Origin of the sequence: Salinimicrobium aquimaris (assembly GCF_035607535.1) — a bacterium.
GTDB lineage: Bacteria > Bacteroidota > Bacteroidia > Flavobacteriales > Flavobacteriaceae > Salinimicrobium.
In genome coordinates, this window is sequence record NZ_JAYDZX010000001.1 from 634,384 (window position 1) to 837,993 (window position 203,610).

Consider the following 203,610-nt stretch of genomic DNA (forward strand, 5'->3'; position numbering starts at 1 on the left):
AAAGAAGACTACTTCAGGTATTTCCTCGACAAGATCCTTCTTATCAATCCTTCTGCCGAAGTGGTGGTGGGAGATAGCTACCTCACGTCACCCGAATTTGAGTCTCACATCCTCGAATTCCTGAACCAGTAAACTTCCTCACAAGCAATCCCGCTTAGCATTCCGGTGAAACTATTTACAGCCTTTTCAGAATTAACTGCCGGGCAAACCTGGAATATTGAATAAAAAAAGCCTTTCTTCCGAAGAAAAAAGGCCTCTAAAATGTCATTTTTGAAACCTTAGTTCCCCTTCTTATGATCGGCAAGGAATTTCTCCAACCCAATATCTGTCAATGGATGATTAAGTAGACCTGTAATAGCCGAAAGCGGTCCTGTCATTACATCTGCACCAATTTTCGCACAGTCGATCACGTGCATGGTGTGTCGCACCGAAGCAGCCAAAATCTGAGTATCGAAGCCGTAGTTATCATAGATCTGACGAATCTCCATGATGAGGTTCAAACCGTCTGTAGAGATATCATCCAGTCTTCCAATGAATGGAGACACGTATGTTGCACCCGCTTTGGCAGCCAAAAGTGCCTGTCCTGCTGAAAATACAAGCGTACAATTCGTTTTAATCCCCTTGTCACTAAAATATTTTATCGCCTTAATTCCGTCTTTGATCATAGGCACCTTTACAATGATCTGATCATGAAGGGCGGCAAGTTCTTCGCCTTCCTTTACAATATTGTCAAAGTCGGTCGCGATAACCTCGGCACTCACGTCACCGGTAGTGATCTCGCAAATTTCCTTGTAATGGGCAATGATGTTTTCCTTTCCGGTAATGCCTTCTTTTGCCATTAGAGAAGGATTGGTGGTCACTCCGTCAAGAACCCCAAGGTCCTGTGCTTCCCTTATCTGGTCAAGATTAGCAGTGTCAATAAAAAATTTCATAGTGTGTTGTTATAAATGAATAAATACTGCTGAAAAATGCCATTTTTCAGACTCTTGCAAAACTACAATTTATAATGCTTTAAGAGTAAGCTCTCATAAATTTTATCGGGTAGAATGCGTTTTAGAGCAATAGAAAACTTTTGAAGTGGCTCCCCGACTTTGTAGTGGATACGTGGTTCCTTTTCCTGAATTATATTAAAGATCGCTTTGGCCATAATTTGAGGATCTTCCCCGCTGTCCACGTGCTCGTTCATGATCTTGAGCGTATTGCCGTAAGCTTTCTCATAAGGCGAGCCTTTGACAACCGGCGCATGGTATCTTCCCGCTGCAATATTTGTGGCGAAATCTCCGGGCGCAATGTTCGTCATTTTAATATTGAAATCTTTCAACTCCATCCTAAAAGCTTCGGTTGTGATCTCCAAGGCTCCTTTTGAAGCCGAATAAATTCCGCGGTAAGGAAGTCCCATATATCCGGCAATGGATGTTACATTAATGATGAGTCCGCCCTTATTCTTGCGCATGTGGGGAAGTACGGCTTTGATGACATTAATGGGACCAAAAAAATTGGTATCGAAGGCCTTTTTTATCTCCTCATCGGGCGTTTCTTCTATGGGCCCGGTGATGCCTACTCCGGCGTTATTGACAAGGATATCGATCTTCCCTGCTGAAGAAATAACTTCGGCTATAGCAGATCTTATGGTTTCAGGTTTGGTAACATCAAGAGCGACCAAGGGAAATGAGGATGTCTGCTTTGCCGGATTGCGACTGGTTCCAAAAACGGTAAAATTCTTTGACTGAAGAAATTCGGCTATGGCTTTGCCAATTCCTGAGGATGCTCCTGTTATTAGCACCACTTTTGAAGCTGTTTCTGTCATGTTGCAAAGATGCAATAAATCTCACTTATAGAAACAAAAAATGGCAAGCTACCCACATCACACCGCTACGACCGCTTACCCTTGCTGCGTTCCCGCCCTGGGGGATTCAGCAGGAGCTGGTTGTGTGGGACTTGCCGGGGCAAATATACAACCTTTCATACTTTTTGCAAGCATTTTCTAAGTCGAATTCTTTAATTTAGCTTGCAGCAAATGATCGATTAAAAATGAAAGCATATAACTTCCTCATCTTGATATTGTTGAACTTTTTCCTGTTTTCCTGCGGAAGCGATTCCGAGGATGCATCCACAGAATATAATTTGGAAATAGCCGAAAACAAGAAAGAATTTCAGCTGGGAGATCAGCTCCAGGCACAGGTAACCGGAGAAAAAGATTCAGTCGTCTATTTTTTAGGAGACCAACGACTGAAGAAGACCATCGGGAATGAAACTTTGAACCACACTTTCCAAAATGAAAAGCTTGGGAAATGGAACTTGACCGCCCGGATCTATCAAAACAGGGATTTCGTAGAAAAGCAGCAGGAAGTCACTTTGTATAATAACACCGCCCCGGTCTCTTATACCTATGAGATCATTAATAAATATCCACACCAGGAAGATGCCTACACCCAGGGGCTGGAATTTTACAATGATCAGCTTTTTGAGAGCACCGGCCATTACGGGACATCATCTTTGAGGCTAGTTGACCTGGAAACGGGTGAGGTTCAGCGAAAAATAGACATTCCCTCGACCTTTTTTGCTGAAGGAATAACCATTTTAAATGACAAGATCTATCAGCTTACCTGGAGAGAAGGTGTTGGGTTTATCTATGATGTCGATTCTTTTGAAAAGACCGGAGAATTCAATTACGGGCAAAGTGAAGAAGGATGGGGCTTGGCTAATGACGGTAATACGATCTACAAAAGTGATGGTACAGAAAAGATCTGGTTCCTTGATCCCGTAACACTTTCGGAAGAAGGGTTCATTCAAACAGTCACTAATAAGACCGTTGCCACGCAGCTAAATGAGCTGGAATGGGTAGAAGGAAAGATCTATGCCAACACTTATCAAAAGGATGGAGTTGCGATCATTAATCCTGTAAACGGAGCCATTGAAGGAGTGATAAATTTTTCAGGATTAAGAGATCAACTTGGGAACACCCAGGATCTCGATCCTGTTAATGATGTTTTAAACGGAATTGCCTACGATAAGGAAAACCAGAAACTCTATGTGACGGGAAAAGACTGGGACACTCTTTTTGAGGTAAGAATAATGGAGAAATAGATGGTAGTACCCGCAGAAACCTATACGCATCAAAGAACCGTAAGCAAGGAAGACCTTGACGACCTCCATCACGTAAACAATGTGCGGTATGTGCAATGGATACAGGATATCGCCAAAGAACATTGGGAAGTCAGGGCTACAGACCGGTTAAAGAAGGACTTTATCTGGGTGGTAATAAGACATGAGATCGACTACAAGAAACAGGCATTTTTGGGAGATGAGATCCTGATAGAAACTTTTGTGGGTGAGACAACCTTTGTTACTTCAGAAAGGTTCGTGAACATTAAAAAGGCCAAGACGGGAGAGATCCTGGTAGCTGCAAAATCCATGTGGTGTTTACTGGATGCCGATTCAAAGAGGCCTACAAAGATCACTGAGGACCTGCGCACTGTGTTTCACAAAAAATGAAGAACATAACTGCACTCATTCTTCTATTGTTGCTGGTGTTTTGGAGCTCCTGCCGCAGTGATTTTGAGAGCTCTGAAACCAACGGGCAGCTTGAATTTTCAAAAGACACTGTTTTTCTGGACACGGTGTTCAGCAGCCTTAGCACTCAAACCTATTCTTTAAAAGTATATAATCGTTCTGGAGAGGATATTTTTATTCCGCAGGTCAGCTTAAAAAATGGTGAAAATTCTCTTTACCGGCTCAATGTTGATGGTGTGGCAGGAAACACTTTCGAGGATGTTGAGATCCTGGCAAAAGACAGTATCTATATCTTTATAGAAACTACAGTCCCCAAGGACGCAGGGGAAGGAAATGAATTCCTCTATACAGACAAACTTCAATTTCGGTCCCAATCCCATCTTCAGGAAGTTCCTCTGGTAACATTGGTAAAGGATGCAACCTTTCTCTATCCAAAGAAGGATTCCCGCGGCGTCCCGGAGAAAATTTCCATAGGAACAAATGAGAATGGTGAGCCTGTTATGGTTACCGGTTTTCAGTTAAACGGGGATCAACTGAATTTTACCGGGGATAAACCTTATGTCATCTACGGTTATGCTGCAGTTCCCGAAGGAGCTATCCTCCATATCGAAGCCGGTGCCCGTATTCACTTTCATGCCGATAGCGGTATTCTTGTACTAAAAGATGCTTCTCTTCAAGTGAAAGGAATGGCCAGCACCGACCCTGAAAAAATGGAAAATGAAGTGATCTTTCAAGGAGACAGGTTGCAAGGTCTCTACAGGAACATCCCGGGGCAATGGGGAGCGATCTGGCTGCAAAAATACAGCAAAGATCATCTTTTTGAGCATGTAACCATCAGGAATGCCGGAGTTGGTTTACTTGCAGAAGGTACCGCCCTCTCCCCTACTTCAGTAAACCTGAAAAATGTCCAGATCTACAACTCAGCTCATTCAGGAATTAGAGCAGAAAATGCTGAGATCACTGCCGAAAACCTCGTGATCAATAACAGCGGACAAGCTTCTCTCCACATCAATGGCGGAAATTACCTTTTTAGACACCTTAGTCTTGGTAACTACTGGCAACAAAGCTACCGGCAAGCACCTGCCTTATTTGTCAGGAATTTTTCGGAAGAAGAACCTTCACCCCTTAAAGCAGTTTTTCAGAATAGCATTATCTACGGAAATGAGAACAGAGAATTAGGGTTTGATCTCGATGAAAGTGTTCCGGTGGAGCTGCAATTTTCTTACAGCCTGCTGAAGTTCAGCGGGGAACAGGAACCTGAAGGTTTCTATGACTTCAGCAACAATGAGATCTATTACAATATTTGGCTTAATGAGGATCCACTCTTTGTAGCGCCAAAAGAAAACGATCTAAGGCTTAGGGAAAACTCCCCGGCCATAGATAAAGGAGATGCAGGAGTTGCACAAAAAGTACTGCGGGATATTTTGGGAAGGGATCGAATTCCAAATCCCGATCTTGGCGCTTACGAATTTGTTGGGATCGAAGAGTAAAAAAAGAGCTGTCAAAAATGCCATTTTTGACAGCTCTTTATATGAGTCGAGACCAAATCTCTGCAAGAGACAAGAGCCGGAACTTTTACCAATCTACATTTGAAACAGAGGTCTGCCCTGCATTAGATCCAGCACCTCTTCCCGTACCGCATCAAGTTTATCATCATCCTGATGATTTGTAATGACACGATCAATTAATTCTACTATTGTGTCCATATCATCCTCTTTAAGTCCGCGGGTGGTGACAGCCGGAGTACCAATTCGAATTCCGGAAGTGACGAAGGGAGACTTATCATCAAACGGTACCATATTCTTATTTACAGTTATATCGGCTTTTCCAAGAGCTTCTTCGGCTTCCTTTCCTGAAATATTCTTGTTACGCAGGTCGATCAACATCATGTGATTGTCTGTTCCGCCAGAGATCACCTGGTAATCCTTCTTCATGAATGCTTCTGCCATACGTTTGGCATTCTTCTTCACCTGCACAGTGTAATGAAGGAATTCATCTGTAAGTGCTTCCCCAAAAGCCACTGCTTTGGCAGCAATGATGTGTTCCAATGGGCCGCCCTGATTTCCGGGGAAAACCCCGCTGTTAAGCAACATGGACATCTTCTTTGGATTTCCGTTTTTTAAGGTCTCTCCAAAAGGATTGTCAAAATCCTTACCCATCATAATTATCCCGCCGCGAGGACCGCGAAGGGTTTTGTGGGTAGTCGAAGATACGATGTGACAGTGAGGAATGGGATCGCTCAAAAGTCCCTTGGCAATTAGACCGGCAGGATGCGCGATATCGGCAAAAAGAATGGCTCCAACACTATCGGCTATCTCACGAAATTTTTTGTAATCGATCTCACGGGAGTATGCAGATGCACCGGCAATGATCATTTTAGGCTGCTCTTTTTCAGCTATTTTCTGAACTTCATCGTAATCTATTAATCCTGTTTCTTTATCTACTCCGTAAAATACAGGCTGGTAAAGTTTTCCGGAGAAATTTACGGGAGAACCATGAGTTAAATGTCCGCCGTGTGAAAGATCAAAGCCTAAGAACTTATCACCCGGATTCATGCAGGCGTGAAAAACAGCAGTATTTGCCTGTGATCCCGAATGTGGCTGCACGTTTGCGTATTCTGCATTAAAAAGCTGTTTTAACCTCTCGATCGCCAGATTCTCAACTTCATCCACAACCTCGCACCCACCATAATATCTTTTTCCGGGATAGCCTTCAGCATATTTATTTGTTAGCACAGAACCTGCTGCTTCAAGCACCTGTTCACTTACAAAATTTTCACTTGCAATAAGCTCTAAACCATTTAGTTGTCTTTCCTTTTCTGCGTCAATTAAATCAAATAATTCGTTATCCCTTTGCATATGCATTTTTTACGTTAAATAATACTCAAAAATAGCAAATACATTCGGTTCTTAGTTAGAAAATAATATATTTGGTTCGAATTGATTTTAACAAAATACCAACATTTATTATGTCCATTACAGCTAACGACCCTTCACGAAAAACATGGCTGGAAGTTCCCGAAAATTCTGATTTTCCTATACAAAATATTCCCTTCGGAGTTTTTCTTACCAGGGATGATATTATTACTATAGGTACTCGCATTGGCGATACCGCAATTGACCTCGGAGCCCTGCACCAGCTGGGCTATTTTGAAGGAATCCCATTAACCGACGATATTTTTCTTCAAGATACTCTCAACGACTTTATTTCTGATGGTAAAAAGACCTGGAGACTTGTAAGAAACCGCATTGCTGAAATTTTTGACGCAAACAATGATAAACTCCGCGACAATGAAGAACACCGGCAGGTAGTTCTTTTTGGTCTGGATGAGATCGAGATGCAAATGCCTGTTCAGGTAGGAGATTACACCGATTTTTATTCGAGTAAAGAACATGCTACGAATGTTGGAACCATGTTCCGCGATCCCGACAATGCTTTGTTGCCAAACTGGCTTCACATCCCTGTGGGTTACCACGGAAGAAGTTCTTCTATAATCCCCAGCGGAATTCCAATCCACAGACCGCAAGGACAAACCAAACCTAAAGATGCCGATGAGCCGGAGTTCGGACCTTCAAAAAGAGTGGATTTTGAATTGGAAATGGCTTTCATTACCACAGATGCGAACCACCTGGGAGAACCTATTCCAATAGAGGAGGCCGAAGATTATATTTTTGGACTGGTATTATTCAATGACTGGAGTGCCCGAGATATTCAAACCTGGGAATATGTTCCCCTCGGACCATTCCTGGCGAAGAACTTCGCTTCTTCGGTTTCTCCATGGATCGTTACTCTGGATGCTCTTGAACCTTTTAGAGTGGAAAGTCCTAAACCTGAAAAGAAGTTATTGCCTTACCTGCAATCAAATGGTAAAAAAAGCTTTGATATAGAACTGGAAGTCTTCCTACAGCCGGAAAATGGAGAAGAAACAAGAGTTTCGAAATCCAACTTTAAATATATGTACTGGAATATGAGTCAGCAACTCGCTCACCACACCGTTAACGGATGTCCAGTGTTGTCGGGAGATATGATGGGATCGGGAACTATTTCGGGCCCAACTCCGGATTCTTACGGCTCTATGCTTGAGCTTTCGTGGAAAGGGGAAAAACCGGTAAAACTTAACGATGGCAGCACCCGTACCTTTATTGAAGATAATGATACGGTGATCATGCGCGGTCACTGCAAAAAGGAAAACTACAGAATAGGTTTTGGAGAAGTGAGCACTAAGCTACTTCCCGTTTTTGAACCTAAGAAAAAATAAAACCTTTTCCTGAACATAACAAAAGAGCCGCAAATTTGCGGCTCTTTCTATTCTAGTTAGAAAAGATTATCTGCGTTCTTCTCTGCTACCGGAACCTCCGGTTCTTTCCTCTCTGTTTCGATCCCGATCCATATCTCTTTCTCTGTCGGCATCTTCACTGCGTTGCTTATCGCGGTCACCTGCGGCCTGTTGAGCCGGCTTTCTTGATTGCTCTTCCTCCTGGTGCCGTCTTTGCTCTTCATTGCGATCCCGGTTGCGATCTTCTCTTCTCTCTTCCATAATAAAGTTTTTTTGAGTTAATAATAAATACTATTTAAATATAACCACATCCAACCTCTATAAAAAGCTGATTATAAAACCTTTAACTGGAATTTAGTGCTTTAACATAATTCGGAATCGAATAGACTAAATGAACTCTTTGATTCTTTCAACGTCAATTGCCTGATGAGAGGAATGATGAACCACCTCCCCGTCTTTGAGGATGATCATTTGCGGACTCTCATGCCTTACCCGAAAACGGCTGGCAACCTCATTTGAAATACCCCGATTGGCGATAAGGTTCAAAAAATAGAGTTTCACCTCCTTATCTTTAGGAAGATCATAATTCCTTTCGAAATTGTTCAATACCATACGGCTAATACGGCAGCGGGTAGAATGTTTGAAGATCACCACAGGTTGCTTTTCAGATTCTTGCTTGATCTTTTCAAGCTGCTGCTCTTCAGTCAAGGCATGCCATGGCACCTCCTCGATCTCCTTCTTCACTATATCTCTTTCGCTCTTAAAAACTTTATCGAATAATCCCATTTTTGAAACTTTAGTTACAACTTTTTTGAACTCCGTAAAATAGTAAAATCCTCTGAGATTTCGGTGATTAAGCCTGAAGTTTAGTATCTTTATAAGAGACAAAAAGTCATTCGTTTTTGCTCATTTTCAGCCATTTTGTCTGCTAAAGGCCGCTGGTACATGCTTTGCTAAACCTGGAATAAAAAGAACAAACAACACATTACTATGAATCTGAACAATTTTACGATAAAAAGCCAGGAGGCCATTCAACAGGCTCAGCAACTGGCTCAGGAACTGGGACATCAGCAAATAGAGAACGAACATATATTCAAAGCAATTACTTTAGTAGATGAGAATGTGACTCCTTTTCTTCTGAAGAAGCTTAATATCAATGTTGCTCTTTTTCAGCAGATCCTGGATAAGACTTTACAGAGTTTTCCAAAGGTGAGCGGCGGAGATATCATGCTTTCCCGCGAAGCATCGAGAACCCTTAACAATGCATCTTCCGTAGCTAAAAAAATGGGAGATGAATATGTTTCGATAGAACACCTCATTTTGGCCATTTTTGGATCCTCTAGTAAGGTAGCCCAGATCCTGAAAGACCAGGGAGCTACCGAAAAAGGTTTAAAAACTGCTATTCAGGAACTCAGGAAAGGGGAAAATGTTACCTCTCAAAGCGCAGAAGAAACATACAATTCCCTGAACAAATACGCGAACCACCTTAACAAACTTGCCGAGGAAGGTAAGCTTGATCCGGTAATTGGCAGGGATGAGGAAATTCGTCGCGTGCTTCAAATACTATCCCGAAGAACCAAGAATAACCCAATGCTGGTTGGAGAACCTGGAGTTGGTAAAACTGCCATTGCCGAAGGTCTGGCTCACCGTATCATTGCGGGAGATGTGCCGGAGAACCTAAAAGACAAACAGATCTACTCCTTAGATATGGGAGCCTTGATCGCAGGAGCAAAGTACAAGGGGGAATTTGAAGAAAGGTTAAAAGCCGTCATTAAAGAGGTTACCTCGAGTGAAGGCAATATTGTGCTCTTTATTGATGAGATCCACACCCTGGTTGGAGCCGGTGGTGGTCAGGGTGCAATGGATGCAGCTAACATTTTAAAGCCCGCACTTGCAAGAGGAGAACTTAGAGCTATTGGTGCAACCACACTTGATGAGTATCAAAAATATTTTGAAAAGGATAAGGCACTGGAACGGCGCTTTCAAAAGGTTACAGTAGATGAGCCCGACACCGAGAGTGCGATCTCCATCCTCCGCGGGATAAAGGAGAAGTATGAAACCCACCACAAAGTGAGGATCAAAGATGAAGCTATTATTTCGGCAGTTGAACTGTCCCAGCGTTACATCACCAACCGCTTCCTTCCCGACAAAGCTATCGACCTTATGGATGAAGCGGCTTCGAGATTGCGCATGGAGATCAATTCGAAACCCGAGGAACTCGATGTGCTCGATCGAAAGATCATGCAGTTGGAGATTGAAATGGAGGCTATCAAGAGGGAAAATGATGAGAACAAATTAAAAGCTCTTCGCGCAGATCTTGCCAATTACAAGGATGAACGCAATGAACTGCACGCCCAGTGGAAGAATGAAAAAGAAGTAGTTGATAACATTCAGACCTCAAAATCTAAAATTGAAGAATATAAACTTGAAGCTGAACGCGCCGAAAGAGAAGGAAACTATGGTAAGGTAGCCGAATTACGCTACGGAAAGATCAAGGAAGAACAGGAAAGACTGGCTGAGCTTCAAAAGCAACTTGAAGAAAATCAGCAAGGAAAATCCATGATTAAGGAAGAAGTCACGAATGAGGATATTGCCGAAGTAGTTGCAAAATGGACGGGAATTCCTGTAACCAAGATGCTTCAAACTGAACGTGAAAAACTGCTCAAACTTGAGGATGAACTGCACCGCAGGGTTGTTGGACAGGACGAAGCTATACAGGCCGTAAGTGATGCTGTACGAAGAAGCCGTGCAGGATTACAGGATCAGAAAAAGCCGATCGGCTCCTTCCTTTTCCTGGGAACAACAGGAGTCGGAAAAACCGAACTTGCAAAAGCTTTGGCTGATTATCTCTTCAATGATGAGAGCGCCATGACCAGGATCGACATGAGTGAATACCAGGAGCGGCACGCCGTCAGCCGGTTAGTAGGTGCTCCTCCGGGATACGTGGGTTACGATGAAGGTGGTCAACTTACCGAGGCTGTAAGGAGAAAGCCGTATTCTGTGATCCTGCTCGATGAGATCGAAAAAGCTCACCCCGATACCTTCAACATTTTGCTACAAGTGCTGGATGAGGGTAGATTAACAGACAATAAAGGTCGGGTGGCCGACTTTAAGAACACTATCATCATCATGACCTCAAACATGGGATCTCACATTATCCAGGAAAAATTTGATGCTGTGAAGGATCTTGATACGGCAATGGAAAGTGCCAAGGTGGAAGTACTGGCTCTGTTAAAACAAAGTGTAAGGCCAGAGTTTCTCAACAGGATTGATGATATCGTCATGTTCTCCCCACTTACCCGTAAAGACATCAATAAAATTGTGGAACTACAATTGAAAGGGGTAACAAAAATGCTTGCAAAGCAGGGAATTACACTTGATGCGACCGAAGAAGCAATTGCGCATCTTGCTGAAAAAGGTTTTGATCCTCAATATGGAGCAAGGCCGGTGAAGAGAACGATTCAAAAGGAGGTTCTCAACAAGCTCTCGAAAGAGATCTTAAGTGGAAAGATCCATACAGACAGTATCATTCTGCTGGATGCTTTTGATGAGGAACTGGTATTCAGGAACCAGGAAGAAATTGCCCAATAAATGAGAGGCCCCGAAAATTCGGGGCCTTTTTTTTACCATCTATCGATTTCCCGTTTCAGATCCTCTTTACTGCGGCCCGTTTTTTCCTGCAAACGCCCCAGCATTTCATCAAATTTGCCTTCACGGTAGGTAACATCATCATCGGTGAGATCTCCATATTTCTGTTTGAACTCACCTTTTATCTGTTTCCATTTTCCTTCAATTTGATCATTATTCATAATTAGGTGTTTTAGATTCTATTCCAAGTTACCGAGAAATGCTCTTCCTCTCCTTTAAAAATTTGCCATTTTGCTCCTAAGATTTTGTTATTTTTACCGCTATGAGAAAAATAATTCTTCTTGTTTTTCTGGCCTCAGCGTTGGTAAGCTGCAAGAGCTCCAGATTAGGAAACACATCAAATGTCCAGGTCAGATTTCTGGATGATTACAGTATTGAAAGCGGTTTAACCGTTGAAGGAACCGAAGTGGGTGGACTTTCAGGAATTGACTATCATGAAGGTAATTACTACATGGTGAGCGATCAACCTTCCAATCCCAGAATCTACCTGGCCAGGATAGAAATTTCAGAAGAGAAAATAGATTCTGTTTCCATAGTTGATGTAATCCTTTTGGATAAAGACCAGGAAGAATTAAAAGATCAGCATCTTGATCTTGAGAGCATTCTATTTGATCCTGCGGAAGAGAATTTCCTCCTGAGCAGTGAGGGAAATATTAAAAGCGGCAAAGATCCTATGGTTTTTAAGGTCTCCAAAAATGGGAATTTTGTGAGCTCTTTTTCTGTACCCGAAAATCTTCTGGCCGAAAGTATAAAAAAACCCCGCAATAACGGAACTCTTGAAGGCCTTGCTGTTTCCCATGACGGGAAAGGAGTTTGGGCGGCGATGGAACTTCCTTTGGAAACAGATGGACCTAAACCAAAGCTTTATCCCACTAAATCGCCGGTACGAATCACCTATTTCGATAAAAAAACCGGAAATGCAACAAAACAATTTCCCTACCGGCTTGACCGCATAGCAAAGATCCCGTGGTTGTATTTTGCCGTTAACGGAGTCACAGATCTTCTGGAATATGCCCCTAATAAATTTCTTATCCTGGAAAGAGGATTTTCTGCCGGGCATGGCCAAAAAGGCAATACGGTAAGGATCTATGATGTAGACGCCACACTGGGAACCAATACCCTTGACATCAATAACCTGAGAGTTGCTTTCAACAATCCGGCTAAGAAGACTTTGCTATACGATTTTAAATGGGCAAAGAATTTCCTTGATCAGGAGATCATTGATAACATTGAAGGGATCACCTTCGGGCCCGAATTGTCTAACGGAAATAAAAGCCTCATTTTAATTTCAGATAATAATTTCAATTCCATGGGACAGCAATTGAACCAGGTGATCCTCATGGAATTCATTCCTAAAAACTAATTCATGAACAGCTTTTTCATCCTTTTACTTTCATTGCTATCTTTAGGTGACAATTCTGAACCGGAAATTGAGTTGCCTGTGCAGGAAAGCCTAACACAATATTATTTTATTCGCCACGCCGAAAAGGACGAGAGTAACAAAGATGACAGGAATCCCAACCTCACTCCCGAAGGTGTTGCAAGAGCAGCAAAGTGGGCCGAGGTTTTTAAAGAAGTAGAATTCGACCTTATCTTCTCCAGCAATTATAACCGGACCATGCAGACGGCAAAAACAATTGCTGATTCCCAGAAAAAAGAGGTCGACATATATGATCCGCGGCAGTTAAATGATCCTGTTTTTAAGGAGAAGACAAAAGGCAAAACTGTGCTGGTAGTAGGTCATAGCAATACTAATCCCGCATTTGTGAATCTGGTTTTGGAAGAGAAAAAATTTCAGGATGTGGATGAGAAGGAATACGGAAGCCTTTTCATTGTCACTGTAGCTCCAAATGGAGAGAAAACTTCCCAGGTGCTGTATATCAATTAGTGGCTCAAAAAAGGAATCTTAGGTTAACTTTTCAGGATGAAATATCTTAAAAGTCTGCTAGCGACAATTATAGCATTCTTGTGCTGCTACTATTGGGGAGAATTTTCAGGCTTTACCAGCTTTTCCTTTGCTTACATCCTGCATTTCGTCCTAATGCCGTGGTATGTTTATTTGGATTCCCTTTTCAAATGGAAATATAATTTTTCCTATTTCCAAACTAAAAAATTTGAAAAAGAAGGTGCGATCTACAAACTTATAGGGGTGAATCTTTATAGGAAACTATTGGTTTGGTGCGGATGGGAAAGAATTAGCAGGAAAGAAATCAAAATTTCCGGTAGAAAAAGTGCTATTGAACTTGCAGAATACAAATCCCGAAGCTCTGAAGCAGGCCACACCCTGCTCTTTCTTATGGTTACCTTCATTACCTTTCTTATAGCAGATAATTTAAGAGAAGCTCTATGGCTTGTTGTTCTAAATGTGGTGATCAACCTCTATCCCATTTTGGTCCAGCGATATAACAGGCCCCGTTATAAAAGAGCCCTCGAGATTATTGAGACGAGAAGTTTTAAAGGAAATTAATTCTGGATTTCCACTTTCAAGATTTCATTTTCTATCTGAGAAACCTTTGTCAATTGCCCTTTTCGGAAAAGGTCGTCAAGATCTTCTAACGGAGTAGAGAGATTATCAGTTTTGTAGTTCTCATAATCTACGAATCGAATTCCCTTGACAGTTCTGGGATTTACAGCCTTTCTGAATCTAATTCCGCCGTCATTCACAAAAAAACGATAAGCAAGATAATCAACAGTGAGTTCATCCTTTTCGATCCAGTACATGTAAACATCTTCGTGATCTGCACCGCCACCTTCCTGTTTGAAGGTCACTTTTATTTCGTGATAGACCTTATTGTCAATGGTATCTTGTCCAATAAGCTCAGTAATGACAGCATCATTTTGTAGCCCAAAGGGTAATTGTACAAAATAGTGAACGGCATTGACACTTTCTGCTATTGCAGTCGAAACAGAATCGGGCATTACCACTTCCCGGTCCTCTCTAATTGATTTTATCCCTTCATTGGTCAAGATATCCTCTATCTCCCCTAGCGAGTCTTTTCTCAGCCTTGTAAGTTCATACAAACCCTCCTTTCTGTTACTGGTATAAAAGTTTTCCCGGAACTGAAATTCAATTATTGCATTCTCATATTTTTCACCTCCGGCTTTCTCTATAGCCTGCGCAATAATTTTATCTGCTTCAGAAAGTTCCTCCTCTTGTTGACAGGATATGAGCAGAGCAGCAAGGAGAAACCAAAAAATATTTTTCATAAGTAGGATTTTCATTGCAAAAATACCTATTTGAGGCCTAAATCTGAAATAGATCGATCTCTCTTTAAGAAAACCCTAAAAAGAAGGGATTTTCGGGAAAGCTTGTTACTTTTGTTTTATGAAGAACGATATAAACATCAAAAATCGAAAGGCGAAATTTGAATACGAGATCCTGGACAAATATGTGGCAGGGATCAAACTTGCAGGTACCGAGATCAAAGCGATAAGGGAGGGCAAGGCATCAATAGCCGAAAGTTTTTGTGAGTTCTCCAACAATGAGCTCTTTGTCATTAATATGACGGTACAGGAATACTCTCACGCCACCTATTTCAACCACGATCCAAAGCACGCCCGTAAACTTCTACTAAACAGGCGGGAACTAAGGAAACTTGAGAAAGAGGTGAAAAACTCCGGATTAACAATTATTCCGCTTCGGCTCTTCATCAATGACCGCGGATTGGCAAAAATGCAAATTGCTCTTGCCAAGGGTAAAAAATTATATGATAAGCGGGAAACCATTAGGGATAGAGAAAATAAAAGAAAGCTGGACAGGATCCAGAAGGAATACAAGTAAAGACCGCTGCACTAAAAAAGCCAGGAATCAAGATCCTGGACTTTTCTTCTTTAATGTCAGTAGAACAGTTGAAAAGGTGAAATTTCACTGCCAGCTGAATACTGAAACCTCTCATCCTCACCCCCGCCTCTCCTAAGGAGAGGAGCTGATAAATTAAACATGAAATCCCTGGAGGCACTGAAAGAAATATTCCCCACTGCCAACTGAACACTGAACACTCAAGCCTCTAATCCTCACCCCCGCCTCTCCCAGGGAGAGGAGCTGATTGGTTTAACATGAAATACTAAGAGGCACTGAAAGAAATATTCCACTGCCAACTGACCACTGAATACTGACCACTGAAAACTCAAGCCTCTCATCCTCACCCCCGCCTCTCCTAAGGAGAGGAGCTAATCGGTTTAACATGAAATACCTGGGCGCACAGAAGGAAATTCTTACTACCTACTGAATACTGCCTACTGAATACTGAATACTGATTACTGAATACTCAATCCTCTCATCCTCACCCCGTCTCTCCCAGGAAGAGGAGCTGATTGGTTTAGCATGAAATACTGGGAGGCACTGAAAAAAATTTCTTACTGCCAACTGAACACTGAACACTGAATACTGAAGCCTCTCATCCTCACCCCCGCCTCTCCCAAGGAGAGGAGCTGATTTGATTAGCATTAAATCCCTGGGCGCACTGAAAGAAATATTCCCACTGCCAACTGAACACTGAATACTGATCACTGAACACTGACCACTGAAGCCTCTCATCCTCACCCCCGCCTCTCCCAGGGAGAGGAGCTGATAAGTTTAACATGAAATCCCTGGGCGCACAGAAGGAAATTCTTACTACCTACTGAATACTGCCTACTGAATACTGAATACTGATTACTGAATACTGACCACTGATCACTGACCACTAATTCCTGTCTTCCAGCAAAGGCACAAACCTGAAGTTTCCGAATTCTGTTTTCTCAAATTCTGTTTCAGACTTTCTTTCGAAAAGTGTCATTACCTGGGTGTCTTTTCCCACCGGGATGACCATTCTTCCTCCAACCTTCAACTGACTTAGTAACGGCTTCGGAACAAACGGGGCGCCGGCAGTAACAATGATCCTGTCGAAAGGAGCATAATCGGGTAAACCCTTATAACCATCGCCGAAGGCAAGATAACGCGGCCGGTATCCTATTTTTGAAAGGAAAAGCTTTGTTCTCTTGAATAATTCCTGTTGCCTTTCGATACTGTACACCTTTGCACTCAGCTCACAAAGCACGGCGGTTTGGTAGCCACTTCCGGTGCCAATTTCAAGGACTGTATCTCCTTTTTTGACCTGCAGCACTTCAGTTTGAAAAGCTACAGTGTAGGGCTGGGAAATGGTCTGATCTGCAGCAATAGGAAAGGCTTTGTCCTGGTATGCATGATCTTCAAAACTGCTATCCATGAAAAGGTGTCGCGGAATTTTCTTGATGGCATCAAGTACTTTTTCATCCTTGATTCCTTTACCTTCTACAACTTTCGCCAGCTGCAGTCTCTTTCCCTGATGTTTAAGTGTATCCTTTCGCACCCTATTTCTTTTGAGCGGCAAAATTACACAAAGATTACCTCAGGTTAAAGAAAAAATGGGAATGGCTGGTCTTATTCGGCCATAATTGGCATTGGCTTTAGTTCAAGAAATGTTATTTTTGTTGAAAACCTTTTATTATGCTTAAAGCCGGCGTCCTGGGTGCAGGACACTTAGGAAAAATTCATCTGCGTTTACTCCAGGAATCCGAAAAGTATGAGTTGGTAGGATTCTACGATATAGATGAAGACAGTGGCCGCAAAGTTGAAGAAGAATTCGGTTACAAATATTTCAACAACCTGAATGACCTAATCGCAGCTGTTGATGTTGTCGATGTGGTAACTCCTACCCTTTCTCATTTCGAAGTTGGCCAAAAGACCATAAAGGCAGGAAAGCATCTTTTTGTTGAAAAGCCGATTACCAACACTATAGAAGAAGCTGAGGAATTAGTGCGACTGGGGAAGGAGTTTAAGGTAAAAGGACAGGTTGGACACGTGGAAAGATTTAATCCGGCCTTTAAAGCAGTCGCCGAAAAATTTGAGAACCCTATGTTCATTGAGGCGCATCGCCTGGCGGAATTTAATCCCCGGGGTACAGATGTTCCGGTAGTGCTTGATCTTATGATTCACGATATTGATGCAATTCTAAGCGTGGTCAATTCTGAAGTGAAGGAGATTAAAGCAAACGGGGTTTCCGTGATCAGTGAAACACCCGATATTGCCAACGCCCGGATTGAATTCGAGAACGGTTGTGTAGCAAACCTTACTGCCAGCCGAATCTCTCTGAAGAACATGCGAAAGGCGCGATTCTTTCAGCGGGACGCTTACATCTCGGTAGATTTCCTGGAGAAAAAATGTGAGGTGGTAAAAATGAAGGATGCCCCCGACGTGCCGGGTGATTTTGACATGATCCTTCAGAATGCCGAAGGTTTAAAAAAGCAGATTTATTTTGATAATCCACAAGTCAACCCTAACAATGCCATTTTAGATGAACTTAATTCCTTTGCCGATGCTATTGAGAACGACTCTACACCAATTGTGAGTCTTGAGCAGGGAATGCAGGCATTGCGGGTGGCCAAACAAATTATAAATTCATTCAACTAACACTTACTATGAAAAATATTGCAGTTATTGGTGCAGGAACTATGGGAAACGGGATCGCCCATACTTTTGCTCAATTCGGGTACAAAACAAATCTCATTGATATTTCAGAAAAAAGCCTGGAGAGAGGTATGAAGACCATCTCCGGAAATCTGGACCGCATGGTCGCCAAAGAGAAAATTTCTGAAGATGATAAAACCAACACGCTAAACAACATCACCACCTTTACAAAGGTTTCTGAAGGCGTAAAGAATGTGGACCTCGTAGTTGAAGCGGCCACTGAAAACGTAGAGCTGAAACTTTCCATTTTTAAGCAACTGGATGAGCAGTGTTCTGCCGAAACGGTTCTCGCTTCCAATACTTCCTCGATTTCCATCACAAAAATAGCTTCTGTGGTCTCCAATCCGGAAAGGGTAATAGGGATGCATTTTATGAATCCGGTGCCTGTGATGAAGCTTGTGGAGATCATTCGTGGCTATAACACGAGCGGCGAGGTTACTGCAAACATTATGGACCTTTCAAAAAAGCTAAAAAAGGAACCTGTTGAAGTCAATGATTACCCAGGGTTTGTTGCCAATCGTATTTTAATGCCAATGATCAACGAGTCCATCGAAACGCTTTACAATGGAGTAGCAGGTGTAGAGGAGATCGATACGGTGATGAAACTTGGAATGGCTCATCCTATGGGACCACTTCAACTAGCCGATTTTATTGGGCTGGATGTATGTCTTTCCATTCTTGAAGTGATGTACAGCGGTTTTAAAAATCCTAAATATGCGCCTTGTCCCCTACTCGTAAACATGGTGCAGGCAGGGAAACTGGGAGTGAAATCGGGAGAAGGTTTCTATGATTATTCAGAAAGCCGAAAAGCAGAAAAAGTTTCCGGTCAGTTCACCTCTTAAAAAAGGCATTTTTAGAACCTAATTAATCAGCAGCATTTGGCAAAAATAATTCCTTTCAAGGCAGTACGCCCTTCGCGGGACAAGGTGGGGCTTGTGGCTTCGCGTCCCTATCAGGAATATTCGGTAGATGAGGTAACGTTTCAGCTGGAGCACAATCCTTTTTCTTTTCTGCATATTATTAATCCCGGGTATAAATTTCAGAAGGAAATCTCGGGAAGTGAGCGCTTTCAGCTTGTAAAGAACCGGTATCTCGAATTTAAGGAAGAAGAGGTCTTTATTCAGGATGAAAAGCCGGCTTATTATATCTACAAGACCATCTCGCGTCACCAGGCTTACTGCGGAATTATCGCTGCTACAAGTGCCGAAGATTACGAGAACAACGTGATCAAAAAACATGAGGACACTATTTCTCACAGGGAACAGCTTTTTAAAGATTACCTTAAAACGGTAGGCTTTAACACCGAGCCTGTGCTCCTCACTTATCCCGATAGCCAGGTGATCAACAAGATCACTGCAGAGGTAATGCAGGAGCGTGCGGAATACGAATTTTCCTCTTTAAACCGGGATGTACACTACATGTGGCTGGTTGATGATCCCGAAAAGACGGAACTTATAAGAAGGGAGTTTGAAGGAATGGAGGCTGTTTACATTGCCGATGGTCACCACCGTAGTGCTTCCTCCTGGTTACTTGCCAAAGAATCCCGGGAAAAGAACCCAAACCACACAGGTGAAGAGCCGTATAATTTTTTCCTGAGCTACATGATCGCCGAGAGCAACCTGAAGCTCTATGAGTTTAACAGGCTGGTGCGGGATCTCAACGGACTTGGGAAAAAGGAATTTTTGATCCGCCTTGATGAGTGGTTCAGAATTGAGAACAGAGGGACTCAGTTTTACAAGCCATCCAAAAAACATCATTTTTCCATGTACCTGGATGGAGAATATTACTCCCTCTATCTGCGAAGGACGAATTACGAATTCACCGATTCCTTGAGTTCTCTCGATCCTTACATCCTCTTCATCAAGATCCTGAAACCTATATTAGGGATCGAAGATCTTAAAAATGACCGCAGAATATCTTATCTTCCGGGTAGAAATGACACTTTTGACGTAAAAAAAGCTGTAGATGAAGGTGAATTTGCTGTTGGCTTCGGAATGTTACCCCTAACGATTGAAGAGATCAAACAAATTGCAGATGCAGGTTTGACCATGCCTCCAAAGAGCACCTGCATTGAACCGAAATTGCGCAGCGGACTCACCGTTTATGAATTCTGAAGACTTTATGAGCATTGCAGAAAATATCACTAAATTTAAAGATGAAATTCCTGAAGAGGTCACTCTTGTAGCCATTTCTAAAACTAAACCCGTAGATGACATTTTAGAAGCTTATAATGCAGGGCAAAGGATCTTTGGTGAGAACAAGATCCAGGAGATGACCGAAAAATGGGAGAAATTGCCTAAGGATATAAAATGGCACATGGTGGGCCACGTACAGCGCAACAAGGTGAAGTACATGGCAGAATACGTAGATCTTATTCATGCTGTCGACTCGCTTAAGCTTCTAAGGGAGATTGAGAAACAGGCCAAAAAATATGACCGCACAATTTCCTGCCTCCTGCAGATCAAGATAGCCGAAGAGGACACGAAATATGGAATAGATGTTGATGAAGCCAAAAGTATTCTACAGTCTAATGCTTACCGCAAAATGACTCACGTTAAGGTAGTTGGATTGATGGGAATGGCAACATTTACCGAAAAAGAAGAAAAAGTAAGAAAGGAGTTTAGCTTTTTAAAGACTACCTTTGAAGATTTAAAATCTGAATATAATTCCTTCAGCATTTTATCTATGGGAATGAGTGGCGATTATAAGATCGCTATAGACTGTGGCAGCACAATGGTTAGGATAGGAAGTTCGATATTTGGAGAAAGAAATTATAATTAACTGGGAGATTTAGCATTTGTACGCGATTTTAGACATAGAGACTACCGGCGGGAAGTACAATGAAGAGGGGATTACAGAAATTGCTGTCTATAAATTTGATGGTCATAAAGTCGTAGATCAATTCATTAGCCTTATAAATCCCGAAATTCCGATTCAGCCTTTTGTTGTTGGCCTTACCGGTATCAATAACGAAATGCTTCGGCATGCTCCAAAATTTTATGAGGTAGCAAAACGGATCGTGGAGATCACCGAAGGAGCTATTCTGGTTGCTCACAATGCAAAATTCGACTATCGTATCCTTAGAACAGAGTTCCGCAGATTGGGTTTTGAATATGAGAGGCAAAGCCTTTGTACGGTAGAGTTGTCAAAAAAGCTAATTCCCGGTCTGCCTTCCTATAGCCTTGGAAAACTTGTAAGATCCCTTGGAATTCCTCTTAGCGACAGGCATAGAGCGAGCGGGGATGCCCAGGCTACAGTAAAGCTCTTCAAAATGCTCCTCGCGAAGGATTCTGAAAAAGAGATCCTCAAAAGTTCAGTGAGGAACACTCCGAAACTGCAGATGGATGACAAGCTTCTAAGGTTGCTTGAAGATCTGCCTTCCATCACTGGGGTTTATTACCTGCACAATTCAGAAGGAGATATCATCTATATTGGGAAAAGCAAGAATATAAAGAAGCGTGTAAATCAACATTTCACCAGCGAGAACCGCAAATCTTTAGAGATTCAAAAGGAAGTTGTGTCTGTTAGCTACGAAGCTACAGGAAATGAACTCAATGCGCTGCTCAAAGAAAATGAGGAGATCAAACGGAATAAACCGAAATTCAATAAATCCCTTTCCCGAACTATCTTTTCCTACGCTCTTTATCAATCTAAGGACGAGAATGGCTTTATTCATCTTAGAATTGGCAAAGCCGACCGCCGTAAGAAAGCGGTGACTACTTTTACAAACCAGCAACAGGCCAGACAAATGCTGTCGAATCTGGTGGAAGAGTACAACCTGTGCCAGAGATATACCGGCACCCATGATGGCAATGGAAGTTGCTTTCATTACAGCATTAAAAAATGCAATGGGGCCTGCCTTGGAGAAGAATCTACCCTGGAATACAATAAGAGAGTGCAGGAAATACTCGACAAATACAGCTATGAAAAGCAAAATATGCTGGTCATTGACCGTGGTCGGGATCTTGATGAAAAGAGTGCCTTACTAGTTGAGGAAGGACAATTCAAGGGAATTGGATATTTCAATCTCAACTACCAGCTTAACAACATGGACATCATCAAGTCGATCATTACTCCCATGAAAAATGACCGCGATGCCCAACATATTATTCAGAATTACCTTCGAAAAAATAATCGGCTTAAGGTAATCATGCTCGATCCTGCAGAATAGAATTATCTTCTGAAGAGTTTACATTCCCCCGAAAAATCCTATTTTTAGGCAGTAATTCTACATTTGTGGCCAAATCAAATACTTCAGAATGGAAAAAAAGACTTCATGAAATCATTTATGAAGCCGATACTCCTATTGGAAAGACCTTTGACATTGGGCTGCTCTTTGTAATTGTCTTGAGTATTGTCCTCGTAATGCTGGAGAGTATTCCCGGATTAAGCGAAAGATATTACTGGGAATTTTACACAGCAGAGTGGATCATTACTGCCATTTTCACCATTGAATACATACTAAGGATCGTTGTGATCAACAGACCTGCCAAATATATTTTCAGCTTTTATGGTATAGTCGATCTGCTCTCTACGCTTCCTACTTACCTTGCCATTTTAGGTGGGGGTCATAACCTGCTGTTCGCAGTCCGTGCACTAAGGCTTTTAAGGATCTTCAGGATTTTAAAGATCACCCGGTACATTGGAGAATCCAACAGGTTACTCCTCGCCCTGCGGAACAGTCGGGCGAAAATTCTGGTATTTCTTTATGCAGTTGTCATTCTCTGTGTGATCATGGGAACCATAATGTACCTGGTAGAAGGGCCCGAAAATGGCTACACCAGCATTCCCACAGGGATCTATTGGTGCATAGTGACGCTAACCACCGTAGGTTTTGGTGACATTCACCCTATTACCCCTTTGGGCCAGTTCATAGCTTCCATAATTATGATCACGGGTTACGGTATTATTGCCGTACCAACCGGAATTGTTACTTCGGAATTTTCAAGGGCATCAAACCGGGTTCAGGTGAACACACAGGTATGCCCTCATTGCAATGAATCACAACACCTGGATAAGGCCGAATACTGTCATAACTGCGGAAAACTTCTGAATGAATAAAAAATACCTGATCGTAGTAGTTGGCCCTACAGCTATTGGGAAGACTTCTTTGGGCATTGAACTCGCCCGAAGCCTTAACACAGAGATCATTTCGGCCGATTCGCGGCAATTCTTCAAAGAAATGAAGATTGGCACTGCAGTTCCTTCTAAAGAAGAATTAGAGGCTGCAAATCATCACTTTATACAGCATATTTCTGTGGAGGAGGAATATTCTGTAGGAGACTTTGAACGGGACGCCCTGCAAAAGCTCCAGGAGTTGTATACAGAAAAAGATGTGGTGGTAATGGTTGGCGGCAGTGGACTTTATGTCAACGCCGTTACAAAAGGTTTAGATGATTTTCCGGAAGTGGATCCGCAAATCAGGATAAATTTAAAGACCGAACTGGAAAAATCTGGATTGGAAAAGCTTCAGGAGGAATTAAAGAACAAAGATCCTGATTATTATTCCGAAGTTGATCTCCAAAATCCGCACCGCGTCATCAGAGCACTGGAAATTTGCAGAGGCACAGGAAAGTCTTATTCTTCCTTCAGGAAAAGTGGCTCCAAAAACCGCTTTTTTGAGACCATATATCTTGGCCTCACTGCCGAAAGAGAGATTGTATATGATCGAATAAACAGGCGCGTGGATATCATGATGGAGGAAGGTTTGTTGCAGGAAGCCGAAGACCTTTTTTCAAAGAGAGAACTCAATTCCCTCAACACCGTAGGATATAAGGAACTGTTTAAATACCTGCAGGGAGAATGGGATCTCGGAACCGCAGTAGCTGAAATAAAGAAGAACACCAGAAGGTTCGCCAAGCGCCAGTTCACGTGGTTCAGGAAAAACGAGGAAATCAAATGGTTTGAAGTAGGCACTCCTACTAAAGAAGTTGTTTCTTACGTCCAAAAAAGACTTACTTGATAATTGCCCTTTTTAGATACTCTCTCCCATTGGTGTAGATCATCATAGGATATACCCCTGCCTGGTACGCCCGCAGATCCAAGGTGTATTCCACTGGTGGTACAGTGTTGTCGTATTGATGCTCCAAAATAAACCTACCTCTCACATCAAAGACTTCGATCCTGTCGATTTGCAGCCCGGGAGAAAGTTCAAACCTAATAAATCCATCTCCGGGATTGGGATAAAGGATCAAAGTATCGCCCTCAATCGGCCCCGCATTCTCACATAATCCAAAAGGATCATCTATCCCCACTCTCACCTGACATGAACCCTCTTCAAATTCTGTTGAATAGTTGAGAGTGACCACCTTCTCTCCCAGGTCTTCACAAGTAAATAGTGACTGACTAACTGTGTAGGTACCGGTACTCGTGCCTCCTGAAAAAAGATCTTCCGGCTCTATTTCTGCCCTTCCGGTTGCGTCAAGGCTAAGGGTAACAAGATCTGCACATTGAACCCGGGATGGATTTTCTTCATTTGCCACTATAGTTACAGTACCCTCGCAAGTACTGAAATTGCCTGATGTATCTTTAACTGTCAAAAGCACCTGTTGTTGACCTATATCAGCCGTTGTAAAAGTAGTTCTGTCCAGACTCATAGAAGCAATTTCACAATTATCTGTAGATCCATTTCCAAATTCTTCTGCAGATAAGGCTGCAGTACCATTAGCATTTAGGTTAATTGTAAGATCTGGCAGACAAACCGTAACAGGAGCTGTTTTGTCCATTACCTCAACCTCTACTTCACAACTTTGTGAAGGATCATCTTTTTTGGAAAGGATGACCGTATGTATTCCCAAATCTTCGCAGGTATAAGAGATCTCTCCAAAGAACTCAAGTCCGGTGGGATCACCTGCATATAGGTCCTGCGCGGTTAAGGTTACTTCTCCATTATAATTGAGCTCCAGTACTACCTTTTCTTTGCAGTTCAATTCTCCCGTAGTAGCCATGTAAGGATTGACATTCACGGTTACCTCGCAAAAATTGGAATTACCCGATGAATCTGTGACAATTAGCCTTACTTGTTGAGTTCCCAGGTCTTCTGTGGTAAATCTACTTTTACTCAATCGTACATTCTCAATTCCGCAGTTGTCAGAGGAGCCAAGATCAACATCACTAGATGAAAGCTCAGCTTCGCCGTTTTGGTCCAGGATGAGGTTAACTTCAGAAACACAATTTACAACGGGAGGTAAGTCATCCACCACGACGATCTCTATCTCACAACTTCCGGTATGCTCCCCGTAGTAGGTCGCAGTGATCATTTGAGAACCTATATCATCACAGGTAAAATCTTTTTTACTAAGTTCAAGTGCGATATTCTCTTTGTTTCCGGTATAGTTAAGAATAAGTTCTCTTTTACCTTCTTCGTCTAGAGACAGGGTAATGGATTCTGTACAGGAGACGCCCCCGCTTTGTTCAAAAGGGATTACAATTACTGTGGTGATACAACTTGAAACCAATCCATTGACATCGGTTACGGTGACCACCACCTCATTTTCCCCAATATCGGTGGTTTCAAACCTGGTTTTACTTAGGACGGTACTTTGTATTCCGCAGTTATCTTGTGCACTTTCCAAAAGAATATCTGCAGACAAAATCCCATATCCCTCTTCATTTAAATACAGCGTAAAGGTCTCCCGGCAGGTAATGCTGGGTGGAGTTTCCTCCACTACTTCCAGGTTAAATGTACAAGAAGCAGTCTCACTACCATCTGCAGCAGTTAAAGTGATTTGGGTGGATCCGGAAACAGAAGTACCTGCGGGTGGATCCTGGGTGACTTGTGCAGTAGGCCAGGTAACACTTGCCATTTCTGTATAATCGGGTAGTACAAAAGCACAATTATCTTCAAACGACTCCTCTTGATCCCCCGGGCAGGTGATCTCCAGGGGAGCATTATCGGCAAGAAAAAGGGTGAAACTGCAGCTTACCGTTAATCCGGCTTCATTGGTTACAGAAAATAAAATCTCGGTCTCATTTCCGGAGATCTCCACTCCGGGAGCAGGACTTTGCTCTATACTATAAGAACAATTTTCTGTAATTTCTAAAAGTTCTTTGTAGTCAGGAAGCACAAAGTTTTCACCTGCCGGAGCCTGTACCGTAATATTATTGGGACATTGCACTACAGGAGGAGTAGTGTCCTCTCCATCAATTATAAAAGAACAGGTATCATTCACACCATTTGGTCCCGTCACTGTAATGCTTACCTCTGTTGGTTCAGAAATCCGAGTACCGGGAGATGGAAGCTGAATGATATTGACATAGGGTTCAGATGTTTCAACCTGCAAGGTAAAATCTGGAAGTACCACACTGCAATTTTCGGAAGCTTCTAATGTTTGAGAAGCAGGACAGGAAGTAATTCTAAAATCTTCAGTGGAGTTAAGCCTTAGAGTAAAGTTACAGGTAGTTATATTTCCGCCGGAATCTTCTACTATCAATTCTATCTGCCGGCTCTCAAAAATGACCGTGCCTGGTTCCGGAACTTGAGTAACAGAAAAACCACAGTTATCTTCAACACTAAACTCGGCGCTATAATCTGGAAGAATATAACCTTCCCGGGGATCAAATACCTGATTAACCTCCTGATTGGGGCAATTCATTTCAGGATTGATCTCGTCCACCACCTCAACCTGAGCATTACACTGTGCAGTTGAACCATCTGTGTAGGTTACCGTTAACTCCACCGGCTGAAGTCCCAGGTCTTCACAGTCAAAAACGTTTGGTGAAACCTCCAAATTTTGGATCTGCGGGTCACTTGGATCTCCATCAAAAACGGATTCGGGATCAAGAGTTGCCGTACCTAGATTTCCCAGGGAAATAGTAGCAGTTCGACAACTTATAGAAGTTTGAATTTGATCAAAGTTAATCGAAAATGAACATTCCTCAGAGGAATTGCCAGCCTCGTCCACCACTCTTAAGGTCACAGTTGTGTTTTGGGTAATAGTACTTCCTATTTCGGGAAGCTGAACAACCTGAAGGGGCCCGCAATTATCTGTGTAGCTAATCTTGCCGGAATAATCTGGTACAATAAAACTCTCTCCCGGCGAAAGATTCAGGCTAACAGTTGATTGATCGCACGCCTGAAGAACAGGATCTAAATTGTCTACAAGAGAGAACTGGAAATCGCATTGGCCGATGAAATCACCGGTACTATCGATCCCATCATAGACCTTTAATTTAACATTTAAAACATCCCCTTCTCTTTGCTCTAATTGTTCAATAAAGGGTTCATCGGAAAAGTTCTCCCTGTTTGTGATGAGGTAACTGAAATCGCGTTCAGGGTAATTACAATTTTCATCAAGATCCAGGGTGGCAGGTGGAATTCCACATTCGAAACCGGGCTGTTCCTCTTCAACCAAAACCAGTTCTATGGAACAGGCTTCTGATTCATTTCCGTATTCATCAGATGCGGTAATTGACACAGAAGTATCCGAAGTTAATTCTGTACCTACAGGCAAAGACTGTGAATAATTCAGAATAGAACTACAATTATCTGTAGCGGTCACGAGCTCCAGTAGATCAGGAACAAGATAAACACCATTTTCAGCTGAAATGTATTGGGTTAAATTAGAAGGGCAGGTTGTGAAAACGGGGATCTCCTCGTCTTTGACCGTAATAACGAAAGTACATGTGGCCGTATTATCGGCTGCATCTCGGGCCTCGAAAACTACTTCATGTTCGCCCACGGCTAAGAATTCCCCTGAATCAGGTCCACTTAGCTTTGTTATTTGGGGTGAACCTCCATTGTCACTGGCCTGAGGTTGCGGGTAGGTCACTACCGCACCACATTGTCCGGGATCATTTAAAATTTCAATATCCCCAGGACAGGATATCACGGGATTCTCCTCATCATCACTCTGGTTGATTGTGACGGTAAAGCTGCAAGAAAAAGTGTTTTCGGCAACATCTGTAACTACATATGTGTTGGTAGTTACCCCAACGGGAAATTCGCTACCAGATGGAAGGCCTCCTGTCTGTTCAAAATTCGCAACAGAACAATTATCACCAGGAACAGGTTCAGTAAAGTTTACCACTACACCTGTTTCTCCAAAATCTGCAGTTTCCACAACATTTGGAGGACAAGTAATTTTCGGGGCTTCATCATCGGTCACTGTAATTGTAAAGCTGCAACTCGCAGAGTTTCCTGCATCATCTGTCGCTGTGTAAGTAACAGTTGTAGTTCCAACGGCAAAGAATTCTCCGGGTGCGGGACCGTCAGTTCTCACAATATCGACAGCTCCGGAATCATCTGTTGCAGTAGGTTCGGAATAATTGACAATAGCACCGCATTGGCCAACATCATTTACTACTATTATTTCTTCAGAAGGACAATTTGTAAAAACAGGATCTGTGGTATCTGTAGGATCATTAATTATTATTTGAAAAGAACAACTTCCCGATTCATTTCCGGAGTCATCTTTTGCAGTTAATGTAATGGTCGTGGTTTCTGTTATATATGTATTTACTGGCGGAGTTTGAATAATGTCGAGATCATCATCACAGTCATCTGTGAATTGTGCAAGGTTAGAATAATCTCCTATTGCAAAGCTCCCATTGACGAGCTCTTCCTCCAGGTCATTGGAACAGGAAACCAGGCTTGGAGCGTCAGTATCATAACCGGAAGATCTATTATATACCTCAAGATCAAAATCCAGGTCGAAATCTGGAACATCAGTACAACCGAAGAATGGAATGCAATAGGAATCCAGTTCTCCGTCAAAGACAGCATTATTTGCATATAGGGTGCCACAAGGTGAAATGGCGAAGTCTATGGGAAAATCTATTTGGGAAGATATTGTAGATCTAAAGGAATCATTGGGATTGTAGATATTGATCTTAAAAATATTATTTTTTATCCCGTTTTTAATTATCTCAAAAACGGCATAAAATTCATCTATGTCATCGGTGGCTGCCAATAATCTTGGCAAGTCAATTTCATTCCCGAAGTCAGCTACAAAAACGTAATCAAATTTGTCAATAATTATACTTCCGGGAGCACCAAGATTTGCAGATGGTCCGTTTGAAAGACTTATGGGATTAAAGTTGTCATCAAAGTCAATTATCTTAACTTCTGCTTCATTATTCTGCCCAAGTTCAGACATATAAAGTTGGCCTGAACTATTCACAGCTATTCTATAAGGGAAGTTCAGGAGGGTTCCATTAACATTGTCGAATTCTCTAATTAAATTATTTTTATAGTTCCCGGCAGCATCCTTACGATAAATTTTTATTGCACTGGGACTAGGAGGATCTGCATCTCCCAGATAATGATCGGCAACATAAAGGTTATCATTACTATCAAAGGTAAGGCCAGAGGGACCCTTAAACTTATCTGCTCCGGTACCATAGTCACCATTCCCCAAGGTTTCCCCGGGTAGATAAACACCTTTAGGGGAATATACCCGAATAAATCTTCGGTTGCTTTCATTAGTTGCAACGAAGAATTTCCCATCACTATTGATAGCAAAATCGAGGGAGTTACTCAACCTGTTACTGGTGTTTGGAATAAAATCAATAAGTCCGCCATTGGCTCCTATTCGTTTTATTCCATTACCAAATGTTAGCACGTAGACTTCACCATCGGGACCTACATCTACAGCAATGATGAGCCTGTTTATTTTGGCCTGGGGATTTATTGCGTCTGTAAGGGTAATACTGAAAGCATCGAGATTCTTTGACTCCAGAGGACTGTGTACATACGTGGGTTCCTGTGCCAGGAGAGCTCCACCTGTGGAATAGAACAGAACAAGGAAAAATATCAGTGTAAGAGTTTTTTTCCTTCTAAGACCAGTACCATGCGCACCAAAAAAATGCCGCAGGAATACGGCAGTAGAATCACTTTTTTGGATGGCGCGGAGTCTCCTCATTTAGTGCAGGTTACACGGCAAATATAAGTAAGTAAAACGAAGACCCCGAAAAAGTTATTGTTAACATACAAATATCCAGCACTGCTGCAGGTACTCTGCAGCAATGCCCGATATTAGAAACTGAAAATTGTATGTCTAACTCTGTGCCTCTTCTTTGTTCCTTATCACCAGCCTGAATCCTTCGCCGTGTATGTTCAGGATCTCTACGTTTTCATCCTTCTTAAGGTACTTACGCAGCTTGGCAATGTAAACATCCATAGAGCGGGATGTAAAGTAATTATCGTCCCTCCAAATCTTTGTTAGCGCAAGCTCTCTTGGCATAAGGTCATTTTCGTGAAGCGCCAAAAGTCGCAACAATTCATTCTCTTTTGGAGAAAGTTTGGAAGGCTCCTCATCTCTAAAGGTAAGGAAGCGAAGTTTGGAATTGAGGTGGAAGTCCCCGATCTGGAATTCGAACTGCTTACTATCGGCCACACTGTCTGTAGCTTTACGCTGCATGATAGCTTTGATCTTCATAAGCAACACTTCGCTGTCAAAAGGCTTGTTAAGATAGTCATCTGCCCCAACTTTATAACCTTTAAGCACATCCTCCTTCATAGCCTTAGCCGTTAGGAAAATGATTGGAATTTCTTCATTCTTTTCCCTTATTTCTTTTGCCAGTGTAAAACCGTCCTTGTAAGGCATCATCACATCGAGAATACAAAGATCGAAATCATCTTTTTTGAATTTTTCAAATCCTTCCATTCCATTCTTGGCGTGAGTGACCTCATAATCGTTCATGGCCAGGTAATCTTTTAATACCGTTCCAAAGTTCGGGTCATCTTCAACTAGTAAAATCTTCTTATTTTCAGTTTCCATAAATTAAGATATTAGTGGTAGTTTAATTATAAATGTACTTCCTTTTCCTTTCTCGCTCTCCACGCTAATTTGGCCGTGGTGATCATCAAGGATTCGCTTTGCGTAGGCAAGGCCAAGGCCGTGGCCTTTGACATTGTGAATATCGCCTGTATGCTCACGATAAAATTTTTCAAATATTTTCTTTTGGACCGGTTTACTCATTCCGCTACCCTGGTCCCTTATTTTCATTACAATATAGTTCTTTACATTTTCAGTAAAAATATCTATACGTGGTGGATCTGGTGAATACTTCACTGCATTGTCCAACATATTCACTATTACATTAGTAAAGTGAGTTGGATTAGCCAGAATAGATGACTTCAATGCTCCAAAGTGGGTTTGAATATATCCTTCCTTATCTTCTACGATTAGTTCGACATGAGTGATCGCTTCTTCTATTAGTTCGTGAAGATCAAGTCTTTCTTTCTTTAGATCCAGTTCATTCTTCTCAAGCCTTGAAATTCGCAGTACATTCTCCACCTGTGCATGCATCCTTTTGTTCTCATCTCTTATCATGCGATGATAATGCGCAATTTTTTCAGGATCGTTCATCACCTTCGGATTCTTTATAGCATCCAGCGCTAAATTAATAGTAGCAATAGGGGTTTTGAACTCGTGGGTCATGTTGTTTATAAAATCAGTCTTGATCTCTGAGATCTGCCGTTGCCTTATTAACTGAGATAATGCACTTGAGTAGGCTATCACAATGATAAGGGTAAAAATGATCGATAAAGCCGCCATGAGAGTAATGGATGACAACACAACCTGTTTCTTTTCCGTAAAATTCACGAATAGCTGATAGTTGTTGCTGTTATTCCCCGCTGTAAACAGCGGTACCCTGTAAGTGGTCCTGGCATCCAGTTCAAAATTCTCCGATCGCACTTTTGTAGCCAATCCATTGCCGTAAACTCCATATTCAAAAGAGGTATTCATCCCTCTGTTCCGAAGTTCATTCTGGATCAACTCTTCCAAATAAGATTTCGAAACCCTCTCATGAATGGGCTTCCTGCTCGTATATTCGCTCACGGTAGAACGGATAAATTCTTTCTCGACATCCTTCATTCTAAAGATGCGGTTGATCCTACTGGAAGTAGCCCTGGCACTTTCATTCAGGCTATCGTTCTTCACCAGTTTTGACACCTTGCGATTGATCAGCTTTTTAAACTGAATTGTATCTATAGATGCATCCAAAAAAGCCGTGGACAGCTTATAATCCTCCTCTAGCCTTCCCTCTGCCTGAAAAAAAGCATCATTGGAGATCTCATCGCGTGGCATCTCAAATATCTGCCTTATCATCGCGCTATCTGCCTTGGCTCCCAGGCTGTCAACCAACTCCTGCATCGCGAAATAGTAGTTCTCCAGTTCATTGTTCTCAACTTCATTGGCTACTCTTCGCAGTATCTGTTTAGCATTAAAAGAAAACTGCTCTTCTTTGCTCTCAACTGTGTTCTTTATCCAAAACCCCTGAACAAATATAATTCCTATTAGAGAGAGGCTCATGAGAACCACTAAAAGAAAAAATATCTTTTTGTTCATATCTTCAAAAGTATGATTTTAACATTTAGCCAAAGAGGGCTTTAACCAAAAGTTAACAAAAGGAAACCAGTATTTACGCGCTCTTGAGGAGGATTTCGTGCAGTTGCCGTACTTCTCGCTGGGTCTGATCAAGCTCTTTATTTTCTATTATAAAATCTGCCAGTTCTGCCTTCTTGTCGTCACTCCACTGGTTGCTCATTCGGGCTTCAATTTCCTCCAGGGTAGAATTGTCCCTTTTCTGAAGTCTTTCAATTCTCCTGTCAAATGGAGCTGTGACAAGAACATTATAATCACATTTTTTATAGCCTCCTTTTTCAAAAAGAATTGCGGCTTCATAGACCACATATGGAGCATGTTGTTCTCTCTTCCAAATCTCAAAATGATCTGCCACTGCTGGATGGATTACAGCATTTAATTGCTCAAGTTTTTCCTTGTCTTCAAAAACTCTGGACGCAATATATTTCCTGTTGGGAATGTTGTCATCATAGGCTTTCTCTCCAAAAAGCTCAATTATTGCCGATCTTATACTTTCATCGGTTTCCATGAGCTTCTTAGCCTCAATATCTGCAATATATACAGGAACGTCAAGTTCCCGGAAAAATTTGGCAACTGTGGTTTTTCCACTCCCAATTCCACCTGTAAGGCCAACTACTTTCATTTCTTGATGATAAACTGGATCTTCTTTTCGTTTAGCCGAATATTAGAAGTAAAATCGGGTTTTTTGATCACCTCCGGAATAAGAAAGTCCTGCTCTCCCCTCACATTATTAAAATCGGCTACTACCCGAAAATCTGAAGCCGTTACTTTACTGAAGTCTTTTAAATTCACCTGAAAGAACAGCACCGTCTCCTTGGGAAAAATGATCACGTTGAGATTTTGAGGCACGTTGATGAGCTCAATGGGCACCTGTACTTTTCCTTCTGTAAATTTTTCTACATCGACCGAGTATTTGACTCTGTTGCGATAAAAGGTAACATTGGGAAGGGAAGTGGTATCCAATAAAACAAATCCGCTTTGATCTGACTTTACTTTTGAAAGTTTCAACGGAAATGTTTGCAAACCCGATAGTGTATCAAGGATATTATCGGGACCACTCACTCTTATGGAGTCGGGTTCAATAGAAAGTTCTTCAACGGCCGAGTATCCAACGGCATATTCTATTTCAACCTGTGACTTTACAGGAAGCTTTTTTTCCTGTTTCTGTTCATAATCAAGAACCAGTGCATCCCTCACAAATTGATTATCGTCAAAATCGATCTCCAGTTGTGATTGTATCTCAGTCCTATTTTCATCTATAACATATACGAGTGAACCATTTTCCACATAAGCCTTGGAAAGATCAATGGTGAGCGTAGGCGGAAAAAGTGAAAACCAGGCAATCCTGAAACCATTCTCCTGCATTCTAAGCTGAATGTCTTGAGGTGTATCGTCCAACAGCAACTTATCTGGCGGAACATTGGCATATTTCACCGGAATATCAAGCACTTCATTGTACTGTTTTGAAAACTGCACAAAGATCCAGATCACTACAGCAAAAAAAAGAAAGAACAGGAATGAATTGAAATCGGTTTTTCTAAACCGGGTTTTGGTGACAGATTTGAATCTTTTAAGCATGTTTGAAGAATAGCTTGGGGAACCTTTCCTCGGGATCCTTGTTCAACAGTCTAAGATAGCAGGTTGACTTGCAGAAACCAAACCCGTATCCTAAAAACTGAATGAGTGCAGCCCCAATAGACAGCACTGCGATCTTGAAATTTTTGTGGAGATAAAGTGAGTGCAGAAACAATATAAAGAAATAGGCTCCATACAACCAAAGCAACCAATACCCTCCAAAAATGGCAAAAACAACAGCGAGTATTAGTCCAATACTAAAAAGCGTGGGAAACCAGTAAGTGATCTTAGCCGAATAAGGATGCCACTTATTAAGGATAGGCCTAACCAATCCAAATTTCCTGACCTGTTGATAGAATTTCCTCCAGTCGATCCTTCGTTTGTGGAAGACAAAGGCTTCAGGAAATAAGCGTGTCGTAAATTGCATTTTTTGAAGCCTTAGTGCAAGATCGGGATCTTCCCCGGGATGAATTCTTCCAAAGCCACCGCTGACTTCAAAGGCCTTTTTTGAAAGCCCCATGTTGAAGCTGCGCGGCTGAAATTTCCCCAGCCTTTTCTTTCCCCCTCTAATTCCGCCGGTGGTGAGGAAAGAGGTCATGGCGTAGTTGATCGCCTTTTGCAGATCGCTGAAATCCTCATGGGCAGCATCGGGACCACCGAAGCAATGAACGTAAGCCTTGTTGAGCTCCTCCTCTACTTCAGCTAAATACTGAGGTGGTAAAAGCACATCTGAATCCAGGATCAAAAAATAATTTCCGGAAGCTTTCCTCATTCCGAAGTTGCGGGAATCTCCGGGACCGGAATTCGGCTTTTTAAAATAACAAATCTTCAGGCGCCCTTCAAAATCCTTTACAACTTCTTCCGAAGAAATTGTAGAACCATCTTCGACAATTACCACTTCAAAAGCCTTGTCATAAGTAAGATGCAGCATGGTTTCAAGCAGCTCCCTGATTTCGGCAGGACGGTTGTAAACAGGAATGATAAATGAGAAAGAGAGCTCCATGACACAAATGTATTAAAGAATGAGGGACAAGCACCAAAAATAAGAGGCCTCAAAAATGTCATTTTTGAGACCTCTTGTCTATAGATATTTGAATTAGCTACTCTCCTTTGCTCTTAACAAAAGCTTCCATCACCTGCTGACTCACTCCCATGTTGGAGAAGCCACCGTCGTTGTAAAGATTTTGCAGAGTCACTCTTTTTGTAAGATCCGAGAATAAAGTGACAATGTAGTTGGCACAGTCCATTCCGGTTGCATTTCCAAGAGGTGACATTTCCTCGGCATAAGCGATGAAACCGTCAAAACCTTTCACACCTGTACCCGCAGTAGTAGGCGTTGGCGATTGGGAAATGGTATTTACTCTTACTTTTTTCTCTTTTCCGAAAAAATACCCGAAACTGCGGGCAATTGATTCCAAATACGCCTTATTATCGGCCATATCATTATAATCCGGGAAAACTTTTTGTGCAGCGATGTATGAAAGCGCCATAATGCTACCCCACTCGTTCATAGCGTCTTTCTTGTAAAGGCTCTGCATAGTCTTGTGAAAAGAAACCGCCGAAACGTCCCAACCTTTGGTCGTGAAGTCGTAATTCTGGTTAGTGTAGTGATTGCCTTTTCGCACGTTAACAGACATTCCGATTGAATGTAGCACGAAATCTAGTTTTCCACCAAGGATCTCCATGGCCTTATCTACGAGGTTGTCCAGGTCCTCCACGCTTGTAGCATCTGCAGGAATGATCTCTGCATTTGTTTTTTCAGCAAGTTCCTTAATATTCCCCATTCTCATGGCGATGGGTGCATTGGTAAGAACAAATTGCCCTCCCTCTTCATGCACTCTCAATGCTGTTTTCCAGGCGATAGAATTCTCATCAAGGGCTCCAAAAATGATCCCTTTTTTTCCTTTTAGTAGATTATATGACATGGTTTGGTTTTATAGTGTTGTTAAGCGGGTAAATATAATAAACATCTTTTAATTCAGAAGCGCTTTGGCATGTGCCACGGCAGATTCACTAATGTTTTTACCGCCCAACATCATTGCCAGCTCCTCAATGCGATCTTCGCCATTCAATTCCTTGATATTGGTTATCGTGCTGTGGGCGGCATCTTCTTTGAAAATCTTGAAATGCCTGTCCCCTTTTCCGGCGATCTGCGGAAGGTGAGTAATGGCAATAACCTGCATGTTTTTTCCCATTTTCTGAAGGATACCGGCCATTTTCTGCGCGATGTCCCCTGAAACTCCGGTGTCGATCTCATCAAAAATAATAGTGGGCAGTTGACTGTAGGTGGCTAAAATGCTTTTTACAGCCAACATTATTCTGGACAATTCCCCGCCCGATGCTGCTTTCTTTATGTCGTTGTAAGCGCCGCCTTTATTGGCAGCCAGTAACCAGGTGAGCTTATCCTGCCCGTTGGCATAAAATTCCTTCTGCTGCTCCAGCTGGATCTTCAAAGTTGCGTTTGGCATTCCCAGGTCGTCCAGGATCGTCTCCACTTCCTGAATGAACTTCGGAATAATGCTTTTTCGGGAGGTATGAATTTCTGAAGCTATTTTGTGCAGCTCTTCTTTCTTCTCAAAAATGACTTTTTCTAAACGCGTTATTTCTTCATCGGCATTTTCTGAAACCGCCACTTTCTTCGCCAACTCCTCCTGGATTTCCCTCAATTCCTCCACAGTAGCAACTGCGTGCTTCTTCTGAAGGTTATACAATACCTGAAGTTTGGCATTCACCTGCTCCAGTTCCGCCGGATTCGCCTCCACCTTATCCAAAGCCGATTCGAGTTCTGTAGCGATATCGTCAAGTTCGATATTGACGCTTTGCAGCCGCCCAAATAGTTGATGATATTGATTTGAAATTCCGGAGATCTTTTGAAGATTGTTCTTCGCCTCCCTCAGGGAAGCGGCTGCGCCAATCTCCTCCTGCTGAATATTATTAATAGCGCCTCCCAGCTGCTCGGTGAGCTGCTCTACATTGCTCAGCTCCTCATATCGTTCCTCCAGTTCTTCCTGCATTCCCGGCTCCAGTTTTGCCTGTTGCAGTTCGGTGAGCAAAAAGAGGTTGTAATCGTATTCCTTTGTGGCCTGCGCCTGCTCTTCTCTTAATTGCTGAAGATCCTTTTGAAGCTTTTTAAGCTGCTGAAGTTCTTTCTGATATTCCTTCAACTTTAATTCATTGCCGGCCAAAGAGTCGATCACCAGAAACTGATAATTGTTATCACCCAAACTCAAGGTCTCATGCTGACTGTGAATATCCAGCAGTCTCTCCCCAAGTACCTGAAGCGAGGAAAGATTCGCCGGAGTATCATTTATGAAGGCCCGGCTTTTTCCCGAAGGCAGTATTTCCCTCCTAATAATGGTTTGAGGTTCATAATCCAGATCTTCGGCAGCAAAAAGGGATTTAAGATCATAAGACGAAATGCTGAAGGTGCCTTCAATAACACATTTCTTTTCTGCATTGCGTATGGCGCTAAGGTCGGCTCGTTTGCCCAACAGCAAAGAAAGCGCACCCAGCATAATGGATTTTCCCGCGCCGGTTTCCCCTGTAATTATGGTAAAGCCACTTCGAAGATCCATCTGTATATCTTCAATAAGGGCGTAATTTTTTATAGAAAGGTTTGTAAGCAAGAGGTTACAAATTTGGGTTAAAGATAAGAGAAATTACCGTTGACCTAAAGCAATTAATAGAGAGCAAATTTAAAAGAATGGGAATTGAAGCACCAAATTAGAAGCAGCAAATTCCATAGGGGATTCAGAATTCAGAATTAAAATTTCTATGAAGGAACTATAAGCACAAAATTGTTTCCCGCAGATCTCGGAGATTTACGCAGATTCTATTGAACTAAAATAGTCTTGACTCTGGCTCTTGATTCTTTCCTCTTCTCTTCCTGCCCCTCTGACCACTGATCTCTGACCACTGACCACTAATACCTAATATTCCCCCACTTTTCATTGTAGTTGGGTGCCATCGTGTTAAGAGCATCGACCACCTCCCGGATATTCACTGAAGGACCGCCACTAAAGACCTGTTCTACCTCATCGGCTTTGGCGTCAAAAAAGGTTCTTAGCAACAGGGAATTGGGTCGGCGGCTGTTCATTCGCTGTAAGTCGATAATAGAAGCTGCAATTGCTTCTTTTCCTTCTTCCGGCGACATGTGCATTACGTCCAACCCCTGGCGATGATAGGTATAAAGAGCATTGCGATATCCGGAATAGGTATTGGAAAGCAGATCGGCATTAAGTTGATATCGGGAGCGATTTCCGTCTGTTCCTTTCCAACCGCTGTAAGAACTCTGCTGTGCTGTACCCACTATTTGGTTGGCAGTTTGGTAATATGAAGTTCCTCCCTGTTCACTAAAAGTATCGGCATCCAGACCTAAAATAGTATAAACATAGAAGCTTATCACAGAAACCAGATTGGAGTTGAACTGGTTTGGACTAAATTCCAAAGGCTGATATTCGGTATATTCAAAGGCAAATTGCTCATCATTAAAATTCAACACCGGAGTAACCATGGTAGAACCAAAAACAGGCCTGGAAGACTGAATTTGAATAGTTCCGCCAAAGCTGTTGCCGTCAAAACTGTTGATATTAATGAAGATGCTGCAATTGATACGCTCCTGCGGAAGGAATTCCCTGTTGGTCCAGCGTGTTTGATTGACAAATTCGGTAAGTGAATTTTGAAGTGTTTTAAAGACAGAGTTATTCGCCTGCCCTGTTTGTTCGGAATTTACAACAACCTGACAGTTAAGCTCCTGTGCAGCCAGGCTTAGGTTGAAGCCAAGCATCAATATTAACAACAAGGTTTTACGCATTGCTTAAAATGATTATTTCATTCAGGATATCTGCAGCAACCTCTTTCTTTGTCTTCAGGTCAAAATTCTTTCCTGCACCATTTCGGAACAGGATCTTGATCTTGTTGGTATTGGATTTGAATCCGGCACCTTTGTCATTCAGAGAATTGAGCACTATAAAATCAAGGTTCTTTCTTTTTAGCTTTCCGGCTGCATTCTCTTCTTCATTTTCCGTTTCCAGTGCAAAACCTACCAGAAGCTGATCTTTCTTTGCCTCTCCAAGAGCAGCCAGTATATCGGGATTTTTCACCAACTCCAGTTGCATGGTCTCCCCGGTTTTCTTGATCTTTTGATCTGCAGAGATCTTTGGCCGGTAATCACTAACTGCAGCCGATGCAATAGCAATATCCACTTCCGGAAATGCTTTTGTCGCTGCTTCAAACATTTCCCTTGCACTCTGAACTCTGACCAGCTTTATTCTTTCCCGCGGCTTTTCTAAATGCGTGGGACCTGATATCAGGATAACATCGGCTCCCGCATCATGTGCAGCAGCCGCCAACTCAAAGCCCATTTTTCCGCTCGAGTGGTTACCTATAAAACGCACGGGGTCAATCGCTTCGTATGTAGGACCTGCGGTTATGAGAACTTTTTTATTGTAAAGCGGAAGATCCTTTATCAGATGATCCTCAATAAAAGCGACAATATCTTCAGGTTCTGCCATGCGGCCCTCTCCTGTTAATCCGCTGGCAAGTTCCCCTGATGTAGCAGGGATCATTACATTTCCAAAAGAGATAAGCTTCGCAAAATTCTCTTTTGTTGAAGGATGTTTATACATGTCCAGATCCATTGCCGGAGCAAAGAAAACAGGACATTTAGCAGATAGATATGTAGCCATGAGAAAATTATCGCTGTGACCGCCTGCCATTTTGGAAAGGGTATTGGCGGTGGCAGGAGCAATGATCATATAGTCTGCCCATAGCCCCAGTTCCACATGGTTGTTCCATTGGTTGCCATGGTCTTCTTCCTTCGTAAAAGAAGAAACCACCTCATTCTTAGAAAGGGTGGATAAGGTAAGTGGTGTAACAAATTCTTTGGCCGCAGGGGTCATAATTACTTTTACCTGCGCACCGGCTTTAATAAAGAGCCGGACCAAAAATGCTGTTTTATAAGCGGCAATACCCGCGGTAACGCCGAGAAGTATCTTTTTGCCGCTTAATACAGACATATATTTTTATTCTTCGCTTTTAGTATTGCGATGGTAGATTTTGTCATCCAGCCATTCCTGAACTGCTAAAGCATGCGGCTTTGGCAATTTTTCATAGAACTTGGAAACTTCTATCTGCTCCTTGTTTTCAAAGATCTCATCAAGGCTGTCGTTGTAAGTAGCAAATTCGTCAAGCTTTTCAAGAAGTTCTTTCTTGATCTCAGAGTTTATTTGCGTAGCTCTTTTTGAGATAATTGAGATCGCCTCATAAATGTTATTGGTAGAAGCATCGATCTTGTTCTTATCAAGAGTCGTTGTGTTTACCGGAGCATCTGTCTTCTTTAGATCTATCATATTCTCGTCTCAGATTTATAATTGTTGTTCTTTTGTTTCAATATCTTTTAAAGCAGCATCTGCCAGGGCAATGAATTCGCCCTGTGGATAATATCGCTTGTAATCTTCATAATATTCTCTTGCTGTTGCCAGTCTTTCCGGCATCGCGTAGGCATAACTGTTGATGGCATATAAATAAGCCGATTCAAACCTGTAGTACAGCGCCTTTTCTCTAAAAGGGGAACCGGGATATTCTGTAATGAAGTTATCGAAAGCAGTAATGGCCGCTATGTAACTTTCGGTGTGATGATACTGTTTAGCGATCTCGTATGCCTTCTTTTCCAGCTTTACCCTAAGCTCGGTAACCAGTTCGTTAGCCTCATCCATTCTGTCACTTTCAGGAAAACGGTTGATGAATGCCTGTAATTTACTGATTCCTTTTTCGGTTTCTGTTTGATCAAGATAATAAGGTGGTGACAGGAAATAATAACTTTTTGCTCCTTTAAAAGCGGCTTCCTCGATCTTTTCACTTTCGGGATAGGTTTCTACAAACCTTTCAAACTGATATCCGGCAAGGAAATAATCATTCAATTCATAGTAAGTGTCTGCAAAAAGGAACATGAGTTTTTGTCCCTGAGGTTTACCCCTGAATTCGGGCACCAGCTGTTCAAAGATCCTCAAAGCTTTCCTGAATTTCCTTCGGCTGTTTCCTTCGCCTGCTTTGGCTTCGTTATAAAGAGTCTCTGCAGTTGTGTATTTTAGACTGGTATCCTTACTCTTTAGAACTTTCTGATATTCACCACAGGAGGTCAAAAGTAAAGCTACACTTAAAAAAAAGATGATTTTCTTCATTCTGAATTTTAACATCTGGCAAAAATACTCTTTTCTGCCTTATTATAAAAACTTTAGTTTCAGCCGGATTTCAGCTGAAAATCGAGGTGTGCTATAGGCTCCCTGCTAAAAATTATCTACAAAAGCATCTATCTTCTGAGTCAGATTTTCAGTTGAAGGAACCAGCGGTAAACGCAGGTTGTTCTTTACAATACCTTTCTTTTTAAGCAGAGCTTTTATTCCGACAGGATTCCCTTCAGCAAAAATAAGATCTATGGAAGGTGCCACCTTGTAATGTAGTCTATAAGCCTCATCCACCTTCCTTTCAAGGCCGAGTCTTACCATTTTGGAGAACTCGGCTGGAAGACCTTGAGCAATAACCGAAATCACTCCATGCCCGCCGGCAAGAACCATAGGCAAAGTGATCATATCATCTCCCGAGATCACAAGGAAGTCATTTGGTACTGCATCGATTACCTTCATCGCCTGCACAATGTCCCCTGCAGCTTCTTTGATCCCGATGATATTCTCTACCTGAGATAGTCTTTTGACTGTTTCCGGAAGCATGTTTGACCCGGTCCTCCCCGGAACATTGTACATGATGATAGGTTTAGGTGATGCAGCAGCAACCGCTTTGTAATGCTGAAAAATCCCTTCCTGGGACGGCTTGTTATAATAGGGAGATACAGAAAGTACTGCGTCAAAAGCCGAAAGGTCTGTATGCTTCACCTCCTCGCAGACTTTTGCAGTATTATTACCACCTATTCCAAGAACTAATGGAAGTCGGCCATTATTTTCAGAAACTATGGTGTCTATTACCAGCTGTTTTTCCTGGCTGGTAAGTGTTGCACTCTCACCGGTAGTCCCCAGCACCACCATGTAATCGATCCCGTTCTCTATCTGGTAGTTCACCAGCTTCTTTAAAGCTTCAACATCTACAGAAAGATCATCTTTAAAAGGGGTGATAAGGGCTACTCCGGTTCCAACAAATTTGTTCATTTAATTGCTGTATTTTAATATTGGTATATATTTTTTTAATTCTCTTGTGAAAACTTCCGGCTCTGAAAGCTCTGCGGAAATATTCAGGTCAAAAATGGCATTTTTGTCTGCTTTTTTTCTACCTGCCTTAAGATCTGCCCGGCCTACCTCAACGAGAAAGTCGGCCAGTTTATTTCCTTCAGCAGTGAAAGAAATAAGCACCTCATAGGACGAACTTAAAAATGCTAAAGCCTCTTCAGAAATATTTCCTTTCCAACTCAGGTCTTTTATCGAAATAGATGGGTATTCAAAAAGGTCATTTTTAACACCTGCTTTTCTACAAATTATAATCTGAATATCCTCTTCGGAAAGTTTCAGGTCTTCCATCAGCTCTAAAAAAGGATGTAAAAGATCATCGTTTCCTGCTTCAAGAATAATTCCCATTTTTTTAAGTCTGCCTTCAGTAACAGCTGGGGCAGAACCCTGAAATTTCTTTCGGGCAAAAGCAATCTTTATATCCTCAATTTTCACGGAACAAAATTAGGAATTAATGTATTAGTACAAGCAGGAAAGATGGCTAATCTCACTAGACAAGATGGAGTAGCCTCAATTTTTTTTCGGGGGTAATAAAGAACAGGAAAACCAGCTTCAATGCTGCAAATTTTATAAGGGTTCCCACGATCTCGACACTAACATCTCTAAAATAGAATACTTCCATATCCCTTAAAACATCCGAAAAAATAAAGGAGAGCGTAAGACAGATAAAGAAAACCGATTTTTTGGAGAACGAATTGAGATAAAAAACAAGCGCTGCAATGGCAATGAAAAGAATGTTCAAATAATAGAGAATGTATAATGAAAAGACCAGATTGCTTCCAACATTTCGCTCGATCTCAATCACATGGACCCACAAGAGGTAAACATAAACTGCAATTACACCAACAAAATAAAGGTTCGTAAACCGGTTGCCTTTTTCATATGCTGTATGTTTAATGGCTTCCCGGGCAAGAAAAATATAGCCTACAAGCCAAAGCCCCAGTTTAGCCTCCTCAAAGTACCATGTTTTCTCGAAATACGAAATGATGGTGGCAGCCAAAGCCATTCCCAGAAACATCAAAAAATTGAAATTTTTAAAGGGAATCTTCCTTAAGTAGTAAAGGATTAAAGGCAGAAAGAAAAGAATTTCTCCGGTTTTTCTCAGTAGAAAGTCTTCCTGAACAATTCCTAAGACATTCACTAGCATTGCTGTGATAGCCAGGGAAGAAAGAACAACCTTCTGTTTCATGGAGTTAGAAATTACCGGCAATATAAAAATTTTATGATAATAAAGCCGATATGCCAAAAGATTTAAGAAAATGGGCAGCGGCGTATTTAGAAGCCGGGCAAATTTCGGCTTCTCCTTCGGTGAAGCGCATGCTCCACCATAGCATAGAATGCGATGACGTGGAAAAAGGGGTAGAAGATGGTTACGCTGATATCTGAAATCACATATAACCTGAAAAACAGGGAAAATTCAGACACCAATAAAGAAGCAGAAGCTAACATGAGCCATAATGATGCATAATGTGATTTGAGAAGGTATTGCGTAAAGGTTATGGCGAGCAAAAGGGTAAGGACAAGGAGGTAAATGTATGTAAGGACCTTATAGGAAGGTATTACCTGTGGCACTAGTTCGGCGATTGTGTAGAACAGGAAACCTAAAAAGCCATACATAATAATTAGAGAAAAGATCTCAACCGGATGCGCCGTGGCTTTTTGAAAGCTTGTAAGGGCATAGATATATAGAATAAGAAGACCACCGCCAAAAAATAACAGAATTGGTCCGGCGTTGTTGCTAAAACCATTGATCATAAACAGGTCCCTTATGTAAAAAAACAAGAGAGCAATGACCATGGGTAGAAACCATTTTTTGGCTTTATACCTATAGTACAGGATGAGTACAGGAATGAGAAAAACTGTCGAGACGAGCTCCAGCAGGTCAATATCAAAAATGGAACCTACCATGAAAAGTATTCCCAGGAGAATGAAAAGCACCAGAACTTTTTGACTTGTCTTCAATTTTTGATGGCTAGTAAACTGAGTTTTTTCTAATTTTCTGCAGGGAAAATAAAACATTTTTATGTTAAGATTACCAACTGATAAGAAAAAGTAGGAAAAGCCGTCAATTATTTAAGAAAACCAATCAACTACCACATCATAAAATAAAACTTTAGCTTTGTCTTCAACCTCTTTAAAAAATGAAATATTACGTTGTTATTTTATCTATTCTTTTTAGCTCCTGTAAGTTCAGCAGCGGCTACACTCCTACCCGCATTGAAGGTAAACAGCTTGAAATAGCACCAACCATAACAGCAGATGATTCTCTGGAAGCATTTATTGAGCCTTATAAGGATCATATAGATCGGGAAATGGAACAAGTGCTCGCATATGTTCCGTATGATCTTACCAAAAACGATGGAGAGCTCAATACCCCAATTGGAAATCTAATGGCCGATGCTTTGATGGAACTTTCCAATCCTATCTTTAATCAAAGGACCGGAAAAGATATTGATATCGTACTACTCAATTTCGGTGGGATAAGATCATCAATAAGCAAAGGCAATATTACCACCAGGACGGCTTTTGAAGTCATGCCTTTTGAAAACGAAGTAGTAGTGGCAAAGTTTAGTGCAGAAGATGTAAGGCAGATGATAAGATATTTGATCGATTCGGGCAGCCCTCATCCTGTGGCAGGGATCGAATTACAACTGGACAAAGACAATAGCATATCTAAAGTTCTAATCCAGGGAGAACCCTTGCAGGATGACAAATCTTATTTTGTAGCGACAAATGATTACCTCCTGCAGGGTGGGGATAATATGGTCTTTTTTGCAAACGCGGAAGAAGTTACTTATCTGGATTACAAAATAAGGAACCTCTTAATTGATTATTTCGAGAGCAGGGATACTATTGCTCCATTGAGAGATGAACGTTTTATTCGATTAAAATAATGAAAAGAAGATCCTTTATTAAAAAAACTGCAGCCGCAGGTGCACTAGCTGGCGCAGGTAGCCTGGGACTCATGTCCTTTACCTCCGCAAAGGAACTGAAGCATATTACTATTTTGCACACCAACGACGTTCATAGCCACATAGAGCCATTTGAACCAGATCATGCCTTATTCCCGGGAATGGGAGGTGTAGCGAGAAGATACACCCTCATACAACAAATTAAACAGGAAAATCCTCATACCTTACTACTTGATGCCGGAGATATTTTCCAGGGAACTCCTTACTTCAATTTTTACGGAGGGGAACTGGAATTCAAATTGATGAGCAAGATGGGCTACGATGCGGCAACAATTGGGAATCACGATTTTGACAATGGAATAGAAGGTCTCCTTGCTCAATTGCCACATGCTGAGTTTCCTTTTGTGAGTGCAAATTACAACTTTGAAAATACGGTTCTTGAGGGACGGGTAAAGCCTTATCAGGTTTTTGTAAAAAACGGAATTCGCATTGGAGTATTTGGATTGGGAATTGAACTTGAAGGGTTGGTAACTAAAAGGCTTTATAAAGAAACAGTGTATCTTGACCCAATTGAAATTGCATCAGATACTGTACGCAAGCTCAAAGAAACTGAAAAGTGCGACCTGGTGATCTGTCTTTCTCACCTGGGCTATGAATACAAGAATGAAATAATAAGTGATGTAAAGCTGGCTAAAGCAACTAAAGATATTGATCTCATTATTGGCGGCCACACGCATACCTTTCTTCCAGAACCAACTGTGGTACTGAACAAAGAGGGCAAAAAAGTTTTAATAAATCAGGTAGGATGGGCCGGTGTTAATCTCGGCAGAATTGATTTTTACCTCGACGCCTCAGGCCGAACAAATGCAGGGGGCGCAACCATTATCGTGTAACAGACATTTAGGAAAAATTAACCACTATCAAACTTTTCTCCTGCTCCTTCTACTGTGAAATCTAAAAGTTTTAGTGTAATTTAGATAAATAACCTGCGTAAGCAATTTTACTCCCCCCGGTTACTGCTAATAACACTTGCAGACTTTTCTTATGGGGAAACTACTACTATATTATCTTATTTCATTTCTTTTTTTTGCCATTCCATCTGAAACGATCTATTCTCAGAAAAAGGAAACAGTAAAAATTGGCGTCTATAATAATTCTCCTAAGATCTATGTGAACGGGGAAGGCAAGCCTGACGGAATCTTTATTGAAATTCTTGAGCGAATTGCCGAAGAAGAAAACCTGGAGCTCAAATATGTTATAGGAGAATGGCATGAACTAATGTCTATGCTTCAGGAAGCTGAAATCGACATGCTCCCCGATCTCGCCTATTCACGGGAACGGGATTCATTATTCAGTTTAAACTCAGTTCCTGTCCTGACCTCCTGGCTCGAAGTCTTCAGCCTAAAAAATAATCCCATTCATACTGTCAAAGAAATGAACGGAAAGACCATTGGGGTACTTGCAGGTTCGGTACAGGAGGCACTTCTAAAAGGGGATTTTGACGACGATTTCTCCTTGAACTATACCTTAAGATCTTACGAGGACTATCCTCTCTCTATAGAGGCTTTGAAAAATAGTGAGATCGATCTTCTGGTTGCTTCCAGGTTCTTTTCATTTTCCGAACATATTGATGACGAAATAATCTCTACAGGTATCATTCTACGACCTTCAGAATTACATCTGGCCTTTGCGAAAAATACAGACCCTCTTCTCATAAGACGCTTTGATCGCCAGCTCGCCAGGATGAAGAATGATCCCCGGTCAGAATATTATATGATCCTGCAAACGCATCTCGACTCTGTAATGCAACCTCCTCAACCCCGTCGTTTCTTGTGGTTACTGGCTGTACTTTTTATGGTCCTCCTAATCGTCCTGGTGTTTGCTTTTCTCCTCAAATATCAGGTAGACCTTAAGACGCGGGCTTTATGGAGACGCAATAGGCAACTTACCAGGGCAAAGGAGAAAGCGGAAGAGAATGAACGCCTAAAGACCATATTTCTTCAAAACATGTCTCATGAGATTAGAACCCCCATGAATGGGATCATTGGATTTTTAAGCTTATTAAAAGAACCGGATCTCGATCCCACTTCAAGAGAGAAATACATTGATATTGTAAATAAAAGCGGAAAGCGGCTACTCACCACCATCAACAACATTATCGAGATCTCAAAGATCGATACAAGACAGATAGAAGTGCGTCAAACGAGTGTGGATCTCAATGAAGTAATGAACTTTTATTTTAATTTCTTTTCCCGGCAGGCAAAAGAAAAGGGTTTGGAGCTGCATCTCCATTGTGATTTGCCTCCCGGAAAAGAGCATGTCTTGACAGATAAGTTCATCCTGGACAATATTCTCACTAACTTGATCAATAATGCCCTGAAGTTCACAAACAAGGGAGTTGTGGAACTAGGCGTGGAACTCAAGGAAAATTTCATAGAATTCTATATTAAAGATTCGGGAATAGGTATTCCCGTGGAGCGTCAAAAAGCCATTTTTGAGAGGTTTGTTCAGGCGAATTTGAACATGACCCGCGCCCATGAAGGCTCTGGTCTTGGCCTGGCCATAGTCAAAGCCTATGTAGAAATACTTGATGGAAAGATCTGGCTGAAATCTGAAGAAGGTAAAGGCAGCACTTTCTTTTTCAAAATCCCTTATATCCCGGCGGAAGTAAAGCCAGCTGAAGAAGTTGAGCCGCTTCCGGAACAACTCAAAGGAGAGCACCTAAAGATCCTTGTTGCTGAAGACGACAATATTAGCTTTCTCTTCATTCAGCAGTTGTTAAACCTACCGGAAATAGAAGTTCTTCGTGCTACAGATGGCCGGCAGGTGATTGAGATGGCCCGCGAAAATCCTGATATTTCACTTATACTAATGGATATAAAAATGCCTGAGATAAATGGCATCGAAGCCACCCGGGAGATAAGAAAGTTCAATACTGCTGTACCTATAATTGCCCAAAGCGCCTATACTTTCTCTGGTGAACAGGAAAAGGCGATGGAAGCAGGGTGCAATGGCTACATTACAAAACCGATCAATAAAAGTCACTTCCTCAAGCTTATAAAGGACTACACCAATCACTCCAATTAGGGATTTTTCACTCATACCTCCACTTCAGGAGCCATTTTTAAAAATTTCTTAAAAATTGTATGATTAAAATCATGATTCAACAACCTCTCCCTGCGTACATTTGCGCAGTTTTTATTGGTTCAATATCTGATAATGAAGAAAATGGTACGACTGCAAAGAGATTTTCTCAGAAAACAAAATGTTTATGAAAAGTCAAACTGGGGTTAAACTGGAAAAGGGCAGCAGCAGCTAAAGATCATATCCCTACTTTTGAGCTGACTTTTATGACTTAAAAAATGTATTAGTTAAAAAACTTGATCATGATCAAAAAAATAGTGCAGGAAAATCTTAACCGAATGTGTTTTCAACAAAGATCTCTTTTTACAATTTTCCTCCTTTTGACAATATTTCTTTCAGCTATACTTATGGTAGACCTGTAGTTCACCTTAGCAAGGCATAATTAACAGGAAATGATCAAATGGTGGAAAAGGTGCTTTAAAAATCCACTTTTTCAGAGATATTCTCACAAGAAACTTCCTGAATAATCATTTCTAGTTTTTCCCGCATTAGCGGCTTTGAGATAAAACCTTTGACCCCGGGATATTTCTTCTTCTCCTTAGTAAAGTCTTCAATTGACGAAGTGAGAATGTAAACTGTTATGAGACTTTGAATTGCAGGGCAGATCTCTTCGAATACATCGAGAAAATCCCAGCCTGTCATGGTGGGCATATTCACATCTAAAAATAAAATACAAGCTGTTTCTTCCGGAACACAAATATTTTCAACATCTGCCAGCGCTTCTTCGGGAATATTGTAAGAGAGAATTTTTGCTTCGGGGTCAACTTTCCTGATTAAAAGTTCACTTATCAAGTTGCTGGTAAGATCATCATCAACTAACAGATACTGCCGCTTCTTCATCGTCTTCTTTTTTATCATATTGATTCTCTTCGTTAAATTCCATTAAAAACCTCGTGCCTTTTCCTACTTCACTAAATACTTCAATTTTACCACCCATTATCTCTACCTGGGTCTTGACCATAAATAAGCCCATTCCCTTGCCTGGTACATGACTGTGAAATCTTTTATACAGGCCAAAGACTTGATTCCCTCTCTTCCCCAGATCAATTCCGAGTCCGTTATCACTGAACTCTAACTGTATTCTTTTCCCTTTTCTTTGAGACTTAATTTCAATTACAGGGTCGACATCCGGTCGTCTATACTTAATACTGTTCATCAGGAGATTATAAAAAATACTGTGCAGGTATGATCTTGTCACCCTTAACTCAGGCACCTCAGAAAAATTTGTGCGAATCTTTACCTGTTCGCCCTCTATAATCTGCCTTATACCTGATCTGATAGTCCTGATAAGTTTCTCCAGATCCACCATTTCTTTCCTCTCGCGTAAGTCGATCTTCACCTGTAGGATGTCATTAAGATCAGTAACAATAGTATCCAATCTTCTAATATTAGAAAATGTCTCCTGCAGCAGCCTTTCTTTTATCTGTTCCGGATATTCTTCGGTATTGATTAGCTTTTCCAATCCTAGAATATTTGCAACAGGAGCCCTGAGATTATGAGAAACGATGTAAGAAAACTGCTCCAGTCCTTTATTTGCAGCTACAAGTTCTGATGTGTATTTTCTAAGATTTCTATTCAATGTTTGTAGCTTATTTTCTGCAATTTTTCTTTCAGTTATATCTGAAGAAATACCTATATATCCTTTCAGCTCTCCGGAATTATTATAAAATGGCACTGTGGTAACTGAAGCAGGAAATTGCATCCCATTTTTTTTCTTAACCTCATATTCACCGGTCCAGGTTTTCCCTTTTTTAAGGCTCTTCATTATTTCTTTTCCCAATTCGAGAGTAACCTTCGACGGTGTTACCTCTAAAATGTCTTTTCCCAGCACCTCTTCTTTCTGCCATCCATAGATTTCTTTAGCAGCCTTGTTCCAATAGGTGATCTTTCCTTTGGGATCGGTTGCTATGACAGCCTGCCCAATTTTATCCAGAAGGTTAGCTTGAAAGCTATTTTCTCTTTCTACCTTTACCCTATCCGAAATATCAATTCCCATACATTGAATTTCCCCCCCAGGTCCCGATTCTCTTAAGAAAACCACATCCCATAAAGTAGTTTTTACAGTGTTATTCCTGCCCGGTTTATCCAGCTCTACCTGGAAGCCTTCTCCGGGTTGAGCAATGCATTTTTCACATACTTTTGCCAGTCTTTCATGATGATAATCCATAATAGAAGAAAGAGAATCCTGACCAATTACATTTTGCCCTTCATAAAGCCACCCAAAATCCTTCAAAAACTTATCATTGCAGTAGGAGTATTTCCCTTCCATATCTACCCGGATTAGGTAACTGGTTTGAGATTTAAGTATCCCTCGTACCCTGGCTTCACTGGTCACCAGCTTTTCAAGACTTTTTTTACTTTCTGTAATATCCTGTACAGTTCCTTTAAATACTTTTTGTCCCGATAGGCTGGTAGAAAGAGATCCCCTCTCGTGCACCCATTTTACACTTCCATTTGGCAAAATAATTCTGTGTTGAACATCAAGATTTTTACTCCCTGCCAGAGCAGCAGTATATTCAGAAAGAAAATTTTCGAGATCTTCAGGATGTATGGTCTTTATAAATTCATCTATAGACGGCGAAAATTCGCTTCTTTTTTTACACCAAATCCTGTACACCTCCTCTGTCCAGTAAAGATCTTCGCTCCTAAGATCCTTTTCCCAATACCCCAGTTTGGCAATGCGTTGTGCTGTAAGAAGTTTTATGCTTTTGTCCCTTAATTCCTGAAGAACGGCTTCTTTTTCTTCTTCTGCCTTTTTCTTTTCAGATAGGTCGCGAACGATCATGGAAGTTCTTTTTTCACCATGGGCAGTGAGAAAAACCGATGAAGTTAACTCCACTGGAAATTTACTACCATCCTTACGTATAAAAGTAACCTCTGCCTTTACATGACCCTTTGCCCGCCTTTCTTTTATAGCTTTCCCTACTCTTTCATCGCCGGAGTCCACAATTGCAAATCTCCCTGCTCTGCATATTTCGTCCTCGGTCATTCCCAGCATCCTGCAGATTGCAGGATTTGCAGCAAGGATCTGCCCGTCTGTCACTGTTAGGAGAATACCATCCAGGCTGTGTTCAAAAAAGGAACGGTATTTTTCCTCGCTTTCCCGTATGGCCAATTCTGCTTTCTTATATTGAGATATATCTCGGAAGTTAACGACTAATCCACCAACAGCAGGATCTTTGATTAAATTGGTGAAAGTTGTTTCCAGCCAGCAATAACTTCCGCTTTGAGTTTTTATTCTAACTGGAAGACCAAAGAGCGGTAAACCCGGCATCTCAAAACAGGCCTGAACACCTTCTTCAACTAATTGTTGATCCAGAGGATGCACCAGGGAATAAAAATTGATTTTGCCAGCCTCCTTCTCGGTATAATGGAGGATCTTCTCTACAGAAGGTGAAATATAGGAATTGCTACCATCCGGTCTCAGGATAATAATTCCATCTGAACTATTCTCTATGAGGCTCCTGAATTTTCTTTCATTTTGAACTAGTCTGTTTTTTAACTGCTCTCCCTCTCTTTTAAACCGATATTTCTTAGTGATCTTACGAATACAAATTGGAAGGCGGGCCGGCCTGTCAAGAAAAATGTAATCATCCACTCCCTGCTTGAACAAATTCAAAGCTTCTTCTTCCAAAGAGGGATCAATAAGCAGGATAACAGGGAGATCAAATCTTTGATCTCCCAGGACTTCCAGAGCTGCAGAGCTGTAATTGAATTGTGGAGTATGATCTATTAGAACAACATCTGGTAATTCTTCTTGTACTAACTCCTGAAAAGCTATGATTGTATCGACAACAAGCCTCTCAAAAGCTATTTCTCCTCCCTTTAGAAAGAGCGGTAAAGTTTCATCTATGCCAGTTAAACGGGAAGTAAAATGCAATATCTTCTGTTTGTTCTCTACATATTCCTTCGACATACAGTATAATTTTATCGATAAAGAGTAAACTTGGTAGAGCTAAGATAATTTTATTTCTGACATTTTAACTTTTAATTAAGAAAATTTATTAGCAGAAAAAGGTCTTATGCAGAAAAAGAAGTACAATATCCGGAATACAAGAAGAATAATCAGCTTGTCTGTAATGAAAGAAAATACCTACAAAAATTTAAAATTCTATAGATCTTCAAACTATTACGTGCACAAGGAGGCCAGGTTTAAAGGGCCAAAATTACTATTGTACCCTCCTTTCAGTCATTGCAGATAGTAGTACAAACACAGGAATAATAGGAGTAAAACAGGGCCTTGATCTAGAGTTTTGGGCAGGTATATCTAAAGCATTTTTAAAAAATCCTCTTCGCCGATGATCGGAATTCCTAAGCTTTCAGCCTTAGCCAATTTGCTTGGTCCCATGTTTTCTCCGGCTACGACGTAGCTTGTTTTGGATGAAATGGAGCCCGAAACTTTCCCGCCGTTGTCTTCAATGAGCTTCTTGAGGTCGTTGCGCGACATTTCGAAAACTCCCGAAACCACGAAGGTCTGTCCCTCCAGTTTGTTTGTTTGATTTGCAAGTTTCTCCGCAGAAATCTCTAACTGTAAGCCGTAATCTTTCAATCGCTCCACATTTCTTACATTCTCCCCGTCCCGGAAAAAGTCCACAACACTTTCGGCTATCCTCTCTCCTATTTCATCCACATTCTCAAGCTCTTCCTTTTTTGCCTCTTTTAAAGCATCTACATTTTTGAAATGCTTTGCCAGTTTTTTGGCTACAGTTTCACCCACATATCTTATGCCGAGGGCAAAAAGTACCCGCTCAAATGGGATCTGCTTTGAATTTTCGATCCCGGTGATCAGGTTTTCAGCAGATTTTTTGGCCATTCGTTCCAAGGGAAGGATCTGTTCCTTCTTTAGCTCGTAGAGGTCGGCGTAGTTACCTATTAATCCTTCATTCACCAGTAAAGCTACCGTTTCGCCTCCCAGACCTTCGATATCCATGGCTTTTCTGGAAATAAAGTGCTGAATTCTTCCAATGATCTGTGGAGGACAACCATTGAAATTGGGACAGTAATGTTGTGCCTCGCCTTCATTCCTTACCAGTTCGGTATCACATTCCGGGCAATTTGTAATGTATTGAGTAGCTTCAGATTCCGGGTCACGTTTGGTAAAATCTACTCCCACTATCTTAGGGATGATCTCCCCTCCTTTTTCCACATAAACTTCATCCCCTTCCCGAACATCCAGCTTTTCGATTTGATCTGCATTGTGAAGAGAAGCCCTTTTCACTGTTGTTCCTCCCAGCTGTACCGGCTCAAGGTTGGCTACAGGAGTAATTGCCCCCGTACGCCCAACCTGGTAAGTAATTTTATTCAGCTTTGTAGAAACCTGTTCTGCCTTAAATTTATAAGCCATTGCCCAGCGCGGAGCCTTTGCCGTATAACCAAGTTCCTCCTGTTGATGCAAACTGTTCACCTTCACCACCACTCCGTCAGTCTCGTAAGGCAAATCATGCCTGTGCACATCCCAGAAGTTGACAAAATCCATAACTTCCTCCAGGTTTTTCGCGAGTTTAGCCTCTTCCGGAACTTTGAACCCCCACTCTCTTGCCTTCTGAAGACTTTCATACTGGGTCTTAATTCCCAGGTTATTTCCCGCGAAATTGTACAACAGGCAGTCCAATGGTCTTTTTGCAACTTCGGCACTGTCCTGCAACTTCAGACTTCCTGAAGCTGTGTTCCGAGGATTCGCGTATGGCTCTTCCCCTGCTTCTACACGGGCTGCATTGAGGTGCGCGAAACCTTCATACGGTAGAACGATCTCTCCTCTTATCTCAAATTTTTCGGGATAATCTCCCTTCAGCTTTAAGGGAACAGACCGAATGGTTCGTACGTTGTTGGTCACATCATCTCCCTGGATACCATCCCCCCGGGTCACTGCCTGCTTAAATTCCCCTTTTTCATAGGTAAGACTAATGGAGGCTCCGTCATATTTAAGTTCACAGGTAAAATTTACCTCCCCGTCAACCTGCTTAACGATCCTTTTCTCCCAATTCTCCAGGTCTTCTTTTGAATAGGAATTATCCAGGGAATACATTCTGTGCTCATGGACCACGGTGGCAAAATTCTTTGTCACGGCACCTCCAACCCGAAGCGTCGGGGAATTCTCGTCATAAAATTCCGGATGCTTTTCCTCAAGCTCCTGAAGTTCTTTCAGCTTTTGATCGAATTCATAATCGGAGATCTCCGGCTTGTCGAGTACATAATAAAGATGGTTATGATGATGCAGCTCCTTTCTCAGAGCACTAATCTTTTCTCCCGGTTTCATAGAAGTTCAAGTCTTTCGTTTCTGAATACTACCCCGAAAAAGGCTTTTTCAACAGATATTTTTAGTTCAAATGGCGAGGCAAATGCCTTATCGCCGGTTGGGATCCAATCTTTTTGATCTTTATTGATAATAATAAAAAGGCCCTCATCATCTCCCACTGCACAAAAGCGTTCGTAATCTCCGGAATATTTTTCTAGTCCGAAATTCTCATTTAGAAAAGAAAATTTTTCTTCCACATTAGTGGTTGCAAGTCCGACTTCACTTATCCCAAGTATCTCTCCTGAAGAAAATTCATCTTTTTGAGCGGGATAAAAATCTCTTCGGGAAATAAACTCCAGGATATTCTTATCGGCATCGTAGAAGTAAAGGGATTTTGCTTTCCAGGCAGGAAAATCGACTATTTTATCACCATCATTTTTTAAAACGGACAGCTTTTTTTCAAGCCATGCCAGGGCAGAATTTTCCCGCTGTTGCGGAATATGAAAGGCAAGATGATAAGGAGTAGCATCTTTATGCTCCTCAATTTCCAATGCTGAAAAACCTATTTGCACCCGAAAACTGCTTTCCCCACTTTCCTTTACGGGCAACTCCAGCACATCCCGGTAAAACGTCTTTTGTTCTTCGATCTTTTGACTGAAGATCTTGAGATATTCTATTTTCATGCTTTTACACCTTTGAGCATACGTTCTGCCCCGAAAATATCCTTTTTTAAGGTGGTTTGGAAATTTTTTTTCTGTAAAAGGGTCTCGGTTTCCTTTCCCAGGTATTGGTTGATCTCGAAAAAAAGCTTCCCTCCAGGAGGTAAATTTTCAGCAGCTAGAGTCGTGATCTTATTATAAAATAAAAGCGGATCTTCATCTTTTACGTAAAGGGCTGTCTTCGGCTCGTGTTCCAGAACATTCCGCTGCATGTGCTCCTTCTCCAACTCCCTTACATAAGGTGGATTTGAAACAATAACATCAAAATCTTGTGAAAATCTTTGGGTAGCGAGAATATCCAGCTGCAAAAAATTCACGCCGGCTTCATGCTTTCGGGCATTAGACTTGGCCACTGCAAGAGCTTCGGGAGAAATGTCTACGGCAGTCACTTTTGCTTCCGGAAGATTTTTTGCCAGGGCAATGGCAATACAGCCACTCCCGGTTCCAATGTCGAGGATCTCTACCTTTTTCCCCGTGAGGTCCAGGATCATCCATTCCACCAACTCTTCAGTCTCCGGCCGGGGAATCAGAACATCCCGATTCACCTGTAAGTCAAGCCCGAAAAATTCTGTGTGTCCGGTGATGTACTGTATCGGTTCGTGTAGTTTTAGCCGCTGCAAAGCAGTGGTCAATACTTCAATTTCCTTTTCCGATAATTCCCTGTCGGGTCTTAAAGCAATATCCAACCTTGTCAAACTCAAATAATCTTCCGCAAGAATATTAAAGAAGGAGCCTATTTCCTCTGTCGAATATTCTCCGGCCAGGGTGTCAAAAAAGTGATTTTTAAAGGCTGTTATTTTCATGGATTTAAGGTTACGATATGGGAGCAATTTTAAAAATACGCTCTGTGAATTTTCACACAAAGATCACGAAGAGCAAAAAGTAGAACAGGAAGGTACTACTCTTTCCCTGTTTCCCGCAGATAACGCTGATTTCCGCAGAATAACCCTAAATCCCCCCTGAAGGGGGACTTTAGAAATTATCTACCAGATTAGTGCAAATAAAATATTTTCAAATTAGCAAATCTTCAAATCTTCAAATCAGGTTTTGGAATTTGGTGCTTAGTTTTTGGGATTTGAGATTACAAATCTCTAATCATCCAAACACTACAATTATAGTGACCTGTATCCCCCAGCGGCCCATCCAGACGCTCAAATCCGGAGCGTTTGTAAAGTTTTTGAGCCTGTTCCATGTAAGGCATGGTCTCAATGTAGCACTTCTCGTAACCCTGTGCCTTGGCAAATTCGAGGCATTTTTTCATCATTTCGGCACCAACTCCCTTTCCGCGGACTTCAGGTAAGAAATACATTTTTTGAAGTTCACAAATTGAGCCGTCAAAGTTTGCCAGCGGCGCAATTCCGGCTCCTCCTATGATCTTTCCGTGGTCATCAACAACAAAATATTTTTTACGATCTTCATCATACTCGGCATGCATATCGCTAAGGGAAGCATCTTCGTATGCCGTTCCCACTTTAGGAACTCCCATTTCTACCAGTACGCTTTGTACGACCGACTTAACCTGCTCATTATCTTCAGGTTTTATTTCCCGAATTGTGTAAGTGCTCATTATCTTTATTAAATGCTATTTTTGTGCGGGTGAAGATACACGAAAAATACATAAACCGCTGTATTCAGTTGGCTCAAAACGGGCTTGGACGCACTTATCCAAACCCTGTCGTGGGCAGCGTGATCGTTCATAATGACAGGGTAATTGGCGAAGGCTGGCATCAAAAAGCCGGAGAACCTCATGCCGAAGTTCATGCGGTAAATTCAGTGAGAGACAAAAGTCTGCTTCCCAAATCCACAATTTACGTGAGCCTTGAACCCTGCAGCCACTACGGAAAAACACCGCCTTGCAGCAATCTCATAATCGATAGCGGAATTAAAAAGGTGGTAATTGGAACGGTGGATCCTTTTTCAGAGGTTGCCGGGAAGGGAATAAAAAAGCTCATGGATGCGGGCTGCGAGGTTCGGGTGGGAGTGCTCGAGCAGGAATGTCGCGAACTCAACAAGAGATTTTTCACCTATCACACAAAACAACGTCCTTATATTATATTGAAGTGGGCCCAAACCGGGGACGGATTTTTAGCTCCCACTCCTCCAAAAAATGCAAAACGGGAACCGGTATGGATCACCGGAAAATATTCGCAACAACTTGTACATAAGTGGCGGGCAATCGAACAAGCAATTTTGGTGGGCACCAATACTGCGGTGATGGACAACCCGAAACTCAACACCCGGCTATGGCAGGGAAATGATCCTGTTCGTGTGGTTCTCGATCGAAATCAGAGAATCCCACAGGATTCTCACCTTTTTGACGGATCTGTCAAAACCATAGTTCTTACTGAAAAACTTCCGGAAAGTCTGGGTACCGGAAATGTCATTTTTGAGACCCTTGATTTTAATGGAGATCTTCCGAAGCAGGTTTGCGAAATTTTATATAGACATGAAATTCAATCGGTCATCATTGAGGGCGGAAGAAAAACCCTTCAGACTTTTATTGCAGCTGAAATGTGGGATGAAGCCAGAATTTTCACCGGAAGACCCTATTTTAAAGAGGGAACAAAAGCCCCCGATTTGCAGGGCAGGCCAATTTCTGAAACAAAAACGGGTGATGACGATTTAAAGATATTCTTGAATGATTAAGACCATCATATTTGACTTTGGGGATGTTTTCCTGAACCTGGATAAGCCGGCTACGGCCCGGGAATTAAAGAAGCATGAAATTACCCATTTTTCAGAGGAAATGCTGAAGCAGAATCAGCTCTATGAGAAAGGCCTGATAAGTTCGGAAGAATTTGTTTCCGGGTATTGTAACTCTTTTCCGAAGCTGACATCGGAAGCATTTACCAATTCCTGGAATGCAATTCTTGTGGATTTTCCCGAGCACCGACTTGAATTTCTTCAGAAACTAAAAAAAGAAGGAAAATATGAACTTATACTTTTAAGTAATACCAATCACATTCATATTGATTGGGTAAAGCAGAATATTTCCTTTTTTGAGGAGTTTAAGAACTGTTTTGATGCCTTTTACCTTTCCCAGGAGATAAATTTGCGCAAACCCGATGCCGATATCTTTCATTTTGTCCTGGAAAAGCACAACCTAAAACCCGGGGAAACTCTCTTTATCGATGACACAGAAGAGAATACTACGGCAGCCGCAGCGATTGGGATCCATACCTGGAATATCGATCCTTCAAAAGAAGATGTGACCGATCTTTTCACCATCAAAAGTGAATTATTTTGATCTATCTTCTGTTAAGCGTACTCTCCTCGAGTGTTATCTTTGTGATCTTCAAGCTTTTTGAACGCTTTGGGATCAATACGTTGCAAGCGATTATCTTTAATTACTTTTTTGCATTTTCGGCAGGAATGCTGGTAGATCAACAGAAGCTTGATCCTGTAAAAATAGTTTCTGAAGGCTGGTTTTTGGGCACCATTATCCTGGGCTTCATGTTTATCGCAGTTTTTTATCTCGCCGCCATTACCACCCAAAAAAGTGGTTTATCGGTGGTATCTGTGGCTACAAAAATGTCGGTCGCTATTCCTGTTTTCTTCGGAATAATCTTATACAACGAGAGCACGGGCTGGATCAAGATCACCGGAATTATCCTGGCCCTTATTGCGGTTTATCTCACTTCGATCAAGAAAAAAGAAGGTATAAAGATCAGGAAACGCAACTTGATATTTCCGCTCCTTGTCTTCTTTGGTAGTGGTATCATTGACACTACGCTAAAATTTTTAGAGACTTCTTATGTGGCTGAAGCTGATGTTGCGCTCTTCTCCTCCACTATTTTTGCCATTGCAGGAGTTATTGGGGTTTGTATCCTGATCATTCAAAAGATAAAAGGCAACCTGAGCCTAAACTTAAAAAACGTGATTGGCGGAGTAGCTTTAGGGATCCCGAATTTCGGGTCCATCTATTTCCTGGTAATGGCATTAAGAACAGAGGGTTTGGAAAGCTCTACAATTTTTCCCTTGAACAACGTAGCTATAGTGATGATTTCGACTTTCCTTGGGATATTGCTATTCAGGGAAAAAATGCTGGCCAAAAACTGGATAGGTATTCTACTGGCAATTGCCAGCATCATACTAATTGCAACTTCTGAAGAATGGATGTAAAGGACACTTACAGAACGATCACTAAACCTTCAGAAGAAGTTCTTTATAAAGACAAGAACAGTAAGTTCTTTGGTTATGCATTTCCCGTGACTTCCGAAGAAGAAATAAAGGAGCACCTTGAGGATCTAAAAAAGAAACATCATGCGGCGCGCCACTGGTGCTATGCCTGGCAGCTGGGAAAATCGGAAGTTCACTACAGGGCAAATGACGACGGCGAGCCCTCAAATTCTGCCGGAATGCCTATCTACGGACAATTACAATCCTTTGATGTCACCAATACCTTAATAGTAGTGGTGCGATATTTTGGCGGGGTCAAATTGGGAGTCGGCGGATTGATCAATGCCTATAAGACCGCTGCACAAATGGCTCTGGAGGCTTCAAAAATTGTCACCCGAACCATTGATGTAAAATTCGAGATCTCTTTTGATTATCCCGAAATGAATAAGGTGATGCGGGTGATCAAAGAAAACAACCTGAATGTTGTAGAGCAGATCCTGGAACTCGATTGCCAGATCATTATTGCGGTTCGCAAAAAAGAAGCAGAAAGGATCTATGAAAAATTTGATGCTACCTATAAAGTAAAGATCACTGAACTGGAGGATCAATAACCTAGTTTTTCAAGAAGCTCTGCCGGACATTTCATTGGCTTCATCTTTTCCATGTCCATAAAGATCAAGCTCGTCTCTGCCTCTGTTAATAATTCGTCGTGCTGATTAAAGATCTCATATGTAAACTCTATTCTTACGCCCGGTTTTCTTTTTAGCTGAGTGACTATTGTGAGCCTGTCATCAAACTTTGCTGACTTTTTAAATTTTATTTTTAGCTCATATACCGGAAGCATCACTCCCTCCTCTTCCATTTTTCTATAGGAGATCCCCAGGGCATCAAGCCAGTCAATACGGGCTATTTCAAGATATTGCGCATAATTGCCGTGGTAGACAACGCCCATTTGATCTGTTTCTGCATATCGAACTTTAACACAGGTGGAGTGGCTTTTCATGAATTTTTTAATGGATTATTTAAATCGGTTTTGTACTTTCACGTATGAACGAAGTATGCTAAAAATTTTGTTAAATTTCAAGTGCCAAAACGTTTTTTTTTCAGATAATTTGTTCACATATTTGTTGCTCTAATAAACCCGGGAGAAAGAAATTTTTCTCTTTTTCTTATGGAAGTCACTACTAACAAACGTATTATTAATTTAGAATCCGGAATGTCAGAAACTGCGCAATCAGTTTGGAATAGCTGCCTAGCCTTCATTAAAGACAACATTACCCCCCAGGCGTATAAAACCTGGTTTGAACCTATTCAGGCGGTGAAACTTACAGATAAAGCTCTAAGCATTCAGGTACCTTCAAAATTCTTCTACGAGTGGCTGGAAGAGCATTATGTTAAACTTCTTAAAGTTTCGTTAAACCGGGTCCTCGGAGACCAGGCGAAACTGGTATATGTAATAAGGATGGAAAACACCTATGGGAACAAGCAACCTTTTACAGAAAAAATACCGAGTACAAACCGCTCTAACGTAGCTTCCCAGGAAGTTGATGTTCCCATCAAGAACAAGAACCCGGAGCTTAAAAATCCTTTTATCATTCCCGGGATCAGGAATGTGAAAATTGAATCTCAGCTTAACCCGAGCTATAATTTCGACAATTTTCTGGAAGGAGATTCGAACAGGCTGGCAAGATCTGCAGGACTTGCAGTGGCCAATAAACCCGGAGAGACCTCTTTCAACCCACTGCTCATTTTTGGCGGGGTTGGCTTGGGAAAAACTCATCTCGCCCATTCGATCGGGATCGAGATCAAAGACAAATATCCAGAAAAGACCGTACTTTATATATCTGCGGAAAAATTCACGCAGCAATATATTGAATCAGTTAAAAAGAATAACCGAAATGATTTCATTCATTTCTACCAGATCATAGATGTTTTGATCGTGGATGACATCCAGTTACTTTCCGGTAAAGCCGGAACACAGGATGTTTTCTTCCATATTTTTAATCACCTGCACCAAAACCGCAAACAGGTGATCCTTACCAGTGATAAAGCACCGGTAGATATGCAGGACATTGAGCAGAGACTGCTATCCCGCTTCAAATGGGGACTCTCGGCAGAACTGCAACATCCCGACACCGAGACAAGGATCTCCATTATCAAGAATAAACTTTATCGCGACGGGGTTGATATGCCCGAAGATATCGTGGAATTCCTGGCGAACAATATTAAAACAAATATCCGCGAGCTGGAAGGAGCCATAATTTCTCTAATTGCGCATTCTTCATTCAACAAGAAAGACATTACTCTTGACCTTGCTAAAAAGATTGTCGACAACTATGTCAAGAATACGAAGCGGGAAGTTTCTATTGATTATATACAGAAAATAGTTAGCGAATATTTCCAAATGGATGTTGAGACTCTACAGTCCAAAACCAGGAAAAGACATATCGTACAGGCGCGGCAACTCGCTATGTTCTTTGCAAAGAAGTTCACAAAGGCATCTTTGGCGAGTATAGGTTCCCAGATAGGAAAAAGAGATCATGCCACTGTTCTTCATGCATGTAAGACTGTTGATAACCTGGCATCAACAGACAAGCAATTCAATAAATTTGTTGAGGACATCAACAAAAAACTTACTCTTTAAGAATGAAAACCCGGATCCTGATGGTGTGTCTTGGCAATATTTGCAGGTCACCCCTGGCCGAAGGCATTCTAAAATCTAAAATTGATCCTGAAAAAATTTATGTCGATTCGGCAGGGACGAGCAATTATCATATTGATGAATGCCCAGATACCCGATCTATTGACATAGCCAGGCAAAACAACCTCGATATTAGCTCACAACGCGGCCGCCAGTTTTCAGCTAAAGATTTTGATGAGTTTGACAAAATCTACGTCATGGATATGTCTAATTATTACGATGTGCTTTCCCTCGCCAGAAATGAAGAAGATAAAAAGAAAGTCTCTTTGATCCTTAATGAGATCTTTCCAGGTGAAAATGTCGAGGTGCCAGATCCTTATCATGGAGGTGCAGATGGCTTCAAGAAGGTCTATCAAATGCTGGATGAAGCCTGTGAAGTGATTGCACAAAAGTATCAATAGATTGAACACCACATTTTCTCATAGCGGAAAACTCTTTTTACTTCCAACCACCCTGGGAGACAATGAACCCCTGGAGGTTTTACCCGCAACTGTACAACAACAAGTAAGAAGGCTGAATATTTTTATTGCTGAAAATGAAAAGACAGCCCGAAGAGCCATTAAAAAACTGGTTCCGGAAAAATCTCAGCCATCATTAAGCTTTTTCCTTCTCAATAAGCATACAGATCCTGCTGATATTCCGTCATATTTGGAATCCTGTAAATCGGGCAAAGATGTTGGGCTTTTAAGTGAGGCGGGTTGTCCCGGAGTAGCCGATCCCGGAGCCGAAGTAGTGAAGATCGCACATCGTGAAGGTATTCAGGTTGTGCCGATGGTTGGCCCCTCCTCTATTCTTCTTGCAATGATGGCATCGGGCATGAATGGACAGAATTTTGCCTTCAATGGCTATTTGCCAATTGATAAAGCCGCAAGAAAAGCTGAGATAAAGGACCTGGAAAGGATCTCACTGGATAAAAATCAGGCGCAGGCATTCATTGAAACTCCTTACCGGAACAATAAAATGCTGGAAGATCTTACCGCCACCCTTCATCCCGGCACCCGAATTTGTGTTGCTTGTGATCTAACTTTAAGTTCAGAATTTGTGGTGACAAAAACCGTTACAGAATGGCGTAAAACAAAAGTGGACCTTCACAAAAGGCCCACCATCTTTATATTACAGAAGGATTATTAACCTTCGCTTTTCTATCTGGCACTACGAAGGAAGTGTCGTAGCCTTCAAATTTTTTAAAGTAATGCTTTATTGATGTTCCGAAGCCATCGCTAAAGCTATTCGTTCCGTTACTTCTAAGGAACTTCTTCACATTCCCGGGACCAGCAAGGTGAGCGGCCGCCAGGATCCCGGACTCCGTTATCTTGATCCCGTTGATCACCTTATCCTGAAACTGCTTTATATCTTTTCTAAGGATCCACTTGTTCCTGGACGCATTGGCGTAAAAAGCAGCTTCCTGAAGATCGGGAGAATTTAAGAAAAGATTAGTATCTCTTACTCCAATCAGTTTCAAGGTTCCCCTTCCAAACTGATATTTCCCCATGTAGCCAAACTCGTTGATGACCTTATAATCACCACCTGATTCTTTAAAGCCCAGTGCTTCTTTAAAAGCTACATAAGATTTACCCAATTCCGGATATGAACGAAGCTGTGGATCAAAGGATACAGCATCTGGTGCATGCGGAACTTCAAAGCTTAGCTCTTCATTAACTGTCTTGAATTCTTCAAGAACCGCATCGGTCAAATCTTGCGCTTCCCTGGTGGAAAAGCTGTAAAAGAATATCGATGCTCCTACAACCGGTAATACTGAAAATTTTGCAACTTTCTTCTTCATCCTATTTGTTTTTGCTTCCAAAAAACCTTACAGATCTTTTCAAAACGGCCGACAAATGTAAGAATTTTTTTAATAATCTTACTATCAACCTGTTAAACCAATCTTAAAAGAATTTCTGGTGCTCAGACTAATGCATAGAACGTGCCAAAAAGAGAAATAGTACTTCTAAATAACTTATTGAAAATAAATTGATTACCTGTTGATCTTTTGTTCATTGATCCATTTGACATAAGCTCTCTTATTGGCATTGTGCTGAGAGAGGGTCCTGGCAAATTTGTGGTAACCAAAGTTCTCTACATCGGCCACAAAATAGAAGTAATTGTGATCCTCGTAATTCAAAACTGCATCAATGGACGAAATATCGGGCATGGCAATAGGCCCCGGAGGTAATTCTTTATACTTGTACGTGTTATAAGGGGAATCGATCGTTAGGTCGGCATAAAGTACGCGCTTAATGATCGTATCAAAATTTTGAAGCCGGTCTTTTAGAGCGTAGATCACAGTAGGATCTGCGTCGAGCTTCCATCCGTTATTAATTCTGTTCATATAGACCCCTGCAACTTTCGGTCTTTCATCCACTTTGGAAGTTTCCTTTTGAACTATAGAGGCAAGCACCATCACTTCATGTGGAGAGAGCCCAATCTCTTCTGCTTTTGCCAGTCTCTTTTCGTTCCAGAAGTTGTTGTACTCCTTTCTCATACGCTCCCTGAATTCCAGAGCCGATGTGTTCCAGAAGAACTGGTATTTGTTAGGAACATACATAGCCAGAGCATTTCTCTCATTAAAGCCATACTCCCTTAAAAAAGCCGTGTCCTTCATACTTTTCAGGAGTGCAATACTGTCTGCTTCAATCTGTGAGGCAATCCTCCCGGCGAGATCTTCCAGGCGTTCCTGATTATTAAAGGTTACCCAAACCGGTTCATTGGTACTTCGCAGAGTATTAATAATCTCATTATTGTTCATCCCCTTTTTAAGAATAAATCTTCCGGCCTTTACATTATTGATATAGCCCTTCTTTTGTGCAACTATATTGAATTCATTCAGGTCTTCCACATAAGGCTCCAGGAGCTCCTGTACCTGTGAATAATTTGCATCTGTTGGAACAAAGACCTCTACAGTCTCTTCAGAAAAGGAGGTGTTTGAAGAAAATATCACATCATATATATACCACGAAAAACCCGCCAACACTACGATCCCTAAAAGGGCAATTACTACTAATATTTTCTTGATATACATTTTAATTGATCAATTGATAGGTGATTTCATCTTTATATTCGCCATCCACCAGGTTCCAGTCTTTTTTCCTTGCTGCCACAGTAAATCCGGCTTTTTCGAACAATAGCTTACTTGAAATATTATCTTCACCAACATTGGCATAGACCTGGTGTAAGCCCAGATGTGTGAAGCAATACTTCGAGACCAGTTGCAGTGCCTCTGTTCCAAATCCTTTCTTTCGGTTATTCTTATTAATGATAAGGATCCCCAACGCAGCACGCCGATTCCCCGGATCCAGATCGAACAGGTCAATGAAACCTACTGCTTCCCCCGAATTTTCACAAATCACCAGCCTAAGCTGCTTAACTTCATAGATATCTCTATGTGAATTCTCCAGATACTGCTTTAGGATATATCGGGAAAATGGAACACTGGTTGAGCTTACTTCCCAAAACTCCTCATTATTCTCTACTTCGAAAAGCAGATCAAGATCCTCAGGCTCCAGCGCTCTAAGATAAACCAGTTCTCCTTTTAAAGATTGCATTCCACCACTCCTTTAAAGACCTGTTTTGCAGGACCGGTTAACCAGATTTCTTCAAATCCTTCGGAAGTCGGTTTAAAACTTACCGTGAGATCACCTCCAGGAGTAAGCAACTTCACTGTAGTTGAAGAAGTTCTCCCACTATGGTATGCAGCAATTGCGCTAGCTGTTACTCCCGTACCACAGGAAAGGGTTTCCGCCTCGACTCCCCTTTCGTATGTTCTTACGTTAAAGGATGCAGTGTCTAGAGACGACACAAAATTCACGTTTGTACCGCCTTTAGCAAGGTACTCAGGAGAATTCCTTATTGCAGATCCCTCTGTTTGAACATCAATATTCTTCACTTCATCTGAAAAAATGACATGATGTGGAGAACCCGTATCCAGGAAATAGTCATTACCGACTTCAGAGACATTCTTTACTTCTGTCATTTTAAGACCCACGAGGTCATCTTCAATAACAGCCTTATGGAATCCATCTATCGCTCCAAATGCTGCTTCTTTTGAAATGATCCCCAGATGCTTTGCAAAAGCCACAAGACACCGGCCTCCATTTCCACACATGCTGCTTTCATTACCATCGGCGTTGAAATAAACCATTTTAAAATCTTCCCCTTCTTTGGGAGAATTTTCCAGCAGGATAAGGCCGTCGGCACCAATGCCAAATCTTCGGTCACAAAGGAACCTAATTAAATTGGTATCATTTTTGGATAAAACCGAAGTACGGTTATCTACCATGATAAAATCATTTCCCGTACCCTGATATTTAAAAAAATTCAGCTTCATGTGGTGGATTTGAGGGGGCAAAGATACAACAAAACATAAAAAACGGGAGACCTTAACAGGTAGTTGAGTGGTGGTAAAAACCTACTAAAACTGTAAATTTTTGTTTCACAATTAATAAAACCTTTAAGATATATGAAAAAGTATGTTGGTTTTCTCATGATCTCTCTTTTAAGCGGAGTTCTTACTTTAGGAGGATACATTCTTTTTGTTGATGAAGATGCTGTCTTTGTTCAGGAAAACAGGACTATTCCCGCCTATACTCCGGTAAATATGAATTCCCTGCCTGCAGATGCCAATGCAGATTTTACCGAAGCAGCAAATAAGTCGGTAAATGCGGTAGTGCACGTAAAGAACGTTGCGGCAGTTAGAACTTCTCCATTTTCTTCGGCTACCTCTCAGGTCCTTCGCGGCGCCGGAAGTGGAGTGATTATTTCCCCCGACGGATATATAGTAACAAACAATCACGTGATCCAGAATGCAAATCGCCTTCAGGTCACCTTAAACAATAATCAGAATTATATGGCCGAGGTCATTGGTACCGACCCTAAGAGCGACATCGCCCTATTAAAAATTGATGCTGAGGACCTGGATTATCTTCCTTTCGGAGATTCCGACAACGCCAGGATTGGGGAGTGGGTACTCGCTGTTGGAAACCCTTTTAATCTTACTTCTACAGTAACAGCCGGAATTATTTCGGCAAAATCACGAGACCTTGGGATGGACGAGAACATCTCCTCCTTTATCCAGACAGATGCAGCAGTAAACCCCGGCAACAGTGGCGGAGCTCTTGTGAACATCTACGGAGAATTAATAGGTATCAATACCGCCATTACCTCACAGACAGGAACCTATGTGGGTTACGCTTTTGCAGTTCCTTCCAATAATGCCCGTAAAATTGTAGAGGATATTCTTGAATATGGCGATGTACAGCAAGGGATACTTGGTATTCGCGGCGTGCAGGCGGCTAGTGTACCCAGTGATTATGACATCACAGTTTCTGAAGGAGTTTATATCGATGAAGTTGAGCAGGGAAGCGGGGCAGAAAAAGCAGGCCTGCGCTCTGGAGACGTTATTCAAAAGATAGATAATGTAAAGATCAGGAAATTTGCTGATCTCACCGGCTACATTGGCTCCAAAAGACCTAATGATATAGTAACCGTAGAGGTTATTCGAGATGGAAATCCAAGAGAGTTTGACGTTAAACTCACAAAGTATGAAGTATATCAAATCAAAGCTATAGGCCTGGAAGTAACCAATGCAACGCCCGAGGAACTAAGAGAACGAAATGTGGAGAATGGAGTTAAGATAACCAGAGGCCTAACTCCCCAAATGCAAAATGAACAACTTTATGGCACTATAATCACTGCAATAGATAATATACCCGTTAGCAGTGTGGGAGATGTAGAAAAGATCATGAAGAAAAGATCTGCCGGAGAGCCTATCTCAGTAACTTTTGTGACTCCCGATGGAGAGAAACAGAAATATGTATGGAGACGATAATTTCTTGAGAAAAACAACCTGAAAATACCTGCTTTTTGGCAGGTATTTTTTTATTCAAAATTCTTTACGAAAACGTTTGAAATATATATTTTTGCCGCAATTTCAACACAACACCAAGAAAAGAAATGAACTCTAACGAAGTTTACGAGAAAGAATTAGCCTTTCAGGCAGATCGTCGCCGGGCGGCAGTGCAATTCATAAAAACGGTAAGTGATCTATGGTACGATAAATCCATCGAACTGGTTTTATTCAGGAATCAGTTGATCGACCGCAACGTGAGCGATATCCTCGACCTGCACGAATATGCAGGAGAATTTGTACAAAAGCCAATTTCTATTTTTGATTCAGTAGAGATCGCAGAGGCTATTCAGCGGTTGGATTTTCCTCCTTCCAAACTGGATATTGGTAAGCTGACTTTCGAGTACCACCTGGAAGACAACAAACACTCCAATGCTACTGCTTTTGTATCCTCAAAACTAAAGGATGCAAAAAAAGTTGAAGAACTAACTCCAAAAGATGTTGTTCTTTACGGCTTTGGTCGCATAGGACGATTACTTGCCCGTGAACTAATGACCCGAACAGGAAAAGGGAGCCAATTAAGGCTAAGAGCCATTGTGACCAGAGGAAAAATAGATGAGACCGTGCTGGAAAAAAGAGCAAGCCTTTTAAAAAATGATTCCGTACATGGGGATTTTTCGGGTACAGTTTCCTTTGATGTGAAGAAAAAGTGTCTTATCATCAATGGAACTACCGTCCATATGATCTCTGCAAACGAGCCTGAGGAGATCGATTACACCTCCTACGGGATAAAAGATGCCCTTATTATTGATAACACCGGTGCATTTAGAGATAAAGAAGCTCTAAGCAGGCATCTAAGTTCAAAAGGAGCATCAAAGGTCTTACTTACAGCACCGGGAAAAGGAGTTCCTAATATAGTACATGGGGTAAATCATTTAGAACATGACCCAAACGAGGTCTCCATCTTTTCTGCTGCTTCCTGCACTACAAACGCCATTACTCCCGTGCTAAAAGCGATACAGGATTCTTTAGGAGTGGTTCAGGGCCATCTCGAGACCATTCATGCCTATACAAATGACCAGAACCTGGTAGATAATATGCATAAAAAATACAGGAGAGGCCGTGCTGCCGCCTTAAATATGGTAATAACCGAAACCGGTGCCGGGCAGGCAGTATCCAAAGCTCTTCCTGTTTTTGACGGCAAACTTACTTCTAATGCCATTAGAGTGCCGGTACCTAACGGCTCTTTGGCAATTCTCAACCTGGAGGTAGAAAAAGCAGTTTCAAAAGAAGACGTTAATAAGATCCTTAGAAAATATGCTTTGGAAGGTGATCTGGTTGAGCAGATCAAATACTCTATAGATAATGAGCTGGTATCAACAGATATTGTTGGATCTGCACAACCTTCTATCTATGACAGCAACGCCACCATAGTATCGGGTAACGGCAAGAACATTATATTATACGTTTGGTACGACAATGAATATGGCTATAGCCACCAGGTCATAAGGCTGGCAAAATACATCGCGAAAGTAAGACGGTTTACCTATTATTAAATGAGAGTTTAATTAGTTTGAAAGCCCGTTGCTGAAAAGTAGCGGGTTTTTTATGGTTCAATGATCGTTGTTTTTCAAGTTCACTTTAGAAGGATTGGCTAAAAAATTCAAGAAAAACTATTGAAGAAAAATCGATAAAAGAGGACGCTCCAAAAGCTGTGAAAAATTAACTAAAAATAGTTTTACCTGTCTAAAGCCGGACCGTTAGTTTTCTTTAGTTTTGCATCCGCTTACACATCGGGCACTTATACACAGGAAGTTAAAGAAGAAAAAATGAGATTTCTTCAACAATAAGAGCTGTTAGCCTTCGTTGTGGTAGTGATCAAAAAAAACAATTAAAATTGCTATGAAACAAATTCTATTCGCCTCCCTCTTTTTATTCACTCTTACTACGGCAGTAGGACAGACCTCAACAGAAACCACTATTGACGAAAAATTTCAGGAGTTGATTACCAATTCCAATAATTTTAAAGGTTATAAGGTAGTGGATACAGATCAACTTACTACTTTACAACAACTAACTTCTAACAGGATCGCCGAACTTAAAGAAGAAATTGCTGCTTCAAAAGAGGCTTTTAAGGCTCAGAAGGTAAAAATTGCAGATCTTGAAGCTGAACTTGAAGAGATACAAGGGCAACTACAAACAGTGACTGCCCAAAAAGATGAAATTGCTGTATTAGGAATGTCTGTTAGCAAGTCGGCATACAATACTACTATGTGGAGCATAATAGGGGTTTTGGTTCTGGCACTGGTCTTATTTGTGGTTAGATTCAAGAAAAGCCATACACATACTTTAGAGGCGCGTAAGAATCTCGCGGAGCTTGAAAAGGAGTTCGATGCTTACAGAGTAAAATCTCTTGAAAAAGAACAGAGATTGGGCCGTTTGCTTCAGGATGAAAAGAACAAGCAGCTAAAAATGGCTAAATAGGCCACTACCTACTATACGTTTTTATTTAACTTTGCGGGCTCAAAGCTTACAAAGCTTAATCTTCTGTCGCCATGCGAATTGATATTATTACTGTTGTTCCCGATATTTTAAAGAGTCCTTTTGAGGCGTCCATCTTAAAAAGAGCTATAGAGAAAGGGCTTGTTGAGATCCATCTTCACAATTTGCGCGATTACGTGACCGATAACTACAAACAGGTAGATGATTACCAGTTTGGAGGAGGTGCCGGGATGGTAATGATGATCGAACCTATTGACAAATGTATTTCAGCTCTAAAAGCTGAAAGGGATTATGACGAGGTGATCTACATGACACCAGATGGCGCCACTTTGAAACAAGGGCTGGCCAATGAGTTGAGCCTGAAGGAAAATCTCATCATCCTTTGCGGACATTATAAAGGAGTAGATCAACGAGTAAGAGATCATTTCGTAACCAGGGAAATCTCGGTGGGAGATTACGTGCTCTCGGGAGGAGAACTGGGAGCTGCAGTGTTGTGTGATGCCGTAATACGACTGCTGCCGGGGGTTTTAGGCAACGAAACATCTGCCCTTACCGATTCTTTTCAGGACAATCTACTCGCCCCTCCTATATACACCCGGCCGGCCGAGTATAAGGGGTGGAAGGTGCCGGAGATCCTTACCTCCGGGAACACGCCAAAAATTGAAGAATGGCGGGAAGACCAGGCCTGGGAAAGAACGAGAACCTTACGTCCTGATCTTTTGAAAGAGGAAGGAAAATAATTTCTACATTGCTTTAGAGAATAAGAATTTTTATTACTTTTGCACACGTTTCTAAATTAACCTCTGGCGATCACCGTGAATGTTGTTTTAGACTTATTTTTAAACCATTAGAAACATGGAATCCTTAATTAAATTTGTACAAGACGAGTTCGTAACCAAGAAAGAGTTTCCTGAATTTTCAGCCGGGGACACTATTACTGCTTACTATGAAATTACTGAAGGTCAAAAGACCCGTACGCAGTTCTTCCGTGGAGTTGTTATCCAGAAGAGAGGAACAGGAGCTTCTCAAACCTTCACCATTCGTAAAATGAGTGGAACTGTTGGTGTTGAGCGTATTTTCCCGCTTAACCTTCCTGCACTTCAAAAAATCGAGGTCAACAAACGAGGAAAGGTACGTAGAGCAAGAATTTACTACTTTAGAGAACTTACAGGTAAGAAAGCTCGTATCAAAGAAAGAAGAGCTTAATACTCTAACTATATTGAATGAAAAAGCCCCAAAACTGGGGCTTTTTTTATGGCTATGAATTTTTAAGAAATATTTATAAGTGTCTGACTTTAAAATGCTTGCGGGGTTCATTTAGGTTTCGTAAATTTAAATAAGAGTTTTAAGCAAAAGAATGTCGCAAGGAATTCTTCTTAAAGCCCTAATGTAGAGCAAAGATCTTTACATCGGTTTTTACCATTTTGAATAACAATATGACTAGTGCATAGTTGGTTTAATTGGTAAAAACGTTTTAGGATCATTTACACACACTCTTTTGGGAAATGTAAATTGATCCAGATGAAATAACAACCTGCTTGTGAAATATAGATTTCACTTGAGAATGTAAAAGTTCAGCAATTCATTGTTATTTCATTAGAGCCATTTCATTATTCAAATAGTGAAATGGCTTTTTTTTGCCGTTTTACTTCTAAAGCCTCACGATCTTCTGGTTTCCTCCTGTGAAATGAGCCCGAAAAATGGTAAATTGCACACACTTTGATCAAAAAATAAAATATTTTATATGTCGAACACACCTAAAATTATTTACACCAAAACTGACGAGGCTCCTGCCCTCGCAACATATTCACTCTTACCAATTGTAGAATCTTTTACAAAACCTGCTAATATCGCCCTTGAAACCCGGGATATTTCTCTTGCAGGAAGAATACTCTCTCAGTTTCCCGACAGACTCAAAGAAGATCAAAGAGTTTCTGATGACCTGGCTGAGTTGGGCGAGTTGGCAAAGCAACCCGAAGCCAATATTATAAAATTACCGAATATTAGCGCCTCCATTCCTCAGTTGAAGGCAGCAATTGAAGAGTTGCAGAAGAAGGGATACGATCTTCCTAATTATCCCGATGAACCTAAAACTGAAGAAGAAAAGCAGATAAAGGAAAAATACGATAAAGTTAAAGGTAGTGCTGTAAACCCGGTTCTAAGAGAAGGAAATTCAGATCGCAGAGCTCCAAAAGCAGTCAAGAACTACGCAAAAAAGCACCCTCACTCCATGGGCGAATGGAGCAAAGACTCACGGAGCCATGTAGCTACCATGGACAGCGATGATTTTAAGCACAACGAAAAATCTGTAACCCTGGAGGAGGCTACAAAAGTTAATATTCAACTCCAAACTGCTTCAGATAGTACTACACTATTAAAAAAAGACCTTCAGCTTCAAAAAGGGGAAATTATCGATGGAACTTTCATGAGTAGAAAGGCGCTCATTAATTTCCTTGAAGAACAGGTAAAAGATGCAAAGGATAAAGGAGTGCTTTTCTCCCTGCATATGAAGGCAACAATGATGAAGGTTTCAGACCCTATTATTTTTGGTCATGCAGTAAAGGTCTTCTTTAAAGATATTTTTGAGAAGTATGGACAGGAGCTGCAGGAAGCAGGCGCCGATCCAAATAGTGGACTTGGGGATGTACTTAGCGCCATCAACAAACTTCCGGCAGAAAAACAAAAGAAAATAAATTCAGATATTGAAAAAGACCTCGCGGAGGGACCGGATCTTGCCATGGTAAATTCTGACAAGGGAATAACCAACCTGCATGTGCCGAGTGATGTGATCATTGACGCATCCATGCCTGCAATGATCAGGACTTCAGGAAAGATGTGGAATGCAGAAGGGAATCCTCAGGATGCTAAGGCTGTAATTCCTGATAGCAGTTATGCTGATCTTTATGAGACGACCATCCAATTCTGTAAAGAAAATGGCGCTTTTGATCCTACTACTATGGGTACAGTACCTAATGTTGGTCTTATGGCTCAAAAAGCCGAAGAATATGGTTCCCACGATAAGACTTTTGAACTAAAAGAATCTGGCAAGGTACAGATCGTCTCTCAGGATGGAAAAGTACTAATTGAACATGAGGTGGAAGAAGGAGATATCTGGAGAGCCTGCCAAACAAAAGATGCACCTATACAGGATTGGGTGAAGCTTGCAGTCAATCGCGCCAGGGCTACGGGCAGTCCTGCAGTATTCTGGCTTGATAAGGAAAGAGCTCATGATGCCGAACTTATCAAAAAGGTAAACACTTATCTCAAGGACCACGATACTTCGGGACTTGAAATTAAGATAATGTCTGTTAAGGAAGCTACCCAGTACACCCTTGAGAGGCTGAAGGAAGGAAAAGATACCATTTCGGTGACCGGAAATGTACTTAGGGATTACCTGACTGATCTTTTCCCAATTCTCGAAGTTGGAACCAGTGCTAAAATGCTTTCTATCGTACCACTCATGAATGGTGGCGGATTGTTTGAAACAGGTGCAGGAGGTTCTGCCCCTAAACACGTACAGCAATTTGTGGAAGAAGGTCACCTGCGTTGGGATTCATTAGGAGAATTTCTTGCCCTGGCAGTTTCCCTTGAACACCTGGGAGAGAAATATGACAACAAGAGGGCATTGATCCTTTCAAATGCATTGGACAAGGCTACAGAAGAATTTCTGCAAACCAATAAATCTCCGTCAAGAAAGGTGAATGAGCTTGACAACAGGGGAAGTCACTTTTACCTGGCCTTATATTGGGCTCAGGCTTTAGCTGAACAAAATGAAGACCAGGAGTTAAAAGATCATTTTAAGAAGGTTGGTGAAAAACTGAAACAAAATGAAGACCAGATCCTGAAGGAACTTCTTAATGCCCAGGGAGCTCCGGTAGATATTGGAGGATATTATCAACCTGAAGAAGACAAAGTGAACCAGGCAATGAGACCTAGTGAAACTTTCAATAAGATCCTTAGAGGAGAATAGAAAATCTCTTTTGATCCAATAACAGAGGAGCCGGGAAAACCCGGCTCTTTGCATTTTATCCAACAGATAATGAGCATCCAAAAATATCATTTTTCACTGCTCTTATTGGTGTCTGATATATAAGATAAGGGAAGAATTGAGATTCAGATAACGCCGGGTTATAGATAAACGAGACTTTTTTTATTACTACTATAGAAAAAATAAATACTTTTGCACCTGAACTTAATCAAAAGGAACAAATGACCATTACCCAGTTACATTATGTATTAGCTGTTGCAGAGCATCAAAATTTCACCAAAGCTGCACAAAAGGTTTTTGTTACTCAGCCGACGTTGAGCATGCAGATCCAAAAACTTGAGGAAGAACTGGACGTGCTCATATTCGATCGCAGTAAGAAGCCCATTGAGCTCACCGAGACAGGGCGCAAGATCGTACAGCAGGCAAGGAATATTGTGAATGAAAGCGACAGGATAAAAGATATTGTTGACCAGCAAAAAGGATTCGTAGGAGGCTTGTTTAGATTGGGCGTTATCCCCACTATCATGCCCACCCTTTTACCTATGTTTCTCAATAACTTCATAAAAAAATATCCAAAGGTCAAGCTAAAGATCGAAGAATTACACACCGAAGCCATAATTGAGAAACTGCAGGACGGTCACCTGGATGCAGCAATCGCTGCCACACCTCTTGAGCTTCCGGGGATCAAAGAACAGGCGCTATATTATGAACCCTTTGTGGGCTATATTCCGCAGGGACACAGGCTGCATTCTGAAGAGAAAATTCAGGTAAAGGACCTTGATCTAAATGACATCCTGCTCCTGGAGGACGGCCATTGTTTTAAAGATGGTATTCTCAACTTGTGCAAGGCAACCCGCAATACAGATGAAGATCATTTTCAATTGGAAAGCGGAAGTTTTGAAACCATGATCAAACTGGCCAACGAAGGTTTGGGAATGACGCTTCTGCCCTATCTGCATACGCTGGATCTAAAGGAGGGAGAAAAGAAAAACATTAGAATGTTCACGGAGCCCAATCCTGCAAGGGAGGTGAGTCTTATTTATAACAAAAGTGAGCTGAAGATGCAGATAATTGAAGCTCTAAGGAATACTATTGCGGGAGTTGTCAAGGGTGCAATAGCCTTTCACAACGTACAGATCATTAGTCCGCTTCACAAAAAATAGCACCAGACTGTACAAAAAAAGCGGCTCTTTTAAAGCCGCTTTTTTTATTTCTAAGGATTAAGATAAATTAAACATTGATTTAATTCGGGATTTTGCCGAATTAGTGAAAAAATGTAAAGCTTCAATTCTTCTATTTCATAAGGTAATAGACGTTGAAGCGCTTTTTTCACTTCTTTGCAGAACAGAGTTACATCAAAACTTACTTTATTTAATACAGTTTTGGTGTACTCAAACATCGCTCTTGCCATAATTAATAAATTAGTTAACCTTGGTTAGAATAAGTAGTGGTTACCAATAAGCGAAATCGTTTTCGTTGACGATATAAAAATAGGAATTTTTTCTTAATCCGGAACAAGATGAAGCTAATTTAACAGACTAAAACCGGTTATCTCCACTAACGATATCTCCGAGGCCGCCAAGGATACTACCCTCTCCCTTATCCTTACCTCCACCCTGTGGTGCTGCGGCTAGAATACGACCCGCAAGCCTACTGAAAGGCAAGGATTGGACGAAAACGGTTCCCGGTCCTGTTAAGGTAGCATAAAACAATCCTTCTCCTCCAAAAAGGCTGTTTTTAATACCTCCTATAAATTCGATGTCATAATCAACATCCTTAGTAAATCCTATGATACAACCGGTGTCGACTTTAAGCTTTTCCCCCGGCTGCAGTACCTTTTTGGCAGTAGTACCTCCCGAATGCACAAAGGCCATTCCGTCGCCTTCGAGTTTTTGCATAATGAAGCCTTCACCTCCAAAGAACCCTCGGCCCAGTCTTCGGCTAAACTCCACTCCTATAGCCACCCCCTTTGCAGCACAAAGAAAGGCATCTTTCTGGCAAATGAATTTCCCTCCGTATTCAGTGAGATCTATAGGAATGACCTTTCCCGGATAAGGGGAAGCAAAACTGATCTTCTTCTTTCCCTGTATCTGGTTGGTAAAGATGGTCATGAACAAGCTTTCTCCGGTAAGTAAGCGCTTTCCGGCTCCCAGAACTTTTCCCAGAAAACCTTCATTCTGTTTTGATCCATCCCCAAAAATGGTGTCCATTTTTATGCCGTTGTCCATCATCATGAAGTTTCCGGCTTCAGCAATTACAGCCTCTTGTGGATCCAATTCCAGCTCCACATACTGCATCTCTTCTCCGAAGATCTCGTAATCTATTTCGTGTGCGTTCATCTTTTAAAGGTTTAAAGATTAAGGTTTAAGGTTTAAGGTTCAAGGTTTAAGGTTGTCGAGCTTGGAGTTAGAACTCTCCACTACAACTATTAACTAATAACTATAAACCATTAACTACTAACTATTAACTACTAACTATTAACTACTAACTATTAACCACCAACCGCTACCTGACTTTAATTGTCCATTCAAATTCGAAAACAGAAACCTCCTGCCCTTCTTCATTTAATCCCCGGGAGCGCATCCAAAAGGTTTGCCCCTCTCCTGTTTTGATGGCTTCTTCAATGGCAGTAGAGACAAGGTTGGCATCATTACATATAAATGAGATCTTTCCTGTCGCTTTTTTTGTAAACCGGGACCTGTTTTGAGCAACAAGCATGGAAATCGGAGTTTTTGAAGCCCTGATTTCGATCATTACCAGGGCTCCCGTACTAAGTTCGGCTGCCATTGCCTGTACTGCAAAATAGAGAGAATTGAAAGGATTCTGGTTGATCCAGCGATGCCTAACTGCAGTTACACAATGAGTTGCATCGATCTCTGTCACTCTCACTCCGCAAAGCCAGGCACTGGGAAGCTTAAACATCAAAAAGGAATTCAATTTTTGGGAAGAAACTTCCATAGTTGCTGAAGATTTTTCTAAAAGTATTCAAATTATTTAAAACACTAAAATGTTAAAATTTAAAGGCTGAATAAAAATTATAGTACTTTGTTTTGCATAATACTGTTTTTAAGATATATATTTGTAATAGAAAATCAATCATAATGAACAATCAATCACCAAATCAAGACAGAACAGTGGCAGCATTGATCCACTTATCGACCTTCACGCAGTTCTTCTTTCCCTTCGGGAATTTTATATTCCCATTGATCTTTTGGACTGCCAAGAAGAAAGATCCTTTTGTAAATGAGCATGGAAAGCAGGCTCTTAATTTTCAGATAAGTCTCTTTTTGTATGCTTTCTTTCTAATTATGATAGGCATTGCCGGGGCGATCATCATTGGCCTCAACATGAATTTCGAAGGGTCGTTTTACATCAATGATCACCATCAATGGATTGGAAATCCGCTGGAAGCAGGTCCGGTGATCATCTATATAATGACCATGATCCTACTATTGCTGGCACTTTTTGTTCTAAATCTTTACGCAGTTGTGTCGGCGACCATAAGAGCAGGTGAAGGTCGACTTTACCAATACCCATTGACCATCAATTTCCTGAATTCCCGAGAATACCAGGAACCGCAGGAAGAACCCGGTTCCAAAGAGCCCGATAAGGCACCGGAATAAAATTTTCATCAATTAATCATCAATCAATCAAAAAATGAACAGTTCAACAACATTCAAAACCAAACACTATGAAGATTGAAAACACAAAGGCACAAATGCGCAAAGGTGTTTTGGAGTACTGCATTTTGTCTGTCCTCAAGGATAATGACGCTTATGTAGCCGAAATTCTTGAGACCTTGAAAAGTGCAAAACTCCTGGTGGTAGAGGGAACCATTTACCCTTTGTTGACCCGCCTCAAGAATGCCGGATTACTCACTTACCGCTGGGAAGAATCAACCAGTGGACCGCCACGAAAATATTATGGCCTTACAGAGACCGGTAAAATTTTTCTAAAAGAACTCACCCATACGTGGGACGAACTGCAAACAGCAGTGACGATAGTAACTACCCAAAAACCTAAAAATCATGAATAAGACAGTCAATATAAATCTTGCCGGCATTTTCTTTCATATTGATGAGGATGCTTATGCCAGGCTGCAACATTATCTGGAGGCTATAAAAAGGTCTCTCACAAATACTTCTGGCCAGGAAGAGATCATTCATGATATCGAAGCCCGTATAGCCGAATTATTTTCAGAAAAAATCAAGAATGAGAAACAGGTTATAGGACTAAGGGAAGTGGATGAAGTGATCTCTGTTATGGGACAACCTGAAGATTATGTACTGGATGACGAGATCTTTGAAGATGAGCCAGTCTATAGAAAGACCAGAGGAAAGAAACTCTTCCGCGATACCGAGAACAGCTACATTGGAGGTGTCTCTTCAGGTTTGGCACATTACACGGGTATAAATGCCCTTTGGATAAGAATTTTATGGATCCTGCTCACCATTTTTTCTACAGGTGCATTCATACTTATATATATCGCGCTTTGGATATTCGTGCCCGAAGCTAAAACTACTGCCGATAAGCTTGCCATGCGTGGGGAGCCGGTAACCATTAGCAATATCGAACGCAAAATTAGAGAGGGCTTTGATGATGTGTCGGGAAAGATGAAGGACATCAACTACGAGAAGTATGGTTATAAAGCCAGGGCCGGAGCAAGTTCAGCTGCAACTGCAGTAGGTGATGTCGTAAAATTCTTTCTCAACCTGTTTGTAAAGCTTATTGGAATTTTCCTGCTGTTAATTGCAGGAGCCACTCTTATAGGACTATTTATTGGCCTGTTCTCTATAGGAACTTTTGGCATCATTGAAGCCCCATGGACAGATTATGTCGAGATAGTAGGCCCGGGTGCCGATAGCATCTGGATCATATCCCTGCTTGCTTTCTTTGCTGTAGGAATTCCATTCTTCTTCCTCTTTATTCTGGGATTGAAGATCCTGGTAAAAAACCTGAGATCAATAGGACGCACTGCGAAACTTGTACTTCTAGGGCTTTGGATCATATCTATTCTGGGATTGATTTTCTTCGGAATCCAGCAGGCTACCGAAAGAGCTTTTGACGGAGAGGTAAGAATTACCGAAAACCTTCCTGTAACAGCAAATGATACGCTTTACGTGAATATGATAGGTGACCCACAGTTGAACTCTACCCCATACCAGTCAAATGACTTTAATATTTCTTACAACCAAAATAACCAGAAAGTGATTTGGTCCCAGAATGTGCAGTTGATCGTCAAATCTACTTCAGATTCTACCGGTAGAATGGAGATTATTAAAATGGCTGAAGGTAAGACCTACGATGAAGCAAGGGAAAGAGCAGAAGATATCTATTACACTTCCAACTATTCCAACGGTCGTTTGAACCTAGGTGGTATTCTCACTACAGATCCCGCTAACAAATACAGGGAACAAAAGGTGCAGGTAACTTTATTCCTTCCGGTAGGGGCAGTATTATATGCTAATGATAATACATATTCCTTCCACAGGAACACCGATTACTACGGAGATATTCTGCACAACGGCTATGAGGAAAGATATCTAAAGATTACCGGAGAGGGCGCTGAATGTCTCGACTGCCCCGAAGAGGAAGAAGACCCCTGGGGAGATTCTGAAAACGACTGGGACACCGAAGACAGCTTTGAAGAAAGTACAGAGGAAGAATTCCTGGAGGAAGAACCGGTAATGACTGAAACAGATACAATCCCTGAGCCATGAGCACCCTCTTCGAAATTCTAGTTGCCACTTTTCTCAGCCTGTTATTTTCTATAGGCGAAGAAGTTAAAACTGAAGTTCCTGAGGAAGTGAAAACTGAAAAAGTTTATTCAGTCCAAGAATCCGGAGATTGTTAAAAAATTATACCTGAATGGAAAAGGCTGCTCTTGGGAGCAGTCTTTTTTTATGACGTTATTTAAACTCTTTCAGGAAATCCCATTAAAGCAAACAATCTAAGATTCAGGATACTATTAATCAAAAATTAAAGTTATTGTTGCTGGTGAGGACCTCCAGACAAAAGTCATAAAAAAAGGCTGCCTTTTTTGACAGCCTTTAATTTTCCAATTACAGGGAAATCTACTTTGCGGTTACTTCTTCACTGCTTTCTACAGTAGCCAAGTACCTTTCGGCATCTAGAGCCGCCATACAACCTGTCCCTGCAGCGGTGATCGCTTGTCGGTATTCCTTATCCTGTACATCGCCGGATGCAAAAACTCCGGGAATGTTCGTTTTTGTACTTTTTCCCTGGGTGATCAAATATCCCGTGCTGTCCATATCCAGCTGACCCTTAAAGATCTCTGTGTTAGGTTTATGTCCAATAGCGATGAAGAGTCCGGTAATCTTGATTTCTTCTTTTTCACCGGTTTGGTTATTCACCACCCGAAGTCCTTCTACCACCTGTTCTCCCAGCACTTCATCAACTTCGGTATTGAAACGTACCTCAAGGTTCTTGGTGTTGAAGACCCTGTGCTGCATGGCTTTGGAAGCCCGCAGTTCATCCTTTCGTACCAGCATGGTTACCTTTGTACAAATATTGGCGAGATAGGTAGCTTCTTCGGCCGCCGTATCCCCTCCTCCAACAATCGCCACATCCTGGCCTTTATAAAAGAATCCGTCACACACAGCACAAGCTGATACTCCGCCTCCTCTTAGTCTTTGTTCACTGGGAAGTCCCAGGTATTTTGCAGTCGCCCCTGTAGAGATGATCACGGTTTCGGCTTCCAGCCAGGTCGAATTGTCTACACATACCTGGTGAATTCCGCCATTTTCTTTACTAAACTGAACTTCGGTCACCATTCCCATACGCACTTCTGTGCCAAATCTTTCAGCCTGCTTTTGAAGGTCGATCATCATCGCAGGTCCATCAATACCTTCGGGATATCCCGGAAAGTTATCCACTTCGGTAGTTGTAGTCAACTGTCCTCCCGGTTCCAATCCTGTATACATTACCGGGTGAAGATCTGCCCTGGCAGCGTAAATGGCAGCAGTATATCCTGCCGGTCCCGATCCTATTATTAAGCACTTAATTCTTTCTCTGGTTTCGCTCATGGTCAAAAAATTTCTTCCTGTAAAAGTAGTAACTTTCAAATAAAACTTACAGGTTTGGGTATACAGATTTACTATATAAGTATATGCTTAGCTTTAAGCAGAAGACTTTAGAAGCTGCCACTATTCCTATACCTTTGCAGCATGATCGAACTATCCCTATTTAATATCCTGGACCTGCTGGGAACCATAGCCTTTGCCATCTCGGGTGCACTCTCGGCCATGAACCGGCGACTTGATCTTTTTGGGATCTTTATTATTGCTTTTGTGACAGCCATTGGTGGCGGCACCATACGTGACACTCTTATTGGAAACACCCCCGTCACCTGGATGGAAAACACCATCTATATTTATTTAATAGGTTTTGTGACCATACTTGCCATTATCTTCAGGAAATATCTGGACCATCTGAAAAAATCTCTTTTTCTTTTTGATACAATAGGCCTGGGGATCTTTACTATTACAGGAGTTGAAATAGGAATACAGAACGATCTAAATCCCATTATTTCCATTACCCTTGGCACCATGACAGGTACTTTTGGCGGAGTTATTAGAGATATTCTCTGTAATGAGATCCCCGTGATCTTTAGGAAGGAGATCTACGCAACCGCGTGCATTGTGGGTGGCATGGCGTTTATCATGCTGTATGAAGCGGGAATGCAACAAGATTTGATCTATGTCCTCACCTCCCTCACCGTAATTCTTATAAGGTTACTGGCAGTCAAATTCCAAATCTCCTTACCCTCCTTTTATCTTTCAGATCAAAAATAGCCCTTCAAAAAGGTCATTTTTGAGACCTCTTTATGATAACAGGGAAAATTTACCGGGAAAAATTTATTAAATCTGTAACAAATTCATTTTCAGGAAGTCTTTAAAGTAAAGAATCAAAATCCCCCGAAGAATTTGATATTAACTTTTAAAGATTTGCATCATGAGACGTTTTAAATTATTACTGTTGACTTTAGCGATCACCGTAAGTACAGTTATCTACGCCGAGAAATCGGGAAGGATTTATGATCTTAACAGCCTTTCTGCTGAAATTGAACAACTACTTCGGGATACCGACCATACCCTTAGAGAAGGAAAATCTATAACTGTATTCTTTTCTATTTCTGAAGAAAACAGCATCCAGTATGTGAGCGTTTCTTCCGAAGACCCTGAAGTAGTAGAACTTCTTCAGAAGAAACTTCAGGATCAAATTCTTGACGGGGAGAAATGGCGGGAAGGAATGATCTACGAGCTCTCTGTTCATGGCAGATCGTCTTTCGCATGTGCCACCCGTTAATGAGGAAGATACTTCCGAAGCAATCCGTAAAGGAAAGCGCCCCCTAATGCCCCAATCAAAACTACCAGAATAGATACATAACCGGCTCCAATAAGGGTATAGATAGGCCCGGGACATGCTCCTGCCAAAGCCCAGCCCAGTCCAAAAATTATACCTCCAAAAAAGTAATTTTTGAAGCCTCTTTCTTTAGGGGCTATTTTTATGGGCTCTCCAAAAAAAGATCTTGCATTACTTCTTTTGATAAGCTGCACTCCAATGACTCCAAGGAATAATGCTGAACCTATGATCCCATACATGTGAAAGGCATCGAAGTGGAACATCTCATAAATCCGAAACCAGGATGCAGCTTCAGATTTGTACATCACGACTCCAAAAAAGATTCCTATCAACAAATATCCTGCTGTTCTTTTCATATTAAAATATTAAGGGAAACAATAAATGAATCATGACCAGGCCGCCAATAAAGAAGCCGATAACGGCGATCAATGATGGAAGTTGCAGGTTGCTTAGACCTGAGATAGCATGACCTGAAGTACAACCCGCAGCATATCGTGCTCCAAAGCCAATTAACAAGCCACCGATCAATAAGATCAAAAGTGGTCCTGGCTGAGTCAAAGCCTCCAAGCTGTAAAGTCTTTCGGGCAGATAGGCATTTCCCGCACTATGAAAACCCAGCTCCTGTAGATTTTCAATGGTATTAGCGGCTATTTCTACCTCCTCATTGATGGATAAGAAATGGGCGGCTATAAACCCACCTATGGCGGCACCCAGCATAACAGTTAAATTCCAGCGGCTCCCTTTCCAGTCAACATTGAAGTACGAAGTGCTTTTACCTGCCCCACACATACTGCACATGGTCTCGAGGTTTGAAGACATTCCAAATTTCTTACCCATGAAGATGAGCAGGAACATAACAAGTGCGATCATTGGGCCCGAGACATACCAGGGCCAGGGTTCAAAAATGATTTCCATAAGAGCAATTTTCAGCAAATATAAAGCTTCCCGGACTTCCTTTGGATCAATGGCCCATCACGAAACCTGATGCTACAATTACTGAAGAAAATCTTTAATATTTTTCAGGACTTTTTCTGAAAGTCTTCTCTGGGTCTCGGCCGCCCAACCTGCACTTTTGTTTGCTGTAATCATTCGCGGCTGCTTTTCAGTTTCTTCGGAAAGTTCTTTTTTCCCATCCCCGTCAAAAATGGCAAAATTCCCGTCTCTTTCTATCCAGCTTTTAAAGGCTTCTTCTTCGAACGGCAGACCCAGTGAGGTATTGATAAGAATTTTACCGGTCCCAAAAATGTCAAAATCGGCAGCTTTTAAGATCGTGGTATTTCTAGGTAGATGTATGGAAATTACATCTACAGTCTCTAATAGTTCCCGCAGCGGAAGGTAGGTCAGCTTGTCCTCCAGATCCCTTTTCCGTGTCCTACTGTAGTAGTAAAGATCTGCTCCAAAAGGTTGAAGGCATTTAGCCAATAGTTGCCCTGTAACTCCCAATCCTAATATCCCGATCTTTTTATTGGTGATTTCAACCGGCATTTCACGCCATTGGTATGGACCCAGACCGTGGAAAAGCCTCACCAGTTCCGCAATAATAAACTCGGCCACCCCGGGATCTCCATAATCTCTTATTCCGGTTACAGTTATTCCTTTGTTACGTGCATAGTTTACCGCCACGTTGGCCGATGCATCGTCATAGAGACTGCAGGCCATGCCAATGTACTTGAGGTTTGGACACTGTTTAATTACCTCCTCAGGAATTGGCGTTTTCCAGGATACAATAACAGCGTCGGCATCTTCAATTCTATTGACGGTTTCCTCCTGGCTTTCGGGCACATCCCCGTAGACTGAAATCTCTTCTTCACTAAGTCCCTGCAACTCCTCCAGCGCCCATGGTTCTAGTTTGGTGTAGTCGACGCAAACGATCTTCTGGAATTTCATGTTTGTTATGAGATTTTAGATGTGAGACTGTAGACGGTAGACGGTAGACGGTAGAGGTTTTTATACAGTTTATTTTCTAGGAGATATTTAATAAAGGCATTTCACATACCTTTAATCCGTAACTAAAACCGGCCACTTTAAACCTTGAACTTTGAATCTTAAACTTTGAATAACTGCAGGCTACAGCGGGATATTCCCATGTTTCCTGTCTATCCTAAGCACCTCTTTATTCTCCAGCATGCTAAAGGCCTTTAGCAGTTTTCTTCTGGTATCACGCGGCATGATGACCTCATCAATAAAGCCTCGTTGTGCAGCTTTAAAAGGATTGGCAAATTTCTCGGCGTATTCTTTTTCTTTTTCCGAAAGTTTAAGTTCGGGATCATCGGCAGCTTTGATCTCTTTTCTAAAGATGATCTCACTTGCACCTTTGGCTCCCATTACTGCTATTTCGGCTGTTGGCCAGGCATAGTTAAGATCGGCACCAATATGTTTGGAGTTCATCACGTCGTAAGCTCCTCCATATGCTTTTCGGGTGATTACCGTTACTCTTGGTACGGTAGCTTCACTTAGTGCATAGAGCAGTTTTGCTCCGTGAAGTATGATCCCGTTCCACTCCTGGTCTGTTCCCGGAAGAAAGCCCGGAACATCCACCAGCACCAATAGCGGAATATTAAAGCAGTCACAGAACCGGGTGAATCGGGCAGCTTTTCTGGAAGATTCCACATCCAGGACTCCGGCAAGGCTCATAGGTTGATTAGCTACAATTCCAATGCTCCTTCCGCCAAGCCGAGCAAAACCTACTATAATATTATTGGCGTAATTTTTATGGACCTCAAAAAAGGAATCTTTATCTATGATTCCCTTGATCACCTCATGCATATCATAAGGTTTATGAGAACTATCCGGCACTATGGACTCCAGTTCCTCCCGCACCTCATCTCCAAAATTGTAAGGCAGCTTTTCGGGAGTATCCTTGTTGTTTTGCGGCATATAGCTAAGGAGCTTCTTGATATCCTCCAGGCAACTTATATCATTAGCAGCAGTCCTGTGGGTAACCCCGCTTTTCGTGGAATGCGTACTGGCACCTCCCAGTTCTTCGGAAGTAACCTCTTCATTGGTCACCGTTTTTACCACGTTTGGCCCGGTAACGAACATATAACTCGTATCCTGGACCATGAGCGTAAAATCTGTCATGGCTGGAGAATAGACTGCTCCCCCGGCACAGGGTCCCATTATGGCCGAAATTTGCGGAATAACTCCTGAAGCCTGTACATTTCTATAAAAAATATCTGCATATCCTCCCAGGGATCTCACCCCTTCCTGTATCCTTGCTCCTCCCGAATCGTTTAGTCCAATGACCGGTGCTCCCACCTTCATCGCGTGGTCCATGATCTTACAGATCTTTTCGGCATGTGTTTCGGAGAGTGACCCGCCAAAAACAGTAAAATCCTGGGCAAATACATAGACAAGTCGGCCGTTGATGGTTCCGTATCCGGTAACTACTCCATCCCCATAATACTGCTGTTTCTCCATGTCGAAATCGGTGGTACGATGGGTTACGAGGATGCCAATCTCCTCAAAGGAACCTTCGTCCAATAGATAATCTACCCTTTCACGGGCGGTAAGTTTCTTTTGTTGGTGTTGTTTGGCTATTCGTTTTTCACCGCCACCCTTCAGGGCCTCGGCCACTTTATCCTTTAGCTTTTGTGTATTCTCACTCATAGATCTCTGCTTCAGAATTATTTATTAGGTAATCTTAGCTGCTGCCTGTCAATCAAGTACTGCTTCAGTGCAACCAATGCAGCCAGCTCAGCCTCTTCCCGTGTCTTGGCCTCCAATTTTTCGGCTGAATAATATTTCTTTACGAAATGTGTATCAAAATTTCCGCTTCGGAAAGCTTCGTGTTCAAAAACAAATTTTCCAAAAGGCAAAGTAGTACTCACTCCTTTTACTTCATATTCATTTATGGCCTGTAACATTCTTTGAATAGCTTCCTCCCGGGTTTTGCCATAAGTAATAAGTTTGGCGAGCATGGGGTCGTAATAAATAGGAACTTCCATCCCTTCCTCAAATCCATCATCCAACCTCACCCCTTCTCCTGATGGGCCCCGGTATTTCTCAAGTAGTCCTACACTGGGCATGAAGTCTTCCAGGGGATCTTCGGCATAAACTCTAAGCTCTACCGCATGCCCGGAAATTCGAAGATCTTCCTGGGAGAAGGAAATAGCTTCTCCTCTTGCGATCTTAATTTGCTGCTCCACAAGATCAACTCCGGTGATTAACTCCGTGACAGGATGTTCCACCTGCAAGCGTGTATTCATTTCAAGGAAGTAAAAATTGCGGTTCTCATCCATAAGAAATTCCACCGTTCCCGCACCAACATAATCACAGGCTTTAGCAACCTTCACTGCAGCTTCTCCCATCTGTTTCCGGAGTTCTTCATCGAGAATGACCGAAGGAGCTTCCTCCACGACCTTCTGGTGCCTACGCTGTACACTGCATTCCCGTTCAAAAAGATGCAGGTAATTTCCGTGGGTATCGGCCAAGACCTGGATCTCTATGTGCCGCGGACTTCCAATATACTTTTCTATAAAGACCGAACCGTCTCCAAAAGCAGACTCAGCTTCACTGATCGCCCTCTTCATTTGGTCTTCCAGGTCTTTCTCCTTTTCAACTATCCGCATTCCCTTTCCTCCACCTCCTGCCGAAGCCTTTATGAGAATAGGGAAACCAATTTCGGCTGCGATCTTTTTTGCTTTTTCGGGATCTGTAATGGCTTCATCGATACCGGGCACCATAGGAATGTCATATTCCTTCACCGCATCTTTTGCAGCAAGTTTGCTCCCCATGATCCTTATGGCTTTAGACCCGGGACCAATCCAGGTGATCCCGTTCTGTTCCACCTTTTCGGCAAAGTCGGCGTTCTCACTTAAGAATCCATATCCCGGATGTATCCCGTCCACGCCCAGCTCTTTTGCCACTTCAATGATCTTTTCTCCCATGAGATAAGACTGGTTGGAAGGTGCCTCTCCAATACATACTGCTTCATCGGCATATTTGACATGGGGTGCATTTCGATCAACAGTCGAAAATACTGCCACGGTATGAATTCCCATTTTCCGGGCAGTTTTCATTACCCTTAGGGCGATCTCCCCCCTGTTCGCTACTAATATTTTTTTCATGCTATTCTATTGGAATTTGATGCTTTGAATTGAAAGATGGATTTCATTCCATTTCAATGAGCAACTGATTCTTGTCTACCGTTTGCCCTTTTTGAACAGTTACAGATTTTACTATTCCATCCCGGGGTGCGGTCAAAGTATTTTCCATTTTCATGGCTTCGAGTACCAGGAGATAATCTCCTTCCTTAACCTCATCTCCCTGCTTAACCTGTACATCCATAATAAGTCCCGGCATTGGCGCTTTTATATCATTAATGACCTGTGCAGCAGCAAGACTAAGTCCCATTTCCTCGATCAAAAGATCCAACTCATTGGAGATCCTGACCTCGAAAGGCCGGGAATTAACTCTAACGATGTAGGACCTGTTCAAAAAATCGGAATCCTGAAGGTGGGTCTTAAAAGAACGGTGATCTTTAAGTACATGAGCCATCCCTTTTGAAATCTCTTGAAGATCCAGTGCCTCCACCTGTTCACGGGTGAACTCGAACTCCATACTTCCATCTACCGTAACTTTATACTTTTCTTCCATAAATGCGGTTTTTATGCGCTTTTGGTAAATATAAAAAAATATTATGCTCTAGTTTTAAGAATTTGTGAATATGAGGCATCAAAAAAGCCACCCTTGAAGGTGGCTTTAATTTCTGATTTCGGTTTTATTAGTGCCTGAAGAGGGCCTGAATATCTTCTGGTAAAGGCATGGGCCTAAGGGGTGGTACATTTGCACCTCCTGTATTACCTAAAGGGATCTTTCCGACAAAAGATTTTACCCCACCTATCAATAGTCGTGGGATTTGACCTAACACTTCCTTAGAATCCTTGATTGCAAATCCAAACTTCAGCATAAGCCAATGCGCATAAGTGTGCTCATATGGATAAGATTGCCCAATTACATGTGCCCGTTCAAGATGATGCCAGGCATGAATTAAATTCCCTTCAAGAAATGCTGCACGATACTGTACCAGCTCCCGCAAGTAATAATATCTAAGCCGCTTAGATATGTGGGTGTTTACTTTCATTAATGAAAACTAACTAAATTTCCTTATATCTTCGCTCAGGTCAAAAACTTTAGTCTTAGGGAAATGATTTTCCAGGATACTGCTACCCGCAGAGGATCTGTAACCGCCGGCACAATGGACTAAAATAGGCTTATCGGCCGGTACTTCGTTAGCACGCTCCCTCAATTCGTTAAGCGGAATTGCAATTGCATCATCAAAGATCTTTCCCTGTGCTACTTCATTATCATTCCTGATATCTACTATGGTAAATTTATTTTTATTCTCTTTGAATTCCTGCAGGTCGAATTCATCCGATCTCTTAGAAACATCTGCCGCCAGGGTGACAACTCCTCTCAATTGTTTTTCATATCCAATTTTGGCGGTCCTTTCCAGGATATCCCGAACCTGTCTTATGCTCTCCACAACCAAGTAAAAAGGCTCCTCCGGTTTTACTATTGCTCCGAGCCAGGTTTCGTATTTATCATTCTCGTTACGTGCCATTATATTTATACTGTTTGGCAAGTGGCCTTTTTTATAGGCATCGCCATCACGCACGTCGACAATAGTAATCCCATCCTCCAGCTTATCCACTAATAGCTGAAGTTTAACTGCGGCTTTTGTTTTCTGCACATTTTCTGCCCCGGTCTTATTAACATCCACATTAAATCCAAAGTAATGCGGAATGAAAGGTTGATCCTGAAGTATGGTATCTACAAATTTTTCCTCTGTCTGTTCCCCGAAAGCCCAGTTGTACTTACGCTCATTACCCAAAGTACTTGATGAATCTGTACTCATGTTCTTACCACAAAGGGATCCGGCACCATGTGCAGGATAAACAAGTGCATCATCTGGCAGGTCATTAAATTTGGTTTGCATTGTGTTGTACATTGCTTTTGCCAGTTCAACCCTTTTTGCAGTCATATTCCCCACTTTCTCCCGCAGATCTGGCCGCCCAACATCTCCAATGAAAAGGGTATCACCTGTGAAAAGAGCTGTTTCTTTCTCGTCCCCGGCAACAATAGTAATGCTGTCCGGAGAGTGTCCGGGAGTATTTATAGCTTTAAAGGTCACCTCCCCTATTTGTACAGAATCTCCCTCATCAAAGGCCTTGTGCTCGTAATCTGCTCCAAGTAATTTACTCACATATATGGTCGCGCCGGTTTGCTCATGGATCTGGCAATGGCTGCTTACAAAGTCTGCATGAGGATGAGTCTCAAAAACAGCAACGATCTGTGCCTTTTCCTCTTCAGCATAATTGTAGTACTGAAGTGGATTTCTACCCGGATCAACCAGTGCCATTTTACCTTCACTAACAATAGCATAGGAATAGTGCGCCAGTGGACTATCTTTGAATTGCTTTATCTTCATAATGTTGAATTTATATTTAATGAACTATCGGTCACTCCCGATAAAAATCGAGGCAAAAATACCCTTTTTTAAGAGGTAAGTCGGTAACTCATGTTACTGACAGCTTCGGGGGCAGCCCTTGCTGGTTCCTCTATTCAAATTCGGCACAGTTTCCCGAAGGCACATACACTCCCGCAGCCTGTTGGTAGACCAGGGTTGCACCTAAATGTCCTGTATAACCTAACGTACCTGTACCTATAGCCAGGAGCAAGATCATGAGAAGTCTTGTAAATATATTGCGAAAAACAGGATATTTTAATTGCCTTAATAGGTCTAATAGAAGTCCGCCAGAGAAGATCCATGCGGTTGTCCAAGCCAGATTTTCATGGTCCTTTAAAATAGTGGGATCACAGATCTTTCTTGAAACAACACCATCGGCAATATCTCCGGTAAAAATTGCGATCCAGAGGGTTATTACACCGGCAATAAGCAGAATTGTTCCTCCCAGTTCCCACACCTCCCTGGAAAACCTTAAAGCAACTACTTTAAATAAGAAAGCTACAACCAGTAAGGCAATGGGAAAATGAACAGACAGAGGATGAAACACCTCTGTCCGCCAGAATTCAGGTATTTCTTGCATTTTTATTCAAGAACTCTTACTGCCAGAGGATTTAATCGCTTGCCCTCTTTTTCTACATCAACCTCCACTCTCATTCCTTCTTCTAAAGTAGAGAACTCCACTACACTTCCATTGCGGGTAAGTTCTGTAGTTTCGGTGAAATAAAGTTCAAGGGTTTTATCGTCATCGGTTTCAACATAGATCTCGGTCTTATCTGCTTCTACCTCCTCGATAGTTCCCTGGTAAGTTCCCGATTCTACAACATCTGTACTTTCCCCGCAGGCAAAGAATAAGAAAATAGTAGAAAATACGACAGTTTTTAATAGGGTGGTTTTCATACGTTTAATTTAAATTGGTTTTGTAAATGCTCTTTTTGGATCCTCAAATGTACCTAAAAGCCTGCTCTTCCCAAAATGTTGGAGTATCTATGTAACAAAAGTCACAAAGGTTGTTCAAGCATATTTCTATGTTTGCTTCTTATGGATCACAAAACGTACATCGCAATAATTTTTGTCCTGATTTTCTTCGGAAAATTGGCCTTTTTGGATGCTAAACTTCCGGGGTTGATATTGGATGCCTCAGGTATTAGCCTTGTAAACAAACTGTGTCCAAAAAAGCAGATCCACACCAATTCTCCCACAGAGTTTGCTACAGATGATGTTATTACCGGCCTCGAAATCGGTTACCTCTGCAACACGGCCCTTGACATTGAAATATCAAGCTCAATTATTGACCACACAGAGACTAACTACAGGAAATATTCTTATCAAGTACCGGGTAAATTTTCTGTTCCCGATGATAGGTTCTACCCTCCTCCCAAAGCTTAAATACTATCCTTTAGAGCGATTCAAAGGCTATTAAAGAAGATGAATAACTATCTGTTATAGCCAAAACCGGAATTAATTCTTTTTATTTATGACTGAAATCTTAGTGGATCGTCGTTCGGTACAAGTATTCCGGATGATGTTGAGCGGGATCTTTCTTGTCGCCAGTTTCAGCCACCTTTTTAGAGTGGAAAAAACCGTACAACGTATAGATCAGGCAAATTTTAAAGGTATTGCCTATTTCTTTGGAGAACCCAAATTGATGGTAATAGCATCGGGAATTGTGATGTTTATTGCAGGAACAGGACTGCTAACGGGTTTCAAGACCCGCTGGGCAGCCGGGATTCTCGCTGCTGTTTTGGTTCCAATTACCCTTACAATTCAAGTTGGGCAAATAACAACCCTTGGCCCTCTTTTTAAGAACATCGCTATTCTTGGCGGACTTCTCTTTTTTATTATCAACGACTTTAATAATTCAAAAAATAACAAATGAAAAATATACTCTTAGCAGGTTTCACAATACTTATAAGCCTGTTCACAAATTCTGCGCAGGCTCAGGAAAGGCATAACGATCATGCAGATCACAACAATTATGTGGTACTCACCCGAAAAGTTCCCCAATTAGAACCTATACTGCTCGCAGCAGAAGAACTTGCCGCCACAGACGGACAGAAATTCGGAGATTTCCAGGTCATTGTGTGTGGAAAAGCAGTAAAGGACCTTCCCAATGAAGGAACTATGATACCCTTCCTTAAAAAAGCTGAAAAGGCCGGAGTCACTATAAATGCCTGCGGATTTTCCTTGAAAAAATTCGGTGTTGACAAGTTAAAATTACCTGAAACTTTGCGGATGGTGGAAAATGGGATTCTGCACAATTTCGAACTCCAGAAAAAAGGCTATTTAAGCATTGAATTATAAAATAGAAGGCAATGAAAAAGACACTAAAAAAGAATATTATAGAATATGGGATCATTGGGGCAGTGTTTATCGGCCTTTTTGTCACCGGTCTTCACACGGAAGTTCTGGGATTTTTGCAAAGAGGGATTTTGGCTACCGGACTCATGAACCCCGAGACCGATGAAAAAGCTGAATTAGCTATGACCTCCCCTTCCAAAAGTGATATCCTTGATTTTGAACTGATAAACTCAAAAAGGGAAAAGGTGAACTTGGAACAATTTCGCGGAAAAGTCATCTTTCTTAACTTCTGGGCCACCTGGTGTCCTCCCTGTATTGCCGAGATGCCCGGCATCAATAATTTGTATGAGGAGATAAAAGGAAAGCAGGTAGAATTAGTTATGGTCTCCTTTGATCGGGATTTTGAAAAGGCTAAAGATTTCAGGAAGAAAAAAGGCTATGATTTTGAGATCTACAGAGCAACAGGTCGAGTCCCCAGTGCTTTCTCATCAAACAGTCTTCCTACGACCTATGTGATCGACGCACAGGGGAACCTGGCCCTTACTCATTTGGGAATGGGCAATTTTGACACTAAAGATTTCAAAGATTTTCTAGAAAAGCTTCAATAAAAGATCAAGTATAAAAAAGGTCTGTAGTCAATAGCCTTGCCTGCAGATCTTTTACTTCTTCTGTGCCACAAATCTTATTACAGCTCCCAGGCCATCGTGAAGTTTTCCTTCTTTCAGGTCGACTTCAGCTTCGTACAATTCAAGGAAATTCAGACTTCCAAAATCCTTTTTTATCTCTTCCATTGAAAAAAGTAAATCTTCCTCCTTTGGACCACCCACTCGAGGATTCTTTTCCTGGTAGATCTTATGCTTCTTACTAAAACCTTCAAAGATGATCAAGCCATCGCGGCGCAGGAAAGAGATCAACAGTTCGTGATATTTACTTCTAATCTCGGGTGAAAAATGTGCATAGATCAAGGCAACGGCATCAAAATCATCTTTTTGGAACCCGAGATCGGGCAAATCTCCAACTTTATAGTCCAGCTCTACCCTGTGCTTTTCTGCCAGTTTTAATGCTTTGCGCTTTGCCTCCCGGCTTTAATCAAAAGCAGTTACTTTCCAGTCACACTTAGCTGCAAAAACAGCATTCCGCCCTTCACCTTCAGCAGCAAACAAAATTTCTCCAGGGTCAAATTGTGTAAACCTTGAATGGAAATATTCATTTGGAACTTCCCCATAGACATATTCCTCTGCACGATAGCGTTCATCCCATTTTTCCTTCATAATTTAATTTTTAAGGTTTCTTCTGAAAGCTGCAAAATGTAAAATTCTGAGTTCCTCCCGATGGAGTGTGGTGGTCAATGTTCTTTCCACTCAGCATTTCAAATTCCTCCTCGAAAAGTTTGCATATATCTCCAACCGAATATCGTTGAACTGCAAGTCCGCTACACTTTTCGGGTCCTTTATTTGAAAACGTTCCCATGATGACATACCCACCGGGCTTAACTGCTTTATTCACGGTTTCCAGGTAATTCTTTCTTTGTTCCTCCCCGGTGAGAAAGTGAAAAGCTGCCCGGTCATGCCATAGGTCGTATTTTCTTTCAGGATTAAAGTTCGAGGCATCGGCAGTGATCCATGTCACTTCCTCTGCCTTTTCACACATTCGTTCTTTAGCCCTTTCAATGGCCCTGGAAGAAATATCTACAACTGTAACATCATGATATCCCAAAGAAATAAGGAATTCGGCCAGAAAGCTGTCGCCTCCACCTATGTCGATTATAGCGGCATCTTTAGAGATCCCGCAGCTCTTAATGAGGTCCAGGGAAACTTCGGGCATTGGTTCATACCAGCTGACCTCTGTTGGCTGTTTTTCGGAATAAACTTTATCCCAGTGTTGCTGCTTGTCGTTCATGATAATTTTCTTTTTTTTCAAAAAGCCACCAGGGCTCCTGTCTATATTTTGCTGTAAAATCTACCGGCTCCCCAAGCCGTGGTGATAAATAATCCAGTCCTGCTTTTTCTGCTGCCAGAACAAACCTTTGAACAGGTACATTCCATGGATGATAGGAAAGCACAAATTTCCCCCAGTGTACAGGAACAACTCTTTTCGCCTTTAGGTCAATGGCTGCCTGTACTGTTTCCTCCGGAAACATGTGGATTTGGGGCCAATATTTTCCAAATTGCCCGCATTCAAGAAAGGCAAGATCGAATGCACCGAAATTTTTCCCGATCTTCTTGAAGGTACCGTCGTACCCGGAGTCCCCGCCTATGAAAATCCTGTAATCAAAAATATCTAAGACGAAGGAAGACCACAGCGTTTGTGCCCGCTTAAAACTTCGTCCCGAGAAGTGCCGCGAAGGAGTTGCCGTGAGATGCACATCCTGATCCACTTCCGCCGATTCCCACCAATCAAACTCCAGGATTGTGTCATTTTTGACACCCCAGGTTTCCAGATGTGCTCCCACCCCCAGGGAAGTTGCTATTTTCCTGGTCTTTGGTATCAGCTTTTTTATGGTAGGATAATCCAAATGATCATAATGATCATGGGTAAGGATCAAAAGATCGATCTGTGGCATATCTTCCGCTCCAAAATGATCTGCCCCCTCAAAAGCTTTTCCGAAGAAACGAAAGGGAGAGGCATTTCCGCTAAAGACTGGATCTACAAGAATGCTGTAACCCTTTACCTGCAGCAGGTAGGAAGAATGACCAAACCAAACCACTTGTGGCTTAGTAGGATCAAGCTTTTGAAGATCGGTCTTCACATTTGGCAATTCAGAAGAAGGCCTGACAGAAGAGGGCCTCAAGATCATTTTTTTGAGAATGGTGAACATGGAGACATTATCGGGGTTGACCGAGGTTTTCTCCACATTCTTAAAGCTTCCGTCCCTGTAGTTGGGAGAGCTTTTTATCCTCTGCAGGCGGTCACCTTCAGGATGAGTTCCAAACCTCTTCACCATAGCTTTTTATATTCTTCCCTTAAATTTAGGAAAAAATCTGCCGGTATTCCTCTTATAGACCTCATATTCAGGAAAGACCTCTTCAAGCCGTTTTTCTTCGTATCTGCTCTTCAGGAAAAACAAAAGATACAGCAGCAAAGATATAAGCAGCTTATATCCTGAACCCAGCCAAACTGAGAGACCAAAAGCCATAAACAAAACCCCCGAATATATTGGATGTCGTGCAAAGGCAAAAGTTCCCGAAGTCACCAGCTTTGCTCCCTCCCTGGGGCTCGGGAACGGTGAAATCTTCGACCTTATTTGCACAAGCGCCAGGATCGCGAGCAAAAAACCGACTCCCGCAATGATTAGAGCTAATCCCTGTAAATTATCTGAAAGCTCAAATTTAAGTCTCTCTACTTCGGCCAGCCAGGCGAAAAAGACTAGAAATTGCAGCAGTACATAGATCTTGTCCTTCTTTGAAACCTCCATTATTTTTTCTGGTTATTTAAATTTTAGTGCCCCATTTCGTCTTCCCCGGTGTTGAGGATCTTGATCATTCCAAAAGACCTCATCAAATGATAAAGACCGGGTAAAATGACTACTCCTCCAATGAGTAACATAAAGGCAAGGTTGCGAATAACGGCGTATGGCGGGAGATCTTCCAGTAAGCTTAGCTCCTGCTCTTTCGTAATAATGAGATAAGGAAAATGAGCGTATAGAGCTGCGAACAGTACCAACACCACCTGTAAACCGGCTAGATACCTGCTCACTACCCTGTGCTGCTTTTTAACAGCCCTCCACAATGGAAACAGAAGCAGACCCGAAATTGCGACCGCCCCTATTGAAACAGCGTTATTGATAAAATCTGAAATGAATTTCACCTCTTCCAGATACCCGTACGTAATGAGGAGCAAGCCTAACACCACCAGGACCACAGTAAAAACAGCCGATTTTCTACTGAACATTTTCCTCACTTGTCCTTGAGTTTCGCCTATTAGTAAAGTGGCAGCAAGAAAAGCGCAAAGCGCAGCATAAAAAAGTCCTACCAGCAGGGTAAAAAAGTTGAACCAGGGCAAAATATAAAGCTCCAAAAAGGTGTATTTGGTATAATCTTCTGCCAGAATGATCTTTCCACCTATCAAGGCTCCAAAAGACATTCCGAGGAAAACAGGAGTGATAAGGCTGGAAATTCTGAACATCCAGTTATAAAAGACCTGCGACCGGTCCACAACTGCATCATAGTGACGAAAAATAAAGGCAACCCCTCTCATGGTTATTCCGAGCAGCACCAGTACAAAAGGCACATGCAGATAGATCATGATCACGTTGAAGTAGAGCGGAAAAGCGATCCACAAAATCACAATCAAAATAATGAGCCAAATGTGATTTGCCTCCCAAACCGGTCCCATTACACGATAAATGGTGTCTCGGGTAGTTCTTTTATTTTCACGGGAGGAGAACAATTCCACTATCCCCGCACCAAAATCTGCACCTCCCAGTAGCACGTACAGAAGCAGGGAAAACAACAGAAAAAAAAGTACAACGTACAACATGGTTATTCTTTTACTGAGTTTAAAACTCTTATCTGTCTTCTCATAAGCCAGGTAACGGTTAACGCAAGCACCAGATAAACTGCCAGGTACATATAAAAACTAAATTCCATTCCCGGCATAGGAGTAACTGCCTCGCTGGTCCTCATTATGCCATAAATGATCCAGGGTTGGCGGCCAACCTCTGTGACCACCCAGCCTGCTTCTACAGCAACAAATCCCAGAGGTGCCAGGCATACAAAGAACAACCAGTACCACTTCCTCTTAAAGAGGTTCTTATACCTGAGACTTATAAAATATAGCAATGCGGCCAGCATTAATAAAGTTCCAATGCCTACCATGATCTGAAAAGCATAATGCACGATTGCCACCGGGGGGAGTTCATCCTGTGGAAAATCCCTTAGTCCCTGTACCTCGGCATCAAAATCCCCAAAAGCCAGGAAAGACAGCGCGCCCGGGATTTCTATTTTATGTGATACCCTTTGTTCCTCCTCATTGACTATTCCGCCTATGTAGAGTGGTACGTTAGTTCCGGTTTCATAGTGTGCTTCCATCGCAGCCAGTTTCACCGGTTGACGTTCTGCAAGATCTTTAGCCGAAAGGTCTCCACTCAAAGGTTGAAGAAAAGCTGCCACTGCACCAAAAACAATAGCGATTTTAAAAGCCTTTTTATGCAGTTCGGGTCTCTTGTTCCTGTACACCTGGAAAGCGTGTACTCCTGCCACCGCAAAGCTGGTGGCAATGAAGGCTGCAATGGTCATATGCAAAGCCTGAGTGAACCATGCGGGGTTCAAAAAGGCCTGTACGGGATCAATATTGGTGAATTCCCCGTTGATATAATCAAAACCTGTAGGGGCATTCATCCAGCCATTGGCCGATACCACAAGGATACCGGAGGCAACGCCCGAGAGTCCTATAATAATTCCGGTAAACCAATGGAACTTTTCAGGTAGTTTGTTCCAGCCGTACAGGTAAAATCCCAGGGCAATAGCCTCTACAAAGAAAGCAGCACCTTCAAGAGAAAAAGGCATTCCAATGATTGGTCCCGCATGTTTCATGAATTCGGGCCACAGCATTCCAAGTTCAAATGAAAGAGCAGTTCCCGAAACCGCGCCGGTTACAAAGAAGATTGCCACTCCCTTTTGCCAGGCCTTGGTAAGCTCAAGATATAAGGGATTCCGGGTATTAAGCCATTTCTTATGAGACACTACCATGAAAAAAGGCATAACCATTCCAATACAAACAAAGATGATGTGAAAGCCAAGGGTAAAGGCCATTTGAAGCCTTGCAAAATCAAGATTTTCCATTAGCGATAAGTTAGTTAAAAAATACCCTGCCGCCATTCAGATCCTTTAAAAGATCTCCTTCCAAAAAATGTAAAGTCCCATCAACAGCACAAACCAGCCGAAGCCTTTCTTTAGTTTTTTACCCTCTATAAACCGGTTGAGCCAGATTCCAAGATAAATTCCTCCCACAGAGATTGCAGTGAAGATAAGAAGAAAGCTCCAGTTTATTTCAAGGTTTTCAACATCTCCTATAAAACCTATCAGGGATTTCACGGCTATAATAACGAGCGAAGTGGCAACAGCCCTCTTCATCGGTAATTTCACCATGAGAACCAATGCAGGAATTATGAGGAACCCTCCACCGGCACCCACGATACCTGTGAGAACACCAACAATAGCACCCTCGAGGGTGATGAATAGATAATTGAATTTTACTTTTCTTGGTTTAGCATCTTTTTCTGAAGGTTCCAATATCATAGAAACCGATGCCATGATCATGATGATTGCGAAGAACAACATGATCCCAATATCTTTTGTGATGGTGAGATTTCCTATGCTGAAAATGGTTTCTGGAATTGCCGGAACCAGAAATTTTCTAGTGAGATAGACTGCAATAAATGCCGGAATAGAAAAGACTACCGCCGTTTTGAGATCCACTCTTTTCTTTTGAAAATTCCTGACGGAGCCTATAAGAGAGGTTGCTCCAACAACAAAAAGAGAATAGGCCGTAGCCGTCACCGGATTTATCGACAACAGGTAAACCAACACCGGAACGGTAAGTATAGAACCTCCCCCACCAATTAAGCCAAGTACAACTCCAATTATTAAGGCTCCAAGGTAACCGAGAATTTCTGTAATATCCATTCCTACAATTTTCAGGGCAAAAATAGTTTTTTCCTGCCGCTGTGTCTGTAACAAAGGTCACACGTTACAAGTCGTGCACCATAATGCTATTGCGCTGTAGCCCGATCTTTCCTTCCAGCTCGAGCTTTTTAAGCAACCTCGAAACCACCACTCGGGAGGTGTGAAGATCGTAAGCGATCTCCTGATGAGTCACCTGTATCTGTTCATTTCTATTGATCTTGGCTTTGTCCTGCAGGTACCGCATAAGCCGCTCATCCATGTGAAGAAAAGCAATAGTATCAATGGTATCCAGCATTTCACTCAACCTGCTATGGTAGCTTTCAAAGACGAAATTCCTCCAGCTTTTGAAGCGGCTGGTCCACTCCTCCATTTTCTCGATAGGGATCATCACCAGCCGGGTATCTTTTTCTGCAATTGCCCTGATTTCGCTTCTGGTCTGGCCAAGACAGCAGGACAGGGTCATGGCACAAGTATCGCCGCGTTCCAGGAAGTATAGCAGCAGTTCGTCACCATCCTTGTCTTCCCGCAGGATCTTAATAGCACCTTCGAGTAGCAGAGGCATACTTTTTACGTACTCTCCAATATTAATGATGATTTCTCCGGCCTTCACCTCTTTTAAAGCTCCAAATTTCACTATTTCCCGGATCAACTCTTCTTCAAAAATGAAATGATAGGCGTCTCTTAGTTCTTTTTCGAGCATAGGCTGTGATTTGCAAGGGTAAATTTAAGGTATTTCCTGAGATAATTCTTTGCTGAAGCATACTCTACATATATCTTCAATTTACTCCGGAACTTTCTCCCGTATTTTCAGAATCCTTATCTTTAAACCCCAACTTAAACTGAAGATCTCTTGAAAATATTTTCAAATAAAAGCCGCAATTTCCTTGTCCTGGTAACCCTGGTCCTCATTTCCTGCCAGGAAAAAGAAAGGCTGACAGAAATGGACCTGCTTTTCTCCTCCTTGCAGACCGATCAGGCTAAATGGTGGAGATACCATAAGACCAATATAGATTTGACCTCAGACTTTGTTCCGCTGGGAGAAGCCGGAGATACCCTTTCAAAAAAGGCATTTTTCGAGGCTCTGATGACAGGAGATTACATTGCTTTGGAGAAGAAGTCAAATAAAGAGCAGGAATTGTATCAGCTTTTTAAACTTACTGAAGGAGCCGATGAAGATATTAGTTATACGATAATGGCCGACACTTACCCGGAGTACAAACACTTCAAAATGGAAGGAACAGAGTTTCCTGATTTTTCACTAACAGATCTTGAGGGAAATACCTGGTCAAAAGAAGCTCTTAAAGGCAAGACCCTGGTAGTGAAGACCTGGTTCCTTCGTTGTAAACCCTGTATCGAAGAAATGCCACAGCTCAACCAACTTGTCGAAGAATACAGCGACCGGGATGATGTGGTTTTTCTAAGCCTTTCTCTCGATCCCGAAGACGAACTTGACAAATTTCTATCTGAAAGAGAATTCAAATATGCTGTAGTCCCTGAGCAGAAATCGTTTATTGAAGATACCCTTGGGTTTTCTATTTATCCCACGCATATTGTAGTTGAACCATCAGGAAAGATCAGAAAAGTGGTAAATACAGCTCCCGAAATGATCGCTGCATTAAAGAGTATGCCCCTGGAAGTAAAGCGCAACGATTCTACACCACCTCCACCCCCGATGTAAGGTTTAAGGCTTAAGGTGTAAGGTATAAGGTCTAACATCTAAGATCTAGAGTCTAGAGTCTGTATTCCAGACTCTAAATTTAGAGTTTAATGCCTGGAATCTTATAAAAATTACCCCTCAATAATTAATTTTTCGAGGGGTAATAATTAATACTACTTTACTTCAAGACGATTTTGAATTTCGCGAATGGCATGCTCCATTTGCTCTAATCCCTGTTTAAAAGCTTCCCTTCTATCGATTAGCTCCTGTTCGACCAACTTCCTGTAATGAGAAATCCCATTGAGAAGATTATTGCAGAAACCGGTCCAGCCCTTTATATCCCTTGGCCCCGGTTCAAAGGTGTTTCTAACTTCCTCTTTGAGATAATCAACATAAAGCTGAAGTTCTTTTATGAACATGTGCGGCCGTGAAGCATTTTGCGGCAGCTCCCTGCGACCATAAATATGATCTGTCATCTCCTGCAAGCTGGCAATTTTACTAAAATTGGCAATATTGGGTCCCGGACAAATGGTTACCGCATCCAGCTTTTCCACTATTGGAACCTTGTAATTCAATCCGGCGGAATTACTAAGCCCTATGCACAAACACTCTTTACTTAACAGATCATCCACCTGCAGCTGATATTCCTTTTCAGGAAGTCCCGCATTTTTAAGCTGTTCCAGTTTTAATTTCTGATACTTTCTCGAAGCTGTACAAATGGGTTCTTTTGTGAATTCGGTGTTGGAGACCAGGTACTTTTCGGTGCATGGACTTCCGGGCTTTCCTTTGGCGATCCTTTGCTGCCTTTCCTTGTCGGCCGTAGTATTCTTAAGGTAATTGAACCTTACCCCAAGAGGGGAAGCCTTGCTCAAGACCACATCATTTTCTTTACTCTTGCTTAGCAACTCCAACGTGTTATTATCAACAGTTGTGGCTTCGGGACAAAGCAAAAATGGAGTTCCCCATCCGGTGCCGTTAACGCCATAATAGCCGTAAAGCAACTGCTGTTCGGCGGCTGTTCCTATTCCTCCCTGTACTGTTACATTAACGGGGTGTGGTTTTTCAAAGCCTGCTTCTCCTCTGGCCAGTATAGCGGGATTATACAACCTGAATAATTCCTGCGCCAATTCCTCTTTTTTAATCCGGAATTCCTCCAGAATAGGACCTAACAGGTATCCCTGAGTAGCAAATGCATGTCCGCCACAATTCAGACCCGACTCGATCCTGAACTCACTTACCCAAATGCCTTTTTTAGCAAGGTATTTTCCCTGGATCAAAGCCGAACGATAGTCGCTAACTTTAATGATCACTTTCTTTTTAAAGACTCCCCAGGCCGAAGCATCAAATTCCCTGAAATTTTCCAGGTAATTGAACAAGCGAGGATTCATTCCCGCTGAAAAGATCACCGCTGAATTTTCCAGATCACTTTCGGCGTAAGCTTTTAAGGCACCAAGAGCATCAGATCCATCGGGCAGAATCTCTCCTTTGCTATCCATGTTGTTCTTATCGACTTTGGTCATGATGTTGACCTCAATTCCGCCGGGACGCATATGCTTCCGAAGAAAATTTTCCAGTTCTTCCCGTGCTTCACCATGAGCCTGCAGGAACTGCTGATATTTTTCTTTGAGTCCGCTTTCCTCGGGGAGCATCTCGAAATACTTCACGATCTCAGAACCTTTTTCAAAAGCCGATTCTTTCAGCTTTTCGAATTTTGCCTGCACATTCCGGTTAACCAGGTTGAGGTAATCTGTGATTCGGCGCACGCGGTAATTTTCCTCGTGTTTCTCAATAGGTATGTAAGTTTCATCATTTTCCTGGTAGTAGTGTTTTCTCATCATCTCGATGAGATTGTCTTCAATAATAGACAAAGCCGAAGTGATCCCGTAGGAAGCAACTTTAACTGGCGTGTCAATAGTGAAAGCAAGTCCCATGACCGGAATGTGAAACCGGTGGGGAGAAAGATCATATGTCATATTTTTAAGGTTTTTAACGGCAAAACTTCAAAGATGAAGAACCTCCAGTTCCTGAAATATGATCGAGATCATGTTTTAGTCGATAGTCCGTAGACGGTAGACGGACACAGTAGACGGTAGATTATGAATTGCTTCGCTGCAGGAATGAAGTCCGCACCCATTCCCCGAACTATGAACTATGGACTATGAACTAAAACCATGAACTAATAAAGAACTCTAAATCTAATCGTCCCGTCGATATCCCTCATTTCCTCGATCACTTCTTCATTATAGGCTTTGTCAATATCTGTGATCACGTAACCTATAGTTTCATTGGTTTTGAGATATTGCCCCACGATGTTGCAACCGTGGTGAGAAAGTATGTTGTTGATATGGGCTATAATCCCGGGGCGGTTGTGGTGAATGTGAATTAGACGATGAGCATTTTCGAGGATTGGCAGCTGCAGGTTAGGGAAGTTTACACTGTTGGTGGTACTTCCGGTGTTGATATATTCAATGATCTTTCCCGGTACAAAATTACCTATATTCACCTGCGCCTCCTCTGTACTTCCACCAATATGGGGCGTTAAAATGACATTTTTGACACCTCTTAATTCAGACTCAAATTCTTCAGCATTTGTTTTCGGTTCCTTTGGAAAGACATCTATCCCTGCTCCGCGAATTTTTCCGCTCTCCAGGTGCTTTCTAAGCGCCGGTAGGTCGACTACATGCCCGCGGCTAAGATTTATAAAGACTGAACCTTCTTTCATAAGCTCCAGTTCTTTTTCCCCAATAAGGTTGTGGTTTTCTTTGCGTCCGTCGACATGCAGGGTCACAACATCAGAGATCTTCAACAGTTCCTCGAGGCTTTTGCATTTGGTCGCATTTCCCAAAGCTAGCTTTTCCATAAGGTCATAATAATAGACATCAAAACCAATGGCTTCGGCTACTACCGAAAGTTGGGCGCCTATATTTCCGTAGCCCACAATCCCCAGTTTTTTTCCGCGGACTTCTCTGCTTCCTGCAGCCGACTTATTCCAGGTGCCTCCATGCATTTCGGCTATCCTATCGGGCAAACCGCGCATTAGAAAAATGATCTCCCCAATGGCCAGTTCCACGACAGATCTTGTATTGCTAAAAGGTGCATTAAAGACAGCTATTCCTTTTTTCAGGCACTCCTCCAGATCAATCTGGTTAGTCCCTATACAAAAAGCACCAATCGATATAAGCCGGTTCGCGTTATCCAAAACCTTTTTCGTCACCTGGGTCTTAGAACGTATTCCAAGGACCGAAATATCTTTGATCTTTTCTGCCAGCTCCTCTTCATCAAGGGCACCCGAAATTGTACTCACGTTGTAACCTTCATTCTTCATGATCTTCACTGCATCCTCATGCACATTTTCGAGGAGCAGGACCTTAATTCGGTTTTTTGGATAGGAAATGGCTTTGTTCATTTTATGGAGGTATAGGAATTCATCAAGACTTGGAGTAATATGGTCGGCTTTGTCAAGTACGTTACCCCGCTCAACATTTTCGGTAAAGGCGTAAAACCTGTTTGCCAGTCCGGCAGCCTTGATCTCATAATCTGTGTAACCGTCGCCGATCACGTATACATCACCCTGTAAGTCCAGCCTCTTTAGCATTTCAACCTTTCCATTATTGGAGGACAGGACATTTTCAGTATCGAAGGAGTTCAGCTTTCCATTGGAGTCGGGTCGAAAAGAATTGGCAAAGACATTTTCTTCCCTAATCCCGAATTCCTTTACAATGGGAACAATGAATTCTTTAAACCCGTTTGAAATGATGTAGATATTCTCATGATTCTCCTCAAAGAACTCCTTGTTCCTTATGAAACTTGTAGAGACCTTACTTTTAAGCCGGTCCACAAGAGCCGGTAAATGTTTTTCTTCAGCATTGAGGAGCGCCAGGCGTTGTTCCAGAGATTCCCTGAAGGAAAGATCACCAGCCATCCCGCTGTTCGTAAGATCTGTGAGTTTTTGAAGCCGTTCCTCCCTTTCCTGGTGACCCTCGAGCGAGATCTCCCCTAAAACATCTAAAGCTTCTACCTGGGTAAAGGTGCTGTCAAAATCTATCACAAAATGCCTGTTATTCTTCATGCTGAAATTTTTGGAAGTCTACCCAAAACTAAGCTTTTTCGGCCACAAGCGGAAGGTTTCCTAAGCAAGTCCAAAAGATTTGACAGATCCTTAAAATATCTAAGTGCAAATGATATTTTTTAAATTTATTTCAGCAAAAACTGAAGTTTCAATAACTAACCCAAAGAAATATATCCCTAAGATCAGGATCACCTACTGTAACAAATTTGTGCTGCGTCATACTAACAGATTGGAATAACCATCCAATTATGAAAATTAAAAAATTATTACCTCTTCTATTGCTTTTGATTTCTTTAAGCTCATGTGTGGAAAGAACTAAAACAGTTAAGACATATTCCGGTGCTCCTAGTTATTCTATAGCCGAAGAAGTTCTTAAAAAACGGGTAGCGGCAGTTATACCTGCAGATACTATCAGCTTCATTTCCACCCGTACCGAAATAGTGGGAGAAACAAAATACTTCACATTAGATGTAAGAATTGTAACCGAAAAATTGCCGGATAATGACATTTCCTTCTCCCGTCTTGCCGATAATGTACGGGAAGCTGTAGAAAGTGGAATAAAAGATATTGAGGACTATAGAAAAATGACAATTGAGGTCCATGTTTCTGACGATATAGAGAAAGCCATAACTAATCGCTCCTACAAAAAGGAGATAAATCTATAGAGAAAATCCTTAGCTTCAGTAAGATTTAGGAATTTCTCAAGCCGCAGCCTGCTTCAGAAAAAACTGAATTTGAATATCTTCGGAAAAATCAATAATTAATAGCTTCTCTGGAAGTTTTTTTACTCAAAATCCGAAACTAAGCTTTTTCGGGCACAAGCGGAAGATTTCTTCTGTAAGTCCTCAAGATTTTACACATCCTGAATTTATTCAGCTAAAAATAGAATCATCACAATTTTTTTGAACTAGAAACTGAAGCTTCTCAGTGATTAAAGAGGCATTGTACACAGAAATATAGCCTCCAGTGTTGTAACAAATAGTTCCTGCCAGACACTAATAAACACAAGACACCAATTACAACATGAAATTTAAAAGCTTACTTCTTCTGCTACTGCTCTTCATCTCCTTCACTGCTTGTGTGGAAAGGATAGAAAGAATACAAACCAAAGAACACCTGGTTACCATTCCACCTGAATTTTCTGTGGAAAAAGAAACTTTGAAAAGCAGAATTGCGGCTATTATCCCTGCAGAAAAAATTTCATTTAATTCTTCCAAAACCACCAAAACGGGGGAAGCAGATTACCATACCTTTAATGTTGATATCGAGTTGATCTCCTTTCCTTCGAATGGCATCGCTTTTTATAGAGTGACAGATGAAATTCGGGCTGCTTTGGAATCGGGCATCAGCAATATGAGTGATTATCAAAAAATGACCATCAGTGTTCGACAGACAACAGTGGAGAATGATGTGGAGCATACCCGCACTTATAAGAAAGAAATAGACCTGTAAAGGAATTTCGGCAAGATTTAGGAATTTCTTAAGCCGTAAGCTGCTTCAGAAAAAACTGAAATTAATTATCTTCGGAAAAATCAAAAATTCAGAGCTTCTTCGGAGGTTCTTTTTTTGCGCTAAACGCTACACAAGATGACAAACTTCAGGGAAGTAACTACTCAGGAACTTATAGACAGACAAAAGAATGGTGCACTGGTCATAGATGTACGTCCCGTCGATGCTTATAACGGCTGGAAATTAAAAGATGAGCCAAGAGGCGGGCATATCCACGGTGCCAAATCGCTCCCGGCAAAATGGGCAGGGTATATGGACTGGATCGAGATCGTGAGACATAAGAAAATTACCCCTGAACAGGAACTTATCATCTACGGTTACAACCGCGATTCGGCTCAAAAGGTGGCTGAAAGCTTTGAAAAAGCAGGGTATTCTAAAATAGCATTATACAATCACTTTTTAGATGAATGGGCGAACGATGAGACCTTACCCATGGAATATCTCCCAAAATACCGGCAGCTCGTTTCGGCCGAATGGGTGAATAAGCTTATTTCCGGTGAAAAACCTGCAGAATATGACAACGACAAGTTTGTGGTGGTACATTCACATTACCGCAACCGCGATGCTTATTTGAGCGGACATATTCCCGGTGCCATCGATATGGATACCAACGCCCTGGAGTCTCCTGAAACATGGAACCGCCGCAGCCCCGAAGAGTTAAAGAAAGCACTTGAAAAACATGGAATTACTGCCGACACTACAGTTGTACTCTATGGAAAGTTCATGTTTCCCGATAATGACGACGAATTTCCCGGAAGTGCAGCCGGGGATATAGGTGCTATTCGAAATGCTTTTATCATGATGTATGCCGGGGTAAAGGATGTGCGGGTGTTGAACGGCGGCTTTCAATCCTGGGAAGACGCAGGATTTGAAGTAAGCAAAGATGATGTGCCAAAACAGCGGGTTAAAGACTTTGGCGCCAAGATTCCGGCAAATCCTCAACTTGCTGTTGATGTACCGGAGGCTAAGGAAATGATCGCTGCAAATGATGCTGAACTAGTATGCGTACGCAGTTATCCCGAGTACATTGGGGAAGTGAGCGGCTATAATTATATAGAAGCCAAAGGCCGTATTCCCGGAGCCATTTTTGCCGATTGTGGCAGTGATGCCTACCACATGGAAAACTACCGGAACGTGGACCATACCACCCGTGAATTCCATGAAGTCATTGAAAACTGGAAACAAAACGGAATAACTCCCAACAAGCATCTGGCCTTCTACTGCGGCACAGGCTGGCGCGGTAGTGAAGCCTGGTTCAATGCCTGGCTGTTGGGATGGCCACATGTTTCGGTTTATGACGGAGGATGGTTCGAGTGGAGCAATGATCCGAATAACCCTTTCGAGACCGGAATCCCAAAGGAGAAGGTCAAACTTGATAAGGATTAATTTCTTTCGAAAAAGGCAGTTTTACAGTTACACCTGGAATAATTGTACTCCAGGTTAAAAGATCTCAGGAGTGCAGAGATTCATGGCAACCCGACTTTTTTTCTCAACATCATATTCTGAGGTGAAGGATTTTTTTCTCCCGGGGGACAAAGCAAGAACGAAAAAAAGGATCACCAAAACTAAGGACGAAACCAGAAAGAACCTTTCCCTCACATTGAACCTGTCTGTCAATTTGATCATAATTGCACTTTTAATATCTACTCGAAATTTTAATGCACTCATTAAAAAGATTACAAGACAGTATCTTGTCGATCAAACATGGCTTTTTATCGATTAATTAACAAAATTTTAAGAATTTTTAACACTTCCTAAAGATGAAAATGGTCCGTAGGAAATGATAGAATTCTCTCGATTTAAGCAGTTGGCTTACTTTTTTTATTTTTGGCCAACTCGAGAATCTGAAAATTGAACAATACCAACAAATGAAGCAACCGGAAACAAACCGATTTCTCCTGAAGGAAATAGTTCAGGAGGATATCGATCATATCTATAAGGGTCTTTCAGATCCAAAAGTCACACAATTCTATGCTGTACATTTTCCTACCCTTGAAGCTACACAGGAGCAAATGGACTGGTACGAGGATCTAAAAAAGCATGGAACCGGGATCTGGTGGGGGATCTGGTCTAAAGACCGCGAGAAGTTTGTAGGTGCAGGTGGGTTCAATGGCCTGGAAAAGGACAACCGAAAAGCCGAAATTGGATTATGGCTGCTACCCGAATTCTGGGGCAGGGGAATTTTAAGGGAGGTTATGCCATGTTTATTTCGCGAGGGTTTTGAAAATTTGAACCTCAACCGAATCGAAGGCTTTGTAGATGCCGACAATCTCAAATGTCGACGCGCCCTTGAAAAGATAAACTTCAGCTATGAAGGGACTATGAGACAGGTTGAATTTAAAAAAGGAAAATTTCTCGATGTGGCAATTTACTCCATTTTAAAAGATGAATTTTCTTTAAAATCTGCTCATTGATGTTGCTCTGTTTTAAACAATACAGTCTTTGTCGTTATTCAAAGACAGCCGGGATCTCGTCAACTCTTATCCCCCAGAAGACCGGAAGCAGAAAGTAAACGATGAGCGTGATGAGGAGTATTGAGATCGTGTTCATCCATATCCCTGTTCGCACCATATCCTTGATCTGTAAATGTCCCGAGCCAAAAACCACGGCATTTGGCGGGGTGGCCACAGGCAGCATAAACGCACAGGAAGCCGCAAGCGTAGCAGCTACCAGTAGAAAATAAGGGTGAATACTCATTGCCACGGCCATAGGGGCCAGGATGGGCAACAACATAGCCGTGGTAGCAAGATTGGAAGTGACTTCTGTAAGGAAATTGACTGCAGCCACAAGCACTAATACCAGTACGATAAGTGGTAGGTTTTCAAGATCTGTTAGCTGCTCCCCTATCCATACCGCCAGCCCGGTTTCTCCAAAAGCCTTAGCCAGTGCCATTCCACCCCCAAAGAGGATAATGATCCCCCAGGGAATTCTCGTAGTGTCTTCCCAAACCAGGATCCTACCGTTATCCTTTCCGGAAGGTAATAGGAAAAGAACGATTCCGGCAGTTATAGCTATAATAGTATCATCTATAAAAGGGATGAGGGGCTCCAATAAAAATGATCTTGTGATCCAGCCCAGTGCAGTTAAAATGAAAACTGTAAGTACGATTTTTTCCTGCCTATTTATCTGCCCCAGGTCTTTCAGGAGTTTTGTGATCTCTTTCCTGCCTCCCGGCAATTTCATTCCCTGGAGATCAAAGGCGAATGAAGTAAGGTATTTCCAGCAAACAGCCAGCAAAAAAACGGAAATTGGTAAACCTAATTTAAGCCATTGGTAGAAGGTGATCTCAATGCCATAAAGCTTTTCAACAATCCCCGCCAAAACCAGGTTTGGTGGTGTACCTATTAAAGTTCCTATTCCGCCAATAGAAGCACTATACGCAATAGCCAGCATTAATGCCTTTCCAAAAACTTTTCTCTCATTTCTTTCTGTTTCCTGATTGTCCTGTAGCTGACTTATAATGGCAGCGCCAATAGGCAGCATCATAACAGAAGTTGCTGTATTTGAGATCCACATTGAAAGAAAAGCTGTTGCCACCATGAAACCCAAAATGACTCGTCTAAGGTTGGTGCCAATAATTTTAATGATACTTAGCGCTATACGCCGGTGTAGATCCCACTTTTCAATGGCAATGGCCAATAAAAAACCTCCCAGGTAAAGAAACACGAATTTATCACCGTAAGCAGCCGTTGTAGCACCTATTGTCATCGCCCCTGTGAGAGGAAAAAGCGCTATGGGAAGTAATGCAGTCACAGCAATAGGCACAGCTTCTGTCACCCACCAGAGTGCCATCCAGATCGTAACACAAAGAACATCCCAGGCGGCAGGCGGCATAGAATCTGGATGGTCAAAAGATTGCAATACAATATAGACCAGCGGCCCCACAACGACCATAATACTTTTTAGGGAGATCTTCATTTCAGGTTATGAGTTGATCAGATAGAATGAATTCGGCAGGGTAAAATGAATTTTCATACCGGAGGCTTTTGCTAAATAAATTTAAGAATTCTAAAGCTAATCCCGAAGTATAAACCTATTGTTGTAAGTCGATTGAATCCTGGAAAAAATCCACTGTTACTGATGCAGGTCATAAAATAAGGACCTCTATGTCTCTAATTTTGTCGGGTAATCTGAAAATTAGACTCATGTTTTCAAAAGCCTGTGAGTATGCTATTAGGGCAGCCATTTTTATTGCATCTGAATCTGAAAGAGGCCAAAGAGCAAGCCTCAAGGATATTGCCAGGGAAATAGATTCCCCTGAAGCATTCACTGCCAAAACCCTTCAAAAATTAACCCGTAGCGGGATTATTATTTCTACTAAAGGTGCGCATGGAGGATTTGAGGTAAAACCGGAAATGATGGCTGGCATTAAGGTTGCCCAGATCGTACAGGCCATTGATGGAGACAAGGTTTATACCCGTTGCAGCCTGGGCCTGCACAATTGTTCAGAAGATCACCCCTGCCCTTTTCACTCCAGGTTCAAACCTGTAAGGAACGGACTTCAGGAAATTGTGGAGAACACGAGTTTAAAAGATCTGACCAGCGGACTTATTGAAGGCGACACTTTTCTAAAATCGAATTTTGAATCCCCTACAAAATGATGGAAAAAACCCTGCAAAGGACAAGTTTACAAGATCAAATTTTAAAATTAAAAAAGGATAAAAATGCTGTCATCCTGGCTCATTATTACCAGGAACCCGAGATACAGGAAATAGCCGATTTTATCGGTGATTCCCTGGAGCTTGCAAAAAAGGCAGCAGAAACACAGGCAGACATTATTGTCTTTGCCGGGGTTCACTTTATGGCAGAAACTGCAAAGATCCTTAATCCTTCAAAAAGGGTACTTTTGCCCGATCTTAATGCCGGTTGTTCTTTGGCAGAAAGCTGTCCGCCGGAAGACTTCAGAAAACTGAAGAAACAGTATCCCGATCATGTGGTGGTGACCTACATAAATTGTTCAGCAGAGATAAAGACCTTAAGCGATATTGTTTGTACCTCCTCCAATGCCGAAAAGATCATTAACTCAATTCCTGAAGATAAGCCCATTATTTTCGCCCCGGACAAAAATTTAGGTAGATACCTAAGACAGAAGACCGGAAGAAAGATGTTGCTCTGGGACGGTGCCTGCATCGTCCATGAAGCTTTTTCCCTGGACAAATTACTGAAACTTTACAAACAGCATCCAACAGCCAAGATCATCGCTCACCCCGAGTCTGAAGCTCATATCCTCAAGGTGGCCAACTATATTGGATCCACCTCGGGTATGCTCAACTATGTGAAGAACAGCGAAAACCACACCTTTATCGTTGCAACAGAGGCAGGTATCCTGCATCAAATGCAAAAGGATGTGCCTTACAAAACCCTCATCCCTGCTCCCGCCAAAGAAGATAACACCTGTGCCTGCAGCGAATGCGCATTCATGAAGATGAATACCCTACAGAAGCTTTACAATTGTCTCGAAAAGGAAGAGCCTGAAATACTTCTTTCTCCCCAACTTATGAAAGAAGCCTTAGCCCCCATAGAACGAATGCTAGAACTTTCCTAAAGCATGAAAACAGACGTAATTGTAATAGGATCAGGTGTGGCAGGATTGACCTTCGCCATAAAGATCGCACAGGCCCGGCCCGGTGTGGAGGTGACCGTTATTACCAAGGAAAGAAGGGAGATCTCCAATACCGCTCAGGCGCAGGGAGGGATTGCAGTTGTTCTGGACAGGATCCAGGATAGTTTTGAACTTCACGTTAAAGACACTATGCAAGCGGGCCGGGGCCTTAATGATCCCGAGGTTGTCCAAATGGTAGTGTCTCAAGCTCCTCAACGCCTCCTGGAATTAATGAACTGGGGGACAACATTTGATGCCAAAGACGGGACATTGGAACTAGGTCTTGAAGGGGGACATTCCCGACATAGAATAGTACACCACCGCGACCTTACCGGAATGGAAATTCAGAGAAAATTAATCTCCCGGGCAAAATCCTTTCCAAATATTCGCTTTTTCGATCACTACTTTGTGACCGATCTTTTACTGGACGAAAACAATAAGAGCTGTATTGGGATAACTGCATTAGATAAAGATCAACATCAAAAAATAAATATTACCTCAAAGATCACCTTTTTGGCAAGTGGTGGTAGTGGAGTTGTATTTGAAAACACTACCAATCCAGCTGTGGCTACAGGAGATGGAGTAGCAATGGCGTGGCGTGTGGGAGTTAGGGTCAAGCATATGAATTTTGTTCAATTCCACCCTACGGCGCTATACGAACAGGATAAATACCCTCTCTTCCTAATTTCTGAAGCAGTGAGAGGTCATGGTGCTTATCTTGTGAACAAGCAGGGAAATCGTTTCCTGTTTAAAACTGACTTTAGAGGAGAACTCGCCACCCGCGACGTTGTTTCTGAAGCTATAGTTAAAGAACTCAAAGAATCGGGAGAGAAATGTGTCTACCTGGATTGTCGTCATCTGGACCAGCAGGTATTCGGGCAGAAATTCCCCACTATAGTGAACTACTGTAAATCCATAGGAATCGATCTTGCTGTAGATCTTATTCCGGTGGTTCCGGCTGCACATTATCAGTGTGGTGGCATTGAGGTGGATCAAAAAGCAAGAACATCTGTCAAATATTTATTTGCTTCAGGCGAATGCGCCCACACCGGGCTACATGGCGCCAATCGTTTGGCATCCAATTCCCTGCTCGAAGCGCTTGTCTATTCTCATGAGGCTTCAGAAGTTGTACTACAGGAGCTGGATGAGATTCCGGAGCCAAGACTTCCGCAGCAAAAAATATTATTTCACAACGAGGATGACGTCGATGATGATATCATAAACAGTCTTCGGGAACGGCTCAATGAAATAATGAACTATGACCTCCTGAATTCGGCTTCAAAAAGGGAAAAGACCGAGGCTCTTGAACAGCTACAATATTTACAGGATATGCTGGAAAACTACCCTCCATTTAACTCCGGTACAGTAGCATTTTATGAGCTTAGAAACATGGTGCAGACCGCCATTTTGATCCTGAAAGATGCCATTGATTATAGTTTACCAAAAAAGGGAGTTCCGGAAGGAATTTTTTAGAACTAAAGTCTTTGTTCCTGCAGAATCATTATACTTGCACAATTTGTAAAGTTTTAAGATGCCCTTTGTAAAGCGAAAAACAGCCTCAAACCTGCGGAAAGCTCATCGGTACCTCGGGATTTTTCTCGGAATCCAGTTTTTAATGTGGACCATAAGCGGAATTTATTTTAGCTGGACAGATATTGATGAAATCCACGGCGACCACTTCAGAAAAGCCCATGTACATCCTACCGGTTTTTCAGGATTGGCGGGAATAGCAGAGATAGCTCCGGAAGAAGAGATACATTCGGTTCAACTCAAAGATATTGCAGGTGAACCATACTACTGGCTCAATGGCGAAAAACTCGTTCATGCCCGAAGCGGAAAAGAAAAAGAAGAGATCACCGAGGCTGAAGCAGTCCAAATTGCAGGGAGATATATGCTGGACAGTCTTAAGATCTCCCAGGTGGAACGCATTACTTCCACAGGAGATCATCATGAGTACAGGGGTGGCAGCCTTCCCGCCTTTGTTATTTCTTATAATTCACCCCAAAACGTAAAGGCCTACATTTCGGCTTTGGACGGCAGCTTTAGATCTGTTCGCCACCGGGATTGGCGCTGGTTCGATTTTCTTTGGATGACCCATACCATGGATTACGAAACACGGGATGACTTCAACACCACAGTTCTCCGGGCATTCTCCCTGCTTGGTTTGATCACGGTGCTCAGTGGGTTTGTATTGTGGTTCATCTCCTCCCCGACCATGATGAGGTTGTTTGGTAAAAAAGGAAAAACGAAAAAAGTGCGTCGGAAACAGGCGGGTTGAATTCAGAAGTAACTGGCTCGAGCCTGATCTACGAAACCATGTAAGATTTTCTAAGAGGTATGATATTTCCTGATATGTCTTCTCACATAGAGGAAGCGAATCAATCCAATAATAAAAATTATCGGAGCTATGACCAGAAGAAAGATTCCCAGGTCCAGCATGTCCTCAAGGGCGTCAACCTTTAATATTGCAACTCCCGAGCTAAGAACAACAATAAACGTGCGGAGGTAAGCCAAAAAGGTCCTCTCATTGGCCATTCGGGTTCGGTCTATTGCTAACCAGTCCCGGGTGATTAGCCCCTCTTTAACTGTTTTAGTGTTTTTGTTCTTCCTCAATTTCTTTCCAGGCTTTGTAGCCACCTTTAAGATCAATAATATATTTAAATCCCATTTCTGACAACTGTGCTGCCGCCTTGCCACTGCGGTTTCCGCTGCGGCAATAAAGATAAATGGGTTTATCTTTTTCAAATTTATTCATCTGGGACAAGAAACCTTCAGCCTTGAAATCGATATTCTCTGCACCAGGTATATGGCCGGATTTGTACTCCTGTGGAGTTCTTACATCTACAAACTGCAGGGGCCAATTTTCTACTTTTAATTTAAATACTTCAGGTTCAAGAACCCTGATAGCTGTTGAATCCTGCGCATAAGCAACTACAGCGAAAAAGGAAATACAACAGCTAATGATCCACTTCGTCATTTATTTTTCTTTTTGTTGGCTAAAGATATGCAAATTCCAGACCACCCTTATGGAAGCACGTACCTGTAAATTGCCATGTAATGACAGTAGCTCCCAATTAAAACGAAAACATGAAAAATAGCATGATTGAACTTGATCCTGCTTATGCTGTAAAGAATTGCACCGAGGGTGTAGGAAATTCCACCGCCAAGCAACCAAATTAAACCTGGTGACGACAAATTTTCCATGAGTGGTTCAATAGCAAAAATGATCACCCAGCCCATACCCACGTAAAGCAATGTAGAAAGTATCTTAAATCTTCCTGTAAAGAACAATTTTAAAATGATTCCCAGAAAAGCAATGGTCCAAACCACACCGAGAATGATCCAGCCGGTTGTACCTTTCAAGGTAACTATCGCAAAGGGTGTATAGGTACCTGCAATGAGAATAAAAATTGCCACGTGATCAAGAATTTTGAAGTAAAATCGCTTTTTAAGATCTCCAGTGCTATGGTAAAGGGTTGAAGCAGTGTATAACAAGATAAGAGAGGCTCCAAAAACGACAAAACTGAGAGTCATCTTTGTGTTGTCAAATTCAAGGCCTTTGAGGATAAGCAAAAACAAACCTAAGAGGCTAAGAATTAATCCTCCCCCATGGGTTATCACATTTACAAGTTCCTCATTTTTGGAGTATCTTTTGATCTTTAATGGTTTTTTCATTTCTGGTATCCTAATTGTAAAAATAAGATATTTAGAAAGGTTTTTAATCTTAAACCTGCACCGTATGTAGGTTTTTTCTTACGGTAAATAAGAAGAACACCTCCTTTATATCGACCAAATACACAATTTTTAGCTGATATACCCGTAAAAAGTTAAAAAGACTTGCAGGTTAAAAATATTCGTTTAATTTAGCTTCTTCAGTTTCACCTACTTACTGCTTATGGACCTGTTAATTGCCCTTATTGCTTTTGAGATCATAGCCTCAAAATTCCTGTTTTCATATATTTCCTCGTATCAGTCGAACGGAAATTATGTGGAACAGAATCCGGTTCTAAAATTTGCTTTTGACCGGCTCAACCTCGAGCATGATGAATGGCTTTCCTTCTTCTGTAATATTTTGCTTACAGGATTTTCGGTGTATCTTTTGAACACTTTTTATTCGGCCACTGCTTTTCAGGTACTTTTTATTTTAACCGGTTTTTACTGCACTATTTTAAATCTGGCGGCGGCTCACAGCAGTTACTTTCAAAGGACCAATTTCATCACCCGCAGGTTGTTGCGTTGATCTGGAGACCCCTTTTTCAAAAGAAATAATATTATCACCTTTTATTGCCGGAGTAACTTCTTTCCTGATTTTGTGCTTATACAGGAAAAGGTGAAGATTCGAACTTTTTCGTCATATGTAAACATGAAAGTTCTTCGGCTAATCGGAATTGCCTTTGGGGTTGTTCCATCCCGCACTGTTCCCCTGACTATTCTCTTAAACCTGTTTATGTGTTGCCAAAATTGTTAGCCGGGGAAATTCTCTCAAATACCTCAATACGACGATAGGCTTCCACTTATCTCTCCTGAAATAAAATAATCTCACCATTTTTAGAGTATTACAAATTAATTATTTAATTTTAATCTTAATTAAATTAATTTTTCTTATAGTAATATTTTAATTACTGATAAAGTCATTCTGCCGTCCATTTCTACCGGAGTTATATTCCTATTCAATATTGCCCGATCTTCTGTTGCCTACACGATTATTTTTTAACTCTAAAATTGTAATTATGGACAGGAAAACTTTTATTCGGAAAACTACCGCGGGAATCCTTCTTGCTATACCTGCGATCTCACTTATCGGTTGCTCAGGTTCCGATGATGGTGGCGACCCTAATCCTAACCCCAATCCAGATCCAGATCCAGATCCAGATCAGGCCAATTGTTTAGAGAATGGCACCAATAGCTCTGTTGGAAGTGCTGCCGGTCATTCTCACAGCTTCACAGTTCCAAAAGAAGATGTGCAGGCGGGGGAAGAAAAAACCTATGTAATGAGCAATGTTAATGCACATACTCACCAGGTAACTATAACAGCTGCACAATTTGCCACTTTACAAGGGAACAATTCTATTACAGCCACCTCTACTTCAGACAGTGGGCATACTCATAGCGTTTCTGTGTCCTGTGCATAACCCTTAAATCAATGTTATGAGATCAAGAAGAAAGATTCAGAAATCGATCATTTTTAGATCAGGAATTTTTAAAATTAGTTTTCTACAAAAACTGGTATTCCTATTCCTGACCATCCTAACATTTAATGGTTGTGCAAGTGATGATGATGCCACACCGCGCGAACCTGAGCCCGACATGGCTCTTGACCTGGTTTTGGTTGCAGCAGGAATGACATCTCCCGTAGGATTGGCTGAAGCTCCTAACGATAGTGGTTGGTTATATGTAATAGACCAGACAGGAGTGGTTTGGATCATTGACGAAGATGGAAACAGATTGGAAGATCCTTTCCTGGATGTGAGTGACAGAATGGTGAGCCTGAATGCCAACTACGACGAACGTGGTCTCCTGGGACTGGCCTTCCACCCTGCATATGAAACCAATGGCAGGCTATTCGTGTATTACACCGCGCCACCCCGGGCAGGAGGCCCGGCTGAAGGAGAGAACTGGAATAACACCAGTCGTATTTCAGAATTTACAGTATCAGCTACAGATGACGCCTTGGTAAATATGGGTTCAGAAAGAATAATTCTGGAAGTGAACCAGCCACAGGGAAACCATGAAGGAGGCACAATTGCATTTGGACCTGATGGATACCTTTATATTTCCATTGGTGATGGTGGGGCTTCAAATGATGTTGGACCGGGACATGTAGAAGACTGGTATGCAGAAAATGCAGGAGGTAACGGGCAGGATATTGAAGCTAATCTGTTAGGTGATATCCTACGGATAGATGTTGACAACGGAATGCCTTACGGAATACCGGGTGACAATCCATTTATTGGTCACCCGGGACTGGATGAGATCTATGCCTATGGCTTTAGGAATCCATTCCGGTTTTCATTCGACATGGGGGGTGCAAACCAATTGATTGCAGGAGATGCCGGACAGGGATTGTATGAGGAGATCAACCTTGTGGAACGCGGTGGGAATTATGGCTGGAATGTAAAAGAAGGAACGATTTGTTTTGATGCTGCAGACAATGAGAACATCCTTGACTCCTGTCCCGATGTAGATATCTATGGTAATGAACTTCTGGACCCTGTAATTGAGATACCTAACCTCGCCAACCCTGCCGGGGGCGTTACCGTCACAGTCATTGGCGGATATGTCTACAGGGGTACAGATGTTCCTGAACTTAACGGCAGATATATATTTGGTTCTTTCACCAGTTCTCCGAATTTTGAACCCGAAGGCGAAATTTTCGTAGCCACCCCTTCCGGAACGGGAGCATGGCCTTACGAACTCCTCGACCTTGCCAGCTACTCCGAAAGCCTGGGCTACTATCTAAAGGGATTTGGCCAGGACCTGAATGGGGAAGTTTATGTGGCAACTTCTGCTGCTCTCGGGCCTACAGGAAATACCGGCAGGATCTTTAAAATTAAAATGGTAGAACAGTAATTCGGGAGAATTTCGATCATGAAAACATTTCATTATGACCAGTGCCCTTTTAACTGCGACGGAATGCTCTGAAGCAGTCAGATGAAGAAATCGTAGCAGGCAGCACAACATGCGCACGATGTTGCTCACACAGATACCACTCTTAAAATGGCTGCCAATTATAAGAGGCCGATAAGAGAAGAATGAGAATTTCCTTTGGTGACAGAGTCATTTTCGAAAAAATCGGGAAGCAACATTTTTTGGAGTGTAAGGAAAAGCAGATGACCATTCTTAAAGCACCTACATCTTTTGGTTTGAAGTCCCAACGACTGTTTTACGCACCTTTATTAACGGCCCTCGTGATGCTCAGGATTAGCGTCATAAGAAGGTTTTTTTTCTGTCATTAGACTCGCTCCTATCTCAAGAACTCCAAGGATGATGAATGGCCAGAATGTTTCGTCTGCAAATCCAAACAACCATGGAGTCACAATAAGCAAGGCTCCTCCCAACAAATCGAGTAGAAGATGTGTCTTCATGGCAAGGATCTTTAAGAGGCCTAGCTCATAGTCTGTGATGAGACTGTAAACAATTACTCCTGCTCCAAGGATTACGGGTAGGGTACTGGCTGCACCGGCAGGAATCTCCAGGAAAAGTGGAAGAACTAATAAAGTTGCTCCCATAATATAATCAAGGTAGCCATGAATTTTTGTACTTATCATAATGTTGATTTTATAGATTTAATATAGTCACTAATTTGATCCACAGGATCATTTATTAACCTGTTTAACAGCCTTTTCTATTTTCCCTTAAAAAGATCAAAAGCATTAGTATCCAGAATCTACTTCCAAATTAAACCTTCCTTAAAGCGGCTGTTAGTTTTTGGTGTAGACCCGGAGCATCAGGTGTAGGAAAATTAATTTCCTTCATCTCAACTTCACCTTGCCTCACGCATTCCTTGATCATCCTCACATACCCGGGAAATGGAATTCGGTTCTTCTGCTCATCAAGGTCAAAAATTCCACTGTTATGGTAATGAAGCAGGTTATCCCAATCGGGGCGATCTATAACTGGATATATACAGATTCCATGTAGATCCACTCCGGCACTTATAGCAGTAAGACATTCCCGCGTAATCTCCTTCAGCCACCTGGCGCGCCCCACTCCAAAATGTCCCGTTTCAGCCAGGACCACAGGCTTTTTATATCTTGAGTAAGCTGTTTGCAACAACTGATTCAGCGGGATGAGCTTTTGGGTTTCCATTGGCCACAACAGCGTCCTTCCCTCGTGGTCCCACTGGTTACTATGGTAATAGTTAAAGCCGATAATATCGAATAATTCCGTTGAGCCCCCAAGTTCGGGACACATTTTTCCTGCAATCATGTCCATCGCCTGATACTGATGTGAGTTGAGTTCTGCAAGTTCTGCTTCAGAAATTTCACTGTCACCCCGATGGATCTTAACCAAAGGTTCTACCAGATAAATAACACAGTTTTCGCTAACCTGCCGCAGAATTTTACTGCCCTCAATTGCAGCTTTCGAGAGATGGTATTTAATATCAAAACCTGAGTTGACAGCAAAGGGCACAGTCCCTCTCACATCACCTGAATGCCATGACAAAAAACTGATCTCATTTATCGGCACCACATGCAGCGTACTTGAGGAATGCTTGCTGTGAAAAAGGGCAAATTCCCTGCAAAGCAACTTGAACCTCTCCAGAAACAAAGGGTGTGTGGGATAGATACCATCTGGATATCCAAAATGGCAAAGGTCCCATATAACCTGGATCCCCAGTTCTTCGGCAATGGACATCCTGTTTTTCACTTCTGAAAAATCAAAATGATAAGGAGCTCTTTCTACTTCACTCCAGCAAATTCCTTCCCTTACCACCTTTATTCCCAGATTGAGCAGTAACCTGTAATCTTCCTCCACCCTAAGGTGATGTTGATTCTCTTTCAGAAGATTTATTCTTTGACCCGACCGGTTAATATGGTCTGCACATTCAAAGCCTCCCATGAAGAAGGAATTATATTTTCCTGGCCTTTTCTTTTCCATAGCTGTTCCACCTCCTTCTTGATATTTTTCCTTCCAGTAAAGCGAAGAGTTCCAGGGCATTTTTGAAAGCCTGGTCCATATTGAAGTACTTGTAGTTGGCAAGTCTTCCCACGAAATATACATCTTTCAACTGTTCTGCCTCTTCCCTGTACTTCTCATAAATTTCGCTATTTCTGGCGTTAGGTACTGGATAATAGGGCTCTCCCTCATCTGTAGTAAATTCTTTTACAATAGTAGTTCTTTCAGATATTTGATTTCCGAAATGTTTGTACTCAATAATACGTGTGAAATCTACTTCCAGTCCCGGATAATTCACTACTGAATTCTCCTGAAAATACTCCCGGTCCACTGTTTCTTTTACAAAATTTATTGATCGATACTCCAGTTTGTCCTCAAGGCTATGTTTAAACTCAAAAAATCGATCAATGGGCCCGGTATAGAACAACTTCGTAAAACCTGAAATTTCATCTTTCACATCAAAGTAGTCTGTATTTAACATTACTTCAATAGTTGGGCTGGAGAGGATCCTTTCAAACATCTTCGTGTACCCTCCTCCAGGCAACGCCTGATATTTGTCTGAAAAATAGCGGTCATCAAAGTTCTTCCGCACCGGAATACGTTCTAAAACCGAGGCGTCTAATTCTTCAGGGTATTTATCCCATTGCTTTTTAGTGTAGTGCTTAAACATCTTTTCATACAATTCATATCCCAATTTATTCAGAACTGCCTCTTCTCCATTCGATGCATTGGTAAATTCAATTCTATTCTTCTCCAGCCATTCTTCCATTTCTGCTTCCGTGGAAATTTTGAGATCAAAGATTTGATTGACCGTTTTGATGTTAACTGGTATGGGAACAAGTTGGCCATCAACCTTAGCAAGGACCCTGTGCTCCCATTTATACCAGTGGGCAAATCTGTTCACATATTTCCATACCTCCTCATGATTTGTATGGAACAGGTGAGCACCGTATTTGGAAACGAGGATGTTATTTTCATCTAGGTAATCGAAACAATTTCCACCTATATGGTCCCGTTTTTCAAGGATCAACACTTTTTTTCCTATCGCCGCATATCGTTCTGCCAGGACCGCTCCCGAAATTCCGGCTCCTATAATTAAAATATCAGTCGTCGTCATACCTTTACTTCAGTTGAAATTAATTGCTCCATTTGAGTTGCAGTATGGTCCCAGGAGGTATGGTTGAGAATTTCTTTGTAGCTCTTCAATACTTTTGTCCCGTCCTCGCCCAGCATACGATCTATAGCTCCTGAAAATTCTTCAGCATTACCAACTATGGAAATACAGTGGCGATAGTCCCTCTCCACGTCTTTAATTGCAGTGGATATTATAGGTTTTCCTGCCGCCATATACTCCAGCGTTTTTGTGGGACTAATAAAACGTGTAGCATCGTTTAGAGCAAAGGGCATCATGGCAACATCAAAACCGGCCAGGTAAGCGGGAAGGTCCTTATATGCCTTCATTCCCAGGTAATAAATATTTTTCTCCCTTGGAAGGTCTTCTTCCCCTATTTTAGCCAGCGGTCCAATCATTACAAAACTGATATCTGGCCTTGCTTTCGCTACCTCCTGAAGCAGCTTCAAATTGATCCTCTCATCGATTACCCCAAAATACCCTACCACTGGCTTTTTTATATTGTTCATATCCTGGGGAAGTGGCAGTTCATTAAGAGCTACGGCAAAGTGATAACGTTCAACTGAACTTGGGAAACAGTGAACATTAAAATGCACCTTGCTCTTCGCTTCATATAAAGATTTTCCCCCTGTAAAAACAATCTCGGCTTCAGACAATAAGAACTTTTCCTGCCTTACCAGTTCTGGGTTTGCACCTCGAAAAAGAGAGAGTTCATCCATACAATCGTAGATCACTCTCCCAAAATCAAAATCTCCCAATACTTCACTAAATGCTGCTGAATAGAACCACCCAATAGAAAACTTTCGTCTAGAAAGGTATTTCTTTAAAATAGCTGATATACCAGCCACATTCCTTGCTCTTGGTTTTAGTATATGAAGATTTGAATTGATCACTTCCAGTTCATAACCCCCTTCATTTTCTTCAGCAAACGCAATGGGTTCTTCAATGAAAAGCACCTTATAGGATTTACACAACCTGCTAATGAGGTGCTGGGGTCGCTGGTAAACAAATCCCCATCTCAAATGACAAAAGACCAGCATTTCATAATCCCGGACCGGAGTAAGGGATTTATCCTTTTCCAGCCTCTGACTTGATTTTCCGGAAACCGTTCTTTTTCTTTCCATAGCTAAATTTTTTTACGAGTTATCCAGCCCGTGAAAAAATTCTTTTTCCGGTTGACTTCCCTTTTCTGTTTAATAGAAATTAGTGTGGATTTGAGTAGCAGGGGGAATTCTTACTCCTATTAACCCTGTCTAAAGTAGAGGATTACAGTCCTACTGCAGATGATGTTTAAGAAACAATTATTACTAAATTTCAACATAATTAACAGCACCAATAACTCTATTGTTTTATTAGATAAAAAAGCTACGTTTTTCGATAAAAAATTCTGAATTGTTTCACAGTAGCTGGTCCAAAAATAGTTACCAGGTACAAGTGATGAGGATACCACACAGGGGAACCAGAGTCCAAGATGGCTCTTACCTGATTTTGGTCACAGCAGGAAGGACATCTTCTGTTGGGCCTTCAGGAAATATCGGCAGGATCTTTAAAATTGAAATGGTAGAACAATAAAAGGAAGTAGGATCGGCGGTGGCTTTATATCTCATCCTTTTTTATGCCTGGTTCCAAAGAAAAACTTTATCAGATTTTCCACCCTGAACTTAAATTCCGAGCCGCTCTAAAAATGGCTTTTTTTGAGCCTTGCTGGTATGAAGAAGACGGCCATCGGCCATCTTTGCGTCTATCTCTCCAAATTCTGAATGAACCAGTTCTTTTACATGATCGAGATTTACAATGGCTGACCGATGTATTCTGAAAAACACATCAGGATTTAAGATCTCATCAAGGGCACCAAGAGATTCCCTTAGGAGATATTTTTTATCTAAAGTATATATCTCTGCATAACAACCCGACGAAATGATGTAAAGAATGTCTTGCGGGTCAAGCAGAATGGTCTTATTACCCTGTTTGACCGGGATCTTGAATATTGTCCCGGTAGACCGATTATTGTAGATTCCAAGCAGGCTCTGGATCTTCTCATCCAGATCGAGTTCTTCCTGAGGTATTGCGCTTAAAATCTTTGAAATGGTTTTATAAAAGCGTTCATCTTTAAAAGGCTTAAGTAGGAGATCGCACGCATTAGCTTCAAACGCCTTACTGGCATCGGGATTATGAGCTGTAAGGAGAATCACTAGTGGCCTGGGAGACACAGAAATTCTATCCAGAACCTCAAAGCCATTCAAATCTTTCATTTCCAGGTCAAGAAAAATGAGATCGGGGCGAAGGGAATTAATTTGAGCCACTGCAGATTTACCCGTTGGACACTCTCCCAAAACTTCAATTTCAGGAACCTTATTCAGGAGGTTGATCACCCGTTTCCTGGCCAGTGTTTCATCGTCTATAATTAAAGCTTTCAAAGGAAGAAGCTTTCTTGGGGTTACTTCCTCAAATTTACAATTTTTGGTTCTAAAAGTGAGCGGTTAAAAGAGGAAATTGCCACAATTACCTATTATTTTGATGACGAAAACTGCTTCCTGAAAAGGAGGAACAAAACCTCTTTTTGTGACATGTAAAAAGACTGTCAAAAATTCTAATTTCATTTCCCGCTCGTCTTCTTTATTGAAGTCCTGCCCCTAAACAGGTGAAAAATGAAATATGCTTTTGACAGTCTCTCTAACAGCCTCAACTATTGACCCTAAAGACCCGCAAGTTCAATAATTTCTGCTGCCTCCATGTCGATCCTGAGATTCTGTACCTCTCCCTCCTTCTCCAGGCGTATTTTGAAATATTCTTCCTCAACTATGCCATCCCGACCTTTTGCCCTATGAACATTCCGCGTCATGTTCCATCCCCGGTACTTTCTATACACCTCTTCCTGCAGCTGTGGGGGAAGAAGAACATTTTTGAGTTTATAGGAGACCTTTCTTAGGTTACCTTCTTTGCAATAGCTTGCTTTTAATCTTCCTTTAGTGCTTTTTACATCCACCTGGTAACCATTGATACCCTCGTCCTCCACCAGGTCAATAAATGCTTCTAACCGGCAGTGTTTATTTAGAAAACCTATGGGATCCTTTTCAAATTCCTCGCCGAACCGCTTATTGATTCTAAAGACATAAGTGTCTCCTTCAACTGTTACTTCAGGGAGATTGGGATCGAAACCTACCCTGGCTTCTTTAAGTTCGGTAAATTGTGCATTTGCAATACCTGCCCACATCAGGATCATTAATCCAAGAAACATTTTTTTCATGATACCATCTTTAAATTAATACTTTTTGAAAGCCTTACTGTATTATTTTGCCTTCAAAATTCTGTACAAATTTAAGGGTACAGGTATGCTTGCAATGTTGCAATGATATCAACAGACAGAAAGTAGTTACAGGGAACCACTGCGAATACATGAGGGGATAAAAGAATATTTTTGAATACTTAGTTGTAAACCAGGCTACAGTTAGAAAGTTAGGTTCCGGCCTGAATAAAAAGGAAGTTTTCCCTTTGAAAATTACAAAGAAGCTGTTTAATTTGCAGTTCCAATTCGGGAGGTGGACCCGGGAAAACGGGAGTGGCAAATACGTCTGCTTCCTTTCTAAAATCCATTAATCGGGATGTGGCGCAGTCCGGTAGCGTATACGTCTGGGGGGCGTAGGGTCGCAGGTTCAAATCCTGTCATCCCGACATAGAAAAGCGATGCAAATGCATCGCTTTTTTTGTTTTCGAAATTTACTGACTTCCTGGAGGCTCTCAACTTCCTCCTACTTCTCTGTTTCCGCAAGGGTTTTTGTATCAACATATTGCTGAAACGAAATAACTTTACCACCCTCAAGTGTCCAAAGGTGAGCTGCCTGTGCGTCATATTTCTCTCCGCCTTTCCATTGTGCATCATACCGCAGGGTTGCCAAAACTTTATTGTTGCTCATTTCATGCAGTTCAATATCCTTTAGTTTAAAATATTCGTGTTCTCCTCCAAGTCTGGAAAAAACACCCTTTAATACCGCATCGGGGCCAATGTATGGATTCCCGTCAGCATATTTATTGCCTTCAGCCTCATTCCATACTACCTTTGGATCCATACTTGCCAGAACCGTAAGGATATCACCGGCCGCAAAAGCTTCGTACATGGAATTGATCACCCCAACATTATTGGGTTCACTCATAAGACCCAGTTGCTGCATAAATATCATGCTGTCCATAAAATCATGTTCCTGTGCGATCTTCCCATTCTTCATTTTCACCAGGGTTACTCCCTCCACATCAACAGCTCTGCCGGTAGCGGGGATACCAAAGAAGTTCCCGGTATGTTTCCCCTTAAAGCGCCAGTGTTTAACCAGTTTGTTTCCTTGTTCAAAAATATCAACAACTTTGAAATCAATCTCTGAAAATCCGGTGAGGAAATTTTGATAATAGGCTCTAAAGTCCTCTATACCCACAATATTCTCTGGCTGACTCACCATCACAATATTTTCATCAAAATGTTCGGAATTTATCTGGTCGATCTGGCCTTTGTTGATCACCTCGTCCCAGGTAGTTTCATACATTTTGATGTTCCTGTCTACCTGGCTGTCTTGTGCGCTTGCAATAGAGATCCCGAACACTGCGAATGCAATTAAAAATACACTTGATTTCATATTTAAAAATATTAGTTACTTAAACTGAAAAGATTGATTTTTTTCAAAAATTTTTCAAACATCATTCTCTAAAGCCGACGATCCTTTCATCCTCCAGGACCCAATGATGTTCAAAATTATAGGAGATGAATTCACATTCGGAAGGTTGTCGCCCGTTGATTATCCCGGTCACCCGGACTGACTTTTTATCTCCGGTCCAAAATTGAAGATTCTTGATCACAATGCTCATCCACTCATTTCTCAACATACCGCTAAGACTAATATGGTTCCGAGAGGTCATTCCTTCAGGCAGCAATATTTGATCCCAGTTGATTTCCGGAGTTAAAGATTGGACGTCCTTTAAAGTGTAATTCCTCTCCTGCAACATCTCATAGATCTCGTTGATCTGATTATAAATGCCTCTTTGCTGCACCTCGGTTTGCAGGACATCGGTTTGATCAGGAATTTGCGGCTGGCCCGATAATTCTACAGGAATGATCAACAATACAAACAGGCCGCAGAAAAAAATAGATATCCGCATAAGAAAAATTTTAGTTGTAAAAAATTCAGGGGAGAAACTATTGACAATAAATTTACTGCTGGTTTATTATTAATTCTTGTACAGATGCGACATTATTACTATCTGAAAATCAAGTCATTATGAAAGGACATATTTATCTGCTCAAAAGATAGTTGATGAACTCCATATCAAGCCTTACCATACTATTGGGAGAGATCTGCAGGTATTCTTTTAGATAACGCGACATGTGAGAATGATCAAAGTAGCCCGATTGATTTGCCAGTTGGGTCCAGGTGATTTCGGGATGGGACTCAAGAAAGTTTAGTAAACATTTGAACTGGTAAACTTGAGCATAGACCTTCGGCGATAATCCCACCTTCTTTTGGAAATGGCGCTCCAGGGTTTTACGAGAGTAAGGAGTAGCCCGTTCGATCTCAGCAATACTCACATTCCCTTTGTGTTCATGAATATAATCCAGTACTTTCTCAAAAGTATCCCGATCATTTTCCTGCGGAATTCTTTTGCTGAAGAACTCCTCCAGGATCAATACCTGTTTTCCTGTTTCAGCTTGAGCAATGAGGTCTTCCCATAAAAGACCGGCTTCCTCCTCTCCTATTAGATCAGACAATCTCATGGAGCTGTTGGTCAATTCTGAAAGGTCATTCTTAAAGAGACGGTGCATGCCGGTTGGCCTGAAGAAGACGAGAAAAGACTTCAGCTCTCCAGTCATTTGTCCATAGACAGGACTAGTGACCTGCCCCGTAGCTACTGCACTCGAAGTGAAAAAGTCCCTGTCTCCAATTTTGCATTCCACTTTACCAACCTCATCCCCTACATTGATTATAAATCCACTAAGAGCTAACGGTGGCGAGAAATATGATTCAGTCACCCCCGCCGGGATCTCAATAACCCCGTAGGACGCTATGTAATCCTGTAGCTCTAAAGCCGGAAGAAAGGTGATTGGTCTGGGCATGGTTCAAATTTGTTACAGCAGGATGAATCTGTGAAACCGGCACAACATCGAGTTGTTACCACTTTTAGAAGTTCTGTAGAAATGGAGATATTGTAAGGTAGCAACTATTTTCTTATTCCTATCAGCTTTTATTGACATTTCCCGAACCTTTGCAGTTTCTGGGATAAAAGTTTAGATTCTTTATTCTGACTTTTTTTCTTTAGCTTCTGCTTCCGTAAAGACATCCAAAAATGAAAAAAATTGCCCTTCTTTTTTTCCTGCTCATCCTTCAGCAGTCCTGCAAGATATCTGATAAACCTACCGGTACCCGATCTACAGCTGATGAACAAGGCGTTGTCGCAGAACAGGCCATGGTTGTTTCTGCCCGGGAAGAAGCTTCCAAAATAGGAGTTGAGATCCTAAGGCAGGGCGGAAACGCTTTTGATGCAATGGTTGCCACAGAAATGGCCCTTGCAGTGGTATATCCATACGCCGGAAATCTCGGTGGCGGAGGCTTCATGGTGTATAGGCTGCAGGATGGGGACACAGGAGCACTGGATTACCGGGAAAAGGCTCCATTAAAAGCTCATCGCAATATGTTCCTTGACAGCCTGGGGGAGCCCGATCGTGAAAAAAGCTGGTTTGGTGGACTTGCTGTAGGCGTACCCGGAACTGTTGCAGGAATTTTTGCTGTCCACCAAAAATTCGGCAGTATGCCCATAGAAGAGATACTTGCTCCAGTCATTGAGCTGGCTGAAAAAGGATTTGTGGTAACTCCAAAACAGGCAGCCTCTCTGCAAAGGCATCGGGAGGAGATCATCAAGTATAACAATGACACAGTACTTTTTGCACGGGAGCACGAGCCCGGAGATACCATCAGGAATATGGCTCTTGCCAGGACCCTTAGCCGCCTGGCAGTTAATGGGCGCGAAGAATTTTACAGCGGGGAAACAGCCGGGAAGCTGGTGGCTTTCCTGCAGGAAAATGGCAGTATCATAACTCCCGAAGATCTGGCCACTTATGAGGCACAATGGCGAAAGCCCGTTGAGTTCAATTATGATGATCTAAAAATCATTTCTATGTCACCTCCTTCCAGTGGCGGGATCGTGATGGGGCAGATCATGAAAATGATAGAACCTTTTCCCCTCCACAAGTACGGGCATAATTCAGTCAAAGCTATACAGGTGATCACCGAAGCCGAAAGAAGGGCCTATGCAGACCGCAGCTATTTTCTTGGCGATCCAGATTTTGTCGATATTCCTGTAGAAACTCTTCTGGGCGACAAGTATATCGAAACTCGCATGGATAACTTCAGCTTTGAATATGCTACCCCTTCTTCCTCAATTAGACATGGCAGCATACCGGGTTATGAAAGCCTGGAAACCACTCACTACTCTATTGTAGATCCTCAAGGCAACGCAGTCTCTGTCACCACCACATTAAATGGTGCTTACGGTTCAAAGCTTTATGCTGAAGAACTGGGCTTTTTCCTGAACAATGAAATGGATGATTTTAGCGCCAAACCCGGCGTGCCCAACATGTTCGGACTTATAGGAGCTGAAGCTAATGCCATTGAACCCCAAAAGCGAATGCTCAGTTCCATGACTCCAACTATTGTAGAAAAGGAAGGAGAACTATGGATGGTGCTGGGCTCTCCCGGCGGCTCAACGATCATAACTTCAGTCCTGCAGACCATTCTCAATGTAGCCGAATTTGAAATGGGTATGCAACAGGCAGTCAACGCCCCCAGGTTTCACCATCAATGGCTTCCAGATGAGGTGAGATTTGAACCAGATTCCTTTGATGATGGAACTCTTAATGCCCTCAGCAAAAAAGGCTATAAAATCACAGTAGGAGAGTCGACCATTCTGGGCAAAGTGGATGCGATTCTTGTACTTCCTAATGGAAAGCTCGAAGCAGGCGCCGATCCACGTGGCGACGATGCTGCGGCAGGATTTTAAATGGTAAGGGTCCGCCGGTACTGGCATTTTCTCCTGAAGCGACAGTGAAAATGAAAATGAATCGAGGACGTAGCAAATTCAAAATTAGTCGTTCCCGATACCAATTTGCTCCTGCCAGTGCAGCTTCAGATTCAAATGAACTGACGAAAGGAGAAATTCAAAAGTAGAACCCAAACAAAGAAGGCTTTGCCGTGAGTTCGAGTGTTTTCATTTTAAGCGACAGCGAAAAATGGAAAAGTATCGAGAACAAAGGCAATACCTCAATTTCATTAAAAGGTTGAGGTAAAAAAATCGATAAAGAGAATATTATATTATCAAAAAAAACTTTATTTGTTAGAGAAACCGCCGGTGATGAAGAAGTACAATATTTTATTGATCAGCCTTTCGGGGTTCCTGATATTGCTGAATTTCTTTCTATTATGGCAGTACGAACCGCAAGTGCATCGCTGGGGCAGGGTAATTAGCACCCTCACATTCTTGATTCTTTTTCTCAAACATTTCCATCCAAAGAAGATCTTGTTGCTGGGTGCTCTGGTTCTGCTCATTGTCGCCGATGCATTTGCTTTAGAGTATCACAAGGCGCTTTCACAGCAGGCTTTCTTTGCTTTACAGTCCCTGGCCTACATTTTCATGGTTTTTCACATTAGCAAATATTTGGTAAAGCAGAAGCTAAAACGCTACCAGGTAGGCTACACAGCCATAGTGATCTTTTTAAACTGTTCGTTCATTGTGATTTTAGGGGAATTGCTTGCCGAAGAAGTTAAAGATCAAATGGTACAAAACCTGTTCTACGTCTATGGGATTGCCACCATCTTCTTCATAAGTGGAGGTATACTTTACTATGACAGGTTTCCCAATGATCTTTCCGCTTCTTTCCTTATGGCAGTTGCTGGTTTTGTAGTCTCCAACCTAATGGGCTTTCCCGCACATTTCATGGAGTTTGGGGAATTCTATTACCTCGACAGAATGTTCTATGTTTTAGGTACAGGCGGGCTCGTCTCTTATAGCTATTATGCCGGCAAAACTCTCTATTCAGTTTCCGAAAATATTTCTCCAGAATACCTTGAGGATCTTCAGAAGAAAACTACAACAAGGGAGGTGCTGGATGACCAGCTGGAAGAACAAAACTATCTTTAAAAATGAACATTCAAAAATGACATTTTTAGGGAATTATATTACCAGCCTTAGAAGAAGAACTTCTAATAAGTCTTTGTAATTTAATATCAATTATTATAAACAAAAGAAATGTCTACTTCAGCTAAACATGATGAGCGTATCGCGAACCTCACCTTTGCTTCTGTCTACCCACACTACCTTACAAAGGTTGAGAAAAAAGGCAGAACCAAAGAAGAACTTCACAAGGTCATAGAATGGCTAACGGGATTTGATGAAGAACAAATTCAGCAACTCATCAGGGAGAAGGTCACCTTTAAAACCTTTTTCCAACGCGCGACTCTTAACCCTAATTCATCACTCATTACTGGGGTAATTTGCGGATATCGTGTTGAAGAAATAGAAAATCCTTTGACACGGGAGGTTCGGTACCTGGATAAACTGGTCGACGAACTTGCGAAAGGTAAAAAGATGGAAAAGATCTTGAGAGATTCCTGAAAAGATTTTCTTCCCGCGAAAAATGTCATTTTAAGCATCTGTAATTCTGCACATGCCAATTTCCCAAATACTCTTATCTTGGCTACCCTAACTAACTATTGAATATGGCTTCAGGATTTTTTGCATTGCTGGATGATATTGCAGCTTTAATGGACGATGTGGCGGTAATGGGAAAGGTCGCCGGAAAGAAAACAGCAGGGATCCTTGGTGATGATCTTGCGGTCAATGCCGAAAAAGCTTCAGGATTCATGTCCTCCCGGGAAATCCCGGTTCTTTGGGCTATTACCAAAGATTCATTCCTGAATAAGCTTATCATTCTTCCTCTCGCCTTCCTGCTAAGTGCCTTTATACCTGCGGCAGTCACTGTCATCCTTATTCTCGGCGGACTTTATTTAGCTTACGAAGGTGCAGAAAAGATCTATGAATATTTCTTCCCTCATGCCCATCAGGAAAAAACTCCCGAACTCAAAGAAGTGACTGAAGAAGAAGCACTGAGGCTTGAAAAAGAGAAAATAAAATCGGCCATTGTGACCGACTTCATATTGTCTGTTGAGATCGTGATCATTGCTTTAGGGACGGTTACCCAGGAAACCTTACTCACCCAGATCCTTGTGGTCTCTCTTATTGCTTTAGTCGCTACGGTGGGTGTTTACGGACTTGTTGCCCTCATCGTAAGAATGGACGAATTTGGCGCAAGACTCATCAACCTGAATGAAAAGGAAAACAGTATTTCCGACAAGATCGGGCAATTCCTTATCAATGCCTTACCTAAAGTGGTCAAAGGACTTTCCATCATTGGAACCTTGGCTTTGCTCCTGGTCTCGGGGGGTATCTTTGTCCACAACATCCATTACTTCCATGACCTGTTTCACGGCATTCCATCTATTATAGTAGAATTCCTGACCGGACTGGTTGTAGGTTTCCTGGTGCTGTTGATCATCAAGGCCGCTAAAAACCTGTGGAAAAAGATAAAAAGCTAATTGTAAGACTTCTGTGATTAGCTCATTGTAGCTCAACCAACTTTGCTGCAGCCATTCTATTCCCTGGATCCTGTTTTGTTACTTGCCGGTAATATTTTAGTGCAAGTATTTTTTTACCGGTCCTTTCATAGTTTTTTGCCAGTTCCAGATTGGCCTTTGACGATTCGGGATATTTTTCAGCTGTCAACTTCAGGATCCTTATACCGGCATCATTTCTGCCTTTTTCAAGCAGCCAGGTGCCTGTATTGATCAGCTCTTTTTCTTCCTGTTCAAAATTAAAAATATCAGCCTCATCTTTCCTGATCCCTTCCAGGAAATCTATTCCTGCATCATAACCCTCGTGAAATATCCTTGCCCGCAAACTTAGTTCAATTGACCGCTTAGGAATACTAAAATCCTGCCCTCTCAAAATAGCATCTATTGCGTTGATATGATCTCCCAGTTCATTATTCCTGTTGTTGGTCAAAAGAATTATGATGTGGCCGGGGTCTGGGATCCACCCAACTCCCGCTTCAAAATTCTGGCTTTGCCCATGGTGATAACGAAACTGCAGTTCATTGTTATCAAAAGCACTCAGCCCCAAAGGAGATTGAGAAGATGGTTTAAAACCCTGCGATAATACCTCTAAACTTTCCTTGCTAATAAGCTCGTTCAAATTAAGGCATTGAACCCACTTGTACATATCTTCAGTGTTCATCGCAAGCCAGCCACTTGTGAAGTTAACCAGCTCATCCTGCACAAAATTCTCATCAAAGGAGCGGGTGAATTGAGGGGTCCCGGAGTTGGGATCGAACACAGAATTCTTCATTCCGCACGGCTTCAGCAGTTGCTCCTTCACAAAATTGGTGTAGCTTTTTCCCGATACCTTCTCAATAATTCGCTTCCGAAGAAAGACATTCACGTTGTTGTAATCATAATCACTTCCAGGTTCAAATTTCAGCTTTTTTACTCCCTGAAGATAATGCCACACTGCAGCATCTGTATCGAACTGTTCAGAATACGGGGCTGGAATTCCGCTTGTATATTGCAGCAAATCCCTCACCGCAACCTTCTGTGCCCATTCGGGTAGGTTGGGAAAAAACGTGCTCAAATTGTCGTTCAGGGAAAGGCTTTTTTCTTCATGAAGAAGCATAATACCTACACCGTCAAATTCCTTGGAAATAGATCCTATTTTAAATCGCAGTTCTTTGCTTAGTAAAGTGGTTTGAGAAGCATTTGCGTAACCTATCGCGCCGTGGTAAACGATCTCACCGTCTACTGCAACAAGTGCATTCCCGTTGAATATTCCCCTGCGGTGTGATTCCTGTAAAAGGGAATCTATTTGTCGGGATCTGGAAGATGTTCGGGACTCTTGGGCAAAAATGGAAGTGGTAAAGAGTAGTAAGAAAAAGAAAGTAAAAAATCTCATTTTTGGATGGTTTACTATTACGACGACTCCATCGTCCTGGTGTAACATCGAAAGTTTCCTGTCATCATGAAGGACGGTAATAGAGGGGCTTCAGGGAATTTTTTTACCTCTTAGAGAATTGTGTTCCTTGAGAAGAACTGGAAAAGATCAAGAACTAAACAGGCCGGGGAAAAAATATTCTGAATTCTGTACCCTCATCGACCTTACTATCTACTTCAATGCGGGCATCGTGTTCCTCGACGATATTCTTGACCGAATTAAGACCAACGCCCATTCCTGAATCCTTACTGGTGTAAAAGGCCTCAAAAAGTTTCTCTACCTGCTCTTGTTCCAGTCCTTCCCCATTGTCTGATATCGTAAGAACAACTTCAGATTCCTCATTTTTAATAAAGACTTTGATGATCCCTTCCCCGGGAATCGTCGCTTCTGAAGCATTCACCAGGATATTGAGAATGGCGATCTCCAGTTTTTCCTTATCGGCTAGAATTTTATAAGAACCGGAATATTTCTTTTTCACCTCAACTCCCGACAGATAAATACGATCTGCTGCTTTTTGCAGGCTGCTTTCAACAATTCCGGAAAGATCCTGTTCAGAGAGTTCAGCTGCTTCATATTTAGAAGAATTCAGTAGGTTATCAACCAGTTCTCTTAGGGTGTGATTACTTCTTTCCAGTATCTCCAGATATTTCTGCACTTTTTGTTTTTCGGGCTCTTCCAGAACTTTTCCGAGAACCTGATTTGCCATGCCTATACTCGCAATAGGATTTCGCAATTCATGAGCCAGAGTTCTTGCTATTTCTCCCTGTATTGAAAACTGCCTGGCCTTCATTAGCTCCTTCTGCGTCTTCTTCTGAGTTGTAATGTTCCTGACTAACAGAATGTATTCTTCCAGCCAAACCCCGTCCGGCCGCTGAAAAACTTTTGCCCTTACACTAAACCATTCCCACTTGTTTTCTTTAAGCTTCAATCTTAACTCAAGATCATGAACTTCATCATCTGAAGATTTGATGAGCCTCCTGTGTAGATCTGATAGTTTCTCACGGTCTCGGGGGTGAATATAGGGCAGGACACTCAAAAGCGGCATTCCTTCTATTCGTTCCTTTTTCATTTCTTCAGCAGGAAAAAGATCCTGATTGAGATATTTTATACTCGAAGTAGCAAGGCTGATGATGAATATATATTCGGGAGTTGTCGAAACCAGTTTCTGCTTGAACCTCACATTTTCCATCAGCTCCCGTTTCGACAAGAGTAGGGAATGCTCCAGCCTTTTTCGCTGCAGGTCTTCCCAATTCAGTTTTTGAGAAATCCAGGAGGTATAGACCAAACCCAGCAAGGCATATGCGATAGTATAGAGGGTAATTCCCAGTTCTGTCTCAATAGATTTTGACCCCACAATAAATAAGAGAGAGACTCCCAGCACCAGCGGCATGGTAACCACAAAAGGCAGGAGGTTTCTAGCCAGCTGGCTCCCGACCTTTACCCCCGATAGAAAATCCACATAATTGTTTCGTGGATTCACGAGGGACATTGCCATCGAAAGCAGAAAGAAACATATGGCAGTGTGAAAAGCCATTGTATTGAAAACAAGGACCCGGGTGGTAGTTACTCCCTGCAAAATGTATGTGAGCACAGCCATTACCGAAATAAGTGCTACGAAGCCAAGCGCATATTTGTGAAACCTTTTAAAAGAAGGTTGGGAAGACCTGGCTGTGATCAATGCCAATCCAAAAGCAGTAAAACATAAAGCTGTCGTCCTTGCCATTCTCCCCGGATAGGTCGAGGAAAAAGGATCCTGAATGAAAAAATTATCAATGGGAAATTCAAAGGGTATGATGTATTCAACAAAACTTGCCAGGCCTATCAGCACAACCAGCCAACCTGTAATTACTCCAAGGGAATTAAGGATATTGTCCTTTTTAACCACCAGGAGAATTCCTATTGCCGAAAATAAAAATAAAAGAGCCGTGTTAAATTTCATGGTGGGAGCACCCGAAAAAAGGCTGAGAAGCGTCGGGTATTTCACCAGCCAGGCAAAAATGACTCCCGCAGCAACACAAATAACTACTCCAGACATTAAAAATACCTGTGTAGTTCTAAAAATTATTCTCCCTGCACCAACAGAATAGTTTTCTGAGTCTAAAACTGCTTTCTCTACCAAATGGAATATGTAAGCACCAAATATAATGAATATTGTCCCTCAAGATTCTTTAACAGTTCATTTAGAATCAAAAACAGTAATCTTAGTTTGAAAAACAGTAAAAAAAATTTTGACATAAAAGCAACCTGCTTTTATATTCTGTAAAAGAATTACAGTTCATCCTGTTTTTCCAACAGCTCGGTCGAAAAAAATTCACATTGCAGGGGTTCTCACTCATCTTTGGTGAAAATTCTTAAAATGAAGATCCCGGCACTACTCTTACTTCTCTTTTCCATCACCTGTTTGCAGGCACAGCACCAATTGAGCGGAACGGTTCAAACAAAATCCGGAAGTCCGGTTATGGGTGCAATTGTGTATATTGAAGGCAGCTACGATGGTGCAACTACAGATGAACAGGGCAATTTTAAATTCAAAAGTTCTGCCAGCGGGGTGCAAACCCTGATCGTTTCCTTCATTTCCTATAAAACCTTTCGGAAGGAGATGGAGGTCGCCCAAATGCAGGACCTGCAAATAACCTTGCGTGAAGACGTAACTTCTCTGGGAGCTGTAGTGTTAAGTGCAGGAACTTTCTCGGCCGGCGACAATTCTAAATTAAATGTCCTAAAACCACTCGATGTGGTGACCACAGCAGGAGTAGCGGGAGATTTCATCGCGGCGCTTCAAACCCTGCCCGGTACCCAAAGCGTAGGAGAAGACGGCCGGCTGTTCGTAAGAGGCGGTACAGCCGAAGAAACCGGAGTTTACATTGACGGTTTACAGGTTTTTCAGCCATATACTGCTTCGGCAAATAATCTTCCTTCCCGGGGCCGCTACTCCCCTTTTCTGTTCGACGGGATAACCTTTTCTACAGGTGGCTATTCCGCAGAATACGGGCAGGCACTTTCGAGCGTACTTCTGCTGAATACCATTAATGAGCCGGATCAAACTGAAACAAATATCTCCTTGATGACAGTGGGCGCAGGACTTGGACATACCCAAAAATGGAAAAGGTCATCCCTTTCGTTCAACACCAGCTATATAAATCTTGCTCCATATCTTGAGCTAATTCCAAACAATGAGCAGGCACATTTCACCAGGCCTTTTCAAAATCTGGGAGGGGAACTGGTCTTTAGAAGGCACTTCAAAAATGGCATTTTCAAGTGGTATGCAGCTTACGAAGCTACAGATTTTGAGGTCCTGCAGCCTTCTCTGGAAGACCCCGACCCTCTAAGGTTCGATCTTCAAAATGAGAATTTCTACACTAATATGTCATACCGCGGAAGAATCGGAAAAAACTGGAGCTTTAATCCCGGCATTAGCTTTTCAACAAATAGCAATGACATTGAAATAGATGCGGCTGAAGTAAAGAACTCCGAACTTTCCGCAAACCTTAAACTGAAGATGAGCAAACATTTTAGCAACCGCTTCAAATTGCATTTTGGAGCCGAAAGTGTGTTGCGCCATTTTTCGGAAGATTATCAGGACCCGGAAGTCAGAGACATTAGCCATGAAATTTCGCCCGATCTGTTTGCTGGCTTTGCTGAGACCGATATGATCTATAGCAAAAGTTTTGCTGTAAAACTGGGTCTAAGAAGTACCTATCTCGACCTTCAGGACGAATTTTATCTTGCTCCAAGGGCATCTATGGCTTTGAAAGCGGGGAAAAACGGTCAGGTTTCCTTTGCCTGGGGGGAATTCCTTCAGCAGGTACCTGTAGATGCATTAAAATATCACGCCACTATTGAACCTGAAGTTGCAACTCATTACATCCTCAATTACCAGTGGACCAAACCCGGCTACACCTTTAGGGCAGAAACTTATTACAAGCAGTACGATCAACTGCTTAAATACGATACAGAAGATCCCGCTTATAATTCCCTGTTCAGCAACGACGGAAATGGTTTTGCCCGCGGGCTGGACCTTTTCTTCCGGGATAATGAGAGCGTTAAGAATATGGAGTATTGGGTTTCCTATAGCTTTATAGATTCAGAACGAAATTTTAAGAATTATCCTGAAGCTGCAACTCCGCAATTCGTAGCCAATCATTCTGCTAGTCTGGTTACGAAGTACTGGATCGACAGCTGGCAAAGTCAGCTGGGTTTCACCTTTAATTTTTCCTCCGGAAGGCCTTACGAGAATCCAAACACAGCCGGTTTTCTGAATGAAAAGACGCGGGACTACCACAGCCTTAGTTTTAACTGGGCATACCTGCTAAGCAGGCAGAAGATCCTCTATTTTTCTGTCTCTAATGTTCTGGGCAGGAAGAATGTCTTTAATTATGAATACGCCAGCACTCCCGGTGAAAACGGACTTTTTGAGAGGCAAGCAATTGCACCTGCAGCCGACAGGTTCTTCTTCGTGGGCTTCTTCTGGACTATAAGCAGCGATAAGAACAGCAACCAGTTGGACAACCTATAATCTGAAAATTTACAGTTCATCCGCAAATTTCTACAGTTCAGAAAGTAAAAATTCCAAAACAGGCGGGTTATAACAACATTTGAAATATAATTTTAAAAAGATCAAAAAAATGAAAGCAATTATCCACACCTTAGTCATGAGCCTGGCCACCTTTATTGCCGCTCATTCTCAAACCCAATTTGACACAGGAATGCAACAAGCCTTTGAACTTTGGCAACAAGGGGAAACTTCCCAGGCTGCAAATCTATTTGAGCGAATAGGTCGCGCCGAAGAGCAGGAATGGCTACCGTTTTATTATGCAGCTCAGATCCAGATCGTTGAGAGTTTTGAGATGACCGATCGTGCACAAAAGGAGGAGCAGTTAAAGAAAGCTCAGGGCCTGTTGAACGACGCAAAGGCTATCGCAGGTAATGATGATGTAGAACTTAAAGTTCTTCAGGCAATGCTGCACACCTCCTACATCACCCTTGATCCTTCCATGTATGGAATGAAGCTTTCCCCTGTAATCACAAACCTCTATGCTACTGCAGCTTCAGAAGCACCAGAGAATCCGAGGGTAGCACTTTCGAGAACTGAATGGAATATTGGTTCGGCTAATTTCTTCGGAGAAGATCCTGCCAAATTTTGTCCCGATTTAGAAGCGGCCCTTCTCCTGTTCCAAGATGAAGAACCAGACGAAGCATATGCGCCGCGCTGGGGAAAAGACAGGACCTTGGGCTTAATTGCCCAGATCTGTGAAAAAAAGAGCAATGAGTAATGACATTTTTCACAACTAATGACGGCAAACTCTTTAAATTATCAAAAAAGAAATAGAAATTAGCACAAAACCCGGGAAAATGAGAATTATTCTAAAAGTATTAAAGATATCTGTTGTCATCTGCCTGGTGGTTATGTCTCTTAATTTGTTCTTTGGAGGATTAAATTTTCCGGCGTTACTGGAAGTTAGAACCTGGAGTATCTATTTTTTTTACTGCTTTATACTTACCCTGGCGAATGGGTTATACTTCACATTTTTTGAAAAAAAGATAGGCTGGGAAAACTCTACTTTAAACAGGGTCCTCCTGGCGGCAGCCGGATCTGTCATCCTTACCCTGGTTGCCTATTTCTTTTGCCGGCTGGTGGATGAGACCCTCTTTCAGGGAGAAAGTTTGCAGTCGTTCCTTAAAAATGAAAGGGCACGATACTACCTTTTTCCGCTCCTGTTCACAGCTGTTGTCTCTCTTGTCTTTCACCTCATATATTTCTATAAGGCCCTGCAGGAAAGAAAAGTTACTGAACAAAAGATCATAGCAGGAACAGCTTCGGCGAAGTTTGAAAGCTTAAAAAACCAGATAGATCCCCATTTTTTGTTCAACAGCCTTAACGTACTGACCTCTTTAATAGACGAAAACCCGGAAAAGGCTCAAAAATTCACAACTTCCCTCTCCAAGATCTATCGCTATGTGCTGGAACAAAAAGACAAAGAGCTGGTAAGCCTGGAGGAGGAGCTTTCTTTTGCCGTGACCTATATGAACCTCCTAAAAATGAGGTTTGAGAATAGTCTTTATTACCAGGTGCCGGAAGCATTAAAACTTTCGGGAGCTAAAGTTGTACCACTTTCATTGCAACTCCTGCTGGAAAACACGGTGAAACATAATGTGCTAAGCGAAGCAAGACCACTACACATCAAGATCTATGAAGAGAATGGTTATCTCGTGGTAGAGAACAATTTTCAGAAGAAGGAAGTTCTTGGCAACAGAAACGGAGTAGGTCTTCAAAACATTGTGAACCGGTATTCCCTTGTTACTCAGCGGAAGGTACTGATTGATAAGAACGCTGAGAGATTTGCAGTAAAACTGCCACTATTAACCAAACAGATTACAGTTATGAAAACCGAACAAATTCAGGAAAATAACTCTTATTACCGTGCCAAACAAAGAGTAAAGGAGCTAAAGGAATTTTATGGAAATCTTATTTCCTATTGTGTAGTCATACCTCTTCTTATTTTTATCAATTATCGCACGTATTGGGAATTCCAGTGGTTCTGGTTTCCCATGTTAGGTTGGGGACTAGGACTTACCTTACACGGATTTTCTGTCTTTGGCTATGGCTCCCGGTGGGAGGAAAAGAAGATCAGGGAAATAATGGAAAAAGAACAACAAAAAAGTAAGTCATGGAACTAAATGAACCCAATTACACTGAAAGTCTTGAATACCAGCGGGCAGTGAAAAAAGTCAAGGCTTTAAAGGGATTTTACGGCCACCTGGCGGTTTACCTTATCATTAATATTCTCCTGCTTTTTGTCTACACAAGGGAGGAAGGTCTTAAAGAAGGACTTCAGGATCTTTCTAATTATTTTACTGCTTTCTTTTGGGGAATAGGTTTGGTAGCCCATGCTGCCGGAGTCTTTATGCCAAACATACTTTTTGGAAGAGCATGGGAGGAGCGAAAGATCAGAGAGCTTATGGAAAAGGAAAAACGAAATAGCTGGGAATAAAGAATCACTTATGATAAACGCAGTTATTGTAGAAGACGAAAAACCCGCAGCACGCCGCCTGCAACGTATGCTGGAAAAGCTGGATGTGCAGGTGGTCGCAACCCTAAATTCGGTTGAAGAGGCTACCAAATGGTTCCTGCAACACGAGCATCCCGAATTGATCTTTTTGGATATTCAGCTTAGCGACGGTCTCTCCTTCGAGATCTTCGAAAATGTAGAAATTGGGTGTTGCATCATCTTTACGACGGCCTATGATGAATACGCCCTGCAGGCTTTCAAGCTCAACAGTATTGATTATCTCTTGAAGCCAATTGATGATGAGGAGCTGGAAACAGCCATCGTAAAATTCAGGAAGACCCGTCACTCCTCCCCTGCCGCAATCGATCTTAAAAACCTGAAGAACCTGCTCAATCTGCCTACTTCAGATTATCGAAAACGCTTCAGCATCCAGGTGGGACAGCATTTGAAGCTCATCAATTCTGAAGAGATAAGTTGTTTTTATTCAGAAAATAAAGGCACCTACCTGCACACCACAGAAAACCGAAGTTATCTGCTCGATAGTAGCCTTGATAAGCTGGAGCAGGAGTTGGATCCCGAGAAATTCTTTAGGGTGAGCCGCAAGTTTATCATCAGGATGAAAGATATAAAAGATATCATCACCTATTCCAATCAGCGACTGGAGGTGCGGCTTGAGCATTACGATGATCAACAGATCATCGTGAGCCGGGAACGGGTAAAGATCTTTAAGGAGTGGCTGGAATGACCTTCCAAAAATGACATTTTTAGAACCTCTTTTTGGGGAAATCCTGAAAAGAAAAAGCACCTTCCTATCCGGAGGTGCTTCTTCCTGATTTGATAAGCAGTGATTTTTTTAAACCACAACTTCGCTTTCCTCTTTTGTAGATTCCAGGTTCCCAGCCGGCTCTTCTTCGCCGCTAAAGTATGGAAACACATCTACGATGGGAGACTCGGTAATTGATGGGATGGTGTAATCTCCCATAGTATTGGCCATGGCTGTGGTGGTGTTCTCAAAAGCCTCCTTTACATCATTGGCCTGCACCAGCATATACATGTTGGTCTTTTTCTCCTTTCCGCTTTCCTCGTCGAGAGCAATAAGTGATATTTTTGATTTGAACCAGCGATCTGAATTTTCAAAAGGATGTACTTCAGAAAAGTTCGCCACTTTAATATTCATGATTCTAAACTCTTCGCTGGTATAGGCAGTCATTTCTTCGCTTATCCTCGCTTCGGCTTCAGTATAAGATACCGCATCCAGAAGATAGGTGTCTGTAGTTACTTTCTGCTCTCCTGTTTCATGTGTTTTTCTGTATTTCACCTTACATTCATACCAAATTACGCTCATAATAATCTTTTTTAGGGAGCCAAAAATAGGATTTCTAGAAGGCCTTCAGAACAAAATAGCCGCAGAGATATTCACAATTTTCTCTCCGGAAAATCATGACCAATAGAAACACCTGAAACTGAAGGGGATTTTAAGCTACAAATTGTCTACTGAAAAAATTCTTCAGATCTGTGCCGAAGCTGACGAAGAACAGGAATAAAAAGTTCCCTTTTTGGAGCTTTAGTATTCTAAAAGGTGAAACAAAAATGAGAATTAAAAAAGATATTCCAAACCTCCATAGATGACAGAAGAACTCACAGAATTATCTCTCTTCAAAATGCCAAACAAGTATCTCCCTGTCAAATTGAATTTGGGACTCAGTCTAAATCCGAGACCGGCCGAGATGCCGGCATCAACTCTATCATAGTCTTCGAAGGTAGAACTGTGGGGTCCAAAAGAGCTTTGTTTCACCTCCTCTTTTTGACGTAGAAGATAACCGAGTTGCAGGCCAAGCTCCGAATAAAAGATCCTGAACATATCATATCTTAATACTACCGGCAGTTCCAGGAAAGATTCTGTTCTAACTGCCTGGTAGTCCAGTTCTGAATTGGGATCATTAATATTAAAACCGTCAATCTCAATTCCTGTATTGCGGTGAGAAAAAAGAATTTCGGGCTGTAGGTTGAGCTTATTCGACAGCCTGACCTCTGCCAAACCTCCAAAAAAGAATCCGGCTTTTAGATTATAATCAATAGAATTTCTTCCATCCATTTCCAGGCGATCCCTAAAGGTAGAAGCATTCGCACCTCCCTTTATTCCCCAGGAAACTTCGGCCTCCTGTCCCTTGGCCGGGAAGATTAAAAATAATAACGCAGTAATAACAGCAACAAGAACCTTTTCCATTGTAGGAAGTTTGGGATTTTTTTGCTGTAGGGGAAGCGCAGCAAAGGTAAGAATTAACTTTACTTTAAGAGGTGCAGGAGCATTTTAATCTCATAAAATTATTTGATGTTAGCTCCTTTTATCGTAATATTGCAATATATCTACCAAACATCTTGTAAATAAAATCTAGTGCAATGAAAAACCAACAGCAATTAAAAGATTTAGTCAAAGAACGCTATTCCAGAATAGCGGCACAGGGGAAAGCAGAGAATGCTGCCTCCTGCTGCGGAGCAACTACTCCTTCCAATAAGGTTTATAACATCATGATGGACGATTATACCGGCACCGATGGCTACATTGAAGACGCCGATCTGGGACTCGGTTGTGGTCTTCCCATTGCATTTGCCGGTATTCAACCCGGGGATACAGTGATTGATCTTGGCTCGGGAGCAGGTAACGACTGTTTTGTAGCCCGTCATGAAACCGGTGCAACAGGTAAGGTAATTGGTATTGACTTTACTCCGGCAATGATAAATAAAGCCCGGATAAATGCCGGGAAACTGGGCTTTAATAATGTAGAGTTCCGCGAAGGAGACATTGATGACATGCCGGTGAATGATAATAGTGCCAATGTGGTCGTAAGTAATTGCGTCTTAAACCTGGTTCCCGATAAACAAAAGGTGTTTAAAGAGATCTTCAGAGTTTTGAAGCCCGGCGGTCATTTTAGTATTTCAGATATCGTACTGGTGGGTGAACTGCCCGAAGCCCTGCGCGAAGATGCCGAAATGTATGCGGGTTGTGTGGCCGGTGCCATTCCAAAAAAAGACTATTTAGGTTTTATAGAAGATACTGGCTTCACCGGAACAAAAATTCAAAAGGAGAAACCAATTTCTATACCTGATGATATCCTGGAGAAATACCTTTCTCAGGAAGAATTGGCCGAATTCAGGAAAGGCAAGACAGGGATCTTTAGCATCACCGTGTATGCAGAGAAACCAGGAGTTAATAAAGACAAACCCAAACTAAAAATGGCTGACCTTCAAAACGAAGAAGCCTGTTGTGCCCCGGATTCGGGATGTTGTTAGTACCTCTCTGCCGGCAGTTCGGGTAGCGGTCAATTCAAGTAGCCGTCAGTTCGAGTGATTTCTTTTGAAGCGAGAGCGAAAAAAGAAATTATCGGGAACGAGGCTTCAACCAAGGTCCGTCATTCTCGATACAAATTGATCCTGCTGTCGCAGTCTCAGTTCACTCGAACTGACGGGGAAATGCTGTGCCGTCAGTTCGAATAGCCGTCAATTCAAGTAGCCGTCAGTTCGAGTGATTTCTTTTGAAGCGAGAGCGAGAAAAGAAATTGTATCGGGAACAGAGGCCTTGAAACAATCTCGTTCCCGATAAACTCAACTCCTATGACCCCGTACTAATTCTCCACTTTCTCCTGGGCATTCATTCGCTCCATTTGTGCCCGTTGTCCTGCTACATCTATTTTGTTTTCGTCGATAGCCTTATGATGAGCTTCTTTGTTGCCACTTCCCCGTTTTGCAAGTTCCTTAAGCCGCTTTTTACGACCGTAGAGTACTAGCAGGTCCCGCGGCCGTAGACGCAGGTCTGTAGGTGGCACACCAATATATACTTCCCCTGCACGTTTTACTCCAAGAACAAGAACCCCTTCATCTGTTAAATTGAGGTCTTTAATTGTCTGGTTGGCCAGCCAATTGTGTTTCCTTATATCGATCTCAGCTATTCGGTAATCTTCTTTTAAATGAAGAAGAGAAACATAATCCCTCAGATCCAGTGCCGTATAGCGGGTAAGCATTCGCTCTATTACAGGATTGAGAATACGATTGAATGCTTTATTCCTCGCCAGGAGCAACAAAATTATCAATCCTAAGCCAAGCACCAAAAGCCGTTCTGTAGTAGCGCCCCCTGCTCCCAGGAAAGAAAGCAAAAGTGTGGAAATAGAAGTTACTACCCCCACAGAACCGAGTCTGATCAAAATCGAGATAATCCTTCGCCGGATTGGCACTTTTAAAATGCTTTCCGATTCTGTGGTTGTATAACCCGTCCCGGAAAAAGCGGACAGGGATTGGAATTTTGCTACTTCCTCAGAAAGACCTGTCATTAATAAAGCAATTGACCCTATTTTTATTACTAGCATAGAAAGAGCTATGACAAGTAAAAGCGACATCACAGAAACCATATTTCATTCTTTTATTGAATCTTCTATAAATTTAAAAAATAAGGTTCGGCTCCGGTAATAAAAAGAATTGTAGTGCTTAATAGGTAGTGCACAGTACTTCATAAGAAGAAAGCCCCGTGCCAGCACGACTAACAAAAAAGCAGGCAAAATTTGCCTGCTTTTTCATCATTATTATAAATTGAGAACTATAGCTTCTTTAGTCCCCTGGTTTCAGACTTTTCGGCTTCCATAATACTTATGGCATATCCACCACCCGGTGCCAACCTTTGAGAAAGTTTGGAATCATTATTCACTACCACTTTCCTGATCCTGTAAGCCTGTGGATTATCCCTGTAATGCGCATCTTTTGCATCTGAGTAAATCGTAGCGATATAGGTTTTATCCTCATCCAGAAAATCAAAAGAGATCTTCGACGTTCTTGGCGTCTCCCCGTTCACATTACCTACAAACCAGTCATTAGTGCCTTTTTCCTTACGGGCAATAGTAATATAATCTCCCGGCTCGGCTTCAAGGTAGATACTTTTTTCCCAATCCATTCCCACATCCTTGATGAACTGAAATGCATCCATAAAGCGTTCGTAATTCTCAGGAAAATCGGCGGCCATTTGTAATGGAGAGTACATAGTGACATAAAGCGCCAGTTGATTTGCTATTGTACTGTTCACCCAGGAGTCATTATCTGGATTTGCCTTGCTAATATCCATTTCAAAAATTCCCGGTGTGTAATCCATTGGTCCACCAATTAGCCTGGTGAATGGAAGCACCGTCACATGATTTGGCTTGGAACCTCCAAACGCCTGATACTCGGTACCCCTTGCCGACTCATTGGCGATAAGGTTGGGCCAGGTACGGGCAATTCCTGTTGGTCTTACAGCTTCATGTGCATTCACCATGATCTCATAATCTGCCGCCTTTTCAATGGCATACTGGTAGTGATCCACAAGCCATTGACTGTAGTGATTTTCTCCTCTTGGCAAGATATCACCCACATATCCACTCTTGACAGCGTTATAGCCATGATCCTTCATGAACTGATATGCAGCATCCATGTGTCGCTCATAATTCCTTACCGAAGAAGAAGTCTCATGGTGCATGATCATTTCAACACCTTTACTTTTAGCATAATCCCTTACCTCTTCCAGATCAAAATCGGGATAGGGAGTCATGAAATCAAAAACATAATCTTTCGAATTTCCAAACCAGTCCTCCCATCCAATGTTCCAGCCTTCCACCAGAACGCCGTCGAAACCGTGTTCAGCAGCAAAGTCTATATAGCGTTTTACATTTTCTGTAGTTGCTCCATGGGTATCATTAGGAGTGGCATTCTCAAAATCTGTTTCGTCCAGTTTTACAGCGGGAAAGTCGTTCGTGTAGTGCCAGGAGCTTTTACCTGTGATCATTTCCCACCAAACTCCCACATATTTCATGGGCTTGATCCAGGAAGTGTCATCAATAGCTACTGGATCGTTAAGATTGTAGGTCATGCGGGAAGCTAAGATATCCCTCGCATCATCACTTACAATAATTGTTCTCCAGGGAGTTTTTCCGGGAGCTATCATATATGCTTTATTTCCTGTAACATCTGGCGTAAGCCATGAGGTAAAAACCAGCTCTTCATCATCCAGTTCCAGGTGCATAGCAGAATAATCTTTCAAAGCAGCTTCGTGCAGGTTGATATATAAACCTTCATCAGTTTTAAGCAACAGTGAGGTCTGCACCCCGGTATCCGAAAATGAGGTTTGAGAGAGATTATCTGTAACAGATTCTTCCATTAATCCTCGTATTTCTGAAAGCCGTGATTCAATATAGTCGTATTCCTGGGTATCATAATCTCCCGGGATCCAGAATGCAGTGTGGTCGCCGGTCATCGCAAATTCTGTTCTCTCATCTTCTACTATGAAATGTCCCAGATTCTGTTGCTGCGGAAATTCATATCTAAAACCCAAACCGTCATTGAACACTCGAAATCTTATAATCATTTCCCTCTCCGTAGGTTTTTGATTAAGTACTACCGCCAGTTCATTGTACTTATTCAGAATTTCGCTTTCTTCACCCCACACAGGTTCCCAGGTTTCTTCAAAAGTTGATTCTTCCCGTTCTATTACTTCAAAGCCATTTATAAGAGAATGTTCATCATCTTTTAGTTTCAAACCTAGCTTACTCGTTTCTATTACAGGTTTTCCTTTATAGGACAAGCTATAAGCTGGAGTTCCATCCTCCAGCAATTCAAAATGCATTTGCACCTCCCCATTTGGAGAAGTGACTTCTTGAGCCAGGGCCAATGACGTGAACGCGAACCACAGGCAGGCAAGCATCAATGGATTCTTCATCTTCATTTCTGAAAAAATTTTAATTAAGAACACAAATATAAGCTTCTTGAAAGGATGTTTACCAAAACAAAAAGCAGGATTCCCTCCTGCTTTTCTTATGTTTTATAAAGTATACCTACTGAAGCTTTTCAGGAGAGTACTGAAACAGTTTGGGGCTAAAACTCAGCATTACCCAAGCCCAGTTTTGTGTAGTATCCTTGTCACCTCCCTTTAAGGCTTCCAAAGATTCTGTTCCAAACATCTGGGAATATCCAAAGCCTACTGTAAAATCTTTTCTAACCTTGTAGAGCCCTACCAGATCTACTTCTGTGCCGAGAAATTTATCATATCCTTCCCCTATTTCAGCTGCAGAGGAGAATAAATGAGGTGCAATAAAAAATTCTGCTTTTGGAGACTTCCAGGAAAGTTTTCCGTAGAAATCCAGGAGTCCCACGTCATTTTGATGGTTTCCAACGAAGAAATAGTCCATTAATCCGTTAAAGCCATGATTTGTTCCAAAAAGTGGTGTGAAGGAAAAAACATCCTCAGAGGTCTGGTTTCTATCTGTACCAGAAAAATATTCTCCTCCCATCCCCAGGGTCCAGGCGGTGTTTAGTTTATAACCAAGATTTAGCCCGGCGTACCATGCCGCCACTTCCCGGTCATTTCGCTCTCCTGTTTGGCCGTAGGCACCCACATTTCCAAAGAAGTTACCCGAATCAAATTTGTGAAAGGCACCGTATGTCTGCAGGTAATCCACTTCGGGGGAGCCACCTGCGGTGTTGTGTTCATAGCCCGTATTTAAAAACAGAAGGCTAAAGCCTACATTATTTACATCAAGATGATACCATGCAAACTGCATGTTCTTATATGAATTGATGTTATATGGAATTCTTGTCACCGTTTCGGCCGGGGCATTGTAGGCAGCACCTACATCGAGTCTTTGATTAAGCGCGGGCAACCAGCTCAAAAGGGCAGCATCATGACTTTGCCCCTGCTGGGCCCAATCAACTTCTCCAAGAATTCTTTGGTTGTCGTAGGACAGCACCTGTCTTCCTACCCGCAGCATAAACTGCGGACTCACCTGGTATTGCCCATAAGCTTCAAAGACCGACAGGGCATTGTTGTCTTCCAGCCGCATAGTAGGGGCATCTCCCCACACTCCAATGCTTTGCAGGGAAAATTTGACCTGTAACGGGTTGTCATCATAGCCTAAGATGAGCCGCGATCGCTGAGAAATATAAGAGGCCGGATCATCATTTTCTGTAAGGAGAGTTTTAAACCCATTCCTGAACTCATATCTCGGCCTTAGTTGCAGACCGGCTTCAAAGTTTTGTGCTAAAGAAGAAAAAGAGGCAATAAAAGCTGCAAAGAGCAGAAGGGATCGTTTCATGTTTTTTAATTTTTAACAGTACAAAAGAAGATAAAAATGTTGGTGTTGTTTATGATTTTGCTCAGCTTAGGAGAAAGACTTTCAGCTTGTGAGAGGAATTTTTATACATTTGAACCCCTATTGCCCCTCAAAAATGATAAAAAGTCAGTTCCTTTTTTTTGCACTTCTTTTAAGTAGCTTCTTTGGCTATACCCAACAAATAGATACCGATAAACTATACCTGCAGGCACTGCAGGATTACCGTGAAGGAAAATATGAAGCGGCTTTAGATCTCACCAGGACAGGACTTGAAGTAGCGCCGGGCTATCATGACATTAGGATCTTACAGGTAAGAACCCTTTTCGCCCTTCAGAAATTTGATGCAGCCGGAACTGATATAAACCTGCTACTTATGAAAGCTCCAGATTATGAAGGGGTAAAAACAATAGCGATGCAGCGCCTTAACCAGCTGGAAGGAAATGAAGGGTTAAAATTCTCTGATCGCTTATTCAAGATCTATGGATCGCACCCGGACCTCAACATAAGGAGAGCCAGGTTACTTCTGGAAAGCGGTGACATTAAAAAAGCCGGGGAGCTGGCTACACAAACCTATGTCAGCGGCCAAGTTAATGACGAACAAAGGTATGCACTACAGCAGATCATTAATGTAACCGTCAGGAATGCAGTACAGGTAACAGGCCAGTATATTTCCTTTAGCGACAATTATCCCCGCAACGACTCCTGGTATGCTGTAAGTGCCGAATATCAGCACAACTTCAGCAATCTTGCCCTTATAGGCAGGACTACCTATTCCGATCGTTCTTATAACGACGGCAGCCTCTATGAAATCGAAGCCTATCCAATCTTTTCAGAAAAGTTATACGCCTTTGCTAATGTGGGTTTTTCTGAAGGGCAGATCTATCCGGATTACAGGGCAAGTGCTTCTGTTTTTTACAACTTTGCAACTTCCTTTGAAGCCGAAGCAGGATTTAGAGGTCTCTTCTATAATGACAACAGCTATTTTTCTACTATAGCCGGGCTCACCGCCTACACAGGAAGATTTTACCTTAATGCCCGTGCCTTTGTTGGTCCCGAACGGCTTGAACAAATGGCACAGAATTACCAGTTCAACGTACGATACTATTTAAGCACCCCCGAAAATTACCTTTTTGGAAGGATAGGAAGCGGGATCTCTCCCGATGAACCTACTTTGTATACGAGAGCTCAGGAGAATCCAACCCTGGAAGCAGTATTTATCAATCTCGGTATTTCAAAAACCCTGGGCATCCACCATGTGATCTCCCTAAGCGGCGGGGTTCTTTCTGAAGACCTTCCGGGTGACGAGACCGGGAACCAATTCACTTCCAGCCTTAGCTACCGGTTTAAATTTTAAGTGGCTGAAGGTTTAGTGCTGAAGCCTTTGCGCGTCATATTTCCCCAACCTGATTTTATTCCGAAGAGTTTTTTGTAGAGCCCTTTGAGCTGCCCGAATACAAGGACGGGGTGAAAAAGAAAAGGTTCAAGATATGCGGCAAGCAACAACTCCGCAATTTCTTTAGCTGAAGAATAGTGCCTGAAGTTTAGGATGTAAAAGAAGACCGCCACAGAAGAAAAGATGCATCCCAGCAAGTAAACAGCAGTAAACAATAAAATTGCTGAAGGCCAGTCAATCAACCCGTAATACCCGAATATCAACATAAAAACGATCCCTAAAAATTCTATAATTGGCGCCCCAAACTCAAAAAAGCACCAGTAGGGAAAAAAGATCATTCCCATTTTTCCAAACCTCGGGTTCATAAAGAGATATCTATGAAGTTTCAGGGTTTCCCAAAGTCCCCTCGCCCACCGGTCCCTTTGCTTGACGAAAATATTGTAAGAGTGAGGCACTTCCGTCCAGCAGAGGGTTTCGGGGACATAGACAACTTTATAAGCTTTCTTCAGTTTTTCCATGTGCACCCTAAGCCTTATACACAGCTCGAGGTCCTCGCCCACAGTTTTTGTATTAAAGCCTCCTACTTCCAATAACCGGCTACGGGGATACATTCCAAAGGCGCCGGAAACCAACATCAAACCGTTCACCTCTCCCCAACCCATCCGGCCTATTAAAAAGGCTCTAATATATTCTACAACCTGCGTCGTGGTCAAAAGATCTTTGGGAACGCGTAATTTCTTCAGAATGCCTTCCCTGATATCTGAATCATTGGCCACGCCAATAGCACCACCACATGCAATGATCTCCTTGTCTCCTTCCTCGAGGTAAGGCCGCACCATCTTAAGGATCGCATCCTGTTCTATTATACAGTCGGCGTCGGTGCATAACACCAGTTCTGTCGTAGCAAAGTTGATTCCGCAGTTAATGGCGTCACTGCGCCCCCCGTTGTTCTTATCAATAATAGTGAGGTGCTTGTATTGTGCTTCTGTACTTTTATAAACAGCCCTCACCATCGCAGTGGGAATAGGCTGAACGATAAAAGTGGAGTCTATTGGCTTAAGCTTGTATTCCTCGATAAGTAGCTGCATGGAATTGTCCTTGCTGCCGTCATTGACCACAATGAGCTCATAAAAAGGATACTGTATGGAAAGTAGGGATTTAACATTTTCAACTATGGTAAGCCCTTCATTAAAAGCAGGTGCAACCAGGGTCACCGAAGGAATATCGGTAGCACTTACAATGTCCTTCACCTCCAAAAATCTCGCCCTGCGTTTGTTCCGCTTCACGGCTCTTGCAGAAAGAATGACCCCAAGAAAATAGACGGTTAGCAGGAGTGCCCCGTAGACAAAAAATATCCAGCTGATCTTTACATAGATGCTCTGTAAAAATTCTGTCATATCACCTCTTTTAGCGTGTACTGGCTATAGTAGAATTCACGCACGAGTTCTTCATGACCACTCTTCCAGAGCACCTCGGCAGCACTTAGTTCCAGGATATCATTTCCGGATTGCAGAACCTGATTACAGAATTCCAGATCGGGTTCAGGTGAGATTCGAGCTACATACTGCAGCAGCTGTACCTGCTGTTCTGTATTCGGAATTTTAAAGAACTTATTCTTTACTTCCTGAAGTTGTTCCTGTGTAAGCTGGAATGAACTAAGGCAGTAGATGGCCGTTTCCCGGCGATCAAAACTTTCATGGTCAAGGAAATCAATAATATAATCTACTTCTGTAAAAAGATTGAACTTTCTTATGATCCGCATGAGCAACTCCTGGGCATAAGGTCTCTGTGTGCCGTAGGTTTTTTTGAGGTATTTGATCTGTGCATCAGGGTAAAGAGCAAAAAGTTTTTCCACGATCTTGATCTGTTGCCACAAGGTCATGTCCCTTTTGAGGTAAGGAAGAAAACGCAGGCTCTCCCAGCCCAGAAAGACCACCATAGCGATCTGTGCTTCCCGTCTCACAAAAATATTTGGGTTATTCCTTTCCCGAGTAATCTCTTTAATGTGCTGAACCTGCTCCATTTCATAGATCTCCCTTATCCCTCTCGCTTTAATATACCATTTCCTGCTATCTAGTTTCGACAAAGAGGCACCATATGGAGGTATCTGGCCAAATAGTACGCGTAACTTACTGTAATTTGTACCTAACATTGATCTTTGGGCCCTGATCATTAGATCAATGAGATACTGGATATTTCCTCTTTTGGAAGGCTTTGCTCCCACGGCCTGCAGTGCACGTTGTACGTTCAGGTAATGATATTCCTCTCCATTGGGCGGATAAAGAAATTTTGCAATTTCACGGGAGAAAGTTTTTTCGATCCTGTTCAGCTGACTTTTCCGAATCTTTCGATAAACCAGGCTGAAACCTATGGTGAACCACACCATTACAAGAATGCAGATAAGAACCTGAATAAGTAGAAGTAGTTTTTCCTCCATACTAAGACAGCATTTGTTCTACTTTATCGAAGTTGAGAGGAATTGCAAAAAATCCTGAAACATTCCCGATGTCCAGAATTTCCTGCCGTACTTTCTTCTGTCCCATGCTTGTGATAATGAGCAGGGACTTGTGGCGAATGATCTCCTTTAACTGGTGAACATAATCCAGAGGTGCAATTCCATCAAAAAGAATATCTGAGATGATAAGATCAAAATTCTCATCCTGGTCTTCAATGTCCAGCTCGTCTAGCGCACGAATTGCTTTGCACCTGTATTGATGCGTAAGGATCATTCGTTCCAGGACCTGCAATAGGATAAGGTCCTGCTGAATTATCAGGGCGGTTTTTGCCATTTTAGGTTATGTAGGGGGATATAGAATTGGGGCTCTATACATAGCAAATCTAATAAATTTGTGTTACAATATTGTTAAAACTGAAGATGTCTCCTGTTGATATAGTGAGAGTTGCTAAAATTAAGAACCCCGCCTTTGGAGGCAGGGTCTTGTTTGGATTAGATTATGTAGTATTTATATTAGCACTTTCTCCCGACGAAGCAGTTGGTCCATTTGACCGGCAAGTTCAAAGCATCGGCTTATTTTTTCAGTATCACTACAGGAGCGGGAATCTGGTTTTTGGCCTTTGCATGTAAAGTCATGCAGGTCGATTTCGCCAAACTTTTCATTCAAGGCTACACATCTTTGGAAAAGAGTGTTAATGTTCTCATCCCCTGCAGGTTCAATGTTGTTCTTGAGAAGATAACCTCTCATAAAACTTTCAATAGCGAACTGGGAATTTTTACAGACCAGGTAGGATACTACATCCTCCTCTGGCCTGCAAAGCTCTTCATTGGCTTCCCGAAGCTTCCTAACAGCTTCATCAAAGAGACCGGGTGCTTTGCTTTCCATAAAATTTAAATTTAGTTGAACAAAGGCCTTTTCGGCAGGAAAAACACCTGCCAAAAAAGCCATTTTTTTAAGGTCTACATATCCCTATGTAGTTCCAGTCTTTCCCATTTCGAATCTACTTCTTCCTGAGCCTGCTTTAATAGGGCCGCCCCTATCTCGGCATTTTCTTTGGCTACGCGGGTAAAGCGGGTTTCGTTGTACATGAACTCTTCCAGCGGTGCCTGGGGAGGTTTGGAATCCAGCTTGAATCGCTTTCCTTTCGGCTTTGAAGGATCAAACCTGAAGAGTGGCCAGTAGCCTGTCTCTACAGCTTTTTCCTGCTGTCTTGGTCCATGCTTAAGATCATATCCATGCTCTCCACAATGTGAGTAAGCAATGATTATGGAAGGGCCGGGATAAGCCGCGGCCTCTTCAATTGCCTTGAGCGTTTGCATATCTTTGGCTCCAATGGCCACCTGGGCGACATAGACATTTTGATATGAAACCGCTTGTAAGGCAAGGCTCTTTTTTGAGGTTCTCTTACCCGAAACCGCAAACTTCGCACTGGCTCCCAATGGAGTTGCCTTGGACATTTGCCCGCCGGTATTGGAATAGACTTCTGTATCCATCACCAGGATATTGATATCTTCTCCCGATGCCAGCACGTGATCGACTCCGCCATAACCTATGTCATAAGCCCATCCGTCTCCACCCAGGATCCAGACTGCTTTTTTGCGGAGGTATTCAGTTAGCTCATTAAGCTTAAGTGCTTCGGGGGTTCCAATAGTAGAGAGAATGTTCTTCAATTCAGCTATGTCGGCATGTTTCTGCTTCTTCTGAACTTCATCTGCTTCAGGATTTTCTACTATGGCCTTCACCAGTTCTGAACCAATCACCGGTTCAAGTTCCTTCAGCAGATCTACAGCGATCTCCTGCTTTTTGGTGAGGGCAAGTCGCATTCCCAGGCCGAATTCGGCATTGTCTTCGAACAGGGAGTTAGCCCATGCGGGACCTCTACCGAATTCATTCTTTTTATAAGGCGTGGTTGGAAGGTTTCCACCGTAGATAGACGAACATCCCGTCGCGTTGGCGATCATAATACTGTCGCCGTATAGCTGGGTAAGCATTTTAATATAAGGAGTCTCTCCACATCCCGAACAGGCGCCCGAAAATTCGAATAACGGCTCGAGGAACTGTGATCCTTTTACGTTGGTGATCTGTAATTCTGTGCGCTCGTAATAAGGCAGTCGGGTAAAGTAATCCCAGTTCTTGTTTTCGGCTTCAGCAACATCAAGCTTGCTGCGCATGTTGATGGCCTTAAAGTTATCCACTTCCTTGCTTTGTGCAGGACAAACGGCCACACAAAGATCACAGCCTGTACAATCTTCAGGAGATACCTGTAAAATATAAGAATCTGTTCCTGTAAAAGGTCTTCCCTTAGCCGGAACTGTAGTTAAACTCGCCGGAGCATCGGCAAGATCTTCAGTAGGAACTACTTTAGCGCGAATAGCAGCATGCGGGCAAATAGCAACGCACTTATTACATTGGGTGCAAAGATCGGCCCCATCCCAAACCGGCACAAAATCGGCAATACCGCGTTTTTCATATTGAGTAGTACCTGTTGGGAAAGTACCGTCAACAGGGAATGCGCTTACGGGGAGTTCATCTCCCTGCCCTGCCAGGATCTTTCCAAGCACATCTTTTACAAAAGGATCGGCTTCACCGGTCATCATTGGCTTAAGATGCCTGTTACTGGTGATCTGCTTTGGATAATTCACTTTTTGGAGGTTTTCCAAAGATTTATCGACCGCATTGAAGTTCATTTGAACGATCTTTTCTCCTTTGTGCGAGTAAGATTTCACAATTGCGTCTTTGATCTTCTGAATAGCTTCATCTTCAGGAAGCACTCCGGAAATTGCAAAGAAACAGGTTTGTAAAACCGTATTGGTACGTTTCCCCAGTTTGGCTTCAAGAGCCACTTTTGTAGCGTCTACCACGTAGAATTTTAATTCCTTCTCTACAATGTCTTCCTGCATTTTCTGCGGAAGCATATCCCAGACCTCCTCGTTTGAGAATGGAGCATTCAGAAGAAAAGTTCCACCTTTTTTTATCTTTTTCAGCAGGTCATATTTCTCAACAAAATTGAACTGATGACAGGCAATAAAGTCGGCAGTATTGATAAGGTAACTGGAGAAAATTGGCTGCGGACCAAAGCGCAGGTGTGAAACTGTCTGTGAACCTGCCTTTTTAGAGTCATAGACGAAATAACCCTGCACATAATTATCTGTGGTCTCCCCAATGATCTTGATAGAGTTCTTGTTGGCTCCAACAGTACCGTCAGATCCCAAACCATAGAACAGACAATTAAAGGTGTTTTTCTTTGTTTTGAATACCGGGTTATAAAGCAGGCTGCTGAAGGTTACATCGTCATTAATACCTACTGTAAAATGGTTCTTTGGCAAAGGCTTTTGTAGCTCATCAAAGATCCCTTTTACCATCGCAGGATTGAACTCCTTGGAAGAAAGACCATAACGGCCGGCAACGATCTGCGGAATATCTCCACCAGTCTCGGCAAAAGCTGTGACCACGTCCAGGTAAAGTGGATCTCCGGTACTTCCGGGTTCTTTGGTCCTGTCCAGAACAGCGATCTTTTTTACCGTTTTTGGCACCTTGGCAATAAAGTCTTTTATGGAGAATGGCCTGTATAGCCGAACGATCAACACCCCTACCTTTTCATCAGAATTCAGCAGGGTATCCACAGTTTCTCTCACGGCACCTTCCCCGGAACCCATGATCACAACGACCTTTTCAGCTTCTGGATGCCCTTCATAGTCAAACAGGTTGTACCTGCGGCCGGTGTGCATGTAAAATTCATCCATGATCTCCTGGACGATCTCCGGTACGCGTTGATAATAAAGGTTGGCAGCTTCGCGGGCCTGGAAGAAAACATCGGGGTTTTGAGAGGTTCCGCGTATCACCGGACTATCGGGATCGAGAGAGCGTTTTTTGTGCTCCATGATCTTATCTTCGGGCATCATTGCCTTGATGATATCATCGGGAATTCCGTCGATCTTGGAGATTTCGTGGGAGGTTCTAAAGCCGTCGAATATATTCAAAAAAGGAACTCTGGATCTTAAAGTAGCTACCTGTGAAATAAGGGCAAAGTCCTGAGCTTCCTGAACCGAGCCGCCAAAGAGCATAGAATATCCCGTTTGCCGGGCTGCCATAACATCTGAATGATCCCCGAAAATGGAAAGCGCATGTGTTGCAATTGTTCTTGCCGCAACATGTATCACATTGGGCAGCAGTTCGCCTGCAATCTTGTACATGTTAGGGATCATGAGGAGTAAACCTTGAGAAGCCGTAAACGTTGTAGTTAACGCCCCGGCTTGCAGTGAACCATGTACCGCACCTGCAGCACCGCCCTCACTTTGCATTTCCACGATCTTAGGAACATTGTTCCAAATGTTCTTTTTCCCTTTTGAACTATAGACGTCCACATGCTCTCCCATGGGAGAGGCCGGCGTTATAGGATAAATGGCACATACTTCATTCGTTTTATGCGCTACACGGGCAACAGCTTCGTTGGCATCACAAATGAGCTTTGGAAAATTTTTCTCCATAATATATAGTTTCTCATATTAAGCTCCGTGAAGCCAAACTTTCTTTTCCAGTAATTGTTCTTCGTTTTCTTCCATATCCTCCCGTGGATGTATACAGTCTACAGGACATACAGAAACACATTGAGGATTGTCATGGAAGCCTTTGCACTCGGTACATTTATCGGCTACTATAAAGTAGAATTCATCAGACAAAGCTTCCTGCTGCTCTTCGGCATCCATTTCTTCTCCCCGGGGAGTGGTTATAATACCCTCAAGTGCAGTTTCATCTGCTAAAGACCATTCCTGATCGGGTTCATAGATGGCTGTATTTGGACATTCCGAAATACAGGCATCGCAGTTGATACATTCATCTGTTATAAAAAGAGCCATAACTATTGGTTTTAAATTATTATAGAATTTCCAATAAAAGTATTGTGGCTTTACGTGCTCAAACATGATACTCATCATATTTCAATTAACTAAGAATTATTCTTAATAAGCTCATTTTAAAAACTATATGACCTGCATCATATTTCCTGCTGCTCAATGCATATACATTTGGTGATAATTGGTTAAAACCAAAGTTTAAAAAACCATATCCTATGATCGCAGAAAAAACAAAACTACCGGCCGAATCTATTGATGCAGTGGTGATAAGGTTTGTAGGAGACTCGGGGGACGGGATGCAGCTTACAGGTACTCAATTCTCTGATACTTCGGCTATGTTTGGAAATGATGTGGCCACCTTCCCCAACTACCCGTCAGAAATTCGCGCCCCACAAGGCAGTCTCTATGGCGTATCGGGCTTCCAGGTACACATTGGAAGTGTTGAGATAAGCACCCCTGGGGACAATGTTGATCTTCTTGTTGCCATGAATCCCGCAGGGCTTAAAACGAACCTTTATGCGGTAAAACCGGGGCAGACTATTATAGTTGATGTAGATTCCTTCAGCAAAAAGAATCTTGAAAAAGCCCAATACGCCAGTAACCCTCTGGAGGATGGAAGTCTTTCAAACTACCGCGTGATACAGGTACCAATGTCTTCTCTTACAAAAGAAGCTCTTAAGAACGTTGAAGGCCTGGATCAAAAAATGATCACCCGGAGCAAGAACATGTTCGCCTTAGGGATGGTATACTGGCTCTACAGCCGTTCTCCCGAACATACCATTGGCTTCTTCAACAAGAAATTCAGGAATAAGCCACACCTTATAGAAGCAAATACAAAAGTTCTTAATGCCGGATATTTTTATGCTGAAACTATAGAACTGATCCCGAACTCCTATAGTGTTTCCCCTGCTAAAATGCAGAGCGGCACCTACAGGATCATCATGGGAAATACAGCGACAGCTTGGGGCTTTCTCGCAGCCGCAGAAAAATCTGGTCTCGAATTATTCTTAGGCTCCTATCCAATTACTCCGGCGACAGATATACTGCATGAACTGGTAAAGCACAAGCATTTTGGAGTAAAAGCCTTCCAGGCAGAAGATGAGATCGCAGGAATAACTTCGGCAATTGGTGCATCCTTTGCCGGTGACCTTGCAATAACTACCACCTCCGGTCCCGGCCTGGCACTTAAAGGAGAAGCCCTGGGACTGGCCATGATGATAGAACTACCGTTGGTAGTTGTTAACGTACAAAGAGGTGGTCCATCTACCGGTCTACCAACCAAAACAGAACAGTCTGACCTGTTACAGGCAATGTACGGTCGTAACGGGGAAAGTCCGGTGATCGTCATCGCAGCAAGTACCCCTGCCAACTGCTTTACCTATGCCTACCAGGCAGCAAAACTTGCGCTTGAACACATGACTCCTGTAGTACTGCTGACCGATGGATATATTGCTAATGGTTCAGCTCCCTGGAGGATAAGGAAAGTAGAAGACCTGCCTCCTATCAAAACAAGAAAAGTCACCGAGGCAAAAGAGAACTGGAATCCATACAACCGGGACGAGATCACTCTTGCCCGGGATTGGGCGGTACCGGGAACCCCGGGATTGGAGCATCGAGTAGGTGGTCTTGAAAAAGACCAGAGGACGGGAAATGTTTCACACGTTCCTGAAAACCACGAGACAATGACCCAAATCAGGGCCGAAAAAGTCAAAAGAGTACAAAGCTTTATTCCCGAGCTGCAAACTGAATTTGCACAAGCAGGTGACTTGCTGGTCGTAGGATGGGGCGGTACTTACGGATCTCTTCGCACTGCCGTAAAACAGCTTTATGAGGAAGGACATAAAAACATTGGATTCGCCCACTTTACCTACATCAATCCTCTTCCCAAAAACGCGGAAGAGGTGCTCAAAAAATTCAAAAAAGTCATTGTATGTGAACTAAACAACGGTCAATTCGCCAACATTTTGAGAATGCATATCAACCGGGAGTTTCTTCAGTACAACAAAGTTCAGGGATTGCCTTTTGCCAATAATGAGCTTAAAGAAAAAATCAAACAAATTGTGGAATAAGATGGAAACAGTAGCTGCAAAAAAATACACGTACAAGGACTATGGTAATGACCAGGAAGTACGATGGTGTCCCGGTTGTGATGACTATGTTATTCTGAGGTCTGTTCAAAAAGCTCTACCCGAAATGGATGTCAAAAAAGAGGATGTCGTATTCATTTCAGGAATTGGCTGCTCCTCCCGCTTTCCTTATTACATGGGAACATATGGAATGCACGGAATTCATGGTAGGGCCCCGGCGATTGCTTCGGGAGTAAAATTAGCCAATCCCAACCTCAGCGTATGGGTGATCACCGGCGATGGTGACAGCATGGCTATTGGCGGCAACCATTTTATTCATGTTCTAAGAAGGAATATAGACCTCAACATTATCCTGTTCAATAACGAGATCTACGGATTGACCAAAGGGCAGTTTTCTCCTACTTCGCTAGTAGGACAGAAAACCAAGTCCTCACCTTTCGGAAATACTCAGCCTCCATTTTCTCCGGGGGAGTTGGCCATTGGTGCACAGGCGAGATTCTTTGCCCGTATTGGCGGAAACGCGCCAAAAGAAATGACCGATATTTTTATTCAGGCTGAAAAATTCAAAGGCACCTCACTTGTGGAAGTACTTCAAAACTGCGTCATCTTTAATGATGGTTGCTATGTAAAATATACCGACAAGACAGTGAGAGAAGACAAGCAACTATATGTGGAGCATGGAAAGCCAATGATCTTCGGAAAAGAACGTAACAAAGGACTGGTTCTTAAAGGCCTTAAGCTGGAAGTGGTGACGATAGGTGAAAATGGTGTCACTGAAGAAGACATCCTTGTGCACGATGCTAAAGAGAAAGATCCTACCATGCACCAGATGCTGGTAAGACTGGAGTATCCATTGGTGACAGGAATTATAAGAAGTTTTGAAGATGTGACGCTCGAGGAAAGGGAGGATGCGCTCACAGCTCAGATAAAAGCAAAATCAAAATTTAAGAAAACAGACGATCTGTTCTTCTCGGGAGAAATTTATGAAGTAAAGTAGCCGGGAACTGATCTTGGTCAGTTCTCACCTGTCCTTGAAACGTTAATTTTATTAACAAATTAAACCTGTATTAAAATGGGTTCAGAAGCAATCATAGTCTTTCTTATTGCAGGCATCGTTCTGGTGGCCGGCGCTAATTTACTTTCAAATCTAATATCGACCAAATCTGATAACGCTGCCAAAAGGGAACCTTATGAAAGCGGAATGACCACAATAGGTCCTACCTGGGTGCAGTTCAAAGTGGGTTACTACCTCTTCGCCATCCTCTTTTTGATTTTTGATGTAGAGGTGGCATTTTTAGTACCCTGGGCAGTAGTATTTGGAGAAATGGGAAGTATTGCTCTGGTAGAGATCCTCATCTTCCTCATCATACTGGGATTGGGGCTGGCTTATGCATGGAAAAAAGGAGCATTAAAATGGGAATAGTAAACAATAAAGAACAGGCTGCTCAAAAAAGCGGAATTCCGGCAGATTTTCCGGGAGACGTCATTCCGGCAGGAAACGGGGGCAACATTTTAATCACTACCCTTGATAAAGTGATCAACTGGGGCCGTGCCAACTCTCTTTGGTCATTGTACTTTGGCACCAGTTGCTGCGCGATAGAAATGATGCAAACAGGCGCTGCACGTCACGATTACTCCCGCTTTGGTTTTGAAGTCGCCCGCCCCTCCCCGAGACAAGCCGACCTGATCATTATTGCGGGAACCATTACCACAAAAATGGCTCCGGTACTGCGTCGATTATATGACCAAATGGCCGAACCAAAATATGTGATAGCCATGGGTGCCTGTGCCATTAGCGGGGGACCATTCTTTTACAACTCTTATTCGGTTGTAAAGGGTGCAGACCACGTGATCCCTGTCGATGTGTACGTTCCCGGCTGCCCCCCACGGCCTGAGGCTTTGCTGGACGGGATGATCATGCTGCAGCAAAAGATCCTGAAGGAAAAAAGGCTCGAAAAAGCCAATCCTATCGAAGGTTTTGATGAAGGAAATTAAAAAGTATTGGCCATGACCAACGAAGCACTCCAACAAACCATATTAAGCTGGTTTCCCGATCCCGAATTTCCACAGCCGCAGTTCTCTGAAGAAGGATCCCAATATCTTACACTCAACGTTGAAGGAGAACAGTTGCACGAACTTATGCAATTGCTTAAAAATAATCCCGAAACTCATTTTGATTACCTGTTCTGCCTCACAGGAGTGGATGATGGGAAAGAACTGGGCGTGGTCTATCACCTGGAGTCAACTGTACACCGTCATATCCTGGTGGTAAAGGTCCAGACAAAAGATCGCGAAAATCCCATTTTTGACAGCGTACAGGATCTCTGGGCCACCGCAAATTATCACGAGCGGGAGGTTTTCGATTTCTTCGGAATAAAATTTAGGAACCATCCAAATTTAAAACGGTTGTTCCTCACTGAAGATTGGGAAGGTTTCCCTCTGCGGAAGGATTATGTGGATGAAAAGAATATGGTTGTAAAATAGGAATTATGGAAACAGCTGTAAAAGAACCTACCGCGACAAAAACGAGCTTCAAGTCTGAAGAATATTTTATTAACATGGGGCCGCAGCACCCTGCCACCCACGGAGTTTTACGACTGCTGCTCACTATTGACGGGGAGATCATTAAGAAGGTGGAGCCCGATCTTGGCTACATCCACCGCTCAATAGAGAAAATGTGTGAGAGCAACAGCTATCAGCAGATCGTACATCTTACTGACCGACTGGATTATTTGTCTTCTCATATCAATAATGAAGCAGTTTGCCTGTGTGTTGAAAATGCGCTGGAACTTGAAATTCCCGAAAGAGTCAAAGTTATTCGTACAATTCTTGGAGAACTCACGAGGATTGCCTCCCACACCTTGTGGTGGGGCGTGATGGGAATGGATGTAGGTGCACTTACCTCCTATTTCTACGGCTTTAGGGACCGGGAAATGATCAATGACATTTTTGAGGAAACCTGCGGCGCACGTTTAACCATGAACTATAATATCCCCGGCGGATTGATGCAGGATATTCATCCCAATTTCGTCAAAAGGGTAAAAGAATTTATCACTCATTTCCGAACAAAACTACCCGAATACGACCGGCTCCTCACCGGCAATATCATCTTTCAGAAAAGGACAAAGGGAGTAGGTATTTTATCCAGAAAAGATGCTATAAACTTTGGAGCTTCAGGGCCTGTTGCCAGAGCTTCAGGATATTCCTGTGATGTGCGAAAACATCATCCGTATAGCGCCCTTGAAAAAGTGAATTTTACTGAAGCTCTTGAGACTTCCGGAGATTCGTTCGCAAGATATAAAGTGAGAATTGCAGAGATGTGGGAATCCCTGAACATTATTGAACAACTCATCGATAATATTCCTGAAGGTGATTTCAAAGTTGCGACCAACGCAGTGATCAAATTACCAAAGGGAGAATATTATCAAAAGGTGGAAACTGCAAGGGGCGAACTAGGGGTCTACATCATAAGTACCGGAAATAAAAATCCTCACCGGGTGAAATTCCGCTCCCCGGGACTGTCCAATCTCTCCCTGCTCAACCACATTACAGTGGGAGGCAAAATAGGAGACCTGGTTGCAACCATGGCTACCATTGATATTGTAGTACCCGATATTGACCGATAATTAATAAAAGATGAACAGTTTTTCATACATAATCAATTGGTTCGCAGGCACAGGATTTCTGGACATGGCTTTGATCGCTCTCATTTATCTTACGGTCTTTGCTGTTCTTGGTCTGTTTCTGGTGTTGCTTGAAAGGAAAGTAGCTGCATGGTTTCAGCTAAGGATAGGCCCGAACCGGGTTGGATATCTCGGTTTGTTCCAAACAATTGCCGATGCCTTAAAACTGGTATCCAAAGAACTTACCGGTACTGTAAAAGCCGATAAATTCCTGTATAATCTTGCACCCTATTTTGTCATTGTAACATCCCTGATGGCTTTAGCGGTGTTTCCATTCACCAAAGACCTGCAGGCATTTGATATCAACATTGGGATCTTCTTTCTCATTGCAATTTCCTCGATAGGAGTTATAGGAATTCTTCTAGGAGGATGGAGCAGCAATAACAAATTTGCCCTTATTGGAGCCATGAGGAGTGGAGTGCAAACCGTGAGTTACGAACTATCGGTAGGGCTGTCGCTGCTAACAATGGTGATCCTCACCGGCAGTCTTCAGCTTTCAGAAATCATTGAAGTACAAAAGAGTGGCTGGTTGATCGTACAGGGCCATATCCCGGCTATTATTGCCTTCATGATCTATATGATCGCAGGAACGGCTGAAACCAACCGTGCCCCCTTCGATATGGTAGAGGCAGAATCTGAACTCGGGGCAGGATATCACACCGAATATTCAGGAATGAAGTTCGCTTATTTCTTCCTGGCCGAATTCATCAATATGTTCATCATCGCAGCCATTGCCACCACGGTCTTCTTTGGAGGCTGGCTATCACCTTTCGGCGTAACAGAATCCTTACCCTGGATGGGCTTATTCTGGTTCCTCGCGAAAACGTTTGTGCTGGTGTTCCTCATGATGTGGTTCCGCTGGACCTTTCCGAGGCTAAGAGTTGATCAGCTTTTAACGCTTGAGTGGAAATATTTGCTCCCAATAAACCTGGTTAACCTTGTTCTAATGGCAGTGATCGTGTGGCTTAACCTTACTATTTCAATCTAATTGGCATGAGTTATTTTTCAAATATAGTACAGGCAATTGGCACCCTCCTAAATGGGATGAGTGTTACAGGCAAATATTTCCTCAATTCCCGCAAAGGAGCCATTACCCAGCAATACCCCGATAACCGCGAAACGCTAAAGATGTTTGAACGCTTTCGCGGAGAAGTGGTAATGCCGCATGACGAGAACAATGAACACAGCTGTACAGGTTGTCAAAAATGTGAGATTGCCTGCCCTAACGGAAGTATCGAGATCATTTGGGACCGGGTGGTTGATCCTGAAACCGGAAAAAAGAAAAAGGCCATCGATCAACATATTTACCATTTTGGGATGTGTACCCAATGTGGTTTATGCGTAGATGCCTGCCCTTCAAATGCAATAAAGTGGGCGCAGAACTTTGAGAACTCTGTCTATGACAGGACTCAACTGACGAGAATCTTAAATAAACCCGGTTCGAAGGTAAGAGCCGGTGTAGAAGAATAAGCCATGGAAAAAGTAGTTTTTTACATCCTAGCGATAATAATGGTTACTTCGGCCATTGCCGCCGTGAGCAGCCGAAAGATGCTTCGGTCGGTAGTATATCTCCTCTTCGTTTTAATAGGAGCCGCAGGACTCTATTTTCAGATGGATTATAACTTCCTGGCTGCCATTCAGCTTACGGTATATGCAGGAGGTGTTATTGTACTTATCATCTTTTCAGTTTTACTAATTCATCACATAGAGATGGAACTGGAAATGGCAAAAAGATCCCGACAGGCGATCTCCGCGCTGCTTTGTATGCTGGGACTCAGCATATTTTTAGCAACCATTTATGCTCATCCTTTTGAGACAGCAGGAATTACGTCCACTACAACCACAGCCGAAATTGGCCGGGCCTTACTTAGTACTGAAAAAGGAGGATTTATCCTGCCCTTCGAAGTAATAAGTGTCCTGTTACTTTCAGCAATGATAGGAGCCATAGTTATAGCCAAAGGAGGAGGAAAAATTAAGCAACCAATTGAGGAAAAAACAGACGCTGAAAGAATTCTGGAGGAGATCACCGAAGAAGTCACCAAGGCAAAAAAACAAGAAGAAGAAATAGGTGTCTAAAATGACATTTTTGAAACCGAATATTTAAAACCGGCTGATGCCATTAATATTAGAAATATGATCCCGGGCGTAAGCATTAACGAAATCCTCACCCTCACCAGCATCCTGTTCTTTGTTGGAATCTATGGGTTTATTACCCGTAAGAATCTCATCTCAATTCTTATATCTGTAGAATTGATCCTGAATTCTTCGGTTATAAATTTTGTGGTGATCAACAAATACCTCTATCCCGAGCTACTACAAGGGATGGTGTATTCGATCTTCATCATAGCCGTAGCCGCGGCAGAAACTGCACTGGCTGTAGCCATCATAATTAACATTTACAGGCGAAAAGGCTCTGTAGAAGTAAGCGAAACTGAAACCATGAAGCATTAATCTGTAAAAGAAATGAACCTCATCAACCTTCTTTTAATACCTGCAATTCCTCTCGCTGTCTTCCTTGTCCTCGGGATCTTTAGTCATAAAATCAAACCCGCGGTCTCGGGGCTGACAGGTGTTGCCGGACTCGCAATTTCGACGCTCCTCTCCTACTATACTGCCTGGCAATATTTCTTCGTAAACGGAAAAACTGATGGAGTGTATCAAACATTCGTAGAGAAGACAGTGTGGATCAAGTTCACAGATACACTGCACATCGATATGGGTGTTCTTGTAGATCCAATTTCGGTAATGATGCTCGTAGTGGTTTCCACCGTATCCCTTATGGTCCATATTTATAGTAGGGGCTATATGAAAGGAGATGACGGCTATACCCGCTTCTTTGCCTATCTCTCCCTGTTCACCTTTTCTATGTACGGGCTGGTCCTGGCAACAAACCTTTTCCAGATCTACATTTTTTGGGAACTGGTAGGGGTCTCATCCTTCCTGCTTATTGGATATTATTATACGAAGACCTCGGCCATTGCGGCTGCCAAAAAAGCCTTTATCGTTACCCGTTTTGCCGACTTCGGATTTTTGATAGGGATCTTTATTATTGGCTTCTATACCAATACCTTCGATTTTCAACTCCTCAATGATCCTGAAGGACCTGCGATCCTCACCTGGGCTTCCACTTCTTTTATGGGACTTTCGTTAATCACATGGGCCTTGATCCTAATCTTTATGGGAGGCGCAGGTAAATCGGCCATGTTCCCACTTCACATCTGGTTGCCCGATGCTATGGAGGGGCCTACCCCTGTTTCTGCATTGATACATGCTGCAACCATGGTGGTAGCCGGAGTCTACCTTGTTGCCCGCCTTTTCCCAATGTTCTACATGGTTGAAGAAGGATTTGCGCTGCAGATCGTCACTTACGTGGGAGCCTTTTCTGCTTTATTTGCTGCTATTATAGCTATTACTCAAACGGATATTAAAAGGATCCTCGCCTTCTCCACCATGTCCCAACTCGGTTATATGATGATGGCCCTGGGAGTTTCAGGATTTGACGGACACAAAGGTGTAGGATACATGGCTTCGATGTTTCACCTCTTCACCCACGCCATGTTCAAAGCCCTGCTGTTCCTGGGCGCAGGTTCTGTGATCCATGCCGTACACAGCAATCTGCTGCAGGAAATGGGTGGACTCAGGAAATATATGCCCGTAACTAACATCTCCTTTCTTATCGCAGCTCTGGCAATCGCAGGGGTACCACCACTTGCAGGATTCTGGAGTAAGGATGAGATCCTCATGGCCGCCTACAGCAACAGCCAGTTCATCTACGGAGTAGGAATATTTGTGGCAGGATTGACAGCCTTCTATATGTTCAGGTTGTACTTCGGAATCTTTTGGGGTAAGGACAGGCAGTACAAACATAGACCTCATGAATCTCCTGCTTCAATGACCATTCCTCTTATTGTGCTGGCAGTTCTAACGTTGACAGCAGGGTTTATTCCCTTTAGTGAATTGGTGTCTGCAGATAAGATTGGGTTTGAGGCGCACATCAATCTACCTCTTGCTGCTATAGCGGTGGGAGTGGGAGCATTAGGCATTCTCCTGGCATGGCTGTTCTACAAAAAAGAAAACGATCTCGCTTCCCGGTTTGCCAATGCTTTTGGTTCATTTTACAAATGGAGTTCCAATAAGTTCTATTTCGATGAGATCTACCTCTTTGTTGCCCGAAAGGTCTTCTTCAAGAATGTAGCTGCACCCATTGCAAAATTTGACAAGAAGATCGTGGATGGCACTATGGAGGGAATTGGAAATCAAACTGCGGTGATCTCACGAAAGATCAAGGATCTACAATCAGGAAGAGTACAGGACTATGCATTCGGTTTTATTGGCGGTGTGGTCATCCTGGCTCTGATATTTATTTACGCATTTACTAATTAGAGGAATATGGACATTCTATCGTTATTTGTTGTTGTTCCGGTACTGGTGATCCTGGCGCTGGTATTCACAAAAGACCTAAGGCAGGCAAGGTTGATCTCAATGGTTGGCGGCTTGGTCCAGCTGGGAATGGCTATAAATTTACTGTTCGCCTACTTCAGGGAGAGAGCAGTCAACGATGCTGTGATGCTCTTTAACAGGGATCTGGTTTGGTTTGAACAATTCAATATTCATTACAACATAGGTGTGGACGGAATTTCGGTTTCGCTTATCCTCCTTACTTCCATCATTGTTCTCGCCGGGGTATTCATCTCCTGGAAAATGGAAGAACTACCGAAGGAGTTTTTTATTTCACTCATTGTACTTGCAACAGGTGTCTATGGTTTCTTCATTTCAATTGACCTGTTCACCATGTTTGTGTTCTATGAGATCGCAGTAATACCAATGTACCTACTCATAGGAATTTGGGGATCGGGCAACAAGGAATATTCGGCTATGAAACTCACCCTGATGTTAATGGGAGCTTCCGCAGTATTGATGGTGGGAATCCTGGGAATTTATTTCAACTCCAATGCCGATGGTGGTGCACTTACATTCAATATTCTGGAGATCGCACAGGTGAATATTCCTGTTGAGGCCCAAAACCTGTTTTTCCCGTTAACCTTCATCGGATTTGCCATTTTAGGAGCCCTGTTCCCATTTCACACCTGGTCCCCCGACGGACATGCCTCTGCTCCTACTGCAGTTTCCATGCTACACGCAGGAGTTCTAATGAAACTTGGAGGGTACGGAATATTTAGAGTCGCAATGTTCCTGCTTCCTGCCGGAGCACTGGAATGGAGCTGGTTCTTTATCATACTTTCAGCTACCGGAGTTATTTACGGAGCCTTTGCTGCTCTTCGTCAAACAGACCTTAAATATATAAATGCCTACGCCTCTGTTAGCCACCTCGGGATGGTAACCTTCGCATTACTTATGCTGAATAAAACTGCCTGGAATGGAGCCATTTTACAATCCCTTTCGCATGGTTTTATGACAGCGCTATTCTTTGCTTTGATAGGGATGATCTATGGCAGGACCCACACCCGCGATATCACAAAGCTGGGCGGCCTGCTTAAAGTTATTCCCTTTATATCGGTAGTTTACGTTATTGCCGGAATGGCTTTGCTGGGGCTACCCGGCTTTAGCGGATTTGTAGCTGAAATGAACATTTTTATGGGTGCATTTCAGCAAGACAGCATGTTCTACAGGGTAGCAACAATTGTTTCTATTTCAGCCATAGTCGTAACGGCCGTTTATGTACTACGTGTCGTAGGTATTATGTTGATGGGTCCTGTAAAAAATGAAGCTTATAACCAACTTGAGAGTACAACCTGGTATGAAAAAACGGGAATCCTGTTACTGTTATTGCCAATTATTGGGATAGGAGTCGCTCCTTTATGGATCAGCAATTTGATCATGGAAAGTCTTCAGCCATTTATTCAGGGAGTTTTATAAAAAGAGATTGAGATGGATTTAAATAGCTTATTGTTAATGCGGCACGAGATCTCCCTTCTGGGAATCATTCTATTGCTTATTGTTGCAGAAATTGTGATCCCCCACCGCAAAAAGAGCAGCATCATTCACCTGGCGCTTGTCTTCTTTGGAATTCATACTGCAGTTGGATTCTTACCTCTGGCGGAAAGCTTCCTGTTTGGAGGAATGTTCAGGAGTAATGATATGATCCACTTCTTTAAAGGAATTCTGAATATTGGAGTCTTTACGCTTTTACTTCAGTCGGCCGATTGGCTTGAGAGGAATATGCTGGATGAGGAAAGAGGAGTTGAATTCTTCATTCTCTTGTTCGCTTCTTTGCTCGGTATGTACTTTATGATCTCTGCAGGGGATTTCCTGATGTTCTATATAGGAATGGAGCTTTCAACCCTACCCGTTGCAGCTCTGGCCGCATTTGAGATCATCAAAAGAGAATCGGGAGAAGCAGGGATAAAGTTCATACTTTCGGCAGCACTGGCATCAGGAGTTTCACTTTTTGGGATCACCATGCTTTATGGAACCACCGGCTCGATCTACTTTGATGACATTCTCACAACGCTTACAGCTGAAAATCTCACAATCCTTGGATTTATACTTTTCTTTGCGGGACTGGCTTTCAAGATTTCGCTGGTGCCCTTCCATTTCTGGACGGCAGATGTTTACCAGGGAGCTCCAATTGGAATTGCATCCTATCTTTCGGTAATCTCTAAAGGTGCTGCAGCATTCATTCTAATGATCCTCCTGTTCACTGTTCTCAAACCACTTATGCACATTTGGGAGAACATGATCTACATACTCGCAATTATAACCATGTTCATCGGTAACCTCTTTGCTCTAAGGCAGGAAAACATGAAGAGGTTCCTTGCTTATTCCTCTATTGCACAGGCAGGATTCATTCTCCTGGGGCTTATTAACGGAAGTCAACTTGGAACTGCAACAGTAATTTACTTTGTGACCATTTATATTTTCTCAAATCTGGCAGCATTTGGAGTAGTACAGGCGATTTCCACACAAACGGGCAAGGAGAATAGGAAAGATTATGAGGGACTTTACAGAACAAATCCAAAACTAAGCCTCATAATGATGTTGGCGCTCTTCTCTCTGGCTGGAATCCCTCCGGTTGCAGGTTTCTTTGGAAAATTCTTCCTCTTTACTGCTGCCGCCAGTTCGGGCTATTACCTGCTTGTATTCCTGGCTGTAGTGAATGTTACCATTTCACTCTATTACTACCTGTTAGTTGTGAGAGCCATGTTCGTAAGAAAAGGAGAAGACCCAATACCGTTCTTTGTGAATAAACCTTATATGAAGATAGGACTACTCATTACTGTTCTTGGGATCTTAGCCCTGGGGCTGTATAGTCCATTATACGATTATATATATCAATTAAGCGCAGTTTTAAATTAGAAGTTATGGCTTTAGAAGGAAAACACAGCTTTGGAAGCATTGGAGATACCAGAGTGAGCTTCATTGAAAAGAAGATCGAGGAAAACAGAAAAGAATTTTTGACCCGGCTCCTGGAGCACAATGGCTTTGAAGTTCTTGCTGAAGAGGAAAAAAGAAAAAACCCTGAAGATCCACAGCTGTACACCGTGGGTGTAACCGATATTACGTTCAACCCTGTAATAGGAGTTTTTGAAAGAAAGTTAAAAACATTTGAGGGTCGTAAGGTAACGCCGGCATATTGGAACCAGCTTACCGAAGAGACCAAACCGCAATACTGGCAGTAAAACCAGTTGATTTTTGTTTAAGTTTAGGTTGACCGGAAACGGTCGGGCCCCTGCAAATGCAGGGGCCTTTTTTTTAAGCTTCTTTGACAGAATTACTTTCCTGACGGTCCCCCGGGTGGAATTGGTGCCGGAACAACATTCTCTACCGGTTTGGTGCTTTGGAGGTAAACGAACATAGCCTCCAGATCTTCATCTGTAAGATGTGCAAAGTTGAACCACGGCATAGGAGGTAAAAGATCCCTGGAATTTTCCAGTCCCTTAAACTTCCCTTTGCGCATGGCGGTTTTAAATTGGTCCAGGCTCCAGTTACCTATTCCGGTTTCATCTGAAGTAATATTTGCCGAAAAAGAAGTACCCCAGGGGCCAACAGCTGCAGTAAGATCCCCGTTCATCACCATATATCCGGGAGGAAGTGTAGCAAGATCAACCTTTGGAACCTCCTGGTCCTCGGGAAATCCTGAAAGTTGCAGCCCTTCAATCTCTTCCGGACCCTTCTCCCCGAATTTTTTTGGAGAATGGCAATCTGCGCACCCAATAGTTGTCACAAGATATTCTCCCCTTTTCACTTTTTGATCCTGGGTCACTTCAGCTAAAACCGGCTCTTCAGGAACTTTTGCATAATTCTTGTCCTGGCATCCCGAAAAAAGGAAGACTAAGCAGGAGAAAAAGAAAAACACAGAAAACGAGCTCCTCACCTCCAAATCCCTAAACTTATCAATATCTTTCATAATAATTAATTTAATTGATATAAATATCTTTATATTTTTAACTTATTACAACAGAAAACGTTAAGACGTTCAAAAACTTGTTAAATTACTTCTTCATGTTAAAAAACACCAGATTAACAGTTCTTCATGTAGGTTTTTTAGGACGATTCGAGATTTACCTCCCTTTCCTTTTTTAAAGGTTTTTTTATGCTGAATTTTAGCTGTTAAAACTTTCTTAATAGGATTAATATTGCTAGACTTGCTGTTTATTAGCTAAAACCAGCATGAGCTCTAAAAAAATTGGATTTCCCCTAAAATCCGATAAACCAGTACTGGCCGGATATTTGGTTTTTCTCATCGTTTTGCTCCTGGGAGCTTTTATTTACTGGCAACGATATCGAATTCTGCATGAGGAAAGGAGCCGCGAGATGCGCGGAATCATACAGGTAATAGACAACAATATTTCCCAGGTCCTAAAAAGCAGCTATTCGGTGGCCCTTAGTCAGGCATTATTGATTGGTGACAACGGAGAGATCAATGACTTTGAGATCAAGGCAAAGCAACTTCTTGAAGCCAATCCATATCTTGATGCTATTCAACTGGTGCCGAACGGCGTGATCACCCATGTCTATCCAATGGAGGAGAACGAAGCGGCTCTCAATTACAATATCCTGCAAGATGAGACCCGCAACAAGGAAGCTTTGCGAGCTATAGAGGAGAACAGAATGTATTTTGCCGGTCCTTTTGAGCTTAAACAGGGAGGATTAGCTGTGGTAGGTAGATTGCCGGTTTTTATTGATGAAGCGTTCTGGGGATTTTCTGCCGTGATCATTAAATTTGAAAATTTTCTGAAGCATGCGGGTTTCAAAGAGCTGAACTCCAATGATTATAAGTTTCAGTTCTCCAAGGTAGATCCGGATACCGGAAATGTCACATTTTTTCTTGATGAAGATTTATCATCTGACGCTTATTCTGAAGAAATCCTTTTTACAGACGGAGACTGGAAGATTCATATAGCTCCTGAAAATGAGTTTGTTCCTTTTCTAAGTCTGCTGCCTCTAGGAGTACTCTTTTTATTTTTAGCCTTCTGGTTAAAATACCGCACCATAAAGGTCCTGAAACGCCCCGAGAAACTTCAGGCAATGGTTGATGCTCAAAACATTGAGATATTTAACAGCAATCTGCGGTTCAAGAAAATATTCAACCAGGCGGCTGTGGGAATGGCCAGAATGGACACCAGAACCGGAACCTTTATAGAAACGAATAAGCGCTTCAGAAACTTTTCGGGCTATTCGGAAAAAGAAATTATTGGCAAAAATTTTAGGGAGCTTTCTCATCCCGAAGATATTGAGGAAAACCAGAGGCTCATGCAAAAATTACTGCAGGGGGAGATCAAGGAGTATAGCCTGGAAAAAAGAGCAATTAAGAAAAATGGGACAATAGGCTGGATCAAACTGACTGTTTCTCCCCTATGGACTCCCGGCCAGGAGCCGTCTGATCATATTGCCATTATTGAAGATATTACGAAGAGCAAAGAAGCAGAATTACAACTTACGAAGTCCTACAAGGTGCTGGTAGATCAAAATGAAAGACTGGTCAATTTTTCATACATCATCTCCCACGACCTGAGGTCGCATTCCACCAACATCCAATCCATTCTGGACCTGTATGGTATGAGTGAACTTCCCGAAGAAAAGGAACACTATGTGGAACTTCTAGCTAAAGTGACAGCAAACCTCAACCAGACCTTACATCATCTCAACGAAGTAGTTTCTATTCAAAATAGCCCTAATTTGAAGAAGGAAACTCTAGACCTTCAGGAGTTTGTGAATAAGACCATAGAAAATCTTTCGATTCAAATCCGCGAAAAGAAGGCAGAAATGATCGTGGAGATCCCGGACGGGGCGAGGGTTTATTTCAATTCAGCATATTTAGAGAGCGTATTGCTCAATTTTATTTCCAATTCTTTGAGGTTCAGCGACGAGAACAGGAAGCCCGTGATTGAGATAAGGGCAATAGACAGAAATGGAAAATGGACCCTTCACATTTCGGATAACGGAATTGGAATCGACCTCGAAAAAAACATGGATAAGCTGTTTGGTCTCTATAAAACCTTTACCAACCGAAGAGACTCAAGGGGCATCGGACTTTTGATAACGAAACATCAGGTGGAAGCCATGGGTGGCGAAATTGAGGTCGAAAGCACCCCTGGATGTGGCACTACATTTAAAATCAATTTCCAGTGAAAAAGACGATCGCAGTAGTTGACGATGATGACATTTACAGAATCATCGTAAGAAAAATGATAAGCATAAGCGGCCTTTTTGAAACCGATCATTTGTTCAATGATCCTCAAATGGCATTAAAGTCTTTTAAGGAGGAAGGTGTAAAACCTGACGTTATCCTGCTGGACGTCAATATGCCGAGCCTCGATGGGTGGGAATTCCTGGATAACCTGAAGTCGTGTTGCCCCGATGTCTATCACAGTTGTGATATCTACATCGTCACCTCATCCATTTACAGCAAAGACCAGGAAAGAGCGAAGTCTTACAAAGAAGTAAAAGGTTTTATAAGTAAACCCATCAATCAGGATATCCTGAAAAAGGTGGCTTCCACGACGGCGTTTTGAGGACCGGCTTCATTCCTCAACAAGAAATTTAAGTTTGCCGGGGTCTACTTCAACTACAATTTTTTCCTTTTTATAATGCTCTACCAGGTCGTCGTCGATATGCACGTCCTTACCTTTCCATTGTAAAATGGCTTTTTTCCCCCGATAGGTTTTTGAGAGGGATCTTAACGAGTTTTCGTTTTTTCTTCCCTGGAGGACTTCCTGCAGGTACTGGATTAACAAGGCTCTGTTTTCTTCAGGAATGACCACCAGGTCAAATTTTCCGTCTCCAGGATCTGCTTCCGGTGCCAGATAGAACTGAGGTCCAATAAACTTAATGTTCAGCAATTCTACCAGGAGAAATTTATCATTTATCTTTTCATCATCTATAGTGATCTCTGCCTCTTTTGGCTCAAAATCTTTCACAATGGCAATTAAATTCATAAGGATGACCCGTAATTCCTTATCGGGATCTTCATTGTCCACTTCATTTTTTTCCATTTCCCGTATGAGTTTTGGGAAAATGCCAAATCCCATTCCCTCAATGAAAAAATCAGAAGACTCGATTCCTGATACCTTACCAATATCAAAACTTTTTACCTGCTTTTTCTTCTTCAGGTTTTGGCTGTTTACTTCTGAAGGAATCTCAAGGGTATGGGCAATATTGTTGGCAGTTCCAAAAGGGAGGATCTGAACAGGAATTGCTGAAGCTCCTGTTCTTTTGGACATGAGAAGGCTCTGTGCCAGGTTTTGAACAGTACCATCTCCTCCTGCCACAAAAACGATCTCGGGATCCTTTGTAGTAAATTCCTGCCAGCCCGGTTGATTTGTAGAAAAATATGTGATATCATAATCTGCAGATGCTATCATGTCCATCAATTCTGCTTTATCATGCTCCCCGGAACCTGCTGTAGGGTTGTGGATAAGGACGGCCTTCTTCATGCTATAAACTTTTCCTTAAAATTAAGCAGGGAACAACACTTCAAGATGCTTCTTAACATAGACTTATAATTCTGTTCTATACTTTTTTCTCAAAGTTTTGTATTTTAAAAACTGAATGTTATAAAGTAGAGACTCATGAAAATCCTTGTAACTAATGACGACGGAATTTATAGCCCCGGCCTCTCCTGCCTGGCTAAATGCGCTTCAAAATATGGAGATGTGATCGTAATGGCACCCGATGTGGAACAGTCATCTATGGGGCAGGCGATCACTTCGGCCAAACCTATTACCTATAAAAAATCCCCAATACATTTCGAAGGTATGGATGCTTTTCGCGTTAGTGGAACTCCGGCCGATTGTGTAGCGCTTGGCACCCATCTGTTCGATGATATTGATATCGTTCTTTCTGGAATAAATATTGGTTCCAACCTTGGAAACTCGGCCTGGCATTCCGGAACCTTATCTGCTGCACGCCAGGCTGTGCTATTCGGAATTCGTGGAGTTGCCCTGAGTGTCTCGGTAGGAGAAAATGAACCCGATTTCGAAGCACTCGAATCTTTTGTTGAAGATTCCTTAAAAGAGGTGATGCACGAATCAAGTATGGAGCTTCTTAATATTAACTTTCCAAGAAAACCTCACGGAGAAATCGCCTGGACCTTTCAGTCGGTTCGCCACTACGACGGAAAAGTGATTCAGCAGGAAGACCCTATGGGGCGTGACCATTACTGGTTCACTGTATTCCCCATTGAAGAAGTTGAAGAGGGGACCGACAGGTGGGCTGTCAAAAATGGCAAAACCAGTATCACTCCAATGATCCTGGACCTTACCGACAGAAAAATACTGAATTCCAAAAATGGCAAATCCCGGTAGAATTTTTAATCCAGGTTTACCGGAATAATACCTAAACTTCTGAAGAGTTCCGCTTTGGCAACGAGGTACTTTACAAGGATCTGATTTTGCTTTAGCTGAGCTTCTATTAGTTTATTTTCCCTGGTATTGATGAGAAAAAGAGAACTTTCTCCAAAACTGAATTTCCTCTCCTCGGCCTGTAGAAGACGTTGATAATTTTCAACCATTTCTTCTGTGATATTTACCTGGTCAACGTAAGACTCCAGCTCCTGCAGCAGTGCCTCAACCTTATTATCTATTTGTCGCCTGCTTAGTTCAAGCTCAAGAGAAGCGTCTTCAAGTTTATATTTGGCCAGCTTGAGCTCGCCCCTCTCCTTTCTCAGAAAAAGAGGAAAACTGAACTTTACCCCGGCCTTGTAATTGGATGTATCAAAATTATCGACCAGTTCGGGTTCAGGAGTTAGGAAATTGTACTCCAGGTCAACTTTAGGAAGCAGGTTGTTTATCTTAAGCCTGCGTTCAATCCTAAGAGCCTGTAGCTTTGCCTGTAATGCCTGTAGTTTGGGATGCTCATTCAAAACAAAGCCATCTAACCAATCCTCTATTTCTTCATGAAATATTTCCGTTCCGTCCAGGATGTCTTCAGGAAAAATTTCCGGCTGAAGTTCAACAGGCACCTTGTTTTCCAGCCAAAGAAAATTTGAAACTTCAAGCCTCTGCTTCAGTAATTTTACACGGGTTTGCTCCAGCTCCAACCTTCTGTCCTGCAAAGTAATACCTGCCTCTACAGTATCAATAGCCGGGATCTCCCCTGCAGCTGCGCTACGACTAATGCCTTGATACCGCTGTCTTGCATTAATCACAAACTCATTATAAACTTCCATTTCCCGATGCAACTGTGCCCACTGCAGATAAGCAACAGCAGCCTCATAAAGTACCTCACTTATTAGGAGATCCCGTTCTGCCGCAGCCTCATCCATCAAAGCCCTTGCCGAACGCAGAACTGCCCGTCTTTTATCTATAATAAGACCCTGGGCAGCAGAAAGTGAGACCCCGGCGCTAAAAAGACCTTCCGGAGGGACTGTTCTTTCAGGATTTAAGTAGACTCCTTCGGTTTGATCAAAACCCGCTTTCAATTCTATGCCATACCAGGTAGGTATCTTAAAAGTGGAATTTAAAATGTCGTAGTATTCTGTTCCTTTAAATTCTTTTCGGGCGTAATCGACTTCCAGTTTAGGATCAAATGCTCCCCGGGCTCTCAGTAATTCGGCCTCTCCCATTTCCAACTGGAGATTTGCCTGCCGCGCTACGGGATGATATTGCTTTACGTAAGCAAGGTATTCAGTAAAACCAAGCACCTGCTGGGGAGACTCCTGTGCTAGCATGAAAAAGGATTGAAACAGTAGTATTAACGTCAGCTGATATCTCATTTCGCTTTTGGCTCTTGGTTTTCAACAACAATTTCAGGCTCGTAATAATCGGGAGGAAAACCATTGAGATTTCGCCATATCTCGTACCAGATGGGAACCTCATCAAGCAATGCCAAAGTGGTAGCTCCCGATCCTATTCGCACTCCTTTTGGCCAAGGTTCATCCTCAGGATCGGGTGCGAGGAGTACGCGGTATTTCCCGTTTCCACTTATGAAATTGTCCACGGCAACAATTCGGGCACCATAGGTACCATAAGAAAGATTCTCCCATCCGTTAAAAACTATGGACGGCCAGCCTTCAAATTGCACCCGTACCCTTTCTCCCCGGTGCAGAAGAGGAACATCCATTGGTCTCACGTAGGTCTCTACAGCCAATTCAAAATCGGCCGGCATGATCTCAACCAGCCTTTCCCCTTCTTTAAAAGTTTCACCTAATCCCGCCTTAAGAGCTTTATTAATATAGCCTTTTTGAGGCGCCAGAACATAATACATCTCATTTCGGATAGCGTAATTGCTATATTCGTTCTGTAATTTACTCACCTGCGCCACAGCGTCATATTGATTGGAGCGTGCAGTTTGCAACTCACTCTGGGCTTTAGAGACTTTATCGCTGTATTCGGCTCCGATCCTGTTGATCTCAATTTCGGCATTAATCACTTCATTTTGGCTGGCAAGTAATTTATTCTCCTGGGAGATGAGTTTTGCGCGCGCTTCCTGTAATTTCTGTCGTTTCTCCTCTACATCGGGTAAGGCCTTTAGACCTTCCTCCTGCAATTGTTGTGTACGTTCATATTGCGCCTGTGCGATCTCGAGATTTGCCTGTACCGCCTGGAGATCTATACTGTCACTTTCAACTTTTAACCTTGCCTGCCGCAGTTTATTCAAAGCCTGCTGTTCCTTTAAAGCCCTTTCATTTGACAATGCTGCCATTTGATCTGTAAGCGCCTGTATCTTTCCACTATAGGAATCCACAGAACCCGATTTCGCATTCAACTGCTCGGCTGTACGCTCTACCAGTAAAGGATCAAAATACTCCCCCTTTACTTCGGAAATATGCAGAATGGTATCTCCTTTCTGGACAAACTCGCCTTCCTGAACGTACCACTTTTCGATCTTTCCGGGAATTGGAGATTGAATTGTTTGCGGCCTGTGCTCGGGCATTAAAGTAGTCACATAGCCCTTCCCGGATACGTTCTGTGTCCAGGGAAGAAAAAGGATGATCAACAGAACAATAGTAGCACCAAGTAGAAACCTGTTGAAGTACTTGTAGTGTCTTTTGTGAATCGCCTTCTTTCCGGCCTCAAATTGTTCGAGGTCCAGCTTGTTTTCCAACGAATATTTCGAGATGTTAAGCATGCTGTAATTCTATAGTATCTTTAATCCTTCCACTCTCCAGAACTATTTTCCTGGTACATATCTTTTCCCAAATCTCATTCCTGCTGGCTACAAGTAGGGAGCACTCCTGCCGCTCTTTTGAAAAATAATCTACAAGCCTCGAGGCTTCTTCCTTGTCGAACAATTCAAGCGGTTCCTTAAGGATCAAAAGGTCTGGTTTTTTCAGAATTGCTCTTGCCAGGATGATCTTCTTGCGCTCAAGGTTCGAAATGAATTTACCTTCAGGATAAATTATACTTTTAAGGCCATTAGACTGCTGTCTCAAAAATTGAGAAAGCCCAACCACCTTAATAATTTCATGCACCTCCTTCTCGGTTACTGAAGGGTTACTGAAGGTTAGATTTTCAAGAAGAGTGCCTTCAAATGGTACCTCCTCGGGAAAGAAAACTCCCACCCGGCTCCGGAATTCATTTATTTTTAAACTTTTAATTGAAAGATCATTAACATATACATTGCCCGAAGAGGGCTCTGTAATTCCAGCAATCAGCTTTAAAAGGCTGCTTCTTCCACTCCCGGTATTACCGTCGATCATAATTTTTTCGCCCGGCTCTATCTTCAGGTCAATGTCCTTCAGGATAGACATATTGGTGTCTTCAGCATTATAATCAACGTCTGATAATTCAATTGTAAGTGGATCTCCTGCAAACAGGACGTTTTCAGCCTCCTGTGTTTCAATTTTCATATCCAGTACCTCTCCCAGCTTTTCCAGAGAAGTAAGGACGTCATAGATCGAATCCAAACCTTTCGTAAGCTTTTCCACAGATCCCATGATCAAAAGAATGATGATTTCTGCAGCTACGAATTGACCTATGTTCATTTCCTGGTTTAGCACAAGAAGGCCTCCAACGGCTAGTAAACCACCGGTGACCAAAACCTTAAAAACAATCATTTTAATGTACTGGATCTTAAGGATCCCGAAATGTCCCTCCCGCGCTGTCAAATATTTTGTTGTGTATTTGTCATTTTTGGCAAGTGAAAGATTTGTACTGCCCGAGAGTTTAAAACTTAACAATGATCTGGCTATCTCCTGCAGCCAGTGAGCAACCTTATATTTGCCTTTTGATTCGTCAAGACTGGTCTCCATTCCCTTGCGGGCGGTAAATTTGAACACGAGGTAGATCAAGCCAACGAGGAGTAATCCAAAAATGATAAAAAGAGGGTGATATAGGGACAGCAGGATTAGCCCGAACAGGATCTGGATAAGCGCTGCAGGAAAATCCAGTAATAGCTTGGAAACCCCTTTTTGCACGGTAAGTATGTCAAAAAACCTGTTCGCCTGTTCCGGCGGATAAGAATTTTTGAACTCATTCATTTTTATCTTCGGAAAGCGGTAAGCAAATTCAAAAGAACCTCTTGTAAAGATCTTCTGCTGAATATTTTCAACTATTCGTATTTGCATAAGTTCAAGAACACCCACAAAACCAACGGCCAGAGTAACAAGTATCACTAAAATAATCCACGAGGTACTCACTCTCCCCCCCTGGATGAAATTTATAATAGCCTGAATTCCCAGGGGCACCGAAAGATTCAGAAGTCCGGCGAAAATAGCATAGTAAAATGTTTGTAAAATGTCCCTACGATCCAGAGAGAGCAGTCTGTATAACCGGCCCAATGGTGAAATTTCAGCTTTAGCCATTCTTGTCAGATTTTAAGATCCTGTTTATCATATGAATAAAATAATCCGAAGGAGAAACTTCTGCGCTACATTCTGTAAGGGCAGAAAAATGCTCTTTTAAGAAATGCTGATGTAGAGATCCTTCCAGGATTGTACTTGCCAAAGACGAGGGATATAGATAATCTGGATCTACATCGATTATCAACTCTTTTAATCTTAGGACAAGCCTGTTATAGACTGCAAAAAAGCCTTCTTTGATCTCCTTCTCCACCTCTTTTGTAAGATAAGATTTTGAAAATTCATTAACAACTACCCTGTTAAGAACCACTTCATCCACGTGAGACACGAAAGTATCCTTCTCCACCTGTCTCGTTAGGACATGTACCGCCTTTTCAAGTTTCACCCGGGGGTCGGGGATGTTTGCTGTAGAAAATACCAGTTGATACTCCTTCCATCCCCAATACCAGGAAGCCAGGTATAACAGGAGTTTGTGTTTGTTCTCGAAGTAACGGTAAACAGAACTTTCATTGGAATTTATTTCCTTTCCCAGCTTCTTAAAGGTGAATTGCTCAAATCCCGTTTTATCGATGAGCAAAATGCTATTTTGGACGATCCTCTTTCCAAGATCTGATGATTCGGGATCCTTTAAGAACAAGTTCTTATTGATCTCTATCTTAATTTGAGAAAGTAACTGCTTCATAAGCTGAAAATCTAAAGACGCAAAATTAATAGTTTTACTATTAATTCAGAAAGTTTAACTTTCTTTTTAGAGTGGACTATTATCAACTACTTTGCCAAAAACTGAAGACAAATGCTTGAAAGGAAAACACCGTTAGTTGTCAGAGAGGAAAAATTACTTTCTAGAGTACACTCTTAGGAAGAGAACATTCTCAAAAAGTTTATGATGATTAAAAAATGGAATTAGTGTCCACAAATTTGTGGTTCACTAGAGAAGCCTTAGAGGTTAAAAATCTTACCAGCAGGAAAGAAAGTACCGGAAACAGCACCACCTGGTATAGCAATGAAACAATACTACCAAAAATTCCGATCTCATTTTCAGAAGAAGAGATTAGAAATTGATCTTCGGGTAAAAGTCCTTGTGAAAAGATGACAATAGTGACATAGTTCCATCCAAGATGTAAGCCAATGGGTAGATAGAGCGACCTGGTCATGTTGTAGGCATATGCGAAGACAACGCCACCCGTTCCCGTTATTATAAAGGTGTAGATCATTTGAACCAGATCTCCGAAGACGTTATAAGAGAACCAGTGGTAGATCCCGAAAACAGTAGCGGATAGAAAAACTCCTCTAAACTTGCCCAGGTATTTTAATGCCAAAAACAACAGCGCTCCCCTAAAAAGAAGTTCCTCATACAATACAGATCGTAGCGTCCACCAGGATCCTTTAAGAAAATCCAAAAAAGAAAAATTGGAGTTGATCGTAACCCTTGCTTTTAGCACCAGAAGAAGCACAAGAAAGTATACTGCAGCTAATACTGCCGTGAGCAGAAAACCTGAAAAGAACTGGCGGCTCCTTTTCGGTGTGGGGAACAATCCAAGCACCTTAAAACTATCTCCTGATAATTTGAGAATGCCCCAGGAGCTTAATAACAACAGAAGATCGCCAAGAATATTTAAAGATTATTAGAGGTCTAAAATTACTCATTCCGATATAGTAATTTTTCTCAATGGTACCCCCGCAATCATATGACATTGATGTTTTACACTTACTCTTTGGTGACGTAGCCACACACCGAAATAGTTTCTCAAAAATGCTATTTTTGAGACCTGTCGTGTAAATGGCGTATTAATGGCATAAAGGAAACCGGAGAGATTAACCTATAATGAAAATTGAAAGGCAAAAATTGGCTGCAGTAGTCCGCGAGAAAAGAGAATCACACGGATATACTCAAACAGACCTATCGGAAAGAACCGGAATTAGTCTACGCTCAATTCAGCGGATAGAAAAAGCTGAAGTCTTGCCCCGACCTTTCACCATTAAGGCCCTGGCGTCGGTATTAGATTTTTCAGTTCTTGAAATTAAAAGCGAAGATCCTGAAGGCAAAGATTCCGGGAGCGTCAAAAAAGTGAAAAAGATCATAGTTTCAGCTGTTTCCCCTCTCATAATATTTTTGCTCGCCTTTGCTTTTCTGGTTCAATCTCCAGAATTTCCGGAAAGCACTTTTGAGGCTGCCTTGTTCTGGGCAGCAGTGGTTTTCATTATTGGACTTGTGCAATGGGTAATCTGGGTGAGCAAAGGACAACAGGATCGAATTTAGTACCACAACTATTAAGTTACTCCTAATCAGAACCTTTTCCAGCATTTTTAAATCTGGTTTTTTCTTTGGTGAACTTTCGGCTTAAAAAAAACATTAAATGCCTTAAGAAAGTAAAGTTCTTTCCTATATTTGCAGCCGCTCAATTAGTTTAATGTTTAATGTTTAATGTTTAAGGTTTAAGGTTTAAGATTTAAGGTTTAAGGCTTAAGATTTAAGGTTTAAGATTTAAGGTTTGAGGTTTAAGGTTTATGACTAATTGGGAATTTGTCAATTGTATTTTGAAAATTGTCAGCGTAAGCTGAACTCGGGGTGTAGCGTAGCCCGGTTATCGCGCCTGCTTTGGGAGCAGGAGGCCGCAGGTTCGAATCCTGCCACCCCGACAAAACAAAGCCTTGCACGAAAGTGCAGGGTTTTTTTGTTGGACTGAGGCGTGAGCTTGCTCACAAGTCGAAAGGACAACAAAAAAGACCCAGCAGGCGATAGCCTGCAGGCTTTGTTTTAGTTCCACTCCTTCAGGATCACCGACCGCAGGGAGGTAATCTGCCACCCCGACAAAACAAAGCCTTGCACGAAAGTGCAGGGTTTTTTTGTTGGACTGAGGCGTGAGCTTGCTCACAAGTCGAAAGGACAACAAAAAAGACCCAGCAGGTGATAGCCTGCAGGCTTTGTTTTAGTTCCACTCCTTCAGGATCACCGACCGCAGGGAGGAAATTTGGCCACCCCGACAAAACAAAGCCTTACACGAAAGTGCAGGGCTTTTTATTGGCCTAAGGCGTGAGCTTGCTCACAAGCGGAACGGACAACAAAAAAGATCCAGCAGGCGCTAGCCTGCAGCCTTTGTTAGAGTTCCTCTCCTACGAACCACTTAATCCTTTCAATAAACAGCTATTCCAGCGCCGGAAAAACTCTCGGTTAAAGTCTTCGATCCTATGCATCGAGCCAGTCTTCTCCCGATTAATGGTCAGGAAAATCAGATGAAATACCAGAGGTTTGATATTTTTATCTATTTTTGGATAAATTTAACATTAACTGATTTTGTTGATCTCCTCCTTGTTCTGTATAAAAAGTGCCATTAAAGTATCCCTCTATAGCTACAGAAAAGAAGAAAATGGATGACAAAAAGTGCTGGTATGGAAATAAAGAGTATCAATAAAAAAACATCCGTATATCCTACATTACCCTTCAACTACAAGAACCCTGAAAAAAAAGAACAATGGAATGTTTTTCAAATTCTGCTACAGGATAAGAAACTATTCGATGCCGTGCAAAATAGAGCGCTACAGGGCTATGTTCTTTTCTACCCCAATAATCCTGAAGATAAATGGTTGAGTCCAACGTTATACCAAACTTTAGATCTAATTAATAAGCCCAACGAGGTTTATCAATGGAGCAAAATTGTAGATAATGAAGATATGAAGGTCTTAGATGATCTTTTAAAGCTTCAGAACTATAGAAACAGGGAGTGTTATGGAATCATCAGGTTAAGGCACTCCAGAGGTTATGTTATAACCATGGATTATTCCTCCTATTATACAAAGGATGAAGCTGGTGAAGATTTAATTGTTCTGGCCTTCCGCAGAAAACATTTTCGGCCGGGAGAAACTTGTGAACTCGATTTCGATAGAGAAAGAACGGAAAATGATCGAATAAACCGGGAAATTTTTGAGGGAAGCTTCAAAAATGCAGCTATTGGAATGGCCTTATTAGATCCAACAGGCCGCTGGCTTGAGGTGAATACAAGGCTTTGCGAAATAGTGGGTTATCAACCTGAGGAATTGCGGGAACTTACTTTCCAGGACATAACACATCCCGATGATCTGGAAGCTGATCTCTCCCTTCTCAAAGAACTTGTAGAAGGTAAACGAGGTCATTACCAGATGGAAAAGAGGTATTTCCACAAGAATGGAAGTATTATTCATATCATACTTTCAGTTTCTCTTGTTCGTAATTCAGTTGGAGAGCCTCTATATTTCATTTCACAAATTACCGATGTCACCTCCCTCAAAGAAACACAAAAGGCGTTGGGAAAGGCATTAGATGACCTGGAGAACATACTGGAAGCGAGTTCACGGGTGAGTATCATTGGGTTTGACAGAAAGGGAGTGATATCTTCATTTAACAAGGGTGCAGAAAATTTATTGGAGTATTCAAAAGAAGACGTAATTGGAAAATTACCCTATGCTATACTACACCTGGAGCAAGAAATTGAGGAAAGAAAACAAGAACTGGAAAATTTTACCAACAAAAGCTGCGAACCTGCCGATATCCTCAAGTTCCTTGCAGATCATGGATTACCTCATACTAAAGAATGGAAATTTAGAACCAATAGTGGAAAGTTAATCCCGGTACAGGTAACCATCACTCCAATTAAAAAGAATAATCAAATAACAGGTTATCTCTCGGTCGCGACAGATATTAAAGAGTTAAAGAGGGCTCAAAAGGAAATTGCTTCTATACTTCATATCACTCAAGAACAGAATGATCGGTTAAAGAACTTTGCAAATATTGTCTCCCACAACCTGAGAAATCATTCCGCAAATTTTAAGAATTTACTAAACCTTTATCTCGATGAAGTTCCGGAACAGGGTGGAAATGAGATGGTTCAGATGCTTCTCCTGGCATCGGGGCAATTAGAGGAAACGGTCTTTGATCTTGAAAAGATAGTTACTTCAAACAAGTCAACCTATGAAGATCTTGAAAGCTTGAACCTCCATAGTGCAGTGGAAAAAGCAGTTTCTTCTGTTCATCCTGTTCTTTCGGAAACCGGGACAAGTATAACTAATGACACTCCCAAACATCTGGAGGTCATAGCCTTACCCGCCTATCTCGACAGTATAATATTAAACCTCATCACTAACGCCATCAAGTACAGAGAAAACAGTAGAAAATCTTTCATAAGATTTTCTGCCGTACAGGATGCTGGTAAGGTAGTTATGAAAATCGAAGATAATGGCAAAGGGATAGATTTACAGAAATTTGGAGATAAGATCTTTGGGATGTACAAAACCTTTCACGGGAACGAAGATGCAAGAGGCATAGGGCTTTTTATCACCAAAAACCAAGTGGAAACAATGGGTGGAAGAATTTCCGTTTCCAGTGAAGTAGGAAAGGGAACTGTATTTGAAGTTATTCTAAAACAAGAAAAATAATACTCCCCTACCTGAAGCCCGCCGGCAGGGAAAACATCCAGGGTTTAAAAGACACTTCCGCATTTCCTTTAAGATACTCTAGTCAGACCCTTTACCCTTTAGAGCTTGCTCCGCTAAATTATAATCGTATGGCTGATTTTGTTTTTCGATTCAAATTAAGTTATTCAACGGTGAAAATTTGGTGAATGAAAACCGGAGTTCCGCTTGCTGTAAATCCTTCCAGCACAACTTCAAATGCGCCATCGACATCTGAAGTAAAAAAGCTAATCTCCTCCTCTGTTCTAAACGAAGGCAAATGCGGTTTCCACAAAAGTTGATAACGATAATCGGGTATCCTATTGTTTCTATTCTCCTCGTTGTAAACCTGCTGAAAATACTTCTTGGCGATCTCGGGATGCTCCAAGTCGATCTTCAATGAATTTGAAGGCTGGAATTGTTCGGGGAAATCCCCATCTATTGTCTCAACTAGAATGGCACCTTGATAGATCTCAGGTCCCAGATAGATCTTGTCCCTTATGATCTTTATGGTTTGGATTCTCCGTGAATCGTAATTGATCAAAGCCGAGTGGTCCTGAAGCAAGAGGCCATCGACCATCACCAGTGGTTTTAGACGCATTGCCAGATGACCTATCAAGCCGCGGACTTCAAAAACACGCTTGTCCCGTCCTTCTTTCCTTACCCAGGCAGATTTAATGATTTCAACGAAAGTCTCGGGTACTCCTTTGAACCGTGTATAATCATCAAGATCGTAAGTTTCAACGATACTTTCAGGGAAGGTCACTTCCTCCTGAACGGGTGCAAGAGTATCGGGCTTAACAGAGAAATAGGCATTTTCTATCTGATTATAGAGACTCCTTTCCACGATCTCATTCTCCATATCTGGAGTGATGAAATAATCGGGAAAATCGAAACTTGTCATGGCCAGTCCTTCATTTGTTTCAATTCTAATCTCCATTTCGCGTCCAGTCTCTCCCAGTATTTCAAGGACTCCATCTTCATCCCGCAATTCCCTGTCCAGGTTAAAAAAGAATTGTCCATTTTGATTGGTGACCGCTATTTGCGCAAAACCTTTATTTGAGGGAATAGATAAGGCTACCTTTACATTCTCTACTGCTGCTGCATTGGCAGAAAGTACGCTTCCGCTCACCAATTGTCCCCGAAGTTCTGGTAAGAATACTTCTTGAGAACTGTTCATTTGATTAGCTTCAAATCTTTTCTCCAATACCTTTGCAGGAGCACTCTTTTGAGGAGCAGGTAAACCTCCTACTTTTCTCACGGAAAGCGAGTATCTCCCTGCAGCAGCATCTGCATCTTTGCTGTTCAACTCTATTCTCACCTGTTCCCTGTTGGTAAACTTGTGGTTGTTCAGTTTTAGCTCAACTGCATCTCTTTGCTCCTTTTCAGCCACTGTAGTCCCAGAGAATAGTGTTGAAGATATCCCGGAATCTGCGGAAGAATCAAGTAATTTTTTCTGATTTCCCTGATAGGGATTGATAACCACAAGATCCCCTTCAAAAAAGGCATTTTCGAAATTCTTCATCCAGTTGGTATAGGCAACCAATTTATATGTTCCCGAAGGAGTATCTGTCGGTATGAAAAAATCTGCACTTCCCCTCCCGTTTTCCAGTTTAACCTTTTGACTAAAGATAGTTTCATTGCCTTCCCCAATCATTTCCACATAGGCTATCTTACTAAATTGAGATGCCTCGCCGGAGTCATTCTTTAGGCTGTATACGCTGTAAAGGAAATATTCCCCGGGAAAAAGCAAGGAAGTGTTGTAGTGCAGGTAGATCCTCTCCCCTAAAGAGGTTTCAGATAAACCTTTGGCCAAAAGAGATTTTTCTGCAGCTTGTCCCTTAGCCTCCGAAGAAAGGAAGAGGCAGAAAAGTGTAAGTATTGTGAATAATATTTTCATAAGCTATTTTATTCTTCCCAGAAATCTGGGGCTATGTTCGATCCATATTTGGTGCAATCCAGACAGCCTGCTTTGGCAAACCTATAGCCGCCCCCCATTTCAAATCCAAAGTACTTCAAAGATCCTACTTTAAGTTGTTCTCCAATCGACTCTCTTTGTGATCGGGTAAGGGTGGGTGGAAATAATACTTCGCACTCAACATGAGCATTAGGTATAAAATCATCCCGATCATAAAAATCCTCAAAGTTGAAAAATATTCTCTTCCGGCTTACCCCTGCAACAGAGAATATTCCTACTACAGGTTCATCTGGATCACTTATGGAAAATATATTCCCATTGATCAATCCCAGCTGATTTTGTGAAAACAAATTCTCAGATTCAGAGAAATCCCGTAGGGTTTGATAGTATGAATAGGTCTCGGCCGAAATTGAAAATTGCCTTACAAGAATACTATACCTGTGTGCGGTTTTATGGCTCTCCCCGGGTATAAATTTTATGAGGTTGGCCTCCAGGTCATTTCCCGACTGTGCATTTGTATTAGCTAATATTACTTCTTTTGAAACTTCGGTAGTATAACAAACGGTTTCTTCTCTTGTCTTTTCTACTTCAACAAATTCTCCATCGATCACCTTAAGATCAAGATTTATTTGATAGGGAGAAACGATCTTGTAGGTCTCCACGAAATCGTATAAATAATATCCTGAAGCTGCCTGGGAAACCTCAACACCAGCCAGAATGGCCACTCCTGTTTCCTCTTCATACGTGGTTTTTTGAGCATATAAGGCTGATATGTTGGAGCTGACAGGGAGTTCTTCCGGTTCAGAGCTATACTGCTTTCCATCTGCCGTCCGGATCTCGAGAGTATATGAAATCCCCTGCTCAGCCCGGAATGGCTGTATAGAAAGATACCTTCCCGGTTCTTCTTCAATAAACTCGTAAAGAGTTGAGTTACCTGTTACCCTTACCGTCGCATTGCTTTCCCGGGAGGGCCCGGTTTCCCCAAGTTTATAGGTTCTGCTAATAAGGATCTCCTGGTGTGATAGTTCATCAGTAATGGTACCTTCAATTACAAGTGCATTTTCATAGGTTTCGGTTTGTATCTCAATAGGCTCTACACAGCTGGAAAACAACGAGACCAATATCACTGTTCCAAGAATCCTCCTTAAACCTTGTAATCGGGTAATCATTATTAGGTATCGTTAAAATTTGAAATTATAAGTTATCGTAGGAACAGGAATAGAGAAAATTGAAGTTTTATAAGCTTTGACCTCTCCATCTTCGGTCACAAAGAAAACCGAATAAGGATTATTTCTTCCAAGAACGTTGTATACAGAAATATTCCAGAAGCTGTGAGCCAGCTTCTCGATCTTATGATTTCCTTCTATGTTTAAGCTCAAGTCTAACCTGTAATAGTCTGGTATCCTGAACTCGTTTCGATCACTATACATCACATATTCCGCTCCATTGTAATTATACTTACCTACGGGATAAGTAATGGGTCGTCCCGTTTGATAGACAAAATTTGCCGAAAGGCTGAACCTTTGGGTAAACTTGTAGTTGGCCACCATGGAAAAATCATGAGGTTTGTCGAAGTTCGAAGGAAAAAACTCCCCGTTATTCACGATCTCTTCATTGAATTCTCCAGCCAGCTTGACAAAGGAGCGTGAATAACTATAGCTCAACCAGCCATTAAGGTCTCCTTTGGTCTTTTTAAGCAGAAATTCACCTCCGTAAGATTTGCCTTTCCCCTGCAGGATCTCGGTTTCAATGGTCTCATTAAGAAAAAGCTGGGCTCCTACCTTATAATCTAAAATATCATTGGAAGTTTTGTAATACCCCTCTAAACTTAATTCGTACATGTTGTTAAACATGTTCTTATATAATCCAAGGGAGTACTGGTTTGCCTGTTGCGGTTTAATGATTGCATCAGAAAGTTTGTAGGTATCTGTAGGCGAAGCAGTAGTATTGGTCGATAGGGTATGTATGTACTGGTAGGTACTGTTATAACTTGCCTTTACTGAAAGATCCTCCTGTAGCAGGTAACGACCGGACACTCTTATTTCGGGGCCTCCGTAGGTCTTGATCACTTCGTTATTTCCATATTGTATCCTGTCCACTACAGAACTTTCCCTACGTGGAGCCCCTTCCTGATAGATTCTCTCTTCGCCTTCTCCCAATGCTGCAAACATTGAGAATCTAATCCCGGTACTTATCAGAAATTTATTATTGACCTCGTAATCATCACCAATGAAGATCGCTGCTTCAACACCTTTTTCCTGGGGCACTTGTCTCGCCTCAATAGGTGATTCTCCACGTGGCTCAATTTCACCCGGATTTACGACATACAATTTCGCTCCCAGGCCGTAATCCAACCTGTGCTTATCATTCAACTTGTACTTGAAATGTGTTTTTACACCTGTTTCATTTATTCCATAACCCGATCTAAAGTCGTTTGTAAATTCACCGGCGTAATCTATATCAAATTTGTATTCGGAATTAGTCACCTGTAGATTTCCCTGATGCCTGTTGTTGAACCTGTGGACCAGGTCCAGAGATAATAACCTGTTGCTGTAACTGTATAGAGAATCCGGGGTTATATTGAATCTGTCATTACTGTAGTACCCCATTACATCAAGGTCGGTATCATTGCCTATCCTGTGGTTGTATTTTGCCACCACATCGTAAAAGGATGCTTCATTGTCCCTAAGGGATTCTTCATCTAAGGACTTCAGGATCCAGTCAGAATAAGTACTTCTCACCCCCACCAGGAGTCCGGCTTCCTCTTTAATAACAGGTACTTCCAGGGTGAGGTTTCCGGTAACCGGACCTATAGCTCCTTCACCGGCAAATTCATTTACATTAGCATCTTTGGTCCTTATGTCAAAAACCGAAGACAACCTGCCTCCAAAATGTGCCGGCATGTGTCCTTTATAAATATCCACTGCTCCCGTGGTGAAGGGATTTAAAGCTGAAAAGAGTCCGAAGAAATGTGCCGGATTATAAATTACTGCATTGTCCAGAAGGATTAAGTTTTGGTCTGCCCGTCCCCCGCGAACATTAAAACCTGCTGCTCCCTCACCTGCAGAAGAAATTCCCGGTAAGGTCGTACTTACTTTAAGGATGTCCCTTTCTCCAAGAACCAGGGGAATATTCTTGATCTCCTCCACATTGATCTCTTCTTTACCTCCACCTGCATCATTGACATTGCTGTCTGGATTGGATTCCAGCACCACCTCTCCCAGTTGCTGAAAATCTTCCTTTAAACTAAAATTAAGCTGACCATCATTGTAAATTACGACCCTCTTTGCAATATCCTCATTCCCAAGTGACCGCGTTTCCACTATGTTCACCCCGGGTGGTAATCTAAGGCTGTAAAATCCATTTTCGTCGGTGACAGTACCTATTTCAGAATTTCTTACAGAAATTGCCAGGTTTGGTATTGGTTGTCCATCTTCAGCGCTAATAACTCTTCCGGTGAGCTGTAGCCTTGATTTACTGCTTGACCTGTTGGCACGACCAATATTAACCGTTTCAACTATGGTTTGCGCTGGCCTTTGTACATCTTCATAGAAAACAGGACTGTATACCTCCTCTTCCTCTACTACCTCGACCTCCTTTTTGCCGAAGAAATTTTCGGGTAGTTCATCGTAAATAACACTGTTTTGGGTAAGGATTATTCTATCGTCCAGAAAATGATAGTTTAAAAGTGTCTCTTCCAGAAGATCGTTCAGGATCTCCTTTAGGCCAGCATCATTGTAAGTACCCGAAAATAATTGTTTCGGAAGCCAGCTTTCATTGAAATAGAACCTATAGTTGGTCTCGCTCTCTATTTGAGTCAAGACTTCCTTAAGCGGAAGATTCGAGAATTGAAGGTCGATACTTTCCTTGTTCTGTGCACCTGCTGTAATAAAAATCAGGAAGAACAGACAGGTCAAAAAGTTTCTCATTGGGCGGCGGCATTTGAGAGGTTTGATAATCTTTGAAACATGGCAACCAGTGCACCATCCTGCTGCACTCTTGCCTGTTTCCTGTAATCCCGGTAATATTCTCTAACTTCTGACTTATGTTCAGGAAAGAGTTCGAGTAGATTCCCCCTGTTCAATTCGTAATAATTGTTCTTGTATTTAAAGAAGTACTCGGAAGATTTTTGTTTGAACTCATAATGTACCAGTTCACGCCTGGAAATTTTTTGCTGTGAAACCCGGTATTTTTTAAGCACCTGCAGCTGTGGGTCTTCATAAAGCAGCTCATAAATCCCTGAAATATCGGAGTCTGCTTCATACACATTTATAAACTTTCTGGAATTGAGATAAAAGCCGTCAAGGCGGTTAGGAAACAACTGAAACTCCGTCTCTCCACGTTGGCTGGGCAGCTTTACCAGGAGAAGATCATCAAATATATTATACCTTACAGGGATTTTGAAGTAAGGCTGACCTTCATAAAAAACAGTAGTGGGAACATACAGATCCGAGCCGAAGAACTTGTGCTTTTCATTGACCATCCTATGTTTCTCGATGTATTCGATACCAGTGAAGATATCGGTGTTCTGGATACCAATGGTGGCATCAAATCCCTCATAAGCTTTCTGCAGCTCTGTCGGAATTTCCTGGGCTCTGGCAGAAAATCCGTAAAGAAAAACTGTAAGTATGAAGGAAAATAAAATTTTGTTGAAGTAGATCATCTAATCTCTTATGATACCTGAATCAGGTAAGGATATTTTCTTAAATCAAGTAGGGTGGACCCAAAACTAAACAAATATTTATAATTCATCATTTTTAACTTAAAAAATAACATATCATAAATGGCCAATAATCAATCGTTCTCAAAGACTGCTAATCTAACATGGCGCAAATCCCTGACCTCTCCCATTTTTAGCGAACGAAATTCTAAAAAAAACAATTTTTAAAGATGTCACCTTTGGCATTCATTAATAAAAAATTGATAATTCCCCTGTTTATTCTTTCCAGAATTCCGGAGCTGTATTTGAACCGTAAAGGGTACAATCTACACAACCGGCTTTAACGAATCTGTACACATTCGCAGGATCTGCCACTTCGTAACCCAGATACTTTATGTCTCCAATTCGCAGCTGCTCACCTAAGATATTCCTTTGTGCCACTGTAGCAGTAGGTGGCGTTAGAACCTCACATTTTACATGCGAGTCTGGAATGAATTCCTCTCGCCTGTAAAAATCCTCAAAATCCAGAAAGATCCTTCTAGAGCTGACCCCCGCAACTGAAAACATTCCCACCACGGGTTCATCCGGATCATTGACAGAAAAAACATTCCCATTTATGAGTCCCAATTGATTTTGGGAAAACAGGTTTTCAGATTCCGAGAAATCCTTTAAAGTTTCATAATAGGAAAAAGTCTCTTCAGAAATAGAATATTGGCGCACCAATATGCTATACCGGTGGGCTGTTCGGTAATTTTTGCGACCCATGAACTTGATCAAATAGGCTTCCAGTTCATTGCCGCTTTGGAGATTTGTGTTTGCCAGCAATACCTCCTTAGACGCCTCTGTAGTATAACACACGGTCTCCTCACGGGTTTTGGGAACCTCCACGAATTCCCCGTCTATAACTTCCACGTCAAAGTTGTAGGAGAAAGGAGAAACGATCTTGTACGTTTCTGAGAAGTCATATTTAAAATATCCTGAAATGGCTTCAGGCCCGCTAACATCCACAAAAATGCCAATGCCCGTTTCCCCCTCTAAAATGGTTTTCTCAGCATAGAGAGAAGTTATTTCGGAGCTTTGAGGTAGTTCTTCTGGTTTTGAGGAATATTTAGAACCATTTGAGGTGGTGATATCCAAAGTGTATTCTTCACCCGTCTCGGCACGAAATGCCTCCACAGACCTATATAAGCCTGGGGCAACTTCAATAAATGAATAGACATTTGTCCCACTCAGAACTTTGACCTCTGCATTCCTTTCTTTTAATGGGCCCTGCTCTTCAAGTGGATAGGTGCGACTTAAAAGAATTTCCTGTAGCGAAAGTTCATTCGAAATAGTACCTTCAATCACTAAAGCATTTTCATAAGTTCCTGTTTCTATATCAATCGGCTCAACGCAACCGGCAACAGTTCCCAAAAGAGCAACAATTAGGACCCTTGTCCATAAATTAATTTTTTTTCTCATTTGCTCTGGTATTGGATATTCTCCAAAACTACTTATTAAATTTTGGATCTATTGATAAGAACCTTCAAGGTTAAACCGAAGTTGTTATAAAAAAACAGGCTTCAAAGGAATTTTTATTTTTCCTGCCAGAAGTCTGGTGGGACATTGGAACCGAAAACGGTACAGTCCACACATCCTGTCTTAATGAACCTGTAACCCACTCCCATTTCAAAACCCAGGTATTTAAGCGAGCCATTTTCTAATTGTCCTCCAATTGCCTCTCTATCGTTCACAGTTGATGTGGGTGGATACAGCACCTCACATTTCACATGTGCATCTATTCCAAAATCCAGATCCCCATAGAAATCTTCAAAATCAAAAAAGATCCTTTCAGAACTTACCCGGGCCACAGTGAAAATCCCCACTACAGGCTCCCCGGGATCACTTACAGAAAAAACATTTCCATTGATCAAGCCTAATTGGTTTTGGGTGAACAGGCTCTCGGAATCCGAAAAATCCTTTAAAGTTTGATAGTAAGAATAACTCTCTTCAGAAATGGAGAACTGGCGCACAAGGATACTATAGCGGTGAGCTGTTTTAAAGTGGGAGAATTCCATGAATTTTATTAGAAATGCATCCAGGTCACTTCCGGCCTGTACATTTGTATTTGCAAGAAAGATCTCTTGTGATTCTTCGGTCACATAGCAAATGGTCTCTTCCTTTGTCTTAGGAAACTCCACAAACTCACCATTAACGACCCGCGCATCAAGATTGAATTTGAATGGGGAAACGATCTTATAGGTTTCAGAGTAGTCATACCTGTAATACCCTGAAGTTGCTTCGGGCCCGGTAACATCAACTAGGATTGCAACTCCGGTTTCGCCTTCAAAGTTTAATTTTTCAGCATATAGAGAACTTATTGTAGAACCCTGGGGCAGTTCTTCAGGCTCAGACGAATATTCGTCTCCGTTTGAAGTTGTGATCTCCAGGATATACTGCTCTCCCTGTACTGCCTTAAAAGGTTGAACAGAGCTGTATCTACCCGGTTCCACTTCAGAGAATTGATAGACGTTTGAGCTGCTAACTACTCTCACATCAGCATTCCTTTCCAAAGAAGGACCGCTTTCTTCAAGAGGATAAGTGCGACTCAAAAGAATTTCCTGATGGGATAACTCATTTGTTATAGTACCCTCTATTACAAGCGCATTCTCATAGGTACCTGTCTCAATTTCAATAGGCTCAACACATCCAATTACAGATCCCAACAGAGTGAGCAGCATGATTATTTTATAAGCATCTTTAATCTTTTTTATACGCATACACTCTTTTTAATTATGGATATCCTCCAAAACTACTTAAATATTTAACAGTTCAAGGGGATAAGATTAAAAATGATTATGGGTCCTTTTAAAATAATGAACCCCGCAAATTGCGGGGCTTAAAAATGTCATTTTTGAAACCTTAGTTTCCGGAGAATACCGGCTGCCTTTTAACTCCAGGCCCGAATAGGAATGCATCAACAGAGAACCTACCGCCGCCAAGGATGAGCAGAACAATGTAGGACAGGAGGTAATGCAGCCCCAGTTCCTGGTTGGCAAAAGGATCATTGGCATGAATTACAAAAACCGCAATCATCATAGTGACCACCAAAGGAATAGCAGCAATTCTGGTCCCCAGACCAATGATCAACAGAACAGAACAAAAAAATTCAGCAAAAACTGCCAGTCCTAAGGAAAGTGCCGGACTCATTCCCATTACACCCGGGAACTGGATCTCTCCACCCGCAAGCAGCATTTGCAATTTAGGAAATCCGTGCACCAGCATCATAGCACCTATTCCCAATCTTAGGATAAAAAGCACCACATCGACCTGGATAGTAGCGAAATCGGGGTTAAATATCTTTTTCATGTTTGGATAAGTAAAAGGAACCGGAACGGATATCTATAGTAGGGGGACAACCGTCACCGGCTCCATCATTAATTTCTTAGCTCCTTTTAAACTCGGCATCTACATCAATAAGAACCTCATCACTGAGGACAGCTTCCGGAAAACCGGGGCCAAGATCAAAGTCCGATCTTTTTATGGTTCCGCTTATTGCAAAGCCGGAGATCTTGTTGCCTTGTTGGTTTTCCACAGTACCGCGGTGCCACACGTCCAGGGTGACAGGCTTTGTGATCCCATGGAAGGTAAGGTCCCCGGTTACTTTGTATTTACCCTCTCCTACTTTTTCTGAGGAAGTGCTCACAAAGGTCATTTCTGGATACTTTTCGGCATCAAAGAAATCGGCATTTCTTAGGTGGTTGTCTCTCATTTCCACTCCGGTGTCAACTGAAGGCACTTTGATCTCTACTGTGTATTTAGCATCACTAAAATCTTCCTCAGCAGCTTCGATAGTGGCATCAAATTCCCGGAAAAGCCCTTCAACCTCTGAAATTCCCATGTGGGTGATCCCAAAAGAAACCTGTGAGTGTGCCTTATCGGCTTTCCATGTGTCCTGGGCAAAAGCTGTGGTGCTCAAAAGAGCAATAATTAGAAAAGAGAATATTTGTTTCATGTTCTTCATTTTAAAGGATTAATTGTTATTTATTGTTAGTTGTTAATTGTTAATTGCTAATTGCTAATTGTCTCTTCAAGTGTTTGTAAAAAGACTTCTACCGGCTGTGCTCCCGAAACCGCATAGCGATCATCAAAGACAAAAAAAGGAACTCCCCTTACCCCAATATTCCGGGCCTCCAGTTCATCCTGCTTAACCTCATAAGCAAAGGCATCTGAATTAAGAATCTCCCTGACTTCAGCTTCCTTCATTCCGATAGAAGCAGCCACAGAGATCAAAACTGCGGTATCATCAATATTCTTTGCCTCTTCAAAATGAGCTTTAAAAAGAGCTTCTTCAATTTCATCTCCCAGCTCTTGCGTCTTCGCCATTTGGATAAGTCGATGCGCCTTAAAGGAATTAGCCAGTACGCCTTTTTCAAGATCGAAGTTAAGCCCTACTTCCCCGGCCATTTGTGTTGCGCCGCTTAGCATTTGTCTTGCCTGCTCTGCAGTAACTCCTTTGGTTTCGACAAAATAGTCGATAACATTCATGTCTGTTCGTGTTTCTAATGAGGGATCCAATTGGAAGCTCTTCCAGCTGATCCTCACTTTATCCTTCTGCGGGAATTGCTCCAGCGCAGCCTCCAGTTTCCTTTTACCTATATAGCAAAAGGGACATCGAACATCAGACCATATTTTTATTTCCATAACTCTTTATTTTCCTTGTATCCTGCAGCTTCGAAGAAATCCCTTACTGTCTCATTCACTTTAGCTTTCCTTCCAAAAATGCCAAATTCTGCCTCTGCCAGTTTAAGCTCTACTACCTGGGAATGCGGCAGTAATTCCTGAAAACAGAATTTTTCACCCGATTTTTCATTCTCTTCCAGACTGCTAATTACAAGCACCGGTTTTTGTGTGGCAACTTTTCTAATTCTCTCTAAAAGTTCAGGTTGAATTTCATCGGGTCGTATGAAAGCAATGGCATCAGCTTCCCAGCACCCTTCCTTTTCGCAGCTGAGAAATTCTACTTCGGCCGCTGTCGAAAGCTCCTTCAGCTCCTGCGCAAGCGTAGGATTTTGACGGGAGATAAACAGCAGGCGCAAGTCCTGCTGTACAGCCGCTTTTGCCAGGCCCGGGCAAAATTTCCCGGTCTCCCCAATAATTGCTACTGTTCTCTTTCCCATCTTATTTTTTATTACGTAGTCTAACAGCCTCTTTTAAGCTTGCTTTACAAACTGAACTTCAACATTCAGCTTGATTTGATCTCCCAAAACCACGTTACCTGCTTCGGTAACCGCATGGTAGGTCAAGCCAAATTCCTTACGGCTAATTTTTCCCGACACCGTTAGTCCGGCCTTTGTTTGCCCGTAAGGATCCACAACCACGCCTCCAAACTCCACATCAAGAGTAACAGGTTTAGTCACGTCTTTTATAGTAAGTTGTCCTTCTACAGTATCACTGTTCACGTCAAAAGTTTCCGCTTTGAAAACCAGGTATGGATGCTTTTCTACCTCAAAGAAATCCCCAGATCTTAGATGCTCATCTCTTTGCTCATTACTGGTGTCTATTGATTTTACATCTGCCTTGAATTCGATGTCTTTCAATTTCTGAAATTCCCCTCCTTCACTTTCAGCTGAACCTTCAAAAACCTTAAACTTTCCGGTAACCGTTGAGATCATAAGGTGCTTTACCTTAAAAGTCACTTCACTGTGAGTTGGATCAATAGTCCATTTTGTTGTTGCAATGCTTTCAGTCTTTGTACTCATATCTTCTGTTTTATTTTTAGAATTAATTACAGCACAAATTTACAGCCGCACAGCCCTGTGACCAATGACCTATGATAATAAATGAATGTGATCTATGTCACAGTTTTTATAAAAAAGCCTGATAGTGAAGTTAGTACCCCACCTGAAGAAGGTGTCAAAAATGACATTTTTGGGAAGTATTTTAAGAACCCGAAGCCATCTGGCTGCGAATGCGACTCAGGGTTTCACGCGTCACTCCCAGGTAAGAGGCGATCATGTGCAGCGGCACCCGCTGGATGATATCCGGAAATTCTTTCAGGAGTTTTTGGTAGCGTTCTTCGGCAGTAGTACTAAAGGTACCCATTAACCGGCGCTGGGTGGCAATGAGATTGTTCTGGATAAGAATTCTAAAGTAGCGTTCAAAAGCCGGAATTTCATGAAGAAGTTGGTCCCAGGATTCTTTAGTGATAAGCAGCAGTTCACTGTCTTCAAGAGCCTCTATATTATATTCTGAAGTTTCTCCCGTAAGAAAGCTGTAAAGGTCACCACTCCACCAACCTTCGAGTGCAAACTGCAGGATATGCTCGTTCCCCTTGTCATCTATGGTATAGCTCCTAAGCAAGCCCTTCTCTACAAAAGTGGTGTAGATACAAGTCTCCCCTTCTTCCAGTAGAAACCTTCTTTTACGAAGCTTCTTTGGCTGAAACAAAGTTTTGGCATAATCAAATTCCTCATTGGTTATGGAGATGGTATCATTTACCTTTTTCTGAAGAAAATCGAACATTTTATTACTGAAGATTTGTTGTTAAAGATAGATATTATTCCTGAAGACATCCTTTAGATTTATCTCTTCCTCCTATTAAAGAATAAGCTTCTATAATGCCATTTTTGAAACTCCTGAAGCTGAGAACTTTCTGTAATTATCGTATTAAGGCAAAATGAGACTTTAAAGGTGGGATCCATATCCCTCTGCTCTTGCATTAAGGAAAGCCTTCATTCACCTTGGAGAAACCGGATAACCACCCAATTTCGTTTCTTCATGTTTTTCTTGTTATCTTTGGATTTCCCTATAAAAATGGCCAATTCAAAAACATTAAAATGAAAAGACTTGTAATTCTCAGCCTCGCCCTTAGCCTTGTTGCTTGTGGTGAAAATGGTACAAAAGCCGAAAATACCGAACAGGAAACCGACAATGAAATTGTTGAACAGAATGCTCCTGTAACTATTCCGGAAGAAGAAGTCACTACTGCCGAATATGATTATGAGGTAGTCGTACCCGATCTACAGATCGCTTGGGGAATGGCTTTCCTGCCAGATGGCAGCATACTTATTACCGAAAAGAACGGAGACCTTATTCATTTTAGCAACGGCCAGAAACAACAGGTGGAAGGAGCTCCCGAAGTCTATAACCGTGGCCAGGGCGGCTTTCTCGATGTAGCAATTGGCCCGAATTATGAAAGCGAAGGCTGGATCTATTTCACGTACTCTTCTGAAGAAGGAGAAGGCGAAGGCGGAAATACTGCCTTAATGAGAGCAAAATTGGAGAACAACCAGTTGACGAATAAAGAGGTACTTTATAAGGCCACTCCGAATACAACCCGTGGGCAACATTTTGGTTCCCGTATTGAGTTTGACGGACAGGGCCATCTTTTCTTCAGCATAGGTGACCGCGGTGACCGGGATGTTAATCCACAGGACCTTACCCGCGACGGCGGAAAAGTTTACAGGCTTAATCTGGATGGTAGTATCCCACAGGATAATCCTTTCGTAGACGAGCCTGAAGCTGTAGATGCCGTATACTCTTACGGTCACAGGAATCCTCAAGGAATGATCTACAATAACGAGACAGGAGAGATTTGGGTTCATGAACACGGCCCGCAGGGAGGTGATGAGATCAATGTGGTCAAGAAAGGAGCAAATTACGGTTGGCCACTGGTAAGTTACGGGATCAATTACGACGGAACAAAATTTACAGATGAAACCTCAGGGCCCGATTTTGAAGATCCGCTTTACTATTGGGTTCCTTCAATCGCTCCCAGCGGCTTCGTACATGTAACTTCAGATAAATATCCCGATCTAAAAGGAGATCTTTTGGTAGGTTCCCTTAAGTTCCAATATGTGGAACATTTGAGTCTTGATGGTAAAGAAATAACGGCACGTGAAAAGATCCTGGAACAAATTGGCCGCGTTCGTGATATTGTACAGGCTCCTAACGGTGATATCTATGTTTCGGTTGAAGGAAAAGGAATAGTGAGAATAATTCCGAAGCAGGCGTAATGAAGAGATTATTGATGACATGTTTGCTGATGGTGATCTTTGGCTGCAAGAACGGTTCTAAAGAAAGTACCACAGCAATTTCACAGCAGGATTTCTCTCCCGAGGTGAAAGAAAGCATATCCAGTGGCGCAGAGATCTACAACAATTTCTGTGCTTCCTGCCATCTTTCGAATGGCGAAGGGATAAAAGGAGTTTTTCCGCCTTTAAAAAATTCAGACTGGCTGAAAGAAAAGCGGAAGGAATCTATACACGCCGTTAAATTCGGTTTACGCGGACCCATTACGGTCAATGGTGTAGAATATGACAACCTAATGCCGGCGCTTGGTCTTAGCGACCAGGAAATTGCCAATGTCATGAATTATATCTACAGCTCCTGGGGAAATACCCTCAAAGAACCGGTGACCGAAGAAGAAGTTGGCGCCATAGAAAAATAAACAATATTTGATAACTCGGTAAATAATTACCTTTGCCGAAAATTTAGAATATGTTGATTATTGGAATTGCCGGAGGTACCGGGAGCGGAAAAACTACTGTAGTTAATCAAATCATCGAGGAGCTTAAGAACGAGGAAGTTGATGTCATCTCTCAGGATTCTTACTACCAGGATACCAGCCACCTCACCTATGAGCAGCGTACAAAGATCAATTTTGATCATCCCAAGTCCATAGATTTCGACCTGCTGGTCTCGCATCTAAAAGACCTTAAAGCCGGTAAGAACATTCAGCAGCCTGTTTACTCTTTTAAGGAGCACAACCGCACCGGGGAAACGGTCACGATCGAACCTCGCAAAGTGATCATTGTGGAAGGGATCCTTATCCTCACCCACCCCGACATACGGGAAATGTTTGACATTAAGATCTATGTACATGCCGACAGTGACGAGCGATTAATTCGCCGACTCAAAAGAGATATTGCCGAAAGAGGCCGGGACCTGGAGGAGGTTTTGAACCGTTACCAAACCACTTTGAAACCAATGCACCAACAGTTCATTGAGCCCACTAAAGAGTTCGCAGACATCATTATCCCTACCAATCGCTACAATACTGTGGCTGTTGATATTGTTCAGACCATTATACGTCAACGTTTACTCTAATTTTGTATATTTCGGGTTATGAAGTGGAAAGACATCCGCAGTAACAGATGGTTTCGCATCATCGCCAACAAATATACCCTGGTGCTGGTAGCATTCAGTTTTTGGATGCTTTTCCTGGACAGTAACTCCTGGCTTATTCACAGGGAACTGGATCTTGAGATCGACGACCTGGAAAAGAATAAAGAATATTACCTCAACGAGATCTCCCACGACAAAGCTATTATAGAAAATCTGAATGATTCCCTTGAACTTGAAAAATTTGCCCGTCGCGAATATTTCATGAAAAGGGATAATGAAGAGATCTTTATCATTGAGTACAGAGAGGAAGAAGATTAGGTTCTAAAAAAGTGATTTTAGAGGTCCTTTAATTTTATGACAAATGAAAGAGAATTTATTCAGTGAATTTGAAGAAGTATCGGCTAAACAGTGGAAACAGAAGATACAGTACGACCTCAAAGGTGCCGATTACAATGAAAAGCTTGTATGGAAATCCCTCGATGGGATCAATGTAAAGCCTTTTTACCACCAGGACGATTCTGCAGGATCGGTACACCTAAAAACTCCTCTGCAGTGGAATATTACGGAGCAGATCTTTGTTACTTCTGCTGAAAAAGCCAACAAAAGAGCTCATGAAGCACTGCGGAAAGGCGCAGAGAGCATCTGGTTCATATTACCTTCAGAAGAAGTTGACCTGAATGCGCTTTTCGCCGGACTCGATCTTGCCGAACTACCTCTGTACCTCAAGCCGGAATTTGCTTCGGAAGAATTTTTCCTGCGGCTGGATCAACAGGTTAGGCAGGGATCACAGGTATTTCTTCAGTTTGATATTATTGGAAACCTTGCACGTAGCGGAAACTGGTTTCAGGATCAAAAAGAAGATCACAGGGTGCTGGATATCCTGCTTCAAAAATGTAAGAATTTAAAGTCGTTCATTTCCATAGATACAGGGCTTTATCAAAATGCCGGTGCTAACATTCCGCAGCAACTGGCATATGCCATGGCTCACGTAAACGAGTATTTCAATCATATAGCTCAAAAAACTGAGGTGTCAAAAAGGCCAAAATTTCAGTTCCTCGCTTCAGTAGGACCAAATTACTTTTTTGAGATTGCTAAGTTAAGGGCGTTAAGACTGTTATTTTCCACCTTGAGTCACGAGTACGGACTTGATTCCGCATGTGAGATCCTGGCGCAACCCACCCGCCGCAACAAAACATTATACGACTTTAATGTGAACCTGCTTCGCACCACAACCGAAAGTATGAGTGCGGTGCTTGGAGGTGCCAACAGTGTTTGCAATATGGCGTATGATGCTATTTATCACAGAAATAACAGCTTTGGTAGCCGCATTGCCCGTAACCAACTCCTGGTGCTAAAGCATGAGAGTTACTTCGAAAAAGTAGCAAATCCTGCTGAAGGAAGTTATTACATCGAAACCCTAACCCACGAAATGGCCGACAAGGCATTGGATATCTTCAAGGACATCGAAAAAGGAGGTGGCTTTGTGACCCAGTTAAAGGAGGGAATAATTCAGAAGAAAATTTCAGAAAGCGCAGCCAAAGAACAGGAAGAATTTGATGAAGGCAGGCTGGTGCTTGTTGGGACCAATAAATATCCCAACCCACAGGATAAGATGAAAGATGAGCTGGAGCTGTATCCTTTTGTAAAGCAAAAACCGCGAAAGACTTTACTACAGCCGGTGATTGAGAAGCGTTTATCAGAAAAATCGGAACAGGAAAGGCTTAAGAAAGAAGAAAGTATTAACAGCGAAGAATAAATATGAGCAGAAAGGATCTACAGCATTTAAAGCTGAAAAACACAAAAGAAGATTCGAACACCCCTGAAAAAACCTATGAATTTCAGGCTCTGCCTCACCTCAATTTCGCTGCCGGAATACCTCCTTTTTTGAGAGGACCATACAGTACCATGTATGTGATGCGTCCATGGACCATCCGCCAGTACGCCGGCTTTTCCACTGCCGAAGAAAGCAACGCCTTCTACCGAAGAAATCTCGCTGCAGGCCAAAAAGGTCTTTCTGTAGCTTTTGA

At 42.2% G+C, this 203,610-nt stretch carries 199 protein-coding genes, 2 tRNA genes and 1 other RNA gene (1 of these 202 only partly in view); 94 read left to right on the forward strand and 108 right to left on the reverse strand.

Features of this window, described 5'->3' with window-relative positions; all coding sequences use genetic code 11:
* A protein-coding gene (locus tag VR862_RS02835; protein ID WP_324719431.1) for a TlpA family protein disulfide reductase crosses the window boundary here: on the forward strand, nt 1-132 show its final stretch. The gene continues 1,281 nt to the left of window position 1, outside the view; only the last 132 of its 1,413 coding nucleotides appear in the window; its start codon lies off the left edge, out of view; the stop codon is at nt 130-132.
* A gap of 146 nt (nt 133-278) precedes the next feature.
* Here VR862_RS02835 and fsa read toward each other — a convergent pair whose 3' ends face one another.
* The 3 genes from fsa to ffs all read right to left on the reverse strand — a co-directional run bounded on the left by fsa (nt 279) and on the right by ffs (nt 1,944).
* Nucleotides 279-932, reverse strand: a complete 654-nt coding sequence (gene fsa, locus VR862_RS02840; protein WP_324719432.1) for a fructose-6-phosphate aldolase — start codon at nt 930-932, stop codon at nt 279-281.
* 62 nt (nt 933-994) lie between these two features.
* Nucleotides 995-1,807, reverse strand: coding sequence for an SDR family oxidoreductase (locus tag VR862_RS02845; RefSeq protein WP_324719433.1), 813 nt, complete (start codon nt 1,805-1,807; stop codon nt 995-997).
* Between the two features lie 38 nt (nt 1,808-1,845).
* Nucleotides 1,846-1,944, reverse strand: an RNA gene (gene ffs, locus VR862_RS02850) — signal recognition particle sRNA small type.
* 87 nt (nt 1,945-2,031) lie between these two features.
* On the opposite strand from ffs, the gene VR862_RS02855 reads away from it, so the two are divergent.
* The 3 genes from VR862_RS02855 to VR862_RS02865 are packed head-to-tail and all read left to right on the forward strand — an operon-like array spanning nt 2,032 to nt 5,003.
* On the forward strand, nt 2,032-3,087 hold the full coding sequence (locus VR862_RS02855) for a glutaminyl-peptide cyclotransferase (RefSeq protein ID WP_324719434.1): 1,056 nt from the start codon (nt 2,032-2,034) through the stop codon (nt 3,085-3,087).
* Nucleotides 3,088-3,495: an acyl-CoA thioesterase gene (locus tag VR862_RS02860; protein ID WP_324719435.1), complete on the forward strand. Its 408-nt coding sequence runs from the start codon at nt 3,088-3,090 to the stop codon at nt 3,493-3,495.
* On the forward strand, nt 3,492-5,003 hold the full coding sequence (locus VR862_RS02865) for a choice-of-anchor Q domain-containing protein (protein WP_324719436.1): 1,512 nt from the start codon (nt 3,492-3,494) through the stop codon (nt 5,001-5,003). The genes VR862_RS02860 and VR862_RS02865 overlap by 4 nt, the downstream gene beginning before the upstream one ends.
* 93 nt (nt 5,004-5,096) lie before the next feature.
* Here VR862_RS02865 and glyA read toward each other — a convergent pair whose 3' ends face one another.
* Nucleotides 5,097-6,371 carry a serine hydroxymethyltransferase gene (gene glyA / locus VR862_RS02870; protein ID WP_324719437.1) on the reverse strand — a complete coding sequence of 425 codons (1,275 nt, stop codon included), beginning with the start codon at nt 6,369-6,371 and terminating at the stop codon, nt 5,097-5,099.
* Between the two features lie 110 nt (nt 6,372-6,481).
* Here glyA and fahA point away from each other — a divergent pair, with 110 nt between their 5' ends.
* Nucleotides 6,482-7,771, forward strand: a complete 1,290-nt coding sequence (gene fahA, locus VR862_RS02875) for a fumarylacetoacetase (protein WP_324719438.1) — start codon at nt 6,482-6,484, stop codon at nt 7,769-7,771.
* A 66-nt stretch (nt 7,772-7,837) separates the two neighbouring features.
* Here the strand turns inward: fahA and VR862_RS02880 are convergent, their stop codons facing one another.
* On the reverse strand, nt 7,838-8,050 hold the full coding sequence (locus VR862_RS02880) for a hypothetical protein (protein ID WP_324719439.1): 213 nt from the start codon (nt 8,048-8,050) through the stop codon (nt 7,838-7,840).
* A 126-nt stretch (nt 8,051-8,176) separates the two neighbouring features.
* Nucleotides 8,177-8,575 carry a bacillithiol system redox-active protein YtxJ gene (gene ytxJ, locus VR862_RS02885; RefSeq protein WP_324719440.1) on the reverse strand — a complete coding sequence of 133 codons (399 nt, stop codon included), beginning with the start codon at nt 8,573-8,575 and terminating at the stop codon, nt 8,177-8,179.
* Between the two features lie 204 nt (nt 8,576-8,779).
* On the opposite strand from ytxJ, the gene clpB reads away from it, so the two are divergent.
* A complete protein-coding gene (clpB, locus tag VR862_RS02890) occupies nt 8,780-11,380 on the forward strand; it encodes an ATP-dependent chaperone ClpB (protein ID WP_324719441.1) in 2,601 nt (866 codons plus the stop codon).
* 32 nt (nt 11,381-11,412) lie between these two features.
* Here clpB and VR862_RS02895 read toward each other — a convergent pair whose 3' ends face one another.
* On the reverse strand, nt 11,413-11,598 hold the full coding sequence (locus tag VR862_RS02895; RefSeq protein WP_324719442.1) for a CsbD family protein: 186 nt from the start codon (nt 11,596-11,598) through the stop codon (nt 11,413-11,415).
* A 101-nt stretch (nt 11,599-11,699) separates the two neighbouring features.
* Between VR862_RS02895 and VR862_RS02900 the strand changes: the two genes are divergently transcribed.
* The 3 genes from VR862_RS02900 to VR862_RS02910 are packed head-to-tail and all read left to right on the forward strand — an operon-like array spanning nt 11,700 to nt 13,904.
* Nucleotides 11,700-12,800, forward strand: a complete 1,101-nt coding sequence (locus VR862_RS02900; protein WP_324719443.1) for an esterase-like activity of phytase family protein — start codon at nt 11,700-11,702, stop codon at nt 12,798-12,800.
* A 3-nt stretch (nt 12,801-12,803) separates the two neighbouring features.
* A complete protein-coding gene (locus tag VR862_RS02905) occupies nt 12,804-13,325 on the forward strand; it encodes a SixA phosphatase family protein (protein WP_324719444.1) in 522 nt (173 codons plus the stop codon).
* A 36-nt stretch (nt 13,326-13,361) separates the two neighbouring features.
* Complete coding sequence (locus VR862_RS02910; protein ID WP_324719445.1) at nt 13,362-13,904, forward strand: glycosyl-4,4'-diaponeurosporenoate acyltransferase CrtO family protein; 543 nt, start codon at nt 13,362-13,364, stop codon at nt 13,902-13,904.
* On the opposite strand, the gene VR862_RS02915 is transcribed toward VR862_RS02910, so the two are convergent.
* Nucleotides 13,901-14,644: a DUF6503 family protein gene (locus tag VR862_RS02915; protein WP_324719446.1), complete on the reverse strand. Its 744-nt coding sequence runs from the start codon at nt 14,642-14,644 to the stop codon at nt 13,901-13,903. The genes VR862_RS02910 and VR862_RS02915 overlap by 4 nt on opposite strands.
* Nucleotides 14,645-14,762: 118 nt before the next feature.
* Between VR862_RS02915 and smpB the strand changes: the two genes are divergently transcribed.
* Nucleotides 14,763-15,218 (forward strand): SsrA-binding protein SmpB, encoded by a 456-nt coding sequence (gene smpB / locus VR862_RS02920; RefSeq protein WP_324719447.1) that lies wholly within the window; start codon nt 14,763-14,765, stop codon nt 15,216-15,218.
* Nucleotides 15,219-16,122: 904 nt separating this feature from the next.
* On the opposite strand, the gene VR862_RS02925 is transcribed toward smpB, so the two are convergent.
* Nucleotides 16,123-16,767: a protein-L-isoaspartate(D-aspartate) O-methyltransferase gene (locus VR862_RS02925; RefSeq protein WP_324719448.1), complete on the reverse strand. Its 645-nt coding sequence runs from the start codon at nt 16,765-16,767 to the stop codon at nt 16,123-16,125.
* Between the two features lie 137 nt (nt 16,768-16,904).
* On the opposite strand from VR862_RS02925, the gene VR862_RS02930 reads away from it, so the two are divergent.
* The 7 genes from VR862_RS02930 to miaA all read left to right on the forward strand — a co-directional run bounded on the left by VR862_RS02930 (nt 16,905) and on the right by miaA (nt 23,886).
* Nucleotides 16,905-17,867, forward strand: coding sequence for a Gfo/Idh/MocA family protein (locus tag VR862_RS02930; protein WP_324719449.1), 963 nt, complete (start codon nt 16,905-16,907; stop codon nt 17,865-17,867).
* A gap of 8 nt (nt 17,868-17,875) precedes the next feature.
* The gene (locus VR862_RS02935; RefSeq protein ID WP_324719450.1) at nt 17,876-18,766 is read left to right on the forward strand and encodes a 3-hydroxybutyryl-CoA dehydrogenase; all 891 of its coding nucleotides are present in this window, start codon (nt 17,876-17,878) and stop codon (nt 18,764-18,766) included.
* A gap of 36 nt (nt 18,767-18,802) precedes the next feature.
* Nucleotides 18,803-20,038, forward strand: coding sequence for a DUF1015 domain-containing protein (locus VR862_RS02940; protein ID WP_324719451.1), 1,236 nt, complete (start codon nt 18,803-18,805; stop codon nt 20,036-20,038).
* A gap of 7 nt (nt 20,039-20,045) precedes the next feature.
* Nucleotides 20,046-20,705, forward strand: coding sequence for a YggS family pyridoxal phosphate-dependent enzyme (locus tag VR862_RS02945; RefSeq protein ID WP_324719638.1), 660 nt, complete (start codon nt 20,046-20,048; stop codon nt 20,703-20,705).
* A gap of 16 nt (nt 20,706-20,721) precedes the next feature.
* A complete protein-coding gene (locus VR862_RS02950) occupies nt 20,722-22,095 on the forward strand; it encodes an exonuclease domain-containing protein (RefSeq protein WP_324719452.1) in 1,374 nt (457 codons plus the stop codon).
* Between the two features lie 65 nt (nt 22,096-22,160).
* Nucleotides 22,161-22,985, forward strand: coding sequence for an ion transporter (locus VR862_RS02955; RefSeq protein WP_324719453.1), 825 nt, complete (start codon nt 22,161-22,163; stop codon nt 22,983-22,985).
* A complete protein-coding gene (gene miaA / locus VR862_RS02960) occupies nt 22,978-23,886 on the forward strand; it encodes a tRNA (adenosine(37)-N6)-dimethylallyltransferase MiaA (RefSeq protein WP_324719454.1) in 909 nt (302 codons plus the stop codon). The genes VR862_RS02955 and miaA overlap by 8 nt, the downstream gene beginning before the upstream one ends.
* On the opposite strand, the gene VR862_RS02965 is transcribed toward miaA, so the two are convergent.
* The 16 genes from VR862_RS02965 to VR862_RS03040 form a co-directional block, all read right to left on the reverse strand.
* Nucleotides 23,879-29,785, reverse strand: a complete 5,907-nt coding sequence (locus VR862_RS02965) for an HYR domain-containing protein (RefSeq protein ID WP_324719455.1) — start codon at nt 29,783-29,785, stop codon at nt 23,879-23,881. The two genes, miaA and VR862_RS02965, sit on opposite strands and share 8 nt — an antisense overlap.
* Before the next feature lie 135 nt (nt 29,786-29,920).
* A complete protein-coding gene (locus VR862_RS02970; RefSeq protein ID WP_029037458.1) occupies nt 29,921-30,643 on the reverse strand; it encodes a response regulator transcription factor in 723 nt (240 codons plus the stop codon).
* Between the two features lie 3 nt (nt 30,644-30,646).
* Complete coding sequence (locus VR862_RS02975; RefSeq protein WP_324719456.1) at nt 30,647-32,218, reverse strand: sensor histidine kinase; 1,572 nt, start codon at nt 32,216-32,218, stop codon at nt 30,647-30,649.
* A 73-nt stretch (nt 32,219-32,291) separates the two neighbouring features.
* Complete coding sequence (gene coaE, locus VR862_RS02980) at nt 32,292-32,876, reverse strand: dephospho-CoA kinase (protein WP_324719457.1); 585 nt, start codon at nt 32,874-32,876, stop codon at nt 32,292-32,294.
* Nucleotides 32,873-33,832, reverse strand: coding sequence for a YbbR-like domain-containing protein (locus VR862_RS02985; RefSeq protein WP_324719458.1), 960 nt, complete (start codon nt 33,830-33,832; stop codon nt 32,873-32,875). The genes coaE and VR862_RS02985 overlap by 4 nt, the downstream gene beginning before the upstream one ends.
* Nucleotides 33,825-34,832, reverse strand: a complete 1,008-nt coding sequence (locus VR862_RS02990; protein ID WP_324719459.1) for a glycosyltransferase family 2 protein — start codon at nt 34,830-34,832, stop codon at nt 33,825-33,827. The genes VR862_RS02985 and VR862_RS02990 overlap by 8 nt, the downstream gene beginning before the upstream one ends.
* 97 nt (nt 34,833-34,929) lie before the next feature.
* Nucleotides 34,930-35,754 (reverse strand): enoyl-ACP reductase FabI, encoded by an 825-nt coding sequence (locus VR862_RS02995; RefSeq protein ID WP_324719460.1) that lies wholly within the window; start codon nt 35,752-35,754, stop codon nt 34,930-34,932.
* A gap of 48 nt (nt 35,755-35,802) precedes the next feature.
* Nucleotides 35,803-37,455: a DNA repair protein RecN gene (gene recN / locus VR862_RS03000; protein WP_324719461.1), complete on the reverse strand. Its 1,653-nt coding sequence runs from the start codon at nt 37,453-37,455 to the stop codon at nt 35,803-35,805.
* Nucleotides 37,456-37,751: 296 nt separating this feature from the next.
* Nucleotides 37,752-38,642, reverse strand: a complete 891-nt coding sequence (gene porD / locus VR862_RS03005) for a type IX secretion system protein PorD (protein WP_324719462.1) — start codon at nt 38,640-38,642, stop codon at nt 37,752-37,754.
* Nucleotides 38,635-39,846, reverse strand: coding sequence for a bifunctional phosphopantothenoylcysteine decarboxylase/phosphopantothenate--cysteine ligase CoaBC (coaBC, locus tag VR862_RS03010; RefSeq protein ID WP_324719463.1), 1,212 nt, complete (start codon nt 39,844-39,846; stop codon nt 38,635-38,637). Before coaBC ends, porD begins: the two co-directional genes overlap by 8 nt.
* A gap of 6 nt (nt 39,847-39,852) precedes the next feature.
* On the reverse strand, nt 39,853-40,179 hold the full coding sequence (locus VR862_RS03015; RefSeq protein WP_416384487.1) for a DNA-directed RNA polymerase subunit omega: 327 nt from the start codon (nt 40,177-40,179) through the stop codon (nt 39,853-39,855).
* A gap of 15 nt (nt 40,180-40,194) precedes the next feature.
* Nucleotides 40,195-41,010 carry an outer membrane protein assembly factor BamD gene (locus tag VR862_RS03020; protein WP_324719464.1) on the reverse strand — a complete coding sequence of 272 codons (816 nt, stop codon included), beginning with the start codon at nt 41,008-41,010 and terminating at the stop codon, nt 40,195-40,197.
* A 105-nt stretch (nt 41,011-41,115) separates the two neighbouring features.
* Nucleotides 41,116-41,988, reverse strand: coding sequence for a 4-hydroxy-tetrahydrodipicolinate synthase (dapA, locus tag VR862_RS03025; RefSeq protein ID WP_324719465.1), 873 nt, complete (start codon nt 41,986-41,988; stop codon nt 41,116-41,118).
* Nucleotides 41,989-42,498, reverse strand: coding sequence for a DUF6913 domain-containing protein (locus VR862_RS03030; RefSeq protein ID WP_324719466.1), 510 nt, complete (start codon nt 42,496-42,498; stop codon nt 41,989-41,991).
* A gap of 55 nt (nt 42,499-42,553) precedes the next feature.
* Nucleotides 42,554-43,252 (reverse strand): hypothetical protein, encoded by a 699-nt coding sequence (locus VR862_RS03035; protein WP_324719467.1) that lies wholly within the window; start codon nt 43,250-43,252, stop codon nt 42,554-42,556.
* Nucleotides 43,253-43,338: 86 nt separating this feature from the next.
* On the reverse strand, nt 43,339-44,025 hold the full coding sequence (locus tag VR862_RS03040; RefSeq protein WP_324719468.1) for a hypothetical protein: 687 nt from the start codon (nt 44,023-44,025) through the stop codon (nt 43,339-43,341).
* 179 nt (nt 44,026-44,204) lie between these two features.
* Here VR862_RS03040 and VR862_RS03045 point away from each other — a divergent pair, with 179 nt between their 5' ends.
* From VR862_RS03045 to VR862_RS03055, 3 genes are all read left to right on the forward strand, one after another.
* On the forward strand, nt 44,205-44,957 hold the full coding sequence (locus tag VR862_RS03045; RefSeq protein WP_324719469.1) for a 5'-nucleotidase C-terminal domain-containing protein: 753 nt from the start codon (nt 44,205-44,207) through the stop codon (nt 44,955-44,957).
* Nucleotides 44,957-45,868: a bifunctional metallophosphatase/5'-nucleotidase gene (locus tag VR862_RS03050; protein ID WP_324719470.1), complete on the forward strand. Its 912-nt coding sequence runs from the start codon at nt 44,957-44,959 to the stop codon at nt 45,866-45,868. The genes VR862_RS03045 and VR862_RS03050 overlap by 1 nt, the downstream gene beginning before the upstream one ends.
* A gap of 151 nt (nt 45,869-46,019) precedes the next feature.
* A complete protein-coding gene (locus VR862_RS03055) occupies nt 46,020-48,062 on the forward strand; it encodes a hybrid sensor histidine kinase/response regulator (protein ID WP_324719471.1) in 2,043 nt (680 codons plus the stop codon).
* 474 nt (nt 48,063-48,536) lie between these two features.
* Here the strand turns inward: VR862_RS03055 and VR862_RS03060 are convergent, their stop codons facing one another.
* The 6 genes from VR862_RS03060 to VR862_RS03085 all read right to left on the reverse strand — a co-directional run bounded on the left by VR862_RS03060 (nt 48,537) and on the right by VR862_RS03085 (nt 56,640).
* A complete protein-coding gene (locus VR862_RS03060; RefSeq protein WP_324719472.1) occupies nt 48,537-48,959 on the reverse strand; it encodes a response regulator in 423 nt (140 codons plus the stop codon).
* Complete coding sequence (locus VR862_RS03065) at nt 48,931-52,035, reverse strand: PAS domain S-box protein (RefSeq protein WP_324719473.1); 3,105 nt, start codon at nt 52,033-52,035, stop codon at nt 48,931-48,933. The genes VR862_RS03060 and VR862_RS03065 overlap by 29 nt, the downstream gene beginning before the upstream one ends.
* A 351-nt stretch (nt 52,036-52,386) precedes the next feature.
* Nucleotides 52,387-54,375: an NAD-dependent DNA ligase LigA gene (ligA, locus tag VR862_RS03070; RefSeq protein ID WP_324719474.1), complete on the reverse strand. Its 1,989-nt coding sequence runs from the start codon at nt 54,373-54,375 to the stop codon at nt 52,387-52,389.
* Nucleotides 54,372-55,037 carry a VOC family protein gene (locus VR862_RS03075; RefSeq protein WP_324719475.1) on the reverse strand — a complete coding sequence of 222 codons (666 nt, stop codon included), beginning with the start codon at nt 55,035-55,037 and terminating at the stop codon, nt 54,372-54,374. Before VR862_RS03075 ends, ligA begins: the two co-directional genes overlap by 4 nt.
* Nucleotides 55,034-55,876, reverse strand: a complete 843-nt coding sequence (gene prmC, locus VR862_RS03080) for a peptide chain release factor N(5)-glutamine methyltransferase (RefSeq protein WP_324719476.1) — start codon at nt 55,874-55,876, stop codon at nt 55,034-55,036. The genes VR862_RS03075 and prmC overlap by 4 nt, the downstream gene beginning before the upstream one ends.
* 278 nt (nt 55,877-56,154) lie before the next feature.
* Nucleotides 56,155-56,640, reverse strand: coding sequence for a GNAT family N-acetyltransferase (locus VR862_RS03085; protein WP_324719477.1), 486 nt, complete (start codon nt 56,638-56,640; stop codon nt 56,155-56,157).
* Between the two features lie 29 nt (nt 56,641-56,669).
* Between VR862_RS03085 and ribD the strand changes: the two genes are divergently transcribed.
* Genes ribD through VR862_RS03105 form a run of 4 tightly spaced genes read left to right on the forward strand, consistent with a single transcriptional unit; the run spans nt 56,670 to nt 59,803 of the window.
* On the forward strand, nt 56,670-57,719 hold the full coding sequence (gene ribD / locus VR862_RS03090; protein ID WP_324719640.1) for a bifunctional diaminohydroxyphosphoribosylaminopyrimidine deaminase/5-amino-6-(5-phosphoribosylamino)uracil reductase RibD: 1,050 nt from the start codon (nt 56,670-56,672) through the stop codon (nt 57,717-57,719).
* Nucleotides 57,712-58,320: an HAD family hydrolase gene (locus VR862_RS03095; RefSeq protein ID WP_324719479.1), complete on the forward strand. Its 609-nt coding sequence runs from the start codon at nt 57,712-57,714 to the stop codon at nt 58,318-58,320. The genes ribD and VR862_RS03095 overlap by 8 nt, the downstream gene beginning before the upstream one ends.
* A complete protein-coding gene (locus VR862_RS03100; protein WP_324719480.1) occupies nt 58,317-59,195 on the forward strand; it encodes an EamA family transporter in 879 nt (292 codons plus the stop codon). Before VR862_RS03095 ends, VR862_RS03100 begins: the two co-directional genes overlap by 4 nt.
* A complete protein-coding gene (locus VR862_RS03105) occupies nt 59,186-59,803 on the forward strand; it encodes an IMPACT family protein (protein WP_324719481.1) in 618 nt (205 codons plus the stop codon). Before VR862_RS03100 ends, VR862_RS03105 begins: the two co-directional genes overlap by 10 nt.
* Here the strand turns inward: VR862_RS03105 and VR862_RS03110 are convergent.
* Nucleotides 59,797-60,195: an acyl-CoA thioesterase gene (locus tag VR862_RS03110; protein ID WP_324719482.1), complete on the reverse strand. Its 399-nt coding sequence runs from the start codon at nt 60,193-60,195 to the stop codon at nt 59,797-59,799. The genes VR862_RS03105 and VR862_RS03110 overlap by 7 nt on opposite strands.
* 213 nt (nt 60,196-60,408) lie before the next feature.
* Between VR862_RS03110 and dnaA the strand changes: the two genes are divergently transcribed.
* Genes dnaA through VR862_RS03125 form a run of 3 tightly spaced genes read left to right on the forward strand, consistent with a single transcriptional unit; the run spans nt 60,409 to nt 63,024 of the window.
* The gene (gene dnaA / locus VR862_RS03115; protein WP_324719483.1) at nt 60,409-61,836 is read left to right on the forward strand and encodes a chromosomal replication initiator protein DnaA; all 1,428 of its coding nucleotides are present in this window, start codon (nt 60,409-60,411) and stop codon (nt 61,834-61,836) included.
* Between the two features lie 2 nt (nt 61,837-61,838).
* Nucleotides 61,839-62,294 (forward strand): low molecular weight protein-tyrosine-phosphatase, encoded by a 456-nt coding sequence (locus VR862_RS03120; RefSeq protein WP_324719484.1) that lies wholly within the window; start codon nt 61,839-61,841, stop codon nt 62,292-62,294.
* Between the two features lies 1 nt (nt 62,295).
* Nucleotides 62,296-63,024, forward strand: coding sequence for an SAM-dependent methyltransferase (locus tag VR862_RS03125; RefSeq protein ID WP_324719485.1), 729 nt, complete (start codon nt 62,296-62,298; stop codon nt 63,022-63,024).
* Here the strand turns inward: VR862_RS03125 and VR862_RS03130 are convergent.
* The 4 genes from VR862_RS03130 to dapF all read right to left on the reverse strand — a co-directional run bounded on the left by VR862_RS03130 (nt 63,002) and on the right by dapF (nt 66,217).
* Nucleotides 63,002-63,676 (reverse strand): peptidoglycan-binding protein LysM, encoded by a 675-nt coding sequence (locus VR862_RS03130; protein WP_324719486.1) that lies wholly within the window; start codon nt 63,674-63,676, stop codon nt 63,002-63,004. The genes VR862_RS03125 and VR862_RS03130 overlap by 23 nt on opposite strands.
* Nucleotides 63,677-63,868: 192 nt before the next feature.
* The gene (mltG, locus tag VR862_RS03135; RefSeq protein ID WP_324719487.1) at nt 63,869-64,912 is read right to left on the reverse strand and encodes an endolytic transglycosylase MltG; all 1,044 of its coding nucleotides are present in this window, start codon (nt 64,910-64,912) and stop codon (nt 63,869-63,871) included.
* Between the two features lies 1 nt (nt 64,913).
* Complete coding sequence (locus VR862_RS03140) at nt 64,914-65,435, reverse strand: GNAT family N-acetyltransferase (RefSeq protein WP_324719488.1); 522 nt, start codon at nt 65,433-65,435, stop codon at nt 64,914-64,916.
* Entirely contained in the window at nt 65,423-66,217 is a 795-nt protein-coding gene (dapF, locus tag VR862_RS03145; protein WP_324719489.1) for a diaminopimelate epimerase, read from the reverse strand. The genes VR862_RS03140 and dapF overlap by 13 nt, the downstream gene beginning before the upstream one ends.
* Nucleotides 66,218-66,349: 132 nt before the next feature.
* Between dapF and VR862_RS03150 the strand changes: the two genes are divergently transcribed.
* From VR862_RS03150 to VR862_RS03180, 7 genes are all read left to right on the forward strand, one after another.
* Complete coding sequence (locus VR862_RS03150) at nt 66,350-67,717, forward strand: trypsin-like peptidase domain-containing protein (protein WP_324719490.1); 1,368 nt, start codon at nt 66,350-66,352, stop codon at nt 67,715-67,717.
* Nucleotides 67,718-67,842: 125 nt separating this feature from the next.
* Entirely contained in the window at nt 67,843-69,291 is a 1,449-nt protein-coding gene (locus VR862_RS03155) for a glyceraldehyde-3-phosphate dehydrogenase (RefSeq protein ID WP_324719491.1), read from the forward strand.
* A gap of 346 nt (nt 69,292-69,637) precedes the next feature.
* Entirely contained in the window at nt 69,638-70,219 is a 582-nt protein-coding gene (locus VR862_RS03160) for a hypothetical protein (protein WP_324719492.1), read from the forward strand.
* A 71-nt stretch (nt 70,220-70,290) separates the two neighbouring features.
* Nucleotides 70,291-70,977 (forward strand): tRNA (guanosine(37)-N1)-methyltransferase TrmD, encoded by a 687-nt coding sequence (gene trmD, locus VR862_RS03165; protein WP_324719493.1) that lies wholly within the window; start codon nt 70,291-70,293, stop codon nt 70,975-70,977.
* A gap of 115 nt (nt 70,978-71,092) precedes the next feature.
* Nucleotides 71,093-71,443 carry a 50S ribosomal protein L19 gene (gene rplS / locus VR862_RS03170; RefSeq protein WP_324719494.1) on the forward strand — a complete coding sequence of 117 codons (351 nt, stop codon included), beginning with the start codon at nt 71,093-71,095 and terminating at the stop codon, nt 71,441-71,443.
* A 538-nt stretch (nt 71,444-71,981) separates the two neighbouring features.
* Nucleotides 71,982-74,207, forward strand: a complete 2,226-nt coding sequence (locus VR862_RS03175) for an NADP-dependent isocitrate dehydrogenase (RefSeq protein WP_324719495.1) — start codon at nt 71,982-71,984, stop codon at nt 74,205-74,207.
* Nucleotides 74,208-74,446: 239 nt separating this feature from the next.
* Nucleotides 74,447-75,388 (forward strand): LysR family transcriptional regulator, encoded by a 942-nt coding sequence (locus VR862_RS03180; RefSeq protein WP_324719496.1) that lies wholly within the window; start codon nt 74,447-74,449, stop codon nt 75,386-75,388.
* A 50-nt stretch (nt 75,389-75,438) separates the two neighbouring features.
* On the opposite strand, the gene VR862_RS03185 is transcribed toward VR862_RS03180, so the two are convergent.
* From VR862_RS03185 to VR862_RS03195, 3 genes are all read right to left on the reverse strand, one after another.
* Nucleotides 75,439-75,636, reverse strand: coding sequence for a hypothetical protein (locus tag VR862_RS03185; RefSeq protein ID WP_324719497.1), 198 nt, complete (start codon nt 75,634-75,636; stop codon nt 75,439-75,441).
* Nucleotides 75,637-75,763: 127 nt separating this feature from the next.
* On the reverse strand, nt 75,764-76,564 hold the full coding sequence (locus VR862_RS03190; protein WP_324719498.1) for a TIGR00266 family protein: 801 nt from the start codon (nt 76,562-76,564) through the stop codon (nt 75,764-75,766).
* 166 nt (nt 76,565-76,730) lie between these two features.
* Nucleotides 76,731-77,183, reverse strand: a complete 453-nt coding sequence (locus VR862_RS03195; protein ID WP_324719499.1) for a DUF4442 domain-containing protein — start codon at nt 77,181-77,183, stop codon at nt 76,731-76,733.
* A gap of 143 nt (nt 77,184-77,326) precedes the next feature.
* Between VR862_RS03195 and VR862_RS03200 the strand changes: the two genes are divergently transcribed.
* The 3 genes from VR862_RS03200 (at nt 77,327) to VR862_RS03210 (ending at nt 79,945) form a co-directional block, all read left to right on the forward strand.
* Nucleotides 77,327-77,848: a DUF4870 domain-containing protein gene (locus VR862_RS03200; protein WP_324719500.1), complete on the forward strand. Its 522-nt coding sequence runs from the start codon at nt 77,327-77,329 to the stop codon at nt 77,846-77,848.
* A 68-nt stretch (nt 77,849-77,916) separates the two neighbouring features.
* Complete coding sequence (locus tag VR862_RS03205) at nt 77,917-78,261, forward strand: PadR family transcriptional regulator (protein WP_324719501.1); 345 nt, start codon at nt 77,917-77,919, stop codon at nt 78,259-78,261.
* Nucleotides 78,254-79,945 carry a PspC domain-containing protein gene (locus tag VR862_RS03210; protein WP_324719502.1) on the forward strand — a complete coding sequence of 564 codons (1,692 nt, stop codon included), beginning with the start codon at nt 78,254-78,256 and terminating at the stop codon, nt 79,943-79,945. Before VR862_RS03205 ends, VR862_RS03210 begins: the two co-directional genes overlap by 8 nt.
* A 354-nt stretch (nt 79,946-80,299) precedes the next feature.
* Here the strand turns inward: VR862_RS03210 and trxB are convergent, their stop codons facing one another.
* Entirely contained in the window at nt 80,300-81,271 is a 972-nt protein-coding gene (gene trxB, locus VR862_RS03215; protein WP_324719503.1) for a thioredoxin-disulfide reductase, read from the reverse strand.
* 141 nt (nt 81,272-81,412) lie between these two features.
* On the opposite strand from trxB, the gene VR862_RS03220 reads away from it, so the two are divergent.
* Both VR862_RS03220 and VR862_RS03225 read left to right on the forward strand, forming a co-directional pair.
* Complete coding sequence (locus tag VR862_RS03220) at nt 81,413-82,039, forward strand: trimeric intracellular cation channel family protein (RefSeq protein WP_324719504.1); 627 nt, start codon at nt 81,413-81,415, stop codon at nt 82,037-82,039.
* 160 nt (nt 82,040-82,199) lie between these two features.
* Entirely contained in the window at nt 82,200-82,553 is a 354-nt protein-coding gene (locus VR862_RS03225) for a hypothetical protein (RefSeq protein ID WP_324719505.1), read from the forward strand.
* On the opposite strand, the gene VR862_RS03230 is transcribed toward VR862_RS03225, so the two are convergent.
* The 10 genes from VR862_RS03230 to VR862_RS03275 form a co-directional block, all read right to left on the reverse strand.
* Nucleotides 82,550-82,966, reverse strand: a complete 417-nt coding sequence (locus VR862_RS03230) for a DUF6691 family protein (protein WP_324719506.1) — start codon at nt 82,964-82,966, stop codon at nt 82,550-82,552. The two genes, VR862_RS03225 and VR862_RS03230, sit on opposite strands and share 4 nt — an antisense overlap.
* A 1-nt stretch (nt 82,967) precedes the next feature.
* Nucleotides 82,968-83,525, reverse strand: a complete 558-nt coding sequence (locus VR862_RS03235; protein ID WP_324719507.1) for a YeeE/YedE family protein — start codon at nt 83,523-83,525, stop codon at nt 82,968-82,970.
* A 78-nt stretch (nt 83,526-83,603) separates the two neighbouring features.
* Nucleotides 83,604-84,497 carry an NAD(P)-dependent oxidoreductase gene (locus tag VR862_RS03240; RefSeq protein ID WP_324719508.1) on the reverse strand — a complete coding sequence of 298 codons (894 nt, stop codon included), beginning with the start codon at nt 84,495-84,497 and terminating at the stop codon, nt 83,604-83,606.
* Between the two features lie 180 nt (nt 84,498-84,677).
* On the reverse strand, nt 84,678-86,219 hold the full coding sequence (locus VR862_RS03245) for an acyl-CoA carboxylase subunit beta (RefSeq protein WP_324719509.1): 1,542 nt from the start codon (nt 86,217-86,219) through the stop codon (nt 84,678-84,680).
* Between the two features lie 17 nt (nt 86,220-86,236).
* A complete protein-coding gene (gene accC, locus VR862_RS03250; protein ID WP_324719510.1) occupies nt 86,237-87,679 on the reverse strand; it encodes an acetyl-CoA carboxylase biotin carboxylase subunit in 1,443 nt (480 codons plus the stop codon).
* Between the two features lie 43 nt (nt 87,680-87,722).
* A complete protein-coding gene (locus tag VR862_RS03255) occupies nt 87,723-88,208 on the reverse strand; it encodes a biotin/lipoyl-containing protein (RefSeq protein WP_324719511.1) in 486 nt (161 codons plus the stop codon).
* Nucleotides 88,209-88,335: 127 nt separating this feature from the next.
* Complete coding sequence (locus tag VR862_RS03260; RefSeq protein ID WP_324719512.1) at nt 88,336-88,695, reverse strand: DUF3703 domain-containing protein; 360 nt, start codon at nt 88,693-88,695, stop codon at nt 88,336-88,338.
* A 9-nt stretch (nt 88,696-88,704) separates the two neighbouring features.
* The gene (locus tag VR862_RS03265) at nt 88,705-90,042 is read right to left on the reverse strand and encodes an MBL fold metallo-hydrolase (protein WP_324719513.1); all 1,338 of its coding nucleotides are present in this window, start codon (nt 90,040-90,042) and stop codon (nt 88,705-88,707) included.
* A gap of 130 nt (nt 90,043-90,172) precedes the next feature.
* Nucleotides 90,173-90,661, reverse strand: coding sequence for a DUF2231 domain-containing protein (locus tag VR862_RS03270; protein ID WP_324719514.1), 489 nt, complete (start codon nt 90,659-90,661; stop codon nt 90,173-90,175).
* A gap of 2 nt (nt 90,662-90,663) precedes the next feature.
* A complete protein-coding gene (locus VR862_RS03275) occupies nt 90,664-90,978 on the reverse strand; it encodes a hypothetical protein (RefSeq protein WP_324719515.1) in 315 nt (104 codons plus the stop codon).
* Nucleotides 90,979-91,119: 141 nt separating this feature from the next.
* On the opposite strand from VR862_RS03275, the gene VR862_RS03280 reads away from it, so the two are divergent.
* The 4 genes from VR862_RS03280 to VR862_RS03295 all read left to right on the forward strand — a co-directional run bounded on the left by VR862_RS03280 (nt 91,120) and on the right by VR862_RS03295 (nt 92,987).
* Nucleotides 91,120-91,467, forward strand: coding sequence for a hypothetical protein (locus VR862_RS03280; RefSeq protein ID WP_324719516.1), 348 nt, complete (start codon nt 91,120-91,122; stop codon nt 91,465-91,467).
* A gap of 88 nt (nt 91,468-91,555) precedes the next feature.
* A complete protein-coding gene (locus tag VR862_RS03285; RefSeq protein WP_324719517.1) occupies nt 91,556-91,957 on the forward strand; it encodes a DoxX family protein in 402 nt (133 codons plus the stop codon).
* A complete protein-coding gene (locus tag VR862_RS03290) occupies nt 91,954-92,382 on the forward strand; it encodes a sulfur reduction protein DsrE (RefSeq protein WP_324719518.1) in 429 nt (142 codons plus the stop codon). The genes VR862_RS03285 and VR862_RS03290 overlap by 4 nt, the downstream gene beginning before the upstream one ends.
* An 11-nt stretch (nt 92,383-92,393) precedes the next feature.
* Nucleotides 92,394-92,987 (forward strand): TlpA family protein disulfide reductase, encoded by a 594-nt coding sequence (locus VR862_RS03295; protein ID WP_324719519.1) that lies wholly within the window; start codon nt 92,394-92,396, stop codon nt 92,985-92,987.
* A gap of 51 nt (nt 92,988-93,038) precedes the next feature.
* Here the strand turns inward: VR862_RS03295 and VR862_RS03300 are convergent, their stop codons facing one another.
* The 9 genes from VR862_RS03300 to VR862_RS03340 all read right to left on the reverse strand — a co-directional run bounded on the left by VR862_RS03300 (nt 93,039) and on the right by VR862_RS03340 (nt 99,705).
* On the reverse strand, nt 93,039-93,389 hold the full coding sequence (locus VR862_RS03300; RefSeq protein WP_324719520.1) for a hypothetical protein: 351 nt from the start codon (nt 93,387-93,389) through the stop codon (nt 93,039-93,041).
* Nucleotides 93,390-93,464: 75 nt separating this feature from the next.
* Complete coding sequence (locus VR862_RS03305) at nt 93,465-93,650, reverse strand: hypothetical protein (RefSeq protein ID WP_324719521.1); 186 nt, start codon at nt 93,648-93,650, stop codon at nt 93,465-93,467.
* 10 nt (nt 93,651-93,660) lie between these two features.
* Nucleotides 93,661-94,278, reverse strand: a complete 618-nt coding sequence (locus tag VR862_RS03310) for a class I SAM-dependent methyltransferase (protein ID WP_324719522.1) — start codon at nt 94,276-94,278, stop codon at nt 93,661-93,663.
* Nucleotides 94,250-95,323, reverse strand: coding sequence for an MBL fold metallo-hydrolase (locus tag VR862_RS03315; protein WP_324719523.1), 1,074 nt, complete (start codon nt 95,321-95,323; stop codon nt 94,250-94,252). Before VR862_RS03315 ends, VR862_RS03310 begins: the two co-directional genes overlap by 29 nt.
* 6 nt (nt 95,324-95,329) lie before the next feature.
* A complete protein-coding gene (locus VR862_RS03320) occupies nt 95,330-95,794 on the reverse strand; it encodes a methyltransferase family protein (protein ID WP_324719524.1) in 465 nt (154 codons plus the stop codon).
* A gap of 23 nt (nt 95,795-95,817) precedes the next feature.
* A complete protein-coding gene (locus VR862_RS03325; protein WP_324719525.1) occupies nt 95,818-96,858 on the reverse strand; it encodes a cytochrome d ubiquinol oxidase subunit II in 1,041 nt (346 codons plus the stop codon).
* Between the two features lie 2 nt (nt 96,859-96,860).
* Entirely contained in the window at nt 96,861-98,162 is a 1,302-nt protein-coding gene (locus tag VR862_RS03330; RefSeq protein WP_324719526.1) for a cytochrome ubiquinol oxidase subunit I, read from the reverse strand.
* Nucleotides 98,163-98,207: 45 nt separating this feature from the next.
* Nucleotides 98,208-99,005, reverse strand: a complete 798-nt coding sequence (locus tag VR862_RS03335) for a sulfite exporter TauE/SafE family protein (protein ID WP_324719527.1) — start codon at nt 99,003-99,005, stop codon at nt 98,208-98,210.
* Between the two features lie 64 nt (nt 99,006-99,069).
* Complete coding sequence (locus VR862_RS03340; protein ID WP_324719528.1) at nt 99,070-99,705, reverse strand: Crp/Fnr family transcriptional regulator; 636 nt, start codon at nt 99,703-99,705, stop codon at nt 99,070-99,072.
* Nucleotides 99,706-99,855: 150 nt separating this feature from the next.
* On the opposite strand from VR862_RS03340, the gene VR862_RS03345 reads away from it, so the two are divergent.
* Nucleotides 99,856-100,683, forward strand: a complete 828-nt coding sequence (locus VR862_RS03345; protein ID WP_324719529.1) for a TlpA family protein disulfide reductase — start codon at nt 99,856-99,858, stop codon at nt 100,681-100,683.
* 152 nt (nt 100,684-100,835) lie between these two features.
* Here VR862_RS03345 and VR862_RS03350 read toward each other — a convergent pair whose 3' ends face one another.
* Both VR862_RS03350 and serA read right to left on the reverse strand, forming a co-directional pair.
* Nucleotides 100,836-102,635, reverse strand: a complete 1,800-nt coding sequence (locus tag VR862_RS03350) for a nitronate monooxygenase family protein (RefSeq protein ID WP_324719530.1) — start codon at nt 102,633-102,635, stop codon at nt 100,836-100,838.
* Between the two features lie 203 nt (nt 102,636-102,838).
* Entirely contained in the window at nt 102,839-104,731 is a 1,893-nt protein-coding gene (serA, locus tag VR862_RS03355; protein WP_324719531.1) for a phosphoglycerate dehydrogenase, read from the reverse strand.
* A 305-nt stretch (nt 104,732-105,036) separates the two neighbouring features.
* Between serA and VR862_RS03360 the strand changes: the two genes are divergently transcribed.
* The 3 genes from VR862_RS03360 (at nt 105,037) to VR862_RS03370 (ending at nt 107,626) form a co-directional block, all read left to right on the forward strand.
* A complete protein-coding gene (locus tag VR862_RS03360; protein ID WP_324719532.1) occupies nt 105,037-105,396 on the forward strand; it encodes a hypothetical protein in 360 nt (119 codons plus the stop codon).
* Nucleotides 105,397-105,754: 358 nt separating this feature from the next.
* Nucleotides 105,755-106,183 (forward strand): hypothetical protein, encoded by a 429-nt coding sequence (locus tag VR862_RS03365; protein WP_324719533.1) that lies wholly within the window; start codon nt 105,755-105,757, stop codon nt 106,181-106,183.
* A 135-nt stretch (nt 106,184-106,318) separates the two neighbouring features.
* The gene (locus tag VR862_RS03370) at nt 106,319-107,626 is read left to right on the forward strand and encodes a rhodanese-like domain-containing protein (RefSeq protein ID WP_324719535.1); all 1,308 of its coding nucleotides are present in this window, start codon (nt 106,319-106,321) and stop codon (nt 107,624-107,626) included.
* 54 nt (nt 107,627-107,680) lie between these two features.
* Here the strand turns inward: VR862_RS03370 and VR862_RS03375 are convergent, their stop codons facing one another.
* Complete coding sequence (locus VR862_RS03375; RefSeq protein ID WP_324719536.1) at nt 107,681-107,866, reverse strand: hypothetical protein; 186 nt, start codon at nt 107,864-107,866, stop codon at nt 107,681-107,683.
* A 242-nt stretch (nt 107,867-108,108) separates the two neighbouring features.
* Between VR862_RS03375 and VR862_RS03380 the strand changes: the two genes are divergently transcribed.
* A complete protein-coding gene (locus VR862_RS03380; protein WP_324719537.1) occupies nt 108,109-108,654 on the forward strand; it encodes a GNAT family N-acetyltransferase in 546 nt (181 codons plus the stop codon).
* A 34-nt stretch (nt 108,655-108,688) separates the two neighbouring features.
* Here VR862_RS03380 and VR862_RS03385 read toward each other — a convergent pair whose 3' ends face one another.
* Entirely contained in the window at nt 108,689-110,158 is a 1,470-nt protein-coding gene (locus VR862_RS03385) for an SLC13 family permease (protein ID WP_324719538.1), read from the reverse strand.
* 227 nt (nt 110,159-110,385) lie between these two features.
* Between VR862_RS03385 and VR862_RS03390 the strand changes: the two genes are divergently transcribed.
* From VR862_RS03390 to VR862_RS03405, 4 genes are read left to right on the forward strand one after another with little or no spacing between them, the layout of a single operon-like run.
* On the forward strand, nt 110,386-110,841 hold the full coding sequence (locus VR862_RS03390) for an RrF2 family transcriptional regulator (RefSeq protein ID WP_324719539.1): 456 nt from the start codon (nt 110,386-110,388) through the stop codon (nt 110,839-110,841).
* A complete protein-coding gene (gene nadA, locus VR862_RS03395; RefSeq protein ID WP_324719540.1) occupies nt 110,838-111,785 on the forward strand; it encodes a quinolinate synthase NadA in 948 nt (315 codons plus the stop codon). Before VR862_RS03390 ends, nadA begins: the two co-directional genes overlap by 4 nt.
* 3 nt (nt 111,786-111,788) lie before the next feature.
* Nucleotides 111,789-113,315, forward strand: coding sequence for an L-aspartate oxidase (gene nadB, locus VR862_RS03400; RefSeq protein WP_324719541.1), 1,527 nt, complete (start codon nt 111,789-111,791; stop codon nt 113,313-113,315).
* 58 nt (nt 113,316-113,373) lie between these two features.
* Entirely contained in the window at nt 113,374-114,120 is a 747-nt protein-coding gene (locus tag VR862_RS03405) for a hypothetical protein (RefSeq protein ID WP_324719542.1), read from the forward strand.
* A 50-nt stretch (nt 114,121-114,170) separates the two neighbouring features.
* Here the strand turns inward: VR862_RS03405 and VR862_RS03410 are convergent, their stop codons facing one another.
* From VR862_RS03410 to trhA, 3 genes are read right to left on the reverse strand one after another with little or no spacing between them, the layout of a single operon-like run.
* The gene (locus VR862_RS03410) at nt 114,171-114,455 is read right to left on the reverse strand and encodes a DUF202 domain-containing protein (RefSeq protein ID WP_324719543.1); all 285 of its coding nucleotides are present in this window, start codon (nt 114,453-114,455) and stop codon (nt 114,171-114,173) included.
* Nucleotides 114,433-114,819 carry a rhodanese-like domain-containing protein gene (locus tag VR862_RS03415; protein ID WP_324719544.1) on the reverse strand — a complete coding sequence of 129 codons (387 nt, stop codon included), beginning with the start codon at nt 114,817-114,819 and terminating at the stop codon, nt 114,433-114,435. Before VR862_RS03415 ends, VR862_RS03410 begins: the two co-directional genes overlap by 23 nt.
* Nucleotides 114,820-114,866: 47 nt before the next feature.
* Nucleotides 114,867-115,517, reverse strand: coding sequence for a PAQR family membrane homeostasis protein TrhA (gene trhA, locus VR862_RS03420; protein WP_324719545.1), 651 nt, complete (start codon nt 115,515-115,517; stop codon nt 114,867-114,869).
* A gap of 220 nt (nt 115,518-115,737) precedes the next feature.
* Here trhA and VR862_RS03425 point away from each other — a divergent pair, with 220 nt between their 5' ends.
* The 3 genes from VR862_RS03425 to VR862_RS03435 all read left to right on the forward strand — a co-directional run bounded on the left by VR862_RS03425 (nt 115,738) and on the right by VR862_RS03435 (nt 118,412).
* A complete protein-coding gene (locus VR862_RS03425) occupies nt 115,738-116,082 on the forward strand; it encodes a hypothetical protein (RefSeq protein ID WP_324719546.1) in 345 nt (114 codons plus the stop codon).
* A gap of 490 nt (nt 116,083-116,572) precedes the next feature.
* Nucleotides 116,573-116,974, forward strand: coding sequence for a hypothetical protein (locus tag VR862_RS03430; protein ID WP_324719547.1), 402 nt, complete (start codon nt 116,573-116,575; stop codon nt 116,972-116,974).
* A gap of 16 nt (nt 116,975-116,990) precedes the next feature.
* Nucleotides 116,991-118,412, forward strand: coding sequence for a PQQ-dependent sugar dehydrogenase (locus tag VR862_RS03435; RefSeq protein ID WP_324719548.1), 1,422 nt, complete (start codon nt 116,991-116,993; stop codon nt 118,410-118,412).
* Between the two features lie 326 nt (nt 118,413-118,738).
* Here the strand turns inward: VR862_RS03435 and VR862_RS03440 are convergent, their stop codons facing one another.
* The 7 genes from VR862_RS03440 to VR862_RS03470 form a co-directional block, all read right to left on the reverse strand.
* Nucleotides 118,739-119,110, reverse strand: a complete 372-nt coding sequence (locus VR862_RS03440; protein ID WP_324719549.1) for an SPW repeat domain-containing protein — start codon at nt 119,108-119,110, stop codon at nt 118,739-118,741.
* 130 nt (nt 119,111-119,240) lie between these two features.
* Nucleotides 119,241-120,503 carry a glycoside hydrolase family 5 protein gene (locus tag VR862_RS03445; protein ID WP_324719550.1) on the reverse strand — a complete coding sequence of 421 codons (1,263 nt, stop codon included), beginning with the start codon at nt 120,501-120,503 and terminating at the stop codon, nt 119,241-119,243.
* Nucleotides 120,415-121,578 (reverse strand): UDP-galactopyranose mutase, encoded by a 1,164-nt coding sequence (glf, locus tag VR862_RS03450; protein WP_324719551.1) that lies wholly within the window; start codon nt 121,576-121,578, stop codon nt 120,415-120,417. Before glf ends, VR862_RS03445 begins: the two co-directional genes overlap by 89 nt.
* Entirely contained in the window at nt 121,575-122,717 is a 1,143-nt protein-coding gene (locus VR862_RS03455; RefSeq protein WP_324719552.1) for a glycosyltransferase, read from the reverse strand. The genes glf and VR862_RS03455 overlap by 4 nt, the downstream gene beginning before the upstream one ends.
* A gap of 354 nt (nt 122,718-123,071) precedes the next feature.
* Nucleotides 123,072-123,200, reverse strand: a complete 129-nt coding sequence (locus VR862_RS03460) for a hypothetical protein (RefSeq protein ID WP_324719553.1) — start codon at nt 123,198-123,200, stop codon at nt 123,072-123,074.
* Nucleotides 123,201-123,254: 54 nt separating this feature from the next.
* Entirely contained in the window at nt 123,255-124,010 is a 756-nt protein-coding gene (locus VR862_RS03465; RefSeq protein ID WP_324719554.1) for a LytR/AlgR family response regulator transcription factor, read from the reverse strand.
* A 278-nt stretch (nt 124,011-124,288) separates the two neighbouring features.
* Nucleotides 124,289-124,840: a hypothetical protein gene (locus VR862_RS03470; RefSeq protein WP_324719555.1), complete on the reverse strand. Its 552-nt coding sequence runs from the start codon at nt 124,838-124,840 to the stop codon at nt 124,289-124,291.
* Between the two features lie 351 nt (nt 124,841-125,191).
* On the opposite strand from VR862_RS03470, the gene VR862_RS03475 reads away from it, so the two are divergent.
* Nucleotides 125,192-125,265, forward strand: a tRNA-Pro gene (locus VR862_RS03475).
* A gap of 77 nt (nt 125,266-125,342) precedes the next feature.
* On the opposite strand, the gene VR862_RS03480 is transcribed toward VR862_RS03475, so the two are convergent.
* The 3 genes from VR862_RS03480 to VR862_RS03490 all read right to left on the reverse strand — a co-directional run bounded on the left by VR862_RS03480 (nt 125,343) and on the right by VR862_RS03490 (nt 127,687).
* Nucleotides 125,343-126,215, reverse strand: coding sequence for an ester cyclase (locus VR862_RS03480; RefSeq protein ID WP_324719556.1), 873 nt, complete (start codon nt 126,213-126,215; stop codon nt 125,343-125,345).
* Between the two features lie 61 nt (nt 126,216-126,276).
* Nucleotides 126,277-126,735, reverse strand: a complete 459-nt coding sequence (locus VR862_RS03485) for a hypothetical protein (RefSeq protein ID WP_324719557.1) — start codon at nt 126,733-126,735, stop codon at nt 126,277-126,279.
* Nucleotides 126,736-126,868: 133 nt separating this feature from the next.
* The gene (locus VR862_RS03490) at nt 126,869-127,687 is read right to left on the reverse strand and encodes a helix-turn-helix domain-containing protein (RefSeq protein WP_324719558.1); all 819 of its coding nucleotides are present in this window, start codon (nt 127,685-127,687) and stop codon (nt 126,869-126,871) included.
* 230 nt (nt 127,688-127,917) lie between these two features.
* On the opposite strand from VR862_RS03490, the gene ggt reads away from it, so the two are divergent.
* From ggt to VR862_RS03510, 4 genes are all read left to right on the forward strand, one after another.
* Nucleotides 127,918-129,627 carry a gamma-glutamyltransferase gene (ggt, locus tag VR862_RS03495; protein WP_324719559.1) on the forward strand — a complete coding sequence of 570 codons (1,710 nt, stop codon included), beginning with the start codon at nt 127,918-127,920 and terminating at the stop codon, nt 129,625-129,627.
* Nucleotides 129,628-129,957: 330 nt separating this feature from the next.
* The gene (locus VR862_RS03500; RefSeq protein ID WP_324719560.1) at nt 129,958-130,764 is read left to right on the forward strand and encodes a hypothetical protein; all 807 of its coding nucleotides are present in this window, start codon (nt 129,958-129,960) and stop codon (nt 130,762-130,764) included.
* Between the two features lie 108 nt (nt 130,765-130,872).
* The gene (locus VR862_RS03505; RefSeq protein WP_324719561.1) at nt 130,873-131,238 is read left to right on the forward strand and encodes a DUF2200 domain-containing protein; all 366 of its coding nucleotides are present in this window, start codon (nt 130,873-130,875) and stop codon (nt 131,236-131,238) included.
* A gap of 104 nt (nt 131,239-131,342) precedes the next feature.
* Nucleotides 131,343-132,218, forward strand: coding sequence for a DUF808 domain-containing protein (locus tag VR862_RS03510; protein WP_324719562.1), 876 nt, complete (start codon nt 131,343-131,345; stop codon nt 132,216-132,218).
* A 22-nt stretch (nt 132,219-132,240) separates the two neighbouring features.
* On the opposite strand, the gene VR862_RS03515 is transcribed toward VR862_RS03510, so the two are convergent.
* Together VR862_RS03515 and VR862_RS03520 are read right to left on the reverse strand one after the other, a co-directional pair.
* Nucleotides 132,241-133,626: a serine hydrolase domain-containing protein gene (locus VR862_RS03515; protein ID WP_324719563.1), complete on the reverse strand. Its 1,386-nt coding sequence runs from the start codon at nt 133,624-133,626 to the stop codon at nt 132,241-132,243.
* Nucleotides 133,627-133,780: 154 nt separating this feature from the next.
* Nucleotides 133,781-135,784 carry a two-component system sensor histidine kinase NtrB gene (locus VR862_RS03520; RefSeq protein WP_324719564.1) on the reverse strand — a complete coding sequence of 668 codons (2,004 nt, stop codon included), beginning with the start codon at nt 135,782-135,784 and terminating at the stop codon, nt 133,781-133,783.
* 237 nt (nt 135,785-136,021) lie between these two features.
* On the opposite strand from VR862_RS03520, the gene VR862_RS03525 reads away from it, so the two are divergent.
* The 5 genes from VR862_RS03525 (at nt 136,022) to VR862_RS03545 (ending at nt 141,420) form a co-directional block, all read left to right on the forward strand.
* Nucleotides 136,022-138,181: a TonB-dependent receptor gene (locus tag VR862_RS03525; RefSeq protein ID WP_324719565.1), complete on the forward strand. Its 2,160-nt coding sequence runs from the start codon at nt 136,022-136,024 to the stop codon at nt 138,179-138,181.
* A 109-nt stretch (nt 138,182-138,290) separates the two neighbouring features.
* Nucleotides 138,291-138,938: a hypothetical protein gene (locus VR862_RS03530; protein WP_324719566.1), complete on the forward strand. Its 648-nt coding sequence runs from the start codon at nt 138,291-138,293 to the stop codon at nt 138,936-138,938.
* 79 nt (nt 138,939-139,017) lie between these two features.
* Nucleotides 139,018-140,343, forward strand: a complete 1,326-nt coding sequence (locus VR862_RS03535) for a 2TM domain-containing protein (protein ID WP_324719567.1) — start codon at nt 139,018-139,020, stop codon at nt 140,341-140,343.
* Complete coding sequence (locus VR862_RS03540; RefSeq protein WP_324719568.1) at nt 140,334-140,657, forward strand: 2TM domain-containing protein; 324 nt, start codon at nt 140,334-140,336, stop codon at nt 140,655-140,657. The genes VR862_RS03535 and VR862_RS03540 overlap by 10 nt, the downstream gene beginning before the upstream one ends.
* Nucleotides 140,658-140,670: 13 nt before the next feature.
* Nucleotides 140,671-141,420, forward strand: coding sequence for a LytR/AlgR family response regulator transcription factor (locus tag VR862_RS03545; RefSeq protein WP_324719641.1), 750 nt, complete (start codon nt 140,671-140,673; stop codon nt 141,418-141,420).
* Between the two features lie 108 nt (nt 141,421-141,528).
* On the opposite strand, the gene VR862_RS03550 is transcribed toward VR862_RS03545, so the two are convergent.
* A complete protein-coding gene (locus VR862_RS03550) occupies nt 141,529-142,020 on the reverse strand; it encodes a DUF4494 domain-containing protein (protein WP_324719569.1) in 492 nt (163 codons plus the stop codon).
* A 252-nt stretch (nt 142,021-142,272) separates the two neighbouring features.
* Entirely contained in the window at nt 142,273-142,902 is a 630-nt protein-coding gene (locus VR862_RS03555) for a porin family protein (protein ID WP_324719570.1), read from the reverse strand.
* A 173-nt stretch (nt 142,903-143,075) separates the two neighbouring features.
* Between VR862_RS03555 and VR862_RS03560 the strand changes: the two genes are divergently transcribed.
* Nucleotides 143,076-143,966: an arsenite methyltransferase gene (locus VR862_RS03560; protein ID WP_324719571.1), complete on the forward strand. Its 891-nt coding sequence runs from the start codon at nt 143,076-143,078 to the stop codon at nt 143,964-143,966.
* A gap of 332 nt (nt 143,967-144,298) precedes the next feature.
* Here the strand turns inward: VR862_RS03560 and VR862_RS03565 are convergent, their stop codons facing one another.
* The 3 genes from VR862_RS03565 to VR862_RS03575 all read right to left on the reverse strand — a co-directional run bounded on the left by VR862_RS03565 (nt 144,299) and on the right by VR862_RS03575 (nt 148,780).
* On the reverse strand, nt 144,299-144,856 hold the full coding sequence (locus VR862_RS03565) for a TrkA C-terminal domain-containing protein (RefSeq protein ID WP_324719572.1): 558 nt from the start codon (nt 144,854-144,856) through the stop codon (nt 144,299-144,301).
* 407 nt (nt 144,857-145,263) lie between these two features.
* On the reverse strand, nt 145,264-147,408 hold the full coding sequence (locus VR862_RS03570; protein ID WP_324719642.1) for a glycoside hydrolase family 97 protein: 2,145 nt from the start codon (nt 147,406-147,408) through the stop codon (nt 145,264-145,266).
* Nucleotides 147,409-147,523: 115 nt separating this feature from the next.
* Nucleotides 147,524-148,780 carry an alginate export family protein gene (locus VR862_RS03575; protein ID WP_324719573.1) on the reverse strand — a complete coding sequence of 419 codons (1,257 nt, stop codon included), beginning with the start codon at nt 148,778-148,780 and terminating at the stop codon, nt 147,524-147,526.
* Between the two features lie 133 nt (nt 148,781-148,913).
* Between VR862_RS03575 and VR862_RS03580 the strand changes: the two genes are divergently transcribed.
* Nucleotides 148,914-150,152 (forward strand): YaiO family outer membrane beta-barrel protein, encoded by a 1,239-nt coding sequence (locus VR862_RS03580; protein ID WP_324719574.1) that lies wholly within the window; start codon nt 148,914-148,916, stop codon nt 150,150-150,152.
* Here the strand turns inward: VR862_RS03580 and VR862_RS03585 are convergent.
* The 6 genes from VR862_RS03585 to VR862_RS03610 all read right to left on the reverse strand — a co-directional run bounded on the left by VR862_RS03585 (nt 150,149) and on the right by VR862_RS03610 (nt 157,503).
* Nucleotides 150,149-151,588: a glycosyltransferase family 2 protein gene (locus VR862_RS03585; RefSeq protein ID WP_324719575.1), complete on the reverse strand. Its 1,440-nt coding sequence runs from the start codon at nt 151,586-151,588 to the stop codon at nt 150,149-150,151. The two genes, VR862_RS03580 and VR862_RS03585, sit on opposite strands and share 4 nt — an antisense overlap.
* Nucleotides 151,585-152,628, reverse strand: coding sequence for a hypothetical protein (locus VR862_RS03590; RefSeq protein ID WP_324719576.1), 1,044 nt, complete (start codon nt 152,626-152,628; stop codon nt 151,585-151,587). The genes VR862_RS03585 and VR862_RS03590 overlap by 4 nt, the downstream gene beginning before the upstream one ends.
* Nucleotide 152,629: 1 nt before the next feature.
* The gene (locus tag VR862_RS03595; protein ID WP_324719577.1) at nt 152,630-152,980 is read right to left on the reverse strand and encodes a DNA-binding transcriptional response regulator; all 351 of its coding nucleotides are present in this window, start codon (nt 152,978-152,980) and stop codon (nt 152,630-152,632) included.
* A 174-nt stretch (nt 152,981-153,154) separates the two neighbouring features.
* Nucleotides 153,155-153,532 carry a hypothetical protein gene (locus VR862_RS03600; protein ID WP_324719578.1) on the reverse strand — a complete coding sequence of 126 codons (378 nt, stop codon included), beginning with the start codon at nt 153,530-153,532 and terminating at the stop codon, nt 153,155-153,157.
* Between the two features lie 74 nt (nt 153,533-153,606).
* Nucleotides 153,607-157,134 (reverse strand): pyruvate:ferredoxin (flavodoxin) oxidoreductase, encoded by a 3,528-nt coding sequence (nifJ, locus tag VR862_RS03605; RefSeq protein ID WP_324719579.1) that lies wholly within the window; start codon nt 157,132-157,134, stop codon nt 153,607-153,609.
* 18 nt (nt 157,135-157,152) lie between these two features.
* A complete protein-coding gene (locus VR862_RS03610; protein WP_324719580.1) occupies nt 157,153-157,503 on the reverse strand; it encodes a 4Fe-4S binding protein in 351 nt (116 codons plus the stop codon).
* 212 nt (nt 157,504-157,715) lie between these two features.
* Here VR862_RS03610 and VR862_RS03615 point away from each other — a divergent pair, with 212 nt between their 5' ends.
* The 14 genes from VR862_RS03615 (at nt 157,716) to VR862_RS03680 (ending at nt 170,910) form a co-directional block, all read left to right on the forward strand.
* Nucleotides 157,716-159,569, forward strand: coding sequence for a 2-oxoacid:acceptor oxidoreductase subunit alpha (locus VR862_RS03615; protein ID WP_324719581.1), 1,854 nt, complete (start codon nt 157,716-157,718; stop codon nt 159,567-159,569).
* 1 nt (nt 159,570) lies between these two features.
* Nucleotides 159,571-160,584 (forward strand): 2-oxoacid:ferredoxin oxidoreductase subunit beta, encoded by a 1,014-nt coding sequence (locus VR862_RS03620; protein WP_324719582.1) that lies wholly within the window; start codon nt 159,571-159,573, stop codon nt 160,582-160,584.
* A gap of 75 nt (nt 160,585-160,659) precedes the next feature.
* A complete protein-coding gene (locus VR862_RS03625) occupies nt 160,660-161,010 on the forward strand; it encodes an NADH-quinone oxidoreductase subunit A (protein ID WP_324719583.1) in 351 nt (116 codons plus the stop codon).
* Entirely contained in the window at nt 161,001-161,582 is a 582-nt protein-coding gene (locus VR862_RS03630; protein ID WP_324719584.1) for an NADH-quinone oxidoreductase subunit B, read from the forward strand. Before VR862_RS03625 ends, VR862_RS03630 begins: the two co-directional genes overlap by 10 nt.
* A gap of 12 nt (nt 161,583-161,594) precedes the next feature.
* Complete coding sequence (locus VR862_RS03635; protein WP_324719585.1) at nt 161,595-162,071, forward strand: NADH-quinone oxidoreductase subunit C; 477 nt, start codon at nt 161,595-161,597, stop codon at nt 162,069-162,071.
* A 5-nt stretch (nt 162,072-162,076) separates the two neighbouring features.
* On the forward strand, nt 162,077-163,213 hold the full coding sequence (locus VR862_RS03640) for an NADH-quinone oxidoreductase subunit D (RefSeq protein WP_324719586.1): 1,137 nt from the start codon (nt 162,077-162,079) through the stop codon (nt 163,211-163,213).
* A gap of 10 nt (nt 163,214-163,223) precedes the next feature.
* Nucleotides 163,224-164,258 carry an NADH-quinone oxidoreductase subunit NuoH gene (gene nuoH, locus VR862_RS03645; RefSeq protein WP_324719587.1) on the forward strand — a complete coding sequence of 345 codons (1,035 nt, stop codon included), beginning with the start codon at nt 163,224-163,226 and terminating at the stop codon, nt 164,256-164,258.
* Between the two features lie 5 nt (nt 164,259-164,263).
* Entirely contained in the window at nt 164,264-164,740 is a 477-nt protein-coding gene (locus tag VR862_RS03650) for a 4Fe-4S dicluster domain-containing protein (RefSeq protein WP_324719588.1), read from the forward strand.
* Between the two features lie 3 nt (nt 164,741-164,743).
* The gene (locus tag VR862_RS03655) at nt 164,744-165,346 is read left to right on the forward strand and encodes an NADH-quinone oxidoreductase subunit J family protein (RefSeq protein ID WP_324719589.1); all 603 of its coding nucleotides are present in this window, start codon (nt 164,744-164,746) and stop codon (nt 165,344-165,346) included.
* Nucleotides 165,347-165,403: 57 nt separating this feature from the next.
* Nucleotides 165,404-165,721 carry an NADH-quinone oxidoreductase subunit NuoK gene (nuoK, locus tag VR862_RS03660; RefSeq protein ID WP_324719590.1) on the forward strand — a complete coding sequence of 106 codons (318 nt, stop codon included), beginning with the start codon at nt 165,404-165,406 and terminating at the stop codon, nt 165,719-165,721.
* Nucleotides 165,722-165,733: 12 nt separating this feature from the next.
* Nucleotides 165,734-167,653, forward strand: coding sequence for an NADH-quinone oxidoreductase subunit L (nuoL, locus tag VR862_RS03665; RefSeq protein WP_324719591.1), 1,920 nt, complete (start codon nt 165,734-165,736; stop codon nt 167,651-167,653).
* A 6-nt stretch (nt 167,654-167,659) separates the two neighbouring features.
* Entirely contained in the window at nt 167,660-169,147 is a 1,488-nt protein-coding gene (locus VR862_RS03670; protein ID WP_324719592.1) for a complex I subunit 4 family protein, read from the forward strand.
* Between the two features lie 12 nt (nt 169,148-169,159).
* Complete coding sequence (locus tag VR862_RS03675; RefSeq protein WP_324719593.1) at nt 169,160-170,587, forward strand: NADH-quinone oxidoreductase subunit N; 1,428 nt, start codon at nt 169,160-169,162, stop codon at nt 170,585-170,587.
* 5 nt (nt 170,588-170,592) lie between these two features.
* Nucleotides 170,593-170,910, forward strand: a complete 318-nt coding sequence (locus VR862_RS03680; RefSeq protein WP_324719594.1) for a hypothetical protein — start codon at nt 170,593-170,595, stop codon at nt 170,908-170,910.
* A gap of 92 nt (nt 170,911-171,002) precedes the next feature.
* Here the strand turns inward: VR862_RS03680 and VR862_RS03685 are convergent, their stop codons facing one another.
* Nucleotides 171,003-171,638, reverse strand: coding sequence for a diheme cytochrome c-553 (locus VR862_RS03685; protein ID WP_324719595.1), 636 nt, complete (start codon nt 171,636-171,638; stop codon nt 171,003-171,005).
* Nucleotides 171,639-171,901: 263 nt separating this feature from the next.
* On the opposite strand from VR862_RS03685, the gene VR862_RS03690 reads away from it, so the two are divergent.
* A complete protein-coding gene (locus tag VR862_RS03690; RefSeq protein WP_324719596.1) occupies nt 171,902-173,863 on the forward strand; it encodes a PAS domain S-box protein in 1,962 nt (653 codons plus the stop codon).
* On the forward strand, nt 173,860-174,246 hold the full coding sequence (locus VR862_RS03695; RefSeq protein WP_324719597.1) for a response regulator: 387 nt from the start codon (nt 173,860-173,862) through the stop codon (nt 174,244-174,246). Before VR862_RS03690 ends, VR862_RS03695 begins: the two co-directional genes overlap by 4 nt.
* A 9-nt stretch (nt 174,247-174,255) precedes the next feature.
* Here the strand turns inward: VR862_RS03695 and VR862_RS03700 are convergent, their stop codons facing one another.
* On the reverse strand, nt 174,256-175,167 hold the full coding sequence (locus tag VR862_RS03700) for a diacylglycerol/lipid kinase family protein (RefSeq protein WP_324719598.1): 912 nt from the start codon (nt 175,165-175,167) through the stop codon (nt 174,256-174,258).
* Between the two features lie 135 nt (nt 175,168-175,302).
* Between VR862_RS03700 and surE the strand changes: the two genes are divergently transcribed.
* Nucleotides 175,303-176,037: a 5'/3'-nucleotidase SurE gene (surE, locus tag VR862_RS03705; protein ID WP_324719599.1), complete on the forward strand. Its 735-nt coding sequence runs from the start codon at nt 175,303-175,305 to the stop codon at nt 176,035-176,037.
* A 5-nt stretch (nt 176,038-176,042) separates the two neighbouring features.
* On the opposite strand, the gene VR862_RS03710 is transcribed toward surE, so the two are convergent.
* The 5 genes from VR862_RS03710 to VR862_RS03730 all read right to left on the reverse strand — a co-directional run bounded on the left by VR862_RS03710 (nt 176,043) and on the right by VR862_RS03730 (nt 181,873).
* Complete coding sequence (locus VR862_RS03710; RefSeq protein WP_324719600.1) at nt 176,043-177,401, reverse strand: TolC family protein; 1,359 nt, start codon at nt 177,399-177,401, stop codon at nt 176,043-176,045.
* Between the two features lie 41 nt (nt 177,402-177,442).
* Complete coding sequence (locus VR862_RS03715) at nt 177,443-178,801, reverse strand: HlyD family secretion protein (protein ID WP_324719601.1); 1,359 nt, start codon at nt 178,799-178,801, stop codon at nt 177,443-177,445.
* Nucleotides 178,794-180,476, reverse strand: coding sequence for a peptidase domain-containing ABC transporter (locus VR862_RS03720; RefSeq protein WP_324719602.1), 1,683 nt, complete (start codon nt 180,474-180,476; stop codon nt 178,794-178,796). Before VR862_RS03720 ends, VR862_RS03715 begins: the two co-directional genes overlap by 8 nt.
* Nucleotides 180,469-181,155 carry a TetR/AcrR family transcriptional regulator gene (locus VR862_RS03725; protein WP_324719603.1) on the reverse strand — a complete coding sequence of 229 codons (687 nt, stop codon included), beginning with the start codon at nt 181,153-181,155 and terminating at the stop codon, nt 180,469-180,471. The genes VR862_RS03720 and VR862_RS03725 overlap by 8 nt, the downstream gene beginning before the upstream one ends.
* Nucleotides 181,156-181,363: 208 nt before the next feature.
* Complete coding sequence (locus tag VR862_RS03730; protein ID WP_324719604.1) at nt 181,364-181,873, reverse strand: CPBP family intramembrane glutamic endopeptidase; 510 nt, start codon at nt 181,871-181,873, stop codon at nt 181,364-181,366.
* A 10-nt stretch (nt 181,874-181,883) separates the two neighbouring features.
* On the opposite strand from VR862_RS03730, the gene VR862_RS03735 reads away from it, so the two are divergent.
* From VR862_RS03735 to VR862_RS03750, 4 genes are all read left to right on the forward strand, one after another.
* Nucleotides 181,884-182,102 (forward strand): hypothetical protein, encoded by a 219-nt coding sequence (locus tag VR862_RS03735; protein WP_324719605.1) that lies wholly within the window; start codon nt 181,884-181,886, stop codon nt 182,100-182,102.
* A gap of 196 nt (nt 182,103-182,298) precedes the next feature.
* A complete protein-coding gene (locus VR862_RS03740) occupies nt 182,299-182,733 on the forward strand; it encodes a helix-turn-helix domain-containing protein (RefSeq protein ID WP_324719606.1) in 435 nt (144 codons plus the stop codon).
* A 305-nt stretch (nt 182,734-183,038) separates the two neighbouring features.
* Nucleotides 183,039-183,113 (forward strand) — tRNA-Pro (locus VR862_RS03745).
* Between the two features lie 750 nt (nt 183,114-183,863).
* On the forward strand, nt 183,864-185,882 hold the full coding sequence (locus VR862_RS03750; protein WP_324719607.1) for a PAS domain S-box protein: 2,019 nt from the start codon (nt 183,864-183,866) through the stop codon (nt 185,880-185,882).
* Between the two features lie 160 nt (nt 185,883-186,042).
* On the opposite strand, the gene VR862_RS03755 is transcribed toward VR862_RS03750, so the two are convergent.
* The 12 genes from VR862_RS03755 to VR862_RS03810 form a co-directional block, all read right to left on the reverse strand.
* On the reverse strand, nt 186,043-187,797 hold the full coding sequence (locus tag VR862_RS03755) for a hypothetical protein (RefSeq protein ID WP_324719608.1): 1,755 nt from the start codon (nt 187,795-187,797) through the stop codon (nt 186,043-186,045).
* A gap of 8 nt (nt 187,798-187,805) precedes the next feature.
* A complete protein-coding gene (locus tag VR862_RS03760; protein WP_324719609.1) occupies nt 187,806-188,984 on the reverse strand; it encodes a DUF4249 domain-containing protein in 1,179 nt (392 codons plus the stop codon).
* Between the two features lie 12 nt (nt 188,985-188,996).
* Nucleotides 188,997-191,744, reverse strand: coding sequence for a carboxypeptidase-like regulatory domain-containing protein (locus VR862_RS03765; protein WP_324719610.1), 2,748 nt, complete (start codon nt 191,742-191,744; stop codon nt 188,997-188,999).
* Complete coding sequence (locus tag VR862_RS03770; protein ID WP_324719611.1) at nt 191,741-192,478, reverse strand: hypothetical protein; 738 nt, start codon at nt 192,476-192,478, stop codon at nt 191,741-191,743. The genes VR862_RS03765 and VR862_RS03770 overlap by 4 nt, the downstream gene beginning before the upstream one ends.
* Before the next feature lie 273 nt (nt 192,479-192,751).
* The gene (locus VR862_RS03775) at nt 192,752-193,936 is read right to left on the reverse strand and encodes a DUF4249 domain-containing protein (protein WP_324719612.1); all 1,185 of its coding nucleotides are present in this window, start codon (nt 193,934-193,936) and stop codon (nt 192,752-192,754) included.
* A gap of 113 nt (nt 193,937-194,049) precedes the next feature.
* Entirely contained in the window at nt 194,050-195,234 is a 1,185-nt protein-coding gene (locus VR862_RS03780; RefSeq protein ID WP_324719613.1) for a DUF4249 domain-containing protein, read from the reverse strand.
* A 142-nt stretch (nt 195,235-195,376) separates the two neighbouring features.
* Entirely contained in the window at nt 195,377-195,823 is a 447-nt protein-coding gene (locus VR862_RS03785; RefSeq protein ID WP_324719615.1) for a DoxX family protein, read from the reverse strand.
* 76 nt (nt 195,824-195,899) lie between these two features.
* Nucleotides 195,900-196,469, reverse strand: a complete 570-nt coding sequence (locus tag VR862_RS03790) for a YceI family protein (protein ID WP_324719616.1) — start codon at nt 196,467-196,469, stop codon at nt 195,900-195,902.
* A gap of 56 nt (nt 196,470-196,525) precedes the next feature.
* Nucleotides 196,526-197,158, reverse strand: coding sequence for a DsbA family oxidoreductase (locus VR862_RS03795; protein WP_324719617.1), 633 nt, complete (start codon nt 197,156-197,158; stop codon nt 196,526-196,528).
* On the reverse strand, nt 197,149-197,634 hold the full coding sequence (locus tag VR862_RS03800) for a hypothetical protein (RefSeq protein WP_324719618.1): 486 nt from the start codon (nt 197,632-197,634) through the stop codon (nt 197,149-197,151). Before VR862_RS03800 ends, VR862_RS03795 begins: the two co-directional genes overlap by 10 nt.
* Nucleotides 197,635-197,667: 33 nt before the next feature.
* Nucleotides 197,668-198,216: a YceI family protein gene (locus tag VR862_RS03805; RefSeq protein WP_324719619.1), complete on the reverse strand. Its 549-nt coding sequence runs from the start codon at nt 198,214-198,216 to the stop codon at nt 197,668-197,670.
* 181 nt (nt 198,217-198,397) lie between these two features.
* Nucleotides 198,398-198,979 (reverse strand): Crp/Fnr family transcriptional regulator, encoded by a 582-nt coding sequence (locus VR862_RS03810; protein WP_324719620.1) that lies wholly within the window; start codon nt 198,977-198,979, stop codon nt 198,398-198,400.
* Between the two features lie 314 nt (nt 198,980-199,293).
* Here VR862_RS03810 and VR862_RS03815 point away from each other — a divergent pair, with 314 nt between their 5' ends.
* From VR862_RS03815 to VR862_RS03840, 6 genes are all read left to right on the forward strand, one after another.
* On the forward strand, nt 199,294-200,472 hold the full coding sequence (locus tag VR862_RS03815; protein WP_324719621.1) for a PQQ-dependent sugar dehydrogenase: 1,179 nt from the start codon (nt 199,294-199,296) through the stop codon (nt 200,470-200,472).
* Nucleotides 200,472-200,906, forward strand: a complete 435-nt coding sequence (locus VR862_RS03820) for a c-type cytochrome (RefSeq protein ID WP_324719622.1) — start codon at nt 200,472-200,474, stop codon at nt 200,904-200,906. The genes VR862_RS03815 and VR862_RS03820 overlap by 1 nt, the downstream gene beginning before the upstream one ends.
* Nucleotides 200,907-200,956: 50 nt before the next feature.
* On the forward strand, nt 200,957-201,565 hold the full coding sequence (gene udk, locus VR862_RS03825; protein WP_324719623.1) for a uridine kinase: 609 nt from the start codon (nt 200,957-200,959) through the stop codon (nt 201,563-201,565).
* 18 nt (nt 201,566-201,583) lie between these two features.
* Nucleotides 201,584-201,901 carry an FtsB family cell division protein gene (locus tag VR862_RS03830; protein ID WP_324719624.1) on the forward strand — a complete coding sequence of 106 codons (318 nt, stop codon included), beginning with the start codon at nt 201,584-201,586 and terminating at the stop codon, nt 201,899-201,901.
* Between the two features lie 43 nt (nt 201,902-201,944).
* Nucleotides 201,945-203,339: a methylmalonyl-CoA mutase subunit beta gene (locus VR862_RS03835; RefSeq protein WP_324719625.1), complete on the forward strand. Its 1,395-nt coding sequence runs from the start codon at nt 201,945-201,947 to the stop codon at nt 203,337-203,339.
* A 2-nt stretch (nt 203,340-203,341) separates the two neighbouring features.
* Nucleotides 203,342-203,610, forward strand: a 269-nt coding sequence (locus VR862_RS03840) for a methylmalonyl-CoA mutase family protein (RefSeq protein ID WP_324719626.1), incomplete at its 3' end; no start/stop codon positions are given.

Bases quoted from the DNA above. Each gene is read 5' to 3' on its own strand.
- VR862_RS03155 (WP_324719491.1), top strand. From the start codon at position 67,843: ATGAACTCTAACGAAGTTTACGAGAAAGAATTAGCCTTTCAGGCAGAT.
- VR862_RS03480 (WP_324719556.1), bottom strand. From the start codon at position 126,215: ATGAAATCAAGTGTATTTTTAATTGCATTCGCAGTGTTCGGGATCTCT.
- VR862_RS03710 (WP_324719600.1), bottom strand. From the start codon at position 177,401: ATGCTAGCACAGGAGTCTCCCCAGCAGGTGCTTGGTTTTACTGAATAC.
- VR862_RS03260 (WP_324719512.1), bottom strand. From the start codon at position 88,695: ATGAAAGTAAACACCCACATATCTAAGCGGCTTAGATATTATTACTTG.
- udk (WP_324719623.1), top strand. From the start codon at position 200,957: ATGTTGATTATTGGAATTGCCGGAGGTACCGGGAGCGGAAAAACTACT.
- VR862_RS03795 (WP_324719617.1), bottom strand. From the start codon at position 197,158: ATGGAAATAAAAATATGGTCTGATGTTCGATGTCCCTTTTGCTATATA.
- VR862_RS03800 (WP_324719618.1), bottom strand. From the start codon at position 197,634: ATGGGAAAGAGAACAGTAGCAATTATTGGGGAGACCGGGAAATTTTGC.
- VR862_RS03775 (WP_324719612.1), bottom strand. From the start codon at position 193,936: ATGAGAAAAAAAATTAATTTATGGACAAGGGTCCTAATTGTTGCTCTT.
- VR862_RS03120 (WP_324719484.1), top strand. From the start codon at position 61,839: ATGAAAACCCGGATCCTGATGGTGTGTCTTGGCAATATTTGCAGGTCA.
- VR862_RS02970 (WP_029037458.1), bottom strand. From the start codon at position 30,643: ATGGAAACTGAAAATAAGAAGATTTTACTAGTTGAAGATGACCCGAAC.
- VR862_RS03635 (WP_324719585.1), top strand. From the start codon at position 161,595: ATGACCAACGAAGCACTCCAACAAACCATATTAAGCTGGTTTCCCGAT.
- dnaA (WP_324719483.1), top strand. From the start codon at position 60,409: ATGTCAGAAACTGCGCAATCAGTTTGGAATAGCTGCCTAGCCTTCATT.
- dapF (WP_324719489.1), bottom strand. From the start codon at position 66,217: ATGAAGCTGAATTTTTTTAAATATCAGGGTACGGGAAATGATTTTATC.
- VR862_RS03435 (WP_324719548.1), top strand. From the start codon at position 116,991: ATGAGATCAAGAAGAAAGATTCAGAAATCGATCATTTTTAGATCAGGA.
- VR862_RS03750 (WP_324719607.1), top strand. From the start codon at position 183,864: ATGGAAATAAAGAGTATCAATAAAAAAACATCCGTATATCCTACATTA.
- nifJ (WP_324719579.1), bottom strand. From the start codon at position 157,134: ATGGAGAAAAATTTTCCAAAGCTCATTTGTGATGCCAACGAAGCTGTT.
- VR862_RS03585 (WP_324719575.1), bottom strand. From the start codon at position 151,588: ATGACAGAATTTTTACAGAGCATCTATGTAAAGATCAGCTGGATATTT.
- fahA (WP_324719438.1), top strand. From the start codon at position 6,482: ATGTCCATTACAGCTAACGACCCTTCACGAAAAACATGGCTGGAAGTT.
- VR862_RS02935 (WP_324719450.1), top strand. From the start codon at position 17,876: ATGAAAAATATTGCAGTTATTGGTGCAGGAACTATGGGAAACGGGATC.
- prmC (WP_324719476.1), bottom strand. From the start codon at position 55,876: ATGAAAATAACAGCCTTTAAAAATCACTTTTTTGACACCCTGGCCGGA.
- VR862_RS03365 (WP_324719533.1), top strand. From the start codon at position 105,755: ATGAAATTTAAAAGCTTACTTCTTCTGCTACTGCTCTTCATCTCCTTC.
- VR862_RS03625 (WP_324719583.1), top strand. From the start codon at position 160,660: ATGGGTTCAGAAGCAATCATAGTCTTTCTTATTGCAGGCATCGTTCTG.
- VR862_RS03785 (WP_324719615.1), bottom strand. From the start codon at position 195,823: ATGAAAAAGATATTTAACCCCGATTTCGCTACTATCCAGGTCGATGTG.
- VR862_RS02895 (WP_324719442.1), bottom strand. From the start codon at position 11,598: ATGAATAATGATCAAATTGAAGGAAAATGGAAACAGATAAAAGGTGAG.
- VR862_RS03195 (WP_324719499.1), bottom strand. From the start codon at position 77,183: ATGGAAGTTTCTTCCCAAAAATTGAATTCCTTTTTGATGTTTAAGCTT.
- VR862_RS03715 (WP_324719601.1), bottom strand. From the start codon at position 178,801: ATGCTTAACATCTCGAAATATTCGTTGGAAAACAAGCTGGACCTCGAA.
- VR862_RS03015 (WP_416384487.1), bottom strand. From the start codon at position 40,179: ATGATAGATCTAAAGAAGACAGATGCTCCGGTAAACACAACGACTCTT.
- VR862_RS02915 (WP_324719446.1), bottom strand. From the start codon at position 14,644: ATGAAAAATATTTTTTGGTTTCTCCTTGCTGCTCTGCTCATATCCTGT.
- VR862_RS03830 (WP_324719624.1), top strand. From the start codon at position 201,584: ATGAAGTGGAAAGACATCCGCAGTAACAGATGGTTTCGCATCATCGCC.
- coaBC (WP_324719463.1), bottom strand. From the start codon at position 39,846: ATGTCTGTATTAAGCGGCAAAAAGATACTTCTCGGCGTTACCGCGGGT.
- VR862_RS03680 (WP_324719594.1), top strand. From the start codon at position 170,593: ATGGCTTTAGAAGGAAAACACAGCTTTGGAAGCATTGGAGATACCAGA.
- mltG (WP_324719487.1), bottom strand. From the start codon at position 64,912: ATGTATATCAAGAAAATATTAGTAGTAATTGCCCTTTTAGGGATCGTA.
- VR862_RS03295 (WP_324719519.1), top strand. From the start codon at position 92,394: ATGAAAAAGACACTAAAAAAGAATATTATAGAATATGGGATCATTGGG.
- VR862_RS03630 (WP_324719584.1), top strand. From the start codon at position 161,001: ATGGGAATAGTAAACAATAAAGAACAGGCTGCTCAAAAAAGCGGAATT.
- VR862_RS03700 (WP_324719598.1), bottom strand. From the start codon at position 175,167: ATGAAGAAGGCCGTCCTTATCCACAACCCTACAGCAGGTTCCGGGGAG.
- VR862_RS03670 (WP_324719592.1), top strand. From the start codon at position 167,660: ATGGACATTCTATCGTTATTTGTTGTTGTTCCGGTACTGGTGATCCTG.
- VR862_RS03655 (WP_324719589.1), top strand. From the start codon at position 164,744: ATGGAAAAAGTAGTTTTTTACATCCTAGCGATAATAATGGTTACTTCG.
- VR862_RS03685 (WP_324719595.1), bottom strand. From the start codon at position 171,638: ATGAAAGATATTGATAAGTTTAGGGATTTGGAGGTGAGGAGCTCGTTT.
- miaA (WP_324719454.1), top strand. From the start codon at position 22,978: ATGAATAAAAAATACCTGATCGTAGTAGTTGGCCCTACAGCTATTGGG.
- rplS (WP_324719494.1), top strand. From the start codon at position 71,093: ATGGAATCCTTAATTAAATTTGTACAAGACGAGTTCGTAACCAAGAAA.
- VR862_RS03375 (WP_324719536.1), bottom strand. From the start codon at position 107,866: ATGATCAAATTGACAGACAGGTTCAATGTGAGGGAAAGGTTCTTTCTG.
- nuoL (WP_324719591.1), top strand. From the start codon at position 165,734: ATGAACCTCATCAACCTTCTTTTAATACCTGCAATTCCTCTCGCTGTC.
- VR862_RS02910 (WP_324719445.1), top strand. From the start codon at position 13,362: ATGAAATATCTTAAAAGTCTGCTAGCGACAATTATAGCATTCTTGTGC.
- VR862_RS03780 (WP_324719613.1), bottom strand. From the start codon at position 195,234: ATGCGTATAAAAAAGATTAAAGATGCTTATAAAATAATCATGCTGCTC.
- nuoK (WP_324719590.1), top strand. From the start codon at position 165,404: ATGATCCCGGGCGTAAGCATTAACGAAATCCTCACCCTCACCAGCATC.
- VR862_RS03335 (WP_324719527.1), bottom strand. From the start codon at position 99,005: ATGGATATTACAGAAATTCTCGGTTACCTTGGAGCCTTAATAATTGGA.
- VR862_RS03175 (WP_324719495.1), top strand. From the start codon at position 71,982: ATGTCGAACACACCTAAAATTATTTACACCAAAACTGACGAGGCTCCT.
- coaE (WP_324719457.1), bottom strand. From the start codon at position 32,876: ATGAAAGTAGTTGGCCTTACAGGTGGAATTGGGAGTGGAAAAACCACA.
- smpB (WP_324719447.1), top strand. From the start codon at position 14,763: ATGAAGAACGATATAAACATCAAAAATCGAAAGGCGAAATTTGAATAC.
- VR862_RS03740 (WP_324719606.1), top strand. From the start codon at position 182,299: ATGAAAATTGAAAGGCAAAAATTGGCTGCAGTAGTCCGCGAGAAAAGA.
- VR862_RS03020 (WP_324719464.1), bottom strand. From the start codon at position 41,010: ATGAAGAAAATCATCTTTTTTTTAAGTGTAGCTTTACTTTTGACCTCC.
- VR862_RS03185 (WP_324719497.1), bottom strand. From the start codon at position 75,636: ATGGCAAGAGCGATGTTTGAGTACACCAAAACTGTATTAAATAAAGTA.
- trhA (WP_324719545.1), bottom strand. From the start codon at position 115,517: ATGAAAAAACCATTAAAGATCAAAAGATACTCCAAAAATGAGGAACTT.
- VR862_RS03610 (WP_324719580.1), bottom strand. From the start codon at position 157,503: ATGGCTCTTTTTATAACAGATGAATGTATCAACTGCGATGCCTGTATT.
- VR862_RS02995 (WP_324719460.1), bottom strand. From the start codon at position 35,754: ATGTCATATAATCTACTAAAAGGAAAAAAAGGGATCATTTTTGGAGCC.
- VR862_RS03390 (WP_324719539.1), top strand. From the start codon at position 110,386: ATGTTTTCAAAAGCCTGTGAGTATGCTATTAGGGCAGCCATTTTTATT.
- VR862_RS03510 (WP_324719562.1), top strand. From the start codon at position 131,343: ATGGCTTCAGGATTTTTTGCATTGCTGGATGATATTGCAGCTTTAATG.
- VR862_RS02900 (WP_324719443.1), top strand. From the start codon at position 11,700: ATGAGAAAAATAATTCTTCTTGTTTTTCTGGCCTCAGCGTTGGTAAGC.
- VR862_RS03255 (WP_324719511.1), bottom strand. From the start codon at position 88,208: ATGGAAGAAAAGTATAAAGTTACGGTAGATGGAAGTATGGAGTTCGAG.
- surE (WP_324719599.1), top strand. From the start codon at position 175,303: ATGAAAATCCTTGTAACTAATGACGACGGAATTTATAGCCCCGGCCTC.
- VR862_RS03580 (WP_324719574.1), top strand. From the start codon at position 148,914: ATGATAAAAAGTCAGTTCCTTTTTTTTGCACTTCTTTTAAGTAGCTTC.
- VR862_RS03380 (WP_324719537.1), top strand. From the start codon at position 108,109: ATGAAGCAACCGGAAACAAACCGATTTCTCCTGAAGGAAATAGTTCAG.
- trxB (WP_324719503.1), bottom strand. From the start codon at position 81,271: ATGAGCGAAACCAGAGAAAGAATTAAGTGCTTAATAATAGGATCGGGA.
- VR862_RS02855 (WP_324719434.1), top strand. From the start codon at position 2,032: ATGAAAGCATATAACTTCCTCATCTTGATATTGTTGAACTTTTTCCTG.
- VR862_RS03180 (WP_324719496.1), top strand. From the start codon at position 74,447: ATGACCATTACCCAGTTACATTATGTATTAGCTGTTGCAGAGCATCAA.
- ytxJ (WP_324719440.1), bottom strand. From the start codon at position 8,575: ATGGGATTATTCGATAAAGTTTTTAAGAGCGAAAGAGATATAGTGAAG.
- VR862_RS03725 (WP_324719603.1), bottom strand. From the start codon at position 181,155: ATGAAGCAGTTACTTTCTCAAATTAAGATAGAGATCAATAAGAACTTG.
- VR862_RS03085 (WP_324719477.1), bottom strand. From the start codon at position 56,640: ATGAGCACTTACACAATTCGGGAAATAAAACCTGAAGATAATGAGCAG.
- VR862_RS03130 (WP_324719486.1), bottom strand. From the start codon at position 63,676: ATGAAGAAGAAAGTTGCAAAATTTTCAGTATTACCGGTTGTAGGAGCA.
- serA (WP_324719531.1), bottom strand. From the start codon at position 104,731: ATGAAGAATAACAGGCATTTTGTGATAGATTTTGACAGCACCTTTACC.
- VR862_RS03235 (WP_324719507.1), bottom strand. From the start codon at position 83,525: ATGGAAATCATTTTTGAACCCTGGCCCTGGTATGTCTCGGGCCCAATG.
- ligA (WP_324719474.1), bottom strand. From the start codon at position 54,375: ATGAAACCGGGAGAAAAGATTAGTGCTCTGAGAAAGGAGCTGCATCAT.
- VR862_RS03600 (WP_324719578.1), bottom strand. From the start codon at position 153,532: ATGGAAAGCAAAGCACCCGGTCTCTTTGATGAAGCTGTTAGGAAGCTT.
- VR862_RS03460 (WP_324719553.1), bottom strand. From the start codon at position 123,200: ATGAGATATAAAGCCACCGCCGATCCTACTTCCTTTTATTGTTCTACC.
- VR862_RS02845 (WP_324719433.1), bottom strand. From the start codon at position 1,807: ATGACAGAAACAGCTTCAAAAGTGGTGCTAATAACAGGAGCATCCTCA.
- VR862_RS03485 (WP_324719557.1), bottom strand. From the start codon at position 126,735: ATGCGGATATCTATTTTTTTCTGCGGCCTGTTTGTATTGTTGATCATT.
- VR862_RS03690 (WP_324719596.1), top strand. From the start codon at position 171,902: ATGAGCTCTAAAAAAATTGGATTTCCCCTAAAATCCGATAAACCAGTA.
- VR862_RS03045 (WP_324719469.1), top strand. From the start codon at position 44,205: ATGAAATATTACGTTGTTATTTTATCTATTCTTTTTAGCTCCTGTAAG.
- VR862_RS03290 (WP_324719518.1), top strand. From the start codon at position 91,954: ATGAAAAATATACTCTTAGCAGGTTTCACAATACTTATAAGCCTGTTC.
- VR862_RS03535 (WP_324719567.1), top strand. From the start codon at position 139,018: ATGAGAATTATTCTAAAAGTATTAAAGATATCTGTTGTCATCTGCCTG.
- VR862_RS03060 (WP_324719472.1), bottom strand. From the start codon at position 48,959: ATGAAGAAGCGGCAGTATCTGTTAGTTGATGATGATCTTACCAGCAAC.
- VR862_RS03820 (WP_324719622.1), top strand. From the start codon at position 200,472: ATGAAGAGATTATTGATGACATGTTTGCTGATGGTGATCTTTGGCTGC.
- VR862_RS03405 (WP_324719542.1), top strand. From the start codon at position 113,374: ATGCCCTTTGTAAAGCGAAAAACAGCCTCAAACCTGCGGAAAGCTCAT.
- VR862_RS03200 (WP_324719500.1), top strand. From the start codon at position 77,327: ATGAACAATCAATCACCAAATCAAGACAGAACAGTGGCAGCATTGATC.
- VR862_RS03640 (WP_324719586.1), top strand. From the start codon at position 162,077: ATGGAAACAGCTGTAAAAGAACCTACCGCGACAAAAACGAGCTTCAAG.
- VR862_RS03310 (WP_324719522.1), bottom strand. From the start codon at position 94,278: ATGAACGACAAGCAGCAACACTGGGATAAAGTTTATTCCGAAAAACAG.
- VR862_RS03050 (WP_324719470.1), top strand. From the start codon at position 44,957: ATGAAAAGAAGATCCTTTATTAAAAAAACTGCAGCCGCAGGTGCACTA.
- VR862_RS03615 (WP_324719581.1), top strand. From the start codon at position 157,716: ATGATCGCAGAAAAAACAAAACTACCGGCCGAATCTATTGATGCAGTG.
- VR862_RS03550 (WP_324719569.1), bottom strand. From the start codon at position 142,020: ATGAGCGTAATTTGGTATGAATGTAAGGTGAAATACAGAAAAACACAT.
- VR862_RS03810 (WP_324719620.1), bottom strand. From the start codon at position 198,979: ATGTTCGATTTTCTTCAGAAAAAGGTAAATGATACCATCTCCATAACC.
- VR862_RS03805 (WP_324719619.1), bottom strand. From the start codon at position 198,216: ATGAGTACAAAGACTGAAAGCATTGCAACAACAAAATGGACTATTGAT.
- VR862_RS03540 (WP_324719568.1), top strand. From the start codon at position 140,334: ATGGAACTAAATGAACCCAATTACACTGAAAGTCTTGAATACCAGCGG.
- nadA (WP_324719540.1), top strand. From the start codon at position 110,838: ATGATGGAAAAAACCCTGCAAAGGACAAGTTTACAAGATCAAATTTTA.
- VR862_RS03650 (WP_324719588.1), top strand. From the start codon at position 164,264: ATGAGTTATTTTTCAAATATAGTACAGGCAATTGGCACCCTCCTAAAT.
- VR862_RS03210 (WP_324719502.1), top strand. From the start codon at position 78,254: ATGAATAAGACAGTCAATATAAATCTTGCCGGCATTTTCTTTCATATT.
- VR862_RS03765 (WP_324719610.1), bottom strand. From the start codon at position 191,744: ATGAGAAACTTTTTGACCTGTCTGTTCTTCCTGATTTTTATTACAGCA.
- VR862_RS03350 (WP_324719530.1), bottom strand. From the start codon at position 102,635: ATGACATATGATCTTTCTCCCCACCGGTTTCACATTCCGGTCATGGGA.
- VR862_RS03455 (WP_324719552.1), bottom strand. From the start codon at position 122,717: ATGGAAAGAAAAAGAACGGTTTCCGGAAAATCAAGTCAGAGGCTGGAA.
- trmD (WP_324719493.1), top strand. From the start codon at position 70,291: ATGCGAATTGATATTATTACTGTTGTTCCCGATATTTTAAAGAGTCCT.
- VR862_RS03590 (WP_324719576.1), bottom strand. From the start codon at position 152,628: ATGGAGGAAAAACTACTTCTACTTATTCAGGTTCTTATCTGCATTCTT.
- VR862_RS03720 (WP_324719602.1), bottom strand. From the start codon at position 180,476: ATGGCTAAAGCTGAAATTTCACCATTGGGCCGGTTATACAGACTGCTC.
- VR862_RS03505 (WP_324719561.1), top strand. From the start codon at position 130,873: ATGTCTACTTCAGCTAAACATGATGAGCGTATCGCGAACCTCACCTTT.
- VR862_RS03150 (WP_324719490.1), top strand. From the start codon at position 66,350: ATGAAAAAGTATGTTGGTTTTCTCATGATCTCTCTTTTAAGCGGAGTT.
- VR862_RS03190 (WP_324719498.1), bottom strand. From the start codon at position 76,564: ATGAACGCACACGAAATAGATTACGAGATCTTCGGAGAAGAGATGCAG.
- VR862_RS03430 (WP_324719547.1), top strand. From the start codon at position 116,573: ATGGACAGGAAAACTTTTATTCGGAAAACTACCGCGGGAATCCTTCTT.
- glyA (WP_324719437.1), bottom strand. From the start codon at position 6,371: ATGCAAAGGGATAACGAATTATTTGATTTAATTGACGCAGAAAAGGAA.
- VR862_RS03760 (WP_324719609.1), bottom strand. From the start codon at position 188,984: ATGATTACCCGATTACAAGGTTTAAGGAGGATTCTTGGAACAGTGATA.
- VR862_RS03275 (WP_324719515.1), bottom strand. From the start codon at position 90,978: ATGAAAACCACCCTATTAAAAACTGTCGTATTTTCTACTATTTTCTTA.
- VR862_RS03560 (WP_324719571.1), top strand. From the start codon at position 143,076: ATGAAAAACCAACAGCAATTAAAAGATTTAGTCAAAGAACGCTATTCC.
- VR862_RS03675 (WP_324719593.1), top strand. From the start codon at position 169,160: ATGGATTTAAATAGCTTATTGTTAATGCGGCACGAGATCTCCCTTCTG.
- VR862_RS03110 (WP_324719482.1), bottom strand. From the start codon at position 60,195: ATGAAAAGCCACTCCACCTGTGTTAAAGTTCGATATGCAGAAACAGAT.
- VR862_RS03490 (WP_324719558.1), bottom strand. From the start codon at position 127,687: ATGCCCAGACCAATCACCTTTCTTCCGGCTTTAGAGCTACAGGATTAC.
- VR862_RS03245 (WP_324719509.1), bottom strand. From the start codon at position 86,219: ATGAGTGAGAATACACAAAAGCTAAAGGATAAAGTGGCCGAGGCCCTG.
- VR862_RS03270 (WP_324719514.1), bottom strand. From the start codon at position 90,661: ATGCAAGAAATACCTGAATTCTGGCGGACAGAGGTGTTTCATCCTCTG.
- VR862_RS02990 (WP_324719459.1), bottom strand. From the start codon at position 34,832: ATGGAGCTCTCTTTCTCATTTATCATTCCTGTTTACAACCGTCCTGCC.
- VR862_RS03225 (WP_324719505.1), top strand. From the start codon at position 82,200: ATGAGACGTTTTAAATTATTACTGTTGACTTTAGCGATCACCGTAAGT.
- VR862_RS02860 (WP_324719435.1), top strand. From the start codon at position 3,088: ATGGTAGTACCCGCAGAAACCTATACGCATCAAAGAACCGTAAGCAAG.
- VR862_RS03160 (WP_324719492.1), top strand. From the start codon at position 69,638: ATGAAACAAATTCTATTCGCCTCCCTCTTTTTATTCACTCTTACTACG.
- VR862_RS02965 (WP_324719455.1), bottom strand. From the start codon at position 29,785: ATGAGGAGACTCCGCGCCATCCAAAAAAGTGATTCTACTGCCGTATTC.
- VR862_RS03385 (WP_324719538.1), bottom strand. From the start codon at position 110,158: ATGAAGATCTCCCTAAAAAGTATTATGGTCGTTGTGGGGCCGCTGGTC.
- VR862_RS03240 (WP_324719508.1), bottom strand. From the start codon at position 84,497: ATGAAATTCCAGAAGATCGTTTGCGTCGACTACACCAAACTAGAACCA.
- VR862_RS03305 (WP_324719521.1), bottom strand. From the start codon at position 93,650: ATGAAGGAAAAATGGGATGAACGCTATCGTGCAGAGGAATATGTCTAT.
- VR862_RS02880 (WP_324719439.1), bottom strand. From the start codon at position 8,050: ATGGAAGAGAGAAGAGAAGATCGCAACCGGGATCGCAATGAAGAGCAA.
- VR862_RS03065 (WP_324719473.1), bottom strand. From the start codon at position 52,035: ATGTCGAAGGAATATGTAGAGAACAAACAGAAGATATTGCATTTTACT.
- VR862_RS03815 (WP_324719621.1), top strand. From the start codon at position 199,294: ATGAAAAGACTTGTAATTCTCAGCCTCGCCCTTAGCCTTGTTGCTTGT.
- VR862_RS03440 (WP_324719549.1), bottom strand. From the start codon at position 119,110: ATGATAAGTACAAAAATTCATGGCTACCTTGATTATATTATGGGAGCA.
- VR862_RS02930 (WP_324719449.1), top strand. From the start codon at position 16,905: ATGCTTAAAGCCGGCGTCCTGGGTGCAGGACACTTAGGAAAAATTCAT.
- VR862_RS03530 (WP_324719566.1), top strand. From the start codon at position 138,291: ATGAAAGCAATTATCCACACCTTAGTCATGAGCCTGGCCACCTTTATT.
- VR862_RS03035 (WP_324719467.1), bottom strand. From the start codon at position 43,252: ATGAAACAGAAGGTTGTTCTTTCTTCCCTGGCTATCACAGCAATGCTA.
- VR862_RS03595 (WP_324719577.1), bottom strand. From the start codon at position 152,980: ATGGCAAAAACCGCCCTGATAATTCAGCAGGACCTTATCCTATTGCAG.
- VR862_RS03285 (WP_324719517.1), top strand. From the start codon at position 91,556: ATGACTGAAATCTTAGTGGATCGTCGTTCGGTACAAGTATTCCGGATG.
- VR862_RS03325 (WP_324719525.1), bottom strand. From the start codon at position 96,858: ATGTTGTACGTTGTACTTTTTTTTCTGTTGTTTTCCCTGCTTCTGTAC.
- VR862_RS03445 (WP_324719550.1), bottom strand. From the start codon at position 120,503: ATGCCCTGGAACTCTTCGCTTTACTGGAAGGAAAAATATCAAGAAGGA.
- VR862_RS03790 (WP_324719616.1), bottom strand. From the start codon at position 196,469: ATGAAACAAATATTCTCTTTTCTAATTATTGCTCTTTTGAGCACCACA.
- nadB (WP_324719541.1), top strand. From the start codon at position 111,789: ATGAAAACAGACGTAATTGTAATAGGATCAGGTGTGGCAGGATTGACC.
- VR862_RS03055 (WP_324719471.1), top strand. From the start codon at position 46,020: ATGGGGAAACTACTACTATATTATCTTATTTCATTTCTTTTTTTTGCC.
- VR862_RS03575 (WP_324719573.1), bottom strand. From the start codon at position 148,780: ATGAAACGATCCCTTCTGCTCTTTGCAGCTTTTATTGCCTCTTTTTCT.
- VR862_RS03770 (WP_324719611.1), bottom strand. From the start codon at position 192,478: ATGATCTACTTCAACAAAATTTTATTTTCCTTCATACTTACAGTTTTT.
- VR862_RS03220 (WP_324719504.1), top strand. From the start codon at position 81,413: ATGATCGAACTATCCCTATTTAATATCCTGGACCTGCTGGGAACCATA.
- VR862_RS03470 (WP_324719555.1), bottom strand. From the start codon at position 124,840: ATGAAAAAAATGTTTCTTGGATTAATGATCCTGATGTGGGCAGGTATT.
- VR862_RS03320 (WP_324719524.1), bottom strand. From the start codon at position 95,794: ATGGAGGTTTCAAAGAAGGACAAGATCTATGTACTGCTGCAATTTCTA.
- VR862_RS03280 (WP_324719516.1), top strand. From the start codon at position 91,120: ATGGATCACAAAACGTACATCGCAATAATTTTTGTCCTGATTTTCTTC.
- glf (WP_324719551.1), bottom strand. From the start codon at position 121,578: ATGACGACGACTGATATTTTAATTATAGGAGCCGGAATTTCGGGAGCG.
- VR862_RS02905 (WP_324719444.1), top strand. From the start codon at position 12,804: ATGAACAGCTTTTTCATCCTTTTACTTTCATTGCTATCTTTAGGTGAC.
- VR862_RS03555 (WP_324719570.1), bottom strand. From the start codon at position 142,902: ATGGAAAAGGTTCTTGTTGCTGTTATTACTGCGTTATTATTTTTAATC.
- VR862_RS03140 (WP_324719488.1), bottom strand. From the start codon at position 65,435: ATGCAATCTTTAAAAGGAGAACTGGTTTATCTTAGAGCGCTGGAGCCT.
- VR862_RS02975 (WP_324719456.1), bottom strand. From the start codon at position 32,218: ATGAACAAAAAGATATTTTTTCTTTTAGTGGTTCTCATGAGCCTCTCT.
- VR862_RS02945 (WP_324719638.1), top strand. From the start codon at position 20,046: ATGAGCATTGCAGAAAATATCACTAAATTTAAAGATGAAATTCCTGAA.
- clpB (WP_324719441.1), top strand. From the start codon at position 8,780: ATGAATCTGAACAATTTTACGATAAAAAGCCAGGAGGCCATTCAACAG.
- VR862_RS02865 (WP_324719436.1), top strand. From the start codon at position 3,492: ATGAAGAACATAACTGCACTCATTCTTCTATTGTTGCTGGTGTTTTGG.
- porD (WP_324719462.1), bottom strand. From the start codon at position 38,642: ATGCGTAAAACCTTGTTGTTAATATTGATGCTTGGCTTCAACCTAAGC.
- VR862_RS03570 (WP_324719642.1), bottom strand. From the start codon at position 147,408: ATGAAGAATCCATTGATGCTTGCCTGCCTGTGGTTCGCGTTCACGTCA.
- accC (WP_324719510.1), bottom strand. From the start codon at position 87,679: ATGAAAAAAATATTAGTAGCGAACAGGGGGGAGATCGCCCTAAGGGTA.
- VR862_RS03230 (WP_324719506.1), bottom strand. From the start codon at position 82,966: ATGAAAAGAACAGCAGGATATTTGTTGATAGGAATCTTTTTTGGAGTC.
- VR862_RS03105 (WP_324719481.1), top strand. From the start codon at position 59,186: ATGGATGTAAAGGACACTTACAGAACGATCACTAAACCTTCAGAAGAA.
- VR862_RS03515 (WP_324719563.1), bottom strand. From the start codon at position 133,626: ATGAGATTTTTTACTTTCTTTTTCTTACTACTCTTTACCACTTCCATT.
- VR862_RS02985 (WP_324719458.1), bottom strand. From the start codon at position 33,832: ATGCTTAAAAGATTCAAATCTGTCACCAAAACCCGGTTTAGAAAAACC.
- VR862_RS03265 (WP_324719513.1), bottom strand. From the start codon at position 90,042: ATGAAGATAAAGCAATTCAAAGATAGTCCACTGGCGCACTATTCCTAT.
- VR862_RS03330 (WP_324719526.1), bottom strand. From the start codon at position 98,162: ATGGAAAATCTTGATTTTGCAAGGCTTCAAATGGCCTTTACCCTTGGC.
- VR862_RS03370 (WP_324719535.1), top strand. From the start codon at position 106,319: ATGACAAACTTCAGGGAAGTAACTACTCAGGAACTTATAGACAGACAA.
- VR862_RS03415 (WP_324719544.1), bottom strand. From the start codon at position 114,819: ATGACGAAGTGGATCATTAGCTGTTGTATTTCCTTTTTCGCTGTAGTT.
- VR862_RS03315 (WP_324719523.1), bottom strand. From the start codon at position 95,323: ATGGTGAAGAGGTTTGGAACTCATCCTGAAGGTGACCGCCTGCAGAGG.
- VR862_RS03835 (WP_324719625.1), top strand. From the start codon at position 201,945: ATGAAAGAGAATTTATTCAGTGAATTTGAAGAAGTATCGGCTAAACAG.
- VR862_RS03340 (WP_324719528.1), bottom strand. From the start codon at position 99,705: ATGCTCGAAAAAGAACTAAGAGACGCCTATCATTTCATTTTTGAAGAA.
- VR862_RS03525 (WP_324719565.1), top strand. From the start codon at position 136,022: ATGAAGATCCCGGCACTACTCTTACTTCTCTTTTCCATCACCTGTTTG.
- VR862_RS03095 (WP_324719479.1), top strand. From the start codon at position 57,712: ATGATTAAGACCATCATATTTGACTTTGGGGATGTTTTCCTGAACCTG.
- fsa (WP_324719432.1), bottom strand. From the start codon at position 932: ATGAAATTTTTTATTGACACTGCTAATCTTGACCAGATAAGGGAAGCA.
- dapA (WP_324719465.1), bottom strand. From the start codon at position 41,988: ATGAACAAATTTGTTGGAACCGGAGTAGCCCTTATCACCCCTTTTAAA.
- VR862_RS03425 (WP_324719546.1), top strand. From the start codon at position 115,738: ATGGACCTGTTAATTGCCCTTATTGCTTTTGAGATCATAGCCTCAAAA.
- VR862_RS03205 (WP_324719501.1), top strand. From the start codon at position 77,917: ATGAAGATTGAAAACACAAAGGCACAAATGCGCAAAGGTGTTTTGGAG.
- VR862_RS03755 (WP_324719608.1), bottom strand. From the start codon at position 187,797: ATGAAAATATTATTCACAATACTTACACTTTTCTGCCTCTTCCTTTCT.
- VR862_RS03620 (WP_324719582.1), top strand. From the start codon at position 159,571: ATGGAAACAGTAGCTGCAAAAAAATACACGTACAAGGACTATGGTAAT.
- VR862_RS03075 (WP_324719475.1), bottom strand. From the start codon at position 55,037: ATGAAAATAGAATATCTCAAGATCTTCAGTCAAAAGATCGAAGAACAA.
- ggt (WP_324719559.1), top strand. From the start codon at position 127,918: ATGAAAAAAATTGCCCTTCTTTTTTTCCTGCTCATCCTTCAGCAGTCC.
- nuoH (WP_324719587.1), top strand. From the start codon at position 163,224: ATGAACAGTTTTTCATACATAATCAATTGGTTCGCAGGCACAGGATTT.